The 230,686-nt window shown below is 45.5% G+C and carries 173 protein-coding genes, 2 tRNA genes and 1 pseudogene (1 of these 176 cut by a window edge); 105 read left to right on the top strand and 71 right to left on the bottom strand.

Going from position 1 to position 230,686, the window contains the following annotated elements; all coding sequences use genetic code 11:
• The first annotated feature begins 1,282 nt into the window (after positions 1-1,282).
• The 4 genes from ACFPFU_RS07850 to pncA all read left to right on the top strand — a co-directional run bounded on the left by ACFPFU_RS07850 (position 1,283) and on the right by pncA (position 5,758).
• Complete coding sequence (locus ACFPFU_RS07850; protein ID WP_377063226.1) at positions 1,283-2,290, top strand: Gfo/Idh/MocA family protein; 1,008 nt, start codon at positions 1,283-1,285, stop codon at positions 2,288-2,290.
• A gap of 14 nt (positions 2,291-2,304) precedes the next feature.
• Entirely contained in the window at positions 2,305-3,333 is a 1,029-nt protein-coding gene (locus ACFPFU_RS07855) for a Gfo/Idh/MocA family protein (protein ID WP_377063227.1), read from the top strand.
• 251 nt (positions 3,334-3,584) lie between these two features.
• Positions 3,585-5,066 carry a nicotinate phosphoribosyltransferase gene (locus ACFPFU_RS07860; RefSeq protein ID WP_377063229.1) on the top strand — a complete coding sequence of 494 codons (1,482 nt, stop codon included), beginning with the start codon at positions 3,585-3,587 and terminating at the stop codon, positions 5,064-5,066.
• A gap of 77 nt (positions 5,067-5,143) precedes the next feature.
• Positions 5,144-5,758 (top strand): bifunctional nicotinamidase/pyrazinamidase, encoded by a 615-nt coding sequence (gene pncA, locus ACFPFU_RS07865; RefSeq protein ID WP_377063231.1) that lies wholly within the window; start codon positions 5,144-5,146, stop codon positions 5,756-5,758.
• Between the two features lie 5 nt (positions 5,759-5,763).
• Here pncA and ACFPFU_RS07870 read toward each other — a convergent pair whose 3' ends face one another.
• From ACFPFU_RS07870 to ACFPFU_RS07880, 3 genes are all read right to left on the bottom strand, one after another.
• Complete coding sequence (locus tag ACFPFU_RS07870; protein WP_377063233.1) at positions 5,764-6,309, bottom strand: META domain-containing protein; 546 nt, start codon at positions 6,307-6,309, stop codon at positions 5,764-5,766.
• A 215-nt stretch (positions 6,310-6,524) separates the two neighbouring features.
• On the bottom strand, positions 6,525-7,073 hold the full coding sequence (locus ACFPFU_RS07875; RefSeq protein ID WP_377063235.1) for a ferritin: 549 nt from the start codon (positions 7,071-7,073) through the stop codon (positions 6,525-6,527).
• A gap of 193 nt (positions 7,074-7,266) precedes the next feature.
• Complete coding sequence (locus tag ACFPFU_RS07880; RefSeq protein ID WP_377063236.1) at positions 7,267-9,138, bottom strand: CocE/NonD family hydrolase; 1,872 nt, start codon at positions 9,136-9,138, stop codon at positions 7,267-7,269.
• 180 nt (positions 9,139-9,318) lie between these two features.
• Here ACFPFU_RS07880 and kdsB point away from each other — a divergent pair, with 180 nt between their 5' ends.
• A complete protein-coding gene (gene kdsB / locus ACFPFU_RS07885; RefSeq protein ID WP_377063238.1) occupies positions 9,319-10,059 on the top strand; it encodes a 3-deoxy-manno-octulosonate cytidylyltransferase in 741 nt (246 codons plus the stop codon).
• A gap of 20 nt (positions 10,060-10,079) precedes the next feature.
• Here kdsB and ACFPFU_RS07890 read toward each other — a convergent pair whose 3' ends face one another.
• Together ACFPFU_RS07890 and ACFPFU_RS07895 are read right to left on the bottom strand one after the other, a co-directional pair.
• Positions 10,080-10,577, bottom strand: a complete 498-nt coding sequence (locus tag ACFPFU_RS07890; RefSeq protein WP_377063240.1) for a hypothetical protein — start codon at positions 10,575-10,577, stop codon at positions 10,080-10,082.
• 3 nt (positions 10,578-10,580) lie between these two features.
• Positions 10,581-11,285 (bottom strand): RsmE family RNA methyltransferase, encoded by a 705-nt coding sequence (locus ACFPFU_RS07895; protein WP_377063242.1) that lies wholly within the window; start codon positions 11,283-11,285, stop codon positions 10,581-10,583.
• Positions 11,286-11,392: 107 nt separating this feature from the next.
• Between ACFPFU_RS07895 and ACFPFU_RS07900 the strand changes: the two genes are divergently transcribed.
• Positions 11,393-11,866, top strand: coding sequence for a GAF domain-containing protein (locus ACFPFU_RS07900; RefSeq protein WP_377063243.1), 474 nt, complete (start codon positions 11,393-11,395; stop codon positions 11,864-11,866).
• A gap of 88 nt (positions 11,867-11,954) precedes the next feature.
• On the opposite strand, the gene ACFPFU_RS07905 is transcribed toward ACFPFU_RS07900, so the two are convergent.
• The 10 genes from ACFPFU_RS07905 to ACFPFU_RS07950 all read right to left on the bottom strand — a co-directional run bounded on the left by ACFPFU_RS07905 (position 11,955) and on the right by ACFPFU_RS07950 (position 22,260).
• Positions 11,955-13,661 (bottom strand): DEAD/DEAH box helicase, encoded by a 1,707-nt coding sequence (locus ACFPFU_RS07905; protein WP_377063245.1) that lies wholly within the window; start codon positions 13,659-13,661, stop codon positions 11,955-11,957.
• Between the two features lie 271 nt (positions 13,662-13,932).
• Complete coding sequence (locus tag ACFPFU_RS07910; RefSeq protein ID WP_377063247.1) at positions 13,933-15,219, bottom strand: citrate synthase; 1,287 nt, start codon at positions 15,217-15,219, stop codon at positions 13,933-13,935.
• 300 nt (positions 15,220-15,519) lie between these two features.
• The gene (locus tag ACFPFU_RS07915; protein ID WP_377063249.1) at positions 15,520-15,936 is read right to left on the bottom strand and encodes a BrxA/BrxB family bacilliredoxin; all 417 of its coding nucleotides are present in this window, start codon (positions 15,934-15,936) and stop codon (positions 15,520-15,522) included.
• Positions 15,937-15,955: 19 nt separating this feature from the next.
• Positions 15,956-16,291, bottom strand: a complete 336-nt coding sequence (locus ACFPFU_RS07920; protein WP_377063251.1) for an SUF system Fe-S cluster assembly protein — start codon at positions 16,289-16,291, stop codon at positions 15,956-15,958.
• 9 nt (positions 16,292-16,300) lie between these two features.
• On the bottom strand, positions 16,301-16,732 hold the full coding sequence (locus ACFPFU_RS07925; RefSeq protein ID WP_377063253.1) for a SufE family protein: 432 nt from the start codon (positions 16,730-16,732) through the stop codon (positions 16,301-16,303).
• Positions 16,732-17,922, bottom strand: coding sequence for a SufS family cysteine desulfurase (locus tag ACFPFU_RS07930; RefSeq protein WP_377064041.1), 1,191 nt, complete (start codon positions 17,920-17,922; stop codon positions 16,732-16,734). The genes ACFPFU_RS07925 and ACFPFU_RS07930 overlap by 1 nt, the downstream gene beginning before the upstream one ends.
• Positions 17,923-17,962: 40 nt before the next feature.
• The gene (gene sufD / locus ACFPFU_RS07935) at positions 17,963-19,264 is read right to left on the bottom strand and encodes a Fe-S cluster assembly protein SufD (protein ID WP_377063255.1); all 1,302 of its coding nucleotides are present in this window, start codon (positions 19,262-19,264) and stop codon (positions 17,963-17,965) included.
• 35 nt (positions 19,265-19,299) lie between these two features.
• A complete protein-coding gene (sufC, locus tag ACFPFU_RS07940; protein WP_377063256.1) occupies positions 19,300-20,061 on the bottom strand; it encodes a Fe-S cluster assembly ATPase SufC in 762 nt (253 codons plus the stop codon).
• Positions 20,062-20,083: 22 nt separating this feature from the next.
• A complete protein-coding gene (gene sufB, locus ACFPFU_RS07945; protein ID WP_377063258.1) occupies positions 20,084-21,529 on the bottom strand; it encodes a Fe-S cluster assembly protein SufB in 1,446 nt (481 codons plus the stop codon).
• Positions 21,530-21,771: 242 nt separating this feature from the next.
• A complete protein-coding gene (locus ACFPFU_RS07950) occupies positions 21,772-22,260 on the bottom strand; it encodes an Lrp/AsnC ligand binding domain-containing protein (protein ID WP_377063260.1) in 489 nt (162 codons plus the stop codon).
• A gap of 446 nt (positions 22,261-22,706) precedes the next feature.
• On the opposite strand from ACFPFU_RS07950, the gene ACFPFU_RS07955 reads away from it, so the two are divergent.
• A complete protein-coding gene (locus ACFPFU_RS07955; RefSeq protein ID WP_377063262.1) occupies positions 22,707-25,508 on the top strand; it encodes a S9 family peptidase in 2,802 nt (933 codons plus the stop codon).
• Between the two features lie 41 nt (positions 25,509-25,549).
• Here ACFPFU_RS07955 and ACFPFU_RS07960 read toward each other — a convergent pair whose 3' ends face one another.
• The gene (locus tag ACFPFU_RS07960; protein WP_377063264.1) at positions 25,550-26,599 is read right to left on the bottom strand and encodes a LacI family DNA-binding transcriptional regulator; all 1,050 of its coding nucleotides are present in this window, start codon (positions 26,597-26,599) and stop codon (positions 25,550-25,552) included.
• Positions 26,600-26,961: 362 nt separating this feature from the next.
• On the opposite strand from ACFPFU_RS07960, the gene ACFPFU_RS07965 reads away from it, so the two are divergent.
• The 4 genes from ACFPFU_RS07965 to uxuA all read left to right on the top strand — a co-directional run bounded on the left by ACFPFU_RS07965 (position 26,962) and on the right by uxuA (position 32,153).
• Entirely contained in the window at positions 26,962-28,203 is a 1,242-nt protein-coding gene (locus ACFPFU_RS07965; protein WP_377063266.1) for a DUF6807 domain-containing protein, read from the top strand.
• A gap of 98 nt (positions 28,204-28,301) precedes the next feature.
• The gene (locus ACFPFU_RS07970; protein WP_377063268.1) at positions 28,302-29,147 is read left to right on the top strand and encodes a ThuA domain-containing protein; all 846 of its coding nucleotides are present in this window, start codon (positions 28,302-28,304) and stop codon (positions 29,145-29,147) included.
• Positions 29,148-29,203: 56 nt separating this feature from the next.
• Positions 29,204-30,625: a Gfo/Idh/MocA family protein gene (locus ACFPFU_RS07975; RefSeq protein WP_377063270.1), complete on the top strand. Its 1,422-nt coding sequence runs from the start codon at positions 29,204-29,206 to the stop codon at positions 30,623-30,625.
• A 361-nt stretch (positions 30,626-30,986) separates the two neighbouring features.
• Positions 30,987-32,153: a mannonate dehydratase gene (gene uxuA, locus ACFPFU_RS07980; RefSeq protein ID WP_377063272.1), complete on the top strand. Its 1,167-nt coding sequence runs from the start codon at positions 30,987-30,989 to the stop codon at positions 32,151-32,153.
• Positions 32,154-32,267: 114 nt separating this feature from the next.
• Here the strand turns inward: uxuA and ACFPFU_RS07985 are convergent, their stop codons facing one another.
• Positions 32,268-32,753, bottom strand: a complete 486-nt coding sequence (locus ACFPFU_RS07985; RefSeq protein WP_377063274.1) for a hypothetical protein — start codon at positions 32,751-32,753, stop codon at positions 32,268-32,270.
• A gap of 222 nt (positions 32,754-32,975) precedes the next feature.
• Positions 32,976-34,157: an acyltransferase family protein gene (locus tag ACFPFU_RS07990; RefSeq protein WP_377063276.1), complete on the bottom strand. Its 1,182-nt coding sequence runs from the start codon at positions 34,155-34,157 to the stop codon at positions 32,976-32,978.
• 179 nt (positions 34,158-34,336) lie between these two features.
• Between ACFPFU_RS07990 and ACFPFU_RS07995 the strand changes: the two genes are divergently transcribed.
• The 3 genes from ACFPFU_RS07995 to ACFPFU_RS08005 all read left to right on the top strand — a co-directional run bounded on the left by ACFPFU_RS07995 (position 34,337) and on the right by ACFPFU_RS08005 (position 37,966).
• Positions 34,337-35,740, top strand: coding sequence for a Gfo/Idh/MocA family protein (locus ACFPFU_RS07995; RefSeq protein ID WP_377063278.1), 1,404 nt, complete (start codon positions 34,337-34,339; stop codon positions 35,738-35,740).
• A 113-nt stretch (positions 35,741-35,853) separates the two neighbouring features.
• Positions 35,854-36,612, top strand: a complete 759-nt coding sequence (locus ACFPFU_RS08000) for a glucosamine-6-phosphate deaminase (protein WP_377063280.1) — start codon at positions 35,854-35,856, stop codon at positions 36,610-36,612.
• A 34-nt stretch (positions 36,613-36,646) separates the two neighbouring features.
• Positions 36,647-37,966, top strand: a complete 1,320-nt coding sequence (locus tag ACFPFU_RS08005; RefSeq protein WP_377063282.1) for a sugar MFS transporter — start codon at positions 36,647-36,649, stop codon at positions 37,964-37,966.
• Positions 37,967-37,969: 3 nt separating this feature from the next.
• Here the strand turns inward: ACFPFU_RS08005 and ACFPFU_RS08010 are convergent, their stop codons facing one another.
• From ACFPFU_RS08010 to ACFPFU_RS08060, 11 genes are all read right to left on the bottom strand, one after another.
• Positions 37,970-38,578, bottom strand: coding sequence for a nucleotidyltransferase family protein (locus ACFPFU_RS08010; RefSeq protein ID WP_377063284.1), 609 nt, complete (start codon positions 38,576-38,578; stop codon positions 37,970-37,972).
• Between the two features lie 65 nt (positions 38,579-38,643).
• Positions 38,644-40,110 carry a hypothetical protein gene (locus tag ACFPFU_RS08015; RefSeq protein ID WP_377063286.1) on the bottom strand — a complete coding sequence of 489 codons (1,467 nt, stop codon included), beginning with the start codon at positions 40,108-40,110 and terminating at the stop codon, positions 38,644-38,646.
• Positions 40,111-40,122: 12 nt separating this feature from the next.
• On the bottom strand, positions 40,123-43,014 hold the full coding sequence (locus ACFPFU_RS08020) for a TonB-dependent receptor (protein WP_377063288.1): 2,892 nt from the start codon (positions 43,012-43,014) through the stop codon (positions 40,123-40,125).
• 334 nt (positions 43,015-43,348) lie between these two features.
• Positions 43,349-43,690 (bottom strand): gliding motility protein GldC, encoded by a 342-nt coding sequence (gene gldC / locus ACFPFU_RS08025; protein ID WP_377063289.1) that lies wholly within the window; start codon positions 43,688-43,690, stop codon positions 43,349-43,351.
• 72 nt (positions 43,691-43,762) lie between these two features.
• Positions 43,763-44,422 carry a 3-oxoacid CoA-transferase subunit B gene (locus ACFPFU_RS08030; RefSeq protein WP_377063290.1) on the bottom strand — a complete coding sequence of 220 codons (660 nt, stop codon included), beginning with the start codon at positions 44,420-44,422 and terminating at the stop codon, positions 43,763-43,765.
• A gap of 29 nt (positions 44,423-44,451) precedes the next feature.
• Positions 44,452-45,156 (bottom strand): CoA transferase subunit A, encoded by a 705-nt coding sequence (locus ACFPFU_RS08035; RefSeq protein ID WP_377063292.1) that lies wholly within the window; start codon positions 45,154-45,156, stop codon positions 44,452-44,454.
• A gap of 12 nt (positions 45,157-45,168) precedes the next feature.
• A complete protein-coding gene (locus ACFPFU_RS08040) occupies positions 45,169-46,101 on the bottom strand; it encodes a bifunctional riboflavin kinase/FAD synthetase (RefSeq protein WP_377063294.1) in 933 nt (310 codons plus the stop codon).
• Entirely contained in the window at positions 46,088-46,771 is a 684-nt protein-coding gene (truB, locus tag ACFPFU_RS08045) for a tRNA pseudouridine(55) synthase TruB (RefSeq protein ID WP_377063296.1), read from the bottom strand. Before truB ends, ACFPFU_RS08040 begins: the two co-directional genes overlap by 14 nt.
• A 1-nt stretch (position 46,772) precedes the next feature.
• The gene (locus tag ACFPFU_RS08050) at positions 46,773-47,567 is read right to left on the bottom strand and encodes an undecaprenyl-diphosphate phosphatase (protein WP_377063298.1); all 795 of its coding nucleotides are present in this window, start codon (positions 47,565-47,567) and stop codon (positions 46,773-46,775) included.
• Positions 47,564-47,776 carry a DUF3098 domain-containing protein gene (locus ACFPFU_RS08055; RefSeq protein ID WP_377063300.1) on the bottom strand — a complete coding sequence of 71 codons (213 nt, stop codon included), beginning with the start codon at positions 47,774-47,776 and terminating at the stop codon, positions 47,564-47,566. The genes ACFPFU_RS08050 and ACFPFU_RS08055 overlap by 4 nt, the downstream gene beginning before the upstream one ends.
• A gap of 7 nt (positions 47,777-47,783) precedes the next feature.
• Positions 47,784-48,674 carry a cell division protein FtsX gene (locus ACFPFU_RS08060; protein WP_377063302.1) on the bottom strand — a complete coding sequence of 297 codons (891 nt, stop codon included), beginning with the start codon at positions 48,672-48,674 and terminating at the stop codon, positions 47,784-47,786.
• Between the two features lie 690 nt (positions 48,675-49,364).
• Between ACFPFU_RS08060 and ACFPFU_RS08065 the strand changes: the two genes are divergently transcribed.
• The gene (locus tag ACFPFU_RS08065) at positions 49,365-49,796 is read left to right on the top strand and encodes a DUF2147 domain-containing protein (protein ID WP_377063304.1); all 432 of its coding nucleotides are present in this window, start codon (positions 49,365-49,367) and stop codon (positions 49,794-49,796) included.
• Positions 49,797-49,810: 14 nt separating this feature from the next.
• Complete coding sequence (locus tag ACFPFU_RS08070) at positions 49,811-50,482, top strand: hypothetical protein (RefSeq protein ID WP_377063306.1); 672 nt, start codon at positions 49,811-49,813, stop codon at positions 50,480-50,482.
• Here the strand turns inward: ACFPFU_RS08070 and ACFPFU_RS08075 are convergent.
• A complete protein-coding gene (locus ACFPFU_RS08075) occupies positions 50,479-54,303 on the bottom strand; it encodes a PVC-type heme-binding CxxCH protein (RefSeq protein WP_377063308.1) in 3,825 nt (1,274 codons plus the stop codon). The two genes, ACFPFU_RS08070 and ACFPFU_RS08075, sit on opposite strands and share 4 nt — an antisense overlap.
• 334 nt (positions 54,304-54,637) lie before the next feature.
• On the opposite strand from ACFPFU_RS08075, the gene ACFPFU_RS08080 reads away from it, so the two are divergent.
• Positions 54,638-55,510: a LamG domain-containing protein gene (locus ACFPFU_RS08080; RefSeq protein ID WP_377063310.1), complete on the top strand. Its 873-nt coding sequence runs from the start codon at positions 54,638-54,640 to the stop codon at positions 55,508-55,510.
• An 80-nt stretch (positions 55,511-55,590) separates the two neighbouring features.
• On the opposite strand, the gene ACFPFU_RS08085 is transcribed toward ACFPFU_RS08080, so the two are convergent.
• Positions 55,591-56,796 carry a DUF6807 domain-containing protein gene (locus ACFPFU_RS08085; RefSeq protein WP_377063312.1) on the bottom strand — a complete coding sequence of 402 codons (1,206 nt, stop codon included), beginning with the start codon at positions 56,794-56,796 and terminating at the stop codon, positions 55,591-55,593.
• A gap of 159 nt (positions 56,797-56,955) precedes the next feature.
• Between ACFPFU_RS08085 and ACFPFU_RS08090 the strand changes: the two genes are divergently transcribed.
• The 14 genes from ACFPFU_RS08090 (at position 56,956) to ACFPFU_RS08155 (ending at position 79,076) form a co-directional block, all read left to right on the top strand.
• Positions 56,956-59,769: a M16 family metallopeptidase gene (locus ACFPFU_RS08090; protein WP_377063314.1), complete on the top strand. Its 2,814-nt coding sequence runs from the start codon at positions 56,956-56,958 to the stop codon at positions 59,767-59,769.
• A 54-nt stretch (positions 59,770-59,823) separates the two neighbouring features.
• The gene (locus ACFPFU_RS08095) at positions 59,824-60,981 is read left to right on the top strand and encodes a sialidase family protein (protein ID WP_377063316.1); all 1,158 of its coding nucleotides are present in this window, start codon (positions 59,824-59,826) and stop codon (positions 60,979-60,981) included.
• A gap of 31 nt (positions 60,982-61,012) precedes the next feature.
• Positions 61,013-62,194, top strand: a complete 1,182-nt coding sequence (locus ACFPFU_RS08100; protein WP_377063318.1) for a sialidase family protein — start codon at positions 61,013-61,015, stop codon at positions 62,192-62,194.
• 160 nt (positions 62,195-62,354) lie between these two features.
• Complete coding sequence (locus ACFPFU_RS08105; protein ID WP_377063320.1) at positions 62,355-64,490, top strand: M3 family metallopeptidase; 2,136 nt, start codon at positions 62,355-62,357, stop codon at positions 64,488-64,490.
• Between the two features lie 177 nt (positions 64,491-64,667).
• Positions 64,668-65,282, top strand: a complete 615-nt coding sequence (locus tag ACFPFU_RS08110) for an RNA polymerase sigma factor (protein ID WP_377063322.1) — start codon at positions 64,668-64,670, stop codon at positions 65,280-65,282.
• 149 nt (positions 65,283-65,431) lie between these two features.
• On the top strand, positions 65,432-66,478 hold the full coding sequence (locus ACFPFU_RS08115) for a FecR family protein (RefSeq protein WP_377063324.1): 1,047 nt from the start codon (positions 65,432-65,434) through the stop codon (positions 66,476-66,478).
• A 151-nt stretch (positions 66,479-66,629) separates the two neighbouring features.
• Positions 66,630-69,914 carry a SusC/RagA family TonB-linked outer membrane protein gene (locus ACFPFU_RS08120; protein ID WP_377063326.1) on the top strand — a complete coding sequence of 1,095 codons (3,285 nt, stop codon included), beginning with the start codon at positions 66,630-66,632 and terminating at the stop codon, positions 69,912-69,914.
• 11 nt (positions 69,915-69,925) lie between these two features.
• The gene (locus ACFPFU_RS08125; protein ID WP_377063328.1) at positions 69,926-71,614 is read left to right on the top strand and encodes a RagB/SusD family nutrient uptake outer membrane protein; all 1,689 of its coding nucleotides are present in this window, start codon (positions 69,926-69,928) and stop codon (positions 71,612-71,614) included.
• A 90-nt stretch (positions 71,615-71,704) separates the two neighbouring features.
• Positions 71,705-74,869, top strand: a complete 3,165-nt coding sequence (locus tag ACFPFU_RS08130; RefSeq protein ID WP_377063329.1) for an FAD-dependent oxidoreductase — start codon at positions 71,705-71,707, stop codon at positions 74,867-74,869.
• 11 nt (positions 74,870-74,880) lie between these two features.
• Entirely contained in the window at positions 74,881-75,963 is a 1,083-nt protein-coding gene (locus tag ACFPFU_RS08135; RefSeq protein WP_377063331.1) for an FMN-binding protein, read from the top strand.
• A gap of 276 nt (positions 75,964-76,239) precedes the next feature.
• Complete coding sequence (locus ACFPFU_RS08140) at positions 76,240-77,556, top strand: PQQ-dependent sugar dehydrogenase (RefSeq protein WP_377063333.1); 1,317 nt, start codon at positions 76,240-76,242, stop codon at positions 77,554-77,556.
• A gap of 273 nt (positions 77,557-77,829) precedes the next feature.
• Positions 77,830-78,081, top strand: coding sequence for a type II toxin-antitoxin system Phd/YefM family antitoxin (locus ACFPFU_RS08145; protein WP_377063335.1), 252 nt, complete (start codon positions 77,830-77,832; stop codon positions 78,079-78,081).
• 2 nt (positions 78,082-78,083) lie between these two features.
• Positions 78,084-78,344, top strand: coding sequence for a Txe/YoeB family addiction module toxin (locus ACFPFU_RS08150; RefSeq protein ID WP_377063337.1), 261 nt, complete (start codon positions 78,084-78,086; stop codon positions 78,342-78,344).
• Between the two features lie 129 nt (positions 78,345-78,473).
• A complete protein-coding gene (locus ACFPFU_RS08155) occupies positions 78,474-79,076 on the top strand; it encodes an RNA polymerase sigma factor (RefSeq protein WP_377063339.1) in 603 nt (200 codons plus the stop codon).
• A gap of 230 nt (positions 79,077-79,306) precedes the next feature.
• Here ACFPFU_RS08155 and ACFPFU_RS08160 read toward each other — a convergent pair whose 3' ends face one another.
• Positions 79,307-79,435 (bottom strand): hypothetical protein, encoded by a 129-nt coding sequence (locus tag ACFPFU_RS08160; protein WP_377063341.1) that lies wholly within the window; start codon positions 79,433-79,435, stop codon positions 79,307-79,309.
• Between the two features lie 265 nt (positions 79,436-79,700).
• Here ACFPFU_RS08160 and ACFPFU_RS08165 point away from each other — a divergent pair, with 265 nt between their 5' ends.
• The 11 genes from ACFPFU_RS08165 (at position 79,701) to ACFPFU_RS08215 (ending at position 92,154) form a co-directional block, all read left to right on the top strand.
• Positions 79,701-80,789, top strand: coding sequence for a FecR family protein (locus ACFPFU_RS08165; RefSeq protein WP_377063343.1), 1,089 nt, complete (start codon positions 79,701-79,703; stop codon positions 80,787-80,789).
• 154 nt (positions 80,790-80,943) lie between these two features.
• A complete protein-coding gene (locus tag ACFPFU_RS08170) occupies positions 80,944-84,252 on the top strand; it encodes a SusC/RagA family TonB-linked outer membrane protein (RefSeq protein ID WP_377063345.1) in 3,309 nt (1,102 codons plus the stop codon).
• A 16-nt stretch (positions 84,253-84,268) separates the two neighbouring features.
• On the top strand, positions 84,269-85,978 hold the full coding sequence (locus ACFPFU_RS08175) for a RagB/SusD family nutrient uptake outer membrane protein (protein WP_377063346.1): 1,710 nt from the start codon (positions 84,269-84,271) through the stop codon (positions 85,976-85,978).
• Positions 85,979-86,115: 137 nt separating this feature from the next.
• Positions 86,116-87,753, top strand: a complete 1,638-nt coding sequence (locus ACFPFU_RS08180) for a sulfatase family protein (protein WP_377063348.1) — start codon at positions 86,116-86,118, stop codon at positions 87,751-87,753.
• A 35-nt stretch (positions 87,754-87,788) separates the two neighbouring features.
• On the top strand, positions 87,789-88,799 hold the full coding sequence (locus ACFPFU_RS08185) for a hypothetical protein (RefSeq protein ID WP_377063350.1): 1,011 nt from the start codon (positions 87,789-87,791) through the stop codon (positions 88,797-88,799).
• 5 nt (positions 88,800-88,804) lie between these two features.
• The gene (locus tag ACFPFU_RS08190) at positions 88,805-89,575 is read left to right on the top strand and encodes a DUF1961 family protein (RefSeq protein WP_377063352.1); all 771 of its coding nucleotides are present in this window, start codon (positions 88,805-88,807) and stop codon (positions 89,573-89,575) included.
• A gap of 40 nt (positions 89,576-89,615) precedes the next feature.
• A complete protein-coding gene (locus ACFPFU_RS08195; RefSeq protein WP_377063354.1) occupies positions 89,616-90,752 on the top strand; it encodes a DUF4185 domain-containing protein in 1,137 nt (378 codons plus the stop codon).
• A gap of 23 nt (positions 90,753-90,775) precedes the next feature.
• Complete coding sequence (locus tag ACFPFU_RS08200; RefSeq protein ID WP_377063356.1) at positions 90,776-90,919, top strand: hypothetical protein; 144 nt, start codon at positions 90,776-90,778, stop codon at positions 90,917-90,919.
• Positions 90,920-91,004: 85 nt separating this feature from the next.
• Positions 91,005-91,229 (top strand): (4Fe-4S)-binding protein, encoded by a 225-nt coding sequence (locus ACFPFU_RS08205; protein ID WP_377063358.1) that lies wholly within the window; start codon positions 91,005-91,007, stop codon positions 91,227-91,229.
• Positions 91,230-91,491: 262 nt separating this feature from the next.
• Entirely contained in the window at positions 91,492-91,770 is a 279-nt protein-coding gene (locus ACFPFU_RS08210) for a GNAT family N-acetyltransferase (RefSeq protein ID WP_377063360.1), read from the top strand.
• A gap of 9 nt (positions 91,771-91,779) precedes the next feature.
• Positions 91,780-92,154 (top strand): NAD(P)H-dependent oxidoreductase, encoded by a 375-nt coding sequence (locus ACFPFU_RS08215; RefSeq protein ID WP_377063362.1) that lies wholly within the window; start codon positions 91,780-91,782, stop codon positions 92,152-92,154.
• 16 nt (positions 92,155-92,170) lie between these two features.
• Here ACFPFU_RS08215 and ACFPFU_RS08220 read toward each other — a convergent pair whose 3' ends face one another.
• Entirely contained in the window at positions 92,171-92,815 is a 645-nt protein-coding gene (locus tag ACFPFU_RS08220; RefSeq protein ID WP_377063364.1) for a DUF2459 domain-containing protein, read from the bottom strand.
• Between the two features lie 934 nt (positions 92,816-93,749).
• On the opposite strand from ACFPFU_RS08220, the gene ACFPFU_RS08225 reads away from it, so the two are divergent.
• The 3 genes from ACFPFU_RS08225 (at position 93,750) to ACFPFU_RS08235 (ending at position 100,130) form a co-directional block, all read left to right on the top strand.
• Positions 93,750-96,962 carry a SusC/RagA family TonB-linked outer membrane protein gene (locus ACFPFU_RS08225; protein WP_377063366.1) on the top strand — a complete coding sequence of 1,071 codons (3,213 nt, stop codon included), beginning with the start codon at positions 93,750-93,752 and terminating at the stop codon, positions 96,960-96,962.
• 73 nt (positions 96,963-97,035) lie between these two features.
• Complete coding sequence (locus tag ACFPFU_RS08230) at positions 97,036-98,556, top strand: RagB/SusD family nutrient uptake outer membrane protein (protein WP_377064043.1); 1,521 nt, start codon at positions 97,036-97,038, stop codon at positions 98,554-98,556.
• A gap of 188 nt (positions 98,557-98,744) precedes the next feature.
• Positions 98,745-100,130 carry a Gfo/Idh/MocA family protein gene (locus ACFPFU_RS08235; RefSeq protein ID WP_377063368.1) on the top strand — a complete coding sequence of 462 codons (1,386 nt, stop codon included), beginning with the start codon at positions 98,745-98,747 and terminating at the stop codon, positions 100,128-100,130.
• A gap of 189 nt (positions 100,131-100,319) precedes the next feature.
• On the opposite strand, the gene ACFPFU_RS08240 is transcribed toward ACFPFU_RS08235, so the two are convergent.
• Entirely contained in the window at positions 100,320-100,928 is a 609-nt protein-coding gene (locus ACFPFU_RS08240; protein ID WP_377063370.1) for a DUF2911 domain-containing protein, read from the bottom strand.
• A 441-nt stretch (positions 100,929-101,369) separates the two neighbouring features.
• Here ACFPFU_RS08240 and ACFPFU_RS08245 point away from each other — a divergent pair, with 441 nt between their 5' ends.
• Entirely contained in the window at positions 101,370-103,142 is a 1,773-nt protein-coding gene (locus ACFPFU_RS08245) for an arylsulfatase (RefSeq protein ID WP_377063372.1), read from the top strand.
• 333 nt (positions 103,143-103,475) lie between these two features.
• Positions 103,476-106,094, top strand: a complete 2,619-nt coding sequence (locus ACFPFU_RS08250) for an alkaline phosphatase D family protein (RefSeq protein WP_377063374.1) — start codon at positions 103,476-103,478, stop codon at positions 106,092-106,094.
• Between the two features lie 161 nt (positions 106,095-106,255).
• On the opposite strand, the gene ACFPFU_RS08255 is transcribed toward ACFPFU_RS08250, so the two are convergent.
• Positions 106,256-108,406 (bottom strand): phosphocholine-specific phospholipase C, encoded by a 2,151-nt coding sequence (locus ACFPFU_RS08255; RefSeq protein ID WP_377063376.1) that lies wholly within the window; start codon positions 108,404-108,406, stop codon positions 106,256-106,258.
• Positions 108,407-108,802: 396 nt separating this feature from the next.
• Between ACFPFU_RS08255 and ACFPFU_RS08260 the strand changes: the two genes are divergently transcribed.
• The 11 genes from ACFPFU_RS08260 to ACFPFU_RS08310 all read left to right on the top strand — a co-directional run bounded on the left by ACFPFU_RS08260 (position 108,803) and on the right by ACFPFU_RS08310 (position 124,027).
• A complete protein-coding gene (locus ACFPFU_RS08260) occupies positions 108,803-109,408 on the top strand; it encodes an RNA polymerase sigma factor (protein ID WP_377063377.1) in 606 nt (201 codons plus the stop codon).
• A 454-nt stretch (positions 109,409-109,862) separates the two neighbouring features.
• Positions 109,863-110,438, top strand: coding sequence for a Crp/Fnr family transcriptional regulator (locus tag ACFPFU_RS08265; RefSeq protein WP_377063379.1), 576 nt, complete (start codon positions 109,863-109,865; stop codon positions 110,436-110,438).
• 81 nt (positions 110,439-110,519) lie between these two features.
• A complete protein-coding gene (locus ACFPFU_RS08270; protein WP_377063381.1) occupies positions 110,520-111,194 on the top strand; it encodes a hypothetical protein in 675 nt (224 codons plus the stop codon).
• A 1-nt stretch (position 111,195) separates the two neighbouring features.
• Entirely contained in the window at positions 111,196-111,891 is a 696-nt protein-coding gene (locus ACFPFU_RS08275; protein WP_377063383.1) for a hypothetical protein, read from the top strand.
• 221 nt (positions 111,892-112,112) lie between these two features.
• Positions 112,113-112,877, top strand: a complete 765-nt coding sequence (gene map / locus ACFPFU_RS08280; RefSeq protein ID WP_377063387.1) for a type I methionyl aminopeptidase — start codon at positions 112,113-112,115, stop codon at positions 112,875-112,877.
• 568 nt (positions 112,878-113,445) lie between these two features.
• A complete protein-coding gene (locus ACFPFU_RS08285) occupies positions 113,446-114,540 on the top strand; it encodes a FecR family protein (RefSeq protein ID WP_377063389.1) in 1,095 nt (364 codons plus the stop codon).
• 384 nt (positions 114,541-114,924) lie between these two features.
• Complete coding sequence (locus ACFPFU_RS08290) at positions 114,925-118,233, top strand: SusC/RagA family TonB-linked outer membrane protein (RefSeq protein WP_377063391.1); 3,309 nt, start codon at positions 114,925-114,927, stop codon at positions 118,231-118,233.
• A 29-nt stretch (positions 118,234-118,262) separates the two neighbouring features.
• Positions 118,263-119,717 carry a RagB/SusD family nutrient uptake outer membrane protein gene (locus tag ACFPFU_RS08295; protein ID WP_377063393.1) on the top strand — a complete coding sequence of 485 codons (1,455 nt, stop codon included), beginning with the start codon at positions 118,263-118,265 and terminating at the stop codon, positions 119,715-119,717.
• Positions 119,718-119,779: 62 nt separating this feature from the next.
• Positions 119,780-121,144: an FAD-dependent oxidoreductase gene (locus tag ACFPFU_RS08300; protein WP_377063395.1), complete on the top strand. Its 1,365-nt coding sequence runs from the start codon at positions 119,780-119,782 to the stop codon at positions 121,142-121,144.
• A 36-nt stretch (positions 121,145-121,180) separates the two neighbouring features.
• A complete protein-coding gene (locus ACFPFU_RS08305; protein WP_377063397.1) occupies positions 121,181-122,305 on the top strand; it encodes a hypothetical protein in 1,125 nt (374 codons plus the stop codon).
• 540 nt (positions 122,306-122,845) lie between these two features.
• Positions 122,846-124,027 (top strand): SGNH/GDSL hydrolase family protein, encoded by a 1,182-nt coding sequence (locus tag ACFPFU_RS08310; protein WP_377063399.1) that lies wholly within the window; start codon positions 122,846-122,848, stop codon positions 124,025-124,027.
• 36 nt (positions 124,028-124,063) lie between these two features.
• Here ACFPFU_RS08310 and ACFPFU_RS08315 read toward each other — a convergent pair whose 3' ends face one another.
• Positions 124,064-125,185 (bottom strand): amidohydrolase family protein, encoded by a 1,122-nt coding sequence (locus ACFPFU_RS08315; protein WP_377063401.1) that lies wholly within the window; start codon positions 125,183-125,185, stop codon positions 124,064-124,066.
• Positions 125,186-125,370: 185 nt separating this feature from the next.
• On the opposite strand from ACFPFU_RS08315, the gene ACFPFU_RS08320 reads away from it, so the two are divergent.
• Together ACFPFU_RS08320 and ACFPFU_RS08325 are read left to right on the top strand one after the other, a co-directional pair.
• Entirely contained in the window at positions 125,371-126,474 is a 1,104-nt protein-coding gene (locus ACFPFU_RS08320; protein WP_377063403.1) for an acyltransferase family protein, read from the top strand.
• A gap of 77 nt (positions 126,475-126,551) precedes the next feature.
• Positions 126,552-127,964, top strand: a complete 1,413-nt coding sequence (locus tag ACFPFU_RS08325) for a Gfo/Idh/MocA family protein (protein WP_377063405.1) — start codon at positions 126,552-126,554, stop codon at positions 127,962-127,964.
• A 92-nt stretch (positions 127,965-128,056) separates the two neighbouring features.
• On the opposite strand, the gene ACFPFU_RS08330 is transcribed toward ACFPFU_RS08325, so the two are convergent.
• The 4 genes from ACFPFU_RS08330 to ACFPFU_RS08345 form a co-directional block, all read right to left on the bottom strand.
• The gene (locus ACFPFU_RS08330; protein ID WP_377063407.1) at positions 128,057-129,238 is read right to left on the bottom strand and encodes a class I SAM-dependent rRNA methyltransferase; all 1,182 of its coding nucleotides are present in this window, start codon (positions 129,236-129,238) and stop codon (positions 128,057-128,059) included.
• Entirely contained in the window at positions 129,222-130,577 is a 1,356-nt protein-coding gene (locus tag ACFPFU_RS08335; RefSeq protein WP_377063409.1) for a high affinity choline transporter 1, read from the bottom strand. The genes ACFPFU_RS08330 and ACFPFU_RS08335 overlap by 17 nt, the downstream gene beginning before the upstream one ends.
• A gap of 50 nt (positions 130,578-130,627) precedes the next feature.
• The gene (locus tag ACFPFU_RS08340; RefSeq protein ID WP_377063411.1) at positions 130,628-132,247 is read right to left on the bottom strand and encodes an ABC-F family ATP-binding cassette domain-containing protein; all 1,620 of its coding nucleotides are present in this window, start codon (positions 132,245-132,247) and stop codon (positions 130,628-130,630) included.
• A gap of 150 nt (positions 132,248-132,397) precedes the next feature.
• Entirely contained in the window at positions 132,398-133,630 is a 1,233-nt protein-coding gene (locus tag ACFPFU_RS08345; RefSeq protein WP_377063413.1) for a Bcr/CflA family multidrug efflux MFS transporter, read from the bottom strand.
• A gap of 422 nt (positions 133,631-134,052) precedes the next feature.
• Here ACFPFU_RS08345 and ACFPFU_RS08350 point away from each other — a divergent pair, with 422 nt between their 5' ends.
• Entirely contained in the window at positions 134,053-142,134 is an 8,082-nt protein-coding gene (locus tag ACFPFU_RS08350) for a malectin domain-containing carbohydrate-binding protein (protein ID WP_377063415.1), read from the top strand.
• Between the two features lie 148 nt (positions 142,135-142,282).
• Here the strand turns inward: ACFPFU_RS08350 and ACFPFU_RS08355 are convergent.
• Positions 142,283-142,354 (bottom strand) — tRNA-Glu (locus ACFPFU_RS08355).
• A gap of 23 nt (positions 142,355-142,377) precedes the next feature.
• Positions 142,378-142,449, bottom strand: a tRNA-Glu gene (locus ACFPFU_RS08360).
• A 275-nt stretch (positions 142,450-142,724) separates the two neighbouring features.
• On the opposite strand from ACFPFU_RS08360, the gene ACFPFU_RS08365 reads away from it, so the two are divergent.
• From ACFPFU_RS08365 to ACFPFU_RS08380, 4 genes are all read left to right on the top strand, one after another.
• Entirely contained in the window at positions 142,725-143,363 is a 639-nt protein-coding gene (locus tag ACFPFU_RS08365) for a peroxiredoxin (RefSeq protein ID WP_377063417.1), read from the top strand.
• A 300-nt stretch (positions 143,364-143,663) separates the two neighbouring features.
• Positions 143,664-144,749 carry a 3-oxoacyl-ACP synthase III family protein gene (locus tag ACFPFU_RS08370; RefSeq protein ID WP_377063419.1) on the top strand — a complete coding sequence of 362 codons (1,086 nt, stop codon included), beginning with the start codon at positions 143,664-143,666 and terminating at the stop codon, positions 144,747-144,749.
• A 13-nt stretch (positions 144,750-144,762) separates the two neighbouring features.
• On the top strand, positions 144,763-145,611 hold the full coding sequence (locus ACFPFU_RS08375) for an amidohydrolase family protein (protein WP_377063421.1): 849 nt from the start codon (positions 144,763-144,765) through the stop codon (positions 145,609-145,611).
• The gene (locus ACFPFU_RS08380; RefSeq protein WP_377063423.1) at positions 145,604-145,942 is read left to right on the top strand and encodes an L-rhamnose mutarotase; all 339 of its coding nucleotides are present in this window, start codon (positions 145,604-145,606) and stop codon (positions 145,940-145,942) included. Before ACFPFU_RS08375 ends, ACFPFU_RS08380 begins: the two co-directional genes overlap by 8 nt.
• 57 nt (positions 145,943-145,999) lie before the next feature.
• On the opposite strand, the gene ACFPFU_RS08385 is transcribed toward ACFPFU_RS08380, so the two are convergent.
• The 3 genes from ACFPFU_RS08385 to ACFPFU_RS08395 are packed head-to-tail and all read right to left on the bottom strand — an operon-like array spanning position 146,000 to position 151,549.
• Positions 146,000-147,115, bottom strand: a complete 1,116-nt coding sequence (locus ACFPFU_RS08385; RefSeq protein ID WP_377063425.1) for a Gfo/Idh/MocA family oxidoreductase — start codon at positions 147,113-147,115, stop codon at positions 146,000-146,002.
• Between the two features lie 52 nt (positions 147,116-147,167).
• A complete protein-coding gene (locus ACFPFU_RS08390; RefSeq protein WP_377063427.1) occupies positions 147,168-148,025 on the bottom strand; it encodes a sugar phosphate isomerase/epimerase family protein in 858 nt (285 codons plus the stop codon).
• Between the two features lie 23 nt (positions 148,026-148,048).
• The gene (locus tag ACFPFU_RS08395) at positions 148,049-151,549 is read right to left on the bottom strand and encodes a PVC-type heme-binding CxxCH protein (protein WP_377063429.1); all 3,501 of its coding nucleotides are present in this window, start codon (positions 151,547-151,549) and stop codon (positions 148,049-148,051) included.
• A 570-nt stretch (positions 151,550-152,119) separates the two neighbouring features.
• Here ACFPFU_RS08395 and ACFPFU_RS08400 point away from each other — a divergent pair.
• The 6 genes from ACFPFU_RS08400 to ACFPFU_RS08425 all read left to right on the top strand — a co-directional run bounded on the left by ACFPFU_RS08400 (position 152,120) and on the right by ACFPFU_RS08425 (position 161,670).
• Positions 152,120-152,992 (top strand): AraC family transcriptional regulator, encoded by an 873-nt coding sequence (locus tag ACFPFU_RS08400; protein ID WP_377063431.1) that lies wholly within the window; start codon positions 152,120-152,122, stop codon positions 152,990-152,992.
• A gap of 118 nt (positions 152,993-153,110) precedes the next feature.
• Positions 153,111-154,148, top strand: coding sequence for an alginate lyase family protein (locus ACFPFU_RS08405; protein ID WP_377063433.1), 1,038 nt, complete (start codon positions 153,111-153,113; stop codon positions 154,146-154,148).
• A 91-nt stretch (positions 154,149-154,239) separates the two neighbouring features.
• A complete protein-coding gene (locus ACFPFU_RS08410) occupies positions 154,240-157,569 on the top strand; it encodes a VCBS repeat-containing protein (protein WP_377063435.1) in 3,330 nt (1,109 codons plus the stop codon).
• A complete protein-coding gene (locus ACFPFU_RS08415) occupies positions 157,566-160,868 on the top strand; it encodes a VCBS repeat-containing protein (protein WP_377063437.1) in 3,303 nt (1,100 codons plus the stop codon). The genes ACFPFU_RS08410 and ACFPFU_RS08415 overlap by 4 nt, the downstream gene beginning before the upstream one ends.
• Positions 160,869-161,039: 171 nt before the next feature.
• Positions 161,040-161,336 carry a nucleotidyltransferase family protein gene (locus tag ACFPFU_RS08420; protein ID WP_377063439.1) on the top strand — a complete coding sequence of 99 codons (297 nt, stop codon included), beginning with the start codon at positions 161,040-161,042 and terminating at the stop codon, positions 161,334-161,336.
• Complete coding sequence (locus ACFPFU_RS08425) at positions 161,329-161,670, top strand: HepT-like ribonuclease domain-containing protein (RefSeq protein WP_377063441.1); 342 nt, start codon at positions 161,329-161,331, stop codon at positions 161,668-161,670. The genes ACFPFU_RS08420 and ACFPFU_RS08425 overlap by 8 nt, the downstream gene beginning before the upstream one ends.
• Before the next feature lie 8 nt (positions 161,671-161,678).
• On the opposite strand, the gene ACFPFU_RS08430 is transcribed toward ACFPFU_RS08425, so the two are convergent.
• From ACFPFU_RS08430 to ACFPFU_RS08470, 9 genes are all read right to left on the bottom strand, one after another.
• On the bottom strand, positions 161,679-164,957 hold the full coding sequence (locus tag ACFPFU_RS08430) for a VCBS repeat-containing protein (RefSeq protein ID WP_377063443.1): 3,279 nt from the start codon (positions 164,955-164,957) through the stop codon (positions 161,679-161,681).
• An 88-nt stretch (positions 164,958-165,045) separates the two neighbouring features.
• Positions 165,046-165,678, bottom strand: coding sequence for a hypothetical protein (locus ACFPFU_RS08435; RefSeq protein ID WP_377063445.1), 633 nt, complete (start codon positions 165,676-165,678; stop codon positions 165,046-165,048).
• Positions 165,679-166,007: 329 nt separating this feature from the next.
• The gene (locus ACFPFU_RS08440; protein ID WP_377063447.1) at positions 166,008-167,642 is read right to left on the bottom strand and encodes a RagB/SusD family nutrient uptake outer membrane protein; all 1,635 of its coding nucleotides are present in this window, start codon (positions 167,640-167,642) and stop codon (positions 166,008-166,010) included.
• Between the two features lie 17 nt (positions 167,643-167,659).
• Positions 167,660-170,629 (bottom strand): SusC/RagA family TonB-linked outer membrane protein, encoded by a 2,970-nt coding sequence (locus tag ACFPFU_RS08445; RefSeq protein WP_377063449.1) that lies wholly within the window; start codon positions 170,627-170,629, stop codon positions 167,660-167,662.
• Positions 170,630-171,148: 519 nt separating this feature from the next.
• The gene (locus ACFPFU_RS08450) at positions 171,149-171,664 is read right to left on the bottom strand and encodes a 5' nucleotidase, NT5C type (protein WP_377063451.1); all 516 of its coding nucleotides are present in this window, start codon (positions 171,662-171,664) and stop codon (positions 171,149-171,151) included.
• Positions 171,665-171,681: 17 nt separating this feature from the next.
• The gene (locus ACFPFU_RS08455) at positions 171,682-172,305 is read right to left on the bottom strand and encodes a hypothetical protein (RefSeq protein WP_377063453.1); all 624 of its coding nucleotides are present in this window, start codon (positions 172,303-172,305) and stop codon (positions 171,682-171,684) included.
• Positions 172,306-172,412: 107 nt separating this feature from the next.
• Positions 172,413-172,805, bottom strand: a complete 393-nt coding sequence (gene msrB / locus ACFPFU_RS08460; protein WP_377063454.1) for a peptide-methionine (R)-S-oxide reductase MsrB — start codon at positions 172,803-172,805, stop codon at positions 172,413-172,415.
• A gap of 83 nt (positions 172,806-172,888) precedes the next feature.
• Positions 172,889-174,079, bottom strand: coding sequence for an aspartate aminotransferase family protein (locus tag ACFPFU_RS08465; protein ID WP_377063456.1), 1,191 nt, complete (start codon positions 174,077-174,079; stop codon positions 172,889-172,891).
• Positions 174,080-174,141: 62 nt separating this feature from the next.
• Complete coding sequence (locus tag ACFPFU_RS08470) at positions 174,142-175,056, bottom strand: class I SAM-dependent methyltransferase (protein WP_377063458.1); 915 nt, start codon at positions 175,054-175,056, stop codon at positions 174,142-174,144.
• A gap of 163 nt (positions 175,057-175,219) precedes the next feature.
• Here ACFPFU_RS08470 and ACFPFU_RS08475 point away from each other — a divergent pair, with 163 nt between their 5' ends.
• Together ACFPFU_RS08475 and ACFPFU_RS08480 are read left to right on the top strand one after the other, a co-directional pair.
• A complete protein-coding gene (locus ACFPFU_RS08475; RefSeq protein ID WP_377063460.1) occupies positions 175,220-175,981 on the top strand; it encodes a 3-keto-disaccharide hydrolase in 762 nt (253 codons plus the stop codon).
• 30 nt (positions 175,982-176,011) lie between these two features.
• Positions 176,012-177,355, top strand: a complete 1,344-nt coding sequence (locus tag ACFPFU_RS08480) for a Gfo/Idh/MocA family protein (RefSeq protein ID WP_377063462.1) — start codon at positions 176,012-176,014, stop codon at positions 177,353-177,355.
• A gap of 63 nt (positions 177,356-177,418) precedes the next feature.
• Here the strand turns inward: ACFPFU_RS08480 and ACFPFU_RS08485 are convergent, their stop codons facing one another.
• Entirely contained in the window at positions 177,419-177,859 is a 441-nt protein-coding gene (locus tag ACFPFU_RS08485) for a peroxiredoxin (protein ID WP_377063464.1), read from the bottom strand.
• Positions 177,860-178,026: 167 nt separating this feature from the next.
• On the opposite strand from ACFPFU_RS08485, the gene ACFPFU_RS08490 reads away from it, so the two are divergent.
• Positions 178,027-178,893, top strand: coding sequence for a DMT family transporter (locus tag ACFPFU_RS08490; protein ID WP_377064045.1), 867 nt, complete (start codon positions 178,027-178,029; stop codon positions 178,891-178,893).
• A gap of 47 nt (positions 178,894-178,940) precedes the next feature.
• Here ACFPFU_RS08490 and ACFPFU_RS08495 read toward each other — a convergent pair whose 3' ends face one another.
• The 3 genes from ACFPFU_RS08495 to ACFPFU_RS08505 form a co-directional block, all read right to left on the bottom strand.
• Complete coding sequence (locus ACFPFU_RS08495; protein ID WP_377063466.1) at positions 178,941-180,410, bottom strand: Gfo/Idh/MocA family protein; 1,470 nt, start codon at positions 180,408-180,410, stop codon at positions 178,941-178,943.
• A gap of 294 nt (positions 180,411-180,704) precedes the next feature.
• A complete protein-coding gene (locus ACFPFU_RS08500; protein ID WP_377063468.1) occupies positions 180,705-182,417 on the bottom strand; it encodes a GMC oxidoreductase in 1,713 nt (570 codons plus the stop codon).
• A 60-nt stretch (positions 182,418-182,477) separates the two neighbouring features.
• Positions 182,478-183,023 (bottom strand): gluconate 2-dehydrogenase subunit 3 family protein, encoded by a 546-nt coding sequence (locus ACFPFU_RS08505; protein ID WP_377063470.1) that lies wholly within the window; start codon positions 183,021-183,023, stop codon positions 182,478-182,480.
• Positions 183,024-183,298: 275 nt separating this feature from the next.
• Here ACFPFU_RS08505 and ACFPFU_RS08510 point away from each other — a divergent pair, with 275 nt between their 5' ends.
• Both ACFPFU_RS08510 and ACFPFU_RS08515 read left to right on the top strand, forming a co-directional pair.
• Positions 183,299-184,561, top strand: a complete 1,263-nt coding sequence (locus tag ACFPFU_RS08510; protein ID WP_377063472.1) for a hypothetical protein — start codon at positions 183,299-183,301, stop codon at positions 184,559-184,561.
• Between the two features lie 154 nt (positions 184,562-184,715).
• Complete coding sequence (locus ACFPFU_RS08515) at positions 184,716-184,898, top strand: hypothetical protein (protein WP_377063474.1); 183 nt, start codon at positions 184,716-184,718, stop codon at positions 184,896-184,898.
• Positions 184,899-184,938: 40 nt separating this feature from the next.
• Here the strand turns inward: ACFPFU_RS08515 and ACFPFU_RS08520 are convergent, their stop codons facing one another.
• On the bottom strand, positions 184,939-185,400 hold the full coding sequence (locus ACFPFU_RS08520) for a DUF1905 domain-containing protein (protein WP_377063476.1): 462 nt from the start codon (positions 185,398-185,400) through the stop codon (positions 184,939-184,941).
• A 1,046-nt stretch (positions 185,401-186,446) separates the two neighbouring features.
• Between ACFPFU_RS08520 and ACFPFU_RS08525 the strand changes: the two genes are divergently transcribed.
• The 6 genes from ACFPFU_RS08525 (at position 186,447) to ACFPFU_RS08550 (ending at position 193,719) form a co-directional block, all read left to right on the top strand.
• Positions 186,447-187,343 carry a helix-turn-helix domain-containing protein gene (locus ACFPFU_RS08525; protein ID WP_377063478.1) on the top strand — a complete coding sequence of 299 codons (897 nt, stop codon included), beginning with the start codon at positions 186,447-186,449 and terminating at the stop codon, positions 187,341-187,343.
• 61 nt (positions 187,344-187,404) lie between these two features.
• Positions 187,405-187,854: a nuclear transport factor 2 family protein gene (locus ACFPFU_RS08530; protein ID WP_377063480.1), complete on the top strand. Its 450-nt coding sequence runs from the start codon at positions 187,405-187,407 to the stop codon at positions 187,852-187,854.
• Between the two features lie 314 nt (positions 187,855-188,168).
• Positions 188,169-190,400, top strand: a complete 2,232-nt coding sequence (locus ACFPFU_RS08535) for a xanthine dehydrogenase family protein molybdopterin-binding subunit (protein ID WP_377063482.1) — start codon at positions 188,169-188,171, stop codon at positions 190,398-190,400.
• A 36-nt stretch (positions 190,401-190,436) separates the two neighbouring features.
• Positions 190,437-190,892 carry a (2Fe-2S)-binding protein gene (locus ACFPFU_RS08540; protein ID WP_377063484.1) on the top strand — a complete coding sequence of 152 codons (456 nt, stop codon included), beginning with the start codon at positions 190,437-190,439 and terminating at the stop codon, positions 190,890-190,892.
• 17 nt (positions 190,893-190,909) lie between these two features.
• Positions 190,910-193,174, top strand: a complete 2,265-nt coding sequence (locus tag ACFPFU_RS08545; protein ID WP_377063486.1) for a xanthine dehydrogenase family protein molybdopterin-binding subunit — start codon at positions 190,910-190,912, stop codon at positions 193,172-193,174.
• A gap of 173 nt (positions 193,175-193,347) precedes the next feature.
• A complete protein-coding gene (locus ACFPFU_RS08550; RefSeq protein WP_377063488.1) occupies positions 193,348-193,719 on the top strand; it encodes a DUF1801 domain-containing protein in 372 nt (123 codons plus the stop codon).
• 69 nt (positions 193,720-193,788) lie between these two features.
• Here ACFPFU_RS08550 and ACFPFU_RS08555 read toward each other — a convergent pair whose 3' ends face one another.
• Complete coding sequence (locus tag ACFPFU_RS08555; RefSeq protein ID WP_377063490.1) at positions 193,789-194,235, bottom strand: hypothetical protein; 447 nt, start codon at positions 194,233-194,235, stop codon at positions 193,789-193,791.
• A 153-nt stretch (positions 194,236-194,388) separates the two neighbouring features.
• Here ACFPFU_RS08555 and ACFPFU_RS08560 point away from each other — a divergent pair, with 153 nt between their 5' ends.
• From ACFPFU_RS08560 to ACFPFU_RS08585, 6 genes are all read left to right on the top strand, one after another.
• Entirely contained in the window at positions 194,389-195,870 is a 1,482-nt protein-coding gene (locus ACFPFU_RS08560; protein ID WP_377063492.1) for a TrkH family potassium uptake protein, read from the top strand.
• A gap of 179 nt (positions 195,871-196,049) precedes the next feature.
• The gene (locus ACFPFU_RS08565; protein WP_377063493.1) at positions 196,050-196,766 is read left to right on the top strand and encodes a CPBP family intramembrane glutamic endopeptidase; all 717 of its coding nucleotides are present in this window, start codon (positions 196,050-196,052) and stop codon (positions 196,764-196,766) included.
• Between the two features lie 468 nt (positions 196,767-197,234).
• Positions 197,235-197,645 carry a hypothetical protein gene (locus ACFPFU_RS08570; RefSeq protein WP_377063495.1) on the top strand — a complete coding sequence of 137 codons (411 nt, stop codon included), beginning with the start codon at positions 197,235-197,237 and terminating at the stop codon, positions 197,643-197,645.
• Positions 197,642-198,079, top strand: coding sequence for a helix-turn-helix domain-containing protein (locus tag ACFPFU_RS08575; protein ID WP_377063497.1), 438 nt, complete (start codon positions 197,642-197,644; stop codon positions 198,077-198,079). Before ACFPFU_RS08570 ends, ACFPFU_RS08575 begins: the two co-directional genes overlap by 4 nt.
• On the top strand, positions 198,076-198,534 hold the full coding sequence (locus ACFPFU_RS08580; protein WP_377063499.1) for a preprotein translocase subunit SecB: 459 nt from the start codon (positions 198,076-198,078) through the stop codon (positions 198,532-198,534). The genes ACFPFU_RS08575 and ACFPFU_RS08580 overlap by 4 nt, the downstream gene beginning before the upstream one ends.
• Before the next feature lie 26 nt (positions 198,535-198,560).
• Positions 198,561-198,674, top strand: a complete 114-nt coding sequence (locus ACFPFU_RS08585) for a M48 metallopeptidase family protein (protein ID WP_377063500.1) — start codon at positions 198,561-198,563, stop codon at positions 198,672-198,674.
• A gap of 28 nt (positions 198,675-198,702) precedes the next feature.
• Here ACFPFU_RS08585 and ACFPFU_RS08590 read toward each other — a convergent pair whose 3' ends face one another.
• The 4 genes and pseudogenes from ACFPFU_RS08590 to ACFPFU_RS08605 all read right to left on the bottom strand — a co-directional run bounded on the left by ACFPFU_RS08590 (position 198,703) and on the right by ACFPFU_RS08605 (position 202,365).
• The gene (locus ACFPFU_RS08590) at positions 198,703-200,679 is read right to left on the bottom strand and encodes a hypothetical protein (RefSeq protein WP_377063502.1); all 1,977 of its coding nucleotides are present in this window, start codon (positions 200,677-200,679) and stop codon (positions 198,703-198,705) included.
• Positions 200,680-200,721: 42 nt separating this feature from the next.
• Positions 200,722-201,146, bottom strand: a pseudogene (locus ACFPFU_RS08595) (XRE family transcriptional regulator).
• Between the two features lie 150 nt (positions 201,147-201,296).
• Positions 201,297-202,028: an ImmA/IrrE family metallo-endopeptidase gene (locus ACFPFU_RS08600; protein ID WP_377063504.1), complete on the bottom strand. Its 732-nt coding sequence runs from the start codon at positions 202,026-202,028 to the stop codon at positions 201,297-201,299.
• A complete protein-coding gene (locus ACFPFU_RS08605; protein ID WP_377063506.1) occupies positions 202,009-202,365 on the bottom strand; it encodes a helix-turn-helix transcriptional regulator in 357 nt (118 codons plus the stop codon). The genes ACFPFU_RS08600 and ACFPFU_RS08605 overlap by 20 nt, the downstream gene beginning before the upstream one ends.
• Before the next feature lie 190 nt (positions 202,366-202,555).
• Here ACFPFU_RS08605 and ACFPFU_RS08610 point away from each other — a divergent pair, with 190 nt between their 5' ends.
• Complete coding sequence (locus ACFPFU_RS08610) at positions 202,556-204,328, top strand: sodium:solute symporter family protein (protein ID WP_377063508.1); 1,773 nt, start codon at positions 202,556-202,558, stop codon at positions 204,326-204,328.
• Positions 204,329-204,334: 6 nt separating this feature from the next.
• Complete coding sequence (gene nagA, locus ACFPFU_RS08615; protein ID WP_377063510.1) at positions 204,335-205,546, top strand: N-acetylglucosamine-6-phosphate deacetylase; 1,212 nt, start codon at positions 204,335-204,337, stop codon at positions 205,544-205,546.
• A 215-nt stretch (positions 205,547-205,761) separates the two neighbouring features.
• On the opposite strand, the gene ACFPFU_RS08620 is transcribed toward nagA, so the two are convergent.
• Positions 205,762-206,769 carry a Gfo/Idh/MocA family protein gene (locus ACFPFU_RS08620; RefSeq protein ID WP_377063512.1) on the bottom strand — a complete coding sequence of 336 codons (1,008 nt, stop codon included), beginning with the start codon at positions 206,767-206,769 and terminating at the stop codon, positions 205,762-205,764.
• A 440-nt stretch (positions 206,770-207,209) separates the two neighbouring features.
• Between ACFPFU_RS08620 and ACFPFU_RS08625 the strand changes: the two genes are divergently transcribed.
• Entirely contained in the window at positions 207,210-208,610 is a 1,401-nt protein-coding gene (locus tag ACFPFU_RS08625; protein WP_377063514.1) for a Gfo/Idh/MocA family protein, read from the top strand.
• A 102-nt stretch (positions 208,611-208,712) separates the two neighbouring features.
• Positions 208,713-209,099 (top strand): VOC family protein, encoded by a 387-nt coding sequence (locus tag ACFPFU_RS08630; protein WP_377063516.1) that lies wholly within the window; start codon positions 208,713-208,715, stop codon positions 209,097-209,099.
• A gap of 16 nt (positions 209,100-209,115) precedes the next feature.
• Here ACFPFU_RS08630 and ACFPFU_RS08635 read toward each other — a convergent pair whose 3' ends face one another.
• The 6 genes from ACFPFU_RS08635 to ACFPFU_RS08660 form a co-directional block, all read right to left on the bottom strand.
• Entirely contained in the window at positions 209,116-210,009 is an 894-nt protein-coding gene (locus ACFPFU_RS08635) for a DUF5777 family beta-barrel protein (RefSeq protein WP_377063518.1), read from the bottom strand.
• Entirely contained in the window at positions 210,009-210,554 is a 546-nt protein-coding gene (locus ACFPFU_RS08640; RefSeq protein WP_377063520.1) for a YceI family protein, read from the bottom strand. The genes ACFPFU_RS08635 and ACFPFU_RS08640 overlap by 1 nt, the downstream gene beginning before the upstream one ends.
• Before the next feature lie 5 nt (positions 210,555-210,559).
• Positions 210,560-210,919, bottom strand: coding sequence for a 2-polyprenyl-6-methoxyphenol hydroxylase (locus ACFPFU_RS08645; RefSeq protein WP_377063522.1), 360 nt, complete (start codon positions 210,917-210,919; stop codon positions 210,560-210,562).
• A gap of 162 nt (positions 210,920-211,081) precedes the next feature.
• Positions 211,082-211,606 (bottom strand): CHRD domain-containing protein, encoded by a 525-nt coding sequence (locus tag ACFPFU_RS08650; protein ID WP_377063524.1) that lies wholly within the window; start codon positions 211,604-211,606, stop codon positions 211,082-211,084.
• A 93-nt stretch (positions 211,607-211,699) separates the two neighbouring features.
• Positions 211,700-212,902: a porin family protein gene (locus ACFPFU_RS08655; RefSeq protein ID WP_377063526.1), complete on the bottom strand. Its 1,203-nt coding sequence runs from the start codon at positions 212,900-212,902 to the stop codon at positions 211,700-211,702.
• Positions 212,874-213,437: an RNA polymerase sigma factor gene (locus ACFPFU_RS08660; protein ID WP_377063528.1), complete on the bottom strand. Its 564-nt coding sequence runs from the start codon at positions 213,435-213,437 to the stop codon at positions 212,874-212,876. Before ACFPFU_RS08660 ends, ACFPFU_RS08655 begins: the two co-directional genes overlap by 29 nt.
• A 256-nt stretch (positions 213,438-213,693) precedes the next feature.
• On the opposite strand from ACFPFU_RS08660, the gene ACFPFU_RS08665 reads away from it, so the two are divergent.
• The 13 genes from ACFPFU_RS08665 to ACFPFU_RS08725 form a co-directional block, all read left to right on the top strand.
• A complete protein-coding gene (locus tag ACFPFU_RS08665; RefSeq protein ID WP_377063529.1) occupies positions 213,694-213,963 on the top strand; it encodes a hypothetical protein in 270 nt (89 codons plus the stop codon).
• 194 nt (positions 213,964-214,157) lie between these two features.
• Entirely contained in the window at positions 214,158-214,967 is an 810-nt protein-coding gene (locus ACFPFU_RS08670; RefSeq protein WP_377063531.1) for a sugar phosphate isomerase/epimerase family protein, read from the top strand.
• Positions 214,968-215,360: 393 nt separating this feature from the next.
• Positions 215,361-218,165, top strand: coding sequence for a DUF6797 domain-containing protein (locus tag ACFPFU_RS08675; RefSeq protein WP_377063532.1), 2,805 nt, complete (start codon positions 215,361-215,363; stop codon positions 218,163-218,165).
• 138 nt (positions 218,166-218,303) lie between these two features.
• Complete coding sequence (locus ACFPFU_RS08680) at positions 218,304-219,854, top strand: sulfatase family protein (RefSeq protein WP_377063534.1); 1,551 nt, start codon at positions 218,304-218,306, stop codon at positions 219,852-219,854.
• 149 nt (positions 219,855-220,003) lie between these two features.
• Positions 220,004-222,058: a sulfatase-like hydrolase/transferase gene (locus ACFPFU_RS08685; protein ID WP_377063536.1), complete on the top strand. Its 2,055-nt coding sequence runs from the start codon at positions 220,004-220,006 to the stop codon at positions 222,056-222,058.
• A 322-nt stretch (positions 222,059-222,380) separates the two neighbouring features.
• Complete coding sequence (locus tag ACFPFU_RS08690; protein WP_377063538.1) at positions 222,381-223,436, top strand: nitrilase-related carbon-nitrogen hydrolase; 1,056 nt, start codon at positions 222,381-222,383, stop codon at positions 223,434-223,436.
• 22 nt (positions 223,437-223,458) lie between these two features.
• Entirely contained in the window at positions 223,459-224,373 is a 915-nt protein-coding gene (locus ACFPFU_RS08695) for an isochorismatase family protein (protein WP_377063540.1), read from the top strand.
• Positions 224,374-224,590: 217 nt separating this feature from the next.
• Positions 224,591-225,034, top strand: coding sequence for an Hsp20/alpha crystallin family protein (locus tag ACFPFU_RS08700; protein WP_377063542.1), 444 nt, complete (start codon positions 224,591-224,593; stop codon positions 225,032-225,034).
• 157 nt (positions 225,035-225,191) lie between these two features.
• A complete protein-coding gene (locus tag ACFPFU_RS08705) occupies positions 225,192-225,404 on the top strand; it encodes a hypothetical protein (RefSeq protein WP_377063544.1) in 213 nt (70 codons plus the stop codon).
• Positions 225,405-225,753: 349 nt separating this feature from the next.
• Entirely contained in the window at positions 225,754-226,803 is a 1,050-nt protein-coding gene (locus ACFPFU_RS08710) for a Gfo/Idh/MocA family protein (protein WP_377063546.1), read from the top strand.
• 24 nt (positions 226,804-226,827) lie between these two features.
• Positions 226,828-228,171, top strand: a complete 1,344-nt coding sequence (locus tag ACFPFU_RS08715) for a Gfo/Idh/MocA family protein (RefSeq protein WP_377063548.1) — start codon at positions 226,828-226,830, stop codon at positions 228,169-228,171.
• Positions 228,172-228,257: 86 nt separating this feature from the next.
• Positions 228,258-229,724 carry a sodium:solute symporter family protein gene (locus ACFPFU_RS08720; protein WP_377063550.1) on the top strand — a complete coding sequence of 489 codons (1,467 nt, stop codon included), beginning with the start codon at positions 228,258-228,260 and terminating at the stop codon, positions 229,722-229,724.
• 86 nt (positions 229,725-229,810) lie between these two features.
• Positions 229,811-230,686: the start of a glycoside hydrolase family 9 protein gene (locus ACFPFU_RS08725; RefSeq protein WP_377063552.1), read on the top strand. The gene runs 897 nt beyond the window's last position; 876 of the gene's 1,773 nt are visible here — the first part of the coding sequence; the start codon lies at positions 229,811-229,813; its stop codon lies off the right edge, out of view.

Below are 230,686 nucleotides of genomic sequence, written 5' to 3' on the forward strand. Positions count from 1 at the left end.
GACCGGCAATCGAATCAGGAGTTTTTGACCGGGATTCAGGAAATTTTCGATTGGCAGCTTAAAATCAATCAAAATGAAGCGTTTAAGGCAGATTATTCTACCCACAAGAAGGTTTTTAGACGAACTGACGGTTCTCAGCTATACGAAGGCAGGGATTTTAACCACTGAACTTCCTACGAAGAACTGAACTTTAAATTTAGCACTTTCTTGTCCTATGAGGCATGGAACCCCCCTGGTTGTGTGTAGGTGCTGTGTGTGCCCAGTATGGGCATCTGGTATCGAAGATACCAAATTATTCCAGAGGGTGAAATGCCTGTGCCGGAGAATTTCGGCATCCCTTGTGTGCGGGGGTAACAGTCATTGCCCCATGACCATCCGCATCCCGATGGCTATCGGGAAACGAGATTTTTTGGCAGCAGGTACGGCAAATTTGATTAAGATTCTTTCCATGAAACCGACGAGTTTGCTTGTGTGCGGACGACCTTAAATTTTAGCCGGAAAGATGCACACTTGTGCGCCACGGCGTAGCGGCGGGGTTTTCCCCGTGCTGGCGGGGCAGGTATGTTACTTTTTGACTTGCAGCAGAAAAGTAAAAACTGCAATAGGCAGGAACTAAACACTCCACCCCCTGGCGAGTGCGTATAGGAAGGGACTGCTTCGTTGCAAACTCCTACCGATGATGTATTGTATAATACATTGTGATTCAATTGGTTGAAAAAAACAGTATCGGGAACGGAGAGAAAAAGGAGAATGGAAAACAACCACCCGCCCTTATGCCACAGACATTCCTGATCTTTGCCTTAACATTCGCCTACAGAAAGAGACTGCTTTCCCGGTTGGCCGGAATAGACTCCTACCCGGTGACTTGTCGCGCAACGCACTGTTATTCAACCGGTTGAAAAACACGGATTTTGGCGGTTTTGGCCAGCCATACCGGCTGCGCATGGAGGGAACCGTCATCCCGGTTTGTACATTTTCTAAATGTTAAGTCTCGCAATGACGAGCTCTTTCGTTATAGCGGAAAGCGGCAACCCGTCCCCGGCACCTCCGTGTCCCGTAGATGTTCCCATGATGTCCCGTACATTCGTTAGTCTTTCGCTAAATTCTAAGAAACCCCTTGTACTTTTCCAATAGGAGCCGACAGCCGCTCCTGTTTCCATAACCAGCATCCCCCCGCCCGTGTTGCCACATAAATCGCTGGCAGTGACCAAACCTGCCCCCAATTCACCTTTATCATAAACCCATGCAGTAAGTTTAACAGCTTTTTTCTAAGTTTAGGCCTATGAAAATGTTCCAGAACCATGAAGTCAGGTGGGGTGTGCTGGGGGTAGGGGATGTGTGCGAACGGAAAAGCGCACCGGCCATGCAGAAAATCAAGGACTCCAGCCTGGTGGCCGTCATGCGGCGCGATGGGGAAAAAGCCCGTGACTATGCCCGGCGGCACCATGTTCCCAAATGGTACGATCAGGCCGATGACCTGATCAATGACCCGGAGGTCAACGCCATCTATATTGCTACCCCTCCCGGATCCCATCTGGAACTTGCCCGGAAGGTGGCATCGGCAGGAAAGCCCGTCTATGTGGAAAAACCCATGGCCCGCAACCATCAGGAATGCCTGGAAATGATCCGCATCTGCGAGCAGGCAGGCGTACCCCTCTTCGTGGCCTACTACAGAAGGACCTTGCCCAATTTTTTGAAAATAAAGGAACTGGTGGATTCCGGCGCCATCGGTACCGTAAGGCATGTACAGATCACCATGAACCAGCCCCGGCACCCGGATGTGGCAGAGGCGGGTAAAAACAATTGGAGGATCGACCCCGCCATTGCCGGCGGCGGGTACTTCTATGACCTCGGATCCCACCAACTGGATTTTCTGGATTTTCTTTTCGGCGCCGTCGTAGAAGTCAGGGGAATGGCGGCAAACCAGGCAGCTTTGTATCCCACGGAAGATATTGTCACCGCCGCCTTCCGTTTTGAAAATGGGATTCTGGGCACCGGCAACTGGTGTTTCACGGCTTCGGAATCGGCAAAATCGGACATGACGGTCATCGTGGGTGATAAAGGGAAGATATCGTATCCCTCCTTCTGGGATACCTATGTGCTGTTGGAAGAAGACGGTCAAGCGCCTCAGAGACTCACTTTTGAAATGCCGGAAAACATTCAGTTTTTCCTGATAGAAAGTATCGTCAACGAACTTTTGGGCCGGGGAAAATGCCCCAGCACAGGGATTTCCGCTGCCCGCACCAACTGGGTGATGGAAGAGATGACCAAAAATTACTACTCAGAATAAATTTTAAAATCACCATGCAAAAAAGAACATTAGGATTCGGGATCATCGGTACGGGAGCCATCGCCGGGATGCATGCGGCGGCCGTCGAAGCCTGCGAAGGCAGTCAACTGGTGGCAGTATGCAGTTCCAGCGCCGAAAGGGCGAAAATGGCAGAAGAGAAATTCAAGGTGCCGGCCGATTACGAAATCAACTCATTTTTACAGAGAGAAGACCTCCATGTGGTGTGTATCTGCACCCACAGCGGCAACCACCTGGAGCCTGCCCTTGAGGCGGCCCGGGCAGGTAAACATATTTTATTGGAAAAACCCATAGAGGTCAGTGTGGAGCGGGCGGACAGCCTGATCCGGGCCTGCCGGGAACACGGGGTAAAACTGGGCGTGATTTTCCAAAACCGGCTGAAACCAGGTTACCTGCAGTTGAAAGATGCGGTACGCGCCGGGAAAATCGGGAAACTGTTGATGGGGACCGCAGCGATCAATTGGTACAGGGACCCTTCTTATTACAGCAGCAGCCACTGGAAAGGCACCCTTCAGGGTGATGGTGGCGCCGCCCTGATCAACCAGGGCGTGCATACGATAGATTTGTTGCTGGACATCATGGGTGATGCCGAGGCGGTATACGGCCAGGTGAAGACCATGGTGCATGATATAGAAGGAGAGGATCTGGGAGCAGCCGTCGTGAACTTCAAAAACGGGGCACTGGGTACGATTACGGGAGGCACAGCCCTCTATCCGGGAAACCCGGAGCGGTTAGAAGTATACGGCGACAAGGGAAATATCATTTTGGAAGCCGGGAAAATCGTGGTTTGGAACGTGCAGGGGGAGGACCATACTGTCCCATCCTCAGATGTGGGCGGAAGCGGGGCGTCTGACCCCATGGCCATTGATTTCAAGCTTCACCAGGGCCAGGTACAGGACATGGTGGAAGCCATATGGGAAGATCGTGAGCCTATGGTAACAGGGGAGGATGCCCGCAGATCACTGGAGTTGATCCTGGGCATCTATCGTTCCTCAAAGGAAAACCAAAAAGTGGTGTTTGGTTAATACAAAGGCTCAAGCAGGGCGGCACCATACCCGCCGCCACTGCTTTTTTACTTTTTGCCTGTTTATACCACGACAACCATGAGAACCATCAAAACCTCGACACCAATGACAACCACCACAACCACGATAAAACAATAAAAACGTCACCTTTCTCATGTTTTATCATCATCCCAGTGTGTGATGTTACCGTCATGCTCTGTTTTATTATGCCACATATTCCTTTAAATTTGGGTCGTCTAAGCAAATGATTCATGAAGATAACAAGAGATTTATACCAAGGCTCCCTGACTTTGTTGACCGATTTTTACCAGTTTACCATGGCTTATGCCTATTGGAAATCAGGGAAGGCCGAACAGGAGGCCGTTTTTAATTTGTTTTTCAGAAAGAACCCATTTCAAAGCGGCTTTACCGTCGCGGCGGGCCTTGATTATGTGATTGACTATTGCCGCAATTTTCAGTTTTCCGATAAGGACCTGGCTTACCTGGCGGACATGAACGACGGCAACGGCAAGCCTACTTTTGAAGCCGCTTTTATAGACTATCTTAAAGACCTGAAATTCAGTTGCGACATCGATGCGGTAGAGGAAGGGGAGGTGGTGTTTCCCAACATGCCGCTGGTCAGGGTAAGGGGGCCTTTGATCCAGTGTCAGCTGTTGGAGACCCCGCTGCTGAACATCATCAATTTCCAGACGCTGGTCGCCACCAAGGCGGCAAGGATCGTATTGGCGGCAAAGGACGATCCCGTAATAGAATTTGGGCTGAGAAGGGCACAGGGCATCGACGGGGCTTTGGCAGCCAGCAGGGCTTCCTATATTGGGGGCTGTTCTTCCACTTCCAATGTGATGGCAGGGCAGCTCTTCGGGATTCCGGTTGCCGGTACCCACGCCCACAGCTGGATCATGTCTTTTGAAAACGAACTGGAGGCGTTTAAAGCCTATGCAGAGGCATTCCCGGATCATACCATTCTGCTGGTGGATACCTACGATACGGTGAACGGCATCAAAAATGCCATTGAGGTGGCGAAATTGCTCAAGGAAAGGGGCAAAAAGCTATTGGGCATCCGGATAGATTCGGGTGACCTGGCTTATTTCAGCAACATTGCCAGGGAAATGCTGGATACCGCGGGATTTCCGGAGGTGCAGATTGTGGCGAGCAACGATCTGGATGAGCATATCATGACTTCCCTGAAGATGCAGGAAGCGTCTATCAATGTCTGGGGGGTAGGCACAAAACTGGTGACGGCCTTTGACCAGCCGGCGCTGGGGGCGGTATATAAGATGTCTGCCTTGAAGAATGAGGAAGGAGAGTGGGTGCCCAAAATAAAACTTTCCCAGCAGTCCATTAAAATCAATATCCCCGGGATTCACAATGTGAAGCGTTTCATTGTCAATGGAAAGGCCATTGGGGATATGATTTATCTGGAAAACCTGGAGGAAAAGGAGCAGGTGACCATCATTGATCCCATCGATCCCACCAGAAGAAAGCGGATATCGGTGGCAAATGCCGATTCGGAAGTGCTGTTGAAACCCATCTTTAAAAACGGGGAAAAAATATATTCCAGGCCTTCACTCGAAGAAATCAGAAACAGGGCCAGAAACAGGCTGGCTGCATTTGACAAAACCCACAAAAGATTGATCAATCCGCATATCTATCCGGTGGGTTTGGAAGCATCTTTGTACGAATACCGGACAAGCCTGGTGTTGAAGGCAAAAGCATTGGAGAACGGCAAATGAACGATGGAGGTTGTTTTTCCTGACGTTATTACCTTAACTCCTATATAAGCGCAGACCACATAAACCAACTATAAAATATGAAAGCTTTAATCATAGTAGATGTACAAAACGATTTTTTACCGGGAGGTGCCCTTGAGGTCAGGGAGGGCGACAGCATCATTCCGGTGATCAACGCCTTGCAGAAAAAGTTTGATCTGATCGTGGCCACCCAGGACTGGCACCCGGCGAACCATCGCAGTTTTGCTGCCAATAATAAGGGCAGGCAAGTAGGGGAGATCATAGACCTGGCGGGAATAGAGCAGGTACTCTGGCCTGTACACTGCGTGGAAAACACGGAAGGCGCGGCTTTCCACAAGAACCTGGACCGGGAAAAATGGGCGCGGATTTTTCAAAAAGGCACAAACCCCGTTGTGGATTCATACAGCGGCTTTTTTGATAACAACCGGATGGGTGAGACGGGGTTGGGCAAATACTTGAAGAAAAAAGGAGTGGAAAAGGTATTTATCGCGGGATTGGCCACGGATTACTGCGTGAAATTCACCGTAATGGATGCGCTTAGTCTCGGATTTAAAACCTATCTGATAGAAGACGCGACGAGAGGGGTGAATCTTTCTCCCACAGACACAGAAAGATCCGTCACGGAAATGAGAAAGGCAGGGGCCAAGATAACCCATTCCGGAAAAATCCTATAATACTATCAAAACAGCAGTTTCTGTGTGGCCATCATTTTCGGTATCCCGAAAGGATGGTAGTCGTCATTTCTTTCCAGTTTTTTAAGTTTCATAATTTCCATGTTGCCGCAGGAAAATGAAAGTATGCCTTCATCGTCTATGGCAAAGGTATGGGCGGATTTCAACACGGTGAGAAAAATATCTTCCCCATGTCCATCACACCATTTTTTGGTCATTCCCAGAAAGCCCAATACATCTATGCCATTGCCTTCCAGATAGGTGAATATGCTGAAAGTGTTGCAACCTGTATATCCGAAGGCTTGTTGGTTGACGATGTCAAAATAGAGGGTCGGTTTTCTGTTGGGGAACAGCTCGTCGAAAGGCTGAAACTTGTCGTATATATAACTTACCTCCCATAAACCCTCCAGTTCGGCAGTGGTGCTGATTCTTTCAGGCGCCTCGGGCCGCTCCAGCTCCTCCAACTCTTCTTCAAACGGATCTGCTATTTGCGCAAACCCGAAACTGGCGAACAGCGAGAAGATCACAATCCATAATGGGAACACATTTTTCATGGCAATAGGGGTTTACCAGTTGAAATATAATAATTTATCGAATTTGAAAAAATAATAATGTCAAAAATTACGCCATTCAGGAAATCACTAAAAGAAAACCTCCCGAATTACAAAAACGGGAGGTATTTGTAGCTGTTTAAAAGGGAGAAGTGACCGGGACAAATGTCCGGTTATGTAACAAGTGTCTCACCTTTAGAACAGCCCGGTCGATTCACTTAATTTTCAGTTGGTACATTGGAGTGGAGTTTGCCAAGTTCCTGGTCAATGGTCCAGAGACCCACGCCTTCTTCACCAATAATGTCAAACAGCTCCAATGCCCTTCTGGCCAAAGTTTCCTCTTCCCTCTGCTCGGTCACATACCACTGCATAAAACTGAATGTGGCAAAATCCTTGATGTTGAAGCAATGGTCTACGATATGGTTAATGGATTTGGTCACTTCGATTTCATGTTCCAGAATAAGTTCAAAAACCTCTCTAAGGGTATTGAAATGGTGCCTTATGCCGGTTATCTCCGGTTGGATGGCATGGCCTCCGGCATCGTTGATATATCGGAACAGCTTGAGCATATGCATTCGTTCTTCTTCCGCATGGTCGTACAGGAACCTGGCAGAGTGGGTATAACCCTTCATGTCACACCACGAAGCCATTGACAGGTAATAGGCGGATGACTTCCCTTCCATTTCAATCTGCTTATTCAGTTTATTTTCGGTATCGGCCAGCAGAGATCTTTTTAGGGTTACTATTTCTTTTTCTTTAGTTTTCATATAAGTAGGAATCTGGTTTTGTCGTAAAACATATTGACTTAACTTTTCTCTGATATAAAGGTAACCAATAATTTGGTCAGGAGTTCCCTATATTTCTTTAATCCGCCAATTTAGAATTGGTATAATTAAAATACAATGAAATTAAATTTGGCCGATTGGATTTGTGTTAAGTATAAATAAACCCACACTTTCTTTAACGCGGCAATACCTGTACTTCAATAGAGGAGGGATGTTCCTGACTAAAGTAGACTTTATGCACAGCGTTGGTGAAATCCCCGTCGTCTGCCTTGAAGATGTTTTCCACATATTTTTGCGGGTTCCGGTCTATCAAGGGAAACCAGGTGCTTTGAATTTGCACCTGGATTTTATGTCCTTTTTTGAACGTATGATAAACATCCTGAAGCCTGAAATCCACGGGAGTTACCTGTTCGGGAACAAAGGGTTTGGGGTCAGAAAAACTTTCCCTGTACCTGCCCCGGATGACTTCTGAGCGGACTTTCAAGTGATAGTTGCCCAGATCCATGCCATCCTGTACATAAGGGTGGTTGGGATGATTACCCGGGTACACATCTATCAACTTCACCACCCAGTCCGCATCTGTTTCAGAAGTGGAAACTTTCAGCCTGGCCGTGATTTCACCCACCAGAGTCAGGTCTTCTTCCAGCACGTCAGTTTCAAATACCAAGACGTCCGGCCTTCTGGCCGCGAAGCGCTGGTCGTCCGCCATGTATTTTCGGGGGGTAAAATTGAGTTTGATGTCCTGGCTGTAGGGAACAGGGTTTTCAAGATCCGATACAAATTCGGCATAATTTTCTCCCGAGGGCAGCTCATTACCCAATTTTTTGCTTTCCCCTAGATAAAAATCCATCCGCTGGGCCTCTTTTGGGGGCCATTCGTCGAAGGCGGTCCATTCGTTCTTTCCGGTATCAAACACATAGGCTTCAGGAAGTCCGGTTTCGCCATCGCCCGGACCTTTGAGAAAATGGTTGAAAAACACCTGCTCCACATTTTTCTGGTACCAGGTGGATATGGAATCGCCGAAATAGATGCTGGAAACGGTCTGGATACCCTGTTCACGGGCCCAATCGCCATGGGACCAAGGCCCCATCACCAACGTATTGTAGGTTTCCGGGTTATTTTTTTCAATCTTCTTGTAAATGGTAAGCGGCCCGTAAAGGTCTTCTGCATCAAACCAGCCGCCCACCACCATCACGGCAGGCTTGATATCCGTCAAGTGGGGAATGATGCTCCTTTTTTGCCAAAACTCATTGTAATCCGGATTTTCTTTAAGTTGTTGCCAAAAGAAATTATCCTCTCCGTAGTATTTGTCCGCATTTTTCAGGGAGCCCATGTCCATAAAAAACTGGTAGCCATCCCTGGTGCCCGGGTCCACCGCTTCATACCAGGCTGTATCTACAGGATTATCCTTCTGATAACCAAACACCGCTGTGGCGATCCAATAGCTGAGGAAATAGGCGCCGTTATGGTGAAAATCATCGAAATAAAAGTCCCCGATGGGTGCTTGTGGCGATACGGCTACCAGGTTGGGATGTGCCCGCGGAAGTGCCGCTGCGGCATAAAACCCCGGATAGCTGATCCCCCATAACCCCACCCGGCCGTTGTGATGCTCTATGTTTTCCAGCAACCATTCTATGGTATCAAAGGTATCCGTACTTTCGTCAATGGCTTTGGGATCATTTGTTTCCGCGAGTGTGGGTCGCATATTATCATACTGGCCTTCGGACATCCACCTGCCCCTTACATCCTGATAGACAAAAATATAGCCGTCATGCATCAGGAAAGGAGAGGGGCCCAATGAGGACTTCATCTTTCCTTCCCCATAGGGACCTGCACTATAGGGCGTGCGTTGCATGAGAATAGGGTAGGACGTCGTTTTGTCCTTGGGACTATACACCACCGTATGCAATTGGATACCGTCCCTCATCGTGATGGCATATTCCTCCTTATGGTAATGATCCGATACAAAATGATCGTTTTGGGCATAAAGTGTCCGGTTTCCTGCAACCAGCAAAATCCAAAGAAAGCATATCTTGATCTTTTTCATGGTGAAAAGGGTTAGGTTGAATTATTCTTTTTTTCAACAGAGGGTGTGTTTATATTTCATTACTTTTGTCGGGGTTTCCGAGCATGGTCATCGACATAGGTAAAAAATGAATTTACTTTTTGGTCTCTTTGACGAAATACAGAAACCCCAGGACTAAAGTTATAACACAAAATTGGATAAATGAAGACCATAGCACTGATTCCGGCAAGATTTGGAGCTACCAGATTTCCTGCTAAACTTTTGGCCGACCTGTGTGGCAAGCCTTTGATCACCCGGACATACCTCAGTACCATGGATACCGGGGTCTTCGACAGGGTAATGGTGGTTACAGACCATGAGGAAATCGCAGACGTCATTAGAGGGGAAGGTGGGGAAGTTTTTTTGAGCCAAAAGGAGCACCAGAGCGGTTCGGACCGCATAGCCGAGGCGGCGGAAAGCCTGGAGGCGGATGTGATCGTGAATGTGCAGGGTGATGAACCTTTTCAGGACAGGAAATCGCTCAGTGACTTGGTAAAGGTATTTTTGGATGACAAGGTAGAAGTGGCCTCACTCATGAGTCCTATTAAAGACCCAGCCCTGATTCACAACCCGAACATAGTGAAAGTCGTGACGGATAAGGAAGGTTTTTCACTTTACTTCAGCCGTTATCCCATTCCTTATGTACGTGACGAAGGGGCGGGGGTCAGGCATTACAGGCATATTGGTATTTATGCTTACAGAAAACCACTTTTGATGGCTTTTACCCAATGGGAAAAATCTCCCTTGGAAAAGGCCGAAATGCTGGAACAGCTGAGGATATTGGAAAATGGCCATAGCATCAGAATGGTGGAAACAGACCATCAGGCAGTAGCCATTGATGTGCCGGAAGACTTGGAAAAAGCGATACGCTATTATAAAGAGCAGACCTCAGAAAGAGACTGACTGTCTCAAATACCAAAGTCTCAGAACCTGACCGGAGAAGTCCGGTTGAGCGGTTCCTGGATCACAATGAATGTCTCACCCTCCTTGACATGGCAATGGTTACAGCCTGCTGTGAATGTCTTAAAACCCTCCAAAAAAGCTTCTTTGTTTTCACGTTCGACCAATTCCCAAATGGCGGGAATGCTTTTTTTCATAAATTCCCTCGCCGATGCTTCCCGCACGGGTCTTCTTTTAAGTCCATCCTCCATGGCTTCCAGGATGTGTTCTATTTGGTGGTTTGCATACTGCCAGTTTTCGTCCTGTCCTGCCCAGTATAATTCACTGTACCTGTAGCCCACCTCTGCCATCGTCCGGCTGAAACCGCCCAGCTGATGGGCTACCTCGTCCAGTTTTTCATCGGTTGTCCCTTTGAGCCAGCCATCAGGGCCAACGGCCGGACTGCCGGATTGCCCCTTGTGTTGCTGACAGCTGACCAATAAGGCAAAGAGAAGTGCGAAGGAATAAGTTTTGGCAAACATGGCTTATAAATTAACAAGATTTAAGCTATGAACGGCGATTATTCCCGCCGTTTCTGTTCTCAGACGTTGTTTTCCCAGGGAGCAGGGGGTAAACCCTCTGGAGAGGGCAAGACTGATTTCCCCCGGGCTGAAATCCCCCTCCGGCCCGATCAGTATTAGATAGGAATTTTCTGGTTTGGCCAGATGCATCAAGTGGGATTGGTTGTCTTTGTCCACATAGGCAATAAACCTCTGATAAGTATCAAAAGCCTTGTCTGTGACAAAAGCTTCATAGTCATCGAGGTCATTGATGACAGGCAACCATACCTTACCGCTTTGTTTGCTTGCGGAAATGATTTTCTTCAGCATCCGTTCGAGGTTTACCCGGTTTCGTTCTATGTTAACGGTACGTAGAAACGTGATTTCATGGAAGCCGATTTCGGTGATTTTTTCCAGCATCCATTCTATACGGTCCGTGTTTTTGGTGGGTGCTACCGCCAGGTGGATATGAAAATTTTCGCGTGGGGAAAAGGTGTGTTCCACCACCTCAAGACGGCATTTTTTGGGGTTGTTGTCCACGATTCTGCAGGTGAACAGGGAGCCTTTGCCATTGGTAAAGTGGACCAGATCCCCTATGGCTTTCCGGAGCACCTTGCCTAAATGATTGGATTCCGTTGGATCCAGGTCAAAAGCCTCACCGGTGATGTTTTCCTGATAAAAAAGCTGCATTCATGTAAATTTGGTTCCGACGAAATTAAATAATAAAAGGCAAATTAAGTAGCCGGTTTTTGTTATTATTGTGGATAGATGTACAGGTTTTCAACTTTGTCCTACTTATGAATACACAACCTCTTAGACAAAAAATAAAAGCAAGCAATTCCCTGGATTGGGAAGCATGGTTATCAGAAACCTTACATGTGTTTGCCTGCACCACCGGCACATTACATGTTTTAGAGCCCTCCTCCAATATACTCCACCTGAAGGCCTATACCGGTATACCGGATTTTTTACTTCCAAAAATGACGGAAATTCCTGTAGGAAAGGGGATGGCCGGTATCGCCGCGGAAAGGAGGGAAGCCGTTCAGGTTTGTAACTTACAGACAGATGCCTCCGGTGTGGTAAGGCCCGGGGCCAAGGATACCAAAGTGGAAGGCGCGATAACCGTTCCGTTGTTGAAAAAAGACGAACTGTATGGCACCTTGGGCATTGCCAAGAAAGAACCTTATGAATTCACAGACGAAGAAACCAACGATCTGATGCAGATTGCCGAAACCATGGCAGAGAAAATTTCAGGTCAGATAAATGGCTGAATAGAACAAGAGATGTATAAACTGTCTCTATAAAACAAAAAGGGGCTGTCTGAGAGAGACAGCCCCTTTTTAACCGTTCTTACTTTATTTATCCTTTTGAAATCTCAAAATTCACCTGTTTTCCTTTAATGGTATTGGTGTTCATTACCTGGATCACATGGGTGGCGTCTTTTTTGGGCACATCCACGAAGGAGAAATTGTCAAAGATGTCTATGCCTCCGATATTTCTGCCTGAAATCCCGGTTTCACCTGCAATGGCCCCAACAATGTCATTGGGACGTATGCGGTCTCTCTTACCCAGGTTGAGAAACAACCTTGCCATATTGGGTTCTCTTTCTTTTTTGCTTCTTCCGCCTCTTCCGGAAGCTCTCTCTGATCGGCCGCCTCTTGCTCCTCTTTCACTGCGGTCCCTTCCGGCACTTCTTCGGGATTTTCTGTCATCCCCTCTCTCCCGGTCAAGGTTGAGATCAAAATTGAGCTCCTTGAATTTGTCCACGGCTTCACCTAGCTGAAGCTTAACCAGACCGACGGCCACTTGCTCCAGAGAAAGGCCTTCTGCCAGTAACTTACCTATAGCTTCCTCATATACCTGGTTGTCATCTTCTTTTGAAAGTTGACGGTAGATATCCTTTGAAAGCTGTTCTTTCTTCATTTGTATCAGCTCATCCACGGATGGGGGAGCGGCTTTATCGATAGAGGTCTTGATAAATCTTTCAAGATCCCTCAATCTGCCATGATCCCTTCTTCCGGTCACAAAGCTGATGGCTGTGCCTGATTTGCCTGCTCTGCCTGTTCTGCCGATCCTATGCACATAGTTTTCCTCGTCCAAAGGAAGGTCGTAGTTGAACACGGCTTCCACGTTGTCCACATCAATGCCCCTGGCCGCTACGTCCGTTGCCACCAAAACAGCACAGTGTCCCTTACGGAATTTGTTCATGACTTTGCTCCGCTGGGCTTGGGAAAGGTCACCATGTAAGGCCTCTGCAGAGACTCCTTTTGAAACGAGTTCTTCCGTCACTTCATCCGTAGTTCTTTTTGTGTTACAGAAAACCACGCTGAGCTTGTACTGATGCAGATTGATAAGCCTGCTGATCAAATCGGTTTTTAGCGCCGTTTTTGTTTCAAAATAAAACTGGGAAATGTTTTCTACGGTGAGTTCTTTCTTTAAGACCTTTACGATTTCCGGATTGTTCTGGTACTTCCTGGTCAGGTCCAGTATTGGTTTTGGCATCGTGGCAGAGAAGAAAACCGTCTGTCTTTCCTCCGGCATATCGCTGAGGATGGTTTCGATATCCTCTCTAAAGCCCATATCCAGCATTTCGTCCGCTTCATCCAACACGATGATGCTTACATGGTTTAGGTTCAATGTCCCTCTGTCCATGTGGTCCATAATCCTGCCCGGTGTGCCCACAACAATCTGAACCCCTTTTTTGAGACTTCTGATTTGTCTGTCGATTGACTCACCGCCATATATGCAAGTGGAAGAGATTTTTTTCTTGAATTTTGTAAGTTTCACAATTTCTCCCTCTACCTGAACGGCCAGTTCCCGCGTGGGGCAAAGAACCAAAGCCTGCGGCTTGTTGAAGGCAGGATTTATCCTGTCAATGATGGGGATGGCAAAAGCAGCCGTTTTACCGGTTCCGGTTTGTGCCTGACCGATCACGTCTGATCCTTCCAGTAAAAAGGGAATGGTTTGTGATTGAATAGGGGAAGGATGGGTATATCCCATATCTTCCACTGCCTTAAGGATTTCTTCTGAAACCCCAAGGTCGGAGAATAATACTTCGTTTTCCATGAAATGTTTCCTTATTTCTCTAAGCCACGGTATTCCAACATATCCCAGTGTTTAGCAACAATAAGGAACTCCACGGCATGTGAGAAAAATTACTAAATTAATTGAGGTGCAAAGGTAAATATAATTGTTCTGAAAAACAACCCTTATTGAAAAGAAATTAAAATATTGTAAAAATCAATTGGGTTATTCAAGGGAATTGTTTTGAAAAAAACAAAGGGGTCTGCAACCGGCAGACCCCTTTGGCTGGTTTGGTTCGTCAGACCCTGACCAGTCATCTCTTATCCATGGGCACATAGGATCTTTGGGTGGCACCCACATACACCTGCCTTGGTCTGCCAATAGGCTCATTATTTTCCTTCATTTCTTTCCACTGTGCGATCCATCCCGGCAGTCTTCCCAAGGCAAACATTACCGTAAACATATCGGTGGGGATGCCGAGCGCTCTGTAAATGATTCCTGAGTAGAAATCCACGTTGGGATAAAGCTTTCTGTCCACAAAGTATTGGTCGTTAAGGGCAGCGGTTTCCAGTTCTTTCGCAATATCCAATACCGGATCATCAATACCCAGTTTTGCCAAAACATCATCCGCGGCTTTTTTGATGATTTTGGCCCGGGGATCAAAGTTTTTATAAACCCTATGACCGAATCCCATCAGTCTGAAAGGGTCATTTTTGTCTTTTGCTTTTTCCAGGTACTTTTTGGAGTCACCGCCATCTGCCTTGATGGCTTCGAGCATTTCAATTACGGATTGGTTGGCACCACCGTGAAGCGGCCCCCAAAGGGCGTTGATGCCCGCGGAGATGGAAGCATAAATGCTGGCTTGGGAAGATCCAACGACCCTGACCGTAGAGGTAGAGCAGTTTTGTTCGTGGTCTGCATGGAGGATGAGCAGCTTATCCAATGCTTTGGAAATAATGGGATCCACTTCATATTTTTCCGCGGGGAGCGCAAACATCATTTTCATGAAATTGCCGCAGTAATCGAGTTTATTATCAGGATAATTGACAGGATGGCCCATTTTGTTTTTGTAGGCCCAGGCGGCAAAAGTAGGCATCTTAGCCATTAACCTTACGATGCTTAACTGGATCTCCTCATCGGAATTATTGGGATCCAGGGAATTGGGATAGAATGCGGTAAGCGAACATATCAGCGAAGACAACACACCCATAGGGTGTGCGACGGATGGAAATCCGTCCAATATTTTTTTGATGTCTTCATGCACCAGGGTATGCATGGTTATCTTTTGGGAAAACCCTTCATATTGTTTTTTGGTGGGAAGTTCTCCGTTGATCAAAAGATATGAAACCTCCAAAAAATCGGACTTTTCAGCCAGGTCCTCGATATTATAACCTCTATATCTTAGAATACCCTTCTCCCCGTCCAAAAAAGTAATGGCACTTTGGGTGGATCCCGTATTTTTGAATCCCGGATCCAGCGTGATCAGGCCGGATTGCCCACGGAGTTTGGCAATATCTATTGCCTTTTCATTTTCAGAGCCTTCTATAACGGGAAGATCGTATTCTTTTCCTTTAAAGGATAATTTAGCAATTTCAGACATATTCGTTTGATTATATATTGACTTAGGTGTTTGTAACGGTTAAAACAATATTTTGGACCTCAATTTAGTAAATATTAGGCAATTTATCCCCAAATTTTTCCACAGGTGACCATTGGTTTATTGGGGTTTTTTAAAATATTGTTTTGAATATCAAGCTAAGCCATTGGAATTTTCAACAATAAAACTATAATTCCAATGGATATAATGATGATTTTCGATATAAGCCAAATAATGATTTATTGGTCCAATCAGAAAAACCGTAACGGCTTTTATATAAAAAAAGCCCTGAAAGGGCTGTTTTTAGCAAAAATGTTCAAAGACCTCGACCAGATGGTCGCCAATCATTTGGGCATTTCGGCCTTCTATGTGGTGCCTTTCAATAAAATGCACCAGTTCGCCGTCTTTAAATAAAGCCATTGCGGGGGAGGAGGGGGGATAAGGAAGCACGTATTCCCGGACTTTGGCTACCGCATCAGTGTCGTTGCCGGCAAAGACCGTTGCCAGAATATCCGGTTTTTTAGAAGACTTGTCCAACGCATACCGTACGCCTGGTCTGGCAGCTCCGGCAGCACACCCGCACACGGAATTCACCACGATAAAAGTGGTGCCCTTATGGTCCTTCAGGTGCTCGTCCACGTCTTTGGAAGACCTGAATTCTTTAAATCCTACTTCTGTCAATTCTGCACGCATCGGTGCTATAAGTTCTTCTGGATACATATTCTCTTGTTTAACGTTTTTATAAAAAGCCTAATTCCAATTTTGCTACTTCTGACATCATGTCCTGGGAGTAGGGCGGATCAAAGGTCAGTTCTACCTCCACCTCATTGATGCCTTCAATTTCGGAAACCCTTTCCTTTACCTCTGAGGGTATGGATTCCGCCGCGGGACAGTTGGGTGATGTCAGGGTCATCAGGATGTATACATTGTTTACCGGATAAACCGTGATTTCATAGATCAGACCCAGCTCATATACATCCACCGGTATTTCCGGGTCATAGACCATTTTTATGGCATCAATGACTTTTTCCTTCAGGTCATTTTCAACACCAATATTGGTTTCTGAATTTTCCATAGCTATTTTTCAGACATTTATTTTTGATTGGTAAGCTAAGGCAAATAGCTTCATCTGTTTGATCATCGCTGCGAGCCCGTTGGAACGCTGTGAGCCGATGATATTGCCCATCCCTATGCTGTCTATGAAGTACAGGTCGGCATCGATGATCTCCTTGGTTGTTCTTCCGGAAAGCACCCGGATCAAAAGGCTTATCAGTCCCTTGGTGATATCCGTGTTGGAATCCGCCAGGAAATGCACCTTGTCATCCCTAAGCTCTGTGACCAGCCAGACTTTCGACTGGCATCCTTTGATAATGTTTTCTTCTTTTTTTTCTTCATCCGGAAAGGGAGGCAATTTATCCCCTAATTCCATAATATAGTAAATGGTAGATTCCTTATCATCTCCCAGAATACCGAATTCATCTATTATTTCCTGCTGTACCGTATGGATATCCTGCATTAATTTCTCCTTTTAGCAATTCTTTTCAGGCTGTCATAAAGCCGGTCTATTTCCTCCTTGGTATTGTAAACAGCAAAAGAAGCCCTCACAGTTCCCTCAATTCCATAGCGTTTCATCAGAGGCTGGGCACAATGATGCCCCGTCCTCACTGCAATGCCTGCTGCATCCAGCATCATCCCGACGTCAAATGGATGCATATTGTTGATCAAAAAGCTGAGGACGCTGACTTTTTCAGCAGCGGTACCCACGGGAATGAACCCGTTGATGTCTGCCATTTTCCTGCTGGCATATTCCAGTAACCCGGCCTCATGTTTTTGGATATTCTCCTTTCCGGTTTCATTGATAAATTCCAAGGCTTTTTGAAAGGCGATCACATCCGCGATGTTGGGCGTGCCGGCCTCAAACTTAAAGGGAATTTCATTATAGGTGGTGCCTGCAAAATCAACTTCTTTGATCATTTCCCCACCTCCCTGATAGGGAGGCATCGCTTCCAGCAAATCCCGTTTTCCGTACAATATCCCCAATCCGGTAGGACCGTACAGTTTGTGGGCGGAAAATGCTAAGAAATCACAATCCAGCTGTTGTACATCTATCTCCAGATGGGCTGTGGATTGGGCACCGTCAAGGAGTACTTTTGCTCCTTTTTGATGGGCTTTTTCAATGATGGTTTTGACGGGGTTGATCGTGCCAAGGGCATTGGAAGCGTGGACGATGGAGACCAGTTTTGTCTTCTCGGTAAGTAACCGGTCAAATTCATCCATCAATAGCTCCCCTGCATCATTGATAGGGATGATTTTAAGCGAGGCCCCGGTTTCCTCACAGAGCATCTGCCAAGGTACAATGTTGGAATGGTGCTCCATGGTGGTGATGAGAATTTCATCACCCTCTCCAATGAACTTTCTTCCATAAGTTGAAGCGACCAGGTTAATCCCTTCCGTGGTGCCCTTTGTGAATATGATCTGGGTTTCATCCGGCGCGTTGATAAAGTCCCGGGTCATCTCCCGGGTTTTCTCATAATCAGCAGTGGCCCTTGACGCCAGCGTGTGTGCTCCCCGGTGGATATTGGAGTTGTCCTCCCGGTAATATCTGGACAGTGCTTCCAAAACCTGGATGGGTTTCTGGCTTGTTGCCGCATTGTCAAAATAAACCAATGGTTTCCCGTTCACCTCTTGGTGTAACACCGGAAACATGGCGCGTATGGCATCAATATCCAGTATATTTGCTTGATTTTTAATAGTTGCCTCCAAGTCTTTCCTGAACTAATTTAATACAATGTTCTTTGAAAGCTTCATCTTCAATATTTTCCAACACTTCACCTGCAAATGCATACAGCAGCAAAGCCCTGGCAGCATCTTTATTCACTCCCCTTGCCCTGATATAGAAGAGCGCCTCTTCATCCAGTTGGCCAGTGGTACATCCATGGGAACATTTCACATCATCAGCCCAAATCTCCAATTGGGGTTTGGTGTTGACGATCGCATTTTCCGACAACAATATGTTGTTGTTTTGTTGAAATGCATTGGTTTTTTGCGCATCCTGCCTTACGAATATTTTGCCGTTAAAGACGCCCCTTGATTGATCCGCAAGGATGCCTTTGTACAACTCGTTGGAAACAGAGTGGGGCTGGGTATGGTCCACCGTGGTATGGTTGTCCACGTGGGTTTTTCCGTTCAGCAGGTACAGCCCGTACATATTTCCCTCACAATTGGTATCCAATATGTTCAGGTTTAGGTTGTTGCGGATCATGTCACCTTCTAAAGAGAGCAACACAGAAGTAAACGTGGCATCCCTGTGGATATCACTTCCTGTATTGCTCACTTCCACCGCTGCAGGGCTGTTGTTCTGTAATTTGTAATGCTTCAAGTGGGCATTCTCATCCACATAGAATTCAGAGACCTGGTTGACAAAAACAGGCTCGTTGTCTGTGAAATGGGATTGCTCAATGATTTTGGCTTCGGAATTTTTGCCACCGTGTATATAAAGTCTGGGAAATACAGTCTGCCCGGCGTCATTTGCCTGAATAAAATGGACAATAAGAAGCGGTTTTGACAACACCTTGCCGTTGGGGATTTCTATCATGATGCCGTCCTGAAAGGACGACGTATTCAGTGCCGTGAAAGGATCATCTTCCGGTTTGGATATTTTCCCGATCCTATTTTGCAAAACAGTCTGGTCCAGTTCGGAAAACGCGGTAACACTGATTTCACTTTTTTCATAACGGGACAGTTGGGTGTCCAAAATACCGTTATTCATGACGACAACATTCTCGTCACCAAGTCGACCGATAACTTTCTGTAACAGTTCGGCATCGGCTTTTACGGTGTTGGAAGCCTGCCCGAAGCGTTGGAAGCCTGTCCCCAATTTTTTGCTGATGGGCGTATATTTGTACTCTTCATCTTTATGGGCGGGAAGACCTTTTTGCTCCAGTACCTTATTGGAATGTTTCTTCAAGTCCGCCAGAGATACATTATTGGAGATACTGGCCTCGAGGAAAAGATCGATAATATTTATTTCTTTATTAATAGTAGTCATCTCAGAAGGGGAATTATGGATTAGAGGGGATTATTTCAGACGGCAGTACCTGAAACTTCCTCTTTGATCCAGTCATAGCCTTTTTCTTCCAGTTCCATAGCCAGTTCTTTGGTGCCGGATTTTACAATTTTTCCGTTGAACAATACATGGACATAATCAGGGACAATATAATCCAGCAGCCTCTGATAGTGTGTAACTACTATGGTGGCATTGTCAGGGGACTTCAGTTGATTGACGCCGTTGGCCACGACTTTCAGGGCGTCTATGTCCAGTCCTGAGTCAGTTTCGTCCAAGATCGACAGGGTAGGCTCCAATACGGCCATCTGGAAGATCTCGTTCCGTTTTTTTTCACCTCCTGAAAAACCTTCATTCAAGGACCTGCTCAATAGCTTCTGGTCGATGTCCACCAGCTTCATCTTTTCTTTGATCAAAGAAAGAAACCTGACGGCATCTAAAGGCTCCTGCCCCCGGTATTCCCTCACTTGGTTGACCGCGGTCCTCAGGAAGTTGGTGGAACTCACCCCGGGGATTTCCACAGGGTATTGAAAAGCCAAAAAGACACCTTCTCTGGCCCTGTCTTCGGGACTTAGGTCCAGCAAATCCTTGCCTTTGAAAGTCACTTCGCCTTCGGTGACCTCATATTCTTCCCTTCCGGCGAGTACGGAAGCAAGGGTTGATTTTCCCGACCCGTTAGGCCCCATGATGGCATGGACTTCTCCGGCTTTTACTTCAAGATTAATACCTTTAAGGATAGGGTTGCCTTCAACAGTGGCATGCAAATTTTTTATTTTTAACATTTTGATAGCTTATTTTTGAAAATTATCCTACGCTTCCTTCCAGGGTAAGGGCCAGCAGTTTTTGGGCCTCTACCGCAAATTCCATGGGCAATTGGTTCAGTACCTCTTTTGCGTAGCCGTTCACAATCAACGCCACAGCGTCCTCCGAGTCGATGCCCCGTTGGTTACAGTAAAATATCTGATCCTCCCCGATCTTAGAAGTAGTGGCTTCGTGCTCTACTTTTGCTGAAGGGTTCTGGATATCGATATAAGGGAAAGTATGGGCACCACATTTGTCTCCCATCAGGAGGGAGTCACATTGGGAGAAGTTACGGGCATTGGCGGCCCTTTTCATGACCTGAACCTGGCCCCTGTAAGAATTTTGGGATTTTCCTGCCGAAATACCTTTCGATACGATTCTGGACCGGGTATTTTTGCCGATATGGATCATCTTTGTTCCGGTATCCGCCTGTTGGTAATTGTTGGTTACCGCCACAGAGTAAAACTCACCTACAGCGTAGTCCCCTTTCAAAATGCAGGAAGGGTATTTCCAGGTGATGGCCGAACCGGTTTCCACCTGTGTCCAGGATATTTTGGAATGGTCGCCGGCACAGATGCCTCTTTTGGTGACGAAATTGTAAATACCGCCCTTGCCGTTCTTATCCCCTGGGAACCAGTTTTGCACGGTGGAATATTTCACCTCGGCGTTTTTTGCGGCATAGATCTCCACCACAGCTGCATGAAGCTGGTTTTCATCCCTTTGGGGCGCTGTACAGCCTTCCAGATAAGAGACATAGGAATCGTCCTCCGCCACGATGAGCGTCCTTTCGAATTGCCCGGTATTGGCGGCGTTGATTCTGAAATAAGTGGAAAGTTCCATGGGGCATCTTACGCCTTTGGGAATATAGCAGAAAGACCCATCGGAAAAAACCGCGGAGTTAAGGGCTGCGTAATAGTTGTCGGTCATGGGCACCACGGAACCAAGGTATTGTTTTACCAGTTCAGGGTGTTCTTTGACGGCTTCACTGAAAGAACAGAATACGATGCCGAGCTTTGACAGCGTCTCTTTAAAGGTGGTTCCCACAGAAACGGAGTCGAGAACAGCATCCACGGCGATTCCCTGAAGCCTTTTTTGCTCATTAAGGGAAATCCCCAATCTTTCATATATTTTCAAAAGCTCCGGATCTATTTCATCCAGATTTTTGGGTTTGGATTTTTGCTTGGGAGCAGAATAATAACGGATCGCCTGGAAGTCGATCTTTGGGTATCTTATATTGGCCCAAGTGGGTTCAGACATGGACTCCCACACCTTAAAGGCCTTAAGTCTCCAGTCAAGTAACCATTGGGGTTCCTCTTTCTTAGCTGAAATCCATCGGATAATCTCCTCATTTAAACCGAGGGGAGCTTCATCTGCCTCATAGTCCACCGACCACCCATGCTCATATTCCTTGGAAGTAAACTCTTCTAAAATCTGATTGTCCTTGCTCATAAAAAGGAGTTATTTAGACTAATTATATTTTGTTGCACAAATATATAACATTAATCTAAATTTTATTGTTCGAAACTTAATTTAAATAAATCAAAAAGGCACAGGGAAGGTTTGCAACCCACTGGATTAAAGGGATTTGAAAAATTTTTAACTACGAGAGCGCAGGTCGTAAAACATTATTTTATTTATATGAATTACACCTAAAATTATATAAATAATTTATTTAGATTTAATCTAAATAATTAATACCCTTCTGCTTTTACCTTGCTTCCCAGCAGTTGTATAGGGCGGTTGATGCTTTCTTCAAGCACGATCAGTGTTTCCGTCCGGTCTATCCCGTCTACCTTTTGGATTTCATTAAGGACCTCTCTCAGGTGGTTGGTGTCTTTGCAGATGATTTTGGCGAAAATGCTGTAATTCCCAGTGGTATAATAGGCATTGATTACCTCGGGGATTTCCTTCAGCCTCTCGATAACGTTATCGTACAGCGAGCTTTTTTCGAGATATATGCCCAAAAATGCGGAGATGTCATAACCCAATTTGGAAAAATCAATATTGAGGGTAGCGCTTTTGACAATGCCCATATCCTCTAATTTTCTCATCCTCACGTGTACAGTTCCCGAAGAAACAAAAACCTTCTTGGCAATCTCTGTATAAGGTGTCTTGGCATCTTCATTGAGCAAAGAGATGATTTTCAGGTCAACATTGTCAATATCTAAATTTTTTTCCATTTTTGAGTTTATTGATTATTAAATTCAAAATAAAGATGCGTGTAAATTATTAAATTGTCAAAGGATTAATTGACTTTTTTTTGATTTAAAAATAAGCAGTCAAAATTTCCTTACATGTATATTGGTTTTGTTTAATATAATATTTTGATATTTATAATTTGGTGAAAATGGAAACGGAGAAACGCATTCTCCCGAGATTGTTTGTGGCCAGGCTTTCCTGCAGTTTTCATTTTTGGAGCAAACCCTTTCGAGGGTTTAAATAGTTCTGACGGCGAAATATTCCAAGTAGTAATCTACTCTCAGAAAGATTAACTCCCAGAGGTCCCTTGCTTTGGGATTGTTAAAAGCGGTTTCCCTGATTTAAAAAAACTCATTTTTTATTTTATCATTGAAGGCATATATTAGGGGCAATTCTTGACTTAAACCGGCTAAATTCATTTCTTCCAATGAGAGGCATCGCATTCTTCATTTTTCTTTTTATCCATCTTGGGGCTGTGGCACAGGAGAAAAGGCCGTTGACCCATGCGGATTATGACCGGTGGGAATCCATCAGTGGCACCTTTATCTCAAATGACGGACAATGGGTCGCCTATCAAGTCGTTTTGCAGGACGGGGATGGCAGGGCCGTTTTTATGTCCCATCAATCCCCAAGCCGGAAGTGGAGCGTTCCGCGGGGGGAAAAGATCCGGTTTTCAGAGGATGGTAGGCGGGGGATAGGTCTCATCAAGGCAGAAAAGGATGCGGTCCGAAAACACAAGTTGATGAAAACAAAGAAAGAGCACCTGCCCAAGGACAGCCTTTTTGTCATCGATTTGACCAGTGGAAAAGTGGATAAACATCCCGGTGTCAAGGATTTCATGCTACCGGATAAAAACAAAAACTGGTACGCCTATCAGTGTGAACCCGCGCGTGGAGATTCGGTTGAAACCGGCGGGAACGCTCCTAAAAAGAGTAAAGGAAAGGATGAAAAGGAGCGGTTTTCCATTGAAGTCAGAAAATTTGGGGAGGGCAAGAACCACCAATTCCACAATGTGTCGGATTTTGGATTTGACGAGGAGGGCAGGTTCCTTTATTATGTGCAAGCTGCCGATGATACCTTGAAGCAAATTTTATCTGTTTTGGAGCTGGAACGTGGGGAAACCACTCAAGTAGCCGATCATCTCTCCCAGTATAAGTTTCCTGTATTTGATGCAGCAGGAAAGGAATTGGTGTTTCTCGGAAGCGAGGATGCCGAAGATGATGAAAAAGCCCGCTTTTCTCTTTACCACTGGTCTTTTGAAGGGGCAAAACCCAAGCAGATTGCCGGGAAGGGTTTTCCCGGTATCATGGAAGGTGCTGTGGTGAGTCCACATTTTGCGCCCCGGTTTTCCGAAGATGGGCGAAGAATATTTTTTGGAACAGGGGCAGCCCATAAAGAATTCAGTTATGAAAAAGACACCACCATTCTGGATGAAGAGCGGGTTTCCCTGGACATATGGGGTTGGCAGGATGATGAAATACAGCCTATGCAGCTGAAGAAGCTGAATGATAAGAAAAAGGAAAGCTTTCTGGCGGTCTATTATAAAGAGGATGGCAGAACAGTCCAATTGGCAGATACGGATATGGCCCATGTTATTTTGGATGAGAACAAAAAAAGCGACGTGGTATTGGGATGGGATGAGGGCCGGTACAGGAGAAATTACAGCTGGGATATACAGATAGGAAAAGACCTCTATGCTGTGGATCTGTCCTCAGGCAACAGGGTGTTGCTGGAGAAAAATGCCATTGGTGAACCCAGGATGTCACCCGGAGGGAAATATGCCTTCTGGTACAGCTTTCCCGATAGCTCCTGGATGGCCTTCGACCTGGCCACCCGCAATAAGATTACGCTTACTGCAAATATTGAGGAAAACTTTTTCAACGAAATCCATGACGCTCCGGCAATGCCGGACAGCTATGGATTTGCGGGCTGGACCAAAGGGGATGCGGCTTTTCTGGTATATGATCAGTTTGATGTTTGGAAAATTGATCCCAATGATGTTTCCCGTCCCGTCAATATCACCAAAGGTGAGGGCAGGAGGCGCCAAATCGCTTTCAGGATAGAAAACCTGGATGAGGAAGAGAGGTATTTTGACGTTCAGGAGCCGCTTGTCTTGAGCGCGTTTGACCATAAAGATAAAAAAAGCGGTTATTTTAAGGGCGACTGGACAGGTAATAAATTGCCGCAAAAGTTAGTAATGGGTGATGCCCGGTATTTTGATTTGAGAAAAGCCCGGCACAGTGATAAAGTGATCTATCAAAAATCCAGTTATATCCTTTCTCCCGATATGTACGCTTCGGATTTGGGAATGAAAGGGGAAAGAAGAATGTCGTCGATTAATCCACAACAGGAGCAAGTAGCCTGGGGAAATGTGGAACTCATGTCTTTTTTGTCCAATAGCGGGGAAACGATGGAGGGCCTGTTGTTTAAACCTGAGGACTTTGATGAAAGTAAGAAACATCCCATGATGGTTTATTTTTATGAAAGAAATGCCAATGGAATCCATCTATACAGGCCTCCGGTTCCGTCTGCTTCCATCATCAATATTCCTTATTTTGTAAGTAATGGCTATGTGGTTTTTGTGCCGGACATCAAATACAAGGTGGGCGGTCCCGGGCCAAGTGCCTATGATTGTGTGGTGCCGGGCGTGAACGCTGTAGTCAGTAGGGGATTTGTGGATCCGGAAAGGATAGGGATTCAGGGACAAAGCTGGGGAGGGTATCAGGTCGCCTATATCATTACCAAAACCGATATGTTCAAAGCGGCTGGGGCGGGGGCTCCCGTGACCAACATGACATCGGCCTATGGAGGCATACGCTGGGGTACCGGGATGAGCAGAATGTTCCAGTATGAGCAAACCCAGTCCAGAATAGGAGGGACGCTCTGGGAGAAACCTATGCATTATATTGAAAACTCCCCCTTGTTTTTCGCGGACAGAATCAATACCCCCGTATTGATTATGCATAATGACGAAGACGGGGCTGTGCCTTGGTATCAAGGGATAGAGTTCTTCATGGCGCTGAAAAGAAACAACATTCCATCCTGGCTCCTGGTATATAACGACGAAGACCATAACCTGAAAGAGCGGAAAAACAGAAAGGACCTTAGCATACGTTTGTCCCAGTTTTTTGACCATTACCTAAAGGAGCAACCGGCGCCTCTGTGGATGACTGAGGGGTTGCCCGCTTTGGAAAAAGGGCGTACCTTGAAATACGATTTAGCAGAATGAAGAAAGCAGGTCATTCAGCAAAGCGGATGCGATGCCCGACGCTAATCGCGGATATCATGATTGGTTTTTTTTCTCAGTGACGACTCCCGGATCAAAAGCTCTGAGCGTAATGTGATCGTATTGGTTTTTTGCAGGATTTCGTGATGCCCTTCTCCCAGGTGATCAACAAGGCTTTTCATGGCCACCTCACCCATATGAAAACCCGGATAGTTAATGGTGGAGATATTGGGTTCTACCATTCTGGAAATGAGGTCATTATTGAATCCCACCAGCGCTATTTCTTCAGGTACTTTTATGTTTCTTTTTTTTAAGGCCATCAGACAGCTTGCCGCACAGGTGTCATTGGATACCAGCAATCCATCGGCCCGGGGATTTCTATTAAGAATCTGCTGGATTACCTGTTCTCCGGTATCTTCGCTCAGGTCATTCAATATGATGTTTTCCTCATCATAGGGAAGGCCATGGTCCAAAAGGGCATATTTATATCCTTTCAACCTATCCGCGTAAACATTTATTTTCAGGTTACCCAAAACATGGGCAATCCTTCTGCACCCTTGTTGGATGAGATGGGTAGTGGCTTCATGAGCGGCCTGGGTATTATTGATGATTACTCCTGTACACCCATTTTTTTCAGGAACCCTATCGAAAAACAGTACCGGTACCTCTTTTTGGAAGAACGGTTTGAAGTGATCAATTTCGTCGGTGGAACCTGCCATGGAAACAAGCAAACCATCCACCCGGCTGTTGAACATGGTTTTTGTATTGGCAATTTCTTTATCCAACGATTCCATGGACTGGCTGATCACCAGATTATAACCGGCTTGATTGGCTATCTTTTCCATTCCCGCCAAAACGGAGGATTGGAATGGACTGTTGAGTTTCGGTACAATAACCCCTATATTGTTTGAGCGTTTTTTTCTGAGGTTGGAGGCAAAAATATTGGACTGATATCCCATGGCCTTTGCCGCTTCAAAAACCTTCAGACGGGTTTTTTCCTTAACCCTGGGATGGTTGCTCAGTGCTCTGCTTACTGTGGTAGGAGAAAGTCCGACATCTGCTGCGATGTCATAAATAGTGATGTCTTTTTTCATGTTGAGGTATTTCCCTTCCTTTTAGTAAATGTAACCAAATTTCAATAATAATGAAATCGGTTTCATATTTTATATGCAAAATCTGATTTTTGGATCTTGAAATAGTACCAGATATATTTGAGGCCAAGCTGCAGTGAACACGGTGATTTTCATTGGCAAAATACCGTGATTCTCATTAAATACCAACCTAATATTAAGATACACTATCATTAATGAGAATTTATTCACGCCTGTTATCACAAATAAACCTTGAGTTGCTGGAAAAATATCTCGTATAATTTTCATGAAATCGGTTGTATTAAAATGAATATATTGATAAGTTTACATTCGATTAATTTCAAATACGCTAGCATTCAATATCTATGAGACCCAAAATACATATTCTTTTTGCGGCTTTGTTCGCGCTGCCTTTTTTTACTGTTGCCCAAAAAATAGCTACGCTGGAAGTGGAAACACCTGTCTCAGGTAAGTTTGCATATCCCGTATACGCTTTGCTGGATGATATTACACAGTTGCCCGATTCGATGGTCAGCATGTATGAGGTTCTTGACGGGGGGCTTCAACCTGTCCCTCATCAGATCGATCATCTCGATAGCAGAAAAATCTACTGGATGATAACGCCGGGAAAGAAGGCCACCAGGGTTTATGAAATCCATCAGAAGCAATCTGGCGGCGAAAAAAGTGAACTCAGCCTGACGCTGGACGATAAGGCGCTCGTGATCAAACGAAGGGGAAATGACCTTTGGCAATATAACCATGCGGTGGCCCAGCTGCCCGAAGGAGTAGATCCCGCATTTGCCAGAAGCGGTTTTGTACATCCCATGTGGTCACCAACCGGCAAATCCCTTACCCGCATCCAGCCGCCCGACCACTATCACCATTATGGCCTTTGGAATCCCTGGACCTTGGTGGAGTTTCAGGGGAAGGAGATAGATTTTTGGAACCTGCGGGAGAAGCAGGGCACGGTAAGGTTTGCCAATATTGTTACCCAAAATCAGGGACCGGTGTTTGCCGGTTACAAGGTATTGCACGAACATGTGGTATTAAAGGATGAGCCCGGTCCAAAAGTGGCGATGAGGGAAGTTCAGGGAACCAGGATATTCGCGTTGTCAGGGGAAGAGGATTATTACCTGGCAGATATCAGTATCGTGCTCAACTGTGCTACAGACGACCCGGTTCTTTTGAAAGAATACCGCTACGGCAGTTTGGGATGGAGGACTACGGAAAAGTGGGACAGGTATAACAGTGAAGTGATTACTTCCGAAGGGCTAAACAGGAAGGAGGCAGATGGTAGCCTGGCAAAATGGTGTATTGTGCAAGGGGAAATAGACGATGATTTTGCGGGGGTGGTGATGATGTCGTCGCCTACCAATTATAATCACCCCGAACCTTTAAGAATATGGCCGGAAGACATGTATGACCGGGGTGACATGTATGCCAATTTTGCCCCTACAAAGAACATGGATTGGCATCTGGAACCGGGAAAAAACTACGTGTTGAATTATCGGTTTCTTGTTTCCGGTAAAAAACTAAGTAGGGAAGAAGCCGAAGCTGCCTGGCAGCAATTTGCCTCTCCTCCGAAAATAAGAATAACCGCCCATTGATCCTCTAATTATGTGGAAGGAAGTATTTCTTTTCCAAAAATAGGGAGCTGAAGGCCTTTTGATGTAATTTTAATCTCTTATCAAACTCAACAAAAAATATGAAATATAAATTGAATGTTTTCCTGACGCTGTTTTTGATGACGCTTCATCTGGGTAATCTGCTTCTGGCTGCAGAAGATGAAAATGAATTGAAGGGGATGAAGGTGCTGGTGTATACCAAAAACGGAGAAGGATATGTCCATGACAACATCCCGCACGCTGTTGAAAGTATTAAAAGACTGGGTAACCAATATGGCTTCCAGGTGGAGGTAACAGATGATCCGGGTTATTTCACCAAAGAAAACCTTCAGGATATCGACCTTATGGTATTCACCAGTACCAATAATGACGTTTTTGAAAGTGATCAACAGCGGTTGGAATTCAGGAAATATATTCAGGCTGGCGGAGGGATTGTCGGAATCCATTCGGTGGTAGGTACCGAACGGAACTGGGAATGGTTCAAGATGCTGATTGGAGGAAGGTTTGTTTGGCACCCCAAATTCCAAAAATTCAAAATCAATAAAATCGACCATCAGCATACTTCTGTGAAAGAAATGCCCAGTGTTTGGGAAAAAGAAGATGAGTGTTATTTGATGAAAGAACTTTATCCCGGCATCAAAGTGGTGATGGCCCATGATCTGGCGTCTTTGGATAAAGACCAGGAAGAAAGGATACTTGAATTGTCGGCACCTTTCCACCGGTATTATCCTGCTGTATGGTACCAGGATTTTGACGGCGGTTTTGCCTGGGTGACCGCACTCGGCCACCATATCAAAGATTATGAAGACCCTACGTTTGTAAATCATATTTATCAGGGAATGAAATATATCGCCGGCAAAGTGAACGGAAGGAATTATTCCAAAGCTTATGCAAGTGACAGGGATACCCCGGTGCGATTTGAATAAACTGAGAGAATGCAATTGACAATATTAAATAACCATTTTACAGAAAGGATTAGTCCATGAAAAAATCACACAAATCATTGCTTTCAAGAAGAAACTTTATGAAATCCAGTACCAAAGGTGCTGTGGCAGCTTCGCTGGCGATAACCGGCTTTCCGACCATAGTACCCGCTTCGGTATTGGGGAAAAATGCACCCAGCAATAAAATCAATATCGGACAGATTGGTTTTGGGAGAATAGCAAGAACCCATGATCTTCCCGAAACCATGAAAAATGATATTGCCAGGATTGTAGCCGTGGCTGATGTAGACAGTAAAAGAGCGGCTATGGGAAAAGAATGGATTGAACAATACTATGCGAATAAAACAGGCAGCGCCAATTATGTGGATGTAAAAACCTACGGGGATTATAAAGAACTGATTGCCAGCAAGGATATTGACGCGGTCATCATCAGTACACCTGACCACTGGCATGCCCAACCGGCTATGGAAGCTGCTTTGGCAGGAAAGGACATCTATATGCAAAAGCCAACTTCACTGACCATTGCAGAGGGCAGGACCATGAGTGACATCATCCATCGGACAGGAGCCATATTTCAAATCGGAAGTCAGCAAAGGTCGGTAAAACCTTGGCCTCAGTTCAAAAGGGCATGTGAGTTGGTCAGAAACGGCAGGATTGGTGAAGTCAAAAAGATCTTGGTGGGACTTCCTGGAGATCCTCCGGGCGGCAATCCTAAGGAAATGCCTATTCCAGATAATCTGGACTATGATATGTGGTTGGGTTCTACTCCCTGGGTACCTTATACACTTGACAGGGTTCATTCCCAGGATGATTTGAACAGCAGGCCGGGATGGCTGCGCTGCGAACAGTTTGGCGCCGGTATGATCACCGGGTGGGGTGCCCACCATTTGGACATAGCCCACTGGGGAATGGGAACGGAATATACAGGCCCCATTGAACTGGAAGCTACGGCGTCTTTTCCTACGGAAGGTCTATGGAATGTACATGGGGATTTTGAGGTGACTGCCAAATATGCCAATGGGGTGACCATGATGGTCAGTGGGGCTTATCCTAACGGGGTAAGGTTTGAAGGTACTGACGGATGGATTTTTGTTACGAGAGGAAACGTGGGGGTAACTGAGAGCGATCCTGTTCCCGGAGGCAAAGCCAGTGAGGCTTTCAAGGCCAGTGACCTGAAGATACTGAGTTCGGAAATAGGTCCTGATGAAATCCATCTCTACGAAAGTGAGGAGCACCATAAAAACTGGTTGGATTGTATCGTTTCCAGGCAGCAAACCATCACCCCCGCTGAAGTAGCTCAAAGGTCAAACAGTGCCTGTCTGCTTTCCCACATTGCCATGAAGTTACCCAGAAAACTTTATTGGGATCCGGTAAAGGAGCGGTTTAAAAACGATGATGAGGCGAACTCAATGCTTTCCAGACCACAAAGACATCCGTATGGCGTCGATTATGTCATCTGATGGAAGCTTTGTTGTCCACGACTGCCTGTACGCTGTCTCCATAGCTTTAGTGTAGGAGCCCGGCAGTCAGGAATTCCACTGACCTGCCTGCCCTCCGTACGACTTCGGGAGGCGGGCCGGCGAGGCACGGTTGATACGAATTTCATGGAATGATTCTGGAGCGTTGAATCATTTTCACAAATAAGCTTTTCAACCAAAATCTACCCTATCCTCCATATTAATGATTAATGATTCGCAGTTGAATGTTGCTTAGCCAAGCGGGTTGTCCGTGGTATCGCGGACAACCCGCTTTTGTGATACTGAGTCTATATCCAAGGCGGGTCAGTTTACATAAGTTATATAATTTATCCCTGTTGTTTATATGTCATTGATTCAAAGCTGGCGTTGGTATGGACCAAATGATCCGGTAAGCCTGTCAGATATCAGACAGGCGGGCGCAACTGCTGTTGTATCGGCTTTGCACCAGATCCCCCATGGGGAGGTATGGCCTTTGGATGCCATAAAAGAAAGAAAGGCTGTCATTGAAGCTGCAGGCCTGGAATGGCTGGTTGTGGAATCCGTACCTGTACATGAATCCATCAAGACCAGGGCCTCAGATTGTGAACGCTATCTTGAAAATTACAGAAAAACCCTGGTGAACCTATCCCAATGTGGACTCAAAATAGTTTGTTATAATTTTATGCCCGTTCTGGACTGGACCAGGACGGACCTTGCCCACACCCTTCCCAATGGGGCCAAAGCCCTATTCTTTGATTGGGCGGACCTGGCACTATTTGACCGGTATGTATTGGAGAGGGAGGATGCCCATGATTTTTATCCGGAAGAGATTTTAAAGACGGCAGAGGATAGGTTCCACGTCCTGTCTGCCGCGAGGTTACAGGAACTTTCAGATATCATCCTGATGGGGGTGCCCACGGAGAAAAGCATGACCCTGGAAGGCTTGCGAAACAGCCTTGCTGTTTATAAGACCATTGGTAAAAGAGGATTGCAGGCCAACCTGGTCCATTTTCTCAGAAGTATTCAGGATGTCTGTGAAACCGAAGGCATGACCATGACCATTCACCCTGATGATCCACCGTATCCGATTTTAGGGCTTCCCAGGATAGCCTCCAATAAGGACGACCTGATGTATATCTGTGACAACGTGCCGGAGAAATTTAATGGGGTTTGTTTTTGCACAGGTTCTTTGGGAGCAGGGAAGGACAATGATTTGCCCGATATGCTGAAAGCGGTGGGAGACAGGGTACATTTTGCTCACCTGAGAAATGTGAAAAAGGATAAATCAGGCAACTTTTATGAATCAGATCACCTGGATGGCGATGTGGACATGTTCCGTATCATGGAATTGTTGGTGGAGATCAATAAGCAAAGAGACAGTCCCATTCCCTTTCGACCCGACCATGGTCATCAGATGCTGGATGACCTGCATAAGGAAACCAATCCCGGTTACTCAGCGATAGGCAGGTTAAAGGGACTCGCTGAACTGAGGGGTTTGGAAAAAGCGGTGGAAAGGTACAGTGTGAAGTAAGAGGGGTGACAAGGTTTCTGAGGAGCATGAAAAGTCAGCCCTAAGGGAATTTTTTTCTTTTTCCCTGACAGATTGTAGGAAAAGATGACCCCGTAAACCTGAGTTTCAGGCAGCTTATTGGGTCTTGCGATACGTTTGGGCTCCAAGACAGGATGAGGAGAGCATATCATTACAAGGGTAATACACAATCAAAATTGATCCACTGTCTTTTATTTTCAACCTGGCCTCAGTAACCATGCCTGAATCTTCCTCAATTTCAACCAACTCTTCAAAGTCAGTATAATATTCCTCCACTGAAATCAGAAGTCGGGAATATATAAGCGTGATTAAATTGTCTTCCAACAAAAAACTACCTGTCGCAAAAAAGGAATATCCCAATTCTTCCGATGTACCGGGGTTTCGGAAACTTCTTTTGTGCTCATAACTGCCGTCCTGAGAAAAAACAAAGGTTTCAACATAGTCTGCTTCCAAGTCCGCATAAAACTGTGATTTTTCCCATGAACCATGGAGAAAATTGGGGTTAAATTCATCGGCGTCGCGGTTACAAGCCGTCATGAAAAAAATAAGGAGAAGTAAGGAAGAAAGGAAAATCTTTTTCATGGCTTTAGTTTTTACGTCACTTGGATCTTAAAAACAGAAAATATCATACTTCAAACGATGCTTTTCATTGATAGGTTTTGAATAAAAGGATAATTGGATGGCCATGGGGAAGGCTGGCCACAAGGGGTTTTAAATCAAAAGTTTTGTAATCCCAGGTACCCGGGCAATACTCGGGGACCTGGAATGATAAAATGCGCTCAACCGTAGGCCGAAATATTCCCGTTAGACCTTCACGAATATTTTCAGCCTGTATAATATGTATAAAAACAACCATACCAGCATCAGTGCGCCCAAAGCTTCCATCACCGGATGCCAATCTGTCGGCATGGGCGCGTAAAGTCCCGAAAACAATTTACCGCTGGTATAACGGAAGTTGATAAAACTGTATGCAAAGTAAATCGTCAGGGAGTTAAGCCCTATTACCTGGAAGAAGAAAGCCCATTTTCTGATTTTCCATACATCTATCACCACATAAAACATCACCAGGAAAATAAAGGCCATTCCCGCGGTGAGCATGATAAAAGAGCTGCTCCAGAGATGCTTGTTGATAGGAAAATGGAGGCTCCACAGCAGCCCAAGGCCTATTCCTATCACGCCGGCTAAAAGCAACAGCTGGATTTTCCGGCTGTCTTGCCATGCTTTTGCCAGAATATCCCCGGCCAATGTGCCGAAAAGGGTAAGGCAAAGGGCCGGAAACTGCGTCAACAATCCCAGTTCATCATAAGTGCCCTGCAATAACCTGCCGGGTAAAAAAGTCCTGTCAAACCAGCCTACAAGGTTACCTTCAAAACTCAGGTCCCCGGCACCGTATCCGGGCACAGGAACCAAAAAGAGAGCCGCATAATACAGCAGCAAAATGCCCACCGCTGTTCCAAGCCGCTTTACGAAGTCGAAATTCAGATAAAGCAGGGTAGCCATGAAGGTAGCAAAGCCGATACGGCCCAAAACGCTTCCCAATCTGATCTGGGAGGGCTCGAAAAAGGGGATAGGGGAATTTTTATAGATGATCCCGAGTCCTATCAGAATCAGCATCCTAACAAAGGTTTTTTTATAGAGCTCCTTTTTCGCCAGGCCCATGGAGAGGCCTTTATTTAGGGAGAAAGTTAAGGATACCCCGGCGATGAACAGGAACAAGGGGAAAATGAAATCATAAAATGTAAATCCGTTCCAGGCCGGATGGGTAAGCTGGTCCGCCACCCAGTCGACGGCGGCCAAGCCTGTCTTACCTTTAAGCAATACCAGAAAGGTACCCCCACCTGAAATCAACAACATATCAAAACCCCGTAGGGCATCCAGCGAAAGGAGCCTTTTGGAAGTGCCTTTGGGGCTATGGGTGGCAGATGAAAAATTTTCAGAACTGACATCCAATCTATCTTCTTTTTTTTGGGTTAAAGGTGGGTTCATGGTCGTTTTTATGTTATTCTTGATACAAGTCGTAACAATTAATTACTAATTCTTCCTGATTTTTGATCAATTTATTTTAAAAATCTCGAATATAAAAGTATTTTTATTGCCAACGGATATTTCTTCGGTACGAAGTGCTTTCCGTTACGGGTACGGTCATCAAAATTAAGTCAAAACACATGAAAAAAGACAGAAGAGATTTTATAAAGGTTGGCGGCTTAGCTGGCTTGGCTGCTTTTACAGGGTTGGGACATCCGCTTTCCGCCGAACAGTCTATACACGCAAACACCCATTCTGCTTCCACCTTTAACATGTCTGGTTATGCAGCCCCTCCCATGGATAAGGTTCGGATTGGATTTATCGGTTTGGGTAACAGGGGACCGGGGGCTGTGGTACGGATGAGCAAAATTGAGGGGGTTGAGATCAAAGCCCTTTGTGATTTGAGGCCGGAACGCATAGGCTTTGTAAAGGAGAAGATAAGCCATACACCTCATCAGCCTGCCATTTATACCGGATCAGCGGAAGCATGGAAAGCGCTTTGTGAACGGGGTGACATTGATCTGGTATACATAGCCACCCCTTGGCACCTTCATACGCCCATGTCGGTATATGCCATGCAGCACGGAAAGCATGCTGTCACAGAAGTGCCCGCTGCAGTCACACTTGAGGAGTGCTGGCAATTGGTAGAGACTTCCGAGAAGACCAAAAAGCATTGCATGATGCTTGAAAATACATGCTATGATTTCTTTGAGTTGCTTACCCTTAATCTTGCCCGGCAGGGTTTTTTTGGGGAGATCATTCACGGTGAAGGCGCCTATATCCATGATATTCTGGAAGGAAACTTTTCCAAAACCAAATACCACGACATGTGGAGATTAAAGCAGAATTACCGGAACGGCAGTCTTTATCCCACTCATGGTCTAGGACCTGTGGCGCAGATCATGAACATTAACAGAGGAGACAAAATGGATTTTCTGGTGTCGGTGTCCAGCAATGACTTTATGATGAGACCTACGGCGGAGTCGTTGGCAGAAAATGATGATTTTTATCGGCCCTTCGCGGAAAAAAATTACCGGGGCAATATGAATACCACCACCATTAAAACCCATAAAGGCCGGACGATCATGCTTCAACATGATGTGACTTCGCCGAGACCTTATTCCAGGCTGCACACCATCAGCGGTACCAAGGCCTTTGCCCAGAAATATCCTGAACCCGGAAAAATATCCGTTGGACATGAAGGCTGGCTTTCAGATGAAGAACTTGCAGATTTGGAAAGACGGTTTCAGCCGCCGATCGTCCGCAAAATCGGCGAACTCGCCAAGCAGATCGGTGGGCATGGAGGAATGGACTTTCTGATGGACTGGCGGCTTATCGATTGTCTCAGGAACGGCATAGCATTGGATATGGACGTATATGATGCGGCCGCATGGAGCAGTATCGGGCCTCTCAGCGAACAGTCTGTGGCCAATAGAAGCGGGTCGGTCGATATTCCGGATTTCACCAGAGGGCGGTGGACCCACAACCAGCCGGTGGACGTAGGATTAACCAAGGGAGGCAACACCCCCATCCTTCCTTCATAGACATACTCAGTACATTGGCTGTGCTGTTTTTGACCATTGCTGAAATCCGGCTTGGGAGACACCGTATTTTTCAGTATTATTAACCTTTTATAAAAAAATGCTAACCACTTAAAATGAAAATTTTCAAATCTAAAGACCCTATTGAACTTGGAAAGGCGGCGGGAGAAACCGCTGCATCTTTGATAAAAAAAGCCATTGATGAAAATGGCTCGGCCCATATTATCCTCGCTACCGGAACCAGCCAGTTCGAAACCATCTCCCGGTTGCTTTTGGACAGAGACATTGACTGGGTTAAAGTAACCATGTTTCATCTGGATGAGTACATAGGGATTTCCGACACGCATCCGGCAAGTTTTAGAAAATACCTAAAGGAAAGATTTTTGGATAAGGTTTCAGGATTAAAAGGGTACTACCTCATCGACGGAGAGGCTGAGCCGGAGAGAGAAGCCGAAAAGCTCGGGGAGCTGATATCGCGGCAGCCGGTTGACGTGGCTTTGGCGGGAATAGGTGAAAACGGTCACCTTGCTTTCAATGATCCTCCGGCAGATTTTGAAACCGACAGACCCTACCTTGTAGTGGAGTTGGATGAAGCCTGCAGGAGACAGCAGATGAATGAAGGGTGGTTCTCCAGCCTTGAGTCGGTTCCTAAGAAGGCAATCAGCATGTCGATCAAACAGATCATGAAATCCAAAAACATCATTTGTTCTGTTCCGGACAAAAGGAAAGCGCAAGCGGTGAAGGACTGTGTGGAAAAGCCGGTAAGCCATATGCATCCTGCCAGCATCCTGCAACGTCACCCCAGCTGTTATCTGTATTTGGATGAAGCTTCAGCCTCTTTGCTGGAGCACGCTGAAAAGATCGCGGTCAAATAAGCTCTCCTATCTTATATCCCTCATCACTTCAACCATGAGTAAGACCCAGACAGTAGAAGTAGGCGCCTTGAGTAAAAGGGAGACCTATATATCCATTGCGATAATCGGTGGCCTGTTCTTTATATTTGGATTTGTTTCCTGGGTCAATGCCATATTGATTCCTTATTTCAAGATAGCTTGTGAACTCAATAATTTCCAGTCTTATCTGGTAGCCTTTGCTTTCTATATATCCTATTTCGTGTTTTCAGTGCCCGCTTCTTATCTTCTAAAATCCGTAGGGTTCAAAAAAGGAATGATGGTAGGGTTTTGGGTGATGGCATTGGGCGCTTTTGTATTTGTTCCGGCTGCCATGGTGAGGACTTATGAGATTTTCCTGTTGGGCCTATTTCTTATTGGGGCCGGACTGGCGGTGTTGCAAACGGCTGCAAACCCTTATATCACGATTTTAGGGCCAAAAGAGAGCGCTGCCCAAAGGATTAGCATAATGGGCATACTGAACAAGGGTGCCGGTATTTTGGCCCCCTTGATCTTTGCAGCGGTCATCCTCAGGGTATCTGATGATGAAGTAATTTCCCAGTTGCACCTCATGGGCGAAATAGAGAAAAATATATATTTGGATGAATTGGTGCGCCGGGTAATTGTTCCCTATACGGTTGTAGGTACCGTGCTTATTGCCTTGGGGTTACTGGTAAGATTTTCTCCATTGCCTGAAATCGACACAGAAAAAGAGAGTGAGGAAGTGGCGCAAGCCAATGCAGGTAAAGCCTATATATTGCATTTTCCCCATCTGATTTTGGGAGCAGTAGCCATTTTTCTTCATGTAGGCACACAGGTAATTGCCATCGATACCATTATGAGCTATGCCATTTCCATGGACATTTCCATCCTGGATGCTAAAGTTTTCCCTTCCTATACCCTTTCCGCTATGATATGCGGGTATATTTTTGGCATCATCACTATTCCAAAGATTTTTTCCCAAGTTTCCATATTGCAGGCTTTCACCACGATGGGCCTATTGTTTACTGCCGGTATTCTCTGGTTTCAGGGTGAGGTCCGGTTTTTGGGCTTGGATGCTGATATCTCGATATGGTTTGTTGTGCTTTTGGGGCTGGCCAACTCCCTTGTTTGGGCCGGGATATGGCCCCTGGCATTGGACGGATTGGGGAAATTTACCAAGCTAGGGGCTTCCATTCTGATCATGGGATTATGTGGAAATGCCATCTTACCTATGGTATATGGCTATTTCGCAGACACTATAGGCTTAAGGGAAGCGTATTGGGTACTGGTCCCCTGTTATCTTTATCTGATGTTTTATGCCTTTAAAGGACATGCTATCAGAAAATGGGCTCCCTGACATTCATCGAAAATGTTCCCAATCTGCCTTTTTTAATGCCTCAAAATCCGCCTGGGTGTCGATATCCACCCCTCCTTTTTCAAAGGCGAGGGGGTGGATATCAGCGGCATGCGCGCTGAGTACTTTTTTTGCTCCTTCATGCCCTTTCAGCTGTTCTAAAATGGGAAAATACTGGGAGCCAAACAAGACGGGCACACCGGAAGTTTTTTGATATGTACAGGCAACGATGCCTTTTCCTGACTTTTCCTTTTCGGCGATAAGCCGGTTTAGAAGTGGGGTATCTACAAAAGGCTGGTCCGACAACATGATGATGCACTGTTTTACGGAGTTTTCTTTTTGCAACTGCTTTATCCCCAAAGCCAGCGAGGTACCCATACCTTTTTCCCACTCCTGATTTTCCAGGAGTTTGACGGGGAGGTTTTCTACCTGCTTTTTGATTTGATCCTTAAAGGCTCCTATGACCAGATAAACAGGGTCGCAGCCTGTATCCAAGGCTGCCTTTGCGGCCCTTTCTACCAGGGATGTTCCCTCATACTCCAATGCCTGCTTGGGCTGCCCAAGTCTGCTGGAGTTGCCTGCGGCCAGAATGATGATCCCCGTCCCGCTTTTCATCTTTTAAAGTTAGAAAACATAGAATTACTGTCAAAGACGCGACAATATCACTTGCCGAACATGCATTATCTCGGCAGGTCATTACCCATATAAGCATTAGGGTTTACCTTGGGAATACTGCTGCTCCATTTTTGATTGATCGCCTCAATAAAATAGTTGGCCAGGAAGGCATTGGCCCTCGCATTAGGATGCACCCCATCTACTGAGAATGCCCCGTTTGGCGGTGCCAGGGAGGCAGTCAGCGGAACTCCCCCCGCGTTGATGATCCCCTCTCTCACCTGCTCGAAGAATTCGTTTACATCAACCAGAACAAGTCTTTCATTATTCGCCTGCACGGCACTGTTGATCACATTGTTGAAAGTGGTTATCTTGGCCTGCACTTCCTGCTGTTCGGAAGGGATCAATACAAATTCGTCGGTGATGGGAACAGTCAGGCCACGGATTGCGGAAGGATTCCCTTCTACAGATTGACCCAGCACCGTGGATAAGGTAAGGGTGGCCCGGTCATTTGCATGGCTTTGTCGAATGGATGGAAGCCCCATTTCCCGGAGATCGGTAAGGGTTTCGTCTTCCATTACGAAACCGTTTTGTCCCGCTTCAAAAAAAATGGTCCTTAAATCCTTCTCCTCCTCACTGATGGCTCCCATGCTATAGGCCTGGGCAATTCCCCCGTTGTAATCCTGATAAGCCGAGTTGGCCATATTGGCCTGAGCCGCGGTCAACGGGAATGCGTTCCACGGAACAGTGGTGAAATAGGGGATAGCATTCAGATTGGGGATATTGGCTACGGCCCCTTTGGCTTCCGGGTTGGCTTGTAGCAGACTGCCCAAAGCCAGATTGTATCTTTGTGTAAAGTCTCCGTCTGATGTGAGGAGGGCGGGATTGGCCCCGCCGGTAACGGCATAGGCAAGAATATCAAATTTGCCCAACCAAAACGTAAAGAAAGTCCCTTGGTCGGCCAGTGCTGCCGCTGCATCCCCGATGACGGTAGAAGAACCGGGATTCCTGGCAAATCTTGCATAATGGGGATTAAAGGCGGGATGTTGTGACTGCGACGGGTCCCCGGTCTCCGGAATCAGTGCGGCGCCTAAGGTAAGGGCATTGACACCAAAGTTATTGATGGCGCTTCTGTCACCCGCATAAGCCTGCAACGGTTCTCCCGGGACTATAGGACTCGGCGCGACTTGGCCGGTGTTTGGGTTAATGCGGAGGATCAGTCTTCCAAGTGGAATTCCTCCCGGTCCTGGAGCAAAAAAACCGACTTCAGAATTGATTTCCGGGACGTTGAAATCACCACCACCGACTTCTTTTAGCTGCTCTGCAAGGATTACGGAGAAAGAATGCTGTTGTCCGCGATCATACAAGGCGCCGTCCATGATACCGGAAGTGATGGAGCTTCCCACCGTAATGAGTTTGCTGAAGTCGGCTTCTCCAGGCTCCGGTGTTTCGGATGGGATCTCGGGAAAATCATATTGACAAGAAACCAATACGCCTGTCAGAACCAATGAAAGTAAGTATGATATTTTTTTCATTTTCTTAGATGTTTATCGGTTCAACAATTCGTCGAATGTGATCGAAACATAGTAAATGGCGCCAATGGTGGGCCCACCAAAATTGAACACATACCGGTTATTGAAAAGGTTGGACCCTCCCAGTTTTACGATGGATTTCATCTGACTTACTTTGTAACTCAGCTGGGCATCCATATTATGGACCTCGGGAACATCCCCCTGTCCAAAGGAGGATTCCCATCTGAATGCGGATTGATACCGGTAGGAAACGTTGAATCCCAGGTTTCTGGCCACTTTCCGGTTACCGAACATGATATTGGTTTTGTGTTCCGGCGTATTGAATTCGGAGAGAAAGCCCTCTTCAAATTGGGTAATCATCCTGTTGAAGTTATAGTTACCGCTAATGGTATAGTTTTTTGGCAGATTGTAGGTAATGCCTATGGCGGCACCGTGGGCGCGTACTTCGCTGTCCACGATATTGGTATAGGTCTGAAAAGTGTTCTCCTGACCGGGAATGGTAACCGGTGTCAACAGGGTAGGGGCATTGATGGCGTTGATGGCTCCTTGATCAGAATCAACGGGAGCACCGGGGAATACCGGGCCTGGCGCCTTTCTTACCGCCGTCTGGGTGATAAAATCATTGTATATGTTATAGTAATAAGCGGCATCGATAAGAACCCGGTTATCGGCCAACAGACCTTTGTAACCGATTTCTACAGACCTTACTTTTTCCGGTCTGAGGGCCGGAAGATCGGTGACGGCTTCGAGCAGCCCCGTCGCTTCCGGAGCGATAGGACTTGCGCCCGCTCCAACCGCAGCGGTATACCGCATCACCGATCCTATAGAGTAGGCATTTTCGAAGATGTTGTATTTTTCCCTGTAATAAGGCAGCCCGGATATCAATCTGGCGGAAACCACATTGAGATCAATGTGCTGCGCCTGCGTGGTCGGCATTCTGAAGCCGGTTTGGTAGGACAGCCTGATGTTGTTATTGCCTTGAGTGAAAACACCGGAAATCCTCGGACTGAACTGCCCTTCAAAGTTTTCATTTTTGTCATAGCGGATGGAACCGGTCAGTTTAAGTTTGTCCTGAATTACTCTTTTCGATCCCTGGACAAATCCTCCTATCTCCGTAATGGAAATATCGTTACCTTCTACATCGGCAAATATGGTCCCGTTGGAGTTGAGGTCGTAAACCCTATATGCCCATCCGGCCTGCAGGTCCATAAAATCTATTTCATTTTTGAAATTGTATTGTCCTTCAAACATGTACATTCTGGATTGGTCACTGAACAAGGAACCGGCGGGGATAAAATCTCCACGGATCTCCCTGGCAGCATTTTCGAACTCGGTGCTTCCCGGTAAATACCGCCCTTGATCTGCCTGGCCTCTGGCAAAGTTATGTGCGGCGACTTGTTGTTCGGTTGTTCCCAAGGTGCCGGGGACCACTTGTTGGTTTGCCAGAGCAGCCATATAGCTGAGGGTATACTGTCCAAACCATGTCGAGTTGTCTTTCCATGCATTGTTGATGTTAATACCGGTAAGGTCAGCGATATAAGAGTCCCCCGCGTTTTCTCTGGTGGTATAGCCGCGCAAAAAGAAATTATCCCCTTTTAATTCGAGTTTATGTTGGCTGATTTCAAAATTATTGAGGGAATACCTTTGTGCGCCGGTATAGACGGAAGTTCCCGACCCGTAGTTCAGTGTGTAGGACAGTTCTGCCCTGTCTGTGACCCGGTAATGCAGGGCGCCGTTTATTTTGTAGTTTTTAGCCCCGTAATCCACCAGGTATCTTTCATCATATCCTGTCCGCGAAACTACCTGATCGGGGATACTGTTGATGTATCCTCCAAGTCCCATGGCATTAGCGGCTTGTTGTATGGCAGCAACGTTTCGGAGAAGACCGATATTGTTAGCGGCTTCATCCCCAAAGACATGTACCCTGTCCGCTCCGGGGTTGAAGGGGAGATCACCCTGGGCCCGGAAATTTTTATCCGTCTGATCGGTTCCATGCCAGTCCTCGGCCTGCATGAAGGAAGCACTTATTTTGAACGCAAACCGGTTGTTAAACGCTTTGGCGTAACGGATGGACCCTTCATACATCGGCTGGGGGGACTGGGGTTCTCCGGGCCGGCCATTGAAGTGATTAAAGCCTTGCTTGTAAAAAGCACTCAGCCCCTGATATTCAAACGGGTTTTTGCTGTTGATCAAAAGAATGCCGTTAAAGGCATTGGGGCCATAGAGTGCGGATGAAGCTCCCGGGATAAATTCCGCGCTTTCCACATCCAGTTCGGAAGGCCCGTTAAGGTTGCCGATGGGAAAATTCAGGGCGGGGGCCTGCGTATCCATCCCATCAATCAATTGCACGAATCGGGTGTTGCCTGTCGAATTGAAACCCCGGGCATTTAAAATCTGAAAATTAATAGATGAGCTGGTGACATCTACGCCTTTTAAGTTGGCGATGGCTTTGTAGTAAGTATCACTGGCGGTTTCCCGGATAGCAAGGATATCCATCTTTTCAATGGATACGGGAGACTGCAAAATACTTTCTTCCACCCGTGAAGCGGAAACCACGAATTCCTGGCCGAGCATGGTTTGTTCTTCCAGGTTAACAAGGAGATCAGTCAGGTTGCTTTCGGTGACATCCACCTCTTTAGTGGCAAACCCCACCATGGAAAATACCAAAGTCAATGGTGGATTCTGGTTTACTCTTAGACTGAAATTACCATTAACGTCGGTAATGGTTCCTATGACCTTGCCTTTGACAAGGATGTTTACACCTATCAGTGGTTCTTTTGTATCCGCATCAGAGACGTTTCCCGAAATGTTGACCATATCCTGTGCAGCTAATCGGGAAAAGGGCAAAATAAAAACCCCAATCAATATCCAATACGAAATCCTGACTTTTTGAGTAAAGTGTGCCATGGTTTTTCGGGTTATCGATGTTAAACAAATTTTTAAGAATAAAAGACTGTTTGATAATTGAAAAACGATACGCTCTGCCTCAAAGCAGTAGCCCCGTTATTTTATAGTGGTTTTTATAAGTTTCCTATCTGATTAAACGTGTTTGTTCTGATAAAGGTGGATTTTGTAATTGAATATTTTAAATGCTATTTAATAACAAAATGATTAATTTTATACCTAAATTTACTTAAAAAATAATTGTTTTATAGTAAGAATGTGAAACAATTTTGGGATGTTTCATAAAAAAAGGCATCAATCAGATGCCTTTTTTGTCTATTTGCCCTTGATTTTTTGATTATCGTGGCTTTTTGTTTTCTTCATTGACATGTTTTACAAGCCTGTCGCACAGTTCTTTAATCTCTTCAGAATAATATTCATCTCCCGTGCTGTTGAGTATGGTCTGGGCCATACCGCCCAGTATATCTATATAAAATCTCTTCATTTCCGCCACAGACATGTCATCGGTCCATAAATCAATTCTTAATGTGCTTTGGTTCAGGTTATCCCAGACATTCAGGCTTATACTTCGGGTGGATTCCATTCCTTCACCTTCCTTATCTGAGGCATCCCATTCTATGGATTTTGGAAGGTTTTTGTCATCAAGAGATACGGTGAATTTGATTTCTGATTTTTTCATGCTATGCTGTATGTGCTTATTTCAGGCACAAAACTAATAAACATTGGCGAATTGACAGGCAAAACTGCAAAATCAGTCCAGCTGCATTTCAGGAACTTCCCCTTTTACCACGAGTTTGCCTTCTGTTTTTTCTTTTATTTCTTCCACACTTGTTCCGGGAGCCCTTTCTAAAAGCTTGAAGCCACCTTCCGGCAGGACTTCAAGGACCGCCAGGTCAGTGATGATTTTCTTTACGCATTTCATCCCCGTTATGGGCAAATGGCATTGTTTCAACAATTTTGATCCTCCTTCTTTGCTGCAGTGCTGCATCGCTACGATGATGTTGTCCGCTGAGGAAACCAGATCCATGGCCCCGCCCATGCCTTTTACCATTTTACCTGGGATTTTCCAGTTGGCAATGTCCCCATTTTCAGAAACTTCCATGGCCCCGAGAATGGTAAGGTGGATATGTCCGCCCCTGATCATACCGAAACTCTCTGCCGAACTGAAAAGCGCCGATCCCTTTACCATGGTAATGGTTTGCTTCCCGGCGTTGATGAGGTCCGCATCCACTTCATCTTCTGTCGGGAATGGCCCAATTCCCAGTAACCCGTTTTCGGATTGCAATACGACTTCCAGATGATCGGGAATATAATTGGCTACCAATGTTGGAATCCCTATTCCAAGATTGATGTATTGGCCATTTTTTATTTCCTTGGCAATTCTTCGGGCGATTTGGTCTTTGGTTAACATAGTGGTTGCGCTTCAGTAGTAGGACGCGGTTAAGATTTCGCGGTGCTGACAGTTCTTTGCTCTATCCTTTTTTCATAGTACGAACCCTGGAATATCCGTTGCACATAAATACCCGGGGTATGTATCATATTGGGATCGAGTTCTCCCACAGGTACCAGTTCTTCGACCTCCGCGATGGTGATTTTTCCGGCAGCAGCCATCATGGGGTTGAAGTTGCGCGCTGTGCCTTTATAGATCAAATTTCCGGCAGTGTCTCCTTTCCAGGCCTTAACAAGTGAATAGTCGGCTTTGAGCCACCTTTCCATGACATAAAGTTTGTCGTCAAACTCCCTGAGTTCCTTCCCCTGGGCCACTTCTGTGCCCACTCCTGCCGGCGTAAAAAATGCCGGTATACCGGCTCCTCCGGCCCTTATTCTCTCCGCCAGGGTCCCCTGGGGAATCAATTCTACTTCGAGTTCTCCCTGCAAAAGCTGTCTTTCAAATTCTTTATTCTCTCCCACATAGCTGGCGATCATTTTTCGGACCATCCGCTTTTGCAGCATCAATCCTATTCCGAAATCATCGACGCCGGCATTGTTGGAGATACAGGTCAGGCCCCTGATGGCTTTCTTTAGCAATGCCTGTATACAGTTTTCAGGTATCCCGCACAATCCGAATCCGCCGAGCATCAAAACCGAATCATTAAAAATATCCTTGACAGCCGCGTCGGCGTTTTCTACAGTCTTATTGATCATTTTGGGTAAATTTTAATGGTTTTTAAAAAAACTTTTTGCGGTGAATTTGTCTTTTTCGAGCTGAGCTTTCAGCTCTTCTAAATTTCCGAATTTTTTTTCAGGCCTCAAAAATTCCTTGAAATAAACCTTCAGGTGTTTTCCGTACAGGTTGTCCTCGAAATCGAACAGGTGAACTTCCACCGTCTTTGTCTCGCCGCTTACGGTAGGCCGGTTTCCTATATTGAGCATACCGTTCCATATTCTCCCGTCCAGTTCAACATCGACGATGTAAGCGCCATCCCTGGGTATTAGTTTGTATTCATTGGGGATGCTGATGTTGGCTGTGGGAAACCCCATTGACCTTCCAATTTGTTGGCCTTTGATGATGGTTCCTTCGATAAGGTATTCCCTGCCTAAAAAACTATTGGCCGTTTTGATATCACCGGTCTCCAGGGCTTTTCTTATTTTGGTGCTGCTGATACCTACATCTTCGATATCCTGCCTTGGAATTTCCTCCAGATCAAATCCGTACTTGTCTTGGTTTGACTGCAGATGATCAAACCCCCCTTCCCGTCCCCGGCCAAACCGGTGGTCGTAACCGATAACGAGTTTTCGGGTGTTTAGTTTTTTGATCAGGATTTCATGAATGAAATCGTGGGATCTCATTTTTGAAAATTCTTTGGTGAACGGAATGCTGATAAGGTGATCGATGCCAAATTGTTCCAGCATTTCGCATTTTTCTTCAAATGAAGTGAGTAACCGGATATTGTGTTCTTGCGGATACAGTACCAATCGTGGATGTGGCCAAAACGTGATCAAGATGGTCTCCCCGTTTATTTCATCCGCGATTTTCCGGATTCTGGAGAGGATTTTCTGATGGCCCAAATGCACGCCGTCAAAGGTCCCAATCGTCACCACGGGATTGTTTACCGGATGAAAATCATCCAAACCCTCATATATCTTCATTTCGTTCCGCTTTGATTTTGCTGATTAAGTCCTGAAGTTCCCAGGCGTCTTCCAGCCTGTAACTGCCTATTCTGGTCCTGGTCAGTCTGGACAGGTAGGCGCCCACCCCTAATTTTTCACCCAAATCCCTGGCCAAACTCCGGATATACGTTCCTTTGGAACATATGATACGGAAATTGATTTGCGGTAATTCCACGCCCGTGATTTCAAATAGACTGACCCTCACCGGACGGGGATCAAGTTCCACCGTTTTTCCTTTCCGGGCGGATTCATAAACCCTCTTCCCGTCTTTTCTGATAGCCGAATGCATGGGAGGAACCTGCAAAATATCGCCTGTAAGTGTATCGGCAGCCGCTTGTATGCTTTCCGGGCCCAGATGGGACGGGTCTGCCACATGCTCTATTTCTCTTTCCAAATCAAAAGACGCTGTGGTTTTCCCTAATACCATTGTACCCGTATATTCCTTTTCCTGAGCCTGATAGCTATCAATGTTTTTGGTCTGTTTTCCCGCACAGACAATGAGCAGCCCGGTAGCCAGCGGATCTAAGGTGCCCGCATGCCCTACTTTTTTGATTTTGAGAGCGTTTCTCAATTTTTTGACCACATCGAAGGAGGTCCATCGATAGGGTTTGTCAATCAAAAATACTTCACCGTACGTTTGCTGCTCCATATCAGAAAAGTAAACCCGCTATTATCGCCAGCAAACCCACCACAGTGCAATACACGGAAAAATAAGTAAGCTTACTTCTTTTTACCAATTTTATCATCCAGGTACAGGCGATCAACCCGGCCACAAAGGCTGCCACAAAGGCAACCGCCAGAACGATAAACTTGTCGTTTTGATAAGTCAGTGCCCCATCGGTAATGTCTTTTCCTATTTTTCCTATAATAAGGGGGACAACCATCAGAAAAGAAAACCTGGCAGCCTTACCCTTGTCAATTCCCAGTAACACAGAGGTGGATATGGTGGCTCCTGACCTGGATATCCCCGGCAACATGGCGACTGCCTGCGCCAAGCCAACAAGAATGGCATGGGCATAAGAAACAGGTTTTCCCGTATCCCGTGCTCTGTCTGCCAGGTACAATAATACGGCTGTGATTAAGAGCATGCTCCCTACTAGAAGCAGTTTACCTCCAAAAAGCTGTTCCAGTTCTTCTTGAAAATAAAGGCCAATCACCACAGCCGGAATCATGGACAGAATGACTTTTAAGGAAAACATAGTCTCTTCATTCCATTTAAATTGAAACAGACCTCGAAAAATGTCATATATATCCTTTCTAAAAACGGCTATGGTGCTTAACGCCGTTGCAAAATGGACCACTACGGTAAACATGAGGCTCTCCTCAGGGACGCTGTTGCTCCCAAGAATGACAGAGGCAATTTCAATGTGTCCACTTGATGATACAGGCAAAAATTCTGTCAGTCCCTGTACAATACCAAGGATGACGGCTTCAAATAAACTCATTTACTTTTTTCTGAACGGTAAAAGATGGCATAAAACTGAAAAACAAAACCAAATAAGGTAACAATAGGTCCCAGTGTCAGACCCATAAAACCAAATCCATGGGGTTCATTGTCAAGGCCGATAATGGCAAATCCTAAAACAATGATTCCCAATCCTATCAACATCAGCTGATAATTTTTCTTTGAAAACGGAAAATGGTTTTTGTCCATAATTATTTTAATAGAGTTCGTCCAAAGACATGTTTAAATACTTATTAACTGATCTTAAAGTACTGATCCACGAAAGGACAGCACCTAAAAATATCAAAACTGCGAACAGCCCCAGAAGCAACTCCAGGTTGTATAGTAGGTTGAAGCCATCGATTACCTGTTTGCCATACTCCAGCAAGGCAAATAAAAGGCCGGAAGCAAAAGCGCCACCCAAGGCACCATATATAAAGGCCCTCCACAAAAAAGGCCTTCGGATAAAGCCTTTGGTGGCACCAACCAACTGCATGCTCCTGATCAGAAAGCGCTGGGAGAATAAGGCAAGCCTGATGGTATTGTTGATCAATATGACTACGGTGATCAACAATATCAGGATGAAAGCACCCATCACGACGCTGACTTTGACTAAATTTCTGTTGATGGACTCCACCAGGTCGCTCATGTAGGTGACCTCAAAAACCCCGTTGATAGAGGATATCTCTTCCACGATGGTCTCAATCTGCTCCCCGGTTTGGAAGCTTTCCTCCACAGAAAAGGTAAAGGTGTCTCTCAAGGGATTGTCACTCAGAAATTTTGAGAAATCCTCTCCCACATCTTCCATAAACACCTTGGCGGCCTCATCCTTGGAAACAAACCGAAGCGTGCTCGCCTCTTCCTTTTTGAGGACATAGGGTTTGGTTTCCAGTAACTGGGAGATCCTTTTTATATCCTGCGCATTGGCTTCTTTATTCAGAAAGACCTGAATTTCTATATTTTCGCGGATGAGCTGTGTCAGGGTTTTGGCTTGTATAACTATCACCCCAAAAAGTCCCATGATGAACAATGAAAGCGTAATGCTGAAGAGAACGCTCACAAATTTGTAGCTTCCTAAGCGGGTCTTTTTTTGGGGGAACCTGTTCATATATCTTGAAACGTTAGCCAAAATTAATCAGCTATTCTTACTTAACCAACCTTATTCTTTAATTTGACGGGGATTACCTTTTTCCAGTTACGGTACACTTGAGGCGGCGGTTTCGTAAATGAAGCGCCATCACGTCAATGAAGGTGACAAACGCAGATGAAATCGAGCATGACGGAATCGTCACAAACTGGGATGATTATCTATCATGCGAGATTCCATATGACAATTAAGGAACAATTATAAACATATGAAATCGAGCATGACGCAAGCGACACACAGAGGGATGATTATAAGACATGCGAGATTCCATGCCTGCATGCTGAAGTGCATTACGGCACGCAAGCATGTGGCCTATTGAGAAAAAATTATAATCATATGAAATCACCTTTTATCCCTGTTTTTTTTCAGGAAGTATTCCCTAGAAAAACAACATATAAAAATCCGTATATCGAAACTTATCCCTATCCACTCTTTACAGCGGATCCGCGGAAAATATACTTTCGGTACGATGACGACTTGGTATTTCTATGGTTTTTAACCTGACGAAGCAAGTACATATATATCGGTTTTTCAATATCATTCCCTCCGGGTTTTGGACCGGTTATATATTGTGTTTTTTGCTTTATGTATAGACTGATGTGTATTTGGAATGGTAATTGTCATTTACTCTGTAAACCAGATGAGAGTCCCATGGCCAGATTGTTCTTACTACTCATAGCAGCCTCCTTCCTGATAAACTTTTTACAGACGCGGGGTGAGGATGCCATCATAGGAGAATGGTATAACACGGAGAAGGACGGTAAAATAGAAATTTTTAAGGAAGGCGACCAATATCATGGCAAGTTGGTATGGCTGCAGGAACCTGAGGAAGACGGACAGCCAAAACGGGACAAAAACAACGCCGGTTTATCTAAGAGAGACCGTCCGCTAAAAGGATTGAGGCTTTTAGAGGATTTTGAATACCACGGAGGTGCATGGGAAGACGGGACCATTTATGACCCTAAAAACGGGAAGACTTATTCCAGTACCATAAAATTAAAAAACGATGATGTACTGGAAGTAAGAGGATATATCGGGATCTCTCTTATAGGTCGTACAGTGGAATGGACAAGAGCTAAGTAAGTCAATAAATTTATATGTTGAAGTGTTATTCTGATATAAACAGTCCCAGAAACGTGATCACCCCCTTGTTTTGGATCGTTTCTGTAATGATGTTTTTTATGGGGCTAAGCCAGGTCCGGGGGCAAAGTTTCGAGATAGGCGGAGGAATAGGCCATCGGTTTCATTTGGATGGGGACAAAGACATTTTTGAGCCCGCAATAGGTTATGAGGTAAGGATTCTCAGGAATCAGCTATTCCGGTATTCGGCTGATGAGGAAAACATCGGATTCTCATTGGGCTTGTACCGCTTTACGGGAAACAATAATAAATCCATTATGGATGGATTAGCTGAAAATCAGCTGATTGACAGGCAAGTGATAGAAACCAAACTTTCTTATCGTTACGATCATTTTTTAGGGGACAACGTTTCTTTATTTTGGGGCGGGGACGTCGGCTTTCAGTTTGTTTACTATAATTTTAACCCAGCCCTTCAAAATGGGGGCGGCGTTGCGGCTGCGATTTATACCAGGGCAATTTTGTCTCCCGCTGCGGGTATTAACTATGAATTCAATGAATATGTCGCTTTATATTATAGACTTGAGTATGGATTGGCTTTCGATGTAGGCAAACAGCCAAACTGGGGAGATTCTTTCACAAAATTGAACCATTTGGTGACCAATTCCACAGGCATTAGGCTTCGGTTTTAATTTATTTTTCTTTGTGTTTGTAAATATGCCATTAAATTCACAATTTCTTTTTCGGACAGGTGTTCAAACAAACCCGGAGGCATCATGGATACGGGAGTGACCTCCCTGTTTTGGATGCCCGATTTATTGATGATGATCGGATCCTGGCCAACCACCCGAAACGTGATCTGTCTCTGGTTTTCGGCGATGATGTTCCCGGTATAAGTCCTTCCGTCCCGGGTGGTGATCACAACCATTTTATAATCATCCTGAATCTCGGCACTTGGTTCCAAAACATTCAGTAAAATATAATCCACATCTGTCCGGTTGGATCCGGTAAGGTCCGGGCCCAGGTCGCCACCCTCGCCAAACATTTTATGACAGCTTCCACAGCTTTGTCTGAACAGTGCTTTGCCTGCTTTAAGGTCGGCAGCAGCTAAGGACTCAGCGGTCAGCATGTCCCTGTACTTTCCATAAGCGGCTTCATCATGAGGCACCTGCTCAATGGGTCCCCAAACCTCGACAAACCCGCTACCGACCACTCTCAATAGCTGACGGGCTACGTTTGCCGGGATTTCACGTTTGGGGATCCTGCCTTCCCTGATTTCCCGGGTGAGCATATTGCCATATCTTGGTCTTGAAGACAGGGCCAACACGGCTTCTGCCTTTTCTTCCGGATCAAAGGACGGGTATTTTTCGATCAGCACCCTGCCCAAATTGTCTTGGTCGAATGCGGCTACCGCCCTGATGGCCTCAAGGCGAAGGCCTTGGTCCTCAAGCAGGAGTGGCAGCTTTCCTATCAAGTCATGCCGCTGTTGGGAGGCAAGTGTTTGCAGGGCTTTTTTCCTCAGATCCAAGGACAAGCTTTTATTTTCCAAATTGGCAAAAGCCCTTTGAGTAGCTTCTACATCTCCGAAGAGTTCGGAAATGGCGAGTGTCAAATCACGGCTTTGTGGGGAAGCAAGTAATTTTGCTTCCGTTTTTTTCCAGCTCTCGGGCATCTTCAGATCCGTCCTGCCTTCCATTCCGCTCAGCATTCCCTCCATAATGGCAACCCTGTTTTTGTCCGACTTGTCCAGTTGGGCGACCAAGGATCCCATGTGATCACCGTCTACGGCTCTTCTGGCCATAAAGCGGGTTACAAAGGGTATTTTAGAGGAAGCCGCCATTTCCATGAACCTCCCGGGTTGGTCGTCAATGAGCGGTTCTAAACCGAACCAAATCATTTTGGGAAGGTTGTGGTCATCCTGATCTTCTTGATGTTGGAGGAGGGCCTGGCTTATTTCCCATTTATAGTTTGTGGGGATGCGCTGTATCGCCGCGGCCAAATACAGACGGACCACGGGTGATTTGTCCTTGACCGCCATTTCTTTGAATTTATTAAGGGCAGAAGCAGGGGGATCCTTGTCTTCACAAAGCAATTGTATCGCCCAGGAGCGGATGTATGGATCAGTGTCGCTGAGTGCAGCCAACAGATCGTTTGTCTGAAACCCATCTGTCATATGCAACGCCCACATGGCTTTAAGCCGGTGGTCCGGATTACGGTTTTCCTTGAACAGCTTTATGAGCTCACCATAGCTTTTGTCATCCAGTCTGCCGGTAGCTGCCCGCTTCTGAAGTATGCCTCTGGCCCTTCTCGCATGCCAGTCGCTTGGACTGGTCTGCAATGCGATGAGCTCGCTGTCCGTTAATTGGTTGAGGTCCCCATACCTTCCCTTCCAATTCTCTGCTTGGGTTTTTTCAGGCATGACCCTGAAAACCCTACCTGTTTCTCCATGCAACACTTCCTGCCCACAGATATCGGCATCATGCCAGTCCAATACATATAGCCCACCTTCGGGACCTATTTCCATGCTGAAGCCCACCCATTGGGCATTGTTTGCCATCAAGAAATCATCACTGTGGCGGCCAATGAAACCGGAACCTTGGGGTTCAAGAATGTCCGATAACACAGCATGTTCGTGAATGTTGGCCATGAAAAGTTTTCCGTGCTCTTCTTCAGGAAAGGCATCGGACTGGTAAATTCTCGCGCCTCCGTGCGCCGACCTGTGACTGTGATCCGTGATGGTCTTTATGTCCTCATAGACAAAGGGGTTGAAATGCTGGCCTCCCTGGCGGTGATAAGTGCCTCCTGGGACCACATGCCAGAGGTGGGGAATCACACACGCGGTCATAAAAAGTTGACCCTTAGCATCATAGTCAATTCCCCAAGGGTTGCTGAAACCATGGGCCACCACTTCGAAGCGGTCTTTGACCGGATGGTATCTCCATACCCCTCCATTGATGTCTACCCCGTCAGCTTCCAGCAGGTCCTCTGGAAAAGAATCCTGGTGAAAATACAGTTTTCCATTGCCCTCGGGTTTACGGATTCTGGAAGGGGTGGCAAAGCCCTGCAGGCCATACAGCCAACCGTCCGGTCCCCAATGCAGGCTGTTTAGCGTTTCGTGTCGGTCCCTTATTCCCCATCCCGTCAAAAGGATTTCTATGTCATCCATATCCGCGCGGTCATCCCCATCCCGGTCAGGAACAAAAAGCAGGTTTGGCGGCGCTCCAACAAATAAGCCATCAAAACCCACAGCTATGGCTGCGGGAAAGGCCAGGCCTTCCATAAAAACTTTTTTGCTATCGGCTTCCCCATCTCCGTTGGTGTCTTCCAATATCAATATACGGCTGTCACCTGCATTGGAAAAGCCATGGCCTCTGGATTCATAATCCCGGTTTTCAGCCACCCATAATCTGCCCTTATCATCCCAACAGAATGCCATGGGCTGGGTGATCATGGGTTCTCCTGCAAATACATTGACTTTATAACCTTCTTTGATGGTCATGGCTTCCACGGCTTCTTGAGGTGTCAGAAACTTGGCTTGCCGGCCCTCTTCCTGGGCTATGCGCCATAAAGCAGTGGTACTGTACATGCCGCTTGTCCCGGCAAAGTTTTCCCAGGATTTGGTGAGTTCCACATCATTGGCTGTGCCGGTATAGATCAGCAGTTGGTGCTTCAGCAGGAGGTTTTCCCCCGCCTGGATTTCCCAATCCTCATCCCTGGTGTATGCCGGCCCGACGCCAAGCTGTCCGTCCACTCTCCATTTTTGGGGATAACCCATGTTATCGGGATGATCGAATATGGCTACATTGGCACGGTCCTCTCTGCCTTCTACCCTCATGCCCACGTTGACCCACATGGCAGGTTGCCCTTCAGCATTGTCGTTTTTTTGTCGGGCGGCATTGACTACCTCCCCATCTATTCCTTCGGTCCAGGGCATTCTCAGAAACAGCCCACCATAATCGTATTTTCCTATGGTTATGTCTTCAATAGCCTGGCCTTTCCATTCCAGATCGAGATAATACCGGCCGTCTTTCACCGTCAATGACCAATTCTGTGTTTCTTCCATGAGGGGTTCGCCTGCCTCATTGAGCATTTCATAGATGGTTTGCCATTTGACAGTTTCACCCTTTTCTTCCACGATGTTTGCAGCGACTTTTCTCCAATAATCGCCTTGGGGGTTGTGAAAATAATCCCGTCCATTGATGCGGGTGAATCCCCAGTAAAGACCGGTTTGATGGCGGTGATGGCCGGGGCTGTATTCCGTAAGGATACCTTTTCCATCAGGTGCCTGAATAGGATGGATGTATGGCCTGAAATCTTCTTTGACTTCCTGTACCAACAACGGCTTGTTTTCATCACCAACTTTATATATCCGTATTTCCCCGGATTGTTCTGCCTGCGTGATTTTTAAGGTTAGAGGACCATTACCGTCTTTGTTATTATTTTCCTTTTGGCTCCCACAGCTAAAAAGGGCTATGGACAATAATATGCACAGGTAACCTCTATTCAGTTTCATTATACCGGTATTTTTCAACGAATTAATTTTAACATTACTAACTACTTTTGGGATGGGTGACACCATATTGGATTTTGATTCTTTTAGTTGATAGAGAAGCAAAGGCCAGCTTGGTGATTCTGTCGAAATTCCTACTTGTTATAACTTTTATGATTGGCATTAAGTGATATTCATTTAATTTTAAAATGACAGACATCTTATATGATTATAGGTATATTTTGACAGTTTGCCAATTTTTGTATGTGGTAAATATATAAAAAAATATTACCTATGTTGATTGCCTTTTATGTCATAGGTTAAATAGACTTTAAATAATAAACTGAATATCTTGCTGATGATGGTATTGAAATTTCTTTTGCGGGGTCCCGCCGCCTGTGCTTTCTTTTTGTTTTCCTGTATTGAGAAAGAGCCGGCCAAGGTAGAATACATTTTGAATATTAAAGGTCTGGTGGCCATGTGGGATTTTAATGAATCCGCCGGTGAAATGAGAATAGCCAAAGGAATGGGGCAATTTCCATTGATGGAAATGAACGGTGAAGTGGCAAGAACAGAGGAGGGCCCTCTTTCGGGGTACGCAGCATCGCTGACCGATTCTGCTTATTTTTCTTTGCCGCACAAACAAACAGGCCAACTGAATATTCATGGAAAAGACAGGGGGGTAACCGTTATGGCGTGGGTGAAATGGAAAGGTAATACGGGTTTTGTGGGAGGGATGTGGAATGAACATACGGATGGAGGCAAACGGCAATACGGCTTATTTGTCCATTTGCCCCATTATAATGGGGCAGACCAAGTATGCGGTCACATATCCTTTACAGGTAAACCCACCCCGCCGTTTCCTTATAGCTGTGATTATTCCGCAAGCAGACAAACGCTGGAACGGGATCATTGGCATTTTATCGCCTTTACCTACGACGGCTATCACATCAAATCCTATCTGGATGGCAAATTTGAAGAGAGAGAACCGGAACTTATTCGCAACACAACAGGTTTCGAAGGCTATCCCGAAGGCATGATACAATCCAAAAACCCCTACTATTTCCCTGATGGCATGGGGAACAACGGATCTGATTTCACCGTTGGAGCGGTGGTTTTAAGCAGGGGGATGGGTAACTTCTTTGAGGGATATATCGATGGCCTGGCAGTATTTGACAGGGCCTTGTCAGATAAGGAAATATCCGAAATACATGAAAAGACCATGAATTAACATGGGACCCACATGCTAGAAAAAAAAAATACCCGCTTCTAATCACCTCATAGAAACGTGGTTGTACATCAATCAAATTATCAATCAATTACCTTCACTTGAATGGGGTCGGTAAGATCAGCCTGCAATTTATTTATTAAAGCCATATCCGGCCCGTCATTGTGGGCAAGATACCTGAATTTACTTTTGAAGGTTTGGCCGGGGGCAATGTAAAATTCCCCGTCAACCATAGGCGCGTACACCCAATACGGCATGGTGGGATGCACCCTGATGGTTTGGGGATACCTGAAGTTATCCGGAAAACCAAACACGGTCAATCCCGCCATTTCATGTTCTATTTGGCCGGAAGCATCCACCCATGCGGCTTTGGTATGGTTGGCATCCTCATTGGTTTTGCCTTCGCTGGTAAGGATTTGCCAGGTGTTGGTGTAATTAAGGGTGTCCACATCATTCCACTCCCTGCTTCCCCGGAAACCCATGCCTCCATAGTGGTATTCCACGATAAATAAGGTATCCTGGCTTGTATTCGTCTGTTCGGACAGCAGGTCAAACAAAAAATAGTCCCCGAAAGGGTAAGCGATTAAGGTCCATTCTTCCTCCAAGACTTCTCCGTGTTTTAAACTTACATGACTTAGTTTGGTGCGGAGTACGGTGGCATTGGGGCCTTCTTCGATTCCAAGTACGGACTTGTGTTCGACAGTACCGGTCCCCTGGTGCTGGTTCCAGAAATCCACTTTCTCTCCTTTATATTGAGTGTTTACCCAGGCATTGAATATGGCATGTTGGTGGGTATGACCTACAGGGAAGGCATCCGTAAGCACTTTTCCTCCTGGACTGTAGAGCGGATGGATCATTCCGCTTCTTTTGTAATAATCAGGTTCTCCTTCCGGCGGATATGCTGTCTGGGTTTGATAGAACAACATAGGCCTTTCATCCACTGTGAATTGAATGCCCTCCTCTTCCTGTACTACCCCGAGCGCACTTCGGGATGGGGTTTTGGCTGTCCCCTGTCTGAGTTCAAAAGTCTGCCGGGTACCAGCCGGAAGTTGGTCAACAAAAACTGCCAGGCTCCCATTGTCCATCAATTGTGCGGGGAGTTCTTTGCCGCTCTCCTTGCTGACCAGCCGATAACTTTTGCCGGCAGGCAGGGATTCATTTAATTCAATGATTAATGGGGTGTCGATTCTATCATGGTTTCCTGCGTCGAATTCAATGCTTAAAATAGGTGCAGAAGTGCAGGATGCAATGCCAAGTAATAAAGAAAACAGTAGGTATTGTGCGCTCATTTTGGTTAACTTTTAAATAAATATCGCAACCTCGGCCAAATATTCCAATAAATGCAGGAGAATTGCCGTTTTTACTTTTCCGGTTTCATTTTGACCAATATTTTACCATATTGAGTGCAAGAAGGTCTGTGAATAATAGAGGGTTTATAATCTAAGTACATGAAGAAGAGTTGGTTATATCTTATTTCCTGTTTATATTTTGTTGTTTTTTCCGCATTTGGACAACTGAGTCCCACAGACACAGTACCCCTGGATCCCAGGGTAATCACGGGACAATTAGAGAATGGATTAAAATATTATATACAACATAACCCCAAACCGGAAAACAAACTTGAGTTGAGGCTGGCAGTAAATGTGGGGTCAGTACAGGAGGATGAAAGCCAGCTTGGCCTGGCCCATTTCACGGAACACATGGCTTTCAACGGATCGGAACATTTTGAGAAAAACGAATTGATCAGTTACCTGCAATCCATAGGTGTTTCCTTTGGGAGGGACCTGAATGCGTACACCGGTTTTGATGAAACGGTTTATATTCTACCGATACCCACGGATGATGAGGAAAAGCTGGAAAATGGTTTCCGGGTACTGAAAGATTGGGCCGGTGGGTTATTGTTGACAGATGAGGATATCGATGATGAGCGGGGGATTGTAGTGGAGGAGTGGAGGACTGGTCAGGGAACGGACCAAAGGATGCGGGACCAATATTTTCCCGTGCTGCTCCATGGGAGCAGGTATGCGGAAAGAATGCCTATCGGGGATATGGACGTCATCAAAAATGCCGATTATGAAGAAGTGCGCAGGTTTTACCGCGACTGGTACCGGCCTGAACTGATGGCGGTGGTGGCCGTGGGCGATGTGGCACCTTCCAAGGTGGAGTCGCTGATCAAATCCTATTTCAGCGATTTGAAAAATCCCGATAATGCACCTGAAAGGGAAGATTATGGTGTACCGGAGCATGAGGAGAGCTTTGTAAAAATTGTTACGGACGAAGAGGCCCCCGGTATCCAGGTACAGTTATACTATAAACACAGCCCAAAGGCTGCTGCCACGTACAGGGATTACAGGAACCGCTTGATGAGGACATTGTTTGGGGGCATGCTTACCCAAAGACTGGATGAGATCCGTCAACAGCCCGATGCACCGTTTTTCTTTGCCGGTGCAAGATACGGTAACCTCGTAAGAGGTATGGATTTTTTCACTACCTCGGGGGCAGTGGGCCCCGGCAAGGCTTTGAGGGGTTTGGAGGCTTTTATCGCTGAAAATGAAAGGGTATTGCGGCACGGATTCACGGAAGCGGAACTGGAAAGGGTGAAAAGGTCTCTCGCCAATAGTTCAGAAAGGTCATTCAAGGAAATGGACAAAATGGAATCCAGGTCTTTTGTGGGCCGGTACGTTTCCCATTATCTGAACGGCACTTTTGCGGAAGGAGAAGCACAAAGGTACCAATTGTATCAGGAAATCCTTCCCAGTATTACTTTGGAAGAGATCAACGGTTTGGGAAAAGAATTGATCAGGGAGGAGAACCGCGTCATCATCATCACTGCTCCTGAAAATCAAAAAGAGGACCTTCCGGATGAGCAGGAAGTGTTGGCGCTTTTTGATTGGGTCAAGGAATCGGATTTGGCTCCCTATGAGGAAAGTCCACTTGGTGAGGAACTGTTGCTCACCATGCCCGAAGGGGGGAAGGTCATGGAAAGGGATCATCTTGAGAGTGTGGATGTAACCAGCATCACCTTGTCCAACGGTGTTAAAGTTCACTTCAAGCCTACGGATTTTAAAAATGACGAAATATTATTTAGCGGTAACAGCCACGGCGGCACCTCTTTATACCCTGACGAAGACCATTATTCCGCCAGTTATGCCAGTGTAATGGTCAACGTCATGGGCATCGGGGATTTTTCCCCTTCAGAACTCAGAAAAGTACTGGCGGGAAAAAATGTGCAGGTCACCCCCAATATTGGGACTTATTCCGAAAGGATTTCAGGAAGCACCTCTCCCAGAGACCTGGAGCTTACCCTGCAATTGATGCATTTGTATTTCACACAACCCCGAAGGGATGATCAGTTATTTGAAATATACCTTCACAACCAGAAAAACCAGTTGGAGAGTGCAAAAGTCAATCCTGATTTCCAGTTTAACCGTAGGGTGAATGAAATCATCAGTGATGGCAATAAACGGGCGTTGGGCATATATGACCCTGGGAAGCTTGATTCGGTAAGTCTGGAAAGGGGACTGGAAATATACCGGGAGCGGTTTGGCAATGCAGCCAATTTTGAGTTTTTGTTTACCGGTAATATAGATCTTGATAAGGTCATCCCAATGGTGGAGCTTTATTTGGGTAGCCTGCCGGGTGATCCATTGGTAACAGACACTTACAATAACTTGGGTATTAGGCCACCAAGAGACAGAGAGGAGCGCATTGAAGTAGGCAAAGACGAAAAAAGCCAGGTGATTATGTATTTTAGTGGGGAAACCGGTTACGACCTGGAGAAATCCCAACAACTGTCCTATTTAGGTGAGATATTGACCATAAAATTGATCGAAACCCTGAGGGAGGAGATAGGGGGGGTATACGGTGTGGGCGCCCGGGGGAGCCTCTTGAATATTCCGGAAGAAAGATTCAGTTTTTCTGTTTCTTTCCCCTGCAGCCCTGACAATGTTGACCAACTGATTGAGGCAGTCTGGCGGGAAATCAGAAAAATTCAGGAGAATGGGCCCATGCAGAAGGACCTTGAAAAGGTCAGGGAAGCAAAAAGGGTCGCCTTGGAGGAGAATTTAAAGCGGAACGGATTCTGGCATACCCAACTGAGTGCTGCTTTGACCGCAGGAATGCCTCTGGACACGGTTTTGGGGGCGATAGACAGGGTGAAGGGGGTTACAGCGGAGGAAGTGCAGGATGCAGCCAAAACCTATTTGAAGCAAGAGCATTTGCTTGAAATCAGGAGATATCCCTTGGAGTATGCTGTAAAGTAGGTTGAATAAAAAATTCATTAAATTGATAAACTGAACCCCAAAAACATCCTCACCGTGCTCCTCTATTATTTTATACGCGCCTGCTTCCTGTTGCTCAATCTAACACCCCACGGAGATGGGGAAAATAGATATTTGGAGCAGGATTTGTTTGTGAGCGGGGATGGTGGATACCATACATATAGAATCCCTTCTATCATTGTTACCCAGAAAGGGACTGTTCTTGCCTTTGCTGAAGGGAGAAAGGAAAACAGTTCGGATACAGGAGACATAGATTTGTTGTTAAAACGGTCTGAAGACGGCGGGAAGACCTGGGGCGAGCAGATGGTCATTTGGGATGATGGGGAAAATGTATGCGGCAATCCCACCCCGGTAGTGGATGAACAAACAGGTACCGTTTGGTTACTGATGACTTGGAATCGGGGTGACGATCATGAAAAAGACATTATCCTGAAAGAAAGCAAGGATACCCGGCGGGTATTCGTGTCCTCCAGCGCGGATGATGGCAAAACCTGGTCGACACCGAAGGATATCACTGTCACCACCAAAGATCCGAGATGGGGCTGGTATGCGACAGGGCCGGGGATTGGCATCCAGATAAAGCATGGGCCGCACAAGGGCCGTTTGGTGATTCCCTGCGACCATAGTTGTGATGCCCCAGGAGGCGACCTGACGGGCAGTGAATATGAATATGGCGCGCATGTTATCTTCAGTGATGACCATGGACAAACCTGGAAATTGGGAGGAACCGTTGTTCCAAAAATGAATGAATGCCAGGTCGTGGAACAGGCAGATGGCAACGGGACACTCTTGCTGAACATGCGGTCTTATTTTGGGAAGAACCGAAGGGCCCAGGCTGTCAGTAAGAATGGGGGGATGGAATGGACGCATCCGGTGGAGGCCGTGGATCTCATAGAACCTGTTTGTCAAGCGGCATTGATCCGGTATTCCTGGCCGGACGCTTCCCATAAGGGCCTTCTGCTTTTTTCCAATCCAGCCAGCACCAAAAGGGAAAATATGACCATTAAAATAAGTGAGGATGAAGGGCGGTCTTGGCCGGTATCACGTACCTTGTATGCGGGTCTCTCGGCCTATTCCGCATTGGCCGTGCTGGAAGATGGTACGGTTTTATGTCTGTATGAAAAAGGCGAAAAGGGTCCTTATGAAAAAATCAGTTTGGCACGTTTTGATGTGGATTGGATTAGGGGAAAATAATTCAGGTAATTTACCTTTTTAAATAATGCCCATGAAAAGGATTCTCATTGTTTTTGTATTATGGTTGGGTACTTTTCCTGTTTTGGCCCAGCAGGGGAATTTTGGCGGGGTTCCTGGCGTGATAGTGACCCATAGCCCTGCATCCTCCGGCAAATATATTGGTTCGCCGAGCCTTGCCATCCTTCCCAACGGACATTATTTGGCTTCCCATGACTATTTTGGTCCCCATTCAAATGAGCATGTAAAAGCTTTTTCAAGGATATACCTCTCCAAAAACAAAGGCAAAAGCTGGGAGCCCATTGCTGAAATCAAGGGTGCATTTTGGTCCAAGCTGTTTGTTCACCGCAAGGGGCTTTATTTTTTGGGTACCGACAGGCATCACGGACATACTGTTATCCGGAAATCCAATGACAACGGCCGAACATGGACTGAACCGGTGGATGGAGAAAACGGCTTGCTGCTTGAAGGGGAGTACCACTGTGCCCCGGTACCCGTGATTGAGCACAACGGCAGGTTGTGGCGTGCTATGGAAAGCGCCATGGGGCCCATAAGGTCCTGGGGAAAAAGATACGGTGCCATGATGATGTCTGTGCCTGTCGATGCGGACCTGATGAAGGCGGACAATTGGGTGACCAGCAATGTACTGTATTATGATTCTGCCTATCTGGAAGGAAACTTCGGCGGCTGGCTGGAGGGGAATGCCGTTGTAAGTCCCGAAGGGGATATTTGGAATGTTTTAAGGGTGGATGACAGGTCTACATTGGAGGAAAAAGCCGCGTTTGTTCGGATAAGTCAGGATGGTAAAATAGCCTCTTTTGACGAAAATTCAGGATTTGTCCCCTTCCCGGGTGCAAGTAAAAAATTTGCGATCAGGTATGATCCCAAATCCAAATTATATTGGACCATTGCCAACTATATTCCCGACCAGGTGAAAGCAAACAACCCGGGCAAAAACCCGGCAAGCTTACGCAATACCCAGGCCTTGTTCAGTTCCACGAACCTTTTTGATTGGGAGTTAAGAAAAATGCTGCTTGAGCACAACGATGTGGCTAAACACGGCTTTCAGTACATTGACTGGCAGTTTGACGGCAAGGATATTATTTTTCTTTCCAGGACGGCACATGATGATGGCCTGGGTGGGGCCAGAAATAACCACGACGCCAATTTTCTTACTTTTCACAGGATCAGAAAGTTCAGAAAAATTACGCGTTAAAATAATGTCACCGAAAAGTGCATTGTCTTAACATCCTTCGATTAAACAACCGGTGACACAGCTGGTATTATCAAAGCTAATAAGAAAGTTTTTGACCTAATTGTTTATGCAGGGAGCGTATAACCGTTATATTTGTTTTTGACCCTAATGATTACACCAGATGAAACAGGCAATAATGGCTGTCGCCACTGCTGCTGCTTTGACAGCTTCCTGCGGTGAGGATGATGAAACAGCAGGATTTACAAATCCATTCTTTGAGGCTTATCAAACCCCGTTTGAAGTCCCGCCATTTGACAAAATCACCAACGAACATTTTGTGCCTGCTTTGAAGGAGGGAATGAAGCGGCATCAAGAGGAAGTGGACGCCATTGTCAATTTTTCAGAACCGCCCACATTTGACAACACGATCGCTGCTTTGGACGCTTCAGGAGAGCTGCTGGAGAGAGTGAACCGTGTCTTCTCCAACCTCAACTCAGCCCATACCAATGATGAACTTCAGGCAATAGCGAAAGAAATGGCTCCTGAGCTGTCCCAACACAATGATAATATCAATTTGAATGCAGGATTGTTCGAAAGGATAAGAACGGTATGGGAAAACAGGGAAAAAGAACAATTGAACCCGGAGCAGCTAAAGCTGCTTGAAAAAAAATACCGGGCATTTATTAGAAACGGTGCCAATTTGAGTGATGAGGATAAAGAAAAGCTCAGAGAAATCAACAGCAGACTGTCTGTCTTGAGCTTGCAGTTTGGACAAAACCTCTTGGCGGAAACCAATGATTTCCAACTCGTTGTTGACAGGGAAGAGGATCTGGCCGGCTTGCCGGCCGAACTCAGAGAAGCTGCTGCCGACGAGGCTGAGGCTCGTGGAGAGGAGGGAACGTGGATATTTACCCTGCAAAACCCAAGCGTGATGCCCTTTCTTCAATATGCGGATAACAGGGAATTGCGGAAAAAAATATGGGAGGCTTATAAAAACCGGGGAGACAGGGACAATGACCGGGACAACAAGGATGTTTTGGTCGAAATAGCGAATTTGAGGCTGAAGCGCGCGAATCTTCTGGGGTACAAAACCCATGCGGATTATGTACTGGAAGAGACCATGTCCAAAAATCCGGCAAATGTTTTGACCCTTTTGGATCAGTTATGGGCTCCGGCATTGGCCAAAGCCACAGAGGAAAAAAACGAAATGCAGGCCCTTTTGGAGGAGGAAGGCGAGGATTTGGAATTGGCTCCCTGGGACTGGAGGTATTATGAGGAAAAACTTCGGCAAAAGAAGTTTGATCTGGATGAACAGGAAGTGAAACCCTATTTCGCCTTGGATAAAGTGCAGGAGGGGGTGTTTATGGTAGTCAACAAGCTTTGGGGAATTACGCTTCAGGAGATTCCGGATATTCCGACCTATCATCCTGAAGCGAAGGCTTATGAAGTCAAGGAGGCGGATGGAAGCCATTTGGGGTTGTTGTATATGGATTTCCATCCTAGGCCTTCAAAGCGAGGAGGTGCATGGATGACCTCCTATAGAAGCCAAAAAACCATCGATGGAGAGAGAAAGGCCCCGGTGATTTCTATAGTCTGCAATTTTTCGAAGCCCACCGGAAATGCCCCCGCCTTACTGACTTTTGACGAAGTCACCACTTTCTTCCACGAGTTTGGCCATGCCCTGCACGGGCTGATGTCCAATGTCCAATACCGAAGTTTGGCGGGAACTTCCGTTCCAAGAGATTTTGTGGAACTGCCCTCGCAGATCATGGAGAATTGGGCCACAGAACCGGAGGTGTTGAAGCAATATGCTTTTCATTACGAAACGGGGGAAGTGATACCTGACGGGTTGATAGAAAAGCTGCAGAAGAGCGGAACTTTTGGTCAGGGTTTTGGTACCACGGAATATTTAGCGGCCTCGCTGTTGGATATGGATTATCACACGCAGGAACAAGCCATCACCGTCAGTGTTGCCGATTTTGAAAACGCTTCTATGGAAAGAATAGGACTGATTGATGAGATCATCCCGCGGTACAGAAGCACGTATTTTCAACATATATTCTCCGGTGGCTATTCATCGGGATATTACAGTTATATCTGGTCCGGGGTTTTGGATACCGATGCTTTCCAGGCGTTTAAGGAGACAGATTTGTTTGATGCCGAAAAAGCGGAACTTTTTAGAAAGGAAATTCTTGAAAGGGGAGGAACGGATGATCCCATGACAATGTATGTGAATTTCAGAGGTGCTGAACCCAAAATAGATGCTTTGCTCAAGAAACGGGGCCTGGATCAGGTTTCGGTTGACACGAGGAAATAACCGTGAAGAGATCAGGAATATTTCCAACCTGGCCAACATGAATCGCTGCTATTATTTACCCAAAATTGTATGGATCACTAATAATCGTCATATAGGATTAAATAAGGTTTATGTTGTTTTTTAATATATTATAGATAATTTTACTGCATAAGCGAAGTAAAATTATCGAAATAACCCATGAATAATCCATTGAAAGAAGAAAAATTGGTGTCTCTTTTTGGGAAACCCAAAGATTCTGTCTTCTTGGATGATAAAAAGACATGGGATGCCTTTAGAGCGGGAAAGGAGTCGGCATTTATCCACATTTATGAAACCTATTTCGATGTCCTTTATGCTTATGGCTGGAGGATAGCCGCTGATGAACCATTGATAAAGGATGCCATCCAGGAGATGTTCATTGACCTTAGAAAGCACCGGGAAAGGCTTGGCAAAACAGACTCCATCAAGTTTTATCTTTTTAAATGCCTCAAAAGAAAACTTTACAAAGAGGCTTCCAAGTGGGACCTCAAGAGGGAGGACTTTCCGCCATCGAATTACTTTGATTTTACGATTTCCCATGAACAACGGCTGATAGACCGGCAGATTGATGCCGACAGGTTGGAAAAGTTGAATGTGGCGATAAAAAAACTTAGCCCCAGAAAAAAGGAGATCATCTATTATTGTTTTTATGAGGGGATGGATTATAAACAGATTCAGGAGATTATGGGTTTGGAAAACCCAAAAGTCGCCCGCAACCTGATGTACAAGGCGCTGGGCTTTTTGAGAGAGGTGCTGGGCGACGAAGGCCATTAGTGAAGCTGGGTATCTAAAGTACCCGGCCCTTAGATGACCAACGATCAGCGCGTGGGAGTTTATTTTTTAAAAAAAAACTGAATTAATTTTTTCAAAGTGGGTGTCGTTTTAAGTGTCTTCTGCTTTTACCATTACAAGCCATATACTGCATGAAGACAAAGGAAGATTTTTTATGTGATCCGGAATTTATCCGGTGGGTTAAGGAACCTGATAGGGAATTGGACCTGTACTGGGAAAGGTGGATAAAAGCCAATCCCGACCATCTGCCCACCCTCAGACTCGCAAAGGAATTGCTGACGGGTGTACGGTATGAGACCGTGCAAGTACCTCAGGGTGCAAAAGAGGATATCTTAAACCAAATATTAAAAGAAGGCAGTTCGATTAAGGCTTCGGGTCATGAAAGGGAAGGCGCGGGTCGCTCTGGACATGGGCTATGGTCAAGAATGGGGCAGTTCGAAAGGGTCGCGGCCATACTATTGGTCAGTTTTGCTTTGGGATGGTTGGCATGGATGTCGCTGGACAGGGTCTTGCCGGTGGAACATGTTGTCCAGGAAACGGCTTTGATTCGGAAGACAACGGCTCCAGGTGAAAAGCTGCAGGTTACTTTGTCGGATGGTACCCGCATTTGGATGAATTCGGCGAGTGAGCTGGAATTTCCCGAGAAATTCAATTCCCTGGAGAGGATCGTGTCGGTCCGGGGAGAAGTATTTTTTGAAGTAGAAAAAGACACATTACGTCCCTTTCAAGTAGTTACGGAAGGGATGACCACTACGGTATTGGGGACTTCGTTCAATATCAATACCAAAGACGATGGCCGGATCAGCGTATCCCTTTTAACCGGCAAAGTGAGTGTAAAACCATCTATGGGAGCCGAGGCTATCTTTTTGAAACCCGGTGAGGCCATAAATTATCACATTGCCAGCAATAAGCATCAAGTGAGCCATTTTGATATCAAAGAAACCACAGCATGGAGGGAGGGTTGGATGATATTTAATAGAGCTTCATTGTCTCAGGTAGTCAACAAATTGGAAGATTGGTACGGTGTGAAAATCCATCTGGCCAACAGCCCAAAAGAAGAATGGCAGTTGTCAGCCGAGTACCAGCATCAGACACTGGAAAATGTACTGAAAAGCCTGTCTTACATCCAGGAGTTTGAATTCACCATAAATGGAAAAGAAGTGGAACTTAAATTTTAAGCCAATGAAAAACCTTGACAGCTCATAAAAAAACCGGCAGACATCACTGCCTACCGGCCTTGGACTGGTCTGATGATGGCGAACATTGGGGAATGGGGCACATCAAAAGACCAGGCTTATTGAAATTTTCATCCAATAAACCCTTAAAATTATGAAAAATAAATTACTAAAGACAATTTATATGTTGTCCAAATACTTCCTCTATGGCTTTATTTTACAATTGATGCTTTTTAATTTCGGTTTTGCCATTGACGCAAACGGCCAGTATAAAAGCATCGAGGAAGTAACCATTTCCATATCCAACGAAGAGCTGAGTCTCAGCCAGTTTTTCAGAGAGATACAGCGCCAAACGCCTTTCAAGTTTTCTTTTGACCACAAAGAGGTAGACCGCACGGTGGTTTTAACTTTTGAAGAAAAGACGGGTACGGTGGAGAAATTTTTAATAGCGGCAGCCAAGCAAAGCAAGCTTTCCTTCCGGCAGATCAATAATAACATTGATGTGGTGAAAGATAAGCGTACTGAAGTGGTGGCCGGCCAGGTGTATGATCCTATTTTCATAACAGGAATAGTGACAGATGAAAAAAGAGAGCCTATACCGGGTGCCACAGTAATTGTAGAGGGGACGAGTACCGGGACAGCTACAGATATTGACGGTAATTTTTCCCTTGAAGTTGATGAAGGAGCCGTCCTTGTGGTTTCTTTTATTGGTTACAAACCACAGCGGATAACCACGTCCAATCAGACGGTACTTAACATCACCATGGAACTCGATGATTCCGCCCTGGAAGAAGTGGTGGTCATTGGCTACGGAACGGCAAAAAAGAAGGACCTTACAGGTGCCATCGCAAGCGTGGATTTGGAACAACAGCGATTGCAGCCGAACTTAAATGTGGTTCAAAGTTTAAGGGGGACAGTTGCCGGCGTAACTGTCACGGATAATGGTAGACCGGGATCTGATGCTTCCATTATGATTAGGGGAAGGAATTCCATCTCTGCTAGCAACGCTCCATTGATTGTATTGGACGGAGTCATTTATGCTGGGGGAAGGCTCTCGGATATAAATCCCGGTGACATTGAGTCTATCGATATTCTGAAAGACGCCAGCTCTACGGCAGTTTATGGGTCGTTAGCGGCAAACGGAGTGATAGAAATCACCACCAAAAGGGGAAAGACAGATAAACCGAGAATATCGTTGAATTCCTACTATGGCACCTCTGACTTTGCCCATATCCCTGATTACCTGGACGCGGAACAATATTTAAGAGTAAGGGCAGACGCGGAGCGGGCCGATGGGGGAGAGCTTCCTTTTCAGGCGATAGAACAGGCCAATATTGACGCGGGGATTACCATTGATCCGTTTGAGGAGATTAAGAGAAGGGCGCCTGTTTCGAATAATGAATTGAGTGTATCCGGGAAAACCGATAGGGTTACCTATTTCTTTTCAGGATCCTACTCTGACATAAAATCACCAGTGAAAGGAGATAATTTTTCCAGAATTGCAGGCCGGGCAAATATTGATGTGGCGGTTACGGACTGGCTTAATGTCGGGCTGAATACCGGGTACAGTGCCAGGGACAACTCTGGAGTAAGGGCTGATCTTGTTCACACAACGTACTTGAGTCCATATGCTAATTTATATTACGAGGATGGTACGCCAAGACCACAACCTATGGGGATTGGCCTGGTAAGTAATCCCTTACAAGGTACACTATTACACCAGAATCACATCAAGTCCAAAACGCTGTTTGTCAATTCCTACGCAGATGTCTTGTTGCCCATAGAGGGATTGTCATACAGATTAAACGTAGGATATACCCAACGTAACGATGAAGATTTCTTCTATAGACCGTCTTTTCAGCGGGAGCAATTTTTCAATTTAGGCAATGGTCATAAAGAACACTATGAGGCCCAAAATCTGACGCTGGAAAATATTGTGAGGTATAGTCAGGTCATCAATATGGATCATGAAATCAATTTCACGTTTCTATATGGAATGTACACGCTAATGGATCAAGGGTCCAGGTTGAGCAGCAACAATATTTTTAATGATGCACTGGGATGGAACTCGCTTGAAATTGGGGAGAACTTTAATATTAATACCTATGCCGGAGAGAGTCAGCAACTATCCACCATGGGTAGAATCGGATACCGGTTTAAGGGAAAATACATTGCTGATTTTAGTATGAGGAGAGACGGTTATTCTGCATTTGGACAAGGGAACAAATTTGGGATTTTTCCTGCCGTAGGGCTAAGTTGGAACATTATCGAAGAGAATTTTCTCTCAAATGCAGGCTTCCTGGACAATCTAAAAATAAGGGCTTCCTGGGGCAAAAATGGGAACAGAGGAGTAAACAGGTATTCTTCTTTGAGTAACATGGATAGGGCCAACTATGTATTTGGCGATGGGGGGAGCACTTCTGTTGGCTTGTATACGACCACCATGGCCAATCCAAACCTGGGTTGGGAAACAACTACCAGTACAAACTTTGGCGTGGATTTTAGTGTGTTGTCCAATAGGATTTCAGGATCAGTGGAGTATTATTACAGCCGCACTACAGATCTGTTGTTAAACCAGACTATCCCCAATCCCACAGGCTTTGAAACATTTTTAAGGAATATAGGGGAGGTGGAAAACAGAGGCGTTGAGCTTTCTTTAAATACCCTTAACCTACAAAAAGGCGCGTTTACCTGGAGTACATCTTTTGCCTTCACGTTAAACAGAAACAAAATACTACGGTTGACAGGAAGGGATCTCAATGGGGATGGAATTGAAGATGATGACATCGCCAGTGGCTGGTTCATTGGCCACCCTCTGGGAACCAATTTTGATTATGTGTTTGATGGTATATTTCAAGAAGGAGACGAAGACCTGTCTTTGATCCAAGGCGCCCAGCCGGGACATGTGAGGTTTAAGGATATGGACGGGGATGGCGTGATTACTCCCAATGACAGGACAGTATTGCATTCCAACCAACCGGATTTTTTGGCAGGCATTACCAATAATTTCTCCTACAAAGGGTTAAATCTGATGGTGATGTTTAATGTTCGTCAGGGAGGCTATAGTCCTAATGTTCCTACTAATCCAGGTATCCAGTTTTATGATTTGGCAAATGTCCTGAATGTGCCCTACTGGACACCGGAAAATCCCATCAATACGCATGCAGCCATCAACTACCGAAATCCTTTGGGATACGGGTTTTATCAGAGCAGGAGCTTTGTGAGGCTTCAGGACGTCTCCTTAAGTTATAATCTACCGTTCCTTATTTTGGAAAAGCTTAAACTGGGCAACGTCCAGGTATACGTAAGCGGAAAAAATCTGGTCACTTGGACCAAATGGCAGGGTTGGGATCCGGAGTTTGGTGGAGGAGGTAGAGGAGCCGGAAACAATGGACCTCTTTTAAAAACATACACTGTTGGGTTAAATATTCAACTTTAAACGAAGAAATCATGAAAAGCTATATAAAATCATTTTCTCTAATCATCCTTTTGTCAGGAATGTACCTTTCCTGCGGTGAAGAATTTTTGGAAGAAATTCCTTTGGATAGATTTAGTCCGGAGAATTTGCTTGTCAATGAGGCAGGCTATGATGCGGCAGTAGTGGCTTTGTACCGGGCCGCCAGACTGGAACATAGTGTCGGAGGTGTTAACTTTGACTACATGAATCTGGGTACGGATTTGGTTGAATGGGGCAGGCCGGATGGCAGGGGGTTTAAGGATTATACGTTATTGAACCCTCAGTCGAACGAGGCAAGTAGCTACTGGGATTGGGCGTACAAAGATATGATCAGGCAATGTAATCTTATTCTCGATGATATTGACAATCCCGAACTTGATATTTCAGAAGCAGGCAGGGACAATGTATCCGGTCAGGCCAAATTTTTTCGGGGCTATACCTACAATGTATTGGTAAACTTATACGGAGGAGTCCCCATCGTAGACCAGAGATTGATCGAACCAAGGTTTGATTTTACAAGGACAAGCAGGGAGGAAGTATTGAGATTTATCGCAAACGATTTAGAAGAAGCCGGACAAGAGCTGCCTCCGGTATCCAATATCTCTGACGGTAGAATTTATCAGGGTGCTGCTTATCATTTGCTTTCAGAGGTATACATTTCTTTAGGTCTGGAAACAGGAGATCAGACGTTTTATGAGAAAGCGGTGGAAGCAGCATCCAAGGTGATCAATGGAGAAACAGGCCATTATCAATTGATGACAGAAAGATTTGGTGACTTAAGCAAACCCGGTGATGTTTTTTCGGACCTATTTAGGTATAACCAGCAAAACAGGTCATCAGGAAACCTTGAAGTGATCTGGGCATGGCAGTTTGAGGCGTTTACTATTGGTGGAGGAGAGCCGAGAGGGAACAACAGTTCACGGTTGTGGGGACCGGAACAAGAGCGGATAAGATCTCCAAATGGAATTAATAATTTATTTGCCGCGGACAGTCTAAACAGGGGTATTGGCGTCATGTCTTTGTTGAACTATTGGAAATATGACATCTGGCAGTTGGATCCGGATGACATGCGGAATTCAAGGTATAATGTGAGGAGGGATTTTTACTACAATAATCCCGCAGATGAAGAATATTTTGGCAGGAAAGTCCTGACAGGGAGGGATGCGCAAGGGAGATTGGTTGTCGCAAGGGAAGACGGTAGCCTCACTGATTGGGTTTTGGACACTTTAAGAATGTATTACCCCTGGATAAGCAAAATTGACGGAAGACCTTTTGCGGACGATCCATCAGCGGGCCAGACAGCCAATGATTTTATCAAGATGAGGCTAGCTGAAACCTACTTGCTGAGAGCTGAGGCTTATTTCAGGAGCGGCGACCCTCAACGCGCTGCTGACGATATCAATGTCGTACGCTCCAGAGCAAATGCGGTGCTGATTGGGGCAGACCAGGTGGATATAGATTTTATCCTGGATGAAAGGGCCAGGGAACTGGTCGTAGAAGAACCCAGAATGAGGACCTTGATAAGGATGGGCTTGCTGTACGATAGGGTAATGCGGTACAATTATAGTTCGGCTACCACCGTTCAGCCACATAATAATCTATGGCCTATTCCTCAAAGCTTTATCGATGCCAATGTGGAAGCCAGAATCGAGCAGAATCCTGGATACCCAGGAGGAAGTTAAAACCGTTTAGGAACCGGCGTTTGCCTAGCGAAAAGGCAAACGCCGGTTTTTCATTGATAAATTATTAAAGTGACCTATTTGGAAATAGTTATGAATAGAAGAAAGTTTTTAAATATAGCAATGCCGACCACCGGGGGCATCCTGTTGGCCCCGGGAATGATGGATATAAACGCCCTGGCAGAAGTCAACAGACAGTTTACTGGAGCAAGTGATTTTGACACGTATGATGTCATTATCAACGGCGCTGGATTTTCAGGTTATTTTGCAGCGCTGAAAGCGGCTGAATCCGGCAAAAAAGTTTTGCTGGTGGAGAAGCGGCCCACACCCGGATTTGAGATCACCGCCAAGAAAAAGCTTTGGATGAAAAGCAAAGGGGTAGACAAATGGGACAAGGAGATGTTTCAGCTCTTTTTTCCTCCGGGGGAATCAGACGAAATCCATAATCCCTCTGACCAAGGACCCAATAACAGCCTATTTGGTGATGAATTGTTGCTTTTCAATGGAAGCGTACGCAAAGGGATGCTGAGAAACCTGCTGGTGAAAAAGGTCCATGTCATGTTGATGACGGATGTTTGTGGCTTGTTGGGTGGCGGAAACGAGGTGACCGGGGTATTGCTGGCAGGAAAGCATGGCCTCCACCAGGTAAACTGTAGAAATTTTATTGATGCATCAGAAAATCTTTTATTTTCCCGGCACCTGTTGCAAAACGACTACCGAATACAAAAAGCAGGATATGTGTTTGAGTTGCTGAAAGCGAAGCAACCCGTGAAGAAGGAAGTAGACGTTCCGGAAAGTTTGGGGGTAGACGGGAATAGGTTGTATCTCCATCCCGGCAAGCACGTAGGTGATCAGCTCTTACTGGAATTCCGGTTTGCAACAACTTCGCAAAACATCGAGGACGTAGAACATCAGGCCCGTGAGCTCACAATGGTTATCGGAGCGGAACTGCAGTCCCTGGACCCCATCCTGAGCGAAGCGAAAATTGAAGAACTTGCCTCGGAGGCGAGTTTGTATATTGAGGGGGAAATGCCACATCCTGATTTGGCCGGCCACTATTTGCTGTCTCATGATTATACGGACCTAAGCTGCGAAGCCATCTTGGCCATTCAAAAGGAAAGCGAAAACCTGGTCAATAATTTAAGATACAGTCAAAAACCAAAAAAAGCAGCTTTTTTTAATATCGCCGGCCAAAAGGTGCCTATAGGACAATTATCCCTCACACCTATAGAAGAACCGGGCCTTGCAGTGCCATTGAAGGAATGCAAATTTGCATTGGATACACATATAGCCACCAGGCACCAATGCCAGGTGCTGGTAGCCGGAGGAGGAACTGCCGGGGCCATGGTGGCCATGGGAGCCAGTCAAAAGGGGGCCAATACCATTGTAGCCGATTACTTTCATGATCTTGGCGGTACCAAGACCGTCGGAGGGGTGATGGGCTATTACCATGGTGTGAAAGACAGTAAATATTTTATCCAGCAAGAAGAAGAGGCCTCCCAAATAGCTTTCCAAACCAATACTTCCAAAAAGACCGGAAGAAAGCTCTACCACCTTCAATCCCTGTTGGAAGCTAACGGTAGGTTTTTGCCAGGGGCGATCATGTGCGGTACTTTGGTCAAGGACCAAACGGTGGAAGGAATATTGATTTGCCGTAATGGAAAACTTGAATTGGTCCAGGCACAGGTCACAGTGGATGCCACTGGAGATGGAGATATAGCCTTTTTTGCCGGAGCAGCCTATTGGCATGGCAACAGCAGAACGGGAAAAACCCAGAACTATAGCCAATGGGACATCAAAGGAGGGGCTACAAAAACCCCGTCCAATACCAATAGGGACTATGATATCATTGATAACCGAAAGATCAGTGAATTGCAGCGTGGGTTATTTCTATCTCACTATAAAGCTCATTTTTATGACTTCCATCCCATGCTTACCGTGAGGGAATCCAGGCGGGTAAAGGGAGTTTATACCTTGGACCTAATAGATGCCATTGAAGGCACCCACTTTGAGGATATGGTATCTCTGGCTAGTAGTGATTTTGATCCCCACCATGTAGGAAGTTCGGAATTTACCCGATGCGGGTTTCTATTGCCACATTCCAATGACATCACCCTTGAAATCCCATATCGAAGCCTCGTGCCCGAATCGCTGGATGGTTTGTTACTATCGGGTAAAGCTTTTAGCCAAACCCAGAATGCCATCCAATTTACACGGATGAGCGGTGACTTGGCTGTTTTGGGCTATTTTACCGGTCAAATAGCATCCGAAATCGCTTGGAAAAATGTTCGGCCAAGGGATTTTGATCTCACTCCATTACAAAAGGAATGGAGTGAGTTGGGATACATTCCGAGACCTTATGCGAATAAGAAAGTTGGTAGCGCCCTCGACGATGAAGATGAAATAAGCCGGCGGGTAGACAACCTGGCCAAGGGAGATGATGAATTTTTGGAAAAATGTACTAGGCTGCCTAGGAAGGCCGCTTTAAAAACCCTGGAAAGCAAGTTCGAGGCAACCCAGGACCCAAAAGGAAAATTGTTGCTGGCCAAAGCGATGGCCTGGTTTGGGAATAGCCAGGGTAATGAACTGATTATCGATGAATTGCGGGAGCTTTATGAAGAAGAAAAACGGCAGGGGTATCCCGATGGTTTTGTTGACACCTATGATGATATCAGGGGAAGGGAGAAAAATATATTGGAAGGGCTGTATTGGAAGATCAACCAGAACATTGCTTTGTTGGCGATGAGCGGGGATAACCTTTCTAACCCAATCATAAAGGAAATCCTGGAAAACTCCGAAAGTGGGGGAGACATGATGGAAAGAGAAAACGAGTATTTTAACGGAAGGATAGACCTGAAGCTTGTTCCTTTTTTTAACAGGATATTGAATCTTTGTTTTTATGCCGAAAGGGTCCCTGATCCGGCTTTTATACCAGGTTTCGAAAGGCTTTTGCAAGATGAAAACATCAAAGGATATAAGACCACGGCTTATGAAGAGGTAAGATGGAGGGTCTACGGCGGAGAACTGGAACTGAGCATTGCGGCGGCTATGGCCCGGTGCGGTTCGCGGAAGGGATACGAGTTGCTCGCTGAATATTTGGATGATGTCCATTTCAATTTCAAACAGTTTGCATCTGCTGAGCTGGCTACTTTGACAGGAAAGCACCTGGGCTATGATCCGGGCTCCTGGAAAAATTACCTGTCAGGTCTGTCATTCCCTCAAAAAAGCAAGCCACTTGCCCTCGATCTCGAATATTGATAACATTAGGTATGATCTGGAGTTTTGTGTTGTATTCCCTTTGGCCCCTGATACTTTGGGTAGGCTGGTTTTCATCGGACGATATTTATTATCAAAGCGGGGTGCTCGAAGCGAAGCATTTTGTGGGCATGGACAGGAGGTTTACCATCTATGATGATGAGGGGCTTCCTGTCCATGTCACTGGCCTCTTTGACGAAGACGGGATACCATTTTGGAAAAGAAGGCTCAAAACCGGTGTGTGCCTGACCGGGGAATGTAAAAGCATCGATATCGCCATTTATTGGGAAATGGATGGGGATTACTTTGGATTGGAAGTATATGGCGAACATCTTACCAAAACAGATCATAGTGATTTTTCCACAGCCGATTACGAAAAACTGGAGGCGGTCTTGCATGAGGAATGGCCTAATCTGAGAGAGTACAGCCTGCATGAAATCGTGGAAGAACCAGGAGGAGAAGAAGTGGACGGCGTATCCGGCGCTACTATCAAAGAGGTGACGGATGAATCGGTGGCCGATGCCGTTTATACGACCTATACTATTTGGCATCTGGCCCACGAGGGTGAGAAAGAACAACTATCCAGGTTGACTTTGGAAATACTACAGGAAGAGACGATGATACAACGGGTACTTTCAACGGAGTCTTCTGATCACAAGCGCTTTTTGCTCAGGGAAATCAATGCAGGCCGGTTAAGAACAACCCCTGTTTTGGATAAATGGGTCATCGGCAACTTGACCAGCAACGAAAAATCAACAAAGGACCTGGCGTTTCGATCATTGAGAAATGTGGATGTGAATGACGGATCTATCCAAGATGAACTGACGGTAATTTATAATGCTTCATCCAATGAGGATAAAATCCTGCTACTCTCCCATCTGAAAAACATCAGCCAATTGACACCTGATTTAAGAGAAGCCTTGGTGGGGGATCTACAAAAAGAAGACGAATGGTTTGATCTTAAAGTGCTGACGGTTCTCAAATCAACAACCGGTCACACAATGGAAACCATCGATATTTTAAAGAGACTTTCCAAAAGCGGCAATCACCAAATCAAATCAATTGTGAACGCACTATTGAACAAAGAGGACGAATAATGAATTTAAAACCGTGCCGGCCCAAGCAAACATAAATAATCACCGCTGGAATCATTTTTTCGAATACGATTCAAAATGGTGGGTCTAGCTTATTCATTGTATAACCTTTAATCTACCAGTAGATTTATTTCGGACTTTTATAGTAAAAAGCGATTGACTATATTTAGCTTATTGATATAAATTCCTAATACTGAGCATAGGTAATTTTTTCACGCATTATATGAATGCTTATATTTACTTATTAAAATGAAAATCACTCAACCCTAAACCACTTCAATGATGAAAAACCGTACTTTCCTTTATTTGCTGGCGGCTTTTGTAATACTGAATGTCGTTTTCACAAGCTGCGAAAGGCCTTCAGAAAGCAGGGGGAAAGAAAACCCCTATTTTACTGCTGATGAAGACCAGGGCGGTCTCAACCTGGCCCCAGGCATGAAGGCCTACGTAATTGCCGAAGACCTTGGCCGGGGACGGCACGTTGCTGTAAACGGCAACGGGGACATTTATCTCAATTTGAGGGAACCTCATGAAAAAGGTGGAATCGCGGCGCTTAGGGATACAGATGGTGACGGCAGAGCCGACGAAATCGAATATTTTGCCGATTTTGGGGGTACGGGCATCGCTTTTTATAATGGACACCTTTACGCTTCCAATGACAGCACGGTATTCCGGTTTTCGTTTAGCAACGGAAACCTGCTTCCGGACAACGCAGCCGCACCCGATACGGTTGTTTCAGGTCTCCCCCTGCAGACTGCCCATGCGGCCAAGTCCATTACCTTTGATGATCAGGGATACCTGTACGTCAATGTAGGAGCACCTTCAAACGCATGCCAGGAGCAGGACCGTAGCCAAGGCTCACCGGCAATGGACCCTTGCCCGCTGCTGGAAAGACATGGAGGGGTATGGCGTTTTGACGCCAATAAAACAGGTCAAACACAGCTGGATGACGGCCATCGTTTTTCTACGGGTATCCGGAATGCGGTCGCATTACGATATAATCCTATGGACGGCCACGTGTATGCGGTGCAGCATGGCAGAGATATGTTGCACGGTCTGTTTCCGGATATGTACAGCGAGGAAGATAATGCGGAGATTCCCGCGGAGGAACTTTTCCGTTTGAGTGATGGTGCCGATTTTGGCTGGCCTTATTGTTATTATGACCCTTTGCAGGATAAACGGTTGGTAGCTCCTGAATACGGCGGCGACAGACAAAAGACCGACCGGTGTGAGGGAACCGAACCGCCCGTCATGGCTTTTCCCGGACACTGGGCACCCAATGACATTTTGTTTTATACCGGGGACCAGTTTCCGGAAAGGTATAAAGGAGGGGCATTGATCGCTTTTCATGGGAGTTGGAACAGGGCACCGCTTGAGCAGAAAGGATATTTTGTGGCTTTTGTGCCTTTTGAAAACGGCGAGCCGGTCGGGGACTATGAGGCCTTGGCCGAGGGCTTTGCGGGGGTTTCAACCATAGAAAGCCCGAATGATGCCAAGCACCGGCCAACAGGCGTGGCACAGGCCCCCGATGGGACCATTGTTATTTCCGATTCCAACACCGGAAAGCTGTGGCGGGTGTTTTATCAAGAGGAATAAAAAAGGAGCAATATGACATTTCCAAGTTTTATGGTTGATGGATAAGATAGGATGGTGTTTTTTATAACCACAGAGGAAAAAGAGTTTTAAGCTTTTTTCTTTGTGTATTCCCATTGATTATACGCACCGCCCAACCCCTCCCATCCCTCTGTGTCCTCTGTGGTGAGTTTTTTTACCACAGAGACTTTATTTTTGAAAGGCTAAATTTAAATATCATAAAACATATCTTAATTAAGTACGTATATTCGTACGTAAACAATAACAACTAGAAAAATGATCGCTGCCAATTACTCAGAATTCCGAATAGATCTCAAGAAGTATCTTGACAATGTTGAAGAGAACAATGAAACCCTCATTATCAAGCGGAAAAGCGGAAAAGGCGCTGTTGTGATTTCGCTTGACGAGTACAATTCCATTATGGAAACCTTGCATTTATTGAGCTCAAGGAAAAATGCGGACAGGCTTTATGAGTCCATCCGGCAAATGAAATCAGGAAAGACAGTCCGGCCAAAATTAGGAGAATAACTATGGTTTTGACCTTTACTGAAAATGCCTGGGAAGATTATCTCTATTGGCAAAAAACAGATAAGAAAATGGTCAAAAAGATCAATGAACTTGTTAAAATCATTAAGAGAACACCGTTTGAAGGAATCGGTAAACCTGAGCCTCTGAAATATGACCTGGCAGGATATTGGTCAAGAAGGATTGATCAAGAACACCGACTTGTTTACCAGATATCGGATGGTGAGTTGGTTATATATGCATGTAGATATCATTATGATTTTTAGAAAGGGCATAAAACTTCTCTCTTCATTAACTAAATAACGTTGAATAGAGAATCATCGGGGTGAATTTGTCTTTTATTACTTTTTTCCCGATAATTAAAGCCAAATTATTAGCATCCCAAATTAACCGTTGTGAAAAACCCGATATCACCTTTGATTTCCGAAGAGTGGGATAGCCTGTGGCTGTTGCTGAGAAATGGCGATAAAAAAGGGCTTGAGGGGTTATATAAGGCATCTTCGGGCGAGCTTTTTCAATACGGAATGACCATGGTTGCCAACGGGGATTTTATAGAGGACTGCATCCATGATGTGTTTGTGGATTTGTGGAAATACCACAAAAGCCTTCCGAAGGCGGAAAACGTAAAGGTCTATATCTTCAAATCCCTCTCCTATAAGATCTACCGCGAAAGCAAAAAGCTCAGCAAATGGCGGATGGAGGAAGTGTCCGAAGTGCATGATGACCGTTTTTCCGTGGAATCCATGGAAAGCGTACTGATCGGCGTACAACGGGAAAAGACCCTGCAACTAAAGTTGGCCGCCGCCTTGCAAAAACTGCCCTTGCGGCAAAAAGAAGTGATCCAGTATCTTTTTTTTGAGAATTTTTCCTACGAGGAAGTATCCAAAATGATGGGGATCAACCTCCGGTCTGTTTATACCTTGGCATGGAAGGCAGTTTCCAGCCTTAAGAAATTTATTGTTTCTCTATTTTTGGCGGTATATCTGGGCGGTGGATAAATCGGGTTAAGTTGAAAACCCGGCAAAACAAAAATCTTTTGACCCCTTAGGGAGATACTTCGGATTATGGGGATTCCGGAGCCTCATTGCGATCCGCCGCGGCAGAAAAGCGGTCCCGTCCCGTTTCGGTGCCCATATATGGGATCGCTTCATCGCGATAATGCCTTTAGAAACTATATTCGCAGGGATCCACTCCTCGGGTATGACGGATCCGGATCCAAAATACAAATTCAGGAATCCTTTACATCCAGCCGCTCCGCATGTTTTTCTGCTTGGCAAGATACCCGTTCTGGGTTTTGTACAAAAGTGATATTGCCTATGGTGCCTGCAAGCTTGAGTATTCCTGTTTGTTTGGCCATGGTTGTATGGGGTTAAGTCGGATGGCGTTCCTTGCCCCATTCCCCGCCCATGCTGAGTAGAGGCTGAGGACATGTCGCGTTCTCTATGAGTAGAAACAAACCGAGGTTTTATCCGTGTTTTATCCGTGTTTAATCTGTATCCGACCTGTACAGGACCCGGTTGACGACTTTCTTAAATCAACCTTTTCCAAAAATCTGAAAAATTTTTCTCTTTCGAAGGATAACTCCGCACAGACCCTGACTCCTTTACATGAAAACCTGTTTTATGTGTGAGCGAGATTATCAATTCGAAGATTTTGTACTTGACCCTGATTTCCAAAAATGGGTGCTGTCTCCGACTGCCGCTACCAAAGCTTATTGGGAAGATTATCTGGAAAAAAATCCCGGCAAATACGCGGAAATGGCTTTGGCCAGGAAAATGGTATTGAACATTTCAAGAAAATCACATCCTGTGGGAGAGAGGCTGGCATCCAACTGGCAACGGATAGAGAACACGGTCAGCAAAATGGAGATGCACCATCCTGAGGAAAAAGTCGTGCCCATGGACGCGCTGAGTTCTTTGCATCGGCACAGAAGGGCATATCCGGTTTATCACAGGAGCCATCAGTGGTACAGACTGGTCGGGATACTCGTCACGGTGTTTGCTTTGGCCCTAACGGTCAATTTACTTTTGCCTCCAAAACCTTCGCAGCAAGCAGAGGTCCCCATAGTTTATGAGGAGCATTATGCACCTCCAGGGGTCAAATCCAATCTGACACTTCAGGATGGGTCAAAAGTGATTCTCAACTCGGGCAGCACGCTTCGTTATGTCAAGAATTTTGAATCCCACCGGCGCGTCCTTGAATTGGAGGGGGAGGGGTATTTTGAAGTGGAGAAGGATCCCCATCGTCCTTTTATGGTAAAAACAGGGCCTGTTACCACCACAGCACTGGGCACTTCTTTTAACATCAAGGCTTATAAAAACGAACCTTTGGATATTTTCCTGCTGACGGGGTTGGTCTCCGTGCAGGTCGAAATGGAGGAGTCCCAAAGCGTGAACCTGGAAAAAGGGGAAGCTTTGCAGGTTAACTGGGATACCAAAGCCGTGCGAAAGTCCCGGTTTGATGAAAAGAAGCTGATGGCATGGACCCATAAGACCATTGTCTTTGACCATACCCCGATGGCGGAAGTCACGCGGGTGTTGGAAAACTGGTACGGGGTGAAGGTTCACTACAAAAACCAGCCCCAAGAGGACCTGGAGCTATCCGGATGGTTTCATGACCAGACTTTGAGGAATGTGCTGGAGGGATTGAGCTATTCCGCCAGGTTTGACTTTGAGATAGATAAAGACCAAGTAACCATAACCTTTAAATAACCTGCCTATGAAGCGAAAAAAACAGTAGAAAAGGCCATAAGTGCTTCCAACACCTATGGCCCCATATCAACACCAGAAGCAGGGAGTGCCATCCCTTTTCTGATACGAGTTCATTTAACCCAATAGCAATAGACTAAACAAACCAAGTAAAGTTATGAAAAAACGCTTACTAAAGCATGTGATCTACATGACAAAATTATTTACCATCGTCTTTACTTTCCTGTGCCTATCTATGAGCCTTCTTCTTGCCTCAACGGGAAGTGCACAGGTAAAAAGTATTGAGGAAGTTACCGTTTATCTTTCCCTAAGTGAGGTGAAAATAGAAAAAGCCTTCAAAGAGCTGGAAAAGCGGACCCATTACAGCTTTGTATTTGCCACAAGGGAGATCAAAGATCTGCCCCCTGTTAGCTTCGAGAGCAATGGCAAGAGCCTCTACGATGTTTTGTTGGAAATTGCCTCTCAATCCAACCTGAGTTTTAAACAGGTTAATTCCAATATCCATGTGAAGAAATCGGATAAAGATCTGGCCGTATCGGTGGAGGAACCCCTGGATGTTACCATCACCGGCACCGTCAAAGACGAAAACGGTGAGCCCATACCGGGCGCCACAGTGGCGGTTGAAGGAGCCAGTATCGGCACGGCCACGGATATTGATGGAAAGTTCAGCTTGGAAGTAAACGAAGGTGATGTGATTAAAATTTCTTTCATTGGCTATAAGACCTATAGTTTAACCGTTTCGAAACAAACGGCTTTCAATATTGTATTGGAAGAGGACCAGTCTTCATTGGAAGAAGTGGTGGTGATTGGATATGGTACCCAGAAGAGGAGCGATGTGACCGGATCCGTGGTCAGGGCCAATATTGATGCATTTCGTGAATCCCCTAATGTAAATATCGCACAGTCGCTACAAGGCACGGTGCCGGGGCTGAACATCGGCCAGGTAAACAGGGCCGGTCAGACACCCTCTATTTCAGTCAGGGGAAGAACCACCCTCAGTGGTAATCAGAATGTTTTAATCGTGGTGGATGGGATCATATTTACAGGAAGCCTCGGTGATCTCAACCCCAATGATATAGAATCAATAGATGTTTTAAAAGATGCCAGCAGCATGGCCATCTTCGGGGCACAAGCGGCCAACGGTGTAATAATGATCACCACCAGGAGTGGAAAAGTGGAACAAAAGCCTATTTTTAACTATACCGGAACCATCACCACCCAGACACCGGCCAATAGACCCGAACTGTTGGACAGAGAAGGGTTTCTTAACAAAGTAAGGGATCAGGACTGGGAGCAAGCCTTTTTGGCTCCGGATTATACACAGCCTAATCCTGACTATGATGTTGCTGCACTTTTTGAGCCAACGCTGTACAGCGGATACCAGGACGGAACGGATTTTGACTGGTGGGATGCGGCTACCCAGACAGGCTATATCAACAAACATGACCTGAGTGTGAGAGGGGCAAGCAGCGAGACTTCTTATTTTATATCTACAAGCTACACAAAGCAGAAGGGGTTTGTCATGAATGATCAGTTTGAGAGGGTTACGGCCCGGATCAACCTTGATCACCAGATACTGGACTGGTTCAGATTTGGGGTGCAGACTTTCGGTTCCTTTGCGGACAATTCGGGAGAAATCCCCGCCTTGACGACCATTACCACAATGCCCCCATTGGTCATGCCCTGGGATGAAGACGGGAAGGTGATATTGAACCCTGATGGGGCGCAAAGGGCAAATCCCTTTATTACTGCCTTTTCAAATGATTTTGATAAGAGGAATAATCTATTTGGAAATGTCTATTTGGATATCAATGTTCCCTTTATAGAAGGGTTGAATTACAGGGTGAATTTTGGAAACAATGCGACTTGGAGAAGGCATTACCGCAGCAACGAATATGCGAGCGGGGCTGCTGGAGAAGCATTTAAAAGGAATTACAATTCTTACGATTGGACCCTGGACAATATTTTGTCATACAGGAAAAGATTCGACAATGACCACGGCATTGACTTGACGGTGGTTGTCGGCCGAAGGGAACTAAAGTTTGAAAGCACCGAGGCCAATGGCTCCAATTACAACAACCTTAATCTGGGCTACCACGATTTGAGTCTGGGCCAGCTCCAGTTGATCAAGTCGGGCGCATGGGATGAAAGCTATCTTTATCAAACAGCGAGAGCCAATTATGATTTCAACAATAAATACCTGCTCACCGCTACCATCCGACGGGATGGGTTTTCCGGTTTTTCTGCAAACAACAAATACGGCATTTTTCCATCTCTCGGTATAGGGTGGGTGGTCAGTGAAGAGGCATTTTTTGATCCATCCTGGATGAGTTATCTCAAATTCAGAGGCTCCTATGGAACCAATGGCAATTTGACAAGCAGATATTCATCTTTGGCCAGGGTTTTATTGTATCCCGCCTATGTGTTCGGGGATGGCGGCTCCACTGCTTTTGGTCAAACGGTGACCACTTTGTCGAACCCCGATTTGTCCTGGGAAACGACAACAGGCTACAATTTCGGACTTGATTTTTCTTTGTTTAACGGCCGACTGACCGGCACATTGGATTATTATCAAAGTACGACCAATGACTTGTTATATGATATCAACATCCCTGAAATCACCGGATTCAATAGCATTTCGACCAATGTAGGAGAAATTGCCAATAGGGGCATTGAACTGGCACTGAAAGGAGATATCGTCAGACGAGGGCAGTTTAACTGGAATGCCGGTTTCAATATCGCCTCAAATAGAAACCGCATAGTGTCCTTATTGGGGCTGGATGCGGATGAAGATGGCATAGAAGATCACCTCGTGGCAAGTGGCTTGTTTATCGGGCAATCCATCAATACGATTTTTGACTACGAATCAGCCGGGATTATCCAATTGGGCGAAGAAGCGCCTCCTGGCTTTTTCGTGGGTACGCACAGGGTAGTGGATCATAACAGCGACGGCATCATTGATGCCAATGACAGGGTGATTATAGGCAGAGAGGAACCGGCTTATAATTTTGGCGTTTTGAATGAATTCAACTACAGGAATTTTACACTGAGGTTTTTTCTCAATTCCATCCAAGGGGGTAGAAATGGCTATCTGGGTTTGAACAATCCCAATTTTGGTCAGGCTGACAATGCACGGAGGAACAATTATTTTAAGGATTACGACTATTGGACCCCCTCGAACCCGGATGCCCGATACAGGGCACAGGATAAGGTACCCGGAGTGGAGTATAGGTACTACGGAGACAGAAGTTTCGTCAGATTACAGGATATAACCCTGGCCTACCGATTTGAACGCAACGTGATAGAAAAGTTGGGTCTTAATGGACTGAAGGTATTCTTCAGTGGTAAAAACCTGGCCACTTGGACAAACTGGACAGGATGGGATCCGGAAACAGGAAGCGGCCTGGTTCAAAATGGCTTGCCGGTGATGAAAGGATTTTCCCTGGGTTTGGATGTGAGTTTTTAAATAAACATTAAAGAACATGAAAGCAATAAAATACCATATATTGATAAATATACTGATTGTAATTAATCTGACGGGATGTTTGGATTCAAGTATTTTGAATGAAGTTCCTTTGGATTTTTCAAGTCCGGAAAATTCTTATATTACAGAAGCGGATTTCAATGCCGCTGTCATCGCACTCTATGACCATTCAAGGTTGGCGTTGTCAGAGGGAGAGCACCGGCCGCTCGATTATATTTATGGGACAGATTTGGGGTACAACGGGGCCAATCAGTTAAACATGAGATTCGGGTCCTATCTTGCGACCCTGCTGCCTACTTCAGAACAACCGATATACCACTGGAGGCAATATTACAAGGTAATCTCGGGGGCCAATATCATCCTAAACCGGCTTGAAAATTCCCAGGTAAGTGAACAGCATAAGATACTTATTGAAGCCCAGGCAAAATTATTTAGAGGCATGGCTTATAGGAATTTAGCACATTTGTTTGGGGGAGTGCCTATTGAATTGGAGGAAGTCCAGTCTCCAAAAACCGACTATGTGCGGGCAAGCAGAACAGAAGTATACCAACAAGCTGCCGGTGATCTTGAGTTTGCTGCGGCCAACTTACCGGGAATTACCCAAGTGAGGGATGGGGAGATAAGTGACCTGGCAGCCTATCACATTTTGGCAGAAGTGTATGTCTCTCTTGAGCGTTGGACGGAAGCCGTGCAGGCAGCAAGTGTTGTGATAGATGATCCTAATACGGCGTTGATGACAGAGAGATTTGGTTCCCTTGCCAATGAGCCAGGAGATGTATATTGGGATCTTTCAAGAAGGTACAATCAAAATAGGGGATCCGGAAATACGGAGGGTATTTGGGTATGGCAATATGAAGTGGATTTGCCTGGTGGGGTGATTTCATCCTCCGCTTTGAGAGGACCTATGCTCGAAAGAGACCATTCGCCCAGGCCGTGGAGCTTTACGGTAAGGGACCCTTCCGGAGTTGCTCCTTTCCTTCCACAGGGAGTGTCTGACAATACTGGAGGAAGGGGCATTGGAAGATTCAGGGGAACCAATCACCTGAATTACGGTATCTGGGAATATGACTGGGATGATATGCGGAATTCCGAATATAATTTCATACGGGATGTGGCATTCAATAACCCGGAGTCCGAGTGGTATGGACAAAAGATATCAGATCACATGCCGTTGTTTAGGAGGACCTTGGAAGATACAATCAGAAATTTTTATCCCTATCAAGCCAAGGTAACCACTCCCGGACAGCACCCGGTGGAACTGTATATGGATCCGGTCTTGAAAACACTGGTTTCTTCCACTGCTGGTACTACTTACAGCGATCAGTATCACATCAGGTTGGCCGAGACCTATCTGTTGCGGGCTGAGGCGCATTTGGGTACCGGTAACCTCCAGGCCGCCGCGGATGATATTAATGTGGTCAGGGGTAGGGCTAATGCCCGCTTAGTAACCCCCGGGGAAGTTGATATTGATTTTATTTTAGATGAAAGAATGAGAGAACTGGGCGTGGAAGAAAAACGAAGATTAACTTTGAACAGATTGGGGCTCCTCTATGAAAGGACAAACAAATATTGTGAAGGATATCCCGGCGTGACCAATCACGGTGTCGATGTGCAGCCGTATCACAATTTGTTTCCCATTCCTTTCAGCGAAATAGAAAGAAATACCGGTGCGGTACTGACACAAAATCCCGGCTATGCTGCCGATTAGGAATTATTGGTGACAATGGCAAAACACGTTTCAGGAAAGAGGTTGTTGTTTTATCCTGACCAGGGCCTGTTGAAACCCCAGCAAGTCCTGGATAACCATAAAAATAAAGCAGTTGAGTTTTAATAACCATTCAAAAAATGAAAACATTATTGACGATTCCATTTGTGTTTATTTTGATCTTCCTGATCGGGTGTTCGCCGGAGGATTCTGAGGTGAAAAAACGGCCCAATATATTGTTTGCCATCAGCGATGACCAGTCATTTGCCCACACCAGCTTTGAAGGCAGCCCATTTGTCAGTACGCCCGCTTTTGACAGGATCGCTCGTGAGGGGGTTTATTTTAGAAACTGTATCGCGGGATCTCCCGGTTGTGCACCTTCGCGGAGTGCGATCGTTACGGGAAGGCACCATTGGCAAAACGAGCAATCAGGTCAGCACGCCGCACCATGGTTAAAAAAACATGTTCCGTTTGTGGATCTGCTGGATGCCAATGGCTATGCTACCGGGCTTACCGGAAAGGGCGTGGGTCCGTTTCGATATGCACGGGATGAAAATGACTCACTATGGAGAGCCACCAATGCGGCGGGTATCGCCCACAGCCATATCAAATATGAACCCGGCACACCAGGCGATGAGCGACCGGCAGATAAAATCAGTGACATCAACTATTTCGAAAACTTTAAGTATTTTATGGAAAATGTGAAGGGGGATAAACCGTTTTTCTTTTGGTACGGGGGGTTGGAGCCGCATCGGGCCTATGAGCAGGATTCCTGGAAAAGGACCGATAAAAACCTGAGTGATGTGGTGGTGCCCGGTTTTTTCCCGGATCATGATATCGTCAGGGGAGATATGTTGGACTATGCAGTAGAAATCGAATGGTTTGATTTGCATCTACAGCGCATGCTGGAATACCTCGAAGAAATTGGGGAACTGGAAAACACCATCGTCATCGTCACCGCGGACAACGGCATGCCCTTTCCCAGAGCGAAGGCCAACAGTTACGAATACGGTGTCCATGTGCCTTTTGCCGTGAGATTTCCGGAAAATTTTCCCGGAGGACGTGTTGTTGATGATGTGATCGGTTTTTCCGACCTTGCTCCGACCATCCTCGAAATCACCGACACAAGTTCTGAAGGCATGCTGCCCATAACCGGGAAAAGCATTCTGAATATTCTGCGTTCAGAGAATGAGGGGGCAGTTGATCCTTCAAGGGAATATGTTTTTTCGGGCAGGGAACGGCATTCCTCTTCCCGTTATGAAAATTGGGGCTATCCACAGCGTGCGATCCGCAGCCAGGATTATTTGTTGGTTTGGAACATGAAGCCGGAGCGTTGGCCGGCTGGGGCGCCGCAACGCATAAAGCCGGATACAAAGGATGAACTGCTGCCCCTGCACGGGATAGACGAAAATGGGATACACCATTCTGAGTGGGCTTATACGGACATTGACGAAAGCCCTACAAAATCATACATCATCGAAAATATGAAGGAAGAAAAGGTAAGTGCTTATTTCGGATTAGCCCATAACAAACGGCCCGAATATGAACTTTTTGATATAAAAAATGACCCTTATAACCTGACCAACCTTGCAGGTGATGTTCGTTTTGAGGAAATTGAGAGGGAAATGAAGGAGGCCCTCCGGGAGGAATTGACGAAAACGGATGACCCAAGAGTAGTTGGCCCTGATAAAGAAGTATTTGATTCCTATATCCGGTACAGTCCGATGCGGGAATTTCCGGAACCTGATGATACCTTGTTAGAGGAAACTTTGAGATGACCGGGTATGGGTTGCTGAAAAATTAATAGATGCAGATGAATATGAATGTTTGTATTTCCCTGATATTGTCCCTTTCCTTTTTCATCGGAAGTCGGTCGCCGGCTTATTCGCAAGGGAAGGAGGGAGGGCGACTCATGTTGAAATCCGGATTTGAAGAAGGGGTATCCGTCACCCCAGATATGACCACGCTTACCGGATCGGATATACCGGGGTACAGCTGGGATGAAAAACAAGCCTGGATTTCTTTTACCGAGTTCACCTATATCGTCAACCCGGATAAAAACCTGGAGGACTATATGGAATCGGTCATTGAAGAGGCTACCGGGCCCCACGGAAATGTCACCCGGGTGCTCAGAATGACCAATAAAAAAGACGATACCGATCACCCTGCTGTTAGCCGCAATGAATTTTCATTTCTAAGCAATGAAAAGGGAGAAGCGGCTTATGAGGAAGGATATGTGCGGTATTGGATGAAACTTCCGGAGAATCTTCCGGATATTATCCCATTCGAAGATCCGATGACATTTTATGTCATTATGGAATGGAAAGAGCCGGGCTCGGGTATCAGAAAGTCCGCTGAGGAATGTATCGAATGTTGCGACGCCAAGCCGGGAGGTACCAACAACTACCGCATCAATATCAATATCATCAAAGACGCCCATTCGCGTGATCTGTATTGGCGGGTGATGGGAGAGCATCCCCAGCCCTGCCGGGAAGTAGAGTGGCAGTTTGATGCCCGGGAGGCGAGTATTCCTGTGGGGGAGTGGTTTCTGGTAGAAGCGTATATGAAGAAACACGAAACCGAGGGGCGGGTGTATTTCGCGATCAACGAACAGGTGATACTGGATACGGATGAGACCAGGCCGGATGGATTTACGGGCCGGACCCAGCATGCAGATAATCCTTTACCATTGCGTTTTTGGTCACCTTTGAAGAACTATCACAGCATGGAATGGAACCGACAGGGCCCCATAAATCACCTGTATGACGATTTTGAAATGTGGAGCGGTTTTCCGCCTGGTCATCCCGCATTAAGATTAAAGTAACAGGCATGAGCTACACTAATATATCATATGTAATCACTTTGCTGTTTTTTCTGGTCTTTCCCGGCAATGAACCCGAAACCGGTATAAAGGATTTATTTCATTGGCGTGGCCAGACTGTTGTTGTACAGCAGCCTTTGTTTCCGGACCAAGGCACCGTAGTATTCCGGGAGACCTTTGATTATCCCGACGGTCCGCTGCCCGATGATTGGTGGTATGAAGGCAATACGGCAAGGATTAAGGATGGCCACTTGTTTGTCGATGCAGATACCAGTGATCAAAGGATGTCAACCATTTGGCTTGATCGCGAACTTTCCGGCAATATCCGGATAGAATTTGATGTCCACGTGGTTTCGTCAAGTGATACCGCTAATAACATCAATTGCTTTTTTATGTATTCGGATCCGGAGGGTAAACCACTCAGAGAAACAAAAGACGCTAGGGTTAAAGGAGATTACAACAGTTATCATGTATTGAATGGGTATATTTTTACCTATTTGGCAAATGGAAATCCGACAAATGCAAGAATCCGCTTTAGGGACAACCCCGGCTTTAATTTGTTGGCGGAGGGTTTTGGTTCGGAATGTAAAGCGGGAAAGACTTATCGCATCGGGATTGAGAAAAGAAATAACAGGTATCTGTATTGGGTAGATGGTATGAAAATCCTGGACAAAGCAGCTGGCGAATTCTACCCTACGCATTCGAAAGGCCTGTTTGGGTTCAGAACCTGGCATACTTCACTTTGGTGGGATAATGTCGTGATCCGGCAAATGGATTGACAATTCTCAGTTTACAAATTCCGGATTAATTACGAATACAATGATACTGAAAAACTACAAATGGACATTGGGCTCGCTGATGGTATTCTTCTCTTCTTTATCTCAGGCGCAGGAATTGCCATACCCACCAAGTGCCATCATCAAAGGAATCGAAATCGACTGGTCAACCCATCAACGCCACGCTCCCGGCAGCGACAATTTTCAGCTTACCTGGGCTCGTGATGGTCATCTTTATGGTATCTGGGGAGATGGGGGAGGGTTTTCCGGAACAAACTCAGCATACCGGGTTTCGTTTGGAGTGGCCAGGATTGAAGGAGATTTTGATGATTATGCCGGTTATGACAGGTATGGTCATCAGGAAAGTGCCGAATCCGAGGCCAAAATTACGGGAAAGAGTTGGGGAACCATTGCCGTAAAAAATGACCTGTATGCGTGGGTTCATCCAGACAAGAAAGATGGCGCATGGGGCAACTGGGAAGACCATCATTCCGAAAGCAGGCTCTATGTTTCTAAAGATAAAGGGGCCTCCTGGCAACCTGCAGATTGGGCCTTCACACCGGAAGACGGCCTAATAGGAGGGGGGATCCTGCAATTTGGCAAAGGCTATAAAGGAGCCAGAGACAACTATGTGTATCATTACCTCGTGGAGCCAAATTTTTACAGAAATGAAAAGGGCGTTATTTCGGAACTACAGGTTCCGGGGAATATTTATTTGTTGAGGGTAAACAAAAAGAAAATAATGACAAGGGAAGCCTATGAGTTTTTTGCGGGATTTAACGGTGAGGATCCTGTCTGGATGAAGAATATAGACGCCAAAAAGCCGGTATTTACAGACAAAAACGGTGTAGGCACCCCTGTCGGGATTAATTATAATGCGGGTCTGAAAAGGTATTTTCTTTCGACTGAACATGATAAACCCGAATCGGGCAGAATAGGCGTATTCGATGCTCCAAATCCTTGGGGGCCTTGGTCAACTGTGGTGTATACAACCGATGAGACCTGGTTTGGCCATGATAATCCGGAAACGGTACCCCCCAATTGTTTTTTCTGGTGCTTTCCTACCAAATGGATAAGCAAAGACGGTGAGTCCGCAAATATGGTGTTTACCGGAGCAGGTGGCGGTAAGGATAACGATTCCTTCAATACCGTCCGGGTTGACTATTTATTATTCCGGTAGTCCGGAACTTGTCCCCGTAAAAAATGGGAAACAAAGAAACCGTGTCGAAGGCCATGAATGAATTGTTTCACGAAAAAGACAGTACAACCATAGGCCGTTATTGGCATGAATCATACCTACAGCACAACCCATCGATGACAAATGGCCATGAAGTTTTTATACCATAAAGGGACCATACGCCCCATAATTTAAAGGTTGATGAGGGCGTTATATTGACATTATTATAAAAAGAGAATCAATTTCAAGAAAATTATGGAAGCACATGAATATCCAAACGGAGAAATTACCATTCTTTGGAAACCAAAATTATGCATTCACTCGGGGGTGTGTGTAAGGACTTTGTCAAAAGTATATAATCCAAAAGCACGCCCCTGGATAAAAGTCGGGAATGCCACCACACAGGAACTTATTGACCAAGTTGCAAAATGCCCATCCGGAGCATTGAGTATAAAAAAGGATGTTCCAACAAGGGAATGATATGCAAAAGTGATATATGTTGGGATCCCCGATAAAAGGGACAATTGGACTCCAAAAGAACAAAACGCCCATTCATTTGAGAAATGACATTGGGTTTAATTTTATAAAGGGCGGAACTAAAAGCTTTTGTAATAGAAAATGGTAAACAGCCTAGCTGTTACATACGTCTTTTGGACATTTGAGTATATCTTATGGCTAATGCCTGTCCAATGCATAAACTGCTTACGAGCCACATTAAAATTGAAACCAAAATTATCTGACCATGAACATTGAACAAACCAACAGAGAAACTAAAGGCTTTTTTAAAGCCACGGAGGATGGCAAAGAAGCAGGCAGAATGACCTACTCCTGGGCAGGCAAAGAGAGATTTATTATTGACCACACAGAGGTCAATCCGGATTTCAAAGGCAAAAATGTAGGATGGCAACTTGTAATGGCAGCAGTAAACTTTGCAAGAGAAAACAACCTGAAAATAATCCCTCTGTGCCCATTCGCTAAAAGTGTTTTTGATAAAACCAAAGATATAAGAGATGTTCTTTAAGCGCGACAAATGAAGAAGATACTGGTATTGATGTTTCATCCAAGGCTGGAAACGAGCAAAGTAAATAAGTTCCTGCTGAACGCAATGCTTGAACAGCAGCATGTTATAGTCAAAAATATGTATGAAATATATCCTGACTTTAATATTGATGTAAAAGCAGAGCAGCAAGATTTATTGAATGCAGACCTTATGATCATGCAACATCCATTCTTTTGGTATGCAGCTCCTCCATTGGTAAAGCAATGGATAGACTTGGTGCTGGAACACGGTTGGGCTTATGGAACAGGAGGTGATAAACTTAAGGGTAAAAAAATAATGCACATTATCAGTAGTGGTGGAGGTTTTGAAATCTATCGTAGCGAGGGCAAGAACTTACTAACCTAAATCGGAATTCAGGTCTTTACTCTTTGTCAACAACCAATATGCCGAATTTTTCCATCTTATTCAGTACACTTCCTGTGGTTTGATGCCAGACAGGCCAAATGGGTAGGCCGGCACGTCTAATGGCCCTGGCCACCCAGACGTTGGAATTGTTGGGGAAATAGTAACGTGAACTTCCTCGGTAAAAGTAACTCTTCGGGTATATACCCTCTTGGTATGGCACAATTTTTCCGCTTTCATCCATCGCCAATGCATCAAAAAGGTAACGGGAGAGTTGGTGAAACTGTTCATCTTCAAGTTCTATTCTTACTACTCTTGTGTCCGTATAGTAAGAGGCAACCTCTTGAGGAATAGGATTAATATGTAGTACGGAGGAGGTGGGCCAAAAAACGGCCTTAAACGTATACCATAGGTTAAAACCATCATGGGTATAGAAGTCGGCATCACCCCACCCAACTTCCAAATAATCCATATCCGCATAATCACCTGCAGACTTCCAGATGCTATCAGGTAAGCTGTATGTGGGGACGACGATGCCGGTATGCCAACCTATGCTGCTAACGAAGATGACATGCTTGTTTTCAGCTGTTTTATTTTGGGCCAGAGCTCCGGGATCCAATAAACAGAGAGAATGTAAACCAAAGAAGATCAATATTCTAAACATAATTTAATCGCTTTTGTCCCTTTTTGGTCTGCTTCATTGATGTCCGCCGGAAGATGGCTGCAGCGCGTTACGATATGTTATCAAAAATGTCTCCAGAAGAAAGTTGTACCGGATGTTGTGTGGCCGATGAAGGTATAATAGCTATTGCTTTTTTATAATCAGGTACAGTCCTTATTTGAGTGGAGGCCCATTTCAATGCTTTCTTCCGGCGATAATAGTGGGATAAACGGTAAAAAACCGACCAAACCCCACTTCTGCTGATAAAAAAAACAAAAACACAATAATTTTCAAATGTTTTCTAGGATTTATTTTGAGGAATGGTTAGTTTTAGAATTATTATCCATTATAATCTTCTTTAGGTGAAATGATCTTTTGATGACTTGAACCTTGTCTGATCGATAAAAAAGCACCTTATAAATTCATGGATTTATAAGGTGCTTTCACAGAACAGTGGATATGCTCAGACCTAAAGTAAACATGTTCATTTGGCGAATTTTGATGAGCATAAACTCATCCACAGTTGGTGAATTTAATTGACCAATAAGTGTATCAAACCGTAACTGAATTTCAGCAGAAGATTTTTTGAATGGTAAGAGATGGGTGGAATTCTTCTACAAACACAAGCGGGACACTGTCCATTACGGGATTGGTGACTTTTAATTCGGATTCAAACACAAATATCTGAAGATGAATGGCTCCTTATTTTTATAACGGCTGAACATTCTTCTCTCTTACCGGGCTTTTAATACCAGTCTTGGCTAAGCATTAGCCGGGACACCCATATAATTAACCTTTAAACTTCTACGTCCATGAATTCAAAAAACAGTTCTTGAAAAAGAAAGCTTCCAGTATGGACGGGTGCCAGCGCTGGAATGGGTGACTCTCTGTATTCATCCCATTTTTTAAATCAATTAAAACAATAAACCTTAAAAAAATGAAAAACAAATTACTTAAGGCAACATTTAGCTTGCCAAAATGGCTGCTATATAGCTGTTCATTCCTCATTGCAAGTTTAAGCATGGCGTTCACTTCGCAGGCCGGTGGCTTATCCCTGTTTTTGGATAGTGGCCTGGAAGTGACCAATGTAGCTGACATTACCGTATCCGGAACGGTCACGGATGAAAGTGGCGAACCGCTTCCCGGTGCTACCATTTCAGTCCAGGGGACTACCCGGGGGACAGTTACGGATATAGACGGGAATTATTCCATTGATGCTCCTGAGAATTCGGTACTGGTGTTCTCATTTATAGGCTATGAAGTACAAACTGTTAGGGTCACTAACCAGACGGTACTGAATATTCGGATGGTGCAGGATGCATCTGCCTTGGATGAAGTAGTGGTGATTGGTTATGGTACCCAAAAGAAATCAGATCTTACGGGGTCGGTGGGTTCGGTCAGTTCTGCAGAATTGAGTGAAAGGCCTGCCCCTTCCCTTAATCAAGCCCTGGCCGGAAGGGTGGCCGGTGTTCAGGTAAATACCAACTCCGGTCGTCCTGGAGGACGCACCAATGTGCGGATTCGCGGATTCAGCTCTATTAATTCATCCAATAACCCGCTTTATGTGGTTGATGGTGTGATGCTCCCCATGGGTACCATGGATCAGGCGAGCAATCCCATTGATTACATTAACCCCAATGATATTGTATCAGTAGAAGTACTCAAAGACGCTTCTTCTACTGCCATTTACGGTTCCAGAGGCGCCAATGGGGTGATTTTGGTTACGACAAAAAAAGGAAAAGCCGGCGAAGGCACCGTCACCTATAATGTGGATCTGAGCGTCAATACAATTGGCCCCAACAGGCCTGAAGTGTTGAATGCAAAGGAATACCTCGAAGTAGAGGAACTTGCCTGGAGAAACATGGAAAAATATGATCCTGAAGGCTGGGCGGCTGGCAGATGGGCCTACCTGAATCCCGCGTTACGAAGAACCGATCCACGGATTTTCGATAGCCAGGGTAACCCTTTATATGACACGGACTGGTTTAAGGAAACCACCCAAAACAAGATTTCCCAAAACCACCAATTAGGTTTTACCGGGGGAAATGACAGGACCACTTATTCTCTCTCACTGGGCTATCGCGATGACCAGGGCTTGCTGAAAACTTCTTATCTCACCCGGTACTCTACGCGCTTTACCATAGATGACCAGGTTAAATCCTGGCTGAGCATCGGCGGGACCATCAGCTATAATAATCAGGAAGAAAACCTGGTAGATGTCAGCGATGCCGTTCCAAGGCAGATAGTGGAAGATTTTCCATTTCTTCCTGTAAGGTATGAAGACGGAACATTCGCGAATAACAGGGACTATCCCTTTGCCGAAGGTACCATGAGTTCCATGCACAGGCTGTACGGCCGAAGGTATGTTTTAAATACGCAAACTACGCTGGGAAGCGCCTACACCAACATTACATTTGCCAAAGGGCTGGAAATGCGTACCGTATTGGGGGTAAACATCATGACCCAGGAAAACAGCCAATCCAGTACCCGTACCCTCGCTATAGCCCAGAATGGTACCGCTTCCAAGAGTATGAGAAGAGACAGTTTTTGGTCACTGGAAAATTACCTGACATATAACAAAGATTTTGGAGAAAGACACTCATTTACAGGCTTGCTGGGTATTGCTTGGCAGGAAAACACGCTGACTACCATGAGTGCGAGTATTCAGAATTTCGCTACTGATTTTTTTACTTATGACAACCTAGGCGCGGGCTCTCAGCTGCCAAGGGTAGGTTCAGGGGCTTCCAGATATGCCTTAAACTCTTATTTTGCCCGGATCAACTATAGCCTGGATGGCAAATATTTGTTTACAGCCACCGGTAGATCGGATGGCGCATCGAAGTTCGGAGAAAACAACAAGTACGCCTTTTTCCCTTCAACAGCGCTGGCATGGAGAATTTCTGAAGAAGGTTTTCTTAAAGGAAACAGCACGGTTTCCAATTTGAAATTGAGGGCCAGCTATGGTCTGACCGGGAACTCAGAAATACCCCCCTATTCCTCCCTGGCTTTGTTGAGTTCCAATTATTCAGCGATTTACAATGAAACGCAGATTGGAGGAACCGGCATCAGCAGACTTGCTAATCCTAATCTGCGATGGGAAAAGACAGCCCAGAGTGATATCGGTTTGGAATTGGGACTGTTTCAAAACAGGATCAGCATCGAATTGGATTACTATTACCGGAAAACCACCGATATGCTTTTGGATTCCCCTGTTCCCAGGACCAGTGGCTACGCCACCATCCGAAGCAATGTGGGCTCCATGCAGAACAAAGGGATTGAGTTCACTTTGAATACCGTAAACATTGAAAAAGCGGACTTTAGCTGGAATACTTCATTTAACCTTTCCGCCAACCGGAACAAGGTTTTATCTCTGGCCACGCCAGCGGATATTTTTGGCGTAGGGGGACCGAATTTTACCAACCAAACCAACATCATCAGGGTAGGAGAGCCTGTAGGTTCGTTTTGGGGCTTGGTTCGTTTAGGGACCTGGAGTGAGGCCGAAAGAGCCGAAGCAGCAGAGTACGTGAGCTATAGAAACGGGTTAACCATCCTGCCGGGAGACATCAAATATCTCGATGTTAACGGGGATAAGGCCATTAATGATTCCGACCGGATGATTATCGGAAATGGAAATCCGAATATGTGGGGAGCAATGTCCAATAGCGTAAGGTTCAGAAACTGGGACTTGACGCTTGAATTACAATACATGTATGGGAATGACATCCTGGATATGAACCTGCATCCAAGTGAGGACCGCCAGGCCTTGGCCAACAGCTACAGGACCGTTCTCAATGCCTGGACCCCTGACAATCAGAATACCATGATCGCTGAAATCAGGGACACCCGTGCGGGATATGTGACCAATGTGGATTCCCACTGGGTGAAGGACGGATCTTTTGTCAGAGGCAGAAACTTGCTGATAGGTTATACCTTCCCAACCGAAATAGCCAATAGGATAAAATTAAGTAGGCTGAGAATTTACTCCACTGCCCAGAATTTCTTCCTGATTACAGGAAAGGAAATCATCGGCGATCCGGAAGTTTCCCCAATCCGGGGTGGTGATGGCAACAACGTCTTCTCCCAGGGGATGAACTGGCATGCTTATCCAAAGCCGACCACCTACATGTTGGGCCTGCAAGTCACACTTTAAACCATTTGGTAAAACCTTAAATTTTGAAAAAATGAAACTGAATATAATTCAAAAAGCATTTTCCTACGGATTAATGGGATTGATGCTATTGATCTTCAATACCGGTTGTACGGATTTTCTCAGCGAGAAAGATCCATCTAACCTTACCCCGGATTCTTTCTACACCATTCCTGACCATGCGGAGGCCGCACTCGCCTCAGTATATGCGGATATGCGGTTTTTTGGTGGAGATGGGGGGATTTTCTCATCTACCTGGCAGCTTTTGGAAGCTCCCACGGGAACGTCCACGACGGAAACGGCACAGAACTCAGACCTTAACAACCTCTATGGGCTGATCTATGATGGCCGTACCCAACATGTCATCAATTGGTGGAATGGGCTTTATAAAGTGATCGCCCAGGCAAATATGGTCTTGGACAAGGTGCCTGCGATCACTCCCATGGATGAAAACCAGAAGAAAAAAATCTTGGGAGAAGCCCGTTTTTTAAGGGCCTGGGCCTATTTTTATGCGGTCAGACTTTGGGGAAACATTCCTTTGATTACCCTGCCACAGACGGCCACCTCGGAAGATTTTATGCCCGCCCCCGCTCCTCAGGAACAAGTATACGAACTTATTTTAGAAGACCTGCTGGTTGCTGAAAACGCCGGGCTGACCTGGATGGATCCGAGTGGGAGGGCATCCCTTGCCGCCGTAAAATCCCAATTGGCCAAGGTATACCTGACAATGGCTGGCCATCCTCTTAACAAAGGTAATCAGTATTACCAACTGGCGGCTAACAAAGCGCAGGAGGTGATAGATTATGCCAATGGCAATCCTTCCAGCATTGGTTTGTTTCCAACATATAATGATCTCCACGATGAAACCAACGGCAACCGCTTGGAACATCTCTTTATGATCCAATACAATGTGATCGTTGCCGGAAATCCCATGAACAACATGTTTCCCAATTTTAAACCGGTTACCTTCCAAGGCCCTTCCGGGACGGGAAGTACAGTCCCTACCATCGAATTTTACAATTCTTATGAGCCGGGGGATAAGCGTGCTGTTAATCAGGAAGGTTTTTTCTATACCAGTTATTATACGAATGGAAGCGGTGAGCCCTTTGATTTGGGTGCGCCCTATATCTTTAAGCATTTTAATAAAGCTGCTTTGGGAACTTTTGGTGTGCCCGGCAACCGGGCAAACAACCTTAATGTTCCGCTCATACGATATGCTGACGTGTTGTTGATGTATGCGGAGGCACAGAATGAGCTGGGTGGCCCGAATGCTTTGGCACATGAAAGCTTAAAGAAAATCAGGGACAGAGCGGGTTTACCAACCCCTGGCTTGGGAGAGTTTACCATAAATACGTTTAGAGAAGCCGTGTGGAGAGAAAGATGGCATGAACTGTGTTACGAGCAGATTACTTGGTTTGACATGTTAAGGCTTAGGAAGGTTTACAATGAACTTACCAATGGCTTTGATGATTTTGTCGGACATACCAACCTGAGCTCCAACCAAGCCTTGAGGGAAATGCATTTATTGATGCCTTATCCACTACCTGAGATGCAGAATAATCCCAACCTTCTGCCTCAAAACCCTGGATATCCATAAACCTGCAGCCCTAATAGGGTAAAGAGTACCCGGATCCATCCCTATGGATCCGGGTTTTAACCGGTATGATATCACTTTATCTTCATATTCAGGAATAATTTAAAAGCTTCCCGATAATCCCCTTCTTATAGTATATTTATTTAAAGTTTTATCTTATTTTTATTCTTTGCAATTATAAATTAAATAACATGAACCCAAAATATTCTATTTCAAGAAGAAGGTTTTTACGCCATTCTACCGCACTGGCATTAACCCCTCCGTTGCTGTTTCATTCACCCGCCTACGGTTCCGTAAAAAAGAAAAAACTCCGCCACGTCTCCGTTGGGGTGGGGGGAATGGGCCGGCATGATCTTCAACGGATCAGCGCCCATCCGGAGGCGGAAATAGTGGCCATTTGCGACGTGGATGAAAATAACCTTGCCAAGGCTTCCGAAATGGCGCCAAACGCCAAAAAATACAGGGACTGGCGGGAATTGTTGGACAAAGAAGCAAACAACTTTGATGCCATCAATGTCAGTGTTCCGGATCACATGCATTTTCCCATCGCTTACCAGGCCATTGAGATGGGCAAACACGTGTATTGCCAGAAACCCATGTGCCATGACGTGGCCGAGGTCAGGGCATTGACGGCGGCTGCCGCTAAGGCGGGAATCGTCAGCCAGCTGGGCACCCAGCATGCTTCGGGCATGGGCGACCGCACGGCGGTGCATTGGATTAAACAAGGACATATAGGCAAAATCAAGAATGTTTACTTATGTTCCAACCGGCCCGGCGCGACAGAGGCGTATCGGTATAAAGGACCGAGACCGGCTACCGGCGAAAATCCACCCGAATATCTGGACTGGGACCTGTGGGTAGGCACCGCTCCCATGAGACCCTATGCACCGACTATTTATCATCCGTCCAAGTGGCGGGCATGGCAGGATTTTGGGACCGGTTGGTCCGGGGATATCGGATGTCACATATTGGATGCGGTCTGGAAAGGTCTCGAACTCACCGCCCCTAAATCAGTAATAGCCAAGGTGCAAAAGTCCTGGGAGGATTCCCCGGAGAGAAGAGCGGATACCTGGCCTCAGAGTAACCACATCACCTGGACTTTTCGCGGAAATAAGCATACGGCTTCCTCTGAATTGGAAGTAGAATGGTTTGACGGGGAATTTTATCCCCCGGAAGAGGTCAGGGCATTGTTTTCCCTGGAGGAGTACCCCGCAGAATCGGCCATGCTGATAGGCACGAAAGGGGCCTTGTTGATTCCGCATACCAAGATGCCGGTATTGTTGCCTGCCGAAAAATTTCAGGACGTATCATTTCCTGAATTGGAGGAGCGGGATCATTACCACCATTTTGTAGATGCCTGCTTGGGAAAAACCAAAACCGAAAGCGGTTTTAATATCTCAGGGCCTATGTCCGAGACGGTAATCCTGGGTACGGTAGCCATAAGGGAGCCCAATCAAAGATTGGATTGGGATGCTAAGAATATGAAGTTTCCCAACCGGCCTTCGGCAGAAAAATACCTGTCGAGAAATTACAGAGAAGGATGGAAATTAAAAGACGGAGAGATTTTTTTGCTATAGGCATTTAATTAAACCATTCTTTTCTCCAACGTTGTGATCCGGATCAGAGGGCCGGTTCAATGATCACATCTTGTTTGGCCCCATCATTTGAATTTCAAAAGAGGCTGTCTGACTTTTTAGACAGCCTCTTTCAATTCCCAGTCATGAGCAAATTCTGAATCACAACCGGTCGCGGATTCAGAATTTGAATTAGTTGAATACCCCTTTGAAGCCTTCTAATTTCTGATCAACTTGTGTGTCTACCGCAAAAGAGAGCCGTATCCTCTCCCAGGACATGGTTACCTTAGCCACTTTATTGTCTCCGGCAGAAATACTGTAGGTGAGTCTCTCCTGGGAGTCTGATGCCATGACCGGTGCCACTTTAATGGTGACGGCGTCGTCCTTGGCAAGGGCGTCCTCATCTATTTTGCCGTCTTTCATGTAGGCAGAAACGGCATTGCCCTTGCCGTTGATATGAACCGTCCAATCACCGGACTGCTGAGGAGTGATAAAGATGGAGTACTTTCCCGGCCTCAAATTAGTGCCGTCAATATTGACTCCTGTGCTGAATTCTATGGTGGTGGGGGCATTGGCACCTGCTCTCCAGGTCACTCCATATTTTTCAAGTTCCCCGAAGACTTTCCTGCCTTTAACCCCGGGAGAGGAATAATCAATACTGATCTTAGTAAATCCTACATTTTGGGAGACAAAAGCGGAAGGACTGGGAGCCGGTGGTTGCAGCTGGGCATATGAATGGTTAATACCCGCTAATGTCAACATCAGGCACATAAAAAGGAAACAAAGTTTGGCGTTTTTCATGAATTTATTGTTTTTGGATTGATGATGCACAAACATACAATAACCTGATCAAAATGTCATTTGTTTTTAATTGGATGATGCCCATAAAAGCAGTGATATCCTTCCATAGCGCCTGGGTTCTTTTTGTGGAAAACGGAAAAAAAGAAGGCTATTCCCGTAAAGCATTGGGAAAGTGAAAAATAAATCCAATATTTAAGAGGGATGGAATGGGTAAACAAATGGATTAGAATAAAATTGAATGGCGCATTCTGTTCTCATAAATAATTCGCAAGGATAAAAAAAGAGACGATGAAATCAAGCATGACGGGATCGTCACAAACTGGGATGCCCCGATAGCCCCGATAGCTATCGGGGGGGAAAACATGCGAGATTCCATGCCTGCATGCTGAAGTGCATTACGGCACGCAAGCATGTGGCCTATTAAGAACAAATTATAATCATATGAAAAAAAATATAGGTAAAAAGGGATTACTGTTTGTTTTTATTTTATTGTTCACCCATCCTCTCATCGGTGGGAATCCAAAAGACCGGCCCAATGTGATATTGATCATAACCGACGATCAGGGATATGGTGATTTGGGAATAACGGGCAACCCGCATGTACAAACACCGGTTATTGACAGGCTAGCCGAAGAAAGCGTAAGGCTTAATCAGTTTTACGTGTCTCCTGTCTGTGCACCCACCCGCTCCAGTTTGATGACCGGTAGATATTCCCTTCGCACCGGGGTTCGCGATACTTATAATGGCGGCGCTACGATGGCAGCGGAAGAAATAACCATTGCCGAAATGCTGAAAGGATCGGGTTACCGAACCGGTATTTTTGGGAAATGGCATTTGGGAGACAACTACCCCTTCCGGCCAAGTGACCAAGGTTTTGATGAATCGCTGATACATCTGGCCGGAGGGATGGGGCAGCCCGGGGATTTTACCACTTTCTTTCAGGAGAACCGCAGTTATTTTGATCCGGTGCTTTGGCACAACAACGCACAAAAAGCCTATGACGGGTACTGTTCGGATATTTTTACCGATGAAGCCATAGGTTTTATCGAAGAACACTATAAGGAGCCGTTCTTCTGCTATCTTTCATTCAATGCTCCCCATACACCCTTACAGGTACCTGATGAATATTATGAAAAGTACAGGGACATTGATCCGTCAGTAGGCTTTGGAGCAGAAGGGCAGCCATCTGCGAAAATGAGCGATAAAGACCTGGAGGATGCCCGTAAAGTGTATGCCATGGTATCGAATATTGATGACAATGTAGGTAAGCTTTTGCGCAAGCTAAATGAACTTGATATAGCTGATAATACCATAATTGTTTTCATGACAGACAACGGTCCTCAACAGCGGAGGTACAATGGTGGCATGCGTGGTTTGAAAGGAGAGGTATTTAGGGGAGGGGTAAGGGTACCTTTTTTTATTAGACTCCCTGCCCGTTTTCCACAAAATATGGACGTTGAAACGACGCTTGCGCACATAGATGTAATGCCTACGCTAGCAGCACTTTGTCAGACGGAACTCCCAACGGACAGGATAATTGATGGAAAAAATTTCCTGCCCCTGATTGAAGGAAAAAAAACAACCGAATTCGAAAGCAGACCTCTGTTTTTTTACTGGACCAGAAGGTTACCAGAGCTGTATACCAATATTGCCCTGCAAAAGGGCCCCTATAAATTGGTGGGCAATACGGATTATGATGCGATTGTGGAGGATTTCGAGTTGTACCATGTCCGGCATGATGAACATGAGCTTAATAATATCGTTCAGTCAAACCTAACTCTGGCCACAGAAATGAAGTCGGAATTGGATCTTTTGTTATCCGAGCTGACCAATTCGCCTCATCTGACCCATCCCCAACGGATTATCATTGGGAGTGAACACGAAAACCCGGTTTATCTGAACCGCAACGATGCCAGCGGGGAAAGGGGTATCTGGACTCAGGAGGAGGTTTTTGGCTTGTGGAAAGTAAAAATAAAAGGAGGAAAATATAATATCCGGTTCAAGTTTATCAAGCCATTGGAGAATTCAGGCAAAATGATCCTGGAAACCAGTGGGAAAATCATTCAGTGGGAAAACAAAAATGTTCCAACGGACTTCATTGAGTTAAAGGATGTGTTACTCCCTGAGATGGAATCTGACCTTATACCCCATTATGTTTCAGGAGGAAGAAGTATTTTTCCATTGTGGGTGGAAATGGAAAAAATAGGGGATTGATATGATTTTTGGCCATCAAGGAGTTTTCGATTTTACATTAGTTATGGCCTTGGATCAGGCCGTGAATAATTATGGAATGGAGACGATTTCTTTTCCAAAAAGGATTTTTATTAAGAATGCCATATTTTCAAGAGGCCCTTACAGGAGATTTCTGGGGCGCATCATTCCCTGGATCAGAAAGATTACCCCAGGTTTCAAGGAAACCGGACCCTTTGTCCTTATCCAGATGGCACGTCACCACCAAGAATTTCAGGGTTGGGGTGGATGACAAGTGGCCCATTCCAGAAGCAGAAACCAATATAAACCCAAAATTAGCACAATAAGAAAAAAAACATGAAAAGAAGACATGCAGTCAAGGCCATAGCGGTCACCGCCCTTAGCCCCCCGTTGTTTTTTGCAGGGGAATCCATTTATTCGAAAAACCGTCAGAAAAACCGTGATTTTGAAGGAACTGAATATTTTGAAAGCAAATGGCAGCATTGGCCAAATCTGGATTGGATAGGCCCTGAATATTGGGGCAACCGGCTTCAGGACTGGAAAATCCGGGACGGAAAAGCTGTTTGTGTGGTCAGTGCCAGAAACAGAACCCTGTACAGCCTTGTGAGCGAATTGAATCCGTCAAGGGAGGGTTTTGAAACCCAGGTAACCCTGCACGGATTGCAGCTCCCTGCAGATGATAAATCGGGGAGTTACATAGGGTTCAGGCTGGGAGCAAAGGGAAAATTTGAGGATTATCGCTCTGCGGCGGTGTTTGGCCAAGGGCTGGATTGTGGAGTTACCGGCACCGGTAAACTGTTTATAGGAGATCAAGAGAGTGATGCAGCAGTGGACAGGGTTTCTTCTGTTACACTGAACCTTAAGGCAACCGCGGGAGACAGCGGTTACACCATCCATATGGTGGCCCTGGATGAAGTGGCTGGGAACCGGCTTGCGGAAATGAAGGTCCACGGCATAGAGGGATCGGCATTGGTTGGAAGCATCGCTTTGGTTTCCCATGTCACCGAGGACAAGGAAGACATCAGCCGGTCATCCGCCGAATTCTCCAACTGGACGATGAGCGGCAAGAAGATCGATTTTTATCCGGAAAGGGTATTCGGACCGGTTTGTTTTGCGCATTATACGCTCCATAAAGGCACCGTGAAGCTGGCGGCCCAGCTGGCGCCCATAGAAAATTTTGTCAACCATGAAGTGTATTTGCAGATCAGGAGCCATGGCAAATGGCAGACCCTACAGAAGGGGAAAATAGACCGGCTGGGAAGGGTGGTTCATTTCAGGCTTGAAAACTGGAACCACCGCGAAGCAGTCCCTTACAGGGTCTGTGTGGACCTGCCCTTTAACTCGGGCAATGAGACATTCCACTACGAAGGCACCATCGCCCGGGAGCCTGTGGATAAAGAAAACGTCAAAATGGCTGTTTTCAGCTGCAATGCCGACTACGGGTTTCCAGACCAGGAGGTGGCGGACAATTCCCTCAAACACCAGCCCGACCTTGCGGTGTTTCTTGGGGATCAGTTTTATGAAAGCACCGGAGGTTTTGGCATAGAAATTTCGCCGTTGGAAAGGTCCAGCCTGGACTACCTGAGGAAGTGGTACATGTTTGGCTGGTCCTACCGGGAAATTTTCAGGCATATCCCCTCGGCATTTATCCCGGATGACCATGATGTATATCACGGCAATGTATGGGGAGAAGCGGGCAAAAAGGCCCCCACTGACAAGGGGTGGGGTTATGATGCCCAAGACGAAGGAGGATACAAAATGCCGCCGGAATGGGTAAACATGGTGCAACTGACCCAAACGGGACACTTGCCGGATCCCTACGACAAGCGCCCGCTGAGACAAGGTATAGGGGCCTACTATACCGGCTGGGTTTATGGGGGGATCAGCATGGCCATTCTTGAAGACCGCAAGTTCAAATCGGCACCCAAAAAAATCCTCCCGGAGGAAGCCAAGGTGGTCAACGGCTTTATCCAAAACCGGGAATTTGACATCAAGGCTTACTATGACATCGAAGCCCAATTGTTGGGAGAAAAGCAGATGGAATTTCTCGAGCATTGGGCGCACGACTGGGACAATGGCGTTGAGATGAAGGCCGTGTTGTCACAGACCAATTTCTGTACGGTGGCCACATTGCCGGAAGGCAGCATCATCGACAGCATCGTTCCCAAGTTGGCCATTCCCGAACCGGGAGAATATGTAACGGGTGATGCTCCCACAGCCGACATGGATTCCAATGGCTGGCCGCAGAAGGGCAGGGATGAGGCCCTGCGCATTATCAGGAAATCTTTTGCCCTTCATATCGCGGGAGACCAGCACCTGGCTACAGTGGTGCATTATGGGGTGGAGGAGTTTGGCGATGCGGGTTTTGCTTTTGCGGGACCGGCCTTGAACAACCTGTTTCCCAGACGCTGGTGGCCTCCGGTCTCGGGGAACCACCATCCTATCAAGGACAAACCCAAGTATACCGGGAATTTTCACGACGGCTTTGGAAACAAAATCACCGTTCATGCCGTAGCCAATCCCCATCAGACAGGCAGACAGCCCGCTTTGATTTATGACCGGGCCACTGGCTACGGAATGGTGGTGTTTAACAAAAAAGACCGGACCATGACCTTGGAATGCTGGCCCAGGTATGTGGACCCCTTGGAGAATCCTTCGGGCCAATACCCGGGATGGCCCGTCACCATCGCTCAGGAGGAAAATTATGCCAGAAAACCTGTCGGTTATCTCCCGGAGCTGGAATTTAAAGAAATGGAAAATCCGGTGCTTCATGTCATCAATGAATCAACTGGTGAAACGGAATATTCCGTCAGGGTGAGGGGAAAACATCACCGGCCAAAAGTCTTTCGCAAGGAGACGTATACCGTAAAAGTCGCAGACACTGTAAAGGGAAGCGAAAAAATACTGCGGGGTATCGCCTTGGCACAGGACCATAGTGAAAAATTAATAGTATAGTGGTTCCAAAAAAGGGAATCCGGATTCGGACGTAAGATCTAAAAAATGTAGAATACGGGGTTTTCAACATACTGTGAAACGGAATATCACTGAATTCTAATCTCATTAGGAGAACTGACGCATAGGGTGGATGCCTATCTTCAAACTAAATGAGCGGATTCTTATAATTCCGCGCCCATCGCCGGATCACTGATGCCAGGTTTGCCTGTTTCTACCCTTCCGGCGAACCGGTGCGAAAAACCTTCTTGGGTGCTGACGGTGAAATCATACCAATGTTTGCTTTTTGCCAAATCCATGGGTACGCTTTGTTCCTTGCCGGGGGGTAAGGATACCGGATCGGTTTCCGGATATTCGTATGCGTTGGCTTCGATCGTCACCCTGAGCGGGACCGTTGCCTTATTGGCCAACCGGACGAGAATGCCACCATCAGCATGGTCGTATTCCAACCGGATTTCCGGCTCGGCATGTCCGGTATTGCCGGTAAACCTGTGGAAGTAGCCATTGGGCCCATAGATTTCAAGATCATAAGCACCATCGGATTCGGTAACGTCCCATTCGTCTTTCAGTGATTTGGCGGCCTCTACCGTGTACCGTCGGGGGATTTTATCCAGGCGCTTCATATCGTACACGTGATATACGACGCCTTTATTCCCTTTATTATCAAAAACGAGCTGTATCTGATTATCGGCTTTAAGGTGATTCAGTGTGCAGTACAGACGATAAGGGAGGGCTCTTGAAGGACGTGTTCCTTTTTCCTGGTATAAGCGGGAAGGCGCCGCAGGGGCTGTGGCTTTGGGCAATTCTTTGGAAGCTGCGTCAATTTGCTCGAAACCAGCCGTATCGGGCATGACAGGCATCTTTGTGTCATTGGGGGTGATAAAGTCAAACGCCGAGGTAAGATCACTGCTGACGGCCCGGTGCCATGCCGAAATAGCGGGGATGGTTACCCCGAACCTTTTTTCGATAAATTGCCCGACCGAAGTATGGTCTGCGACTTCGGAATTTACCCATCCGCCCTTGCTCCAGGGAGACAGGATGTACATGGGCACTCGCGGCCCCATACCCCAGGGACGCAGCTTGCCTGAGATGGTATCTCTTAGGTCGATGTATTTACGGGGAGTCTCCGTATCGCTGAGGTCGTCTTTGTCATTATGAAAATACATTCCGGCAAGATCCAGGGTTGATTTGCCGGCAAGGGTATTATCCAGGTTGTAGGAAGGTACCGCAGGGGCCGGGATGTGATCAAAAAGACCGTCATTTTCATCAAATGTCAGAAAAAACACCGTCTTGCTCCACACTTCGGGATTGGATGTAATCGCCGATAACACTTCGTGTGTGAAATTGGACGCCCGGTAAGGACTGGAAGGAGCTCCCGGATGTTCCGAATTGCTTTGGGATGGCAATATCCAGCTTACCTGGGGGAGGGTTTTGTTTTTCACGTCGTTGGCCAAGTCCTCCAGAGACCAGTGCCGCATGCCGTTTTCATAAATCGGAGAACCCGGTTTGGCCTTCCGGAAGCTTTCGAAGGCCAGGCAGCCGTGCATGGCGCCTGTCCAGTTGTCGTTCGGATCTTGATAGATGCGCCAGCTGATGCCGGCTTCCTGCAACACATCAGGAATGGTAGGCCATGTAAAGGCACTTCCCTGATAAGTATAGCCAGGTTCGGGCATTTGTCCTTTGATCCAGCACCGCAGATTGACCGGCTCCGAATCCGCATCGGTACAGTTGATACCTGCGGCCCGTTTTTCGGGATTGTCGACAGCGCCCGACCAAAAGATGATTCGATTGGGATCTGTACCTGTGGCTATGGAACAGTGATAGGCGTCGCAAATCGTAAAATATTCGGCCATGGCGTATTGAAAGGGGATTTCCTCCCTGGTGTAATAGGCCATTGAATAGGGCGTTTTAAACAAGGGCCAAAACCCGTACTTTCCCTGGTTCCACGCCGCCTGTGTGTCGGGAAAATTATGTGGAGTACCATTAACGAATGCCGCATTGGTTACCTTTCCGTCGGCACGGTAAGGGGGAACGATTTTTTCACCGTCTGATTGGTGAAATGCCCGCTGACCGCTTTCAAGCGGTATGGGAAAGCGGTCTCCAAATCCCCGCACGCCTTTCATCGCGCCAAAATAGTGATCAAAGGAACGGTTCTCCTGCATGAGGATGACGATGTGCTGTACATCATTTATGGACCGGGTGGCGTTATAGGCCTCTACTGCCAGCGCTTTTTGTAAAAGTGGCTCCCATATCGACGCGGCTAGACCTATTTTCGCCGACATTTTAATAAAGTCCCTTCTGTGTAGCTTCGACATCGTTGTTCTATTTTTATGCAAACTTTAAAATCTGCCCACCGGATCATTAAGAAAAGCGCCCATCAGATTATTGATCCTATCGGTCTAATGTTCCATTTCCCAAAATAGCTGATCTCCGCATAGGCTGAATAAATTATAATATGAACCCGTTGCTGATCCAAAAGCAAACAGCTGAAAGAAAGCATTTTACGTCATGATAGACAAAGTGATCTCATAAGGATGTCCTTCCTGCAATGGATTCGTAGCAAAGGAGTTTAACCAGTATAAGAGGTTGTATGATACTTTCCAAAGCCTTAAAATACCCTGCTATTTTGAGAAAAACAAAAGAAACAAATTTTTGGCAAATGAAAATTATAATGGCTATAATTGAGGGTTAGCAATAGAACAACCCCAATAATGGCCGATTTTAATGTAGATGACAGCTCCGGTTCTGCTTTTGACGAAAAGGAATGCTGGAGACGGATAAAACTCGGTGACAAAACCGGATTGGAAGGCCTTTATGCCCTTTTTGCCAAGGAGTTGATGGCTTTTGGGTTGTCTATCGCCCCTAACCGGAGCCTGGTGAAGGACTGTATCCAGGAACTTTTTATTGAGATATGGCGGTACAGAAAAAACGGGGTGGAAGTGAAGAACGTCAAAATGTACGTTTTTAAGGCTTTGGCCAACAAAATCAAGAAGGAAATCGTCAGGGAATCCAACCGGCATGCCAAGGAGCAGGCTGAGGGCTTGCATGCCCTGTATTTCCGCAACGATTCGGAAATGGGCATCATTCACCTTCAAAAGGAAGAAATGGTCAACCAAAGGCTTTTGGATGCTTTGGATAAACTGCCTTCCCGGCAAAAGGAGGTTATCCGCTATGTGTTTTTTGAGAATTTATCCAATGACCAAATTTCCAAACTTATGGGTATCAACGTTCAGTCCGTATACACCCTGACCTGGAAGGCTATCTGCAACCTGAGGAAACATTATCTTGTGTTGTTGTTTTTGCTGTTGCTTGCTTGATAGCGGTTTTTCCCTTTTTGTGTTTTTGGAGAGGAGATCTGAGGGTTGTCCGGGTTATCCATGTTGTCGTTGTTGTGGTTGTTGTCGTTGTTGTCGGGTTGTTCTTGTTGTCGTGGTTGTCAGTGTTGTCATTGTTGTCATTGTTTGTCGGATATTAATTGACCCCTTAAAGTAAATGCTGCCCCGTTTAAGGTATAGGTATATGGTCGGGCCGGATTTTTCTGGAGAAATGTGTTTTGATTGAGGCGTAATGATCTCTTCCTTTGCCGGCGACACAAAAAAAGCGGTGTTACTCCATCCCGGTAACACAACTGGTTTATATTTGATAATTTGTAATAATATCATAGTTTTAATCCGCCTGGCGGTGCACAAACCCTTCCAACTTAGAGGGATTAATTGACCAAAGGTAAAGCAATGAACATATTGGCGGTCAGGCTAAAACCAAAAGCAAAAGATGACGAAAAAAAGGCTACATACAAATTTAGAACAAGAACGAGTTAACATCTTTGAGTTGGACTTAATCATAAAGTATTTTGAGCCTAAATACTTAGACAAAGACGAATACTTCATCAAGTCAGGTCAAATTTGCAGAAATTTAGCCTACATTGAAAAGGGTATCGTTTTATATTATAAAATAGGTGATACTGGGCAAGAAGTTGTCTGCGATTTTGCGAAAGAAGCGGATTGGATTACACAATATGAGAGTTTTATTCACCATAGTATTTCGCCTATATCCATTAAAACAATTGAAGAAACTGAACTTCAAGTAATTTCTTTTGAAGGCTTAAGAAAGCTATATATGGAAGTTCCAGCATTTGAGATATACACTCGTAAACTGATAGAAAAATATTTTATCGCCTCAATGTCAAGAAATAATGAGTTACAGGTTTTAAGGGCCGAAGAGCGATATGCCAAATTTGCCAAAGAGAATCCTGAGTTTATACAGCGTGTTCCACAGTACCATATTGCTAGCTATCTGGGTATTGCGCCACAATCATTGAGTAGGATCAGAAAAAATTTCAAGGGCTGATTCATTTCTTCACAAATGTGAAGGAAATTAAAAACAGAGATTTTGACCTTTGCAGTATCAATAACTAAAATCTCTGTTTCAATGAAAACACTTAAAATTCTCTTATTCATACTTGCGCTTGGTTGCTCACTAAGTCAACGCGTTAATGCACAAAGCAAAGACTGGAAGCAAGACAAAAAAATTGCTTTAGTATTTGGACTAACTCAGCCTCTTGTCGTAAGCGGTTTCAATGTGGAAGTAAACTACATTCACAATCGTCTTATTTTTGACTATTCGCACGGGATTTCACTTGATTTAAGCGGGAGTTTACTTCCTGACTATTTACAAAGTCAAGGATTAGTGGTACATATGCCTTTTTCAACAGGATTTGGCATTGGATATCGTTTCACAGAGTGGCTCAATTTGCGTGTAGAACCCAAATGGCATCGTTTTGAATTTTATTACGAAGGTGATGTACAAACTATTGAGAACAGAATAGGCGTAGATGCCAACAATTACAGTGTCGGACCTGGACTGTACGGCTTTTTCCAGCCATTCAAAAAGAAAGAAAATGCTCTTAAAGGAATTACCGTAGCACCAAGTGTTAGGTTTTGGCCAACAGTGGCTTCAAGTTTCGACAATAATGCTTATCGCTATGAAAATACACGGACAGGTCAGACAGAAGAGTTAAAATCTTTGGCTTCGGGAATAGGCTTTTCACCTTTGATTGTCAATGTAAGCATTGGTTATACTTTTGACCTTAAAAGAAATAAGTAAGATGAAAAACACAACAATTCTCATAGTGGTTTTACTGAACTCTATCGCAGTTGTTCAAGCTCAAAACCCTTTATCACAAAGCGTTCAGACTGAATTTGGCATTGGCATTTCAACGCCTTTTCTACACGATGGAACTGAACTAAACAAATCGGCAAACCTGCGTAGTAATGCATTAAGCTATTTTGCTGACGAGCAAGGAAATAGAAAAAATATTGGCAACTATGGTAGCCTCATAGGTTGGTCTGTTGCATTAGCTTATTATCGTCCTGTAAAGATGGTTAACGGTCTGATGCTTGGAACTGCATTTAGAACTTCGCTTACTGGCTCGCAACCCCAAAATGGTGGATATGAAGAAGGATTCTTCTTCAACTTCCTTTCATTGGGATTTGCTGCCAAATATTACCCGTTTACGCAAAACAATTTATTCTTCAAAGCTGACGCAGGGCTTGCGTCAGTTTTTACCAAAAATAGGTTTCTCAATGCACAAAACGAACAAGGGTTCTTTCATCAGTTTGGTGTAGGAACAAATATTTCATCAGCAATGGGATATTCGATTCAGCCATTTAAAAACAAATCAAAAACTATTGATTTACAACTCATTTACCAATTAAATGCTACCAGAGTGGAAGTAAATGGAATTGGTAATGACCAGTGGACTTATTCTGCTTTAACTTTGATGGGTGCGTTTAATTTTTAAATTTGTCATTGATTATAAAGGACTTACGAATTAACAAAGAAGCCGGAACCGGCAATAGCGCTTACCCTAAACTGACGGTTAAGTGGTTAGTACAAGCTTTGTATCAAAGTTTGTACTTGATTGACAGTCAAGTGCTTTGAAGTCGCCACCTTCGGGTAGCTGAATCCGGTTAACGGGTTAGGCTATGGCGAAAACCACAACAAACAAACAATTAAACGAATATGTCAATAACAAAAGAAACGGAACTGATCGGCATGCAAAAAGCAAGTGAAGCCGTTGCCTACACTTTAAGGGAAATGAGAAACTATGCCCGACCCGGCATGACAACAAAGCAGTTGGACAATTACGGGGCCACAATATTATCGGATTGGGGGGCAAAATCAGCACCATTTTTAACCTATCGCTTTCCGGGTTGGACTTGCATAAGCGTAAACAATGAATTCTGCCATGGCATCCCGTCCGATAAAAAGATTTTAAAAGAAGGCGATTTGGTGAATATTGATGTTTCAGCCGAGCTCAATGGTTTTTGGTCTGATAACGGAAGTTCATTTGTTCTGGGCAAAGACATCCACCAACACCAAAAACTTATAGATGCTTCAAAGCAGATTTTGCATAAAGCAATTTATCATATAAAAGGTGGGGTCCGGATTTCAGATATAGGACATCTGATAGAAACAGAAGCAAAAAAACGTGGTTATAAAGTAATCAAAAATTTAACAGGGCATGGAATAGGCAGAAGCCTTCACGAAGAACCAAACGAAATAGCCAACTACAGAGACCGCTTTAATCCGGAAAGATTTAGAAAAAACGCTGTTGTTGCCATTGAAACATTTATCTCAACTACATCCACTTATGCCGAAACGCTAAATGACGGTTGGACCATGGTAGGAAATAAAGGGGGCTTTATGGCACAGCACGAACATACTATTGTGGTTACTGACGGAAAGCCAATCATCCTGACAGCAATGAATGAAATCTGGAATTGATAAAACGTGCGAATCACCGGAAGAATAAGAATGGCAAGAAGCCTGAACTGCGAAACGCAATGATTCATCTATAGTGGAACAGAGCGTTCGTTGAAGAGAAGAAAATGGCCTGCCACAAAATATTATTTTTGAATTTCATGGTTATTTAGATGACCTACTTTGTCGAGGATCATACCTTGTTTCTGGACGCGTGATGGCATCGCACTTGTCGTCGTCATTTAGTAAGGGGCATAAGCCTTGAAATCCCGCACTACATATAGTCACAATCCGTTGTTGAAGAAGGAAGGAAACCAGCCTTGCAAATGCCCCGGTATGTGTTTTAAAAGGATAATTGGGGTGCAGATGCAGTCTACGCGCGGAAAGGATCCCCCTCGGTTCTCCTAAAAAGGGAGAGGATGGGGTTTGCGATGCATGGCATGGGAGATGTAGATAGTAATACCCACACCCAGAAAGGACACCATAAATCTGCCACACATTTTCTTATTGAGTAAAAAAATCAAAAATTTTTTCCAAAAGAAAGGATAGAAATCGCCGGGTGCTGACACATGTCTATAGAAAACACGCTTCAATGGATATTTACAGCAATTCCGTAAGAGACCTGGTGCTGAATCCCGAATTCAGGAAATGGGTGCTGCATCCCAATCCGGAATCGGATAAGATTTGGCAAAGCTACCTGGCCAAAAACCCCACGGCAATTCAGGATGTGGAGTTGGCAAAGGAACTGCTGCTGGAATTGTTCTCCAATCAATACCCGTTGCAGGAATCGGAATTCGGTGAAATCTGGGATTATATAGATACAGAGACCGAAAAAGAGGACAAGCGGGCCCAACAACAAAAGATCATTCCGATCAACCGGCTTTCGGATGCGAAACGGGGGAACAGCGGCAGCTCAGACGTGGCGAGAATGATGTGGAGGGTAGCGGCCATATTGGTGGTGACCTTGGGTGTGGGTTTCCTGGCCAGCAGGATGGCCCCAACAGAACCGGTAGCGGAACAGCCTGTTCCTGCCAAATTCAAGGAATATACCACTCCCCCCGGTGTCAAATCAAGCATTACACTGGGAGATGGCACCAAGGTTCTGCTCAATTCCGGCAGTTCCCTAAGGTACCAGGAAAATTTTTCTCCGGAAAGGAGAGAAGTGTTTTTGGAAGGGGAAGCATTTTTCGAAGTACAACATGACCCCGGCAGGCCTTTTACGGTAAAAACCGGTGAGGTAAGCACCACGGCCCTTGGAACTTCCTTCAATATCATGGCTTATCGGGAGGAACATCTGCTGATTTCATTGGTTACGGGGAAAGTGGCCATAGGAGTACCCCATGAAAACCGGGACGAAATCATCTTGGAACCCAGGCAATCTTTGAAAATCCAACCGGGCGAGGGTGATTTTTTGAAGGTAAGGTTTGATGAGGACCAGGTGATGGGATGGACGAGAAAAATGATCGTCTTTAACAATACGGAATTATCCGAAGCCATCAGGGCGCTGGAAAACTGGTACGGGGTCAAATTCCATTTTCAAAACCGGCCCAGACCGGGGATGAACCTTTCGGGAAAGTTTTATAACGAGACCCTGGAAAATGTCCTGGAGGGGCTGAGATATACAGCCGGACTGGATTTTGAAATCAAAAAAGACAAAGTGAGCATCACATTCAAACACACACCCTAAACCCAAAATGCCTATGGAACAATAAACTATGGATCAAGCAATAATTCTGGATTTAAACTGTCCACGAATTTCACAGCCTGCCCCGGCTGATACCGGGGGATTGACACGAATGATTTAGTTTAAATATCTTCCAAAGAGCCCCATTAAAAGTGGCTATTTACTGGATTTGGGAAGGTTTTAAAGTCAAAAAAATCCGTGGAAATTAGTGGACCAAAATATCATTCCCAACATCTCGACTTGATCCTAAACCATGTTAATAAATAAACCGGAGATGCTGCAACACCTCCGGTTGAAATCGTACATCGGGCTATTTGACGCTAATCAGGAGCCGATGTCAGTCTATTCAACCATTTAGTCAATAGCCAAAATAAACCATGTAAAGATATGAAAAATCTTATACTTACCCATGTTATACGCATGAGCAAATTGTTTACCTATGCCTTCTTGATCCAATGTTCGACCATGAGCTTGTTATTTGCCTGGAACGGAAATGCGCAGATCAAAAGCATAGAAGAAGTGATGATCAGGATACCTTTGGAAGGGGTATCTGTCCAGGATGCTTTCAGGAGAATAGAGAAGGCATCTGATTTTAATTTTGTTTACCTTACCAGAGAGGTAAGGGACCTCCAACCCATTTTTATTGGAGACAACCACCAGAGCCTTTACGAAGTACTGGTGGATATCGCGAAGCAAACCGGCCTTGAATTCAAGCAGATCAATCAAAATATCCATGTACAAAAACCCAAGAAGCACAACCCCGAGGCACTGGTATCCATTGAGGTGCTGGAAATAGAGGTAAGCGGCACCGTCACGGACGAAAACGGGGAGCCCATGCCGGGAGTAACGGTCATCATCGAAGGTACCAGTGTGGGGACGATAACCGACATCGACGGAAAATATACCCTTGAAGCGGAAGAGGGAACTGTTTTGATTTTTTCTTTCGTGGGATATGAGAACCAGAGAAGGGCAGTAAGTTCATCGAATATCATCGATGTGAAAATGATGGAAGATGCGAGATCATTGGATGAGGTAGTGGTGGTCGGCTACGGCACCGTCAAAAAAAGCGACCTGACGGGCTCTGTGGCGCAGGTAAAAGCCGCGGAGATCAATGCTTTTCCGACCTCCAATATCATGCAGGCCTTGTCCGGGAGGGCAGCAGGCGTCCAGGTGATCCAAAACACCGGCGCCCCCGGTTCACCCATCAGTGTCAGGATAAGGGGAACCAATTCGATCCAGGGTGGCAATGAGCCTTTGTATGTCATTGATGGGTTTCCTTTTTCCGGCAATCCAACCAACCTTAACAATTTTGACATTGAGAGCATAGAAGTTTTGAAAGATGCATCAGCCACGGCGATATATGGATCGAGAGGAGCCAACGGCGTAGTTTTGATCACCACAAAACAAGGCAAAGAAGGAACGACAAAGGTTGACTTTGAATCAAGTTACAGCGTCCAGTCTTTGAGAAAAAAGCTGAACTTGATGAATGGCAGGGAGTATGCTGAACTCCAAAATATTCAGGCGGCCAATGACAACATCCCCCTTTATTTCACCGAGGAACAACTTGCAGGATTCGGCGAAGGCTTTGACTGGCAGGATTTGGTGTTTCAGGAAGCCCCTATATTATCCACCTCTTTGAATGTCAGCGGAGGCAATAACAAGACACAGTATGCCATATCAGGCAGTTATTTGGGGCAGGAAGGGATTGTAAAGGGAAGTGATTATAACCGTTATTCACTGAGAACAAACATCACCCATGCGATAAGTGAGAAACTAAAAATAGACTTCAATAATACGCTAACCCATTTAAAAACGGAAAGAAGGGACAGTGGGGGAGGACAACGTGGAAATTCCATGATAGGCGCCGCCATATCTGCGGCCCCCATTTCACAACCGTACAATGAGGACGGTTCTTATAAAGTGTTGGCCAATGAATACCCTTTTGTGGCGCCTGACATCATTAATCCCCTGAATCATATCAACGAGCAATTCAATGAAACCAAGGCCAATGTGGTCTTGACCAATATGGCTTTTGTATACCAGCCCACAAAGGAATTGACATTAAGGATATCGGGTGGTATCGAAAACAGGGACGACAGAAACGATAGTTACACCACCAGGAATTTTTTTAACTCTCCCGGCCGGGCCAGCGTAAGCACGGGCCAGTTCAGAAGTCTTTTAAATGAAAACACCCTCAGTTATAATAATACATTTGCTGATAAGCACCAACTGAACGCAGTGATCGGTTTCACTTATCAGGATTTCCTAAGGACCTTTTTGGCCGCAAGCGGTGTGGGTTTTTTGAGTGATGCGTTCGAGACCTACAGCTTGGGTGCTGCTGAGACCCCGGGGATTCCCAGCAGCGGTTATTCCAAGGCGGTGCTTTTGTCTTATTTGGGTAGGGTTAATTACACCTATGACAATAAATATCTGTTTACTTTTAGTTTCAGATCCGATGGATCATCCAGATACAGTCCCGGAAACAAATGGGGATACTTCCCCTCCGGAGCTGCGGCGTGGAGAATATCTGATGAAGGTTTCTTATCTTCTTCATCTTTCCTTTCAGACCTCAAGCTAAGAGCCAGTTGGGGGCTGACCGGCAGTCAGGCTATTGATCCCTATGCCACGTTAAATCAATTGAGCCCCGGTTTCACCATCTTCGGCAACCAGCTTTATAATACCTTTGCACCCAGCACTGTGCTTCCGGGTGATCTGAAATGGGAAACCACAGAACAGTTGGACATCGGCGTGGATGTAGGTTTGCTTAACGACAGAATCACTTTCAATGCGGATTATTATGTCAAGAACACCCGGGATTTATTGAATACCGTCCGTTTACCGAGTTCATTGGGTTTTACCACCACGGTGCAGAATGTGGGGGAAGTGCAGAATAAAGGGGTTGAATTCAGCGTTGATGCCAAAGTTTTGACCAGACAGTTTAAGTGGGATGTTTTTGGAAACATTGCCTTTAACAGAAATAAGGTGATCAGTCTGCATAATGGTGAGGACATTCTTGGGGCTTTTGTAAATGTCCTGGTGGTAGCGGATAATCTCACCATTTTAAGAGAAAGCAGGCCCATAGGTCAATTTTGGGGATTTGTTGAGGATGGATACAATGAGAATGGACAAATCCGGTTTTTGGACGTGGATGGAGATGGCAGTATTACCAACAATGACAAGACATACATAGGTGATCCTAATCCCAAATTCATCTATGGTTTTAATTCCAACATGAATTATAGGAATTTTGAGTTGAGTTTTTTCCTTCAGGGGGCATATGGAAATGATATTCTCAATGTAAGTTCTATTCCAAGTACCCTGGATTACGGTCAGGGAATGAACATGCCCAAAGATGTTTTATATGATCATTGGACACCTACCAATCCGGACGCGAAGTATCCAAGGATAAGCAGAGGTGCCTCGGCGCGGGTGTCGGACAGGTTCATTGAAGACGGATCGTTTTTGAGGTTCAGGAATATTGAGTTAGCCTATAGAATACCTCTTGAAAAAATTGGAAATGCGCTGATCCACAATTCCCAAATATATGTCAGTGCCCAAAACCTAATCACCCTCACCAAATATTCCTGGTGGGATCCGGAGGTTAATTCCAGAGGGGCAGGAATCCAACAAGGAATTGACCATTATAGTTATCCTGTTCCTAAATCCATCACCATGGGCTTCAGGCTTGGGTTTTAATCTTTGTACCAGTTAAAGAAATTAAAGCGATGAAAAAATATAACAAACCATATATTTCGCACTTGATCCTACTCATCGTTATGATGGGTTTGAGTGCCTGCGAGGATCTGCTATTGGAACAGCCCAAGACGGTCGCTGTGGAAAATTTCTACAACACGGCCGAAGAGGTGGAAACGGCAGTAAATGCCGTTTATTCCCCTTTAAGGTCAATGAGGGCAGAACAGATAGCGGTGCTGGATGCCCACACCGATTGGGGATATGGAAGGGGAAGCCGGGCGCAATACAATGACTTTGCCGGATTGAATCCAACAAACATCAACACTGCAGGATCGAGATGGGATTCCTTTTATCAAGCCATCAGAAATGCAAACTTGGTCATAGCAAACGCCCCCAACGGCAGTAATATAAGTGAAGAACACATCCGTTTGTATGTCGCCGAAGCAAAGTTCCTCAGGGCGCTCAGCTATTTTGACCTGGTCCGCAACTGGGGAGGCGTGCCGCTGAGGACAGAAAATACCATGCAGGAAATTGATCTGCCCAGAAGCTCCGTTCAGGACGTATATGGTTTGATTTTGGCGGATTTGGCGGAAGCAGAGACCAATCTTCCAGAAACCCCCAAGCATTTGGGAAGACCCACGGTTTATGCTGCGAAAACCCTTTTGGCAGATGTATACCTCTTTCTGGGACAATATGAAAATGCAAAAAACAAAGCCTCGGAAGTTATCCAGTCAAACAGGTTTTCTTTGGTGCCCGTGACCAGCAAAGCCGACATTCAGTGGAATATTTTCGGTCCCGAACTGACGACAAGCCCTGAAGAGATCTTTTATTTCAAGTTTGCCAGGGAATTGGAGCAGGGCAACTGGATGCTTTGGGTATTGAATCACCCCAGTACCGGTTATTTTAATTTCGGAGGGGCCTACGCCCATTACAGTGATGCCACCAACCCGTTTTACATGGAATGGGATGATGATGACATTAGAAAAGATCTGTGGGATCAGGTTGATTTTGGCTTGGGATCCACCACGTTGGTTAGTGGTAAATACATAGACCCCAATGCGATAAGCCAGACGGGAGCCGGTAATGATTTGCCCATTTATCGATACGCAGAGGTTTTGCTGATTTTCGCGGAGGCCGCTGCAAGATCCGATGGCGCGGTGGGTCAGGAAGCAGTTGAAGCCCTGAATCAGGTAAAAAGGAGGGCTTACGGGAATCCACCCCAGTCACCATCACCTGTAGATTATCAGTTTGGCGCAAATGAAATTGATCCTTTTCTGGATGCGGTGTTGCAGGAAAGGGCCTATGAATTCCAGTTTGAAGGCAAAAGGTGGCTGGATTTGAAGAGGACGGGCAGGGCCCAGGAATTCGTCATGAAAAACAAAGGCCTCACCATTGCCGAGGCACATTACCTCTGGCCCATTCCCCTGCAGGAAACCAATTTTAACGGTGCCATAGACCCTGCCACCGATCAAAATCCGGGTTATTGATTTTTAAAGACCTGCCAGGTTTTTAAAACCTGGCAGGTCTAGTTACTCAAATTCAATTAAAGATGAAAAGAAGAGAAATGATTGCCAGGATGGGGGCCCTATCAGTGGGACTGACTGCCCCCCATCTTTCAAAAGGAGATACATTAAAAGAACCTTATAAAATTCAAAAACGAAAAATTGAAACAGATATATTGGTTGTCGGAGGGGGAACTGCCGGTGCGGTAGCGGCTATCCAGGCTGGAAGGGCGGGCCATAAAGTGACTTTATTGGAGTGCCAGAGCCAACTGGGCGGAACGACGACAACTTCGGGGGTAGCCTTTCCAGGTATTTTTTTCGCCTGGGGGAAACAAATCATCAGCGGTATCGGCTGGGAAATGGTTCAGGAAGCTGTTGCTTTGAATGGGGATACCTTGCCTAACTTCTCCATTCCGCATGGCCGGCAACATTGGACGCATCAGGTGAGACTGAATGGGCCTCTGTATGCGATCATCATCGAACAAAAATGCATTGAGGCTGGGGTCGATATCCGTTTTTATGAGTCTCCCACGAAAATTACCTCTAAAAATGGTTACTGGTATGTGGAAACCATGGGGAAAGGGGTCCACGCAGAAATAAAGTGCAAACAAATTATCGACTGCTCCGGAAACGCCTATGCTGCCTCGATAGCAGGTTTTGATCTGCTAAGGGAGGCGGAGACCCAGCCGGGAACATTGATGTTTACGATAGGTGGCTACGATTTGGAGCAACTTGATCTGGAATTGATCAAGGAAGCCTATGAAAAGGCCGTTCAAAGCGGAGAACTGGTACGGTCTGAGTTCAGGGGAAACATCATTGGCCTTTTGAGGACCAAGGGCGATAATATCCAGCATATCGCGGAGGCTGACTCTACCACCTCTGAGTTGCACACCATCGCCAATATCAGGGGAAGGGCTTCCTTGTTAAAACACCTGAAATTTCTAAAGCGCCTACCTGGGTGCGAAAATATCCGGATCATCGACATGAGGACGGAAACAGGAGTAAGGGAAACCTATCGTATAGATGGGCTGTATCAAGTCACGCATGAAGATTATGTCACTGGAAAGGTTTTTCATGATGCTTTATCTTATTCCTATTATCCCATTGATTTGCACATCATTGAGCATGGCGTCACCCCGAAACACCTGTCTGAAGGAGTTGTCGCCACGGTTCCTCTCAGGGCGCTGATCCCCAAAAACAGCAGGAATTTCATAGTAGCGGGAAGATGTTTGAGCAGTGACCGTTTGGCCAATTCCGCTTTGCGGGTACAGGCCTCCTGTATGGGCATGGGGCAAGCAGCAGGCGCGGCCGCCGCCTTGGCCATCCAACAGGGCAAAACCCCTGCCGAGGTGCCTGTAGAAGATATCAGAAAACTATTGGAACAACATGGGGGTCTTGTGCCCAGGGCTTAAAGGCTCTGGTTTCCAAATAAAAACAGATCGTGTGGAATGAGTTTTACATGTTTTTATCCTATCGCCGTTTTTTGCAGTGTGGTTTTATTTCATCTGAAGGCATTTCATGCCGGCAACGAAGAAATAAAATACATGAATGAAAAAACGATCAACCTGGCGGTTACCGGCCTTAGCAAAAAGGTGATCAATCTTGAGGAAGATGCCTCGGTGGATACTTTGTACCAGTACCTGTCGGAATCGGGGTTCCCGGTACATTACGCCAGAAACATCCGGACCAGCGTCTGCTTTGATAACCAGTGCCGCCTTTTGGATATCAAACTCTTTTGGAACCCTACCGGCCGGTATTTGGGATTTGAGTTGCCCGAAGGAGAATATTTGAGCAAGCACGATCATGATCCCTTTACAGAAGAGGAATATATAAGGCTAAATGAATTGCTATCCGATCCCGATCTGCCGTTGGGAAATTTCGGATACAATGAAATCATGATGGCGTCAGAAGTTCCAAAAGAAGAAATTGACGGGATATCCGGAGCAACTTCAAAGGATCTTCTGGAATACGTGGTTGAAGGGGCGGCTTATACCACCCATAAGCTTTATAAAATCATCTATGGTGAAACCCGTGAACTCATAGCGGATTGGACAAAATCGTCCAGTAATGAAGAGTTCATCGGTCTCATTATCAACAGCGGAAACTATCGGGACAAAATATGGGGCTTGGAACTTGTTAAGGGCCGGTTATGGATGTATCCGGAGATTAAAAGATTGATATGGGAACTGGCCGGGTCCGATGATTACAGTTTGTCCGAAAAAGCCATCAATACCCTGATCCCAAGAGATCTTGAAGATGAAATGTTCCAACGGGAACTGATGGCCCATTTTAGTAAGTTCGACTATGGAAGAAGGAACTGGCTCATCCAGTTGCTTAAAAACACACGGACCGTTTTCGCTTCTACCGTGCGCCTCCTCAATGGCCAGCTTTTGGATATGGAAGTTCCCCTGGTGGTGGAAATACTGGAAATTTATAAAAAGAATGGCATCAGGGATGAGGAAACGTTGAAAGCTGTGACGGAATTGAGCGCTTCGGAAAACAAATATCTGGCCGCCAAAGCCATGGAATATTTGAATACATATGATGGAAATCCTGATTTGTACATTTTCTAAATGTTGAGCCCCGCGGTGACGCAACTATCATAGCGAGAAGCGGAAACCATTCGGTTTAATTGACGGAGACATTGCCCGCACCGATGCGATCCCTTGACGTGAGCGTAAGCTAAGAGACTGCTTCGTTCCCGGTTGGCCGGAACAAACTGTACCTCCCCGAAGTGACGAATGTGTTCGTTATAGCAGGAAGCGACAAACTGTCCCCGACACCTCGGTGTCCCGTAGATGTTCCCATGACGTCCCGTACATTTGTTAGTATTGTTAAATTACAATAAATATTTGTACTTTTACAAGTGAGATGATCATGGCCGATGGTGACCGCTGTCCGCTCCAGTTCCAGGGTCTTGCCCCAGAGTCGTATTGTCCTACAAATGTCTGATCCGTGGCAGGTAGAACCGGACACGAATTCTCCCTTATGCTTTCATTTGATTTCAGAACTTGAAAAAAACAGGATGATATTTTTAATGCAATAGCATAATTATATGCGAAAAAGATTATTTTTCAATCTGCTTCTTAAAAACCTTTAAAAAAACCAATCGTATGCCAATCAAAATTACCAAAACCATCATTAAGGACATTCGCTTCCCTACCGGTAAAAACAAAAATGGATCGGATGCGATGATGATGGGAACGGCACAAGGCTATAAAATCGCTTTGATCATGCTGCTGGGTTTATGGAGCATGAACCTGGATGCGCAAAGTATAACATGGTATGATCCTTTGAAGGAAAATAACCAGGTCATCCATGGACAGGGCTGGCAAGATCTGGGTTATGCAAGGCTGCCCGATGAAGCCCAGCCTTTGGTAAGGGAACCCGTATGGAACCTGTCCAGAAATGCCACCGGCCTGTTGGTCCGTTTTACCACCAATGCCAAAAAAATCGATGCCAGCTATATACCCCTGGGGAGGTTGCAGATGCCCCATATGCCTGCTACCGGAGTCAGCGGCTTGGACCTTTACACTAAGGATGGAAAAGGGAGTTGGATCTGGGTAAGGGGGAACTATGCTTTCGGGGACACGGTGAGCTACAGTTTCGTGCTCAATGACAACGTTCAGACTTCCAGGGAATTCTACCTGTACCTGCCCTTGTACAATTCCGTTAAGGACCTCCGGATAGCGGTAGAAGAGGGCAGGGATTTTCAATTTATCCCTGTCAGCCCAAAGGAAAAACCGATTACCGTATACGGTACTTCCATCGCACAGGGAGCCTGCGCGTCCAGGCCGGGGATGGCCTGGACTTCGATCCTTTCAAGAAAGCTGGACAAGCCGGTCGTCAACCTGGGATTTTCAGGCAATGGCCAGTTGGAAGAATCTCTAATCCAATACCTCTCTGAGATCGACAGCGAGGTGTATATATTGGATTGCCTGCCTAATTTGGTCCGGGAGGAGTTTACAGAGGAGGAAGTAAAGAAGCGACTTATTCGGTCTGTAAAATATTTGAAGGAAAAGCGGCCATCTACCCCCATATTGCTGGTGGAACATGCGGGATACACGGACGGTAAGTCAAATCAAGAGCGGGCCCAGGCTTATATGAGACTGAACGAATGGTGCAAGGAAGCTTACAGGGAATTGCTGGTGGAAGGTTTGGAGGAAGTTTATTTATTGGAAAACGAGGACATAGCCCTGACGATGGACGCCACCGTGGATGGCACCCATCCGTCCGACCTCGGCATGCAGCAGCAGGCCGATGCAGTGGCAGACCTACTGAGGGAGATTTTATAGGATCTTCATTAAAAATTTCCATAAAGGCTGACGGGGTCAGTCTGGCAGCTTTAATAGTTTCATCGCATTGGTACGATAGACTTTTTCGAGTACCTCATCAGGCAATCCATAGCCATGCATGGCCCAATGATAGCTGGAAATGTTCCTGTCATAAAAATGCTCATCTTCGGTTTCGAGGATTCTGAAGGTGGTTTTGTACATTTCCTCATTCCTGCCCATATCGGTCCCGTATACCAACCGGTCAGCGTATTTTTGATAGAACCGGTTTACCGTTCTGGGAATAGTAGCGGTTTCGGCATACCTTGCGCTGTTGTCGGCATAAAGATTGGGATACTTGTCAAATAAATCGCCGAGAATTCGCAGGTCATAAGATGAGTTGGCATAATGACAGGCTATAAAGACAGTCCCGGGGTTTAGTGAAACCGCTTCTTCCAGTATCCGGATCATTCCATTGTGGTCCACAATCCCTTCCTGGTTGTCCAATCGCCATTTAAAAGCATTCATTAAGCCATCATTGGTGGCATCCATGGGATGATACATCCAGATCGGCTCCGCCACATGGATGCTGATGGGGATGTTGAGCTCACCGCATTTTTCTATCAAAGGCTTCATTCGCGGATCATTGATATGCATGCCATAAGCCTTCGTGGGCCTGGAATAAAAGAGGCCCTTGCCTTTGTCACCCAACTCGCCCACACCTTTGGCTCCCGCCGCAAAACACCTTTCCAGTTCTCTGACCGCGGCAGGGCCAAAATCAGGCTGTTCGTATCCGGTGTAGTCAAAACCGCAGAACAGGATAAACCGGTCCCCGTATTTTGAATAGGCTTGTACGAGCGAATCGAATTTCGCTCCCGTTTCGTATGTCATCACTACGGTTTTGTCAATGCCAACCTTGTCCATTGTATTCACCCATTCGTCCAACTGCTCCGGTGTTTGGGCATAGGCATGGGAGTGAAGGTCTATCACCGGGTATTTGGCTTTCTTTATTTCTGTATGGTTATTCGCATACAGTGACGTGGGTTTAAAATCTCTCAGCAACAATGCATTGACATCATCTTCCACTGCTTCTTGCTCAATTTCATGGTTTGACTCTTTTGACTGGGCGCAGGAAAGGACTAAAAATAAGAACAGGACATAAATCGGTATCACATGTTTCATGATGAAGGCTTTTTTGAACAATCAAATTAATTAAAATATTTTATTAAAACCACTCATGGATTTTCAATATTTTTAGGAAGTATTTATTTGTCAGAGCCATACTAAAGCCTATATTTGGTTGTTCAGATGATTAGATACGCCTGTAGGCTGTTTTTTCGTCATCCAAAATAACCTGATCAACATATATGCTCACACCGTCTACTCCTTCAGGAAGGTTGGTTTCCCTGGACGCCTACAGGGGAATTACCATGTTTTTATTGATCGCAGAGGCTGCGCTGGTCTACCGCGCCCTTATGGGGATGGTCCCGGAAGATTCCTGGGCTTTTCCGTTGGTCCGGCAATTCACGCACCATCCGTGGAACGGCCTCCGTTTTTGGGACCTCATTCAGCCCTTCTTCATGTTTATCGTGGGGGTGGCCATGCCTTTTTCCCTCAACAAGCGGCTGGCCGTTTCGGGCGACCGCAGCAAAGTCACGCGACATGTCCTGAAGCGGTGTTTGCTGCTGTTCTTGTTCGGCACGGGGCTGCATTGTGTGTACAGCCAAAGACTTGTTTTTGAATTGTGGAATGTTTTGACACAACTGTCTTTTACCATCCTTTTGACCTATTTTATGCTCCGTCAGCCATTTAAGGTTCAGTTGGCGGTCTCCTTGGGACTATTGGTCCTCACGGAGATTTTGTATAGGACCTATGATCCCTCCGCACCCTTCGTGAAAGGAGAAAATTTCGGCTCGTTTGTAGATATGATCCTTATGGGAAAAATCAACAACGGGGGTTGGGTGGCCATCAATTGTATTCCCACAGCCGCCCATACGCTTTGGGGAGCTATGTGCGGTAATTTGCTGCTTTCGGAGAGAACAAATGCCGAAAAAATAAAAGCTTTTCTCATCGCCGGCGTGATCGGCCTGGCAGTGGGCTATGGATTGGATATGGCCGGAATCACACCCATCATCAAGAGAATCAGCACCACCGCCTTTGTGTTTGCTTCCGGCGGATGGGCCATATTGACACTGGCTCTGTTCTATTGGCTGGTGGATATAAAAGGAATAAAATCCTGGACATGGTTATTTATCATCGTGGGGATGAATCCCATATTTATTTATTTATTTGCCGAAGTACTTGGCAACAGGTGGCTGTATGGCTTTGTCAAAATTTTCAATTACGGATTTTTGGAACCTACCGGTCTTCCTGAAGCCTTATTGGCTTTATTGAACGCCCTGCTTACTTTGGCGATAATGTGGTACCTGTGCTATTTTCTCTATAAAAAGAAGATCTTCTTCAAAATATAATGGATACTTGTGTAAAAAGTACTATGAATTGGAAACTGAAATACTAAATTCAACCGATCATTTAATATACAAAAATTATGAGCAACAATAGGAGGGAGTTTTTGAAGCTCTCCGGGTTAGCCGGAATAGGCTTGGTGGGGTCCGGATTCGGCAGTTTGAGTGCTGAACAACTGGATCAGGTGTGGCATCAAAGTAAGCGGGACCATGTTCAGCGTTTTAATATGTCCGGATATGCTGCCCCGAAAATCGGGACCGTGAGGGTGGGCGTGATTGGTCTGGGCATGCGTGGACCCGGGGCTGTAAACCGGTTAAGTAAAATCGAAGGGGTAGAAATAAAGGCCCTCTGTGACCTGCGTCCGGAGATGGTGGACAAAGTGATGAAAAAGCTGGAAGATACGCACCATAAGCCTGCGACATACAGCGGATCGGCCTATGCTTGGAAGAAACTCTGCGACCGCGATGATTTGGACCTTATTTATATAGCCACTCCCTGGCAATGGCATACGCCAATGGCAGTATATGCGATGGAAGCGGGAAAACATGCGGCCAGCGAAGTACCGGCGGCGGTTACTTTGGAGGAGTGCTGGCAACTGGTAGAAACTTCCGAACGCACCAAAAAGCACTGCATGCAGCTGGAAAACTGCTGCTACGATTTTTTTGAGTTGATGACGTTGAACATGGCCAGGAATGGCTTTTTTGGTGAGATCATCCACGGGGAAGGGGCTTATATCCACGATCTGTTGGATTTAAATTTCAAGAAAGGTGATGGCTACCAGGAAATGTGGCGGCTTCAGGAAAATTTCAGAAATGGAAACCTGTATCCAACACACGGATTAGGTCCCATATGCCAGGTCATGAACATCAATAGGGGAGATCAGATGGATTACCTGACTTCCCTTTCCAGCAATGATTTTCACATGAAGTCATACGCAGAAAAGCTGGCGGAAGAAGACGGATTTTTTTCCTCTTATGCCGTCAAAAATTACCGGGGCAATATGAACACCACCATGGTCAGGACCAAAAAAGGAAGGTCCATTATGATCCAACATGATGTGACTTCGCCCAGACCCTATTCCAGGATACACCTCATAAGCGGCAGCAAAGGGATGGCACAAAAATGGCCGCAGGAAGGCATTTCAACCGGGCATGGCTGGATGAAAGATGAGGAAGTAAAAGCGCTTGAGGAGCAGTACACCCCCGAGATCGTAAAAAAGGTTGGAGAGATGGCCAAGCAGATAGGGGGCCACGGGGGAATGGACTTTATGATGGACTGGAGGCTGATAGACTGTCTGCGTAACGGGCTTCCGTTGGACCAGGATGTGTATGATGCGGCGCTCTGGAGTGCAATTACACCTTTAAGTGAGTGGTCGGTGGCCAACCGATCCAATTCCATAGACGTGCCTGATTTTACAGCAGGGGCATGGAAGGAAAACCAACCTGTGGAACTTACGCTGAAGGGAGGCGGAACCACAGGGGTAAATGCAGGCTGACAACATTGATTTTTCATTTAAAGAACCCAATCGCCGATTGATTGGGTTCTTTGAATTTATTGGGGTGAATTTCCCTTTTTATCTTGGTGAATTCAGGATACGTACAGGACCAATCCTTTCAGGTAGGCCGTTTCCTGATGGAATACATTTACAGGATGATCTGCCGGCTGGGTCAGGTAGTGCAATATTTTGATGGGCCTGCCCGCTTCCAGTGACGCGGCGGTGATGGTGGCTTCGAACAGGTCCCTTGATATAACCTGTGAACAGGAGAAAGTAAAAATAATGCCTCCGGGAGCAATGTGTTTGATGGCGGTAGCATTGAGCCGCTTATAGGCTTGGACAGCTTTGTGCCTGGACCGGATATTTTTGGCAAACGCGGGGGGATCAAGTACAATCAGGTCAAAGCCGGGACCTATTTCACGGAGATAGCTCATCACATCGGCCTCGATACAAGGGTGATTTGAGGGATCAAAGCCGTTTGCCGCGATGTTTTTTCTGCACCACTCTATGGCCTGAGCGGAAATGTCTACGGAATAAACCTGCTTGGCACCTCCTTTTAACGCATAGACCGAAAAACCTCCCGAATAGGCAAAGGTATTCAGCACCTTTTTATCCTGAGCGTATTTTGCAAGCAGCTTTCGGTTTTCCCTTTGATCAATAAAAAAGCCGGTTTTTTGGCCTTTGATCCAGTCGATTTCAAACCGGTGACCATGTTCGCTCACGATGGCCGACTGCGGCTTTCCGTATATTAATGGGTTGTCAGGATCCCCATTTGAGGGGATGGTCGAAATGCTTTTGTCATAAACTGCTTTTAAATCTGGGCCGTATGCCTTTTTCAATGCGTCAGCGATGACATGGATGTGATGACAAATGCCTATATGGTGTGCCTGAATCACCGCCGTGCCGTTATAATAATCAATGATCAGTCCCGGGAGCAAGTCCCCTTCTCCATGTAGAAGTCTATATATATTCGTATCGGGATTTGCTGTAAGGCCCAAAATTTTTCTTAAGGATAGCGCATGGGCAATGTGTTCATACCAAAAGTCAAGATCAATCGGTCTTTCTTCGAATGAGAGTATCCTTATGGCGATGGAGCTTTCGGCATAGTAGCCTACCGCCAGAAACTCGCCTTTATGATCAACCAGACGGATCAGGTCACCTTCAGCGATCCCGTTTTCCTTTTTAGCCACCGCGCCGGAGAAAATCCAATGATGCTGTCGGAAAACAGATATTTCTTTACCTTTTTTGAGTGAAATTTCAGGATAATTTGTCATGATTTTGTAAAGTTGGATACATGGTGGAGCCGATGACCATTCCTACAGCACTTACCGTTAAAGCTGCCAAGTGGACAGGAATATGGAGATCATAAAAACCAAGCAGGAGGTAGGCAGCCATGCCCCACCAGATGGACCACAGCGCTCCGGTTCTGGATGCTTTGTTCCAATATAACCCCGCCGTCAAAGGTACAAATAGGGAAACCAATAACAACATGGAGGCTTCTGCTACCAGTTCATAGATGTTTGCTTTCCAAAAAGCAAAGAGTGAGGCAATAATTGCTACAAGGACCACATTCAACCGAAGCGCCCACAACATATGCTTTTCTCCCAGACGATCTTTAAATACCGGCTTGATGATGTTTTCTGTAATGATAGCAGCCGGGGCCAACAGCCCTGAACTGGTGGTGCTCATGATGGCAGAAAGCAATGCCCCGAAAAAGATGATCTGTATGGCCAGCCCGCCGTGCTGAAGTACCATTTCCGGCAGAAGCATTTGTGGGTTTTCCAGGTAAAGTTCGGGATACAGGATTTTTGCCCCTAAGGCAATGAACAATGGAAAAAGGCCGAAAGAAAGATAAAAGCCAGCGGCCAAAAACAATGATGTCCTGGCTACTTTTTCGTTTTTAGCAGACATCACCCTTTGGTAAATATCCTGACTGGGAATACTCCCAAGTCCTAAAATGGCCCATGCACCTACATAATGAAGCCACGCCTTGGGTTCGAAGGCAGGGAAAAAAGTGAAACTTCCTTCAGGGGCAGCATTTACAATATTCATCAATCCTCCGGCTTCATTACTTACCATCACGGCCACCCAAATCAGTCCGACCACAATGACGATCGTCTGAACAAAGTCAGTGATGGAAATGGCCCACATGCCGCCCATGAAGGTGTAAAAAAGGACAATAAAGCTGCTGATGATGATCCCGGTTTCCAGGCTTATTCCTGAAACTGCGCCCAACACCAGTCCCAATGCCACCAACTGCGCAGCGACATAACCAAAATAGGCGGGCACCATGAAGATGGAGGCGTTCAGCCCGACTTTGGCTCCAAATATTTTCTCGTAGACATCTCCCAGGGTCAGCAAGTTCATTCTGTAAATGGGCTTCAGATAGAAAATACCAAACAAGAGCAGACATAAGGCACCGCCAAAAGGATCTTCGATTACCCCTATAAGCCCATGTTCAAGGTATTCCGAAGATGCTCCGAAAATCGTTTCAGACCCAAACCAGGTAGCGAATAAAGCGGAGGCGCTGAGAAATAAGGGGAGCTGCCTTCCTGCAAGGACAAAATCTTTGGCATTTTTTATCCACCGGGATGACCAGACCCCCACGGCCATGGTTAAAATCAAGTAGAAAATGATGGCAACAACCAGCAATTTTAGGGAAATTAGGCCTTTGCATACATTCGGTCCCGTTGTTCTTTGATAGCAGGGTCCTCAAGATAATCTTCGTAACGCATTCTTCTGTCGATCGTTCCTGAAGGCGTGAATTCTATGATCCGGTTGGCCACTGATTGGACAAAAGTATGATCATAAGATGAAAGGAGTACCGTGCCGGTGAAATCGATGATGGCATTGTTCAATGCATGGATGGATTCCAGATCCAGGTGATTGGTGGGTTCATCCAACACCAAAAGATTGGGATTCTGAAGCATCATCCTGGAAATCATACACCTGACTTTTTCCCCTCCTGATAGCACGGAGGCCTTTTTCAGGGATTCTTCCCCGGTAAACAACATCCTGCCAAGAAAGGTGCGCACATAAGCCTCTTCCTGATTGTCAGAGTATTGGCTGAGCCAGTCAATCAACTTCAGATCCGTATCGAAATATTCTGAATTGTCGTTGGGAAGATAGGCCTTGTTGATGGTCACTCCCCACTTCAGGTGGCCGGACTGGACAGGCGTTTCTTCCATGATCGTTTGAAAAAATTTGGTAACGGCCTGCTTTGTCCTTGAAAGGAAGGCGATTTTGTCCCCTTTGTCCACCATAAGGTTGACATCTGTAAAGTAAGTCGTGCCATTCTCCTTTAATCCAAGCTGATCCGTGATGAGGATTTGGTCGCCCGCCTCTCTTTCCGGTTTAAAAATGATACCGGGATATTTCCTGGTTGAAGGTTGGATTTCGTCGACGTTCAATTTCTCCAGCATCTTTTTTCTTGCAGTAGCCTGTCTGGATTTGGCGACGTTGGCAGAAAACCGGTCGATAAAAGCCTGAAGCTCTTTTCGTTTTTCTTCGGCCTTTTTGTTTTGATCCGATTTCTGTTTGGCTGCCAGCTGGGAGGATTCATACCAGAAGGAATAGTTTCCGCTGTAAATATTGATTTTACCAAAGTCTATGTCCACAATATGAGTGGCCACTGTATCCAGGAAGTGTCTGTCGTGGGAAACCACGATGACCAGGTTTTTGAAATTGATCAAAAACTCCTCCAGCCAATTGATGGTTTCAGCGTCCAGGTCGTTGGTAGGTTCATCCAGAATGAGGATATCGGGGTTTCCGAACAGAGCCTGGGCCAGCAGCACCCGTACCTTTTGGTTGCCCGCCAGCTCTTTCATGGTTTTGTAGTGCAGATCTTCTTTGATGCCCAAGCCGGAGAGGAGGGCTGCGGCATCACTTTCCGCGTTCCAGCCATCCATTTCAGCAAACTCGGCCTCCAGTTCAGCGGCCCGGTTACCGTCTTCCTCGGAAAAATCAGCTTTCATGTAAATGGCGTCTTTTTCCGCCATGATTTTGAACAGTTTCTTATGTCCCATGACCACGGTTTTGAGTACCTCTTCTTCCTCAAAGGCAAAGTGGTCCTGTGACAACACCGCCATCCGCTGGCCCGGCGTAATGTTGACCTGGCCCGTGGTACTGTCAATTTCACCGGTGAGTATTTTTAGAAAGGTGGATTTCCCTGCCCCGTTGGCACCGATGACGCCATAGCAGTTGCCTGGAGTGAACTTAAGGTTTACATCTTCAAAAAGCGTTCTTTTACCGAATTTTAGGGATAAGTTATCTACTGAAATCATGGATTTAAATTCTGTTTTTCAAATTGAACCGCAAAGTTAAAGAAATATTTGGTGCTTTACAGTATACTCCGCCTGCGGGATGGACTGATTTGCCAGAGAATGGGTTGGCATAACCTTGTTTCTTACATTAATTCTGCTAGAGGTAGTATTTTAATGAGCTACGCAGGTTTGTTTCTTTTTTGATTTGGGCAGGTGAAATTTTATTTTATTGTGATAAACCAACAGTACCAGGCCACCTCCCAGAATACAGGCCGCCATCAGAACCACCATGGGTATGGCGGTGCCGTTGTGGAAGAAACTTACCAGCGCTGAGACAATACCCCCCAAGGCCATTCTCATAAATCCCATCATGGCGGAGGCACTGCCTGCATTTTGATCAAATGGAGCCAAGGATAAGGCCGCTGCATTGGGAACGCTCAATCCGTGACCTGTAAGGAATATAAACATGCTTCCGATCAATGCCCAAACATTGAACACGTCAAACCATACACCGCCAATGATAACCAATCCTACCAGCATCTGGTAGCTCAAAGCCACACGGATGATTTTTTGACTGCTGTATTTGACCAACAGCAGGTGGTTCATTTGGGTAGAACCTATCATGGCCACGGCCAAAAATGCAAACAGCCAGCCGTACTGGGTTTCAGTAAGCCCGTAAATATTGATAAAGACGTCAGAAGATCCGGCGATATAGGCAAAAGGGGCTGCCCCGGCTATACCGCCCACCAGTATATAAGTGAGAAACTGCTTGTTTTTCATTACTTCGAGGTACTTTCGGGCTACTTTGGCGGGCCGAAGAGAGATCTTCCGGTCGGGTTCCGCTCCTGTAGGCAGCGTCCATTTTATTGCTAACAAAATGAGCGCAGTAATGACTGCCAGCAAAATAAACATCCAATGCCAATCGAAATGCGCCGTGATATATCCCCCTAGGGTAGGGGCTATCATAGGCGAAACGGCGATCACCAAAGTCAGCAGGGCAAACGCCTGCGCTATCTTATTTACCGGGAAAATATCCCTTACCAAAGCCTGGGCGGCCACCATTCCGGCACAACCGCCGATGGCCTGTAAAAACCTCATGGCAATGAGAGATTCCACCGAATTGGTAAAGGCACATCCCACGGAGGCCGCTATGTAAAGGAACAGCCCGGCATATAACGGTTTTTTCCTTCCGTATTTGTCCAATAAGGGACCGTAAAATAACTGTCCGAATGCAATCCCGATTAAGTAGCTTGTCAGGGAAAGCTGCACTTTCGAAATATCCGTATCCAGGCTTTTGGCAATGGCTGGAAAAGCGGGGAGGTACATGTCTATCGAAAATGGACTGATGGTACTGAGAGCACCTAATATCAGGACCAGTAGAAAGTAGGGGTTCTTTTTCTTCATTAAAAGTTCAGTTGGTTTAATCCGTTTTCCAAAGTATTTTCATTTAACAAGCGTGTGTGGGGATAAGTTCTGGTTTGAGCAATGATAAAATGGTTAGTTGAATCAGGTTTAAATAAACTGCACAATTTGACCGGATGTAGCCTGTTGAACAGGCTTTAATTGCTTTCAAAGAAAGTATTTTAAAGACTTTTTTGTACAAAACATGGTCTTTCCATTCAAAAATAATTAAACCTATTTGATTTTGGCTTCGATTATATCCATAATACGATTTAAAAAATACAAAAAAATGAATTTAAATATATAAAAAATGAATTTAAAATATTGTATTCTTCCGGAAAAACGGTAATTTTAAGCAGTATAAATGTTTAGCGTGAATCCGTCATAATTCAAAGAATTATTATCTAAAATTTTACTAAATAGTTGTGGAATCTTTATTAAATCATTTTTCAGAGAAAATATTTCTTTGTTTTCTTCTATGGATAGGTGTACCAGTTGTCGAAAGTGTACATGCGCAGAATATTAGTTTCGATCAGTCTTCGCTTGATTTCGGAGATTTTCCACCGCTTTCACAAGGTACTTCTTTAAAATTTGGCCCCGATGAGCGGTTATATGCGGCACAGTTGAACGGTGAGATTAAGGTGTACACCATAATAAACACCATTCCAAATAAATATGAGGTAACAGGAGTAGAGACCATTTTGGGCGTAAAATCCATTCCAAATCGTGACGATAATGGTAATGCTGCATATGATAATAGGGGCAACCGCCAGATCACAGGTATAGCGGTAGCAGGTACACCTTCCCATCCGGAAATTTATGTTGGTTCCAGCGACCCTAAGTGGGGTGGTCCCAGTGGGGATAAAGCACTGGATACCAACTCAGGAGTAATTACCCGTCTTAAATGGACGGGTTCTGAATGGGAGGTTGTGGATTTGGTAAGGGGACTGCCGAGGTCCGAGGAAAACCATTCTACCAACGGTCTTGAGCATACCTATATTAATGGTTCACCATATCTTCTGGTTGCAAGTGGGGGGCTGACGAATGCGGGGTCTCCTTCGAAAAATTTTGCTTTTATCTCAGAATATGCTTTGTCCGCGGCCATTCTGAGTATCGATCTTGGGGCTTTGGGGGCTCTGTCCACCAAAGAAGATCCGATATCAGGCCGGAAGTTCAAATATGATATTCCGACATTGGACGATCCCACCCGAGCCAACCTCAACGGCATCTATGATCCCCATCATCCTGATTACGATGGTATAGATGAAAATGATCCTTTCGGGGGCAATGATGGCCTGAATATGGGAATGATTGTGGAAGGTGGACCTGTTCAGATATTTTCTGCCGGATTCAGAAATGCATATGACCTCGTGGTAACTGAAAAGGGTATGGTGTATGCGACGGACAATGGAGCCAATATCAACTGGGGTGGGCTTCCTGACTTTGAAGGAAATCCAAATCTTGTAAATAACAGCTATAATGAGAGCGAGCCAGGGGGTAGCCCTTTAAATCCGAGTCCGTCAGGAGAATATGTTGATAACCGGGACCATTTGCTGCTGATCACTGCCGACCTGAACCAATATCAATTTGGTAGTTTTTATGCAGGTCACCCCACGCCTATACGGGCAAATCCAGGCGTGCCTTATGAAGCTGGCGCATCTTTTCCTTTTAATCCGGGTGGAGCTGGTTTATATACCAAATTTATCGGAGATGACAATAATTGGACTAATATCGACCCGGTTTTTCCTCCTTCTGATAAATTCCGGACAGAAATATGGAGTCCGGTGGCACCTGGGCAGCCGGGGTTTGAAGAATATGCAGCAAACAGCCTACCAGCGAATTGGCCACCTGTGCCTTCCTCTTTAGCCAATCCGGCAGAGGCTGATTTCATAGCCCCTTCTTTATCTAACTCAAATGGGCCTCAGCCTGATATTGTCACCCCCTTTCCTAACAACACCAACGGGATTGATGAATACAAAGCCTCCAATTTTGGCGGAGCACTGAAAGGTTCTTTGATCGCCGGCAAGAATGGTGGTGAAATGCATCTTATTAATTTAAAAAATGATGGTTCCTTGGAGAACATCGAATATAACAAATGGAATTTGAACGGTGGAAATGCTTTGGGTATTGCCTGCAATGGGGATGAGGATATTTTTCCTGGTACCATATGGGTGGCTACATTTGATAACCGGATCATGATCCTTACACCCGCTGACCATGTCATCTGTATTTCTCCGGATGATCCGGATTTTGATCCGGATGCAGATTATGATTTTGATGGATATACCAATCAGGATGAAATTGACAATGGTACGGATTATTGCTCGGGGGCATCTGTTCCTAATGATTACGATAAAGATTTTGTTTCTGATTTAAACGATCTCGATGATGATGGTGATGGTATTTTGGATGAGGATGATCCATTCCAGTTGGGAGATCCAAGGGATTTGCCCATTGATAATGAATTATTCACCAATCAAATGGACAACCGCGGCCGGGAAAGCGGTTACCGGGGCTTGGGGCTTACAGGTCTCATGAACAACGGTGCCCCAAATCCCAATTGGCTGAATTGGCTGGATAAAGGGGAAGAAAGCCCGGGGCCAGCGGATATATACGGCGGAACGGCCGGAGCCATCCAGGTTTCCATGACAGGAGGAACGGCCAACGGTTCCTCTAACGATCAGGAAAAAGGCTTTCAATTTGGGGTGAATGTAGGTACGGTTACAGGATCTTATACAATTTCCTCCGGCCTGATAGGTCTGTCTTCACCAGGCCAGCTTTATGATTTTGAGGGGAACGGAGAGGTAGGAATCCAGATCGGGGATGGCACCCAAAGCAATTTCATAAAATTGGTTTTCACAGCAACCCATGTGATGGCGGCGCAGGAAATCAATGATGTAATGGATGCCGACCCTTTGATGGTGGGAATATCAGAACAGGCCAGGCCAGGCTCAAATACTTTGGTGCAACTGTCCTTCGATATAAATCCTGTGGAGGGAACGGTTGAGCCCTTTTATAAGTTTGGCGATGCCCCAAGGGTTTCTATAGGTATGATGGATGCTCAAGGAAAAATAAAAGAAGCGATACAACAGTTGGAGGTACCACTTGCTATTGGCATATATGGTACTTCAAATGATTGGGAAAAATCATTTATTGGGGTATGGAACTACTTCAGGGTAGAAGGTGACCAGCCTTATATTGTTAGGAACTTGAGAGATGTGAACAGATTGATGGGGGATCCGGATTATGAAATTAATTTAAATAATTATTTCAATGATAATGGAGGGGTGAATAATCTTTCCTATTCCGTTAAGGAAAATACCGATACAAAAGTAGGCGCGGTCATAAATGAAAATATGCTCTCTTTAAGCTTTCCTGATGATGCCATCAGCACTGACATCACTATCAGGGCAACCGATCAAAACGGTTTGTATGTTGAGCAGACCTTCAACGTGTCAGTGGAACAAGACATAGAAATATTAATGAGGATCAATGCTGGTGGTGTTAACCTTACTGATTCGATGGGGAATCCTGACTGGCTTGCAAACGATATAACCGGGGCTTTTTCATCTGATCAATACAGGGTTAATTCTGGATTGAATTCTGGTCATCCTTTTGACCCTAAGAACAGACACTCTTCAATTCCCTCCTATATTTCAGATGAAATGTATATCGCGATATTTGGAAGGGAGAGGTACAACAACCAGGACATTATGGAATTCAGCATCCCCCTTCCTGATGGTGATTATTTAGTGAACCTGTACATGGGCAACGGCTTCGAGGGTACATCGTCCCTGGTTCAGAGAGTTTTTGACGTATCCATCGAAAGTCAGGTAGTTGATTCAAATATAGATCTTGTGGCAAGGTATGGGCATAGGGTGGGAGCGATGCAACAGTACCCAATCAATGTTAGTGATGGGGAACTTAATATCAGCTTTATCAGAAACATACAAAATCCATTGATAAATGGAATTGAAATTATAGGTAAACCTATTCAGACTCCCATTGCAATTAAACCACTTACTGATCAGATAGATTTTGCCGGTACTGAATTGGATGGAGGACTCTTTGTGGAAGCATCAGGTGGTGATGGGAATCTAAATTATTTTGCGGAGGGACTCCCGCCTGGCCTGCATATAGATCCAGCCAGCGGAACCTTATATGGAAAAATTGATGATGAGGCTCTGGCCAACAGCCCTTATCAGGTGACCATCACTGTGGATGATGACGATCCGATCAGTTCTGATGCTGTTTCTTTTTATTTTACTTGGATCATCAGTCCCGGATTGAGAAACCAGACATGGAAGGTCAAAAATGAGGACGAAAGCTACTCAGCCCGTCATGAGAATGCATTTGTACAGGCCGGAAATAAATTTTACCTGTTGGGGGGGAGAGAAAGTTCAAGAACTATAAATATTTATGATTATACCAACGATACCTGGAAATCATTGAGCAATATTAATCCTTTATCTTTCAATCATTTTCAGGCAGTAGAGTACCAGGGGCTGATTTGGGTGATTGGGGCTTTCAAAACCAACAATTTCCCAGATGAGGAGCCGGCTGATCATATATGGATTTTTGATCCGGCTAAAGAAGAATGGATACAGGGACCGGAAATACCTGAAGAAAGACGAAGGGGGTCAACTGGCCTGGTGGTTTTCAATGATAAATTTTATATCGTAAATGGCAACAAAATGGGTCATAATGGGGGCTATGTAAATTATTTTGATGAATATAACCCTCATACCGGTGAATGGAAAGTCCTGGAAGACTCTCCCAGACCTAGGGATCACTTTTTTGCCAGTATCATAGGAAACAGGATGTACGTTGCTTCTGGCAGGTTGTCCGGTGGAACGGGAGGTACCTTTGCACCTGTAATCCCTGAGGTAGATGTGTATAATTTCAGTACCAAAAGCTGGTCTACACTGCCATCTGACCAGAATATTCCCACACCAAGGGCCGGAGCCTCGGTAAATAATTACTTGGATAAATTGATTGTTGCAGGTGGTGAAGTGGCTGGATTGTCAGAAGCATATGCCATCACTGAGATGTACGATCCAATTACCCAGACATGGGAGCACTTGGATGATATGAATTTCGGAAGACACGGTACCCAGGGAATCGTTTCCGGGGGAGGATTATACGTGTTGGCCGGATCACCCAATAGGGGAGGCGGAAACCAAAAAAACATGGAATATTTTGGGTTTGATAATCCTGTGGGATCTCCCAGTGTAGCCAGTACGCTTGAGGCGGAGGGAACAATACAGATCAAATCAGGGGTGTTTTCTAAACTGAAAATAAATATTGAAGGTGGAAATCAGGGCATATTTATTAAATCAATGAATATTGTTGGGGAAGATGCCGAAGACTTTGAAATCAAATCAGGCGTTTTAGAGAATAGCCTCCTTAAAACGGGAAGCAGTCATGAAATTATACTTGATTATATAGGTGAGAAGCTGAATGCTTCCGCTGTTCTTGAAATAAAATATGGAGATTCGTCCCAAGAAGACATAACTTTAATAGGAGATGGGGAATATGAGGAAACTACAATATTTTTAAATTCAGGAACCTTAAACGACGCCTCTTATCAAGGAGAAGAGTTTTTAGGTGACCGTAGTTTCGGTACCTATTTCAGTTCAAGTAATTTTAGCACATCACTTGATGCCAGTAATATACCGCTTTTTCAAACACACAGATTCGACGCAAATTTGAAATACAGTGTGCCCGTTTCAAATGGGGTGTACACGGTCAAAACATATCATCATGAGCTTTATTTTGGAGTGAATGGCCCGCAAGCACATGCGGGGCAAAGGGTATTTGATATAAGAATTGAAGGGAATTTGGTCAAACCTGATTTTGATCTATATGTAGAGAACAATAATCAACCAATAGAATTGGTATTTGAAAATGTAATTGTTTCTGATGGCTTTTTAAACATTGATATGATAGCGAGTGCCAATAATGCATCGATATCAGGTCTTGCGATTATTAATGAGGGTCAAATCGGTTCGCATGTTATCGCATCCATTGCGTCATCGGTTACTTCAGGGAATGCTCCTTTGGCTGTGGAATTCGATGGAAGCGGTTCTATAGGCAGGGGTCAATTAACTTACCTATGGGATTTTAAGGATGGAAACTTTTCCAGTGAAATAAATCCATCCCATGTCTTTACAACTCCCGGTATATATGATGTGAGTTTAACTGTAGAAGATGGACAAGGCAGAACTGACAGGAATACTTTAAGAATTAATGTATCGGATGAAATGAATGTTCCTGCATTTTCTTTGTTTCTGAATACTGGTGCCAATGCCTCTGTAAGTTACGAGGGGTACTCTTATCTAGGTGAGTCAAGTGTGCCTATCTATTTTAATACTTCCAACAACAGAACGGCAACAGGGATCAGCGATATACCGCTATATCAGTCGCATAGGTTTGCGGAAAATTTAAGTTATAGAATCCCAGTACCGAACGGGGATTATAGAGTCCGAACACATCATAATGAATTTTATTTTGGGGTAACTGGACCATCGGCAGCTGCAGGCCAAAGAGTATTTGATATATTCCTTGAAGGACAATTGGTCAAAGAAAACTTCGATTTGTATGTTGAAGGAGGAAATGAACCATTTGCCCTGACTTTTTACAACGTAACAGTTACTGATGGAAATCTGGATATCGATATGTTTGCGAGTGCCAATAATGCATCAGTTTCAGGGATATCAATTATATCTATGGATAGGGAATTCCCTGTTGCAGTATTGAATGCCTCAGTCCAGGATGGAATAGCCCCATTGACAGTGAATTTTCAAGGAAGTAATTCTACAGGAACTGGAACCCTAAGATACAACTGGGATTTTGATGATGGCTCCAGTTCCCAAGAAGCCGACCCTTCTCACATTTTTGGGGCAGGTCAATATATTGTTAGGTTGACAGTAGAGGATGAGATCGGAAATGTAGATTCAGAAACAGTAGAAATAAGGGCAAGGGAAGAAAATCCAGATTTCAGTTTATACCTTAATACAGGTTCTTCTGCATCAGTTCTTTTTAAAGACGAATTGTTCACTGGAGATGTTAATTTCAATAGTTATTATAGTTCCAGTAATTACAGGACTTCTACTGAGGTAAGTTCCATGCCTTTATATCAATCACACAGGTTTGACCCTCAACTTATGTTTAGCATACCGATACCTAACGGAAGCTATGTGGTAAAAACTTATCATAATGAGTTTTATTTCGGAAAAACTGGACCTTCTGCTGAACCTGGCCGAAGGGTTTTTGATATTGTTATTGAAAACCAAAAGGTTAAAGAAAATTTTGATATTTTCTTAGAAAGCGGCAATCAACCCATTGTACTTACTTTTAATAATGTAGATGTGACCGATGGAGTCTTAAATATTGATATGATTGCCAGTGCTAATTCGGCTTCTATTTCAGGAATAGCAATAATTTCCATAGATTCCGACATGGTTTTGCCAAGTGCTTTACCACTGGCCTCGGTTTCTGAGGGAGAAGTACCCTTAAAAGTTGAATTTGACGGTAGCCTTTCTACTGGAGATGGGCAGCTTACATATTTATGGGATTTTCAGGATGGAAATACCTCAAACGAAGTTATGCCGGTGCATGTTTTCCAATCACCTGGAATATTTCCTGTTAGTTTAATGGTTACAGATGAAAAAGGCCACACGGATAAAACAAGTATGGTGATTGAAGTTTATGATGTTATTCCGAATTTCTCTTTATACATAAATAACGGAACTTCTGCGAATGTAATTTTTGATGGCAACACATTTGGTAGTGATGCCTATTTTAGTTCGGGCTTTACGAGAACAATGACAAGTGCCAGTTCTATTCCATTGTATCAGTCACATAGGTTTGACTCTCAATTGCAATACAATGTTCCTGTACCCAATGGATTATATACCGTGAAGACTTACCACAATGAATTTTATTTTGGGAAAACAGGTCCTGCTGAAACCGAAGGCCAAAGGGTATTTGATATCTTTATTGAGAATGAATTGAAGAAAGCCGGCTTTGATCTGTTTGTGGAAAGCAACAATCAGCCTACAGAACTCATCTTCGAAAATATTGATGTGGAAGACGAGGTGCTTAATATCAACATGGTGGCTTCGGCCAACAATGCTTCTATTTCAGGGATAGCAATTATAAGGCAGAAAAGCCATATTGCGGATAGCGAAAACCTGCGGGTTGTTGTGCACGGGGATGATGAGGCGGTCATGGCGCATAATGCCACGTCGGAGGACCCTAAAGTGCAATTGTTTCCTAATCCCGCCAATAATGAGATAATGCTCCAAATAGATGCAGATGTTTTTATTCAGAATGTCATGTTTCATGATATGACCGGCAAACTCCTGCTTCAATTCAATACAAGAGAAAACAAAACTTCAGCGTATCTCATTCCAACCCATCGCTTAAGTCCCGGAGTTTATATGGTCAGTTTAGTCACGGATCAAGGTGTATTTAAACGGATGAAACTGATCATTAAAAGATAAAGTATTCAGGTGATCACATAAATAGTCACCTAACAAAAAAACCCGGCCAACAGACCGGGCTTTTTTATTCACTTTAACCACTAACAACCACAAACAAAAATTCATCATACTTATGAATATATCAAAAGATGACAAACATCATTTGTTGTAGTCCGTACGGGAATCGAACCCGTGTTTCATCCGTGAAAGGGATGCGTCCTAACCCCTAGACGAACGGACCGGGGCACAAGAAATCCTAAATTGTAGTCCGTACGGGAATCGAACCCGTGTTTCATCCGTGAAAGGGATGCGTCCTAACCCCTAGACGAACGGACCATTTTACTCAAAAGGACTCTCTTTTTCAAAAGGTGATGCAAATATAGAGGCTTTCATCTATAAAGCAAAACCGAACAAAAAAATATTCGACGCCCTTGCCCAAGGGTTTGAAACTTAGTCCATAATATTCGATCCTCTCACCATTTCGACTACAAGCCCGTTGTGCATGCTTTTGGCAGGAACTGTTTTTTGTCTAAAAGTAAACTTTTTTGACCCTAATTTGGTTTCCCTACAAAACCTATCGATTACTTCAATAACCAAAAAAAACCAAAACTATGTCATTAAGATTAGGAGACTCCGCACCGGATTTTACGGCTGACTCCACAGCAGGTAAAATTAATTTGTATGAATATTTAGGAGACAGCTGGGGAATACTTTTTTCCCACCCGGCAGACTATACGCCGGTTTGCACCACCGAGCTGGGAACGGCGGCAAAACTCAAGGAGGAATTTGACAAAAGAAATGTCAAGATGATTGCTTTGAGTGTAGACGGCCTGGAAAGCCATAAGGGCTGGGTGAATGATATCAATGAAACCCAGCATACTACTGTAAATTTTCCGATCATCGCTGATCATGACAGAAAGGTTTCCGAACTTTATGATATGATTCATCCCAATGCCAGCGAAAATGCCACCGTGCGGTCGGTGTTTGTGATAGGAAGTGATAAGAAAATCAAGTTGATCATTACTTATCCCGCAAGTACAGGCAGAAATTTTGACGAACTGCTGAGGGTGATTGATTCTTTACAGTTAACTGCAAATTATTCCGTGGCAACTCCCGCAAACTGGAAACACGGGGAAGACGTGGTAATAGCTCCTGCCATTACGAACGAAGAAATACCCTCCAGATTTCCCAAAGGCCATAAGGAAATCAAGCCTTACCTGAGAACCACGCCACAACCTAATTTACCCTAATTTGTAAGAAAACAGACCCTTTTTAAAAGTGGGCGTAAGGCTTGGGCAAACGCAATTTGTAACGGGATTACCTCCATCCTTTACAATCAAACCGGTGCCTGTCTTTGCGCCCATTTTAATGAAATCACGTTATTTTCAGATAATTTTTTTTTGCATCATCCCTGATGATTGAATCCGCCGTTGGCTTTTCTCCATCCCTAAAATTGTACAAAAATCCACCTTAAATAATTATATCCATTAAATATCCACAAGGATATAAGAATATTGTTTATTTTAGGGCCCATAACAAAACTGATTGAAATGAGTAATACCGACATTTATAGTGTTATCATAGGTTCGGGAAAATATCTTCCCGAGAAAGTCATTCCCAATGACTTTTTTTTAGATAAAACATTTTTTGATAGGGAGGGAAACAGGCTTAAGAAAACCAATCCGGATATTGTTGCAACACTGCAAAAAATAACGGAAATCAGGGAACGGAGATACATTAAAGATGACTATCTGACTTCTGATATGGCTTATCACGCTGCCAGGGAAGCCATAGCGGATGCGGCTATTGATGCGGAAAGCCTGGACTACATCATTGTAGCCCATAATTTTGGAGATATAAGAAAAGACAATACCCGCGTGGATGTATGCCCGACGCTTGCAGCCAAGGTAAAGCATAAATTAGGTATCAAAAATCCATATACAGTGGCTTATGACCTTCCCTTTGGCTGTCCTGGATGGGTACAAGGCATGATTCAGGCCAACTATTACATCAAATCGGGCGATGCCAAAAGGGCACTGGTAATCGGGGCAGAGACCCTTTCAAGAATCTCTGATCCTCATGATATCGATAGCATGATCTTTTCTGACGGTGCAGGGGCTGTGGTTATAGAAGGACGAAAAAACCAGGGCCAATCCGGTATTCTCAGTCATCTTACCCGGTCAGACACCTTAGAGCACGCCCATTTGTTGCAAATGGATGTTTCCTATAACCCGGAATACCCCGATAACACCCTTTTCCTGAAAATGAACGGGCGTAAACTGTATGAATACGCCATAAAAACGGTTCCCCAAACCTTAAAGTGCTGTATTGACAAGATGGGCCTTGGAATCCATCAGATCAGAAAGGTACTCATCCATCAAGCGAACGCGAAAATGGATCACAATATTCTTGAGAGATTGTTTGCATTATATGGTGTAAAAGAGATTCCCGGTGACTTGATGCCCATGAGCATTCAGACCTTGGGAAATAACTCCGTGGCGACAGTACCTGTTTTGTACGATATGGTTGCCAAAGGAGAAAAGGAAGGCCACCACTTTGAATCCGGGGCTTATACACTTTTTGCTTCTGTGGGAGCCGGGATGAATGTAAATGTTTTTATCTATAAAAATCCTTGATTTTCCTACCATCATGAATATCATTGATTCACACCAACATTTTTGGAAATATAAACCGGAAAGATATCCCTGGATAAGCGGTAAAATGCCTGCATTGAAAAAGGACTTCTCTCCGGCCGATCTTAAGCCTATATATAAGGTACACGGAATTTCGGGATGTGTGGCGGTTCAGGCAGTCCAGGATGAAGAAGAAAACCATTTTTTGCTTGATTTGGCAGCAAGCCATTCTTTCATTTTTGGTGTGGTGGGCTGGATTGACCTTCAATCTCCTGACCTTAGGGAACGACTAAATGCTTATTTGCCTTTTCAGAAGTTAAAAGGTTTCAGACATGTATTGCAGGATGAAGCTGACCCGGATTTTATCCTCCGCCCTGATTTTCAGAAAGGCCTGGAAGCCATTTTTGAGGCGGGATATAGCTATGATCTGCTGGTTTATCCGCACCAACTCAAAGGAGCGATCAAAACCGTTAAAAATTTCCCTGAAGCAGCCTTTGTCCTGGATCATATAGCCAAGCCCGATGTAAGAAGCAACCGCCTGGGGGAATGGGAAGACCTTATGGAAGAGCTGGCAGGTTCTTCCAGTGTTTTTTGTAAGCTTTCAGGTATGGTAACGGAGGCAGATTGGGACAGCTGGCATGTGGAAGATTTTTTCCCTTACCTTGATGTGGTCATCGAAGCCTTTGGAGAAGACCGGGTGATGTATGGATCTGACTGGCCGGTGTGCTTGTTGGCGGCGGATTACGGACAGGTAAAGGATATACTGGATAAGTATCTGGAAGATTATCCTGATGAAACCAAAGCAAAAATATGGGGTGGCAATGCAGCTGGTTTTTATAGGTTAAGCCCGGAGATCAATGGATAACAATAGAAGGTTCTGTCTTGCTCTGGACCTGAAGGATGATCCGGAGATTATTGAAAAATACAAGCATCACCACCGCCATGTGCCGGAAAATATTCTCAAAAGTATCCGGGAAGCGGGAATACGGGTAATGGATATTTACCTTACGGGAAACCGGCTTTTTATGATTATGGAAGTGGCAGAGGATTTTGATTTTGAAAAGAAAGAGGCCATGGACGCCGCAAATCCTGAAGTACAGGAATGGGAAGCCTTAATGGACACTTTGCAGAAAACCCTTCCCTGGGCCAAGCCGGGAGAAAAGTGGGTGTTGATGGAAAAAATCTTTTCTTTATAAAAGAAAAGCGCCGACCTGAAGTCAGCGCTTTTTGAGCTATGTTTTTTTTAACGGGACTCACTTTTTGAAGGTGAAATCCGGTAGTCTCATCATTTCACCGCCCTTCATGGCAGATTCATGGGCCAAAATGCCCACACAGGTGATATTGGCTGACTGACGGGCATCCGGATAGGGAGCCCTTCCTTCATTCAGTGCAGACAAGAATTCATGAACCAGATGCGGATGTGAACCACCATGTCCCGCGCCTTGAATAAAAGAGAGGTGTTGGTTGTCGTCTGAATCATACACCCCGGCCGTGGTGAAAGAAGCGATTTCTTCCGGCAATAAGTGGGCATAATCAGGGATTTTTACCCTGGAAGGCTCTTCTCCGGTATGGATCACACTGTCTTCATGCTCTATCAACGTCCATTCAAAGGATTTTTTTGATCCGTATACGTCAAAACTTTCCCGGTATTGACGGGCAGTGTTGAACAGGGAACGGGTCACTTCTGCAGAGAGGTCAGAATCCTTTAGTTTGATGTGGCAGGTCTCGATAGCAAACGGCGATCCGTATTTTTCAATGAGGTTTTCATCTATCCTTCCCGATCCAAAACAGGAGACGTATTCCGCCTGCCCTTTGGGCAATGCCAACACAGGTCCTACGCAATGTGTAGCATAATGCATGGGAGGGAGCCCTTCCCAGTAACCCGGCCAACCGGCCATTTCCTGCTGGTGGCTGGCTCTTAGGAACTGTATTTTTCCCATTTCCCCTTTCTCATACATTTCCTTTACAAACAGAAATTCACGGCTGTAAATTACCGTTTCCATCATCATATAGGTCAGCCCTGTCCTTTCGGTTTCTTCCACTATCTGCCGGCATTCTTCCACCGTTGTAGCCATAGGAACGGTACAGGCCACATGTTTTCCTGCCCGAAGCGCTTTTAATGACTGTTCTGCATGGGCCTGGATAGGCGTGTTGATATGGACCGCGTCAATGTTGGGATCTTTTAGTAGCTCGTCGTAATCCGTATACCTTTTCTCCACACCGAAAGCATCGCCTATTTCATTCAGCTTTTCTTCATTTCGCTGACAAATGGCGTACATATTGGCTAGTGGGTGCTTTTGGTAAATAGGAATGAATTCAGCACCAAAGCCCAGACCTATTATGGCAATGTTCAATTTTTTGTCACTCATTGTAAAAATAATTTTTGGTTATTTTAAATTGATTTATTCCTGGTGAAGCATCTCATTCCGCCCATTTTTTCAAAAACTGAAAACCTTCTGCGGCAAAACCGTCCTGGCTCTCCGCCAAGGGCCTCCAAATGCATACCGCCCCTGCCAGTTCCTTGATTTCAGGCGTGAAGCTTTCAATGGAAACTGTCCCTGTATAGTTGATTTTTTCCAGGCCTCTTTTGTAGGCATCCCAACGGGTCTGACCTGTTCCGGGGGTACCCCGGTAATTTTCCGATACTTGCACATGGATCAGTTTATCACCCACCTGTGAAAATGCCCTTTCGATATCCGGTTCTTCGATGTTCATATGGAAGGCATCCAGCAGTACCTTTGCAGCCGGATGGTTGATGTCCCCTATCAATTTCATCAAATCTTCTGCATTGTTGATAAGGTCGGTTTCAAAGCGGTTAAGAGGCTCCAATGCGATCTCCTGTCCGTATTTTTCAGCCATTTGGCATACTTTGTACAGGTTGTTAACCGCCAGGTCCCATTCCTTTTTTTTCTGTTCGGGAGATATCAGCCTCGCTTTTCCAACCGCGGAATACATGGGGCCGGCCACAAATTTTGCCCCCAGCTCACTGCTGACCTGGAAGCACTGTTCAATGTAATCAAAACTTATTTTATGAAATGAAGGGTCTTCGTTCGTCAGGTCTCTGCTGGTACCGAACGCCCCACAGACAACAGGTTTAAGGCCGTTTTCCTCCAGGGCCTGTTTTACCTTATCCGCCTCCAGGAGGGCTGGATCCTCTACGGGGATTTCCACGGCATCATAACCCATTTGTTTGATCTTTCCGAAAAGCGCTGTGGTTTCAGTAGTGAAGGGGGAAGTCCACAGCCAGGTGCTCACCCCCAATGTGATATTTAAACTCATTCTTTATGGTTTTCAATCAGGATTTATTCAACAATCATCACGCCGTTCATGATGCGCCAATGTCCGGGGACGGTGCAGATGTAGGGATATTCACCCGGAGTATCCGGTGCTTTGAATACCAATGATTCAGAAGCCTCGGGATTTACCAGTTGTGTGGCAGCGATGATCTCGGGGATCTTAGGAACGTAGTTCATGTCAGCGCCTTTTGGATCCCTGGCCAGTTCATCCGCCGCCTTGCCAATGGTTTCAAGACTGCCCTGCTGACCGATCACCATGTTGTGCTGCATAAAATCCTTATTTTCGAAATCGATGGTCACTTGCTGCCCCGCTTTTACCGTGAAAGTGGGCTTGTCAAATTTCATTTCATGCTGGATAACCCCCATTTTGACAGTCACGGTCCCTGAGGCCGGGGAGGATTCTTCACCAGCATTTTTATCAGCCAGGGCCTCAAATCCCTGGTCACCGGGTTTCCTTAAACTAAGATAAGAATCCCTGCCGCTCAGACGTCCTTTGAAATTAAACCAGTTTGCATAGTCACCTACCTGGTTTTCACCCATATTGTCGTGACCAATACGGACCCTGTCCGGAGACAGCTCTTTGCTGAATAAGCCGCCTGCTTTTCCGGTCGCTACGGTATTGCCATTGATCTTCAGTGCCATGTCACCCCCATCCAGCAGACTGGCCTGGATAGTGAATTGGTCTGAAGGCAGGTTCCTGCCTGAATGAAGTTGGTAACTTTTACCTTCCTGTTTTACAAGCCAGTGGATGGTGTTGTCCTGGATATACAGCACGTAGCCGTTTTGTTTGCCTCCCTGGGCCGTGATGATCCCTTCAAGGGGCTCGTCGGCTTTGCTGACGGTGGCCTGGATGTTGATTTCTTTTTCCCTCACATCCGGTGGAAACGGGATGGAAGACCTTCTGTCCAGGCTGTATTGTTCAGAGACCATTCCTTTGGCAATTTTCTCTGCCAGGTTCATCAGCGAATCAGGCTTGTTGACCGAATTCAACTGGGCCAATTGCTCATCGAAGGATTGCGGATGAGTCAATACCGCGGCAAATACCGCCTGTGGCAAATAGTCATCTTCACTGTTTTCATTTTCCAAACTTGCTTCATAGAGCAATTTGGAAGCAGCGGAAGAGGGGGGCATATCGGCCAGGGCCAGGAATGCCGCCTTGCGGGTATTAAGGTCAGGATCCTTCAATACACCAGCATCGATAACTGCCTGAAGCGTATGCTCATTTCTGGGCAGCACCATCAGCGCATTTTTTCGGACTCCTGCAGCAGGGTGGTTGAGGGCATTGGTAACCACACGCATGGCGTCGGCATTGCCGCCATCCAGAGCACCGATGCCGTGAAGCGCCCAAAGCGCATGGACGGCAGGATTGTTTAACCCGATTTCATCCACACTCCGGTCATCTACTAACTTCAGAAGATCATTGACAATAGACGTGTTTTGGGTTTCTACAATCAACCTCTGGGCCGTCATTCTCCAAAACATGTTGTCACTTTTAAGCCCGGCGATAAGGTCCCTGTTTTTGGTTTTATCTATTTTCAAGGTCTTGTAATCGTTGTTCCCTTTATAGACCAGGCGATAAATACGTCCATGTTTGGCATCTCTTAGCGGATTGATGTAGGCATTTCCCGGACCGTTTTCAAATCCTTTTGGAGTGGGATTATGCTGGATGATGAAATTGTACCAATCGGCTACCCAAAGGGCGCCATCAGGCCCCACTTCCGCATGGACAGGGGAGAACCATTCATCGGAGCTGGCCAGGATATTAAAGCCATTCTTTTCCGTGAAACCGGACCCGTCTTTTTCAATGATGGCATTATGGAGTACCCTACCCGTGGGTTCGGCTACAAAGGCCACCCGGTTCCAGTAAGATTTTGGGAAGTTTCTGGCGGTATAAAAATGATGCCCCGCAGCAGCGGTATATCCACCGTGCCAGTCCACTTGCCTCAAAAATGGGGTCAAATGGGGCATGTCATAATGGGAATCAATTCCATGCACGGCATTTACAGACCCGCCAATGACAGGACGCCTGACATATTTATTGGGCATGGCCAGGTAGGCACTGTGCTGGCCATTGGCTGTGGAAATAAAGACATTGAAATCCTCAGAAAAGCCCAGTCCCCAGGTATTGTTGCTGGTATTGCCCAGGAACTCGAAATTTTTTCCATTTGGATCAAAGCGGTATACGCCTTGGCTGAAAGAAAATTCCTGGCCGTCAATGGTACCCTTAAAACCGGAATAGCCCAAGACGCCCCATACTTTGTTGTCAAACCCATACCTAAGATTGGAAGGACCTGCGTGGGTGTCACTTTTTCCCCAGCCGGTAATCACCGTTTCTCTCAGATCAGCCTTGCCGTCGCCATTGGTGTCTTTAAAAAACACGAAATCCGGAGCCATGGATACCAACAGACCGCCGTTGATAAACACCATGCTGGTGGGTATGTTGAGGTTATCGGCAAACACCGTGATCTTATCCGCCTTGCCATCTCCATTGGTATCTTCCAGAATTTTGATTTTATCCCTTCCGCCTTCCTCTCTTACTTCGTTGGGATAATCCTCGGTTTCTATCACATACAGCCTACCTTCATCATCCCAAGCCATGGCCATGGGGTTAACGATATCCGGTTCTGAGGCAAAAAGCTGGAGCTCGAAACCAACAGGTACCTGTACCAGTTTCATTGACTCTTCCGGTGACATCGGGAGTTGGTATCGGGGAGCAGGGTTCCTTTTTTCGTAATTGGGTATCTCTGCGTCTTCAAACACAGGTTGGGGGATAGCATAGTCAGCCACCTGTTGTGCCACTTTTTCACCGACCGCCCACATGACGCCGTTGGCAACGAGGTTATGAAATTCCGGTTGGTTCCACGTGCGCTCATCATGACCGTAAGCGGTGTAAAAAACCCTGCCCTTTCCCTGCGTACGGACCCAGGTCCATGGTTCTCTATGATCTCCTTCCACCCGCTCCATCAATATGGTCATATCCGGATTGATGTGGCTGTGAACATAAGTTTCATCCCAGGTTTCAAATTCATTGATACCTGACATGACAGGATGATCAGCTTTGATGATGTCGACGGTGAAATCTCCCGTTCCATGTGACTTAAACTGACCGCCTACTGTTTCCACAAACCAATCGGAATTCCGGAAACAAAACGAAGCGCTATGGATGGGTAACAGCGCTCCTCCTCCCTCCACATAATCTTTTAAGGCTTTTTCCTGTTCCCTGGTGATTTCATCATGGTTGGCATAAATCATGACACCGTCATAATTTCTGAGATTGTCCCTGTGGAGATCGTCAGGGTCTGCGGTATAGGTGAGGTTAATGCCTTTTTGAAACAGAGGCCTTGCCAGCAAGGGCATCAATTTTTCTGAATCATGGTGCTGGCTTTCATGCCCCAGAAATAATATTTCCACTCTTCTCGGTCCATCTGACAAGCCGTATTGCGAAGATTTATCCCCGCAGGCACATATCAAAAGAAGAGTGCACAATACCAAGGTGATGTTTTTCATTTATTTAATGTGATTTTGGTTTCATTGTTTGCATTCTTTTAAAATACTAAATTGAACAATAATACTCAGGCTTTCTCACTGTTTTTTATCTGATTCTGACTGAATTTTATCTTTTTTATTTGTTATTTCGGTTAATTTTAACATAAATAGGTAATTCTGCTGAATGTACCATAACAAGGATGAAAATTGGAGGACTTGAGGAAGGGGATGTTTTAATTGTTTTGTTGTGGTTGTCATGGTTGGGGAGTGGGGTTTGGTTGCCTCCGAGGTTTTTGGTTTATGGCCGATGAAAAAACAAATTATAAACACATGGAACCGGGCATTTCAATATTGTCTCCCCTCTCCGGTAGGGAGAGGGGCCGGGGGTGAGGGAAAAACCGGATTCTCCCCCGGAATCATCCTAATCCATATGAAAAAATATTATGCTGTACAGAAACCGAGCATGACGAGATCATCACACTGTGGGATGCCCCGATAGCCCCGATAGCTATCGGGAGGGAAACATGCGAGATTCCCCCGAAACAAGTTCGGGGCAGGCTATCTGACCATTGAAAAACAAATTATAATCATATGAAAAAAGCATTTCAAAAATCAAGGATACCGGATACCAGGGTATTTGTGGTAAAAGAACTGATAGCTCCCCATTTTGACAAAAACTGGCATTTTCATCCCGAATACCAGCTTTTTTTGGTGTTGGAGGGTAGGGGAACCCGTTTTGTAGGCGATAATATGAAGACCTTCAAGGAACATGACCTGGTTTTTACCGGTCCTAATCTACCTCATTTATGGCGGAATGATCACGAGTATTTTGATAAACACAACGGTTTATATACTCATGGAATTGTGGTATATTTTCCAGAGGAATTTATAGGACAAGGGTTTATGGAAAAAGAAGAGGTGGAGGAACTGAAGCAATTGTTAATTAGATCCAACCGAGGGCTTGAAATTTTCGGGGAAACGAATACCCGCCTTCAGTCCATGATGCGCGAGCTGCTTGGTATGAAAGGTTTGGAAAGCGTGATCCAGCTCCTTAGGATATTAAAAGTACTGGCTGTTTCACAGGACTGTCACACCATTGTCCAAGCTGGATATACCAATCTCAACAAGGCCTCTGAAGAAGACCGTATGAGCCAGGTCTATGAATTTGTGATGGATAACTTCCAACGGGGGATAAGATTGGAGGAAGTGGCTTCTTTGACCAACATGACGGTGAGTTCATTCAGCAGGTATTTTAAATCCCGGATGAACAAGTCCTTTTCGGACTTTTTGTCCGATGTGCGGATCGGCCATGCCTGCAAACTGTTGCACGAAGAGCGGTTCAATGTGAGTGAGGTATGCTATGAAAGCGGCTTCAACACCCTGTCTAATTTCAACAGGCAGTTTAAGGAAAAAATGGGAGTGACCCCATTGGTTTACAAAAAAGACTATCAACAACAGTTTTGAAAGAATACTTGGACCCTGCTTTCCAACACCTGTATTTTCTCCTGAAATATTGGCCTTCGTTAATTTTGTTTTATATTGGAAAATCTTATAATTATCTGGATTTTCCTTACATATCAAAATGATCACTTATTTAGGTCTCTTTTTTTCATTACTGTTTCTCCAAGCCCGTGATCCTGAACCCGATTTTATGACCTTGGTTATATTGGAAGGGGTTAAGAGAGACAAGGGCATTGAGCTGCCTCCCCATATCAAGGAAAGTCTGATAGAGGAGTTCAAATCTTTTGCCGCCGATGAGCCTGTCCCCCTGGATAAGGTCCATTATGAAGGTTTGTTGAATACGCATCCGGACAGGGTCAAAACGGTAATCCATCTCGAAGACATGGACAAGCTGGCCATTTTTTATTGGCATCATGCGGTGTTCCTGGATAAGGCTTCACTAGATAAAATGAAGACTTTCGCCCTGGCTTGGGTAAATACCTATATTCCCGACGGAAACCCTATCAATGATAATAAGTTCATGCCGGTTATTTATGCCTATCACTATTTAAAACCCCACTTGTCTTTTGCAGAAGATGAGATATATGTGGACTGGATGACCCAGATGGCCAAAAGAGAAATTCAGAGAGAAAAAGTACCTCTGAACAATTGGGAAACCAAGAGGATTAACCTGGTGGGCACAATTGCCCTGTTGACTGGAAATGCCGGATATTCTGAATGGGCATTGAACCAATTCAGGTATTATATAGATAACGCGCTGTATTCCGATGGCACAAGTTCGGATATAAAGCAGAGGGACGCATTAAGTTATCATGTCAGCGCCATGAAACCTTTGCTTCAATTTATGATTACCATGGACTTTTTTGAAAAAGACAAACCCAAAAATCTTTTGTCGTTTGAAGGTGAAAACGGAGGGTCTCTAATAAAATCCCTGGATTATATCTTACCTTATGCCACGGGTGATCAGGTATATTATCAGTGGAAAAATTCAAAGGTCAAATTGGACCATGAGCGGGCCAAAGCCGGCATAGAAAAATACCAGCCCGGAACGCCGTATAAGGCCGAAGACGCCCATGAAGCATTGGCATTGGCCTCCTGGTTTGATGAAAAGTACCGTATAGACGCCTGTGATTTAATCCTATGTCATCTGTTAAGGTGATGCACGGCTGGAAAGCCGTTTTCATTTTAAACTTTTTCTTATATTGTTGCCCGGAACTACCGGTTATAGATAGAATTTGGTTAAGCGGAATATGCGAAATTGTTACCTGTATTTTCTCCTAAGTTGGATGCTGTGCGGGGCATGCGGACCTAAAAAAGAACATAAGACATATTTGTTTGAATTGCTTCCCGCTGCGCGTACAGGTATTGATTTTGCCAATTATTTAAAACATAACGAACAGGTAAACCCTTATACTTTTCGCAATTTTTATAATGGGGCAGGGGTGGCCTTGGGCGATATCAACAATGACGGCCTGACCGATATTTTTTTTGCAGGGAACCAGGGAGAAAACAGGCTTTATCTTAACAAAGGCGATTTTGAATTTGAGGATATCACGGAAAAGGCCGGTGTGGCCAGTCCCGGTGTCTGGTCCACCGGCGTGAGCATGGCTGATGTCAATGGTGACGGCCTATTGGACATCTATGTCTGCAAATCAGGTCCACCGGGAGGGCCAAACCGGCACAACCAGCTGTTCATCAACAACGGCGACCTGACTTTTACCGATAAAGCCCATGAATATGGCATTGCGGAGGAGGGGCTTTCCCAGCATGCCGTTTTTTTCGATTTTGATTTGGACGGTGACCTGGATATGTATTTGCTCAGCAACTCCCTGCGCTCAGTAGGGATATATGACCTGAGAGAAGGGCAAAGAGAGATCAGGGATACTTTGGGCGGCAATAAGCTGTATAGGAATGATGGGGATAAATTTACCGATGTAAGTGAAGAAGCAGGGATATACGGAAGTGTGATCGGATATGGACTGGGTGTTACTGTGGCAGACATTAACAAGGACGGCTGGCCGGATCTATATGTGTCCAATGATTTTTTTGAAAAGGATTACCTGTACATCAACAATCAGGACGGCACTTTTTCTGAAATGCTTGAAGAGATGTTGGAAGAGATCAGCATGGGGGCCATGGGTGCGGATATCGCTGACTTGAACAATAACGGCTTACCGGATATTTTCGTGACAGAGATGCTTCCCGACGATTGGGAGAGGGTAAAAACCAAAACACCCTTTGAAGATTGGGATAAGTACCGGGCCAATGTAGAGGCCGGCTACTATCATCAGTTTACCAGAAATACCCTTCAGAAGAACCTGGGCCCCAAACCTGGAGAAAACCAAATGCATTTCAGTGAGATTGCCCGCATGAGCGGGGTGCATGCCACGGATTGGAGCTGGGGGGCGTTGATTTTTGATATGGACAACGATGGCCTGAAGGATATTTTTGTCGCTAATGGCATAGCCAAAGACCTTACTGATTTCGACTATGTGGATTTTTATGCGGATGATTTCAGGAAAGTTGCCCAGCTCAAAAGAGACAGCCTGTTATTGACCAGTATGATTGATGAATTTCCTTCTGTGCCCATCCCGAATTTTCTTTTTAAAAACAAAGGAGGGTTCAGCTTTGAAAACATGGCAGACTCTTTGGGGATGTTCCAGTCTACTTTTTCAAACGGTGCTGCTTATGGAGACCTGGACAATGACGGGGATCTGGATTTGGTGGTTTCCAATATCAACGGCCCCGCATTTATCTTCAAAAACAATACCGACCGTTTTTTCGATCATCATTTCCTCCAATTGGAACTTGGCGGGCATTTTGGAACGAAAGTCATGGCATATGCGGGGGAAGACAAGTATTATGTGGAGCATTATCCGGTAAAGGGTTACATGTCCTCCATGGACCACAAACTCCATCTCGGTCTCGGTAATCATTCCATTATAGATTCGCTCGAAGTCATCTGGCCAGGCGGCAGGGTGCAAAAAATGTTTGATGTACCGGCGGATCAGTTGCTGGTATTGGCACCCAATGAGGGAGAAGATAAGGTCCATTTTGCATCCGGTATAAATGGGCGTATGCATTGGACCCCATCGGTTCACCAACTGCCCTTTGTCCATAGGGAATCGGAATATGTGGATTTTGATCGGGACAGATTGAGGTTTTATATGATCAGCAATGAAGGCCCGAGAGCAGCCGTCGCTGATGTCAATGGAAACGGTTTGGATGATGTGTTCCTTACCGGGGCGAAAGGGCAGCCATCGTCATTGTTTTTACAGCAAAGCAATGGATTCTTCAGAATGACCCAGCAAAACATCTTTGAAGAGGATGCTTTGGCGGAAGATGTGGATGCCCTGTTTTTTGATGCTGACGGGGATGGTGATCTGGACCTATATGTGGCTAGTGGCGGCATAGAATTTAATAACAACACGCCGGTTTATCAGGATAGGTTGTATATTAATGACGGAAAGGGGAATTTCAAAAAAGCGGTCCTGCCGTCAAGGTTTCAGAGCACTTCTTTTGTTAAGGCCCTTGATTTTAACCATAATGGCCACCTCGATTTGTTGGTAGGTACAAGGGCAGTTCCTTCTGTGTATGGTTTACCGGTGGATGTCATACTACTGGAAAACGATGGAACAGGCAAATTCGCCGATGTAACGGATGCCATAGCCCCTGATTTTAGACAAATAGGGATGACAAGGGATGCGTGGACAGGGGACCTGGATGGAGATGGACATGAAGAGATAATCCTCGTAGGCGAGTGGATGCCCCTAAAGCTGTTCAAATGGACAGAAAATGGATACAAAGACATTTCCGGGTCAGCCGGTCTGCACGATTCAGAAGGGTTGTGGCAAAGGATCGAAGTGGCGGATTTCAATCAGGATGGCCATTTGGATATTATAGCAGGCAACTGGGGGTTGAACAGCCGCTTGCAGGCCAGCAAAGAAGCCCCTCTGGCCCTTTACATCAATGACTTTGACGAAAATGGTACGGTGGAGCACATACTGACCATGGTTGAAAAGGGCAAAAGGATCCCTTTGGTGTTGAAAAACAGCTTGTTAAGACAACTGCCGGGTTTAAGAAAGCAGCTCCTGAAGTATGACAATTACAAGGACAAATCCATGGAGGATTTATTTTCCCGTGAGGTGCTGGAAAACAGTTTGGTATTGGAAGCCAAGACCCTGGAAACCAAATTGTACCTCAATGATGGCAACGGAGGGTTTCATGAAGAGAAGTTACCGTTTATGGTTCAATCCAGTCCGGTATATGGCATCGTTGCCCAGGATATCAATCATGATGGTTATCCGGACATTATAATAGGCGGGAACCAATCCAAAATTAAGCCCGAACTGGGCAGTATGATGGGAAATTACGGGATGCTGCTGGAAAACACCGGCGCAGCCCAATTCAATTGGGTTGAACCTGCCCTCTCCGGCATTTATGTGAAAGGAGAAGTAAGGGATATCAAGCCCATGCGAACAGGGAGGGGGACCTCATTGCTATTTACCCGGAACAATGATGCCCCGTTGATATTGGATTGGTCGGGTTCTGACGGACCGTTAAATCAAAAAACAAGATGAAGAAATTTTGGACTTATTATATTGGACTAACTGTATTGGTATCCTGTGGCACTAAGGAGGAAGAAGCCACTTTATTTGAACGTATAGGAGCCAATCATTCAGGGATTGATTTCCGCAATGACCTTACTTTCGACAAAGATTTTAATATATTCACCTATAGAAACTTTTATAACGGGGGAGGCGTGGCCCTGGGGGATATCAACAACGACGGCCTTTTGGACATCTATTTGACCTCTAACATGGGTGAAAACAAACTTTACCTGAATGAGGGGGATTTCAGATTCAAAGATATCACCTCAGAAGCGGGTGTGGGAGGAGAAAGGTCCTGGAGCACAGGGGTCGCCATGGCTGATGTCAACGGGGATGGATGGTTGGATATTTATATATGCAATTCAGGGGATATTTCCGGAGATAACAAGCAGAATGAACTGTTTATCAACAACGGGGATGGGACTTTTACCGAAATGGCGGAAACCTACGGTCTGATGGACCAGGGCTTTTCCACCCATGCCGTTTTTTTCGATTATGACAATGACGGGGACCTGGATGTGTATCTGCTGAACAATTCTTATCAGGCCATCGGGAGTTTCAATAAAATGCAGAATGAAAGGCCAAAAAGAGATTTTCTGGGAGGTGACAAACTTTACAGAAATGATGGCGGGAAATTTGTCGATGTGAGTGAAGAAGCCGGGATATACGGCAGCGTGATCGGATTCGGATTGGGTATCACGATAGGGGATGTCAATCAGGACGGCTGGATGGATATTTTTATTTCCAATGATTTTTTTGAAAGGGATTACCTATATATCAATAATCAAGACGGTACATTTACCGAAAGCCTTGAATCCTATATGCGGTCCATCAGCGCGGCCTCGATGGGGGCGGATATAGCCGATATCAACAACAACGGCCTTCTGGACATTTTTGTGACGGACATGTTGCCGGAACCGCAGGAGAGGCTAAAGCAGATCACCACCTTTGAGAATTGGGATAAGTTCCAGTTTAACAAAACCCATGGGTATCATTACCAATACACCCGCAATATGCTACACGTCAATAATGGTGACGGGAGTTTCAGTGAGATGGGAAGGTTGGCCAATGTGGAGGCCACGGACTGGAGTTGGGGTGCGCTGATATTTGATATGGACAATGATGGGCTGAAGGATCTTTTCGTGGCCAACGGTATTTATCAGGACATCACTGATCTGGATTATCTGAACTTTATCGGCAATGAGGAGACGATGAAGAAAATCGTGTCGGGACAGGATGTGGATTATAAATCCCTGGTAGATCCCATTCCTGTCAATGCGGTGCCTAACTATGCCTTCAGAAACCTTGGAGACCTCGAATTCACCAATATGGCTTCAGCTTGGGGATTGGGTAATCCGGTGCATTCAAATGGTGCCGCTTACGGAGATCTCAACAATGATGGGACATTGGATCTGGTCATCAATAATGTAAATAACGAGGTGGATATTTTCCGGAATAACAGCCGCGGTTTTTTTCCGGAGCACAATTTTCTTCAGATCCGGCTTATCGGTACAGGAACAAATACTTTGGCGGTAGGGGCACAGGTAAAACTGGAGGTAGACGGGGATATCCTCTATCAGGAACAAATGCCCAACAGAGGGTTTCAATCCTCTGTGGACCCTAGGCTTACCTTTGGTTTGGGTAAAGCTGGCAAGGTGGATAAATTGACTGTCCGGTGGCCGGACGGCAACATCACCGAGTTAACAGATGTGGCTGTAAATAAGAGTCTCACCCTCAACTGGGAAGAAGCGGAAGCCAATGTTTTGACCGCTGCGTTTTTCCCGGGGGCATCCACACCCTTATTCAGGAAATTGGATGCTGACATATTAAGCTATGGTCATATCGAAAATGAAGTGGTGGATTTTGACAGGGACCGGCTTACCTACCACATGTTTTCCCGGGAGGGGCCGAAAGCAGCCTTAGGAGATGTCAACGGCGACGGTCTGGAGGATATTTTTATTGGCGGGGCCAAAGGTTTTGCTGGTAAACTGTTTCTTCGTAAACCATCAGGCAGTTTTCAGGAATCTGAACAAGAGGCATTTGAGCGGGACAGGTTTGCCGAAGATACGGACGCCGTCTTTTTTGACGCCAACGGCAATGGCCATTTGGATTTATTGGTCACTTCCGGTGGAAATGAAGCCGGTTTCGGAGCACTGGAACTAGCGGATAGGCTTTATTTGAATGATGGCAGCGGCAATTTTACCCTTTATAGGGAAAGCGGGTTGGCCGCATTCAAAACCAGTTCATCTGTGGTGAAAGTGACCGACATCAATGGCGATGGAGCTCCGGATCTCTTCATAGGTACTTTTCTTTTACCCTACCAATACGGCTTGCCAGCAAGCAGTTATCTGTTTGTCAATGACGGACAGGGGCGGTTTAAGGAAGCATCTTCAGACATGGCCCCCGGTTTAAAGGAAATCGGAATGGTCACCGATGCGGTTTGGCTGGACCATGACAATGACGGAGATATGGATTTGCTAATGGTAGGGGAGTGGATGGCGCCTACACTTTTAGAAAACCAAGGCGGAAAATTCGTTAAAAAAGATGTTCCTGAATGGGAACATCTCAAAGGATGGTACCGGTCTCTGGCTGTAGGGGACTTTGATGGGAACGGCTATTTGGATGTGGTCTTGGGTAACCACGGGCGCAATACCAGATTCAAGGCTGATTCCAATCGCCCCATAAAAATGTATGTCAATGATTTTGATAAAAACGGCAGCCTCGAACACATCTACGCGCAAAAAGAAGGAGAGGGGCATGTGGTTTTTATCCTTAAACATGAGTTGGAGAAACAACTCCCATTTATGAGGAAAAGGTATCTCAAATACAGTGCATACAATGATCAGTACCTGGAGGATATTTTCCCTTCTGAGGATTTGGAAAATGCTGTGCTCCAGGAAGCCAATTATTTTGCATCCACCCTTTTGTTAAACCGGGGTGGCGATTTTGAAATCAAAGAACTTCCGGTGTGGGCCCAGAAATCATGGATATACAGTATCTGTATAGATGATTTTAACGGTGATGGCATAGATGACCTTTTGCTGGCAGGCAACATGAGCGGTGCCAAGCCCCAAGTGGGGAAATACGATGGCAGTTTTGGGGAACTATTGTTGGGCACCGGTGATGGCGGGTTTGAGTACTATCCCAACCGGTACCATGGCTTGAAATTGGAAGGAGATATCAGGGATATCAAAACACTGGAAATCAACGGCCAGCACGTTTTGATGGTGGTAAAAAACAACGATAAAGCCGAGTTCTGGACTTATTGAGGGTAGTAGCTTGCGAGTTGCTTTGGTTGGCTGAGTTGGACGGTGCGCGGGTCACGGCAGGAAGGGGGTGACACTTCTGCGGAAGTATAAGATTTAAGAGCTGAAATTCAACCATGACGTCAGGGTATGCTGTAATCATAAAGATAAATGATTATTATATTTGTATGTAATATGACAACAAAGGACAACATACTGAGGTTAATAAGCTCCAAGAAGGCTGAAATTTATAAATACGGGGTGAAAAGGATAGGACTTTTTGGTTCATATGTAAGAAATGAGCAGACTGAAAATAGTGACATTGATATATTGATCGACTTTGTAGCGGATAAAGAAAATTTTGACAATTACATGACTGTTTATGATATTATCGAAAAGTTATTTGAAAATCACAAGGTCGAAATTGTTACAAAAAATGGTTTAAGCCCCTATATTGGCCCAAAGATTTTAAACGAAGTGCAATATGTCTAAAGCGGCTATTGAATATTTGAAACATATTCGCGACGAGAGTTTTTTTATACTATCAGTAATCAATGAAAATACTACTAAAGACGATTTTCTTGCCGATGAAACTCTCAAAAGGGCTGTTGTAAGGAGTTTAGAGATTATTGGGGAGGCTGCTAAAAAGATACCTGTTGATTTTAAATTAAAATGGAACACGATACAGTGGAAAAATATGGCTGGAATGCGTGATAGATTAATTCATGATTATATGGGAGTGAATTATTCTATAGTTTGGGATGTGATTATCAATAAGATACCGGAGTTGCACAAACAGAGAAGTAAAGTTATTGGAAGTGAATAATTTAAAAACTATCGCAACTTATATATAACCAGCCTGTCATCATTTCTGCTGAACAGTAAAAATCGGCTGCCTCTATCCTGAACCAATTTGATGTCCTTGATATCCCCTTTTATGGACAGCCCGCTTTGTTTGGGGTTCATAGCTTTAAATTCCCCCTCCTCTGTTCCTTTCAACACCCATCCCTGGCTGGCATCATAAGGCCCATAGTAGGGAGCAGCATGGTGAAAGTTTCCCCCCAACACCAAATCCAACAGGCCATCATTATCCAGGTCGGTCACCAATATGGCTTCTACGGGACTGAACTGGGCTTCTAGGGGCAAAGGCTTTCCCGTCAACCTTTTTCCGCTCTCGTTGATAAAAACCATGGAACGGAATTCCAAAGCCTCATTTGTTTCAGCTTTCTCCAGCGTTTTCCTGTCAAGTATTTTGGACAGGCTGGTGCCGGCATACTTCTGATGTGTGCCGAATTCCTTTTTTAGCGAGGGGATCTGACGGATGAGCTCATCCCGCATGGCCACTGGAAATTCCTCATCCCCAATGGTGTAGCTAATGACCGGATCGGTTTTGCCATTGCCGTCAAAATCGTCCACATACAGTTTCAGGGGCGGCTTTAATTTGTGGTTGAGCCCTTGGTTTCCCGCAATGAGGTCGGGAAACCCGTCATGATTGACGTCGGCCACCTCCAGGGAGTGCCACCAGCCATGGGTTTGCCCCAGACCAAATTCATTTGTCTGATTGGTAAACTTTCCATTGTCGTTGATCAGCACGGTTATGGGCATCCATTCTCCCAAGATGACCAAGTCCATTTTCCCATCTTGGCTCAGATCCACCCAAGCCGCATCCTTCACCATGCCCAAATGTCCGCCGTCTGGCAAAGATGCCTGGGTAACATCCTCAAACTTTCCATCACCCAGATTTTTCAAAAGATAGCTTTTGGGCCTTTCCCCGTATCGGCCAGGGACCGTGCGACTTCCTAAGAATAAATCAGGTCTGCCATCACCGTCAAAATCGCCGGCAATTACGACAGAAAAATGGCTTTCCAATTCAGGGAGGGTGGAGTTGCTTTTGACGAAGTGGCTGTTTCCTTTATTGAGGTAAAGTCTACCCATGTTTGGATCACTTCCAGGTTCATTACCGCCACTTACCACGAACAGGTCTTGAAGCCCGTTTTGGTTGCTGTCGAAAAAGACGGCGTGGATGTCCTCATAGAGGCTGTCCGCTGTGAGCTCAGGGACATCCAGTTTGGTAAAAACCCCGTTTTCAAAACGGTGGATTTCACTGGATTGGTCTTTGGCTCCGCCCAAAAACAGGTATTCCATCCCACCTTCCGGATCGTGACCAAGTGCCATTTTTGGGCCTTCCCTTGATATCTTATGAGGAAGAAGGTATTCCTGATTGAAATCGTTGAATTCGTTTTCCCAGTGTTCAAAAGCCAGATCCAGGCTGGTGGAATCGGGAATCAATAGGATAGGGATATTCTCCTTCCGTAAAGGGCTATGATTACTTTCCCGGGCATCAGCCTGAGATAAGGTGATGGTTTGATTCACCGATACGTTCTTTAATAGCTGTTGTTTGCCACCGGGCCAAACCACCAGCAAGGAATCCACTTGCTGTGCATTGCCCAAGCCCATGTGAAGGGATGGCTCTATGGAGGATTGGAAGCCTCTGGTGGTATGGTTTTCATAAAGAATTACTTTTTCATTGTGATAAGCATATAGTTTTGCCCCTATGCCGAAGTGATTGTTTTTGACACCCTTGAACTTGATTTTCAAATAAGACGGTTTGTTTTCGCCGCTTTTTTCCATCAACGTGTTTTTGTAAATACTGGCTGGCTGATTGATGTGATTGACGATTAGATCCAAGTCCCCGTCATTATCCAAATCCGCATAGGCGGTGCCATTGGATATGCCGGCGTGTTTGATTCCCCATTTTTTGCCGGTGTTTTCAAAAGTCAGATTGCCGTTGTTTTTGAAAAAGAAGTCATGGACTTCGCCGGGAGGCATTTTTTCCGCAAGCTTTAGGTCAGCCATATCCGGATTTTGTACCAATCCCCCGGATATTTCGCTATCCGTGATGAAATTGATGTAATCCATGTCGTTGGGTCTTCTTTTGATGCCGTTGCTGATAAAAATGTCTTTGAAGCCATCCAGGTCAAAATCGGCAAACAAGGCGGACCAGCTCCAATCGGTGGCGTGGAGGCCTGCCAGTTGCGCTATTTCGGAAAATGTTCCGTTTCCATTGTTCAATTGCAAGGTGTTTTGGGCCACTTGCCTTCCGTAACCAAAGCGGAGTTTTAAGTCATAGATCTCATAAGCATCCTCGCCCGCAGATTTTTTGAGTATAACCTCATCTTCCGGATGCATGTCCAGCGCCAGGATATCCACCCAGCCGTCATTGTTGAAATCGGCCAGGTCGTTGCCCATGGAAAACCGGCTGCCGTGTCCAAGGTGACTTTCACTTACTTCCCTGAATGTCCCGTCCTTGTTATTGAGATAGAGGTAATCGTTTTCGTTGAAGTCGTTGGAAACATAGATGTCCGGCCAGCCGTCGTTGTTCAGATCAGCGATTCCCACACCCAAACCATAACCGATGTGGCTGGAATAAATGCCGGCTTCGCCGGTGACAGCCGTAAAACGGGTTTCACCCTTATCCAGATTGTTTCTATAAAGCCTGTCACCCGCTTCGCCGTGGTCCATATGTCTTAGAGATGCCCTGCCGTAGGAGCGTTCCGTGTGGACTGCATGGTTAAGCAGGTACATATCCAGGTCGCCGTCCCCATCGTAATCAAAGAACGCCGCTTGCGTGCTGAATCCTCGGAAATCCAGGCCATAATCCGCGGCCATTTCTGTAAAAGTCAGGTCGCCGTTATTGATGTAAAGTTCATTCTTCCCTTCCAGACCTTTGTACCCACTTACCCGGCATACGTAGATATCCAGGAAGCCATCCCCATTCACGTCAGCCATGGTGATGCCCGTTTTCCAAGGGCCTGGCGAAGACACACCCGCACTTTCTGTAATATCCTCAAATTCAAAATTACCCTTGTTGAGGTATAATTTGTTGTGGCCCTGATTGCTGCTGAAATAAATATCCGGTAACCCGTCATTGTTGATATCCCCGATGGATACACCGCCCCCATTGTAAAAATAGAGGTATTCGATGATATTAAAACCTTCATCTTCGGTTAATTCATTCTTGAAATAAATACCTGAATGAGACGGTGCAATGGTTTCAAAAAGAAGATCGCCTTTTTGTTCTCCTTTTTTACAGGAGACCAATAAAACCAGCATGGAAAAAATAAAAATACGGCTGACTTGCCTTTGGTCCAAAAAAAGGGGCAAAGCAGTTCGAGTGGTGATAATAGATGAACGAAAGGGGTTATTCTTCAAGGCTTTTTTTGTACTCTTCTTTTAGTCTTTTTTCTGTTTTCAGATCGGTAAAGACGGCCTGTACAAACTGATCATCTTTGATAAACAGGTTGATTCTTCTTTTACCGTCTATTTTGTAATAGACCTTTCCCTGGGTTTCGTGATTCAGCAATTGAAAATCCTCCCCGTACCACTCTTTGTATTTCCCCAACATTTTCTCCAACAATACGTCAGCTTGGTATTGTTTGTTCCAGGGCGCCCACGCGGCATAATTATACGTCACAGGCATTTCGAATATTTTGTGATCAATAAATGTGGGGAAAAACCGCATCACCACCTCTGCGTCAAAAACATCTTTTATCCGGTGTTCAACGCTGGTGCTACCCCCGGGTCCTTGGGTGATGAGTTTTTGGCTGTTCAGTTCTGTACAATGATCGAAAAAAGCCTGTTGCTCCATTCCCAGGTACATGCCAAGGAAGAGGCTGTCGGTTTCGGATATACCATCATTGCTCCCAAAAGTGAAACCATTGTCGCATGCGGTCAAAAACAACCCGCAGACCCAAAATGCGAGCGCCCATACAGAAGAGCAGAAGTGGGATCTATCCTTCCCGATATATCTAAAGTTTATTGGATACTTGTTCATGTTTAAATTCTATGTTAAAATATCACCCCAACCCCCTGCTTTTCGAAAGCAGGTAGCTGTGAAGTCAATATAGTTGCGTCCGACACTGGTGTTAAGGCAAGTGTCATTTTCGGGTTAACCGACAATTTTTGTCCGCGATTTTCACAGATGAACACGGATGATGGGATTTTTTCTGATACGGGGATTCTTCAAACTGCTTCTCAAGATTTGTGTCAATTAGTGGACCTTATATGCCCAAAAGATAATTTCTCGACGCCAGATAAACAACAAAAGCAAGGAAGGTTTCTTCACTTGCTTTTGTGTTTTCATCAAATCCCTCGCTCAATAGATTAATTATATCCAGGGTTTTGTTTGAGATTAGGATTGGCCAACAGTTGCGGCTCGGGTATGGGGAACAGTTCCAAATGAGAGCCGGTACTGTGGACCCTTTTAGGCCTGTTCATGCCTTGATAGGGCCACCAGGCGCTTCCATATTTTTTAAACCGGATGAGGTCTTGTCTTCTGGTCATTTCCACATACATTTCACGGCCTCTTTCTGCCAATAACTTTTCATCATCCAAAGTAGTGAAAGGGTCAAGGTTGCCTGCTCTTTCTCTGATTTGATTAACCAAATCCAAGGCTTCCCCTGTGTCCCCCAGTCTGTACTTGGCTTCTGCCAAAGAAAGAATGGCATCTCCCAGCCTGAATATGACAAAATCATTGCTCATGTTTGCAGTACCACCTCGTTCAAACTCGTACTTTCCGATTCTTGCTCCGGACTGTCTCAGACCGTTGGGCCATATTTCATTGATGTACGGCATGAAAGTGACGGGGGGGCCATCGGGATCACCATTTCTTCCTGTCGGATCCAGCGGCTCAACACCCGGATCTTCCAGTCTGCTGCCGTCATCTCTGTATTGAGGGCCTACAAGAAAATTAGAGAGCCTGCCGTCAATCGTACCGTCGGTTTGCTCCAAAGCCAAGCCTTTCCATACGGGGCCTTGGGTACCGGGGTTTTGATCGGGGTCCACATAGGAATTATAAAACTCCTGTACGGTCTGATACCCGTTCCATGGCTGTTCGGTAAGATTAAAGGAAAACTGGCTGGCAATGTGTAAGGTCATCATCACCCAGTTAAACCCGTGGGCAAATACTTTATCATACGGATATACCAATATGTTTTCATTGGAACTTGCGTTGTTAATGACGAAATTATCCCTGTAAACAGGTTCCAGGTTGAAAGGGCCGTTGTATATGATTTCTTCGGCATCAGCTGCGGCTTCTGTCCAGCGCGGGGTACCCGTATAGACTTCCGCATTCAGGTAAAGCTTCATCCTGATCATCAAAGCCGCCCACTTTGTCATTCTTCCGTAAGTAGTGCCATCCTTTGCAACGGGCAACAACGGGATGATTTCTGCCAGTTCCGACTGGAGGAAATTATAGATATCCTGTCTGGAGGAGTTTGTAGGTGATTCCGTCGCGGTGAAATCAATTACCAAAGGTATATTTCCAAACGCGTCCATCGCCCAGTAATAAAACAGCACCCTCAATGCTCTTAATTCGGCTATGAACGCGGCTGAATTAGGGTTATCCAACTGTTCAAAGGACAAAATCAAGCGATTGCAGTTGTTAATGCCTCCGTATAGGAAATTCCATGAATTCTGGAAAAACGGGTTATCCGGGAGAAACTCATGCTGGTGTAGCTGTAGCAGCACCCCACCGTCAAACCAGTCCCCACCTTTGGTAGCAATCACGATCTCATCAGAAGCCAATTCATTAATTGACCATAATCCCGAGTGATTTCCCAGCCCAGCCAGAGACTGGTAGGCGCGTCCGAGGGCGGAGATAAACTCTTCTTCAGTCTGGAAGAAGTTATCTGCCGTGATGTCGCTGAAAAGTTCCTCATCCAGGTCAGTGCAGGACTGAAAGGTAAAGGTAACTCCCAATACGAACGTCAGTAAGCTATATATAGGATTGATTTTCATATGGTTCATTTTAAAATTTAGAAACTTAAGTTCAGACCAAAAGTCGTAATGGTGGTCGTAAAGTAGGTTGCCCTTCTCTCAATGCCCGGAGCCAACGGGTCATTGTTGGCTTCGGTGTCCACATACCTTACTTCAGGATCTACTCCCGTGTACCCGGTAAACATAAATGGATTCTGAACGGATAAGAACATCCTGAACCGCGTGATCCGGCTATCCGGGTTGAGCTGGAAATTGTAACCCAAAGTAGCGTTGTCCAAAACCACAAAATCAGCCCGCTCCACATGACTGCTGTTGTACTCAGCCTTGGTAATGTTCGGATCATAATACTTTGTTTTTACGATGTTGTAGTTTTGCACTGTTGTTCCTTCGGTGTTTTCATAAAAACCCCTGTAGCTGTTGATGAGGTCATGGCCTATAGCACCTCTGAAGAAGAAGTTCAAATCCCAGTTTTTGTACTTTAGGTTGTTGTTGATGCCAAAAGTAAAAGTGGGATAAGCATTGCCTATTTGTGTTCTGTCCTCATTGCAATTACAGTAAACCGGATTGCCATCATCATCCGTGGCGGTGCCGTCGATTACGGCCAGCCGGGGACTTCCGTCCTCATTGATCCCTGCAAACACTGGTCCCCAAATCTGTCCCAAAGCACCGTTTTCCTGAATCCTGATCAACTGGGTAAGGTTCTGACCGGGTGATCCAAAATTAGAACGGTAATTTACTTCGCCAAAGCTCAAATCACCGGCAGAAAGACTTCTCAGGTTGGTTCTCAAAGTGGAAAAGTTAATACCCGTTGACCAGCTGAAACCGGACCGCTTTATCACATCATAATTAGCGGTAAACTCCAACCCACTGTTGAAGATTTCACCGATGTTCAGTTGGGTGGTGGGGAAAAGATTGGGAGGTACAGGAACGTTGATGGGCAGGATCATGCCATAGGTGGTCCTGGTATAATATTCAACCGCTCCCTGCAGCCGGTTTCCGAGCATGGCATAATCCAGCCCGAAGTTATACTCATCCTTGTTTTCCCAAGCCAAATCGGGGTTGGGGTTAGAAACGGGTCCGTACGCAGGTACGAATTCCCCATCATAGTAAAAGTTGCCCTGCCTCCCAAAACGCATCAATGACAGATAAGAGTTTCCCGGCTGGGTCCCTGTTCTACCATAACTGGCCCTGGCTTTTAGGAAAGTAAAACCTGGTATGTACACTAAGTTGGAGATGGTAACCCCAGCACTTACTGCAGGGAATAGCCCCCAGCGGTTGTTTACCCCAAACCTTGAAGAACCTTCATATCTGGCACTTACCGATAACAGATAAGTTTCTCGAAAATTAAAGTTGGTTCTTCCGAAAAAAGCCACCAGCCGGTTGGAGTTGGCATAACTTGACACATTGGCCAAGCCGTTTGCGAAATCCAAAGCAGCGCCTATGTTATTATAGGTGAAAGCATCGGTAAGGAAGTTACCAGCCTGCATATCTGACCCTTGATTAAAAAACTCCTGGTAGGAATATCCGCCCAAGGCGGCGAAATTCAGCTCGCCAAAGGACTTATCGTAGTTGGCCGTGGCTTCAAATAATTGGTTATGACGTTCGTGGTTTTGGATTCTTGCCAAGCCATTCCGGCCGTATCCACCTCCGAATTTAGCGGTTTTTGGAGAGTAATTTCCCCTCCAGTCGTGCTCTCTTTGAGTGGAATAAAAGACAGCGGCTCTAAAATTGTCCGTGAAACTGTATTCCCCTCTGATGCTGGCCAGGAGTCTGCTGTCCCTACCGTCTGCAATATTCTGTTCGGCGATGGATACAGGGTTAAACCAATCAAAAATATCCCGCTCCCTATATGCTCCAAAGGGCGCATCTTCAGGCCTGTCGCTATAAACAGGGATCGTAGGATTACTTATAATAGCATACCGGAACGAGCTTTCATTTCCAAATCTTCTGTCCACCGTAGTGTTGGAAATGTTAAGGGCTATGATTGCTTTATCATTCAAAGCCCTTTGGGTAAGGTTTAACCGGGCGTTTAACTGGTTAAAACCTGAATTGAGCCCAACCCCTTCTGTATTCCTGGAGTTGAGTGAGGCCCTGTAGGTGGTCCCTGCGCTTCCTCCGCCTACCGAGAGGTTATGGACGTGGGAGACTCCCGTTCTGGTTACCTCATCCATCCAGTCGGTGTTGGAACCCAAATCAACCGAATTGGGAACCTGTCTGTACTCGTCCGCAGTCATGACAGGAATGGTTCTTGCTACGTTTTCAGTGGCCACAGTTCCATTGTATTCCACGATCATTCTGCCATCTCTACCGCTTTTGGTAGTAATCAAGATCACCCCCGCGGAACCCCTGGTGCCATAAATGGCTGCTGCCGACCCGTCCTTGAGAATGTCAATGGATTCAATGTCATTGGGATCCACTGTACTCAGCGCACCGCCGATGACACCGTCAATCACTACAAGTGGCTCGGCATTTTCTCCGATGGATGATATACCTCTGAGCCTCACACTAAAGCCGGTATTGGGATTACCTCCCGGCCTGGCAATGTTCAATCCGGCCACTTTGCCCTGCAGCAATTGTCTGGGATCATTTACGGTACCCTGGTTGAAATCTTCAGCCTTTACGCTGGTGACGGCGCTGGTGATTTCTTTTTTCTCCTGAGTACCATAACCCACTACCACCACTTCGGTCAGCGCCTGGGCTTCTGATTCCAGCGTAATGTTGATGACGGATCGGTTATTGACAGCTTCCTCTATTGTAGCGAATCCTACAAAAGAGAAAACCAACACAGCATTGGCTTCCACATCAATGGAGTAATCGCCATCAATGTTCGTGACAACCCCCCTGGTTGTCCCCTTGACTAAGACACTGGCTCCGGGTATCGCTTCTCCGGTTTCCGCCTCTGTTACTTTTCCGGTTACTTGGGTTTGTTGGGCCATTGTTGCTTCTGAAAGCGTCATGGCCAGCATACAGGCTACCAGAAATGAAACTTTCCGTAATAGTTGTTTCATAAAATATAGGTTAGGTTAAGTTATTGTTATTCTAAGGCTCGTATTGAATTATTTCAACAATTTACTTTAATGAAGATCAGCGATTTATACAAAAATTGGTTGAGAAGCTTTTAATAAAATTACTTTTCATCCATTATTTAGACCGTCGAAATAATAGATATTTACCTTTATCATATAGCAATATTCAAAAAAATGTCCAATTAAACAACGATTGTCGGTTAAAAAATATAGAATAAAATTTCACACCTGCCCATCAGATCAAAATTAAATGTCGAACAGATATGATTTATTGTAGTTCTTTATCAAGGTAAGTACCACATAAATAAATTTAGTACTAATTATTGTTATAAAAATTCTTATAAATAGTTGTTATATAAAGTAAAGTTAAATATTTAATGGTTTAAAGACAATAAATCCCGATTTATTTTTGAGCCAAACGACGCTTTGCAAAATGTCATCTTCATTGCAATCGTTTTCGCTCCAAAAGCTTGAAAATAGAATAATTATAATTTTTATGATTTAAATTAAAAAGTGTTCGATATCTTTCCAGCTATGTACTCTTTTGTGTTTTCCGTTGACTTTATGGGTATTATGGGGTTGGGTAAAAAGAAAAGTCTGACCTTCAAAAAAATCCAGGTTCTTAAAGTGGTCGTCTATCATGATGTCTGCCTTGATGATTTCCTTTGATCCGCAAAAAACCATATGCTTCCAATCGATAAAGGGAAAATGTTCATTGAGCCAAGCCTGCTTTTCCGCTAAACTCAAGGGGAATTCCGTAGCGGCCGAAACAATAAAGACTTCGTACTTGTGGTTGAGCTTTTCGAGGATTTCCTGTGAATCACTAATAAGCGGGGCGGTCCGAAAAAAACCGGGCGTGTGGACATGCTTAAGAATGTGTGGGAATGCTTCATATTCTGTCAATCCCTCTAAGTCCTTTTCTTGGAGAAGTACCCCGGATTCCTCAAAATGCATTTGAATAAACTGGTGATAGACATCGGCCAGAACCCCGTCCATGTCTACGGCGATTTTTTCCATGGGAGGAGGACTGTTTATCAGGCTTCTTTTTTGTTCAATGCATCCACCAGTTGCCTGTTGAGTTTTCTCTCCCGTTCCAACGTATTTCTCCGGTGTTGCTCAAATTCCTCCCGCAATTCGTCCAACGTTTTCTTGGTTTCGGAGGTGACTGCATGGCTTTTTTTGAACCTGAAGTAAGAAATAATCAGTATGACCGTTAGGACGATGACCAAACCCCACATAAAGTTGTTATAGACGCTCTTATGGATCAAAAAGCCTAGAAAATTGAAACTGTCTCTTTCCTGGGCGGCTCTGTCCAAACTGGATTGGGTGTCGGACAGGTCAGCGTTTAGAGCCTTAATACCCTCCTGCTGTTTGTTGAGCTCGGTCTTGAGTTCCTGGATTTGGCGCCTGTAATTGGTAAGAGAATCTGTAATATTGGCTTGCAATTTATCCAGATAGGTTCTCCTCACTACTTTATATTCCTGGTAGTTTGAGGAAACGTTGTTGATATAATCAAACTGACTGGAAATGGGTCCCGCATCCAAAGAAGGTTCCTGCCCGGTATTTTCTTCTGATTGGCCGAATGCTGTCCCCTGAACCAAAAGCATGATTATTATGGTAAAAGTCCTGATCACTCGCATATTTAAATATTTTCTCATTTTTAATAAATAACTGCCCATATTTTACAATTATTATGCAAAATTAAAAAAATATGATGAACAAATCACCCATTGAGTCTACTATTCGTGCTTTTCGCTCCCCGGATTTAATGTTCTTTTTTGAAATCCAGCGCAACAGAATTGATGCAGTACCGGATACCTCCCCTGTCTTTAGGGCCATCTGGAAAGCGATGCCCTAAATGGCTATCACATTTGGCACAAAGGATTTCCTCTCTCACCATGCCGTGTGAATAATCCATCTCTACCCTGATGGCATCCGCTGAAACCGGTTCTGTAAAACTGGGCCACCCACAGCCGCTGTCGTATTTTGCACTGCTGTGGAAAATTTCATTACCACATGCCTTACATTCATATATACCGGTATCCTTGTTCAGGTAATATTGTCCACTAAATGGTCTTTCTGTACCTTTTTGCCGCAGTACATGATAGGATTCGGGATCGAGTTGCTTTTTCCATTCATTTTCATCTGAAGGGATCATTTTAGATGTTTTTTTGCTGCTGTCCGTCATCGTATATCCGATTTTGTAGTGCCACTATACTATCATAAACCATATCGCATTCATTATCGTTTCCTGTTGGACTCAATTGCCTGTATGATAACTGCACAGGCTTCTTCAATTTGAGAAGGTGTGATGGTCAGCGGAGGGGCTATCCTCATGGCATTGTCGCAAAACAAAAACCAATCCGTAACCACTCCCATGTCGATACAAGTGTCTATTATAGGCTTTAGCACTTCGAAGGTCTCAAATTCCACAGCCATCATTAACCCTTTATTGCGGATGTACTTGATTTCAGGATGAATAAGCAGTTTTTTGAACAAGGCTGCTTTTTCCTCTACCTTTTCGGTAAGCTGTTCTTCCTGAATGACCCGAATGGTAGCCAATGAGGCGGCTGCACTGACGGGATGTCCCCCGAAGGTGGTGATATGTCCCAGCAAAGGGTTGGTTTTTAGGCTTCCCATAATGTCTTTGTTGGCGATAAAGGCCCCTATGGGCATGCCTCCTCCCATGCCTTTTGCACAAACGATCATATCCGGAACGATGTCATCATGTTGAAACGCCCAAAACTTTCCTGTCCTCCCAAAACCTGTCTGTATTTCATCCAGAACCAGTAAGGTACCCGTTTCATCACATCTTTCCCTCAGGGAATGGAAGTATTCTTTATCAGCTATCCGGATCCCCGCTTCTCCCTGCACGGTTTCGATGATGATGGCTGCTGTACCCTTGGTGATGGAAACCAATTCTTTCAGATCTCCGAATTTGATATTTTTTATTCCCGGAAGTAGGGGACGGTAGGCCCTTTTGAATATTTCGTTGCCTCCGACCGAAAGTGCGCCATGGGAGGAACCGTGATAAGCATTGATACAGGAAACGATCTCCCTGCGGTTGGTATGGCGTTTGGCCAGTTTCAAGGCCCCCTCAACGGCTTCACTACCGCTGTTTACCAGATAGACATTGTCCAGGCCAGCAGGTAAGGTGTCACATAATGCTTTGGCCAGCTGCACCTGGGGTGTTTGGATATATTCCCCGTATACCATCAAATGAAGGTATTTGTCAAGTTGGGCCTGAATCGCCTGGATGACTTTGGGGTGCCGGTGTCCTATATTGCTTACACCTATTCCCGAAATCAGGTCGATATACCGCTTACCATCAGCTCCATGCAAGTAGACTCCCTCTGCCCGTTCAATCTCAATCATGAGCGGAAAATCCGTGGTCTGTGCCAAGTGGGACAAGAACAGCTGTCTGTTTTGCATGCCTTATGGGTTAATTTTTTCGATAAATATTTATTTAAGCGGGAAAAGAAGGCGCCAGGATTTTATAAGGTTGGAACCGGGCTTCTGAACCGGAAGAAAATCCCCAAGGGGAGGTTCTTCTCCTGCTTATCCTTAAGATAAAGTTCGCCATGCTCCGGATTATCTACTTTTTTGAAGGTGGAATGGACCAGATTGGCAGCAATCATGGAAGAGAAACTGAGGGAGTACATGTTTAAAACGAAGAAATGCCGGTCAGGATCCAGAAGCTCCGCGCAATGTTTCAGTAACGCATTGATGTTTTCTTCCAACACCCATTTTTCTCCTTTGGGCCCCCGTCCATAAGCGGGCGGATCCAATATGATGCCTTGATATCGATTGCTCCGCCGTACCTCTCTTTTAATGAACTTCATGGCGTCATCCACCACCCATCGGATATCCTGTTGGCCCGAGGCCTCCATGTTTAGCTTGGACCAGGTAACCACCTGCTTGACCGCGTCAAGGTGTGTCACATCAGCTCCCATGGACCTGGCAGCCACGCTTGCCGCGCCGGTATAGGCAAAGAGATTAAGGACTTTGGCAGGTTTCCCGGATGAACTGAAGCCCTTGAGCGTTTCGGCAATGTAGTCCCAGTTCACAGCCTGCTCGGGAAATATGCCGATATGCTTGAAGGACGTCAATGACAGGTTCAACTTTAGGGAGAGGCCATTTTGGTTGGTATAGCCTATGGTCCAGTTTTGTGGCATCTTCTTAATGATGTGCCAATTGCCTTTTTCCGGGTTGGATTTGTCTTTGGCAAAATGGGCGTGAGCCCTATTTTTCCATTCGGAATCCGGCAGGCTTTTGTCCCATATGGCCTGAGGTTCGGGTCTGCTTAGAATGTATTTTCCAAACCTTTCCAGTTTTTCAAAACCACCCGTATCCAATAATTCGTAATCCGGCCAGTTGTCTGGACTGAGCGAAAGGGATTGTGCTTGCATGCCGCAAAAATACGGCAATAATACCTATCAAAAAAATGGACTGCCGGGACAGAACCGGTATTTTGCATTTCCGCTTTAATAAAATAATTGATATTCGTTACAGTTTATTTCCGACAAATCGTTTATTTTGAATCCATCAAAAAACATTAAACTTAAAATACATATGAAATTACAGGTATTGATTTTGTTTTTAGTTTTGGGTACAGTAATCCTGATTCCAGCTATGGCACAACAAAAAGACATTAAATTACCACCCGAAGCCACCGAATTTTATGAACCAAAAGTAAAGGTAGTCACTCCCGGAAAGGAAAATAACCTGCCGCCCGCTGACGCGATCGTATTGTTCGATGGATCCAATTTAAATGCCTGGGTGAGCGACAGGGATGAGAGCGCGGCTCCCTGGAAAGTGGAAAACGGGATCTTCACCGTGGTTCCCAAAACCGGGGGCATTAAAACAAAAGAGTCATTCGGTGATGTACAGGTCCATGTGGAATGGAGGGCTCCCAGCGAAGTCAAAGGAAAAGGACAGGGGAGGGGTAACTCCGGTTTCTTCTTTATGGGAAAATATGAGTTGCAAATCCTGGATTCTTATGAAAACGAAACTTATTCCAATGGACAGGCAGCAAGTATCTACAAACAACATCCCCCACTGGCCAATGCCATGCGTCCTCCGGGTGAATGGAACACCTATGATGCTATTTTTACCGCCCCACGTTTTAACAAAGACGGTATGCTGATCTCTCCCGCCAGAATCACTGTTCTCCATAACGGCGTCTTGGTACAAAACAATGTGGAACTCAGAGGACCTACCGAATATATCGGCATCCCCCATTATGTGGCCCATCCCGAGGCATTGCCCATCCATTTGCAAGATCACGGCGATCTGGTCAGTTTTAGGAACATTTGGGTGAGAAAACTGGATTAATAGCAATACAAAATAACCTAAACTACAAAAATGAACTCAAGAAGAAAATTTCTACAAAAGTCTCTTGTGGCTTCTGCAGGCATGGCAGCACTGCCCAATATCATTTCTGCCGAACACCTGGCCGCCTTGAAAAAGCGGGTTGGGGCCAATGACCAGCTTAATTTCGGCCTGATAGGCTGTAAAGGTATGGGCTGGTCCAATATGAACAGCCATCTATTGCTCCCCGAAGTCAACTGCGTGGCGCTGGCGGACGTGGACCAAAGTGTTTTGGACCAAAGGTCTGCCAACGTGGAAGAACTGCGGGGCAAAAAACCGAAACAGTATAAGGATTACCGCCAAATGCTCGAAGATCCGGACATAGATGCGGTCATCATCGGCACACCAGACCACTGGCATTGCCTGAATCTGATTGACAGTCTTTCTGCAGGCAAGCACGCCTATGTGGAGAAGCCTTTGGCCAATTCCATAGAAGAATGTAAGCTGATGGTAAAAGCGACGGAACGCTACGGTAAAATGGTTCAGGTAGGACAATGGCAAAGAAGCGGTTCCCAATATGAACAGGCCATTGATTTCGTAAAGTCCGGCAAACTGGGCAACATAAGATTAGTGAAAACATGGGCCTACCAAGGATGGATGAATCCGGTTCCGGTAAAACCTGATGGTCAGCCTCCCCAGGGAGTTGATTATCAAATGTGGTTGGGACCGGCACCAACAAGGCCTTTTAATGAAAACCGTTTCCATTTCAATTTCCGTTGGTTTTGGGATTATGCCGGGGGCTTAATGACGGACTGGGGTGTGCATGAGATTGATATCGCGCTTTACGCGATGGGTGTAAGTGCCCCTAAATCCGTAATGGCCTCAGGAGGCAAGCTGGCCTACCCGGATGATGCTTCCGAGACGCCGGATACCCTGCAGACGGTATATGAATATGACGGCTTCAACATGCTCTGGGAGCATGCTACAGGCATTGATGGCGGCAATTATGGGACAACGGAAGGGATCGCCTTTATAGGCAACAATGGCACGCTGGTAGTCAACAGAGGCGGTTGGAAAGTGATCGCTGAAACGGAAAATGTCAACGGTGAAAGGAAGGAGAAAATAGAAGCGGTAAGCCATATCAAGCCGGAAGGAAACGCCCAGCAGCTGCACTGCAAAAACTTTGTGGAAGCCATCAAAAGCAATGATGCATCCAAGTTGAACTGTGGCATTAAAACAGGCTCAGTGGCCGCCATCAATGCCCATATGGGTAATGTGGCCTTCAAGCTTGGAGAAAAAATCTACTGGGATGCCGACAAAGATCAGTTTACCAGTTCTAAAGCCAACAACATGGTGAAGGCCAATTACCATAACGGCTGGAAATTGCCGAAGGTATAAACCGAAACAGGTTGTCTTTTATAAATTTGTAAAAAGGTACAAACGGTTTAGCTTGTACCTTTTTTATAATTTTTTGAGCATATATTTGATATGGCCTTTGGCGTCAAACATATCTTGGTAGATACCTTTGATATGGTGGCTGTCGTCCAGCAGATAAGTAACCCTTTTTGGGAGTCCTATGACGGGAATCAGTGCGTCATAAGCTTTACAAACTTTTCCTGATTTATCACTGAGTAAATGGTAAGGCAGGTTGTAGGTGGATTTGAATTTATAGTGGGTGGAAAGATCATCCCTGCTAATACCCACTATGGGTATGGCAAGATCTTCGAGAAACCCGAAGTGATCCCTGAACTCGCAGACCTCGGCGGTGCAGCCTTTGGTGAAGTCTTTGGGATAGAAAAAAAGAATACAGCTTTTGCCCCGAAAGTTTTTTGATAAGGCAAAATTTTCACCCGCGGTGGAAGGTAAAGTAAAATCCGGTGCTTTATCCCCTACATTGAGCATGGCGTCTTTTTTTATTAACCAACAATATTGATGCAAATAAGTTTGAATTATGGGAATTATTTGGGAAATCCCGAACCTTTTCTTTCTTCCCGGTATTATATTCTTTCATGTATTTATTATTCTGGAGTTAAAAGAAGAAAGTTTTGAGTGCCACAAGCGTCCGTCATATGCTCCTTGCGGGTTTTTTCTTCGCCTTGATGAATGTCACGGTGAAATTTCTCCCACATATTCCTGCGATAGAAATCATCCTGTTCAGGTCCGTATTCAGTTTTTTCTTCAGTTACCTTATTCTGAAAAAACAAAAGATTCCGGTATTGGGGAACAATAAAAAATTATTGATTATCAGGGGAGTCGTGGGGTCGGTCGGGCTGATCACCTTTTTTTATACGCTTCAGAAAATCCCCTTGGCCAGCGCGGTAACCATACAATACTTGGCTCCCATCTTTACAAGTGTGTTAGGCATTTTTATCGTGAAGGAAAGGGTGAAAGCCATCCAGTTCTTTTATTTTGCCATTGCTTTTGCGGGCGTGTTGGTCATTGAAGGCTTTGATCCACGGATTGAACCGGTTTATTTGCTTATTGGGATTGTTTCCGCATTGTTTTCAGGGCTGGCATATAATGTAATCCGTAAACTGAAAAACACGGAACATCCCCTGGTGATTGTTTTTTATTTTCCATTGGTCACCATTCCCGTTGCCGGATTGGTCAGCTTTTTTTATTGGGTACCCCCCCGCGGATGGGATTGGCTGTTGTTGTTGGTCATAGGAGTTTTTACCCAGTTTGCCCAGTATTTTATGACGATGGCCTACCAGAATGCCAATCTTTCAAAAGTAGCCAGTTTGAATTATGTAGGCATAATCTATGCCTTGGGGTTTGGTTATTTACTTTTCGGAGAAACTTATAATTTGGTGACCTATTCCGGGATGGTGATGGTCTTGTTGGGCGTCATCCTCAATGTGAAGTTTTCGGGCAGGCCGAAACTGAAAATCAAGTCAGGTGCTGAGTCAGGGAAGAACGTTGTCCATAAAAATTAAAGAGGACTAAGTCCCCTTTAATTATCTGCACGTTTAATCACGGAGGATTATGCCTTTGGCAATTCAAATCCCGATCTGTATTCTTTCCTCACAAATTGGTTGGCCGGTTCGAAATTGGTCACTTTCATATTTTTACCATCCCAAAGCAATTTGGTGTCCCTGCCTGGGTAGTTATAGCCTTTGCCGTCGGCCCTTTCCTCTCTGTAATCATAACTTCTGATGGCGAGGTTGCCCATCAATACGGATTCCGTCAAAGGACCGGCTATGGAGAATGGAGAGCTCAGTTCTTTGAATTCCCTGCTTCCATGTCCGGCAATACAGGCATTGACCCATTGGGCGTAATGCCCGCCAATGGCCCCTTCAACCCGGGGAAGAGACGGGGCTACATTCAGGCTTTCATTTAGGGAAGTAGGTAAGAGTTTTGGGTCCATTCCATAAGTGGAACACATCATTTTACCGCGGGTTCCTTCAATGATGACACCATTGCCGCCGTCACCCATCTGCTCATCGGGACCGAGTTCTTCCGGCCTGGAAGGTTTTATCCCGCCATCCATCCAATGGAATTCCAGGTCCCTGCCCCCCGGTCTGTTGAAACGAAGGGTTACATGCGAAGAAGGAGGGCAACTTTCGGGGAAATAACCTCTCTTAAATTCATCCACATAGACTGTTCCTACACTGCATTCCGCTTCGGTAGGATACCCCAGGTCCAATACCCTGAACGGCGGTTCCATAATATGGCATGCCATGTCCCCTAGGGCTCCCGTACCAAAGGCCCACCAACCTCTCCAGTTGAATGGATGGATGTGTTCCACATAATCTATTTTTTGAGCGGTGCCCAGCCAAAGGTCCCAATCCAGGTGTTTGGGTGGTTTTTTGCCCTTGGTTTCAGGCCATGGAACTCCCTGTGGCCAAACAGGACGGTCTGTCCAGCAATGGACTTTTACGGCTTCGCCGATAAGACCCGCCGCATACCATTCCCTCATCTGTCTTACCCCATCTCCGGAAGCACCCTGGTTGCCCATCTGCGTGACCACCTTGTATTTTTCGGCAGCTTCCGTCAACACCCTTGCTTCATGGATGGTATGGGTCAGGGGTTTCTGTACATACACATGTTTGCCCATCTGCATGGCCATCAAGGTTTGTACCGCATGGTTATGGTCCGGGGTGGAGACAGAGACCGCATCGATGTTGTTACGTTCCTTTTCCAGCATTTCCCTGTAATCCCTATAGTATTTTGCTTTGGGATGGTCTTTGACGCTTCTTTCCGCTCTGTTATCATCTACATCGCAGAGCGCCACAATTTCCGCATTCCCGCTTTCGTAAAAACTTCTGATATCACTGTAGCCTTTTCCTCCCACACCAATGCCTGCAATCATCAGCTTATCGCTGGGGGCCTTATAGCCCGGGCCACCGATTACGTGTCTGGGCACAATATAAAAGCCTGCCAAAGCAGTGGCAGAGGTTTTCAGAAAATCCCTCCTGGAATTGTTTTTTTCGGGCATATTGTCCTTTTTCATGGTATTGACCTGCTACTAATTTTTTAATTTTTTTAGATAATGAACGGCCTAAAGTAAAAAAAACTTATCTAACTTTTCAATAATTGTTCTTTTTATGTAAAAAACGGAGGATTTTTGGTGTAAAAGAGACATCTACAAAAAATGATAGTAGGATTGGATGAGAGACAGCCATGGTGTAACATGGCTGCAAAACCTCAACCTGTTTTTGAGGTCAGGCCGTAAAAAACATACAGTCCAGGATACCATAGCGACAGTTTTGTGTCTTTTCAGCTACAGTGCTATTGCTGTTAGGCTCTAACCCAGGTTACCTTTCTTAAGCTCTTCCACGGCATGGTCAGCCGCCCTGGCGGTAACGGCCATATAGGTAAGCGAGGGGTTTTGGGTACCCGAAGAAGTCATGAATGCCCCGTCGGTTACAAACACATTGTCACAGGCATGCAGCTGGTTCCATTTGTTCAAAAGGGAAGTTTTAGGATCATTTCCCATTCTTACACCACCCATTTCGTGGATATCGGAACCGGGAGGTGCATGGCTATCACTTGCCGAGATGTTTTTGAATCCGGCTTTATCAAACATTTCGGAAAGCTGCACGATATAATCTTCCACCATTTTGTCATCATTTTCCGTCCATTCGCAGGAAAGCACCAATTGAGGGATCCCATATTTATCCTTCAGTTCAGGGTGGAGTCTTACATGGTTGCTCTCTATGGGCACCACTTCTCCCATCATCCAGGCGCTTACTCCCCATGGCCCCAGTTGTCTGTCCAGTAAGTTGGCTTTTAAAGTTGCCCCGATGCCTTCCCTGCTGTAGCGGGCCGCCCGTCCTGACCCGCCAAAGCCCACGGCATAGCCTCTTAGAAATCCGGTTTCCTGCCTGTGGACATTTCTGAATCTGGGGATGTAACTGTGGCTGGGGTTTTTTCCTTTGCTCATCATGTCTGTAAACTCCTCACAACGGCCGGATATCCTTCCTCTGTAGTTGTGCCAGGTGATGTACTTGCCAAGCAGGCCATTGTCATTACCCAGGCCGTTGGGAAACCGGGACGAAGTGGAATTCAGCAGGATAAGGTTGGAGTTGAGCGCGGAAGCATTTACAAAAATGATTTTTGCAAAATATTCATGGACCTCCCTGGTTTCACTATCGATGACCCTGACCCCGGTGGCTTTGCTCTTGCTCTCGTCATAGATGATGCTGTGTACTACGGCATGCGGTCTCAAGGTCATGTTGCCGGTCTGCGCCGCCCAGGGCAGGGTGGCGGCATTGCTGCTAAAATAGCCGCCCAGCGGACATCCCCGGCTGCACAGGCTCCTGTGCATGCACTGATTCCGGGACTGCTGACGGTGTATCTCCTGCATCTCCGTGATATGGGCGCACCTCCCTTGTATCAATTGCCTGTCATTGTAATTTTCGGCCAGTGTTTTTTGAAAGTGTTTTTCGACACAGCTCAGCGCTATCGGTTTTAAAAATTCCCCGTCAGGCAGTTGGGGTATGCCGTCTCTGTTGCCTGAAATGCCCGCAAACCGCTCCACATGGCTGTACCAAGGGGCAATATCTTTGTACCGGATAGGCCAGTCAACGGCAAACCCATCCCGGGCAGGCCCCTCAAAGTCAAAGTCAGACCAGCGTTGGGTTTGTCTGGCCCATAAGAGCGATTTTCCTCCCACCTGATAGCCCCTGGTCCAGCGGAAAGGTTTCTCTTCTACAGTTTCCTGTTCCCCTTCCTCCATAAAAAAATGAGCGGATGATTCATGCATTCTGGGTCCCCTGGCACCATATTTCCTTTGTTCCTCCAAGGGGAGTCTGCCTCCAAATTTGAACTCCCAGGGATGCTTATTGGCACCTGGATAATCCTCTATGTGCTTGACATCACGGCCCCTTTCGAGTACCAATGTTTTCAGTCCTTTTTCGCAAAGTTCTTTGGCGGCCCATCCGCCGCTGATGCCTGAGCCAATGACGATGGCATCATAGGTCAGGCTTTTCTGCGCGTCTATGTTTAAATTCGCCATTTGAATCGAATAGGTTAGGTTTAAAGTTTGAATTTTAATGTGCCTTCAACATTCCCATGCTTATACCTTAAAAGGCCGATCGGGTACAGGCAAACATCCCTCATACCCACCCGGTGCCATGTCGTAGCTGGTGAAATGGGTAAGGTAATATTCAGAGGTGGTAAAACCGAGAATGGTAAGTTCTTTTGCCTGGTCAAAGAATTGTTTTATTTCCTCCTCTTCATCGGATTCCATCGTTAGAAGAATGGTCTCGCGTTCCTTGCGGCTGCATTTATAAAATGATTTGTTGTGCGGGTCTGATGCCAGGTTTTCCAGGTGGTCCAAACCTGCAATAAAGGAGTTTTGAATCTCCTCTTCGTAGCAATTGGCCAGCAGCCTGTCAATAAAGCGGTGAACATCCAGCTCTACTGCTCCCAAGGTGTCGGTTTTGGGAATAAAGGTGTCCACCATGCTTTCCAGGTTTTTCTTCTGGGTGCTGTTCAAGGGCAACCAGCGGAACTCATCTTCTGTAGATATGGAGGATTCCTGTCCTGGGCCGCATCCGGGTACCACCATCATTCCCCAAACGCTGATGGCCATGCTTTTTAATGCATCTCTTCTGTTCATAGGATCATTAATAGGTTATGATAATCGTAAGGTATACACAATTTTCAGCTAAGCAGGGCATGCCGTGGTGAAATCAGCTTTCTTTGTTATTTTGCTCCCTATTGACTAATATAGAATGTTATACCTTAAGGAATTTAAAAATATTTTATTTTGGATAAAAAATGAAGAAATTTATACGGCCATTTTTCGATGAGCAACAATTTTACTTGAAGCCCGGGCACCATAAGCCCTCAATGCAGTGGTTCTGAAATATTCACCTGAAAAATAAGATTTTGATGAAGCGGAGAGACTTTATAAAAACATCGGCCCTGGCAGGTTTCGGACTAAGCATGGGACCAAGCTGGATCAAAGCTGCCGAAGGGCTGGAGGCAGTGGCCATTACACAGGGTCCCAAGGCACACTGGTTTGGCTATTACGACAAATTTCAGGTAGATCCCAGTGGCCGGTTTGCATTGGGATGTGAAGTGGGGTTCGAGGGGAGATCCCCAGAAGCCCCGGACCGTCTTGGAATCGGTTTAATCGATTTGGAGGAAGATAACAAGTGGATACCATTGGGCAGCTCCAAAGCCTGGGGTTGGCAGCAATCCTGTATGCTCCAGTGGATTCCAGGTTCTGATGAAGAGGTAATTTGGAATGATAGGGAAGGGGACCGGCACATCAGCAGGGTAGTAAATATAAAGACCGGGGAAAAAAGGATCTTGCCGGAACCCATCTATGCCCTTGCCCCAAATGGAAAATTTGCCATTGGCACTGCTTTTAACCGCATCCAGAACCTCCGCCCAGGCTATGGCTATGTGGGCATTCCCGACCCCTTCCAATCTGTTAAAGCTCCTGAGGAAATAGGACTGTACAAGATAGACCTGCGCAGCGGGGAAAAACAGATGCTGCTGACCATAGCAGAACTGGCTTCCTTACCTCACCTGGATAAGGATGTATCTGATAACTGGCATTGGTTTAACCATTTGCTGGTCAGTCCGGACAGCAAACGGCTGCTTTTTTTGCACCGGTGGCGTCCTGAAATCCTGGAAACCCAGGTGATGGCCAGAACCGGGTTTGTGACCCGCATGATCACTTGCGATGAAAACGGAAAGGACCTGTATGTGGCGGATCCATCCGGCAATTCATCCCATTTTGTGTGGCGCGATCCCCGGCATATTTTTGTTTGGACCAAACCTATTGATAAAGAAGCAGGTTTTTGGTTGCTGGAAGATAAAACTGAAAATACCCGGCTTATAGGAGGAGAGACCATGACCACTAACGGGCACAATACCTACGTGCCCCATACCGATAATGAATGGGTACTGAATGATACCTATCCGGATAAGGAAAGGAAAATCACCCTTTATCTTTATCACATCCCGACCCAACGTCAGGTGGTTTTAGGGAGGTTTTACTCCCCTGAATCCTATTTCGGGGAATGGCGCTGTGATTTGCACCCCCGGTGTGACCAGCAGGGGAAAAGGGTGTTTTTTGATTCTACCCATGAAGGGATGCGACAGATGTATTATATGGATATTTCCCGGATCGTGGGAAATTAGGCAGAAGTGGCCATTGGATGTTCATCAGGCCTGGTTGCTGCTTCCGGGTTTGCTTGTGATGAGATTTTGCTGATAAAAATCTATATAATGAGTGATCTCCATCATTATTGGGGGATAAATTCCTGATGATTTTTACTAAAAATACCTTTGACCCATGAAAAACGATATTCCCCATCATACTTCCCATAGTGCCATATATGGTTTGGGTTTTATAGGCGCGGCCATTTATTATATTTCCCAGGCGACAAGTTTCTGGCTTGGGGTCCTCGGTCTTTTAAAAGCTATGGTTTGGCCGGGCTTTCTTGTGTATGAAGCACTGAAAGCCCTAGGGGCATAGGAACGGCTGTTTATAAGTATTTCCGTATTTTCCAATCGGTTCAATAACTTAAATCTCCAATCATTTTAACAATCCGGTTGGCTTTGGTTTCCGGTTTTTTAGCATCTAATATGTTGTCTATATAGGATTTCTTTTCCCAATCAGGCAGCTCATTGAATCTTTGGAGAGCGAGCGGTACCTCTTTAAGGCAATCCAGAATTTCCGATGGGATAGTTTGAGGGCGTTTGTCTTCAAACAAAACGATTTTAACCCAGTCCCCGGCTTCTTTTTTAATTTGTTTCCGGATGGCAGCTTTTACAGGGAGGAAGAGGTGACCGCTCCCATCGGGCATAAGTTTGTAATTGTTGAGCTCAAAACCATCGATCTTTCCCCTTACCCTCATCCATCCAAAAGGAAAACGTTTTTCCATGGGGATTTCCGGAATGAGGGCGTAGGTCCAGCCCCCTTTTCCGGGGAATCGTTGGAGCTGGTAGCGCTTGTTTATCAGAGGCTTTTCCTGCATGGGTGAGGAGTAAGGGATATGGATAAAATTTTTGTCAAGATAGCCGGTTTTAGGAAAAATCGGGAACTCCTTCGGGGTAAATAAATTTTCCGGAACTGTTAAAATACCCTAAATCCATTATTTTGGGTGTAAATCCGGTCAGGAAGCGGGGAAAGCGTTCCGGCGTGGTTGTTTGCGTGGTTATATCAGAAAGTTTATTGTGGCGATCCGGTAGCAGTTCGACCCTTGCAGGGTCGTTTTGATGGTATAACCGCCTTCTGGTCCAAAGGCTGCACCCGTGGTTACTGAGAAGTTTGACCACTCCGTGGTCATTCTTTTTAGGGTTGGCATTTTGTTTGAAAAACGTAATCATTGGATTGATATTCATTATAAAAACCTTGGCCGGTTTAGTTCCTTTGTATCACTAAATTTAAATCATCCAAGGAAATGGTACCGGGAAATAAAAAATGGAAAGCTTTTAGTTTGGTTGCCTTTATCCTGTTTTTCTGTTCATGGCATGTTTATTCACAGACGACTATTAAGGTCCAGGGAACCAAAAACGCTGGAGAAATAGAAAGAACAGACCGGGTGGTTCCTGAAGCATTTGGATATCCGGGAACAACTTATCCAATACCGACTTGCTAAATTGTTTGAATTTCGTAATATATTGTTTGGTAGGTATTATTAATGAACAAGGAATTGATCTAATTTTGAAATTTAATTAATGGCCCCAATATGGTGTTGGTATTTAGGAATGCAAATGGGCGGAAACAAAATTGAACCATTTTATCCGTAAAGAACCTGGAATTAAGCCTTTACAAAAAGCAAAAATCATATACAAATTAAATAGTACCTGCCACCAGCAAGAATGCCATTTGCAGGAAAATTTCGAAGCGATAAGATATGAGGCCTCTGTCACCAATAAAAGCTTTCCTTTTAATTAAGTTGAAATCCCTTGGAACTGGATTGTGGGTATTAATTGGCTTAATTTATAAATAGTTATGCGACGAGATTTTGTTTTTATAGGAGAAAAGAGATCCTGTTATACCAAAAATCAACCAATTACTATGGAGAAACCTGAAACCTTAGAGGAGTTTTACAAAAGGAAATTCAGTTGGCTTCCCGAAAACATCCGTAATGATATCGGGCACTTTAACATGTTCCGGTTGGAACCCTATGCCCAAGGGAAAGTGTCCTCCATTCCCTACCGACGGAGGGATTTTTACAAAATCATGCTGGTCAAGGGCAAGAGCAGCGTATATTATGCGGACAAAGTGGTGGGGGTGGAAAAACAGGCGCTTTCATTTTCCAACCCCTTGATACCCTACAAGTGGGAGCATCAGGATAACCTTTTCGGGCGCTATTGCATCTTTAACCAGTATTTTATGAGCCAGTTTGGCAATATCATGCAATATGAGGTATTTCAGCCCGCAGGGAACCATGTTTTTGAGCTTGCTGATGAACAGGTCTTTGAGGTCGAAACCATTTTTCAGAAAATGGAGAAAGACTTCGACTCTGATTATAAGTATAAATACGACAGTATCCGTAACCATATTTTTGAACTGATCCATTATGGGTTGAAACTCCAGCCCAATGCCCTGACCGACAAGCAGCCATCCAATGCCTCTCAGCGCATTTCGGCGATGTTCATGGAATTGTTGGAAAGACAGTTTCCTGTGGAGGATAACCACCCTAGAATCGCGTTGCGGTCGGCATCCGAGTTTGCCGATCACCTGAATGTGCATGTAAACCATTTGAACCGGGCGGTAAAATCCACCACAGGGAAGACCACCACCCAGGCCATCGCCAATCGCCTGGTGCAGGAAGCCAAAGTCCTACTTAAACACAGCCATTGGAATGTCTCCGATATCGCCTATGCCTTGGGCTTTACCGAGGTCACACACTTCAACAATTTCTTTAAGAAGCATATGGATATCAGTCCGTTGAAGTTCAGGGAGAGCTAATATTTACCGGTAATAAAATAACCATACTCATTATTTTAGTCAATAAACCAAAAAATTAAACATGAAAACTTATCTGATCGGCATAGGGCTTTTATTTCTTAGCATATCTGTGTCCTTTGCACAAAGCGGAGTTGAACAGGAAATAAAGGAACTTTCCAAAGCAAAATGGCAATGGATGGCTGACAAGGATGTGGGTAAACTAGAACCGTTGTTTGACGATAAATCAAAATTTGTCCATATGAGTGGAACCTGGAAAAAAGACAGGGAGCTGGAAGTCATTGAAACCGGGAGCATTTGGTACAAAAATGCAGAGGTTCATGATGTAGCCGTTGAAATTTTTGGTGAGACTGTAATTCTTTGGAACCGCATCACGCTACAGGCAGTGGTCCGTGGCGATGAGGTATCGAATGAATTCACGGTCACGGAGGTCTATCAAAAACAAGACAACTCCTGGAGACTATTGGCCTTAACCTTTAGCAGTGTACGCGATGTGCATCAGATTGTTCATTAATAAATAGGGCACTGATAAATATCCAAATATTACATTTCGCACTCCTTTCAAAAGTTTGATGAAATGCTGTCCGCTATGAAGTTACCCCTGATAAAGCAGGGGCGGCTTACTTGATATTTATAAGGCATTGTTTGAATATCGTAAGGAATCTTTCTTTAAAATCCTGTAATTTACTGGTTGTTAATCGCATAGCCATTTCTCTGAGGCCGGTACCAGACCAGTAATCCTTTGGGTTATTGGATTTGTATTTGTAAATTGGAATTTGACGTATATTTATTGAAAACAGCACTTCAGTTTGTGCTTAAAATATCAAAATGACTTCAAACACATCAACAATCAACCGACGGTCTTTTCTCAAAGTTTCTGCCCTGGCAGGGGGTGGCATGCTGCTGAATTTTGGATGGCTGGCAGGATGTAAATCCAATGCCCCGGAGGAAGCCCTTGGTATGCCCAAGGAATGGTTTGACATCAATGGGTTTTTAAAGATCGGTGAAAATGGCTTGGTGACCATTATGTCCCCCAATCCCGAAGGTGGCCAGAATATCAAAACCGGCATGCCGATGATCGTGGCTGAAGAACTGGATGCTGACTGGTCCAAAGTGGTGGTGGAGCAAGCGCCTTTGGATACCGGAAACTTCACCCGCCAGTTTATCGGAGGCAGCCAGGCCATCCGGATGGGATGGAAGGAACTGAGAACCGCTGGCGCTACAGCCAGACAGCTCTTGATCAATGCCGCTGCACAAACCTGGGAGGTATCCCCTTCTGATATCACTACGGAATCGGGCATGTTGATCCATAAAAACAGTGGCAAAAAAGCCCACTATGGAGAAATGGCCTCCTTGGCTGCCACGCTTCCTGTTCCTGAGGAGGTCAAGCTCAAGGACGTTTCCCAATTCAAGCTTGTCGGGTCTTCCCAAAAGAATGTCGATGCCCATAAAATTGTCACGGGAAAACCGCTTTTCGGCATAGACTATTCCAAGCCCGGCATGCTGATCGCCATGATTGTCCACCCACCGGCGCACGGCATGAGGCTAAATTCCTTTGATGCTTCCGAAGCGGGAAGCCTTCCGGGGATCCATGACATTTTCCGCATCAAATCCCACCAGGATGACTATGAAAGGCTGTTTTTTGATACCACCTCATTCACTGATCTGGTGGCCATAGTCGGAAACTCCACCTGGGAAGTAATGAATGCCAAAAAAGCCCTGAAAGTGGAGTGGGAGGCTTTCGACGACTATGAAGAAAAAAGGGATTGGAACGGCAGAAAAGAAACCCGGGCTATTCCGGCAGGACTGGAAAGTTCTGCCGGACACTTGAAGAAAATGGCTGAAGCGGCTAAGAAACCTACAGTACGAAGAAAAGACGGTAATCCGGAAAAAGCCTTCAACGAGGCGGCGATGGTAATTGAGCGTACCTTTACGGCGCCGTATTTGGCCCATAACTGTATGGAACCGATGAATTTTTTCGCCCACGTCACCGGGGATAAGGCGGAATTGGCGGGGCCGCTGCAAAAACCCGAGTTGACGGAACTGGCCCTGTCTTCCAGATTGGGCATCCCGTTGGAAAACATTGACATTCAGATGACCCGTCTGGGGGGTGGATATGGGCGCCGGTCCTACGCCCATTGGCTGATCGAGGCCGCAGTCATTTCGCAAAAGGTAAATGCTCCTGTCAAGCTGGTATATACCCGGGAGGATGACATGACAGGAGGGATATACCGGCCTGCTTATCAGGCCACCTACAAAGCGGCGTTGGATAGCGACAATAACCTCATTGGATTTCATATAAATGCGGGAGGGACAACCGAGGGACCACTTTACCCCGACCGTTTTCCCGCGGGTGCCGTGGAAAATTACCTGGCAGAGGATTGGGTGGTTCCTTCCAACATCACGGTGGGTTCGTTCCGCGCTCCAAGATCCAACTTCATCGCGGCCGCCGAACAGTCTTTCTTGGATGAGGTCGCGGAAGCTGCGGGAAAGGATCCCATAGATTTCCGCCTGGAACTCCTGAAAAAAGCCAAGGATAACCCTGTAGGCGAAAACAATGATTATGACCCCGACCGGTATGCAGAGGTGCTGAAATTGCTCAGAGAAAAGTCTAATTGGGACGCCGGGGCTGCTGGCATGCACAGGGGGGTGGCGGCGTATTACTGTCACAACAGCTATGCGGGACAAGTGGTGGATATCAGCGTTGAAAGCGGAAAACCTGTTATCGAAAAAGTCACCTGTGCCGTCGATTGTGGATTGGTAGTAAACCCTGATGCCGCCACGAATCTCTGCGAAGGAGGCATTGTAGATGGTATTGGCAATGCCCTCTATGGCAAGCTGACTTTTGAAAAAGGGGTTCCTCATGCCTCCAATTTTGATAAATACAAAATGATCCGGATGAGCGAAGCACCCAAAAAAATAGAAGTTTATTTTGTAAAGAATGACCATGATCCCACCGGATTGGGGGAACCCACTTTCCCTCCGGTATTCGGAGCACTGGCCAATGCCTTGTATCAGGCAAATGGAGAAAGATATTACAAACAGCCCTTTCTGGGTTGATGAGAACATAAAAAGAATCATCTAATCATTGGACCAATGGCAAAAATCAATTTGAATATCAATGGCAAATCACAACCGGTGGACGTTGACCCCAATACGCCTATATTGTGGGTATTGCGGGATCATTTGGATTTGGTAGGTACAAAATATGGATGCGGTATCGCCCAGTGTGGGGCCTGTACTGTCATTATGGACGGAAACGCCGTACGTTCCTGCTCCATACCGGTATCTGCCGCGGAAGGTGCCAAAATCACCACAATAGAAGGTCTTTCGGAAAAAGGAGACCATCCTGTGCAGAAGGCCTGGCTTGAACATGATGTTCCCCAATGCGGCTATTGTCAGGCCGGTCAGATCATGAGCGCGGTGGCTTTGTTGGAAAATAATCCCAATCCAAGTGACGAAGACATAGACAATGCCATGGACGGTAACATATGCCGCTGCGGTACCTACGTGCGCATCAAAAAGGCCATCAAAACCGCCGCAAACTCCTAATCCAAAAGCACTTGACCATGACTATCGTAAAGACCCAACTCAATCGAAGATCATTTCTGAAAGTCTCGGCCCTGGCAGGAGGAGGCATGGTGCTCAGTTTCAGTTGGCTTACAGGATGTAAGCCCAGTCCGGAACAGGCAGCTTTGGGCTTGCCGGATGAATGGTTTGAGCTGAACAGCTATATCAAAATCGGGGACAATGGAGTGGTAACCCTCTTTTCCCCCAACCCTGAATTCGGATCCAATGTGAAAACTTCCATGCCCATGATCCTGGCGGATGAACTGGATGTGGACTGGAAAAATGTGATCGTGGAGCAGGCTGATTTTTTCCCGGAGCGCTTTGAAAGACAGTTTACCGGGGGGAGTCAGGGTATCCGGCAGGGATGGAAGCCTTTAAGAACAGCAGGTGCTGCGGCGCGCCATCTCCTGCTGGCAGCGGCTGCCCAGACCTGGGATGTGCCGATCGATGAAATAAGTACCGCTGAGAGCAGGATCCACCATAAGGGAAGCAATAAAAAGGCCCATTATGGGGAAATGGCAGCATTGGCGGCAACCCTGGAGGTACCTGAAGAAGTGAAACTGAAAGACATCAAGGATTTCAGCATCATCGGGACTTCCCGTAAAAATGTGGATGGCCAAAACATCGTCACCGGCAAGCCCATGTTTACCATGGACTTCAAGAGAGAAGGAATGCTGATCGCCATGATCGCCCACCCACCGGCGTTCGGCATGCAGCTTAAATCATTTGATGCGGAGTCGGTCCAGTCCATGCCGGGAATCAGGGAGGTGTTTAGCTTCAAGGTCCATCACGAGGGATATGAACAAAATGCCTTCGACACCACCACCCATCCCGAATTGGTAGCCATTGTGGGCAATTCCACTTGGGAGGTTTTACAGGCAAAGAGGAAACTGAAAGCGGAATGGGGAAAAGCGCCCGGCAGGGAGTTCGTCGTAACCGGGTGGGGCGGTAATAAGTCAACCGTAATGGTGCCCGCAGGACTGGAAAACAGCGAGGCGCATTTGACCAGGATGGTAGAATATTCCAAACGGCCTTGTAAGACCCTCAGAAAAGACGGTAATCCTGAGGAAGCCTTTCAGAAAGCGGCCAAGATTTTGGAAAGAACCTACACAGCCCCGTTTTTGGCCCACAATTGCATGGAACCGGTCAACTGTTATGCCCATGTGACGGCTGAGAAAGCTGAGCTTTATGGCCCCATTCAGGCACCTGAGTTTATCATGGGAACGCTGGCGGAGAGATTGGGGCTTCCCAAAGAGAAAATCCAGATCAACCTGGCCAGAATGGGGGGTGGATTCGGTCAAAGAGCCTATGGACATCACATGGTGGAGGCGGCAGTGATTTCGCAAAAAGTGAATGCGCCGATAAAAATGCTCTACACCCGCGAGGATGACATGACCTATGGCATTTACCGTCCTGCCTATACCGCTACCTACAGGGCTGCTTTGGATGAAAACAACCAACTTACCGCTGTCCATGTTAAAGCCGGGGGTATTCCCGAGACGCCTATCGCTCCCAACCGGTTTCCGGCGGGTGCTGTGGACAACTACCTGGCCGAAAGCTGGGAAATCGAATCCAACATTACCATTGGAGCTTTTAGAGCACCTAGATCGAATTTTATCGCCAGTGCGGAACAGTCCTTCCTGGATGAACTGGCAGAGGAAATGGGTAAGGACCCGATTGATTTCAGATTGGAACTGTTGGAGAGGGCAAAAACCAATCCCGTGGGCAGCAACAATGATTATGATCCAGAGCGCTATGCCGGTGTGCTCAAACTGGCGAGGGAAAAATCAAATTGGGATGTGCCAAAACAAGGTATTCACCGTGGGGTGTCGGCCTATTTTTGCCACAATTCTTACGTGGCTGAAATTTTGGACCTGAAAATGGAAGGAAACCAGCCTGTAGTGGAAAATGTGGTGGCAGCGGTGGATTGCGGCATCGTCATCAACCCGGATGCCGCGGCAAACATGGCAGAAGGTGCGATTGTGGATGGGATCGGAAATGCCTTCTTTGGCGAAATGCCATTCAAGGATGGTGTCCCCCAAAAGAACAACTTCAACAATTATAAGATGATCCGCATGGGGGAGGCACCCAAATCCGTAGAGGTTCATTTTGTCAAAAACGACCATGAGCCTACCGGGCTTGGCGAACCTTTGTTCCCACCTATTTTCGGTGCCGTGGCCAACGCCTTATATAAAGCCACGGGACAGCGATACTACGAACAACCGTTTGGCAAAGCGTTGCAGGCCCCCGGTTTGAGGATGTGATGTGGTATGGGAAAGGGTGAACATTCAAAAAATACCGTATCCGTATTGTAAGGGTACGGTATTTTGGTTTTCAGGAGCTGATATGTTTAGCGAAATCCATTTTACATACATTCTCTATGCAAAATGATTAAGCCGCGGAAAAAAAGTTAAAAATCATTAAATTAAAGCCAGCGATGGATGCAGAAACATTCTTTTCCCGCTATGAGCCACAGGTCTTTGCCAATGCCATTAAACTTCGGAAACTCCTTTTTTCCAATCTTCCGGATATCACCGAACAGGTTGACCTTCCGGCAAGGATGGTGGCCTATTGCTATGGCCAAAAATATGCAGAACTGATTTGCACCCTCATCCCCTCCAAAAAGGGATTGAAGCTGGGTTTCAACCGGGGCCTGGAACTCCCGGATCCGGAGGGAATCCTCCAGGGAACTGGAAAAATCTCCCGTTATGTGGAGATTAAATCAGAAAAACAAATTTATTCCCCGGCTTTGAAAAATCTGGTCGCGGAGGCATTGGCCGCTTATCAGCAGCGCATGGCCAAATCATGATCTTTTTGCCTGAAGAAAAAATTCCAAAACCAAGACAGCCGAATAGTAAGTTGTCAAAAAAGTATGGTTCTATTTTTTTCTGTAATGCAGTATGGGACCATCACAAGCGCCCCAGGTATTCCTAAGTTCCTCCTGGTGGGTGATGATTAATTCTTCATTCCCATCCTGAGTACATGATCCCAGGATTTCTTCTCCGGATTGAAATGTAAGGGTAAGGTAAACCCTTGCCATACTTGAGTCCGTCATTTCAGCTTCCCTCCAAGTGAAAGTTCCGGAAGCCTGGAATTCACCGTCTGCCGAATTTCTGGTTTTCTCAAAAGTATTGTTTGAACGAAAGACGTAAGTCTCTGTCCATGCCATTTCATCTCCTTCTTGGACTTCTGCTGTCCAGCTGCTGCCCATCTTAACCAATTCCCACTCACCCCGTATGGCGGATTGGGGCTGGAATTCATCATCCTTACAACTGCTTAAAAGAAACGTTGTCAACAATAATGTATGTAGAATAAAATTTTTCATGGAGTAGTTTAAATGTTTTGATTTATCTGTTTAACAATACGGAATTTAAGCTGTCTTTGTCCCGGTTAAGTATAAATAATTCTAAAAAAAAGAGGCATTGGTGCGATAGTTGCGCCCATTCAGCAAAACTAAATATACAGATTTTTTTTTAACATGATAAGCGAACATACGAGGGCTTTTCTGAAGGACCTGGGGGTGTTTCTCCAGCTTCCCGGCCTGATGTGCCTTCCCACATTTGTTGTGATTGCTGTTTTTGAGGAATGGTATGCGCTTAAACCATTTATTTTACTTGCCGTAATCAGTTTTGCGGTTGGACAATTCTTATATCGGCTTTTTTATAACAACAGGCGGACGCATCCGGGATCTGCTTATGGTTTGGTGAGTTTTATATGGTTTCTACTTCCGTTATTGGGGACCATATCCTTTTATGGAGTGGCGGTGCTTATTCCCGAACCCAATGAACAGGAGCTTGTTTTCTCCGATATCCACAGCGCCTTTTTCGAATCCATGTCGGGATTTACCGGGACCGGTCTGACCATGCTTGATGACAGCAGTATGATTCCGCATTGTTTGCAATGGTGGCGTTCCCTGTGTGAATGGATAGGTGGATTGGGTATCATTTTTCTTGCGGTAATTCTTCTTGACACCGCCCATGAGAATGAACGCCTTTATCAGTCCGAGGGCATGGGATGGACAAGAAAAGGTCATAACACGAAAAGCAAAATCATAAAAATCTGGTGGATTTATATAGGCTATACCGCGTTGTCCGTCGCTTCCTTCTACCTTGCAGGGATGCCTATATGGGAAGCCCTTAACCACGGTCTGACAGGGATATCTACTGGTGGGTTTTCGGTTACGGCGGACAGTTTTATTTCCTACAACACCACCATAAAGTGGGTGGCGGTCATCATCATGCTCTTAGGGGCCCTGAGTTTTAAGATTCATTATCTTGCTTTGATACAAAAGAATTTCAGGTCACTGTTTCGCCAAACCCAATTGCAATATTTTCTTGCATTATGGATATTTTTTCTTCTAATCGGTGCCATTTCCGCATACCCGTCCACCGATACCGTAGATATTATTTTTCAAATGGCATCCGCTTTAGCTACATGCGGTTTTAATTCTGTTGAGCTCACGGATTATTCCCATATGTTTTTATTTCCGATCATGATGGCCATGTTCATAGGAGGAAATGAAAGTTCAACCACGGGAGGCTTGAAAACAAAAAGGTTGGCATGGATAATAAAGACTTTACAAGCCCACGTAAGACAATCCACATGCCGTGATGAAGAAAAGTTCGATATTAAAATACGATTCAACGGAAAAGCGGTGGACAATAAATCCGCCTATCTTCAGGTCAGGATGGCCACCGTTTTGCTTTTCCTTTGGATTTCTGCGCTAACCATCGGGACTTTTACACTCCTCCATGTCCTTCCAGAGGAATATGGTTTTTTCGAAATTTTTTTTGATGTGAATTCCGCATTGAACAATGTGGGCTTAAGTTCGGGGGTAGCCCATCACCGTTTGCCCGCAGAAGCCAAATGGGTTTTGAGCATCATCATGTGGATGGGAAGACTGGAGATCATCGGCGTGATCATCATGTTTTCCTATTTTCTGAAGAAAACTTCAGTATAAGGAATTGTAGTTTCGGGTAGGGAAACGCGGTACTTTTTGTAAGGGGAGGGATCGCAGATCAGTATCAGGAATTAAGAAAAAAACTTGGAAATTAGGTTTTAATTTCGCAAGTTTCATGAAGCATGAACAGTGATTTTTCAGGATATAATTTTGACCATCATTCCGAAAAGATGAAACCGATGTCAAATTGGGAAATCCTGTGGTATCATCTGTATCCAGGACTGTTGCTCACCGCGTTTTTTATAGGTGCTACCTCGTTACTGCAAGGCAAAGGTATTCCCCCCCAGCTGATCCTTTTGCTTGGTATTCCGCTGGTCATCGTTCCGGTGATGTATTTTCACCTTTTGCATGCAAGAAAAAGTGAAAACAGCAAGAGCATAGGATCTATAGTAGAAAGTTATGGAAATAAATTACCCTTTAAGCGGCTGGCAGTTTATTCCTTGATGCTGGTAATATTCGCGTTTGTAGTCTATGGAGTCACCCAGCCGGTCAATGTGTGGATAACCGGGAAGTTACTGTTCTGGCTACCTGATTGGTATAAGATTCAGTCATTCGAGGGTTATGCCGGAAATATAATCCTCATCACTTTGATCGCTAATTTGATCCTGAATGGCTTGGTTGCCCCCTTTATAGAGGAGGTGTATTTTAGGGGCTATTTATTGCCCAGAATGACAAGGTACGGGAAATGGGCTCCGTTGATGAGCACCGTCTTGTTTTCGTTTTACCATTTCTGGCAGCCTCAAATTTATGTCACCCTGATTATTGCATTGTTTCCCATGGTCTATTACACCTGGAAAACGCAGGATCTTAGATTGGCCATTTACACACACTGTGGGCTGAATGTGATCGGCGCCTTGCTGTCATTTGCGCTGATCATGCAGGGAGGAAGCAGTTGATTTTTTAACAAGGGCAGGTTTTGGTGTGTCTTCCCCAGCCTGTGGATAAGGGGGTAGAGGCAAAGGGTTACTATACGGTAGGAATTGGCTTGGGATCAGTCTAGGATCATCGTAGGAGGGGATGTGGGTGAACATTGGCTTTTATAGGGATTTGGGATAACGTATCCTTGGCCGAAACCTGCTTTAACTTGCTTTTAATGGGTTTAGCGGCTTTTATTATTGTCAACGCTTAAAATGAGGAAGAAACTGTTTAATATAGGTCAGGCGGAATTTAACCTTTCACCTGGATTCGATTACATGCCTGTTTAAGTTCGGTTGAGTAAGAGGGGCGAGAAGAAAATTTGGCCTATGCTTTAGTAGCCACAGCAGAAAGCGGGGCCATTACTGGTAGATGAGCCCAAAACGGGTTATAATTGAAATGATTTTTATGAATGGTTTGAATAAATTAACTTATTGCTTAATTTTGATGTGAAAAGAAAGGCGAATTGGATAAAAACTTCGGATGATGGCAAAAAAGCCTTTTACCTGGATGATGAAAATTCTGGCGAGATTTTGGCATTTCTAGAACAAGATCCGGCAAATGCCAAAAAATTCAGAACAGCATTGGAGCTGATTTTAAACCATAGAGCTCCAAGAGATATTTATGATAAAGAAGATTTCGAGAAAGGTTGTGAACACATTACTGCAATCAAATTGTTTAAAGGAAAAAAGAATCCCAGGATTTATTGTCAGCAATTTTCAGACGGTCAGACAGAGCGTTTTGTAATTATCGGGGTAGAATTGCTAGAAAAGAAAAAGTCCCAAAAGCTGACAGAGAGAGAAAAAAATATCATTCGAAGAGTAGCCAAGTTCGAATACGACTTAACCCAAGAATCATGAAAACATCCGTAAAAAATAAGTTGGATAACTTGTTGGCGTTCAATTCATCAGAAGAAGAGCTGGCCTTCAAAGCAGATTTATTGGCCATGCAGTTTTTGGGATGGGTAGACCGGAAAATGGAAGAAAAGCAAATGTCCAAGAAGGAGTTGGCGGAGAAAATCGGCACCTCTGCTGCTTTCATTACCCAATTGTTCCGCGGAGACAGAAAACCCAATTGGAACATTCTGGCCAAGATGTCCCTGGCCTTGGACTTGGAGTTTAAGGTGATGACGGAAGCATCGATACAGGAAAAAGTAAAGGAAGAGCTGTCTGAATATCACCGAAGATGGGTCAAAACCCAGAAATATTTACGTTTGAAAAATCAAGTCACTGATCCCAAAATGGTCATGGCCGTGGAGCCTGCCTCCGAGGATGAATATGCTATGGCAGGATGAAAGCGAGATTTTCCCCTTTACAGTTATTGGACTTCAAACTCCTCCAGTCCCACTATGAGTTTATTGTGCCTAAGGAGGATGAAGTTGACCTCCAAGACTTATTCCAGTCCTATCTTGTGGAAATTGATTTTTCTATAGGGAGGAATGAGGAGCAAGGAGAAATCCAGGTATTTACCAAGCTTGAGGTAAATAGGGATAAAGATGCCAACCTTCCCGGCTATAAAATGATGGTCGAAGGAGGGGGAACTTTTAGGATCCAAAATGCGGATAAGCTGGAAGAAGGTCTTAAAGTCAACCTGACCCAATTTTCCACCCTCAATATGATGATCAATAACCTTCGGAATATCCTCTATCAGCTCACCAACCTAGGACCGATGGGAGGATATTTGCTTCCACCGATTGATATCACCAAGCTTTTGATGGATAAAGCGGAGGAGCAGAAGGGGAGTCATTAGAAGGAAAAAATTGATAAGCTTTTGTATTGGTCATCCACGAAATGTGCCACTTGATCCATCTCAACTACAGCAAAGGTTTTTATGAACTGGAATCTGAAATGATGCCCGATTGGGAAAAGTGGAAATTAAGGCTGGAGTAAGGCTTTGGCCTGGTGTTACGATTTAGTTCTATTTGACAAATTTCCGGAAGGCGGAGACAATTTGGAAGATAAAGAAAGCCAAGACGATACGTTGGAGACCATCAAGGAAATAAACCCAAAATGGATGTTCGATTGTTTCAAATAGATAGGAAACTCTTCGAGTTGGATTAAAAAGCTGGGGCCATAGAGATCCGTGTTCCGAAACTTTAGCCCAGAAAAAGTTCCAACCGTCAAAAGAGAAGTCTGGCCAAAAATTAATTTCAGGATCAGCCATAATAAAAAGTAGAGGGAATATTCCAGTAGAAATCAATGTAATACTAAAGAGAGGCTTTATCCAGTTTTGGCCATGATCATTTGTTTCTCCCAAAAGTATGCTGATTTTGTCAGATTGGTATTTAATGTAATTACTAAATCGACTAATAATACTAGCAAGCTTAACTTTCTTTATCCGATTTATAAAAGATTGTTTTTCAGTGGCTATTAAGTTTATTTTTCTTTTTGATCTTAAATATTTATCATGAACTTGAATTTCTCTTCCCTTAAAAAGTAATGCAGTTATTCTGTCGGACTGTTTTTCGGCGGCAAGTTTAAGCTGCCTATAGATTTCCCTTTTTTGGGAAAGAGCTTTTGTGTTATTCTGTTCCTTTTCGTCTACCTCTAGATTTTGTGGTTCAAACCATTCTACGCCATTGACAAAAATGTTGTCAAATCTGGAGTCGATGATTCTCACAACAGGATAAATTAAAAAATCAAAATCATAAAACTCTGTATTTCCTAGGTTAGAGTTTTGAATAAGAAATTCTTCAGGGACCCCATCATTTAACTCTGGGTTATTATTATTAAATGAAATTAGGGATTTATTAAATAAGTGAGTCAATATCAGTTTATCATAGGAGCAATCTCGAAGAAAAAGAGAATTGTTGAAGTTGTTGCCTTTTAAAGTTACCTCTTTGAAAAACGTATTTCGGAAATCAATTACACCTGAAGACTTTTCAGAAAAACGGATACTAAGTTTATTAGTCTTGAAATTATCACCTTGAAATTCAATTCCATTTTTAAATTGAGAGTCTTGAATCCAAATTTCTTCCGGTAACGTCATATTTCTTACTTGTTCCCCATTGTCCTTTCTTTTAAATAGAAATTTATCATTAAAGATGGATCCGATTATGGAAAAATATTTTTCAAGCTTAACTGCTGTAATATCGATTTCTCCATAAAATTCTCCATAATTCCAAATTAAACCATTGAGATTGCCGCTCCAGATTCTAATATCTTTTTCAAAAATTGAATCAGTACCAACAAATGCAATTGATGGAGAATTAACAGATGAAATTCTTGTTTGACATTTCGAAATGCAATTTCTAAAATCAACTCCAATATTTTCAATGGTATCTCCTGTAATATCCAGCTTACTTTTGAATATTACATTTTCAAAATTATACCCTGCTTTAGGAAAGTGGTTTGAAAGACTTTCAAACCAATCTATTTCTAGTTTTTCTCCTTCCTCAGCATAAATATCTATACCGAAAGGGAAGATACATTTTGAAATGCGAAGGAGAATATATGATCCATTGATAATCTCAATTGCGCCAGATTTTTGGCTAAAATCTTTAGGTTTAGTATCGTCAGATATGCAATTATTGAATATTAATGGTTTAAGGAATTTACAGTCTTTTAGAATGATTTTCTCCCCTAAATTAAATTTCATTTCATGATCCCCAGATAGAGATACAACACCTGTGAATTCGAAATTCATAAGGGTTAGAGAATTTCTATTGTACTTTTTTAAATCAAATTCAATATTGCCTGTGACTCTTGTTATTTGAGAAGAACTTCCTAGAGTTAGCGGAGACGGATTGCTATATACTTCTTCTAAAAAACTTACAGAAGTTTTCTCCACTACTTCTACCATTACTCCATTTTCCCATTCCATTTGTGGGGGGGGCATTTGTGTTTTGGAGATTAATTTTGAATAGTCTGATATATTGAATTTGGGTATCTCCATAATTAGTTTTAATTCATTTAGTTTGTGTTACTAAGAAATGAACTACCTCCCCCCAATCAACCTCTCCAACCTCGCCATCATCTCATCCTTCTCCTTTAGCATCCGTTCATACAAAGCAATTTTTTCTTCATGTTGCTGCACCAGTTTATCTATAGGATGGAATGTGGGATGATTGTTATAAATGCATCCTGTGGCACTATCATTGGCATGAAAAGATTCGCAATAATGTTCACCGCCTGCTCCCCATCAAAATTCCGGAATGCTTCCACGGGGATATGGAGGATATCAGAAACCTTACGGAGAATGTCCTCTTCGACGATTTCTTTTTGTTCCAGAAGGGAGATTTTCTTTTGGGACCAGTCTGCGTCCAGCTCATGGGCCAGCGCACCCTGCTTGATGCCCAGCATCTCACGGAAACGCTTGATATTCCTGCCCTGGTGGATATTACGGGAAGGCGAATGTGCCATATTGCTTGGTTATTAAAAAACTTAAGGACAAGTTAAGGAAAATGTAGGGATTTGGAAAGGGGTAAAGTTTGAAGGCGGGAAAGTTTTAAGGTAGAGAGTTAGGTCAATTGGTTATAAGAAACCACATCAGCATCGATTAAAATAACCTGGTCACTCTTCATCCCCTTTGTTTTGCAATGTTGAAAAATCTACCCCCAAATCTTCAAGTAGTGAATAATAATGAGATTCGGAGATTTTGTTTTGCTCAAAAAGTTTTCTGGCTAAGTCCCCATAATCCCCGATCACTTCTTTTTGATTATCCTTTTTATAAAGTTTAATGGAATAGCCATGGGCCATGGCACTTTTCCTTACATCGGTGGCTAATTCATCGAGATGGTTTCTTTTAATAAGATTCAGTTCGGCCAGGCGGTGAAGCAAGGCTTTTCTGGAACAGGAAAAGTATTGTTCTATTCTTAAAATAGTAGCCAAGCTGATTTTACCTTTGGCCAATTCAGCATCCGGGATCAAAGTAATGACCCCCTCTTCAGGCATTAGTAATTTTGCTGCAAAAGAATCGGCATTATATTCTTCTTTGGCCTTTTTGTCAAAATAGCCTACTTGACAAACATGATAATCAAAATTTTTCTGGATATAAAGGTGGTATAATTCATGGCATATGGTAAAATGCTGATGCCCTAAAGTTCTGGCGGTATTGATCAACATGAACCGATTATTTGTTCCCACTTTGATGGCCATACCGGAAATACCCATGGCCAAAGGTCTGAAAACCGCCAGTACGCTGAGTTTGTGGAGCAGACTTTTCAGATGGATACTTTCCTGATTGCTGTACCCATGTTCTGAGCGAAACTGAGCTGCATATTTTTCAAGTATTCGCGGATTCATTTTCAATGACGGTTTTCATCCTGAGATAATTCATCACGATTTTTTTGAATCCTGCTATCTGTTCCAGATCTTCGGGATCCAATGTGTCAGCCCGAAAGGCAAGGGCAAGGTTTACCCTTGCCATACCCATATCTTCCTCAAACAAATCATATTCATCTACGCCAAAGAGGTTAGCTATCTTAGATAATAGAGAAGAGGGCATGGAGCGCTTTCCATTTTCATAATAGCTCACCTCCTCTCTATTGATTTGAAGATAATCCGCTACTTGTTCTTGGGTCAAGGCCATCTTTTGACGCAGCACCTGGAGGTTTTTTCCTATTATTTGATCTTGTTCCATATCGCTTGGGTGTTAAAAAGTTGTTACAAATATATATACTTTTGTTAAAGTAACATCAAAATGTAACAAATTGTTTTATAGAAGATTGTGAGTCCATTGGTTTTCATAGGTCCCCTACAGGTTCATTTATTTACTTTATAATCAATAAATTGAATTTTTTACGCATATTTAGTTGGGCAAATCGGGTTATATGCTACTCAAAGGAATAGATTGGTTGATTTTGGGGGCTTTTTTTGTTGTCTCCTTGGGCATCGGGATCTTTAGTTCCCGCAAATCTTCCAAAAACGTACAGGAATTTTTCAAAGCCGGAGGCAACCTTCCCTGGTGGGTTCTCGGTACCTCAATGGTGGCCACCACTTTTTCTACCGACACGCCCAACCTTGTCACCGATATTGTGCGGAAAAATGGGATATCCGGCAACTGGATATGGTGGAGTTTTTTGCTTACAGGGATGCTGACGGTGTTTTTCTTTGCCCGCCTATGGAAGCGGTCCGGAGTAATGACAGATATAGAATTCTATGAACTCCGCTATAGCGGGAAGGCGGCTTCTTTCCTTCGGGGGTTCAGGGCTGTTTACTTAGGGCTTTTTTTCAATGTGGTGATCATAGCCGGGGTATCGCTGGCTGCCATCAAAATCGGCGGAGTATTGCTCGGGATCAGTCCCATCAGCACATTATTGATAGCCGGATTGGTTACAGTGTTATACAGTTCGTTAGGGGGGCTACGGGGGGTTGTGTTTACAGACTTTATCCAGTTCTTCCTTTCTTTGGGTGGTTCCATCGCTGCCGCTTGGGTGGCTGTCAATCATGAGAAAATAGGTGGTTTAGGAAACCTTATCCGACATGAAGCGGTAGTTCCAAAGATTACTTTTATCCCAGATATGGGCCACCCTGAGCTTTTTCTATCCATTTTTCTGATACCGCTTTTTGTACAGTGGTGGTCGGTATGGTATCCGGGTTCTGAACCTGGTGGTGGGGGATTTATTGTACAGAGGATGTTGGCCGCCAAGGATGAAAAAAATGCCCTTTGGTCGGTAATGCTGTTTACGGTGGTCCATTATGCCATCCGCCCATGGCCTTGGATCATAGTGGCCCTTTGTTCCATTATCGTATTTCCTGATCTGGAAGCATTGGGAAAGGCATTTCCTGGGACAGGGGAGGCCATTGTTCAGGATGACCTGGCTTATTCGGCCATGCTTTCATTCATGCCCGTTGGGATCATGGGGCTGGTGGTCACTTCTTTGGTGGCAGCGTATATGTCCACCCTTTCTACCATGCTTAACCTGGGAGCTTCTTACGTGGTGCATGATTTTTACCACAGGTTCATCCGGCCAAAGAGCACCCAAAAGCACCTCGTGGAAGTGGGAAGGATAGCCACGGTAGCCATCATGGTGATTGGGGGTTGGATGGCGCTCAAGTTGGAGAATGCCCTGCAGGCATTTGGGATCCTGTTGCAGATTGGGGCAGGAACAGGACTGATCTATATCCTGAGGTGGTATTGGTGGCGGATCAATGCCTGGAGTGAAATGGTGGCCATGGCCGTGTCCTTTATGATCGCATTATATTTTGGGTTTTTTCATGCTAAGTACTTCACGCCGATGGCCCATTGGCAGGAACTCATCATAGGAATCGGAATTACCACAGCAAGCTGGATGTGTATGGCTTTTTTAACGCGTTCCACCGACCTTGAGGTACTTAAAAAATTCCTGATAAGGACAAAAGCACCGGGAAAGGGGTGGAAAAAGATCAAAAGGCAACTGACTGAGGAGGAGGCTTCCCTATATGAAGAGGTTGATTTTGATTTTCAACAGGCATTGATGGCTTTCGGTCTTGGGGTTATATCGGTATATTGTTTTTTGTTTGGGACGGGAAAATTACTGTTGGGCGAGCTATGGGCGGGTGTTGGCCTCCTTTTAGGGAGCTTTTTAGGATTTTACTTCCTTTATAAACGGAGAAGGGATTAACTTTCGATGAATTTACTAAAAGACTTGAAAATGATACAGATCATCAACGGCGATATCATCACCCCCTTTGAAATCATTCCGAAGGCCAGCCTGCTGGTCAAAGACGGGAAAATCAATGCCATACACAGAGACAACCGGATGATCAAGGGTGTTGCCGTGATAGACGCACAGGAACAATACGTTTCGCCGGGTTTTATCGATATCCACGTGCATGGCGGGGGAGGCCATGATTTTATGGACGGGGAGGTGGAAGGCTTTTTGGAAATCGCCAAAATGCATGCCCGGCATGGGACTACGGCCATGGTGCCTACTTCCTTAACCAGTGAAAAAGAACAGTTGCTTGACCTTTTAAAAGTATACGAGACCGCCCTTGCCGAAAACACAAAGGGTGCGGCTTTTCTGGGGCTGCATCTGGAGGGACCCTATTTTGCGATGAACCAAAGGGGAGCCCAGGATCCGCGCTACATCCGGGATCCGGATCCGGAGGAATATGAGGATATCCTGAAGCATGCCCATCTGATCGCGCGTTGGAGTGCGGCCCCTGAACGGCGGGGGGCGTTGGAATTCGGCAGAAGGCTTGTAGAGGAAGAGGTTTTGGCGGCCATTGCCCATACAGATGCCGTCTATGAGGAAGTGGTGGCTGCGGTGGAAAATGGCTATTCCCTGTCTACCCATCTGTACTCCGGAATGTCAGGGGTCACCCGAAAAAATGCTTTCCGTCATGCCGGGGTGATCGAGAGTTCCCTGCTTTTGGATGAATTGGACGTGGAAGTCATTGCGGATGGGGTTCACTTGCCGGCGCCTTTTTTGAAGTTGATCTATAAGGTAAAGGGGCCTGACAAGGTTGCCCTGATCACGGATGCGATGCGGGCTGCCGGAATGCGGGGAGGGGAGAGTATTTTGGGACATAAAGACAATGGCCTGAAAGTTTTGATAGAAGATGATGTGGCAAAATTGCCCGACAGGAGTTCTTTTGCCGGCAGTGTGGCCACTACCGACAGGCTGGTACGAAATATGGTGAAAATGGCTGATGTATCCTTGCTCCATGCCATCCGTATGATGAGCACCACGCCCGCCCGGATTATGAAAGTGGCCGGCAGCAAAGGGAGCCTTGTACCTGGCAAGGATGCGGATATCGTTGTTTTTGACCGCGATATCCAAGTACAGCTCACCATGGTGGAGGGCAGGGTGGTGCATGGGGAAACCCAGGTTGATTAATTTTTTTGGGTATAGCGAGGTTGTTGTTCTGTCTAGTATTTGACTGAATATCAGTGCATAATATGCCGATAGTAGGATTTTAAACCGGGTGGTATATCATTCTGAAAATTCCCGGAGGGGCTTAAACCCCTCCAAGAAAATGAGGCGACTAAGGTTTGATTTGTCCCGGCTATGGGGAATACCCTGACAACCCAGCACCATCGGACAACATTGTTTTATTTTACATCAATCCATTTCTCCAGTTTGTCTGATTCAAAGATGGCATGAAGGACTTCGGCGTTGACCCGGGCATTTTCCAATGTGACGGGGACTTCAGAATCGTCCAGGATGGCTTGGGTAAAGGCATCGGCCTGCATGGTGTATTGGTTGCTTACGGGGAGCCTGATGATCTCAGGCTGCGGATTGAGGAAATTGCCGTCATGAATCCTGATTTCATTGGCCTGGTCAGGTGGGGCATTGAAAGGAATCATTACCTCGAGAAGTTTCTTTTCTCCATAGAAGAGCATCCGTTGGTAAGGGACCAGCTGGGTGCTAACCGTAAAAGTCATATGGATGTCATCCGGATAATGAAGCAGTACGGAACCCAGCCTGTCAGTGCGGAAGTTGGGATCAAATTCCAGCATGGAAACCACCCTTCCGGGATCTTTTCCCAGCACAAAACGTGAGGTGAATACCGGGTAGCAGCCAATATCCCAGATGCCGCCTCCGCCGCTTTCGGGAATGTTGCGGATATTGTCTTTTTGCACATTATAGTAGCTGAAAAATCCGTGTACGGCTTTTATTTTTCCAAGTTGGCCGCTTTGGACGATTTCTCTTGCTTTTATCCACTGGGGATTGGAGGCTACCATAAAAGCTTCACCCACCTTTACTTTATGTTTGTCCCTGGCTTCGATGAGCCCATCAATTTCCTCGGGGTTCATTGCCAATGGTTTTTCGCAAAGCACATGTTTTCCCGCTTCTATACACTTTAGGGTATACGGCACATGCAGGTCGTTGGGCAGTGGATTGTAGATGACATCGATCTCCGGATCATTGATCAGGTCCTCATAAGACCCGTATGCCTTTGGGATGCCGAGTTCTTGCGCGGAGATTTTGGCCTTGTCCAAGTCTCTGGAAGCAAGTCCGTAAACTTCATGGATCGGGCTGTTCTGCATGGCCGGAATTACTTTTTCAAGAGCAATTTTCGCGGCACCCAATACGCCCCATTTGATTTTTTCTGTCATTTTGTGTTGCATTAATGGTTTATCCAAAAAAGATCAAAAAAGCAACTGCAAGGCTTAAAAGGCATTACAGGATCTGGTTTTTTGTCGATTGACAATTTAACCTATTCAATCCAAAAGACAATTCGAAACCCGAGAAAAGATGTTGCTTATGTAAATTGATTATAAATTAGGGTACTATAGGGTGTTTTTGCGATTGGAATTTATTTCGAAAAGCAACCTTACGGATGAAATTTTTGAAATAAATTGTAGTTTTTAGCATGTTTAATACACTTTTTATTTTAAAAATCACCTTTATACAGCGGATTTCCAATCGGATGAAATAGTTATTCCAATATTTGACAACTCCAAAATTTCTGCCTATTATGCAATCGATTGCGCAGGCAGTATGACGGTTGCAATCAGTCAAACAATGAATTCAAAGATTAACAAATTTATGGATTATGGAAAATAAGTTTTCTAGAAGATCATTCCTTTATTCGGTCAGCATGCTGGCGGCGGGGTCCGCTTTGGCAACGCCTCTGGCGGGGTTCGGGATGAAACGGAAGCTAAGGGTAGTCTTAGTAGGAACCGGTGTCAGGGGGATCTCCTTCTGGGGAAGGAGGCTGGTGGAGCAATATTCTGACATTCTCGAATTTGTAGGGTTAAGTGACATTAATCCGGGAAGACTGGCATACGGAAAAGAATACATGAAGGTGGACTGTCCTACATTTGTCAATTTTGATGAGATGCTGGCAAAGACCAAACCTGATTTGGTGATTGTCACTACCAAGGATTCCACCCACCATGAGTTTATCATCAAGGGGCTTGAAGCCGGCTGCGATGTGCTTACTGAAAAGCCTTTGACCACGGACGAAAACAAGTGTCAGCAAATTCTTGATGCAGAGCGGAAATCCGACAAAAACCTGATTGTGGGCTTCAATTACCGGTGGAGTCCCTATATCACCAAAATCAAGGAATTGCTTCAAAACAACGAAATCGGCGAAATTACCTCTGTGGATTTCCATTGGTACCTTAATATCCACCACGGCGCTTCTTATTTCAGAAGGTGGCATGGTGTGGCTGAAAACGGCGGAACTCTTTGGGTTCACAAAGCCACGCATCACTTCGACCTGCTCAATTGGTGGTTGGATTCGGATCCGGAGGAGGTATTTGCCTATGGCGCCTTGGAGCATTATGGTAGCAATGGCCCTTTCCGGGGGAAAAGCTGTAGGTCCTGTCCCCACAAATCAGATTGCCAGTATTATTGGGACATTACCAAAAGTTCCCATGACATGAAGCTCTATGCTGAAAACGAAGAGCACGATGGTTACCTCAGGGACGGCTGCGTATACCGGCATGAAATTGATATATACGATAAGATGTCCGCGCAGATCAAATATGCCAACAAAGCGGTAGTCAACTATTCTCTGACGACCTACAGTCCCTATGAAGGCTGGAAAATTGCATTCAACGGACAAAAAGGAAGGTTGGATGCCTGGCTGGACATTCCGTTTATGAGCAAGGACAGCCTGGATCAGGAAGCATTGCATGCCGCGGAGATGAACCAGAACCTGGGAGATGATGTAAATCAGGAGCCTTTGGTACTGCATAAGAACTGGGAGAAACCGCAAATCATCTCAGTGGTCAGCGAAAGGGGAGGCCATGGCGGTGGTGACAAAAGATTGCATGACAAGATTTTCAAAAATCCCGAGGCAGCGGATCCTTACAAGCATTCCGCCGGTATCAGGGATGGCGTCATGTCTGTGTTGATAGGTGTGGCCGCGAGAAACAGCATTAAAAGCAAAGGCCCGGTCAAAATCGCTGACCTCACGGATTTAAAACCCAGTCCAAACAGGGCTTAATCATTTTAATTTTTCCCCTCCTTTGGAATTTACGGTTCCCGGAGGGGTTTTTTATGTTGTTTTTGTAAATTTAAACCAAGAATAAAGAAAAACCGCAGCGCTATGAAGATTGAGCATTTTGCCTTAAATGTGTCCCATCCCCAGGCCATATCTGACTGGTATGAGAAAAACCTCGGTTTTAAAGTGGTCAGAAAAATGGATAAATCACCTTATATGACTTTTTTGGCTGATGATAGTGGCAAGATTATGGTTGAGCTCTATCATAACCCAAAAGCATCTGTACTTGATTTTCAGCAACTGGATCCCTTGATGCTTCATTTGGCCTTGGTGTCAGAAGACCCGGATGCGGATAAGGAAAGGCTGGTAGGAAAGGGGGCTGAGCTGATCAGCGACGACACCCTGGAGGATGGTTCCCGCTTGATCATGCTCAGAGACCCGTGGGGGCTATGTCTGCAGTTATGCAAAAGGGCTAAACCTATGTTGAAGTAGGGGAGTCTTGCCCCGATCACCACTCTTTGCCGTTGGGTTGGTTTTTAAGATGAAAGGTACGGGATATATTGAATCCAAAATGAATGTCTCCGCTGAAAGGATCACCTGAGGTGGCAGGAATGAAGCCTACTTCGGTCATTTCCCGGGCATTCGTCAGATGGAGCTGGAAAACATGCCCCCCGGTTTCTATGTCCAGTCCTATCGCCATCGCGTTGTAGGAAGGCAAATTGCCTTCCTGGAAGCGGTAGTAATATTCGAGGTTCAAACTTACCCTGTTGCTTAGCTTGTACCTTCCGCCCATGCCCAAGGCGATCATGGCATTGATTTCATCCGGGGTTTCGACCATATTTCTATGAACATAAGTCGGCATGAGTTGCAGGGAAAGGTCAGGGCTGAATTTTCTGGCGATAAGCATTTGATGGGCATAGCCAAGCCTTCTTTGGGTATTCATAGGCAGGTCAGGTCTCCGGGTGGTGTTGATCGCGGTATTGCTTAACCATGTGAGGGATATTGGTGTGCCTGAATTCCCGCTGTCCTGCCAAAGCAAGCGGTACTTGACAAAAGCATCATACCGTTTGTTGAAAGAATTTCTCCCTGCGCCAAGCGTAAGCCTGTCGGAGAGTGCATACTCCAATCCCAGTCGTATATTGGCCTGGTCTAAACCGAAAAACTCATAGGACCCGGTATTGATCCTTCCAAAGCGGTGGGAAATCATGAAATCCAACACACCGGTTTTTCGGGTCTCCACGGAATGTCCATTAACGAGTCTGGTCCCTTTGAAGGTAGAGGCCGTCTTTTCCGTTTCCACCACGGTTTCTTCTTTAAGCTGCTCCAATAAGTTGTCCTGTGAAAATGATTCTGCGACCACTACGAAAAACAATAGGGTTGCAGATAGGTTTTTTATATTCATTATCCTGCTTTTTCAAAAATAAACCGAACGGTTACATCTACTTCTTCCGCGATATTCATAAACAACACCCTGGGAATACTGATATCATAATCTTCCAGTTTCACCGGAAAAACTGCCTCCATGGTGATCCGGTTGTTCTCATTCCGGAATTTTCCGGGAATCCGTACATTTTGGGTTACTCCGTGGATGGTCATTTTGCCCTCGGCCACAGCATCTTGCTCACCGGAAGTATTGAGATCATAACCGGATATTTTTCCTTCAAAGGTCCCCTGGGGATATTTATCCGATTCCATGAAATTTTCGTTGAAATGTTCCTGCATCAGTGATTTCCGAAACCGGAAGCCTTTAATGGGCACAACAAACGCTACTGAACCTGTTTCCGAATCAAACAGTCCCGTGGCTGTTTTATTCTGAGCCTTGATGTCTTCCAGAGGGGCGCTGCTAAAAAAACCGGCCTCCCCTGATACCGATTTGTATTTTTGGGCATAGGAGAGATAACCTGAAAACCAAAGTGAGAGGATCAATATATATTTCAAAATTTTCATCTCCATTAATTATCCTGAGCTCCGTTTTCCACCCAGCAATATATGTTTTCTTTTTGTGCTGCAGTAAGGGTTCGTCCTGAATCGGACGGTGGCATAAAACCGCTTTGGGTGAAAGTCCGGATTTGGGTGGCATTTTGAATAATATTTTCTTTGACAGAAAGATCAACCCTTCCAGTCCCGGATACATGGCATCCGGATATAGCGCAGTTTTGATTGATGATGGGTATGATGTTTTCTGACAAAGTGGCTGTATTTTCCTTACAACGGTCATTGTTGTTAGGCAGCAGGTCCTCTTCATTATCGCTGGAACAATGGATCAGGAAAAAAACAAGACCCAACATGATGATTTTTTCAGTAATTTTCATGGGTTCAAGGGTTTAGGTTTTGATAAAATGTAAAATTAAGTAGTGGTTTTTATTGTTTGTCGAGTATAGGCTGATGGGAAACGTTAATTAACATAGGATGGGAATGCACTGCAGAGACAGCAAGGCCATCCTTACAGCACATGTTCCCATCCACTCTCCCCCTCAGTAACCATTCCCACCGTTACCTGGATCGTCATCATCATCATCCCCATTATTCTCTCCTCCGCTGTTACTGCCAACATTCCCCTGTGCAACCAGCGTGGCCATGGCTGAAGTGCTCAGGTGGACATTGGCATGACCGTCGAAGTTCAACAATTGTTCGTAAGTAATGGGGGTACCATTATTCAACTCGGATACAGCGGTTTCACTGACACCGGTACCTCCATCTACAGATTCCAGCCCAATTACAATCGGACCGCCCTGGCTGGCGGAGTTGGCATGTATATGGGCTGGATGTGAATTGCCTGCTTCTGTTCCCGTCAGTTCAATTTTCACCATAGTGGTACTTTCATCCTGCTTGGTGAAAGTAATGGTTCCACTTATCGCTGGATCTGATACGGAGTTCATCGTGTAAACTTTTTGCACTATTTCAGGTGTCGGCTCCTGATCGTCATCCCCACAGGAGACCATAAATACGGACAGGGCCAATACTATTGATAGCATCCGGATTGCCTTTAACTTTTCCATAGTCTATTTGATTTAAAAGGTTTATATACTTTTCGATTCATTCCTCATGTAAAACTGTCACATTATGTCATTATAGGATATCTGAATTTTTCATCATCTGTAATATTTCAATCCAAGGAAAACACCAAAACTTTTGAGGGACAGGTCACCTTGTCCGATTCCCTGTATGGGAAGTTTAAAGTAAGGTTCGGCCTGGAAAGCAAGTCTGTTTCCCAATCTTCTTTCATAACCCATACCGAGGTTGATGATATTGAAATAGTGGTTGCCTCCAGCTTTGGTGTCCACTTTTTCGGTATAATTATTACCGCCATAAGAGCTGTAAAATAAGTCATACTTCTCCCGAAGCATAAAATATGATGACACGCCCGTACTGAGGAAAAACCTTTGTTTTGGCCTGTCCAGAGCATAAAAGCGGACATTGGCCGGCACGTCTATGATCCAACAGTCGCCTTTAAGTCCCACAGGGGAAGGTTGATAATTTTTCCGGTAACCTTCCCCTCCTTCATAGGTCTTATAGGCATGAATAAGTCCTGAGTTCAGGCTCCACCTTGGATGGAAGAAATATTCCAGGTTGAAGGCGATGCTTCTCCCGGGATTTTGCATTCGGTTCAACTTGATTGCACTGATGTCGGGGGCTACCATCAAACTCATAGAAAACCTTCCTGTTGGCGCAAAGGATACTGTTTTTTGAGATGGAATGGGACGGGATACCGCCTCTATTCTGACGGCGTGGGGTTCAGTTCCCAAATTCCGGCCAGATTTCATGGTTGCATTTTGGTGTTCATGGACCTTCTGGATCATTTTATCCAATGAAGGAGCCGAAACCCCTGTATAGATTTTCTTATCGGCTATGTAGGTTTTGTGACCTTGTGCCGTGTCATCGGGAGTAACAGGCAGGTAAGCCTTATCCTCTCGTATATTTTTTTGAATGCCTGGGGGTTCATTTTTGCGTATTATTGCCGTAACAGGCAGGATGAAATTATCCGGGACGGACATGTCGCTGCGGATACTTGTACCCGGAAAACTTTTTTCCGGGTTGCTTTCTGTTACCAGGTCTGTGGAATTAAGGTATCCAATGCTATACCAAATTAATGCCGCGGATATAAGCACCAGGACCAATCCGATAATGTGCTTACTGCCCCACCCCCCTGAAGTGGAAGTTTCGCCTTTATCCAGAAGCCTGCGCATGGCTTCCCAGTCGCCTTCATGATAATCAATGTGGGGGACATCTGAAAGACGGTTCCTCAGGAAATCATCAAATTCCTTATCATTCATGTCGGATATATGCTTTTTCATGATCCCTTGGTGTTAACATTTTCCTCAATTTCAGCCGGGCCCGGGAAAGATTTGACTTGGACGTGCCAATGGATATTTCCAACATGTCGGCGATTTCTTCATGACTATACCCTTCCATGACATAAAGGTTGAAAACTGTGCGGTACGCGGAGGGTAATGACTGTACAACCGTAACGATATGTGTATATTCCAGCTCGCTGATGATGTTTTTTTGTAGATCTGGCATTTCAGGTATCAGTTCCAATCCTACCTGATTTGCATGCTTTAGGTTTTTCTTATAATGGTTTAGCGCAGCATTGATGAGTATTTTTCTGAACCAAGCGGTAAAGGACCTTTCTCTGTCATATTGTTGGATATGGGAAAATAACTTCATGAATCCATCGTGTAAGATTTCAAGTGCCTCTTCCCTGTGGGCCGAATACCGCAGACAAATGCTCATTCCATAGCTGTAATATGTTTTATACAGCGATTCCTGACATTTCCGGTCTTCTTTGGCCGCTCCGTCCAATATTTTTGCAGTTGGTTTTTGTTCCACAGTTCCTGGGGATTGCATCAGTCCATACAACCATTATTCGCTAATGGTTGCGTGGTACAGATATTAATTTACAAAATAAAAAGCTGAATATTAGTGGGTCGCAAAAATGGTTGGTGATCCATTGCGTTTCCCTGCCATTTTTTGGAAGGTAAAAGCGTTCTGAAAAAAAATATTTTTTTTGTGTTTTTCAGGACAAAATCCAAACGGGTTCCGTCATGTTAAATAAAGCAGGTTGTTGTGATTAATGCTCTGAAAAATGAAGAATAAACTACTGTTTCTGCCGGATATTTTTTTTGTGCTGCTATTGATTATGAGCTGTGAGCGGGCCAGTTTGGAAAATCTCAGAAATGAAGCCATGAAAAGTTCAAATGTACCTGGATACAGTGACTTTCATTTTTCTAAGAATAATTTAACAACATATCAGCTGACCATAGAAAAGCAGGTTTTCGATTGGGAGAAATTGTCATATAAAGCCAAAGAATATTTAGAAAAAATAAAACTGAAAGCAGAAGACTATCAAGAGTAAGTTGGTGATTTTTTAATACTATTTTGAAAAAGGGTAAGTGTCTGTGCGCTTACCTTTTTTCTCAGATGCCGGTTGAAAGGAATGTAAGATTTTGTTTGTTAAAACAATGTGCTGCCGTATTTTTGAAAAAGACCGTGCGTGATTGTAAAAAAATCCCAGGTATAACCATTTATCTCTTATAAACCTTATTGAAAATGACCATTCAATTCTTTGCTCCGCAGTGGGGCAATACCCTTCCATTTGAAACTTTTTGCCGTAATGTTAAAGAAGCGGGCTACCATGGTGTGGAGACGGCTTTGCCCTTCGAAGAAAAAGAGAAACGCGAAATGATGGCGGTGTTGAAAGCCCATGAACTGGAACTGGTGGGACAGTATTTTCAATCATTCGAAAGTGATTTGAAGACGCATGCGGAAAATTATGAAAGGTACCTTCGCCATTTGATAGAGGCTGCCCCCGTGTTGATCAATTGCCAGACCGGCAAGGATTATTTTTCTTATGACCAAAACAAAGCTTTGTTTGAGCTGGCAGGAAAACTGTCCGGGGAGAGTGGCATTCCCATCATCCATGAAACCCATAGAGGTAAATGCCTTTTTGCCGCTTCCATAGCCAGGACTTACTTTTCCAGTTTGCCGGATATCCGTATCTGTCTGGACATTTCCCACTGGTGCAACGTGCATGAGTCGCTGCTTGCTGACCAGGAAGAAGCGGTATCCATGGCCATCTCCAGGACGGACCATATCCATAGCAGGGTAGGGTATGCCGAAGGTCCCCAGGTCAATGATCCCCGGGCTCCGGAGTGGTCGGAGGCCCTGGAAGCCCATCTGGGCTGGTGGGACAGGGTAGTGGACAGGCACCGGGAAAAAGGAACTGTTTTAACCGTTACAACAGAGTTTGGCCCTTTGCCTTATATGCCTACCGTTCCTTATACCCAAATGCCCGTAGCCAACCAATGGGAAATCAATGTATACATGATGAATTTACTGAAAAAACGTTATGGGGTTTAGGCTGATGACAATCGTTGTCTGCATTTGTCGGGAATCTTCATGAGCGTCTGAGACAGAGCCTGTTTTATAAGGGAAAGCGATGAATCCCACAGCATGTGTGAAGGGATCCGGAAAGTCGGGAATAAGGGGCCTTTGCAAAGAGTCCAACAGCTGCCGGATCTGAATTGGATCATTTGGCAGAAGATCCGGGGAAAACCCGAAACCTGTACGAAACCGGAAGGAAGTTAAGGGAAAATCTTTTGGACAAACGGTGTGATCATTTAAGCACAATCCCTTAAATTTGGGTTATGCCCCTATTAAAAAATCCTATTGGCAGTACTGATTTAGTTCCATTTATATTTTGCAAATTATCCTTTTGGATGTTAATTGCGACGTTACTTATTTCAATGACAAATGATTGATCTGTTGCTTGCTTACTCAAGAGCACAAAAAAAGCCCTTTAGAAGACGTTTATCCAATACTCCGCTTCAGTTTATCATCCTCTGTATTTTGCTCATTTCTGCCTGCAGAGAGGAACCCACCATTACCTCGGTAAATTTTGAGGAAGAGGAATTCGCCGATTTTGTGGAACCGGATTTCCCTTATATCACCACTTCTATGGACGCAAGGGCATTGGGTGCCGGTTTTCCGGATGACAATATCTCAGCCAGAAGCATTGCTCTTCGTTTGGGAAATGATGCCTATGCCTGTTTTGATACCGACATGCTGCGCTGGTCGGTGGCCTGGACCGGGGATTTTCTTCCCATGGTTACCATGGCACAGATATCTTACAACGATTTTTACGAAAAGAAAAACCGGATTCCTGTAATTGGAGGCGATCCCCAATTGGCCACTGGACTTTATCCGGGTTGGTTCGGACAAAACCCCGATTTTTCGGACCCAAGGCCACCCGCTCCTGATCCTGAAAGCCCGTCCTGGGGCCCTATTCCAGAAGATATCGGCCGGTGGAACGGCATTTATGTACTGGGAAATGAAACAGTGATGTCTTATGTGGTAAAGGGCACGGATGTTTTTGAAAAGCCCGGTAGCCTGGTAAAAGACGGGGTAACAGCCTTTACCAGAACCTTCAGGATAGCTCCTTCCGGCGAGTCGCTTTCCATGGTAGCCGCTGAAATCAGGGAAGGTAGCAACGCCGAAAATCAGGGGAAAAAGGCTTTGGTTTACCGGGATGGCCGTTATACCGGTGCCGTCCTCTCCGGAAATACACAGGGCGTTGAACTTCAGGTTATTGATGACCGGTACCTGGTCATGCAGCTGGCGCCCGGTGATGAGGACCGGGAGTTTACCCTTATTTTGCTTCAGGCCCCGGAAGGCAGGGAAGACTTGTTGGATAAGATGGCTTCCGGGGTGATGCCTGAGATGCCTGATTTTCAAAAGGGAGGCAAAAGTCTTTGGTCAGAGAAAGTACTGACCAGAGGGCAGCTTTCGCCGGATACGGCAGCTTATGTAACAGATATGCTTACCCTACCTGTGCCCAATCCCTGGTCCAGAAACGTGCGGGTGGTTGACGTCGCCTTTTTTGACGGCAACAAGGCGGCCTTGGTGACTTTTGAGGGGGATGTATGGCTGGTGGATGGCATTGATGACAAGCTGCGCCGTTTGGAATGGAGGCGGTATGCCTCCGGACTGTATGAGCCGCAGAGCATTGAGGTGAAGGACGGTGAAATTTATGTATTTGGGAAAGAAGGCATTGTAAAGTTCCATGACCTGAACGGAGATGGGGAGGCAGATTATTATGAGAACTTTTCACATCTGATGGCGCAGTCAATAGAAACCCGCGAATGGGCCAGCGACATGGTGGCTGCACCGGATGGCAGTTTTTACGTAGCCAAGTTCGGCGCCCTGGATATGGGGCCGGAAACATCCTCTCCAAAAAGAATTACAGGATTTAGGGACGGATCCCAGCATGCAGGATCTATATTGAAAGTTTCGGCAGATGGGCGGTCCATTGAGACTTATGCTTCAGGGTTCAGGGGACCTTATATGGGAATTCACCCCGAAACCGGCATCATATCCGCCTCGGATCAACAAGGCAACTATATGCCTTCCACACCGGTCATGTTGGTAAAGAAGGGGGATTACTATGGTGTTCCCGCCACGGCGCATCGTGAGGATGTGGAGGATTTGGCCATAACACCCACTACGGTATGGATACCCCATGCAGAAGACCGTTCCGGCATTAGCCAGGTTTGGCTCACTGGAAATAAGATGGGCCCGTTAAACAATCAACTTATCCATTTTTCCTATGGGCGTCCGGGGCTGTTTCGCGTGATGCTGGACAGTACTTCGCGGGGGCTGCAGGGCGCAGTTTCCGTGATCGATGCCCATTATCCCGCACCCACTATGAAAGGAGCGGTCAATCCCCTGGACGGCCAACTTTATATTACCGGCTTTTCACTTTGGGGTCACAATTCCAATACCTTGAGCGCCTTTCTCAGGTTGAGGTATACGGGAAAGGAAAGTGTGTTTCCGGAAAAATTCCAGGCGAGGGAAGGGGGGATCATGCTCCGTTTCGGCACGGAACTGGATGAATCCACGGCTACAGACGTGAGCAATTATGCGGTAAAACGGTGGAACTACCAACGTACCGAGAAATACGGATCAGGACATTTTAAGCCGGACGGTTCGGTGGGCGAGGAACACCTACCGGTACTGGGTGCCTATCTTTCCAATGACAGGAAGGCTTTATTTTTGGCAGTCCCTGAAATGGAGAAAGTCATGCAGATGGAATTAGCCTACCGGCTAAAGACTGCCAAAGGCAAAGATGTTAAGGATGTATTATGGCTGACCGTCAATGACCTGGACCAGCCGGATTTGCTTGCCGAGGGATTTGGTGAAGTGGATTGGATAAGCCTGGTGGCCAACTATGATCCGGCCATGGCCTTACATGGAAAAGAGGAGGCCGCCACCACGGTAAGGGGCGAAGAACTGTTCGTTAAAATGGGATGTATTGCCTGTCATGCTGTAGATGGCAAAGGTGATGGTAAAATAGGTCCTGGTATGAAGGGCCTGCTTGGTTCTGAGAGGCAATTCAAGGATGGGTCCAATGCCATAGCCGATGAAGATTATATCAGAGAGTCCATTGTTGCGCCCGGTGAAAAAGTGGTGAAAGGCTTCGAAGGAGAAATGCCTTCCTTTTTAGGCGTCATATCCGATGGGGACTTGGAATCACTGGTAATGTATATCCGATCCTTATAGCCTGCGGCGAACCGGAGCTCCATTCAGGAGATTTACTTGCGGAATCGAAAGTTATTTGGAATATGAGCCCAGCATTAGCTTGATTGTCTTATTTAATACCCATCTGATAACAATTTAACCCATCAACCTGTATAAAAAATGGAGAAAACCAGTATCTGGAAATTACCCGGTTTTTTGATCTGCATTTGGACTTTTTGTGCTTGTACCCACCCGACTACTGATGGTTCCGAGGCCCTACCCAATATCGTCATCATTTACATGGATGACCTTGGATATGGGGATGTGGGTGCTTATGGGGCCACGGAGATCAATACACCCAATATGGACAGGCTGGCCAATGGCGGGGTGCGTTTTACCAATGGTTATGCCACTTCGGCGACATGCACTCCAAGCCGGTACGCTATCCTGACAGGTAGGTATCCCTGGCGGAACAGCGAAGCCAAAATTCTGTCCGGCACTGCCCCCTTATTGATCAGCACCGACCAGTTGACTTTGCCCAAAATGCTGAAGGAGAGGGGATACCATACAGGAGTAGTGGGTAAATGGCATCTGGGGTTGGGAATGGGGAATGTAGACTGGAACCAACGCATAAGCCCAGGACCCAATGAAGTAGGATTTGACTATGCCTATATCATGGCCGCCACACAGGACAGGGTTCCCACGGTATACATTGAAAATGGGCAGGTAGAAGGTCTGGACCCGAATGATCCTATTCAGGTGGATTATGACAACAACTTTGAGGGGGAACCCACTGGCAGGGATAATCCCGAATTGTTGCGGGTGAAATGGCATCATGGCCACAACAACAGCATTGTGAACGGTATACCTCGTATCGGCTTTATGAAAGGCGGAGAAGCCGCCAAATGGGTGGATGAGGAAATGGCCGATAATTTTCTCGAAAAGGCCCAGCGCTATGTAAGAAACCATAAAGACCAACCCTTTTTCCTTTATTATGCCCTTCAGCAACCCCATGTTCCCCGTACACCTCATCCCCGTTTTGAGGGGCTGTCCGGGATGGGCCCCCGGGGAGATGTCATCCTCGAGGCGGACTGGTGTATCGGTGAATTCCTTCAGACGCTGGAAGAAGAAGGTTTGATGGAGAACACCCTGATTGTTTTTAGCAGTGATAATGGACCGGTATTGAATGACGGTTATTACGATGATGCAGTCGAAAAACTGGGGAATCATGTCCCTAGGGGGCCGTTAAGGGGCGGAAAATACAGCCTTTTTGAAGCCGGCACCAGAGTGCCGTTTATCACTTATTGGCAAGGGAAAATCAAACCAAGCACCTCCGATGCCTTGGTGAGCCAGTTGGATTTGTTGAACGCGTTTGCCGCGTTGTCGGGCAGCGACCGGAGGAGTCAGGACGGGGAAAACCTGCTGGATGTCTTTCTGGGAAAGACGGAGCATGGAAGGGAAAACCTGGTGCTGGAAGCGACTACCCGTACCGCGCTCCGCCATAAAAACTGGATCATGATTCCCCCATACAAAGGGCCTCCGGTCAATGAACAGGTCAACATTGAACTGGGCAATGATAAGGATTTCCAATTGTATGACCTCAGCCAGGATATCGGACAACAAAAAAACCTGGCTAAGGAAAATCCCGGGAAGTTGCGGGAACTTGTGGACCTGTTTGTCGGCATAAGAGGGGAGGGGTATGTGGACACGGAGGCGTTGGAGTTGAAATGACCCACTCCTTCGGTCTCTTCCTGAGAGGGGTGGGTTTTATCATTGGAGCGGAGCACGGTGAGCTGGGAAATCGAAATCAAGATAAAATGGGTATTGCTTTCATGCAGGATATAGATGGGTAAATAGGTTTACATTTATAAAAGGTCAAAATGAAAAAGAAACTGTTTTTGATGACGCTGGGCTGGGGCTGGATTACCTGCTGTCTTATGGCAGCGCCTACGCCGCCGTACCAGAAAAAACCCAATATTATTTTTATTCTCACGGATGACCTAGGTTATGGCGACCTGGGGGTCTTGTTTCAAAACCAGCGAAAGGAAGAGGGAAAACCTTACCATAGCACGCCAAATCTGGACCGGATGGCTGAAGAAGGCATGGTGCTTACCAGGCATTATGTGCCGGCCCCGGTTTGCGCGCCATCCCGGGCATCTTTGTTCTTGGGCTTGCATCAGGGACATGCGGAAGTGAGAAACAACCAGTTTGACAAGGCGCTTCCCGACAACCACACCCTTCCCTCAGTTCTCAGAGAAGCCGGGTATGCCACTGCCCTGATCGGTAAATACGGTTTGCAGGGCCTTGAGGGGGATAGTCCGTCAACATGGGAGGCTTATCCTACCAAGCGTGGTTTTGATTATTTTTTCGGTTATGTAAGACATACAGACGGGCATAACCATTATCCGGCCCATCAGGCACCCGATAGGCCTTCTGTGGAGCTGTATGAGGGCGAAAAAGAGATTTCTTCACAGCTTGAAGGCTGTTACACTACAGACCTTTTCACGGCCAGGGCCAAACAATATATCATTGAACATACCAAAGAAAGGGCTGGACAACCTTTTTTTCTTTTTCTTGCTCATGATACGCCCCATGCCGGGCTTCAGGTGGCATCTACGCCTTATCCCAAGGGGGGCGGGATCAACGGAGGGGTTCAGTGGATCGGTCAACCCGGCAAATTCATCAACACGGCTACAGGAAAAGTGGACCGTTACATCCACCCGGATTATGCCGACAAAGATTGGCCTGAAGTGCATAAGAGATTTGCCAGTATGGTAAGAAGAATAGATGATACCATCGCCGATCTGAAACAACTGCTTGTCGATCTTGAAATAGATGAGGAAACCATGATCGTTTTTACCTCCGACAACGGTCCCCATCATGAATCATATGGGTACGGGGATTATGCCCCCACTTTGTTCGAGAGTTTCGGGGTGATGGACGGCACCAAGCGGGATACTTGGGAAGGAGGTATCCGGGTGCCCACACTTGTGAGGTGGCCGGGAGTGATCGAAGGAGGGAGCGAAAATGACACCCCAACCGCCTTCCATGACTGGTTGGCTACCTTTGCGGACGTGGCCGGCTTACCTGCCCCCGCCAATACCGATGGGGTATCCATGATGCCTCTTTTGACAGGAGCGCCCGATCCGTTTGGTGGCAAGGTATACATTGAATACACGGTGGGAGGCAGTACTCCGGATTATCCAAGTTTCGATGCCGCTCACAAAGGGCAAAAAAGAGGGGAAATGCAGGTGTTGTACCTTCATGGTTTTAAGGGCATCCGGTATGATATCCAGTCCCATCAGGATGATTTCAGGATCTATGACACGAAAAAGGACCCGAAGGAAACCGATGACCTTGCCGGTAGCACCCGGTTTTTCATTGACCTGCAACAGGAAATGAAAAATACGGTGCTTCAGTGGAGACGGCCCAATGAGAGCGCTGTGCGGCCTTATGATGATGAACCCATCCCCGCGGCCCATGTGGATGCCGAAATGAAAAAGGGATTGATGTTCAGGTCATATGAAGTTGCCGCGCCATGGGTACCGGACGTCAATACCCTCACCACAGCACCCACCGAAATTAGGGATGGGAATTATCGGGATATAGAAGGAATCGCAGAAGGCGGGACAGTGGTGTATGAAGGTTATCTCAAGGTGGAAGAAGCAGGAAGCTATACGTTTAGCTTGAGATCCGATGCTTCGGTAGTGATGCATCTGCATGAGGCTTTGCTTTTTGATGCGGATAAAAATTATCATGGAGAAAGTTTGGAAGCCAAAGTCAACCTGAAGGCGGGGTACCACCCTTTTAGTCTCGTGTGCAAAACATCCAAAGGACAGGAGGCCGGTCCTTCGTTACAATGGAGCGGCCCTGGTTTTGGAATGCAGCCGCTGGAAAACAAGCAGGTTTATTATCCTGATTTTGGCAAAAAATAGGGGGTGCTTTTAGGAAAAGGGTTTGCTGAATAGCCGGCTGCTCTGTGCAGAATTCCCGGTGCATTTGCTTTATTCCTTTATTTTTGTTTTAAAAATATAATAACACTGACAATTCTTTTCTAATGTATGGATCTCACCTTGGTCTGCACATTGGATAAAACGGTTATCGCCTATTCCCAAAATAAGATTACCCGGCTTTTCCGAAGGAATAGGTTGGGCCAGGAGTCTTCCGAACCGTATATATGCAGTGACAAAAAGTTGGATAAATATTTTTTGGAATTTTGGTAAAATATGGGGAATTTATCCGTTCAATGATAGAACTATGGAAAACGCACCCAATTCCCGAAGAAACTTTCTCAAAAACACAGCCTTGGCGACAGGAATGACCGCCTTGGGGTCATCCATGGCGATGGCCAGACAAGGTGGGGAAAATACGATAAAAAAAGCAAGGGCACCCAGAGAAGTATGGGTGGCTGGAGTGAGTCAGGAAAGCCTTTCCACAGCGACTTCTGAGGAAATGTCTGAACTGTTGATGGGATATATGGAACAAACCGGGACCTATCATCCCGACATTATTTGCCTGCCGGAAATATTCCCCACCTCCAACGTTAAGAAAAGCTATACTTTAACAGAAAAAGCAACAATTTCCGATCAGGTAGTAAACAGGATGGCTTCATTTGCAAAGGCACAGGGATGCTATGTGATTGTGCCGGTCTATACGGTTGAAAACGGAAATACTTTCAACTCCGCAGTCATTTTGGACAGGAGCGGCAAAAACATGGGAGAATACCGCAAGATGCACCTGACCGAAGGGGAAATGGCAAAGGGGCTCACGCCCGGACCTCTTGATCCACCTGTATTCGACACGGATTTTGGAAGGATCGGTGTACAGATCTGCTTTGATATCATGTGGGATGATGGCTGGTCCAAGCTTAAGGAAAAAGGCGCGGAGATGGTTTTTTGGCCTTCCGCCTATGGAGGGGGGCAAAACATCAACCTCAAAGCGTTGTCGCATCGGTATGTGGTGGCTACAAGCACCCGGAAGGGTGCTTCAAAAATCGCGGATGTTACCGGGGAAGATGTAACTTACACGGGGTTTTGGAACAGGAATCTCTACTGTGCACCGGTGAACCTGGAAAAAGCTTTTCTACATACCTGGCCTTATGTGGAGCAATTTGACCAGATCAGGAAAGAATATGGCCGCAATGTGAGGATTACCAATTTTCATGAGGAGGAATGGTCCATTATAGAAAGCTTGTCGCCTGAAGTAAGTGTCGCTTCCATCATGAAGAAATATGGTCTGAAAACATATGACCAGCATCGGTATGATGCGGAAATGGCACAAATAGAAGCCAGAAACAAGCTTAACAAAAAATAATTGGATAACAGACTGAGGCAGCATGAAAGTATCCGTATATCATATTCATTTATTCCCTCTTATATTCTTTATGATATCATGCGGGCAACCCGAAGCCGTTGACCAGGAAAATCTGGAAGGGGATTCCGAAAATTATATAGAAGCAACGCTCCGTTCCAGAGAGAAAGCCGGAAACGGAAATTGGAAAGTGGTCGAATCCAAAGAAAAATGGGACCCAGCAAAGACCGCCATCATCATCGTGGACATGTGGGACAAACATTGGTGTGAGAGTGCTTCGGAAAGGGTGGAAGAAATAGCCCCCGTAATGAACACTGTAGTAAATCAAGCCCGGGAAAAAGGCATTATGATCATTCATGCCCCCAGTGGTACCATGGAGGCCTACAAGGATTATCCTCAGAGAAAAAGGGCGCAGGAAATGGCCCCCCATACACCGCCGGAAAATATCCAATTGGAACAATGGTGTTACCTGGACCCGGATGCAGAGGCCGCATTGCCCATTGATGACAGCGACGGGGGTTGTGATAAACCCTGTGAAGATGGAAAACCCTGTGAAGAAAAGGCGGTATGGTCCAGTCAGACGGCGGCGATAGCGATACATGAAAATGATTTTATAACTGACAGCGGGCAGGAAGTTTACAATATTTTTAAAGAAAACGGCATCGAAAACCTGATCATCATGGGGGTACATACCAACATGTGTGTTTTGGGCAGACCCTTTGCTATCCGGCAGATGTCCAATTTGGGCATGAATGTGGTGCTGATGCGGGATATGACGGATGCTATGTATAATCCGGAAAGCAGACCAAAGGTGGATCATTTTACGGGTACGGATTTGGTGATCGAACATATAGAAAAATATTGGGCACCCACCATGCTCAGTTCCGATCTTACCGGCAAGCTATTTTTCCGGTTTAAGGAAGACGATAGAAACCTTTGATTTCTTTCACTGACATTTTTTCATAGGCAAAACGGTTCAAATTGTCAGTGAAAATGACAGTTTGAACACATATTTTCCCCAATTCGGGAATTGGCATTTCGTTTGAATTTTCCTTTTATGAACAAGTTTATCGCTTGATGCAGGTTGGTTTTCACTTGTTTAAGAGAGACCAACGCAATTGAAAGATTTAATCGGATGTCTTACTCAAACCCTATTAATGATGGAAAATGTATTGAGCAAACCTGTAATGAGACCCGGTCAAAGGTTCTTTGATGATTTTCTCACTAAAGATCTGTTCAACTTCGGCTGGGGAGCAAAGAATGTTTCTTATGTGCCCATGGTGAATATCATGGAGACCGCTGAAGACTTCAGGATAGATTTTGCCGTACCCGGGATGAACAAGAATGATTTTAAGATTGAGATGGAGAGCCAGGTACTTACCATTTCCAGTGATGTGCCAGGTGGTCAAAATGGTAACGAAGAATTCAGCTATGTCAGAAGAGAGTTCAACTATCAATCTTTTAGAAGATCTTTTCAATTACCGGAAACGGTGGAGTTTGAAAAAATTGAAGCAAAATACCGTAACGGAATGCTGAGTATTTTTATCCCTAAAAAGGACGAGGCGAAAAGAAAACCAGTAAAAGCCATCAGTATTTCCTAAGAAATTGCCCTGCTTGAATGCTTCTGTTTTTAAGCAGGGACTTTTGTTTTTATCAATGGTAATGATATCTCGGTCTGATTGCCAAATACTTTAGGGGCATACCAGACATATAGTGGATACCATAAGAATCAGAACATATAATTAAAAAAATATGCTTATGAACACTTCTTATTTAGATTATTATAAGCTGATACTGGAAAAAGTAAGTTTTGATCATCATCTTTTTACCAAAGAACTTGAGAAGGCCAATCAGGTGCTGACGCTGGAAGAAAAATCCAAGCTTAGAAAATGGCTTCTAGAGAAAAGGGTCATTCCCCGGCCCACTTACAGGGCCCATCAAAAATTGGAAGAGCCGGTAAACCTCAGCTGATACAACTGATTGAATGAACCATGGCCATAGTATTGTGAGCCATGGTTTTTTTTTCAGTGCTCCTTTTTCTCCCCCTTCTCATGATTTTTTCCGGGGTTTTCCATCAGGCGTGAGAATGGACAAATTTCAATGATTGCCGGTCCTTATGACTGTTTGCCAAAAAAGTTTTTTAACCATGGCTTAAATACTGCTGCCAATTCAGATCACTTTCCCATGCGGCCTTTCGTGTAAATCCCATGGTGGCTTTTTTAAAATATTTGGTAAATTAGGTGTTCGAAATAATATAAACACTAATTTTTACGAAATCAATTTTAAATTAATTTAAAAACCGTATTTTGAGTAAAACCATATGACTCCTTCTATCAACCGAAGAAAATTCATGAGTACGGCGGCATTAGCAGGTGCGGGACTGGGACTGGGCTCTCATTTACCCGCATTTTCGAATACGAAAAAAATGAGAAATGACAAGAGAGTGGGTATTATCGGTTTGGATACCTCTCATAGTGTGGCTTTCACCAAAGCCTTCAATGCGGCCGATGCAAAAGAAGATCTGGGTGGCTATAAAGTGGTGGCTGCATATCCTCACGGAAGCAAGGACATTGTCTCTTCAGTAAAAAGGATACCGGAGTATACGGAGCAAATCCAGGAGTTTGGCGTGGAGATCGTGGATTCAATAGAAGCCTTGTTGGAGAAAGTGGATTATATATTGCTGGAAACCAACGATGGGAGACTCCATTTGGAGCAGGCACTGGAAGTTTTCAGGGCAGGCAAGCCGGTTTTCATAGATAAGCCTATTGCTGCTTCTCTGGCCCACACACTGGCCATTTTTGATGCAGCAGAAAAATATAACGTTCCTGTTTTCTCCAGCAGTTCGCTTAGGTATATGGAGAACCTTATGGCCGTGAATGAAGGCAAGATCGGGGCTGTCCTGGGAGCGGATACCTATAGTCCCGCGACCCTGGAACCCACCCATCCCGATTTGTTCTGGTATGGCATACATGGGGTAGAAACCTTATATGCAGTAATGGGGGTTGGATGTAAACAGGTAAAAAGAACCTATACGGAAGGGGCCGATTTGGTGGTGGGCACCTGGGAAGATGGGAGGATTGGCACATTTAGGGGAACCCGTGCCGGAAGTCATAGCTATGGGGGCACTGCTTTCGGCGAAGAAGGTATTGCCTCTTTGGGACCGTATGGCGGTTACAGGCCGCTGCTTGTTGAGATAGCCAAATTCTTTGCCACGGGAAAGTCACCTGTGAGCCCCGAGGAGACCATTGAGATATTTACGTTTATGGAGGCGGCGGATGTAAGCAAGAAAAAGAAAGGACAGGCAGTCGCTTTAGCGGATGTTTTGAAAAAGGCCAAATCAGAAGCCTCCAAATTAAAAATTCAATCATAATTCAATAACAACATCATCCAGTTTATGGAAAATTCTAGAAGAGACTTTGTGAAAAAAGCTTTTGCAGGTGCCGCCGTAGTATCGGCGGGTGGGATATTGCCAGGGTTTTCTGCCAAAAGCTATGCCAATATATTGGGCGCCAATGAGAGGATCAACGTCGCAAGTATGGGCGTGGTAAGCCGCGGTCATGCCGTGGGCACCAATTTTGCCAGTCAGGAAAACTGCGAAGTCATTTACAGCTGCGATGTGGACAGGAGAGCTGCGGAGAAGTTTGTGAATTCAGTGGCGGACATACAGGGCCGAAAACCCAAGATAGAAAAAGATATAAGAAAAGTATTGGAGGACAAAGAGGTGGATGCCTTGATAGTTACTTCTCCTGACCATTGGCACGCACCGGCTGCCATCATGGCCTGCAAGGCGGGAAAACATGTGTATCTGGAAAAACCCTGCAGCCATAATCCCCGGGAGGGCGAATTGCTTATGGAGGCCCAAAAAAAGTACAATAAAGTCATCCAAGTAGGCAACCAAAGGCGATCCTGGCCCAATGTGATGAAGGCCATTGAAGAGCTGCATAGCGGTGTAATCGGCAGGCCTTATATGGCAAAGACATGGTATGCCAACAACAGGGGACCTATTGGTGTGGGGAAAAAGGTGGCTGTTCCGGATTGGTTGGATTTTGAACTGTGGCAAGGGCCTGCTCCGAGAGAGGATTATAGGGATAATATTGTTCATTACAACTGGCATTGGTTCTGGCATTGGGGTACGGGGGAGGCGCTGAACAACGGCACCCACATGGTGGATCTGGCCAGGTGGGGTTTGCAGGTGGATTACCCAAGTAGGGTAAATTCGTCCGGTGGCAGATACCGTTACGACGATGATTGGGAAACCCCCGATACACAGATCATCAATATTGAATTTGAAAATAAATCCTGCATCACTTGGGAAGGCAGAAGCTGCAATGGCAAACACGTAGAAGGAGGCAGTGTGGGTGTTCTGTTTTATGCTGAAGACGGCACGATGTTGATAGAAGGGGGCAATTCCTACAAGATTTTCAACCTGAAGAATGAGGTGATCAAGGAGGCTAAAAATGATCAGGTCATCGATCCTCAAAACCTATCCAATCCTGCGCAGGCTTTGGACGCACTCCATATCCAAAACTTTTTTGATGGTATCAAAAAAGGAACAGAGGTAAGGTCTGAAATCGTCGGCGCACACCAGAGTACCCTCCTTGTACAGCTGGGCAACATCGCCCAAAGGACAGGAAGAACTTTGGACATAGACAGCAGCACCGGAAGAATAAAAAATGACAAGCAGGCCATGGAACTTTGGTCCAGGGAATACGAACCCGGCTGGGAGGTTACTGTTTGAGCTGGATTTGACCGAATTTAGGGCTAAACCTGAGGGGTTTAGCCTTTTTTGTATTGATGAGCAAACTGTTTACCTAAGTTGATCCTATGGAATTGAACCCAATTGACCTGATTGTAATCGGGCTGTTTTTTCTTTTGATGTTATTGATTGGTGTCTGGTCTTATTTCCGGAACAAAAATGCCGAGGATTACTTCGTGGCAGGGGGCAAGCTGCCTTGGTGGCTTTCCGGTATATCCCACCACGTATCCGGATACAGCGGCGCAGTGTTTGTCGCCTATGCCGGGTTGGCATATACCCATGGCTTTTCTGTATATATCTGGTGGGCCTTTACCATCGGGTTGACGATCATGGTCAGCGCAAAAGTCTTCCCGGTTTTCTGGGTCAGGTTGAGGAAGCGCTTTCAGATACAATCTCCCCTTGAGTTTTTGATTACCCGTTATGATCTTCCCACCCAGCAGTTGATGGCCTGGAGCGGCGCCTGGTTAAAACTATTCGATATAGGAGCGAAATGGGCAGCCATAGCGATATTACTGAACGTGTTTACCGGGATATCCCTGCCTGTTGGGATATTGGTATCGGGTGGGATCTCCCTGATCTATATCACTTTTGGAGGCCTATGGGCGGTGATCCTTACCGATTTCGCGCAGTTTATTGTCCAAATTGTGGCCGGCATCGTGATGTTTGTGGTGGTGCTGGGCAGACTGGGCGGGACGGAAGCCCTATTCGGATTATGGGAACAGCTGCCCCCAGAAAACAGCCAGCCTTTCAACGAGCCTTATACAGTAGGATTTGCCTTGGCTTTCTTATTCATCAACTTCCTGTCCTACAACGGCGGCCAATGGAACTTGGCTACCAGGTACATTTCTTCCCCCACAGAACAACAGGCATCCAAAGCGGCCTGGTTGTCTGGTACACTTTATCTAATTTGGCCGTTGATCCTGTTTTTCCCGATGTGGGCAGCACCGGTGATTCTTCCGGGAATGGAGGATCCCACCCAGTCTTATGGTATCCTAACATTGGAATTGCTTCCGGTAGGACTGATAGGTTTGGTGATTGCTTCGCTGTTTGCCAATACCATGTCCATGACTTCCTCCGACATCAACACCATTTCGGCGGTGATTACAAGAGATATTTTGCCGGCAGTTTCCCATAAATTCAAAGACAAAAGGACTTCTTTGCTCACCGCCAGGATCACCACCTTTCTTTTCACGTTGGGCACCATCCTTATCGCCTTGCAGTTCGAACGTTTTGGGGGGGTGCTGGGACTCATCATCAGTTGGTTTGGTGCCTTGGTAGGTCCAATAGCCGTTCCCATGCTGTTCGGCGTGATTCCCTGGTTCAAGTCATGCGGTCCGCGGGCAGCCATAAGCTCCATACTGGTGGGTTTTTCGGCTTTTATTGTCACCAAAAATTTTGACCTCGGGAGTCTGGCCTTGGAGGTAAGTCTTCCTGTCATCACTTCGACGATCACTTATATCCTTATCGGCTTTTTACAACGGGATATTGTTCCCGGGAAAGTCAGGGCGATGTTGGAAGAGATTTCCAAAGAATAATTATAAATTTAAACCCGGAGTCCCCGCGTGATCTTTTTCCCCGGGGCATTCCCGAATTGAAAAAACCTAATTAAACCTGTTATGCCATGAACAAAACCATATTGTTTTTGATGACGGGGCTATTGTTTTGCAGCCTGTTATCATCTTGTGAACAGCAAACTTACGATCAGCCATTGGAGGTGTTGGAGTCCATCAGGCTGAACCAGCTGGGCTTTTATCCGGATGGCGCAAAAAAAGCCGCCGTAGTGGATATGGATGGCGTGGAGACATTTTTGGTGGTAAGTGATAAGGATAACCGGGTGGTGTACAGGGGGAACCTGTCAGATCAAAGGTCATCGTCATTTTCCGACCGGGTTACGCGAATCGCGGATTTTTCTGACATGACTGCCACCGGTCACTTCAGGTTGGTATTACCGGATAGGGGGCAGTCTTATTCTTTTGCCATTGATCCCTCGGTTCATGAAGATCTTTCCAAAGGGGCATTAAAAGCATTTTATTTCCAGCGGATGTCCACGGAATTGTTGCCGGAGCATGCTGGAGAATGGGCGAGACCCACTGCCCATCCCGATGACCGCGTAAAAGTCCATGCCTCGGCTGCCAGTGCTGAAAGACCGGAAGGAACCATCCTTTCTGCACCAAAAGGTTGGTATGATGCAGGAGATTACAACAAATACATTGTCAACAGCGGTATCACCATGGGTACCCTGCTCGCTGTTTATGAGGATTTTCCCTCCTTTGCAAAAAAACTGGGGATTGGTATTCCGGAATCCGGTAACGATATCCCTGATTTACTGGATGAAATCCTGTGGAACCTGGAATGGATGCTGGCCATGCAGGACCCCTATGACGGAGGGGTTTACCATAAACTGACCACGGCAAAGTTTGAAGGCAGGGTCATGCCTCATCAGGCTACCAGTCAAAGGTACGTGGTGGCCAAAAGCACAGCTGCGACGTTGGATTTT

The organism is Negadavirga shengliensis (genome assembly GCF_042652345.1).
Classification (GTDB): Bacteria; Bacteroidota; Bacteroidia; order Cytophagales; family Cyclobacteriaceae; genus Negadavirga; species Negadavirga shengliensis.

Bases quoted from the DNA above. Each gene is read 5' to 3' on its own strand.
- ACFPFU_RS07850 (WP_377063226.1), top strand. From the start codon at position 1,283: ATGAAAATGTTCCAGAACCATGAAGTCAGGTGGGGTGTGCTGGGGGTA.
- ACFPFU_RS07855 (WP_377063227.1), top strand. From the start codon at position 2,305: ATGCAAAAAAGAACATTAGGATTCGGGATCATCGGTACGGGAGCCATC.
- ACFPFU_RS07860 (WP_377063229.1), top strand. From the start codon at position 3,585: ATGAAGATAACAAGAGATTTATACCAAGGCTCCCTGACTTTGTTGACC.
- pncA (WP_377063231.1), top strand. From the start codon at position 5,144: ATGAAAGCTTTAATCATAGTAGATGTACAAAACGATTTTTTACCGGGA.
- ACFPFU_RS07870 (WP_377063233.1), bottom strand. From the start codon at position 6,309: ATGAAAAATGTGTTCCCATTATGGATTGTGATCTTCTCGCTGTTCGCC.
- ACFPFU_RS07875 (WP_377063235.1), bottom strand. From the start codon at position 7,073: ATGAAAACTAAAGAAAAAGAAATAGTAACCCTAAAAAGATCTCTGCTG.
- ACFPFU_RS07880 (WP_377063236.1), bottom strand. From the start codon at position 9,138: ATGAAAAAGATCAAGATATGCTTTCTTTGGATTTTGCTGGTTGCAGGA.
- kdsB (WP_377063238.1), top strand. From the start codon at position 9,319: ATGAAGACCATAGCACTGATTCCGGCAAGATTTGGAGCTACCAGATTT.
- ACFPFU_RS07890 (WP_377063240.1), bottom strand. From the start codon at position 10,577: ATGTTTGCCAAAACTTATTCCTTCGCACTTCTCTTTGCCTTATTGGTC.
- ACFPFU_RS07895 (WP_377063242.1), bottom strand. From the start codon at position 11,285: ATGCAGCTTTTTTATCAGGAAAACATCACCGGTGAGGCTTTTGACCTG.
- ACFPFU_RS07900 (WP_377063243.1), top strand. From the start codon at position 11,393: ATGAATACACAACCTCTTAGACAAAAAATAAAAGCAAGCAATTCCCTG.
- ACFPFU_RS07905 (WP_377063245.1), bottom strand. From the start codon at position 13,661: ATGGAAAACGAAGTATTATTCTCCGACCTTGGGGTTTCAGAAGAAATC.
- ACFPFU_RS07910 (WP_377063247.1), bottom strand. From the start codon at position 15,219: ATGTCTGAAATTGCTAAATTATCCTTTAAAGGAAAAGAATACGATCTT.
- ACFPFU_RS07915 (WP_377063249.1), bottom strand. From the start codon at position 15,936: ATGTATCCAGAAGAACTTATAGCACCGATGCGTGCAGAATTGACAGAA.
- ACFPFU_RS07920 (WP_377063251.1), bottom strand. From the start codon at position 16,291: ATGGAAAATTCAGAAACCAATATTGGTGTTGAAAATGACCTGAAGGAA.
- ACFPFU_RS07925 (WP_377063253.1), bottom strand. From the start codon at position 16,732: ATGCAGGATATCCATACGGTACAGCAGGAAATAATAGATGAATTCGGT.
- ACFPFU_RS07930 (WP_377064041.1), bottom strand. From the start codon at position 17,922: ATGTTTCCGGTGTTACACCAAGAGGTGAACGGGAAACCATTGGTTTAT.
- sufD (WP_377063255.1), bottom strand. From the start codon at position 19,264: ATGACTACTATTAATAAAGAAATAAATATTATCGATCTTTTCCTCGAG.
- sufC (WP_377063256.1), bottom strand. From the start codon at position 20,061: ATGTTAAAAATAAAAAATTTGCATGCCACTGTTGAAGGCAACCCTATC.
- sufB (WP_377063258.1), bottom strand. From the start codon at position 21,529: ATGAGCAAGGACAATCAGATTTTAGAAGAGTTTACTTCCAAGGAATAT.
- ACFPFU_RS07950 (WP_377063260.1), bottom strand. From the start codon at position 22,260: ATGGAAAAAAATTTAGATATTGACAATGTTGACCTGAAAATCATCTCT.
- ACFPFU_RS07955 (WP_377063262.1), top strand. From the start codon at position 22,707: ATGAGAGGCATCGCATTCTTCATTTTTCTTTTTATCCATCTTGGGGCT.
- ACFPFU_RS07960 (WP_377063264.1), bottom strand. From the start codon at position 26,599: ATGAAAAAAGACATCACTATTTATGACATCGCAGCAGATGTCGGACTT.
- ACFPFU_RS07965 (WP_377063266.1), top strand. From the start codon at position 26,962: ATGAGACCCAAAATACATATTCTTTTTGCGGCTTTGTTCGCGCTGCCT.
- ACFPFU_RS07970 (WP_377063268.1), top strand. From the start codon at position 28,302: ATGAAATATAAATTGAATGTTTTCCTGACGCTGTTTTTGATGACGCTT.
- ACFPFU_RS07975 (WP_377063270.1), top strand. From the start codon at position 29,204: ATGAAAAAATCACACAAATCATTGCTTTCAAGAAGAAACTTTATGAAA.
- uxuA (WP_377063272.1), top strand. From the start codon at position 30,987: ATGTCATTGATTCAAAGCTGGCGTTGGTATGGACCAAATGATCCGGTA.
- ACFPFU_RS07985 (WP_377063274.1), bottom strand. From the start codon at position 32,753: ATGAAAAAGATTTTCCTTTCTTCCTTACTTCTCCTTATTTTTTTCATG.
- ACFPFU_RS07990 (WP_377063276.1), bottom strand. From the start codon at position 34,157: ATGAACCCACCTTTAACCCAAAAAAAAGAAGATAGATTGGATGTCAGT.
- ACFPFU_RS07995 (WP_377063278.1), top strand. From the start codon at position 34,337: ATGAAAAAAGACAGAAGAGATTTTATAAAGGTTGGCGGCTTAGCTGGC.
- ACFPFU_RS08000 (WP_377063280.1), top strand. From the start codon at position 35,854: ATGAAAATTTTCAAATCTAAAGACCCTATTGAACTTGGAAAGGCGGCG.
- ACFPFU_RS08005 (WP_377063282.1), top strand. From the start codon at position 36,647: ATGAGTAAGACCCAGACAGTAGAAGTAGGCGCCTTGAGTAAAAGGGAG.
- ACFPFU_RS08010 (WP_377063284.1), bottom strand. From the start codon at position 38,578: ATGAAAAGCGGGACGGGGATCATCATTCTGGCCGCAGGCAACTCCAGC.
- ACFPFU_RS08015 (WP_377063286.1), bottom strand. From the start codon at position 40,110: ATGAAAAAAATATCATACTTACTTTCATTGGTTCTGACAGGCGTATTG.
- ACFPFU_RS08020 (WP_377063288.1), bottom strand. From the start codon at position 43,014: ATGGCACACTTTACTCAAAAAGTCAGGATTTCGTATTGGATATTGATT.
- gldC (WP_377063289.1), bottom strand. From the start codon at position 43,690: ATGAAAAAATCAGAAATCAAATTCACCGTATCTCTTGATGACAAAAAC.
- ACFPFU_RS08030 (WP_377063290.1), bottom strand. From the start codon at position 44,422: ATGTTAACCAAAGACCAAATCGCCCGAAGAATTGCCAAGGAAATAAAA.
- ACFPFU_RS08035 (WP_377063292.1), bottom strand. From the start codon at position 45,156: ATGATCAATAAGACTGTAGAAAACGCCGACGCGGCTGTCAAGGATATT.
- ACFPFU_RS08040 (WP_377063294.1), bottom strand. From the start codon at position 46,101: ATGAAGATATATGAGGGTTTGGATGATTTTCATCCGGTAAACAATCCC.
- truB (WP_377063296.1), bottom strand. From the start codon at position 46,771: ATGGAGCAGCAAACGTACGGTGAAGTATTTTTGATTGACAAACCCTAT.
- ACFPFU_RS08050 (WP_377063298.1), bottom strand. From the start codon at position 47,567: ATGAGTTTATTTGAAGCCGTCATCCTTGGTATTGTACAGGGACTGACA.
- ACFPFU_RS08055 (WP_377063300.1), bottom strand. From the start codon at position 47,776: ATGGACAAAAACCATTTTCCGTTTTCAAAGAAAAATTATCAGCTGATG.
- ACFPFU_RS08060 (WP_377063302.1), bottom strand. From the start codon at position 48,674: ATGAACAGGTTCCCCCAAAAAAAGACCCGCTTAGGAAGCTACAAATTT.
- ACFPFU_RS08065 (WP_377063304.1), top strand. From the start codon at position 49,365: ATGGCCAGATTGTTCTTACTACTCATAGCAGCCTCCTTCCTGATAAAC.
- ACFPFU_RS08070 (WP_377063306.1), top strand. From the start codon at position 49,811: ATGTTGAAGTGTTATTCTGATATAAACAGTCCCAGAAACGTGATCACC.
- ACFPFU_RS08075 (WP_377063308.1), bottom strand. From the start codon at position 54,303: ATGAAACTGAATAGAGGTTACCTGTGCATATTATTGTCCATAGCCCTT.
- ACFPFU_RS08080 (WP_377063310.1), top strand. From the start codon at position 54,638: ATGATGGTATTGAAATTTCTTTTGCGGGGTCCCGCCGCCTGTGCTTTC.
- ACFPFU_RS08085 (WP_377063312.1), bottom strand. From the start codon at position 56,796: ATGAGCGCACAATACCTACTGTTTTCTTTATTACTTGGCATTGCATCC.
- ACFPFU_RS08090 (WP_377063314.1), top strand. From the start codon at position 56,956: ATGAAGAAGAGTTGGTTATATCTTATTTCCTGTTTATATTTTGTTGTT.
- ACFPFU_RS08100 (WP_377063318.1), top strand. From the start codon at position 61,013: ATGAAAAGGATTCTCATTGTTTTTGTATTATGGTTGGGTACTTTTCCT.
- ACFPFU_RS08105 (WP_377063320.1), top strand. From the start codon at position 62,355: ATGAAACAGGCAATAATGGCTGTCGCCACTGCTGCTGCTTTGACAGCT.
- ACFPFU_RS08110 (WP_377063322.1), top strand. From the start codon at position 64,668: ATGAATAATCCATTGAAAGAAGAAAAATTGGTGTCTCTTTTTGGGAAA.
- ACFPFU_RS08115 (WP_377063324.1), top strand. From the start codon at position 65,432: ATGAAGACAAAGGAAGATTTTTTATGTGATCCGGAATTTATCCGGTGG.
- ACFPFU_RS08120 (WP_377063326.1), top strand. From the start codon at position 66,630: ATGAAAAATAAATTACTAAAGACAATTTATATGTTGTCCAAATACTTC.
- ACFPFU_RS08125 (WP_377063328.1), top strand. From the start codon at position 69,926: ATGAAAAGCTATATAAAATCATTTTCTCTAATCATCCTTTTGTCAGGA.
- ACFPFU_RS08130 (WP_377063329.1), top strand. From the start codon at position 71,705: ATGAATAGAAGAAAGTTTTTAAATATAGCAATGCCGACCACCGGGGGC.
- ACFPFU_RS08135 (WP_377063331.1), top strand. From the start codon at position 74,881: ATGATCTGGAGTTTTGTGTTGTATTCCCTTTGGCCCCTGATACTTTGG.
- ACFPFU_RS08140 (WP_377063333.1), top strand. From the start codon at position 76,240: ATGATGAAAAACCGTACTTTCCTTTATTTGCTGGCGGCTTTTGTAATA.
- ACFPFU_RS08145 (WP_377063335.1), top strand. From the start codon at position 77,830: ATGATCGCTGCCAATTACTCAGAATTCCGAATAGATCTCAAGAAGTAT.
- ACFPFU_RS08150 (WP_377063337.1), top strand. From the start codon at position 78,084: ATGGTTTTGACCTTTACTGAAAATGCCTGGGAAGATTATCTCTATTGG.
- ACFPFU_RS08160 (WP_377063341.1), bottom strand. From the start codon at position 79,435: ATGGCCAAACAAACAGGAATACTCAAGCTTGCAGGCACCATAGGCAAT.
- ACFPFU_RS08165 (WP_377063343.1), top strand. From the start codon at position 79,701: ATGTGTGAGCGAGATTATCAATTCGAAGATTTTGTACTTGACCCTGAT.
- ACFPFU_RS08170 (WP_377063345.1), top strand. From the start codon at position 80,944: ATGAAAAAACGCTTACTAAAGCATGTGATCTACATGACAAAATTATTT.
- ACFPFU_RS08175 (WP_377063346.1), top strand. From the start codon at position 84,269: ATGAAAGCAATAAAATACCATATATTGATAAATATACTGATTGTAATT.
- ACFPFU_RS08180 (WP_377063348.1), top strand. From the start codon at position 86,116: ATGAAAACATTATTGACGATTCCATTTGTGTTTATTTTGATCTTCCTG.
- ACFPFU_RS08185 (WP_377063350.1), top strand. From the start codon at position 87,789: ATGAATATGAATGTTTGTATTTCCCTGATATTGTCCCTTTCCTTTTTC.
- ACFPFU_RS08190 (WP_377063352.1), top strand. From the start codon at position 88,805: ATGAGCTACACTAATATATCATATGTAATCACTTTGCTGTTTTTTCTG.
- ACFPFU_RS08195 (WP_377063354.1), top strand. From the start codon at position 89,616: ATGATACTGAAAAACTACAAATGGACATTGGGCTCGCTGATGGTATTC.
- ACFPFU_RS08200 (WP_377063356.1), top strand. From the start codon at position 90,776: ATGGGAAACAAAGAAACCGTGTCGAAGGCCATGAATGAATTGTTTCAC.
- ACFPFU_RS08205 (WP_377063358.1), top strand. From the start codon at position 91,005: ATGGAAGCACATGAATATCCAAACGGAGAAATTACCATTCTTTGGAAA.
- ACFPFU_RS08210 (WP_377063360.1), top strand. From the start codon at position 91,492: ATGAACATTGAACAAACCAACAGAGAAACTAAAGGCTTTTTTAAAGCC.
- ACFPFU_RS08215 (WP_377063362.1), top strand. From the start codon at position 91,780: ATGAAGAAGATACTGGTATTGATGTTTCATCCAAGGCTGGAAACGAGC.
- ACFPFU_RS08220 (WP_377063364.1), bottom strand. From the start codon at position 92,815: ATGTTTAGAATATTGATCTTCTTTGGTTTACATTCTCTCTGTTTATTG.
- ACFPFU_RS08225 (WP_377063366.1), top strand. From the start codon at position 93,750: ATGAAAAACAAATTACTTAAGGCAACATTTAGCTTGCCAAAATGGCTG.
- ACFPFU_RS08230 (WP_377064043.1), top strand. From the start codon at position 97,036: ATGGGATTGATGCTATTGATCTTCAATACCGGTTGTACGGATTTTCTC.
- ACFPFU_RS08235 (WP_377063368.1), top strand. From the start codon at position 98,745: ATGAACCCAAAATATTCTATTTCAAGAAGAAGGTTTTTACGCCATTCT.
- ACFPFU_RS08240 (WP_377063370.1), bottom strand. From the start codon at position 100,928: ATGAAAAACGCCAAACTTTGTTTCCTTTTTATGTGCCTGATGTTGACA.
- ACFPFU_RS08245 (WP_377063372.1), top strand. From the start codon at position 101,370: ATGAAAAAAAATATAGGTAAAAAGGGATTACTGTTTGTTTTTATTTTA.
- ACFPFU_RS08250 (WP_377063374.1), top strand. From the start codon at position 103,476: ATGAAAAGAAGACATGCAGTCAAGGCCATAGCGGTCACCGCCCTTAGC.
- ACFPFU_RS08255 (WP_377063376.1), bottom strand. From the start codon at position 108,406: ATGTCGAAGCTACACAGAAGGGACTTTATTAAAATGTCGGCGAAAATA.
- ACFPFU_RS08260 (WP_377063377.1), top strand. From the start codon at position 108,803: ATGGCCGATTTTAATGTAGATGACAGCTCCGGTTCTGCTTTTGACGAA.
- ACFPFU_RS08265 (WP_377063379.1), top strand. From the start codon at position 109,863: ATGACGAAAAAAAGGCTACATACAAATTTAGAACAAGAACGAGTTAAC.
- ACFPFU_RS08270 (WP_377063381.1), top strand. From the start codon at position 110,520: ATGAAAACACTTAAAATTCTCTTATTCATACTTGCGCTTGGTTGCTCA.
- ACFPFU_RS08275 (WP_377063383.1), top strand. From the start codon at position 111,196: ATGAAAAACACAACAATTCTCATAGTGGTTTTACTGAACTCTATCGCA.
- map (WP_377063387.1), top strand. From the start codon at position 112,113: ATGTCAATAACAAAAGAAACGGAACTGATCGGCATGCAAAAAGCAAGT.
- ACFPFU_RS08285 (WP_377063389.1), top strand. From the start codon at position 113,446: ATGGATATTTACAGCAATTCCGTAAGAGACCTGGTGCTGAATCCCGAA.
- ACFPFU_RS08290 (WP_377063391.1), top strand. From the start codon at position 114,925: ATGAAAAATCTTATACTTACCCATGTTATACGCATGAGCAAATTGTTT.
- ACFPFU_RS08295 (WP_377063393.1), top strand. From the start codon at position 118,263: ATGAAAAAATATAACAAACCATATATTTCGCACTTGATCCTACTCATC.
- ACFPFU_RS08300 (WP_377063395.1), top strand. From the start codon at position 119,780: ATGAAAAGAAGAGAAATGATTGCCAGGATGGGGGCCCTATCAGTGGGA.
- ACFPFU_RS08305 (WP_377063397.1), top strand. From the start codon at position 121,181: ATGAGTTTTACATGTTTTTATCCTATCGCCGTTTTTTGCAGTGTGGTT.
- ACFPFU_RS08310 (WP_377063399.1), top strand. From the start codon at position 122,846: ATGCCAATCAAAATTACCAAAACCATCATTAAGGACATTCGCTTCCCT.
- ACFPFU_RS08315 (WP_377063401.1), bottom strand. From the start codon at position 125,185: ATGAAACATGTGATACCGATTTATGTCCTGTTCTTATTTTTAGTCCTT.
- ACFPFU_RS08320 (WP_377063403.1), top strand. From the start codon at position 125,371: ATGCTCACACCGTCTACTCCTTCAGGAAGGTTGGTTTCCCTGGACGCC.
- ACFPFU_RS08325 (WP_377063405.1), top strand. From the start codon at position 126,552: ATGAGCAACAATAGGAGGGAGTTTTTGAAGCTCTCCGGGTTAGCCGGA.
- ACFPFU_RS08330 (WP_377063407.1), bottom strand. From the start codon at position 129,238: ATGACAAATTATCCTGAAATTTCACTCAAAAAAGGTAAAGAAATATCT.
- ACFPFU_RS08335 (WP_377063409.1), bottom strand. From the start codon at position 130,577: ATGGCCGTGGGGGTCTGGTCATCCCGGTGGATAAAAAATGCCAAAGAT.
- ACFPFU_RS08340 (WP_377063411.1), bottom strand. From the start codon at position 132,247: ATGATTTCAGTAGATAACTTATCCCTAAAATTCGGTAAAAGAACGCTT.
- ACFPFU_RS08345 (WP_377063413.1), bottom strand. From the start codon at position 133,630: ATGAAGAAAAAGAACCCCTACTTTCTACTGGTCCTGATATTAGGTGCT.
- ACFPFU_RS08365 (WP_377063417.1), top strand. From the start codon at position 142,725: ATGTCATTAAGATTAGGAGACTCCGCACCGGATTTTACGGCTGACTCC.
- ACFPFU_RS08370 (WP_377063419.1), top strand. From the start codon at position 143,664: ATGAGTAATACCGACATTTATAGTGTTATCATAGGTTCGGGAAAATAT.
- ACFPFU_RS08375 (WP_377063421.1), top strand. From the start codon at position 144,763: ATGAATATCATTGATTCACACCAACATTTTTGGAAATATAAACCGGAA.
- ACFPFU_RS08380 (WP_377063423.1), top strand. From the start codon at position 145,604: ATGGATAACAATAGAAGGTTCTGTCTTGCTCTGGACCTGAAGGATGAT.
- ACFPFU_RS08385 (WP_377063425.1), bottom strand. From the start codon at position 147,115: ATGAGTGACAAAAAATTGAACATTGCCATAATAGGTCTGGGCTTTGGT.
- ACFPFU_RS08390 (WP_377063427.1), bottom strand. From the start codon at position 148,025: ATGAGTTTAAATATCACATTGGGGGTGAGCACCTGGCTGTGGACTTCC.
- ACFPFU_RS08395 (WP_377063429.1), bottom strand. From the start codon at position 151,549: ATGAAAAACATCACCTTGGTATTGTGCACTCTTCTTTTGATATGTGCC.
- ACFPFU_RS08400 (WP_377063431.1), top strand. From the start codon at position 152,120: ATGAAAAAAGCATTTCAAAAATCAAGGATACCGGATACCAGGGTATTT.
- ACFPFU_RS08405 (WP_377063433.1), top strand. From the start codon at position 153,111: ATGATCACTTATTTAGGTCTCTTTTTTTCATTACTGTTTCTCCAAGCC.
- ACFPFU_RS08410 (WP_377063435.1), top strand. From the start codon at position 154,240: ATGCGAAATTGTTACCTGTATTTTCTCCTAAGTTGGATGCTGTGCGGG.
- ACFPFU_RS08415 (WP_377063437.1), top strand. From the start codon at position 157,566: ATGAAGAAATTTTGGACTTATTATATTGGACTAACTGTATTGGTATCC.
- ACFPFU_RS08420 (WP_377063439.1), top strand. From the start codon at position 161,040: ATGACAACAAAGGACAACATACTGAGGTTAATAAGCTCCAAGAAGGCT.
- ACFPFU_RS08425 (WP_377063441.1), top strand. From the start codon at position 161,329: ATGTCTAAAGCGGCTATTGAATATTTGAAACATATTCGCGACGAGAGT.
- ACFPFU_RS08430 (WP_377063443.1), bottom strand. From the start codon at position 164,957: ATGCTGGTTTTATTGGTCTCCTGTAAAAAAGGAGAACAAAAAGGCGAT.
- ACFPFU_RS08435 (WP_377063445.1), bottom strand. From the start codon at position 165,678: ATGAACAAGTATCCAATAAACTTTAGATATATCGGGAAGGATAGATCC.
- ACFPFU_RS08440 (WP_377063447.1), bottom strand. From the start codon at position 167,642: ATGAAAATCAATCCTATATATAGCTTACTGACGTTCGTATTGGGAGTT.
- ACFPFU_RS08445 (WP_377063449.1), bottom strand. From the start codon at position 170,629: ATGAAACAACTATTACGGAAAGTTTCATTTCTGGTAGCCTGTATGCTG.
- ACFPFU_RS08450 (WP_377063451.1), bottom strand. From the start codon at position 171,664: ATGGAAAAAATCGCCGTAGACATGGACGGGGTTCTGGCCGATGTCTAT.
- ACFPFU_RS08455 (WP_377063453.1), bottom strand. From the start codon at position 172,305: ATGAGAAAATATTTAAATATGCGAGTGATCAGGACTTTTACCATAATA.
- msrB (WP_377063454.1), bottom strand. From the start codon at position 172,805: ATGATCCCTTCAGATGAAAATGAATGGAAAAAGCAACTCGATCCCGAA.
- ACFPFU_RS08465 (WP_377063456.1), bottom strand. From the start codon at position 174,079: ATGCAAAACAGACAGCTGTTCTTGTCCCACTTGGCACAGACCACGGAT.
- ACFPFU_RS08470 (WP_377063458.1), bottom strand. From the start codon at position 175,056: ATGCAAGCACAATCCCTTTCGCTCAGTCCAGACAACTGGCCGGATTAC.
- ACFPFU_RS08475 (WP_377063460.1), top strand. From the start codon at position 175,220: ATGAAATTACAGGTATTGATTTTGTTTTTAGTTTTGGGTACAGTAATC.
- ACFPFU_RS08480 (WP_377063462.1), top strand. From the start codon at position 176,012: ATGAACTCAAGAAGAAAATTTCTACAAAAGTCTCTTGTGGCTTCTGCA.
- ACFPFU_RS08485 (WP_377063464.1), bottom strand. From the start codon at position 177,859: ATGCTCAATGTAGGGGATAAAGCACCGGATTTTACTTTACCTTCCACC.
- ACFPFU_RS08490 (WP_377064045.1), top strand. From the start codon at position 178,027: ATGCTCCTTGCGGGTTTTTTCTTCGCCTTGATGAATGTCACGGTGAAA.
- ACFPFU_RS08495 (WP_377063466.1), bottom strand. From the start codon at position 180,410: ATGAAAAAGGACAATATGCCCGAAAAAAACAATTCCAGGAGGGATTTT.
- ACFPFU_RS08500 (WP_377063468.1), bottom strand. From the start codon at position 182,417: ATGGCGAATTTAAACATAGACGCGCAGAAAAGCCTGACCTATGATGCC.
- ACFPFU_RS08505 (WP_377063470.1), bottom strand. From the start codon at position 183,023: ATGAACAGAAGAGATGCATTAAAAAGCATGGCCATCAGCGTTTGGGGA.
- ACFPFU_RS08510 (WP_377063472.1), top strand. From the start codon at position 183,299: ATGAAGCGGAGAGACTTTATAAAAACATCGGCCCTGGCAGGTTTCGGA.
- ACFPFU_RS08515 (WP_377063474.1), top strand. From the start codon at position 184,716: ATGAAAAACGATATTCCCCATCATACTTCCCATAGTGCCATATATGGT.
- ACFPFU_RS08520 (WP_377063476.1), bottom strand. From the start codon at position 185,400: ATGCAGGAAAAGCCTCTGATAAACAAGCGCTACCAGCTCCAACGATTC.
- ACFPFU_RS08525 (WP_377063478.1), top strand. From the start codon at position 186,447: ATGGAGAAACCTGAAACCTTAGAGGAGTTTTACAAAAGGAAATTCAGT.
- ACFPFU_RS08530 (WP_377063480.1), top strand. From the start codon at position 187,405: ATGAAAACTTATCTGATCGGCATAGGGCTTTTATTTCTTAGCATATCT.
- ACFPFU_RS08535 (WP_377063482.1), top strand. From the start codon at position 188,169: ATGACTTCAAACACATCAACAATCAACCGACGGTCTTTTCTCAAAGTT.
- ACFPFU_RS08540 (WP_377063484.1), top strand. From the start codon at position 190,437: ATGGCAAAAATCAATTTGAATATCAATGGCAAATCACAACCGGTGGAC.
- ACFPFU_RS08545 (WP_377063486.1), top strand. From the start codon at position 190,910: ATGACTATCGTAAAGACCCAACTCAATCGAAGATCATTTCTGAAAGTC.
- ACFPFU_RS08550 (WP_377063488.1), top strand. From the start codon at position 193,348: ATGGATGCAGAAACATTCTTTTCCCGCTATGAGCCACAGGTCTTTGCC.
- ACFPFU_RS08555 (WP_377063490.1), bottom strand. From the start codon at position 194,235: ATGAAAAATTTTATTCTACATACATTATTGTTGACAACGTTTCTTTTA.
- ACFPFU_RS08560 (WP_377063492.1), top strand. From the start codon at position 194,389: ATGATAAGCGAACATACGAGGGCTTTTCTGAAGGACCTGGGGGTGTTT.
- ACFPFU_RS08565 (WP_377063493.1), top strand. From the start codon at position 196,050: ATGTCAAATTGGGAAATCCTGTGGTATCATCTGTATCCAGGACTGTTG.
- ACFPFU_RS08575 (WP_377063497.1), top strand. From the start codon at position 197,642: ATGAAAACATCCGTAAAAAATAAGTTGGATAACTTGTTGGCGTTCAAT.
- ACFPFU_RS08580 (WP_377063499.1), top strand. From the start codon at position 198,076: ATGAAAGCGAGATTTTCCCCTTTACAGTTATTGGACTTCAAACTCCTC.
- ACFPFU_RS08590 (WP_377063502.1), bottom strand. From the start codon at position 200,679: ATGGAGATACCCAAATTCAATATATCAGACTATTCAAAATTAATCTCC.
- ACFPFU_RS08600 (WP_377063504.1), bottom strand. From the start codon at position 202,028: ATGAATCCGCGAATACTTGAAAAATATGCAGCTCAGTTTCGCTCAGAA.
- ACFPFU_RS08605 (WP_377063506.1), bottom strand. From the start codon at position 202,365: ATGGAACAAGATCAAATAATAGGAAAAAACCTCCAGGTGCTGCGTCAA.
- ACFPFU_RS08610 (WP_377063508.1), top strand. From the start codon at position 202,556: ATGCTACTCAAAGGAATAGATTGGTTGATTTTGGGGGCTTTTTTTGTT.
- nagA (WP_377063510.1), top strand. From the start codon at position 204,335: ATGAATTTACTAAAAGACTTGAAAATGATACAGATCATCAACGGCGAT.
- ACFPFU_RS08620 (WP_377063512.1), bottom strand. From the start codon at position 206,769: ATGACAGAAAAAATCAAATGGGGCGTATTGGGTGCCGCGAAAATTGCT.
- ACFPFU_RS08625 (WP_377063514.1), top strand. From the start codon at position 207,210: ATGGAAAATAAGTTTTCTAGAAGATCATTCCTTTATTCGGTCAGCATG.
- ACFPFU_RS08630 (WP_377063516.1), top strand. From the start codon at position 208,713: ATGAAGATTGAGCATTTTGCCTTAAATGTGTCCCATCCCCAGGCCATA.
- ACFPFU_RS08635 (WP_377063518.1), bottom strand. From the start codon at position 210,009: ATGAATATAAAAAACCTATCTGCAACCCTATTGTTTTTCGTAGTGGTC.
- ACFPFU_RS08640 (WP_377063520.1), bottom strand. From the start codon at position 210,554: ATGAAAATTTTGAAATATATATTGATCCTCTCACTTTGGTTTTCAGGT.
- ACFPFU_RS08645 (WP_377063522.1), bottom strand. From the start codon at position 210,919: ATGAAAATTACTGAAAAAATCATCATGTTGGGTCTTGTTTTTTTCCTG.
- ACFPFU_RS08650 (WP_377063524.1), bottom strand. From the start codon at position 211,606: ATGGAAAAGTTAAAGGCAATCCGGATGCTATCAATAGTATTGGCCCTG.
- ACFPFU_RS08655 (WP_377063526.1), bottom strand. From the start codon at position 212,902: ATGAAAAAGCATATATCCGACATGAATGATAAGGAATTTGATGATTTC.
- ACFPFU_RS08665 (WP_377063529.1), top strand. From the start codon at position 213,694: ATGAAGAATAAACTACTGTTTCTGCCGGATATTTTTTTTGTGCTGCTA.
- ACFPFU_RS08670 (WP_377063531.1), top strand. From the start codon at position 214,158: ATGACCATTCAATTCTTTGCTCCGCAGTGGGGCAATACCCTTCCATTT.
- ACFPFU_RS08675 (WP_377063532.1), top strand. From the start codon at position 215,361: ATGATTGATCTGTTGCTTGCTTACTCAAGAGCACAAAAAAAGCCCTTT.
- ACFPFU_RS08680 (WP_377063534.1), top strand. From the start codon at position 218,304: ATGGAGAAAACCAGTATCTGGAAATTACCCGGTTTTTTGATCTGCATT.
- ACFPFU_RS08685 (WP_377063536.1), top strand. From the start codon at position 220,004: ATGAAAAAGAAACTGTTTTTGATGACGCTGGGCTGGGGCTGGATTACC.
- ACFPFU_RS08690 (WP_377063538.1), top strand. From the start codon at position 222,381: ATGGAAAACGCACCCAATTCCCGAAGAAACTTTCTCAAAAACACAGCC.
- ACFPFU_RS08695 (WP_377063540.1), top strand. From the start codon at position 223,459: ATGAAAGTATCCGTATATCATATTCATTTATTCCCTCTTATATTCTTT.
- ACFPFU_RS08700 (WP_377063542.1), top strand. From the start codon at position 224,591: ATGATGGAAAATGTATTGAGCAAACCTGTAATGAGACCCGGTCAAAGG.
- ACFPFU_RS08705 (WP_377063544.1), top strand. From the start codon at position 225,192: ATGAACACTTCTTATTTAGATTATTATAAGCTGATACTGGAAAAAGTA.
- ACFPFU_RS08710 (WP_377063546.1), top strand. From the start codon at position 225,754: ATGACTCCTTCTATCAACCGAAGAAAATTCATGAGTACGGCGGCATTA.
- ACFPFU_RS08715 (WP_377063548.1), top strand. From the start codon at position 226,828: ATGGAAAATTCTAGAAGAGACTTTGTGAAAAAAGCTTTTGCAGGTGCC.
- ACFPFU_RS08720 (WP_377063550.1), top strand. From the start codon at position 228,258: ATGGAATTGAACCCAATTGACCTGATTGTAATCGGGCTGTTTTTTCTT.